Below are 228,618 nucleotides of genomic sequence, written 5' to 3' on the forward strand. Positions count from 1 at the left end.
GCGGGCTTTTTGACGAGGATTTGGTCGGAGAGACAGGATTCGAACCTGCGGCCTTCTCGTCCCGAACGAGACGCGCTACCTGGCTGCGCTACACTCCGATGAAGGAAATCCTACTGCATACTTTTTTTGCACGCAAGCCCTTGTTGTTAAAAGGGCCTTTGCAAAAAACAGGCTGCGATCAGAGCTCTTTGACGGTGCGGATCTGGTCCTTGTTCAGGCGCGTGCGCTTGCCGTCCAACTGCTCGAATTCGTAGAAGCCGGAGTCTTCATCATACTTCGGTGTGTCGGTGGCCTGGATTTCGCGACCGTCGTTCAGGGTAATGACGGTTGGCGATGCGCAGCCAGCGAGGGCGCCCAGGCCCAAGGCGAGCAGGAAGGCGGGTAGGGTCCGTTGAATCATCGTGTTTCTCCAGTGCGATGGTGCTAGATGACATTAAGACGCAGGGTGTCCACGCAAGTTCCGTCTACAGTGCAGCATAGCGGCAAACCTGTGGCATTGATCGAGGGCAAGGGCCACGGGCGTCAAGCTGTGATGGGCGCGTGCTGTGTTATAACTGCGGCCATCCCATCTTCTTGTGACGGACCCCCATGAAAGCCAAGGCAGATACCCCCTTCGTGCCGCTGAACATCGCCGTGCTCACAGTCAGCGACACCCGCACCTTCGACACCGATACCTCCGGCCAGATGTTCGTCGACCGCCTGAGCGCGGCTGGCCATCGCCTGGCCGAGCGCGTGCTGCTCAAAGACGACTTGTACAAGATTCGCGCCCAGGTCGCCACCTGGATTGCCGATGACAGCGTGCAGGTAGTGCTGATCACCGGCGGCACCGGCTTTACTGGCCGCGACAGCACGCCCGAGGCCGTGGCCTGCCTGCTGGACAAGCAGGTAGAAGGTTTTGGTGAGCTGTTCCGGCAGATTTCCGTGGCCGACATCGGCACCTCCACCGTGCAGTCCCGCGCCCTGGCCGGGCTGGCCAACGGCACCCTGGTGTGCTGCCTGCCGGGTTCGACCAACGCGGTGCGCACGGGTTGGGACGGCATCCTCGCCGAGCAGCTGGACGCCCGTCATCGCCCGTGCAACTTCGTGCCGCACCTGAAGCAGGCAGCGGCCTGCGACAGCCGTGGCTGAGGTTACCCAGGCCCGGCCGCTGATGCCGGTAGAGCAGGCCTTGGAGCAGCTGCTGGCATTGGCCGAAGCGGCACCGATCCGTGATACCGAGAACCTGCCACTGGCCGAGGCCGAAGGCCGTGTGCTGGCCACCCACCTGGTGGCCTCGCTCGACCTGCCGCCTTGGCCGAACAGCGCCATGGACGGTTACGCCCTGCGCCTGGCCGACTGGCAGGGCGAACCTCTGCCGGTCAGCCAGCGGATTTTCGCCGGCCATGCGCCGCAGCCGCTGCAGCCGGGTACCTGCGCACGCATCTTCACCGGGGCACCGCTGCCCGAAGGTGCCGACTGCGTCGAAATGCAGGAAAACACCGAAGTGGCGGAGGATGGCCGGGTACGCTTTCTCGAAGCGCTGAAGACCGGGCAGAACATTCGTCCCCAGGGCCAGGAAACCCGCAAGGGCGAACAGGTGATGAGCGCCGGCACCCGGCTTGGGCCGATCGAGCTGGGCCTGGCCGCGACCTTGGGCCACGGCCGGCTGGATGTGGTGCGCAAGGTGCGGGTGGCGGTGTTGTCCACCGGTGACGAACTGGTCGAACCTGGCCTGCCGCTGGGGCCGGGACAGATCTACAACAGTAACCGCCGACTGCTGGTCAGCTGGTTGCAGCGGCTGGGCTGCGAGGTGGTTGATGCGGGCATCCTGCCGGATGACCTGGCACGTACCCGCACCTGCCTGGCTGAACTGGGCGATGTCGACCTGATCCTGTCCACCGGCGGTGTCTCGGTGGGTGAGGCCGACTACCTCGGTGCCGCCCTGCGCGAAGCCGGCGAGCTGGCCTTGTGGAAGCTGGCGATCAAGCCGGGCAAGCCGCTGACCTTCGGCCACTTCCAGGGCGTGCCGGTAATCGGCCTGCCGGGTAACCCAGCCTCGACCCTGGTCACCTTCGGCCTGCTCACCCGGCCCTACTTGTTGCGGCGTCAGGGCGTGACCGATGTTACGCCGTTGCGCTTTGACATGCCGGCCGGCTTTGACTGGCCCAAGGCTGGCACGCGCCGCGAGTACCTGCGCGCCCGCATCGAGCAAGGCCAAGTGCGCATCTACAAGAACCAGAGTTCGGGCGTACTGCGCAGTGCGGCCTGGGCCGAGGGGCTTGTAGAAGTGCGTGAAGGCAGTACACCGAAGCAGGGTGACAGCGTGCCCTTCATTCCCTTCAGCGAACTACTTGGCTGAGCGGCCCAGCCAGGCACTGGCCAGCGGCGCGGCCTCGACCGGTGCCGCCAGGGCCAGGCGCATGTGCACGTTCTCCAGTTGCTGGGCGGCCACGCTCCAGTCGTGGCGCTGGCGGGCAAACTGGCGCCCGGCGTCGCTCAACTGGCTCATGCGCCAGGGCTGGTTGAGCAACTGGGTGATCAGCAGCGCCAACTGGTCGCCATCCTCACTGCCCAGGTAGTGCTCACCGTTGTTCGCGGCCAGGCCTGAAACGCCCTTGCCAGTGGTGATTACCGGCAAGCCGGCGGCCATCGCTTCGAGGATTTTTACCTTGGAGCCACCGGCATAGCGCAGTGGTGCGAAGAACAGTGCCGAGCGCCGCTGCAGTTCACGCAGGTCGGGGCGGTAGCCGAACCATTCGATGCGCGGGTCGTTCCAGTGCAGTTTCCAGCTGGCCGGCATGGCATGCCCGGCAATCGCCAGGCGCACCGCCGGGTTGCTCATCCAGACCTGCGGCATGATGTCTTCCAGCGCCCATTCGATGGCCTCCAGGTTGGCACCATACTCGAAGTTGCCAACGAACAGCAGGCGCTGGCTGTGCAGCGCGGGTTGCACATGCTGGTAGAAATCACAGTCCACGCCATTGACCACCACGTTCACCGGGCGCCCGCTGATCTGTGCGATCAATTCGGCATCGTGGGCGCTGACTGCCACCAGTTCGGTGGGTTGGTGCAATACCCGCTGTTCCCAGCGTCGATAACGCCAGCGGTCGAAGGCGTTGAGCGGGCGTAACCATAGCGGCAGGCGATCGTGGTTGGCGCCCCCCATCACTGATTCCAGGGTGTGCTCGCTAAGCATGTACGGCAGCCCGCGTGCCTGCAGGGCTTTTTCGAAGGGCTGGAAGCTGTAGCTGTGCTCGATCTGGATCACGTCCCAGGGCTCGTCCAGCAATTGCTCGAAGCGGTGCCGCAGGCAAGGGGCCAGACCATTGATAATTGCGCGCATGGGGTAAGCGATAATCGGCGAGGCCAGCAGGTTGAGCGGGCTGTGCAGGGGCCGTCGGGGCAGCACGATCAGGCGCTCGAGCAGCGGCTCCAGGGCCTCGCGGGCGGCATCGTCAAGGGGGATCTTCGATTGCACCAGCAGGGTAATCCGGTGGCCCCGCTGTGCCAGTGCGCGTATCAGGTGGTATTGCCGGGTCTTGCTGCCGCTGGTGGTTGGCCAGGGCAGGTACGGCAGTGTCCAGAGAATGCGCATGACCCGGAATCCTCGCTAAAGGCTGCGGATAGCAAGACGCGCCCATGGGCAGCAGTGGTAGAACCACTGCCGGGGGCGCGTCCGTGGCAATAAAGTGTATCTGCTGAGCATAGCCGTGCATTGCCAGGCGTGTGGGAAAAGACAGGCCTACGCAATTAAATACTGGGAGCGGCCTAATGCCAGTCAGTTAAGGTTTCTACAGGCTTTACTGGGGCTGCAAAGCAGCCCCGAATTGCTTAACTGACAGGCACTGGGGAGCGGCCTGCTATTTTTTCGGGCGCATGCAACGATCCGCGACTGCAAAGGGTCGAGATCTGGGTTGATCACTTCACGGAGGCGCACAAACATGCGAGCGGGCAAGGCAATGCTGATCCTGCATGGCAAGCAGGCCATGAACGAAGACGTGCGCAGCGCCGTGCATGGCCTGCGCGACAGCGGCTGGGTGCTGGATGTGCGGGTCACCTGGGAGGCCGGTGACGCCCAGCGCCTGGTCACCGAGGCGCTGGCCGCCGGCTACGACCACATCGTCGCCGGAGGCGGGGATGGCACGCTGCGTGATGTCGCCGAGGCCATGGGGCTGGCAGGTACCAAGGCCAGCCTGGCGTTGTTGCCGCTGGGCACGGCCAACGATTTTGCCAAGGCCGCCGGCATACCCCTGGAGCCTGCCACGGCCCTGGCCTTGCTGAACATACCCGCACGGCCAATAGACCTGGGCCAGGCCGGCGACCAGCTGTTCCTCAACATGGCCACGGGCGGTTTTGGCAGCCAGGTCACGGCCAATACCTCCGAAGACCTGAAGAAAGTACTGGGCGCGGCCGCCTACCTGTTCACCGGGTTGTCGCGCTTCAGCGAACTGCAGGCCGCCTCGGTAGAGCTGCAAGGGCCAGGCTTCGACTGGCAGGGGGACCTGCTGGCGCTGGGCATCGGCAATGGCCGCCAGGCCGGGGGTGGGCAAGTGCTGTGCCCCGAGGCCCTGGTGAACGACGGCTTGCTCGATATCGCCATCCTGCCGGCACCTCAAGAGATGGTCGGGACGTTGCGTGAGCTGTTGGCCGGTAACGGTCTGTTCGTCAGGGCCAGGTTGCCCTGGGTGGAGATCAAGTGCTCGCAGGGGCTGGACATCAACCTTGATGGCGAGCCAGTGCAGGCCGAAAAGTTACGCTTCCAGGCCAAGCCCGCTGCACTGCGGCTACACCTGCCGGAGGGGGCTCCGTTGCTCAGTCGTCCAGGCTGATGATTTTCTCGCGCACGGCGAACAGCACCAGGCCGGCCACGTCATGGATTTGCAGGCGTTTCATGACTTGCGAGCGGTGGGTTTCCACTGTCTTGATCGACAGGCCCAGGCCGGTGGCGATTTCCCGGGTGGACTTGCCACGCACGATCAGGCGCAGGATCTCCAGCTGTCGCGCCGTGAGATTATGCCGCTCGCCAGCTGGTTGCTTGCCCTGCCTGGTGTGCAGCAGCGCCTGGTTGATGACCGTATGAGCGACGGCTGGGCTGAGATAGCGCTCGCCGTTGCGCACCGCGGCCAGGGCCTGTTCCAGCTCGGTGGCGCTGGTGTCCTTGAGCAGGTAGCCGTGGGCGCCACTTTCCAGTGCCCGCATGATCAGGTCCGGGTCGGTGTGCATCGACAGGATCAACACTTTGCAGGTGCTGCCGCTGGCGCGTAGTTGGGTGAGGGCGTCCAGGCCGCTGGTCGAGCGCATGGAGATGTCCAGCAAGACTATGTCCGGCGCCAGCGTGCGCACCTGTTCGAGCAACTGGCTGCCGTCGTCGGCTTCACCGATCACGTCATAGCCGGGAATGTCGCACACCAGTGCGCGCACACCGGCGCGAATCAGCGAGTGGTCGTCTACCAGCAGCAGTCTACAGGTCATGGGTTGCAGTGCTCCTGGCGCGTTGCTGAGTGCGCGGTGGCCATGGGAACATCGCCTCGATGTGCGTGCCCAGGCCGAGCTGGCTGGTGATGTCCAGGCTGCCCTGCAACGCGGTTACCCGCTCCTGCATACCGGCCAAGCCCCGCTGGCCTGCTTCGGCCGGTTGCCTGGCGGGCACGAAGCCGCGGCCATCGTCTTGGATTGACAGCGCCAACCCCTCGGGGGTGCGCTGCAGGCGGATGACCAGATTGCGTGCCTGGGCGTGGCGCAGCATGTTGGTCACGGCTTCCTGGGTAATGCGGAACACCGCCATGGCCACGGCCTCGTCGATGCCCCCCAGGCGCTGGTTGCATGCCAGGCTCCAGTGAACGCCGCTGTTGCCCAGGGTGCGCACCAGGTGTGCGCGCAGGCTGGCTTCCAGGCCCAGGCTGGCCAACTGCCGCGGGTTGAGCAGGGCGGAGACATCGCGCACGTTGCCCAAGGTGTCATCCAGCGTGCTGCGCAGCGCGTCGCAGTGGCCTTGCAGCTCGTCGGGCATGCGCTTCTGCAGCCACTGCAGCTGCAGCTTGGCGGCGGTGAGCAACTGGCCGATGTCGTCGTGCAGTTCCCGGCTCAGGTGCTGGCGCTCGCCTTCCTGGACTCTGAGCATGCGCTCGGCCAGTTCCGCCGGGCGCAGGCTGATCGACCTGGCACCCAGGGCCAGGTGCACGGTAGCGCCCAGTGTGGCGACCAGTTGCAGTACCAGAAGGCTGGCCGGGATCACCTGATCGGCCAGGTACAGCAACAGGTTGGCGACCAGCGAGGCCATGCACAGCCCGACAGTTGCCCAGCGCAGCAGGGTAGTGCGGGAGCAGCACCGCGAAGAAATCTTCAAGCGTGGAAACATAGGTAGGGAAGCCACTGAAGTATTGCTGATGGAGGCCTTGCACAATCCATGTCAGAGGCTTTGGAGCAGTACTTGCCTTTTTCTTTCAAACACATGATCTTGCGACCTTGCTGCTCGCAAGCGTTTTTGGGGGTGCATATTACCACTTCGCAGTGCATTGGTCGCGATCGGGTAACGCCATGAAACGCCGGCGGGGCGGGCGCTGGAGGGTGGCAAAGTGCCGCTTTGCTTGATCGCGCAACAGGCACTTGCCATGGAACTTGTGCGCTGTTGATTCAACTTGGCCCCCCCAACCTGAAAAGCCTCGAGAATTTTCCAGATTCGGCCAGGGTGGGCCTGAATAAACGTGCCCGGCTGCATTTTGCGCCAGTTCAATAGGTAGCAGATGAGCGGCCGGAGTGCGTGCTGCCTGCCGTCTCGGAATGCGGGTGGATGCATACGCTGCCTTGCTCATCGCAGGGTGTGCAAGGTTGTGCAAACGTTTGCTGCACGGCCTTGGCCAGTTCACCCAGCAGCACCAGCTGCTCGCCGATGTCCAGGTTAAGCCGCCCGGTGCAAGGGTCGACCAGTTCCAGCTGCCAGGCTAGCAGGGTCAGGCAAGCCCCTACTGCGGGCAGGGCTTCGCGCTGCAGGCAACCGACCTGGCAGGCCGGTGCCAGCAACTGCTGCAGGGCGGTGGTGTAATGGGCGATTTCACGCAGGCCCAGATGTGCGGCCTGTCGAGCGAGGTTGTCGAGGGCATTTTCCAGGTAGTGGCAAGCATCCGGGTCGTTGTCGATCAGTTCCAGATGCTGCAGGCATTCCTGGGCCTGGGTCAGCAGTACCTGGGCATCCAGCAGGAAACCCTGCAGGGCGTTATCGAACGACAAGGCGCTGTCCATCATGATGCCCCCGCGCGTGGGGCTGGCACAGGGGACGGGCACGCCAAAACGATAGCTAGCAAAAGCCTGACTCCATTCATGCAATGAGAATGGCGTCACATTAATGGCTAAAGGATATCGCGAACATCAGGTTTCACCCGATTGTGGCTAAGGGTTTCCCTGATAAGGGCCTCAGGTGGGGAACTTTTGCTGTCCCGCTGAATCACCCGCGCTTCCCGCAGTAAAGCATGATGGTAAAGTGATATCAATTGCCTTCACGGCATTTTCCCGCAAGGGTCAAGGTGTGCGTGAAGCCGCCGATACAGGGTGGCTGATTTCACTTTTTCCGACTTAAGCCTGGGGGCTTTCCAATGGCTGGCATTCTCGACACGGTAGACCAACGCACGCAACTGGTGGGTGAGAACCGACTGGAAATCCTGATGTTTCGCCTGGCCGGCCGCCAGTTGTTCGCGATCAACGTGTTCAAAGTGCAGGAAGTGCTGCAGCTGCCCAAATTGACCCTGATGCCCCAGCGCCACGCTTTCGTCTGCGGCGTAGTCAACCTGCGCGGCCAGACCCTGCCGGTGATCGACCTGTCCCAGGCGATCGGCATGCGCCCGCTGCAGCCGGGGCCGGACAGCACCATCATCGTCACCGAATACAACCGCTCGGTGCAGGCTTTCCTGGTGGGCGGTGTCGACCGCATCGTCAACATGAACTGGGAGGCGATCATGCCGCCGCCGTCCAGCGCCGGACGCCAGCATTACCTGACGGCCATCACCAAGGTCGATGACAAGCTGGTGGAAGTGATCGACGTGGAGAAGGTGCTGGCCGAGATCGTGCCCTACAACGCCCGGGTTTCCGGCGACAAACTCGCCGATCCGGTGCTGGCCCGGGCCCGCGGCCGCGAAGTGCTGCTGGTGGACGATTCCAGCGTGGCCCTGGCGCAATTGCGCGACACCCTGTCCCAGCTGGGCGTGAAGCTGCACGTGGCCAGTGATGGCCTGAAGGCGCTGCGCATGCTCAAGGGTTGGGCCGACGCTGGTGAGGATGTGTGCGAGAAGCTGCTGATGGTGTTCACCGACGCCGAGATGCCGGAAATGGACGGCTACCGGTTGACCACCGAGATCCGTGGCGATGCCCGTTTGCGCCGGCTGTACGTGGTGTTGCACACCTCGCTGTCGGGCAGTTTCAACGAATCCATGGTGAAGAAGGTAGGCTGCGACAACTTCCTGTCCAAGTTCCAGCCCGATCGCCTGGTCGACGTGGTCAAGCAACGCCTGTTGCTGGATGCCGCTACTGCGTGATCCCGGCCCCTGCCGGGTATAAGCTTGGCGTTTTGGCATGACGCGAGGCGGCAGGGATGTTTCTCAGTGAGCTGTATCGGTACCCGGTGAAGTCCGGGCAGGCGCAACGCCTGCAGGCTTCACCGGTGGGGTTGCTGGGGTTGCAGGGCGACCGGCGCTGGATGGTGGTGGAGGAAGAAAACGGACGCTTCCTTACCCAGCGCGCCTGGCCTCATCTAGGCCAGATCAAGGCAAGTGATGATGACAGCGGCCAGTTGCTGCTGGAATCACCTGGGCAAACTCCCTTGCGGGTACCTGTGCCACCTACCGATGACGCCCTGCGCGGCGTGACCATCTGGCGCGATACCTTGCGTGTGCCGGATGCGGGCGATGCGGCGGCGGCCTGGCTCAGCCAGTTGCTGGGCAAGGCCGTGCGCCTGGTGTATTGCCCGGAGCAGCGCGCGCGTTATCTGCCCAATGGCTATGGCTTCAACAGTGACCGGGCGGCGTTCCCCGACGGTTTCCCGTTGTTGCTGATCAACCAGGGATCGCTGGAAGAACTCGACCGCCGTATCGGCCGGCCCATGGAGGTGCTTCGCTTTCGGCCCAACCTGGTGGTGCAGGGGGCCGAACCGTTTGCCGAAGATGGGTGGAAGCGGATCCGTATCGGCAGCCTGGAATTTCGCGTGCTCAAGCCCAGTGTGCGCTGCATCTTTACCACCATCGACCCGGCTACCGGCGAGCGTACCGAGGACCGCGAGCCGATGGCCACACTCAGGACCTTTCGCGAGAAGGAGGGGGATGTACTGTTCGGGCAGAACCTGGCGGTGGATGGCGGTGGGCGGTTGGAGGTAGGGATGAAGGTCGAAATCCTGGAGTAGCTGTGTTGCCTGTTCCGGCTCTTTCGCGGGCTTGCCCGCTCCCACAGGTACTGCACCGCATTCAAACCCGGTGCAATACCTGTGGGAGCGGGCAAGCCCGCGAAAGGGCCGGCACAGGCTCAGTAGCAATCACATGTCATCGAAATACCGCTCATGCCAATCCACCAGTGGCTGCGGCGAGTTCAGCTTCTGCCCATAGATCACCGAATACGACAGTACGTTCTGCACATACTGGCGCGTTTCGTCGAACGGGATCGACTCCACCCACACATCGAAGCTCAGGTGCTTGGCGCCTTTGAGCCACTGTCGCACGCGTCCCGGCCCGGCATTGTAGGCTGCCGAAGCGAGCACCCGGTTACCGTTGAACTGGCTGTGCACCTGGCTCAGGTAGGCCGCGCCCAGCTGGATGTTCTTGTCCGGGTTGAGCACCTGCGCCGGTGATGCCAGCGGGATACTGAACTTGCGCGCGGTTTCCTTGGCCGTGGCCGGCATCAACTGCATCAGGCCGCTGGCACCGACCGGGGAACGGGCATCCTCCATGAACGCACTTTCCTGGCGGGTAATGGCGAAGACCCAGCTCGAATGCAGGCCGCGGACCTTGGCCTCGCGCACCAGGGTGTCGCGGTGGGCCATCGGGAAGCGGATGTCCAGGTCGTCCCAGTACTGCGCCTGGCTGATGGTGCGAATGGCCGGGAAGTACCAGCGCAGGTCGTAGCCCAGGCGCGCCTGGGCGACCATTTCGTCGCGGCTGAAGTGGCGGCTGACGTGGTACCACTCGCGGCGGCCTTCGACGATCTGGCCACGGGCGTGGAACTCCAGGGCACGGCGGATGCCCGGGGTGTTGCGGACTTTGTTGACCAGCTGCGGGCTGAGCACCAGCGGCTTGTTGTTCAGCTGGTAAGGGGTTTGTGCCCGGTCTGCAGCGAGGAAACCGTAGAAGTCACGTTCGCGCGCCACGGTCTTGTACAGCAGCGGGATCTGTGGGTTGTTCGGTTGCGCCAGCTCCAGGCTGCGCGCCTGCCAGTACTTCCAGCGGCTGCTGTTGGCCAGGTCCTGGGGCAGGCGGCGGGTCAGCTCGTAGGCGTCTTCCCAGCGGCCCAGGCGCAGCAGCAGGCGCAAGCGCCATTCGCTGACGGTGTTGTCACGCAGCTCGGGGTCATAACGGGTCATCAGGTCGAGCGCGCGCGGGTCGTAGCGGCGCGCCAGGGTCAGGCCGATTTCGCGGGCGATGGCCACCTTCTCGTCGCGTGAAAAGTGCATGCGCTGGGCGTAGTCGTCGAGCAGCGCCATGGCCCGCTCCGGGTCCTGTCGGGCCAGGCGGCGCAGGCCGAGGCTGACCACGTCGGACATGGCTTCGTTGGCCGGGGTGAAGCGCGACGGCTGGTTGAGCAGCTCGGGTTTCTGCGCCACCTCTACCAGCAGGCGCCCCTGCGGCGCGAGGGTGGTCAGGGTCTTGACCAGGTTGTTGGCCAGGCCGTAGTTGCGCGCCTGGGCCGCCAGCTTGGTGCGTTGCCAGCGCTTGGCCTCGGTCAGTTGGCCCTCGGCCGCCCACATGCCGAACAGTGTGTCGCAGGTAGCCGGCTGCGACTTGCCGACGTTCCACAGTTTGTCGGCCGTGGCAAAACCCTCGGCGCGCAGGCCGTGGCTGAGCTGGTACTGGCCGTTGAGGCAGTCCAGTTCGGTGAAGTTGAGCTTGGGGTCGTAGTACTTGACGAAAGTGTTCCATTCGCCGCGTTCGGCCAGCCAGCGCAACCAGCGCAGTTTCATCCAGTTGGCCTGGGGCAGGTCGCCATGCTTGGCAAGGAAGCCTTCGATTTCCTGGTTGCTCGCGGTTTTCAGGCGGGCGGTGAGTTCGTCGTAGGCCAGGTAGGGCGTCAGCGGGTAGTCGCTGAGGGCCTGGGCATAGCGCAGGTACGGGCCTTTGTCGCCTTTGGCCAGCGCGCGCTTGGCCTCGTCATAGTACTGGCGTTGCAGGGTAAGATCGGCGGCCTGCGCCGCGCAGGTGGCGGCGGTGAGCAGCAGGCAGGATGCAATATGTAACAGGCGGCTGCGCATGATACGTCCGGGCAGTTGAACCATGGGGAAGTGACGGCGGAGCCAGCACTGTTGGAAGCTATTGCCTTAGCTTAGCTGTTTGCCGGCGGCGGGTGAAAGCACTGTGCTTGTATCGGGATATTAAGTTCGACCAGATGTCGCAAAGCCCTTGCCGGATGACCAGGCGGATGCCGTCGGGGGCCAAGTCAGGTAGAATGCGCGCCCGATTTATGGAGACCAACATGACCCTGCTCAAATTCAGCGATGTGTCCCTCGCATTCGGCGCCATGCCGCTGCTGGACAAAGTGTCCTGGCAGATCGCTCGTGGCGAGCGGGTGTGCATCATCGGCCGCAACGGCACCGGCAAGTCGAGCATGCTGCGCCTGGTCAAGGGCGAGCAGAAGGGCGACGACGGCGAAATCTGGCGTGCCCCGGGCCTGAAGATCGGCGAGCTGCCGCAGGAGCTGCCGGTGGCCGACGAGCGCACGGTGTTCGACGTGGTGGCCGCAGGCCTGGATGGTGTGGGCGATCTGCTGGCGCAGTTCCATCACCTGAGCCTGAACATCCAGGGTGATGAAGACCTGGAAAAACTCATGCACGTCCAGCACGAGCTGGAAGCCCGTGACGGCTGGCGCCTGCAGCAGGTGGTGGAAAGCACCCTCAGCCGCCTGCAGCTGCCGGCCGACAAGACCCTGGCCGAACTGTCCGGTGGCTGGCGCCGTCGCGTGCTGCTGGCCCAGGCGCTGGTGTCGGAGCCCGACCTGCTGCTGCTCGACGAGCCGACCAACCACCTGGACATCGGTGCCATCGCCTGGCTCGAAGAGGCCCTGCGCGGCTTCAATGGCGCGGTATTGTTCATCACCCACGACCGTTCGTTCCTGCAGAACCTGGCCACCCGCATCCTGGAACTGGACCGCGGCGGCCTGATCGACTGGAACGGCGACTATGCCAGCTTCCTGGTGCACAAGGAGGCCGCACTGGCCGCCGAGGAAACCGCCAACGCGTTGTTCGACAAGCGTCTGGCCCAGGAAGAGGTATGGATTCGCCAGGGCATCAAGGCCCGCCGTACCCGCAACGAAGGCCGCGTACGCGCACTGAAGGCCCTGCGCGTGGAGCGCAGCGAACGCCGCGAGCGCCAGGGCAAGGCCAACATCCAGATCGAGGCGGCGGAAAAGTCCGGCAAGCAGGTAATGGTGCTGGAGAACGTCAGCTTCCATCACCCGGAAGGGCCTGTGCTGGTCAAGGACTTCTCCATGGTCCTGCAGCGTGAGGACCGCATCGGCCTGCTGGGCGCGAATGGTACCGGCAAGACCACGTTGCTAAAGCTGATGCTCGGTGACCTGGAGCCGACCGCAGGCAAGGTCGAGCGCGGCACCAAGCTGGAAGTGGCCTATTTCGACCAGATGCGCCACCAGCTCGACCTGGAAAAGACCGTTATCGACAACTTGGCCGAAGGCCGGGACTTCATCGAGATCGACGGCCAGAACCGCCATGTGTTGAGCTACCTGGGCGATTTCCTGTTCAGCCCTCAGCGTGCCCGTACGCCGGTCAAGGCGCTCTCGGGTGGCGAGCGGGCACGGCTGTTGCTGGCCAAGCTGTTCAGCAAGCCGGCCAACCTGCTGGTGCTTGACGAGCCGACCAACGACCTGGACGTGGAAACCCTCGAGCTGCTCGAGGAGGTGCTGTCCAACTACAAGGGCACCGTGCTGATGGTCAGCCACGACCGGGCCTTCCTCGACAACGTCGTCACCAGCACCCTGGTGTTCGAAGGCGAGGGCAAGGTGCGTGAATACGTCGGTGGTTACGAGGACTGGATTCGCCAAGGGGGCTCGCCGAAGCTGCTGGGCGTGACCGAGAGCAAGGGCGGCAAGTCCGAGCTCAACAGCGCGGTGGTGGAGAAGGTAGAGGCCAAGCCGGCGCCAGCGCCTGTTGCAGAGGTGGCCGAGGGTTCGAAGAAGAAGCTCAGCTACAAGCTGCAACGTGAGCTGGAAATGCTGCCGGGGCAGATCGACGAACTGGAGCAGCGCATGGCCGAGGCCCAGGAAGAAGTGAATGCGGCGGGCTTCTATCAGCGGCCGATTGCGGAAACCTCGGCAGTGCTGGCCAAGATCGAGAAGCTGCAGAGTGAGCTGGATGTGCTGGTGGAGCGCTGGGCCGAGCTGGAAGGCTGATCGGCGTTAGCCTGGCCCGGCCATTTCGCGGGCTTGCCCGCTCCCACAGGATCACCACAGCTTTCAAGGCTTGTGGAGAACCTGTGGGAGCGGGCAAGCCCGCGAAGAGGCCGGCACCGGTTGAATCATTCCTTCTTCTGCAACCGCACCGCCAGTACATCGCACGGCGCACCATGCAGCACGTCATTGGCCGTGGACCCCAGCAGCAACGCCAGGCCATGACGGCCATGGCTGCCGACCACGATCAGGTCGCACTTCTGGTCCTTGGCCAGCTGGTGGATTTCCTGGCGCGGCTGGCCATAGGTCAGGTGCGAGTCGCCGCGGTGGATGTCCGGGTATTTGTTGAACAGGCGGTCCATGCGCTCCTTGGCCTGGTCGAACTGCTGCTGTTGCAGCTGCGACAGGTCCATCGGCACGTCGCCGCCGAACGCCATGGCCATCGGCTCGACGATGTGTACCAGCGAAACCTTGGCATTCGACGGCGCGGCCAGCGCCATGGCGCGCTTGATCACCGGGTCGCATTCTTCGGTCAGGTCGACGGCGACCAGAAGATGTTCGTAGGACATGAGCGGAACTCCTGACAATCGCGATAGAAGAAGTATGGTCGCTTTCGGGCGGGTCTTCCGTGAAAAATGGCTAACCAGCTCATTTGCAACGTTTTATGGGAACTACTGATATGACGGTATTGCTGGTGGTGTCAATCCTCGCGCTGATTCTCAGCCCGCTTTCCTGGCTGCGCACCTCGCGCAAGCAGAGCGAGCAGATGAAGCTGCGCCTGGAGGCTCGGCGCATGGGTTTGGCCATGCAGCTGGCGCCGCAGCAGTGGCCGCACTGGCTGGAAAAGGAGCCGCCAAGCCCGTGCCCGCAATACCACCGGGCCCGTCGCCGCGGGCATGAGGACAGCTTCTGCTTCTGGCAGATCACCCCGGGGGTGTGGTGGAACCAGTGGCGTGAACCCTGCGAGGACCCACGCTTCATGGAGGCCTTGGCACGCTTGCCGGCGAGTGTCTACAAGGTCGAGGCCGATGCCCGGATGATCGCGCTGTACTGGACCGAGCGGGGTGATACCGCTGTGTTGCAGGATATTGCCCACGTCCTCGAAGCCCTGGCTTGAGACCTGTCTTGCACGGGCCCTGTAGGAGCGGCCTTGTGTCGCGATCGGGCTGCGCAGCAGCCCCTGGGATATCAGAGAAAAGCAAAGATTGCCGGGGCTGCTGCGCAGCCCGATCGCGACACAAGGCTGCTCCTACAAGGGTATGCGGCGCTTCTTAAACCTCTATAACGACAAAGCGGCGGCTTGGCCGATCCCCTGAAGGGGTGGGGTGCCAAGTCGCCGCTTTGCGTTCTGCTGCGCAGAAAAGGCCAGGCAGGCCGGGTATGCATTCAAGCAAGTGCCAGTGTAGCCGTTCAAGGCCGCCGCGCAAGGCAAAAGCTGCAGCATTCTTCTGCGGTTCATGGTCAATCGCCGACATGAATGGTCAGCAATCACTGTCATCATGTTTTGTACCGGGACGCTACAAAATGACCGGAAAGTCGTGTTTTCACCTTGCTCGCGAGCATTTGACAACACCGATCTTTTCGGAGAATGTGTGCACACCCAAATCAAACGGGCGTATGAATTGAGCGTTTGTATGTCATGACGCCAAGCCATACTTCCGACTAGCGCGCTGACGGGTGTGCCTGGGGCAGGGCAGCTAGGCCTGCTTTTGCTGCAGCGATCGGCGTGTACAGTTCAGCTTCCATATCGTGGAGATCAGTTGATGATTTACGAAGGTAAAGCCATCACGGTTAAGGCTCTTGAAAGTGGCATCGTCGAGCTCAAGTTCGACCTCAAGGGTGAGTCCGTCAACAAGTTCAACCGCCTGACCCTGAACGAACTGCGCCAGGCCGTCGATGCCATCAAGGCCGACGCCTCGGTCAAGGGCGTGATCGTCAGCAGTGGCAAGGACGTGTTCATCGTCGGCGCCGACATCACCGAGTTCGTCGACAACTTCAAGCTGCCCGAGGCCGAACTGGTCGCCGGCAACCTGGAAGCCAACCGCATTTTCAACGCCTTCGAAGACCTCGAAGTGCCGACCGTCGCCGCCATCAACGGCATCGCCCTGGGCGGCGGCCTGGAAATGTGCCTGGCCGCCGACTACCGGGTCATGTCCACCAGCGCCAAGATTGGCCTGCCGGAAGTCAAACTGGGTATCTACCCGGGCTTTGGCGGTACCGTGCGCCTGCCGCGCCTGATCGGTTCGGACAACGCCATCGAATGGATCGCCGCCGGCAAGGAAAACCGTGCCGAGGACGCCCTGAAAGTGGGTGCCGTCGACGCCGTGGTCGCGCCTGAACTGCTGATGGCCGGTGCCCTTGACCTGGTCAAACGCGCCATCAGTGGCGAGCTGGACTACAAGGCCAAGCGCCAGCCCAAGCTGGAAAAGCTCAAGCTCAACGCCATCGAGCAGATGATGGCCTTCGAGACTGCCAAGGGCTTCGTCGCCGGCCAGGCCGGCCCTAACTACCCAGCCCCGGTCGAAGCCATCAAGACCATCCAGAAGGCTGCCAACTTCGGTCGTGAAAAGGCCCTGGAAGTGGAAGCCGCAGGCTTCGCCAAGCTGGCCAAGACCTCGGTTGCCGAAAGCCTGATCGGCCTGTTCCTCAACGACCAGGAACTCAAGCGCAAGGCCAAGGCGCATGACGAAATCGCCCACGACGTGAAGCAGGCCGCCGTGCTCGGCGCCGGCATCATGGGTGGCGGCATCGCCTACCAGTCGGCGGTCAAGGGCACCCCGATCCTGATGAAGGATATCCGCGAGGAAGCCATCCAGCTGGGCCTGAACGAGGCCTCCAAGCTGCTCGGCAATCGCGTCGAGAAGGGCCGCCTGACCCCGGCCAAGATGGCCGAGGCACTCAACGCCATTCGCCCGACCCTGTCCTATGGCGATTTCGCCAATGTCGACATCGTCGTCGAGGCCGTGGTCGAGAACCCGAAAGTCAAGCAGGCCGTGCTGGCTGAAGTGGAAGCCCAGGTGAAGGACGATGCGATCCTCGCTTCCAACACCTCGACCATTTCCATCAACCTGCTGGCCAAGGCGCTCAAGCGCCCGGAAAACTTCGTCGGCATGCACTTCTTCAACCCGGTGCACATGATGCCGCTGGTGGAAGTCATCCGTGGCGAGAAGTCCAGTGAAGTGGCGGTTGCCACCACCGTGGCCTACGCCAAGAAAATGGGCAAGAACCCGATCGTGGTCAACGACTGCCCGGGCTTCCTGGTCAACCGCGTGCTGTTCCCGTACTTCGGCGGCTTCGCCAAGCTGGTAAGCGCCGGTGTCGACTTCGTACGTATCGACAAGGTCATGGAAAAGTTCGGCTGGCCGATGGGGCCGGCGTACCTGATGGACGTGGTCGGCATTGACACCGGCCACCACGGCCGCGACGTGATGGCCGAAGGCTTCCCGGACCGCATGAAGGACGAGCGCCGCTCGGCCGTTGACGCACTTTACGAGGCCAACCGCCTGGGGCAGAAGAACGGCAAGGGCTTCTACGCCTACGAAACCGACAAGCGCGGCAAGCCGAAGAAGGTCGCCGACGCCACCGTGCTCGACGTGCTCAAGCCGATCGTCTTCGAGCAGCGTGAAGTCACCGACGAAGACATCATCAACTGGATGATGATCCCGCTGTGCCTGGAGACCGTGCGCTGCCTGGAAGACGGCATCGTCGAAACCGCCGCCGAAGCCGACATGGGCCTGGTCTATGGCATTGGTTTCCCTCCCTTCCGCGGTGGTGCGCTGCGCTACATCGACTCGATCGGTGTGGCCGAATTCGTTGCCCTGGCCGATCAATACGCCGACCTGGGGCCGCTGTACCACCCGACCGCGAAGCTGCGTGAAATGGCCAAGAACGGCCAGCGCTTCTTCAACTGAGCGGTCAACGAGCTAGAGCGAGAGATTTGATATGAGCCTGAATCCAAGAGACGTGGTGATTGTCGACTTCGGTCGCACGCCGATGGGCCGCTCCAAGGGTGGCATGCACCGCAATACCCGCGCCGAAGACATGTCGGCGCACCTGATCAGCAAGCTGCTGGAACGCAACGACAAGGTCGACCCGAAAGAAGTCGAGGACGTGATCTGGGGCTGCGTCAACCAGACCCTCGAGCAGGGCTGGAACATCGCCCGCATGGCCTCGCTGATGACCCAGATCCCGCACACCTCCGCGGCGCAGACGGTCAGCCGCCTGTGCGGCTCGTCGATGAGCGCGCTGCACACCGCCGCCCAGGCGATCATGACCGGCAACGGTGATGTATTCGTGGTCGGTGGCGTGGAACACATGGGCCACGTCAGCATGATGCATGGCGTCGACCCCAACCCGCACCTGTCCTTGCATGCCGCCAAGGCTTCCGGGATGATGGGCCTGACCGCGGAAATGCTCGGCAAGATGCACGGCATCACCCGTGAGCAGCAGGACCTGTTCGGCCTGCGTTCGCACCAGCTGGCCCACAAGGCCACGGTAGAAGGCAAGTTCAAGGATGAAATCATCCCGATGCAGGGCTACGACGAGAACGGCTTCCTGAAGGTGTTCGATTTCGACGAAACCATTCGCCCGGAAACCACCCTCGAAGGCCTGGCGTCGCTGAAGCCGGCGTTCAACCCGAAAGGCGGTACCGTCACTGCCGGTACCTCGTCGCAGATCACCGACGGTGCATCGTGCATGATCGTCATGTCCGGTCAGCGCGCCATGGACCTGGGTATCCAGCCATTGGCGGTCATCCGTTCCATGGCGGTAGCTGGTGTCGACCCGGCAATCATGGGCTACGGCCCGGTGCCGTCGACCCAGAAAGCCCTCAAGCGTGCTGGCCTGACCATGGCCGACATCGACTTCATCGAGCTCAACGAAGCCTTCGCTGCACAGGCCCTGCCAGTGCTGAAAGACTTGAAAGTACTCGACAAGATGGATGAGAAGGTTAACCTGCACGGCGGCGCCATTGCCTTGGGCCACCCGTTCGGTTGCTCCGGGGCGCGGATTTCCGGCACCCTGCTCAATGTCATGAAGCAGAATGGCGGTACCCTGGGGGTGGCGACCATGTGTGTCGGCCTCGGCCAAGGTATCACCACTGTCTTCGAACGCGTCTGATCGCGTAGCGGGACAGCGACCGGGGCCTTGTGCCCCGGTTTTGTTTTTTACAGGTTTTATTCAAGAGGGTGGGCAACATGCAGATACAACCAGGCGTATACCGGCATTACAAAGGGCCTGAGTACCGTGTCTTCAGTGTTGCGCGGCACTCCGAGAGCGAAGAGTGGATGGTGTTCTACCAATGCCTGTATGGTGATTACAGCTTCTGGGTACGGCCACTTTCGATGTTCCAGGAGTCCGTCGAGGTTGACGGCGAGCAGGTGCCACGCTTTGCTTTGGTCAAGGCCGAAGAGGGGCTGCCCGGGTTGCTGGGCAAGTCGCACGAGTGATAGTCCGAACTTGACCTCACACTTTTGCCACTATATATAGCGGTGCCGCGTCTGGCACCTGACGCGTTTTTCATCTTCAGATTCAGGAATACTCCGATCCATGGGCAAATCGCTGGTCATTGTGGAATCCCCGGCCAAGGCCAAGACCATCAACAAGTACCTGGGCAACCAGTACGTGGTGAAGTCGAGTATCGGCCATATCCGAGACCTCCCCACCAGCGGTTCGGCCAGCGCCAGCAAAGAGCCAGCCGCCAAGCGTGGCAAGGCCGCGGGTGAGGCTCCGGCCCTGTCGCCGAAGGAAAAGGCCCGCCGCCAGCTGGTGGCACGCATGGGCGTCGACCCCGACCACGGCTGGAAGGCCAAGTACGAGATCCTGCCTGGCAAGGAAAAGGTGATCGAAGAGCTGCGCCGCCTGGCGAAGGACGCCGACACCATCTATCTCGCAACCGACTTGGACCGCGAAGGGGAAGCCATTGCCTGGCACCTGCGCGAGGCCATCGGCGGCGACGACACCCGCTACAAGCGCGTGGTGTTCAACGAAATCACCAAGAAGGCCATCCAGGAAGCCTTCTCGCAGCCGGGCGAGCTGGATATCGACCGGGTCAACGCGCAGCAGGCGCGGCGTTTCCTCGACCGCGTGGTCGGCTACATGGTTTCGCCGCTGCTGTGGGCCAAGATCGCCCGTGGCCTGTCCGCCGGCCGTGTACAGTCGGTGGCGGTGAAGCTGGTGGTGGAGCGCGAGCGTGAAATCCGCGCGTTCATCCCGGAAGAGTACTGGGAAATCCACGCCGACCTCGGCACCGCCAAGAACGCCAAGGTGCGTTTCGAAGTGGCCCGCGAGAAGGGTGAGGCCTTCAAACCGCTGAACGAAGCCCAGGCCATGGCCGCGCTGGAGAAGCTCAAGGCTTCCAGCTACAGCGTGGTCAAGCGCGAAGACCGCCCGACCAGCAGCAAGCCGTCGGCACCGTTCATTACCTCCACCTTGCAGCAGGCCGCCAGCAACCGCCTGGGCTTCGGTGTGAAGAAAACCATGATGATGGCCCAGCGCTTGTACGAAGCCGGCTACATCACCTACATGCGTACCGACTCGACCAACCTGTCGGCCGACGCCCTGGATATGGCGCGCAGCTACATCGAGCGCGAGTTCGGCAAGCAGTACCTGCCCGAGGCACCGCTGGTGTACGGCAGCAAGGAAGGCGCCCAGGAGGCGCACGAAGCGATTCGTCCTTCCGACGTGAACACCCACCCGAGCAAGCTCAGTGGCATGGAGCGTGACGCCGAGCGCCTGTATGAGCTGATCTGGCGCCAGTTCCTGGCCTGCCAGATGCCGCCGGCGCAATACCTGTCCACCAGCGTCACCGTGGCTGCAGGCGACTTCGAGTTGCGTGCCAAGGGCCGTATCCTCAAGTTCGACGGTTACACCCGTGTGCTGCCGCAACAGAGCAAGCCTGGCGAAGACGACGTGTTGCCGGAAATGGTCCAGGGCGAAGCGCTGAAGCTGATCCAGATCGACCCGAGCCAGCACTTCACCAAGCCACCGGCGCGCTTCACCGAAGCCAGCCTGGTCAAGGAAATGGAAAAACGCGGCATCGGTCGCCCGTCGACCTATGCGGCGATCATTTCGACCATTCAGGACCGTGGCTATGTGACCCTGCACAACCGCCGCTTCTATTCCGAGAAGATGGGCGACATCGTCACCGAGCGCCTGTCCGAAAGCTTCTCCAACCTGATGGACTACGGCTTTACCGCCGACATGGAAGAGAACCTCGACGACGTGGCCCAGGGCGAGCGTGACTGGAAGAACGTGCTCGACGAGTTCTACGGCGACTTCAGCAAGAAACTGCAGACCGCCGAGTCCAGCGAAGACGGCATGCGCGCCAACCAACCGACCATGACCAACATTCCGTGCAAGGAATGTGGCCGGCCGATGATGATCCGCACCGCCTCCACCGGCGTGTTCCTCGGTTGCTCGGGCTACAGCCTGCCGCCGAAAGAGCGCTGCAAGGCCACCGTCAACCTGGTGCCGGGCGACGAGATTGCCGCCGACGACGAGGGCGAATCGGAATCCCGCGTGTTGCTGGGCAAGCATCGCTGCCCGATCTGCGCCACGGCGATGGATGCCTACCTGCTGGACGAGAAGCACAAGCTGCACATTTGCGGTAACAACCCGGATTGCGCTGGCTACGAGATCGAGGAAGGCAACTACCGCATCAAGGGTTACGAAGGGCCGAGCCTGGAGTGCGACAAGTGTGGCAGCGAGATGCAGTTGAAGACTGGCCGCTTCGGCAAGTTCTTCGGTTGCACCAACCCGGCGTGCAAGAACACTCGCAAACTGCTCAAGAGCGGCGAGGCGGCGCCACCGAAGATGGACAAGGTGGACATGCCAGAGCTCAAGTGCGAGAAGGTCGACGATACCTACGTGCTGCGTGATGGCGCTTCGGGGCTGTTCCTGGCCGCCAGCCAGTTCCCCAAGAACCGCGAAACCCGCGCACCGCTGGTGCTGGAGATCGTGCCGCACAAGCATGAGATCGATCCGAAGTACCACTTCCTGTGCGATGCACCGCAGAAAGACCCGGAAGGCCGCCCTGCAGTGATCCGCTACAGCCGCAAGACCAAGGAGCAGTATGTGCAGTCCGAGGTTGATGGCAAGCCGACCGGCTGGAAGGCGTTCTACGACGGCAATGCGTGGAAGGTTGAAGACAAGCGCTGATTCTTCATCAGTCTCTGACCTGCGCGCGCCCTTGTAGGAGCGGCCTTGTGTCGCGAAAGGGCTGCAAAGCAGCCCCAGGATTTCAGCGCAGATGCACAAATTGCTGGGGCTGCTTTGCAGCCCTTTCGCGACACAAGGCCGCTCCTACAGCTGACCGCGTTAACCGGTCAGGCGGGGCAAGCCTGCGTAGGGGCGCAAAGCGGCCCCAATCATTTATGATGCAGCTATCCGCCTTGCAGCCTTAGGGAGGTCACTGAAATGGCCCAGGAACTCTACACCCGCACCAATCAGAAACTGTTCTTTGCCGGCCTCGCCCTGGAGTCCATGGCCAAGGCCGAACAAAGCCAGGCCATGAATGCCCAGGGCCTGGTCCAGGCCGAACGCGAGTCGGCGCTGTTCCATCTCTACGGCGCATTGTTGGGCCTGTGTCATGAAATTGGTGGCTTCTACCGCCTGCCAGTTGTTGCAACTGTCGAGCAAGCACTGGCTGACGACGCCCTGAACGGTATCGCCATCCCGGAAGTGGCCGAGCTGCTGGAGCTGGCCCGCCAGCGCGAAACCTGGCTGGCACAAATGCTTGGTGCTTATGCCGATTTGTTCCGACCACCGGTCGCGAAAAAAACGCCGAAAACCGACGTTACCCAGCCATTGATCCAGGCGGTCAATCTCGATGAGCCCGAGCATCCGGCGCTGTCGCATGCCGAACTGGAAAGCTGGCGCAGCGACCTCAAAGGCCTGGTGAGACGTTTCCGTGACGCGTTGAGTGAGTGCTGATAGCTGCTACGGCTGGTACAATGCTGGCCTTTCGCGGAGAACTGCCATTTATGTCTACGTCGTTTCTGGAAATTGTCGAGTTGCCTGATGGCCGCATCGAACTGCGTCGCGCCGAGGATGAGGGCTCTCTGGTAACCCTGGATTTCTCGGAAGACGCCAAGGCGTTTCTGCAGGGTCAGCATGTGGAAGTGGCCAAGGCCATGCTCAGCATGGGCGTACAGATGGCCGGTCGCCTGATGGATGGCGAGCTTGAGCGTGATGAAGGGCCGCGAGTGCTGCACTGATGTGCAGCAGGGCATCAGGTTTTATGCAGTGACAGGCAAAGCCTGAACATCAGCCGAGGCGGATGTTCAGGCTTTGTGCGTTTCCGGCACTGGCAGCGCGCAGCAATTGCTGGCGCGCAGTGGCGTTGACATTGCCCAGCCAGCTGACGACGGTGTGGCTGCGGCCCAGACGCAAGGCTTCGCAGGCCAGTTGAAGCGGGCTTTGATTGCCACGAGGTTGCAGCAGCAGGATGCGTTCACGGTTGAGCCCGGCATCGCGCAGCCAGGCCTGGGTCAGGCTCGACGGCGGGGCGATCAGGGTCAGCCAGCGGGTCTCGTCCTCTTCGCTCAGTTCGCGCAGCACGGGTGCCAGCAGGCTTTGGCAATGCCCGGGGGCTCCGCGCAGCGACAGTTCGCTGAACAGCTCGGGCTGGCTGCTCTTGCGCGCCACTTCGCTGGCTTTCAGGCCAGGCAGTACGGGCTGGGCGAGGAATGCTTCGAACAATGGCAACTGAGCTTGCTCGGGTACGTGAATGAACTGCTGCATGACGCCTCCTGGATCAGCGGCGAATGACGCCGACGCTCAAGCCCTCGATCACCAGCTCCTGTTCTTTCAGGTCGACTTCGATGGGGGCGAATTCGGGGTTTTCGGCAAGCAGCCACACCTTGCTGCCTTCGCGCTTGAAGCGCTTGACGGTGACTTCGTCGCCGATGCGGGCCACGACGATCTGGCCATTGCGGGCTTCGCGGCAGGTGTGTACCGCCAGCAGGTCGCCATCGAAGATGCCGACGTCCTTCATGCTCATGCCGTGTACGCGCAGCAGATAGTCGGCCTGGGGGTGGAAGAAGTCGGGGTTGATGTTGCAGGATTGCTCGATGTGCTGTTCGGCAAGGATCGGCGCACCGGCGGCAACCCGGCCGATGATTGGCAGGCCGCTTTCTTCGGCCTTGGCTTCCAGGCCGGGGATGCGAATACCACGGGAGGCGCCCGGGGTCATCTCGATCGCGCCCTTGCGGGCGAGGGCCTTGAGGTGTTCCTCGGCGGCGTTGGGCGACTTGAAGCCCAGCTCCTGAGCAATCTCGGCGCGCGTCGGCGGGAAGCCGTTGTCTTCCAGGCAACGCTTGATGAACGCGAGAATTTCGGCTTGGCGTGGCGTCAGTTTCAACATGGTGAGCGCTCTGTCTTTTTGTACAGTGACTGGGATTATATACAGTACCGGATGCGCTGCAAGCCAAAACCTGCAATAAACAGCAGCAATGGCGCTTGCAGCCGCCCTCCTGGCGCTTTTAAATGGCGACCGGCCGGTCACCGAGCCTTGACAGAAGCAGGGCTGAAACGTATGTTTCAAACACCTGTTTGTCTGGCGGAGTAGTCGGAGTAGTCATGGCCCAATCGGAAACCGTTGAACGCATTCTCGATGCTGCCGAGCAGCTGTTCGCGGAAAGGGGGTTCGCAGAAACCTCGTTGCGGCTGATTACCAGCAAGGCCGGGGTCAACCTGGCGGCGGTCAACTATCACTTCGGCTCCAAGAAGGCCCTGATCCAGGCAGTGTTTTCGCGCTTCCTCGGGCCGTTCTGCGCCAGCCTCGAACGTGAGCTGGAGCGGCGCCAGGCCAAGCCTGAGCACAAGCCGAGCCTCGAGGAGTTGCTGGAAATGCTGGTCGAGCAGGCTTTGGCCGTGCAGCCGCGCAGCAACAACGACCTGTCGATCTTCATGCGCCTGCTGGGCCTGGCCTTCAGCCAGAGCCAGGGCCACCTGCGGCGTTACCTGGAAGACATGTACGGCAAGGTGTTCCGCCGCTACATGCTACTGGTCAACGAGGCCGCGCCGCGCATTCCGCCGCTGGAGCTGTTCTGGCGCGTGCACTTCATGCTTGGTGCTGCCGCCTTCAGCATGTCTGGTATCAAGGCCCTGCGGGCGATTGCCGAAACCGATTTCGGCATCAATACCTCGATCGAGCAGGTAATGCGCCTGATGGTGCCGTTCCTGGCTGCGGGCATGCGTGCCGATAGCGGTGTAACTGACGACGCCATGGCCGCCGCGCAGCTGCGCCCGCGCACCAAGACCAGCGCAGGCGCCACTACCGCCAAGGCCTGAAGGCTGGGCGGGGCAGGGCGCTTCGGCTAAGCTAGCGCCCATGCCTGACCTCGACTTCCTGCACATTTCCCTCGCCGATCAGCGCCTTTATGGTTTTGCCGATGGCCAGCTGCGCGTACGCCTGCCGGTTTCAACGGCGCGCAACGGCGCCGGCGAGCGCAACGGCTCGGGTTGCACGCCGTGTGGCTTGCACCAGGTGCGAGCGAAGATCGGCGCGGGCTTGCCGCTGAATGCGGTATTGGCCGGGCGGCGCTGGACCGGCGAGGTGTGGTCGCCGGCCTTGCATGCGCAATACCCCGGCCGGGACTGGATCCTCACCCGCATCCTCTGGCTTAGTGGCTGCGAGCCAGGTGTCAACCGCCTGGGTGCGGTCGACACCTTCCGCCGTTATATCTACCTGCACGGCACCCCGGATACGGAACCCTTGGGCGTAGCGCTGTCCCATGGATGCATACGCCTGCGCAACATCGATTTGCTAAGCCTGTTCGAGCAGGTGCCGGCCCATTGCCCGGTGCGCATCGAGCAGGCCGCCTGCCCCCAGTGGGCTTCTCTCAGTCTTCAATGAAGGATTACCCATGACTGTCAGCCTGCAAGGCTCCCTGATGGTGGATATCGCCGGTAAATGGCTGACCGCCGAAGACCGTCACCTGCTACGCCAACCTGAAGTGGCTGGCCTGATCATTTTTGCCCGCAACATCGACAGCCCGCGCCAGGTGCGTGAACTGTGCGCGTCGATCCGTGCCATCCGGCCCGACCTGATCCTGGCGGTGGACCAGGAGGGCGGCCGGGTGCAGCGCCTGCGCCAGGGCTTTGTGCGCCTGCCGGCCATGCGAGCGCTGGCCGACAATGACGACGCCGAGTACCTGGCCGAGCAGTGCGGTTGGTTGATGGCGACCGAGGTGCTGGCGGTTGGCCTGGACCTCAGCTTTGCCCCGGTACTCGACCTGGACCACCAGCGCAGCGCCGTGGTCGGCAGCCGCGCCTTCGAGGGTGACCCGCTGCGTGCCACGCAACTGGCCGGGGCGTTCATCCGTGGCATGAATGCGGCGGGTATGGCGGCTTGTGGCAAGCACTTCCCGGGGCATGGCTGGGCCGAAGCGGACTCGCATGTGGCCATCCCGACCGATGAGCGCAGCCTCGAACAGCTGCGCCAGGCCGACTTGGTGCCGTTCACCCGCCTGAGCGGGCAATTGGCGGCAGTGATGCCGGCGCATGTCATCTACCCGCAGGTCGACAACCAGCCGGCTGGCTTCTCGCGGCGCTGGTTGCAGGACATCCTGCGTGGCGAGCTGGGTTTCGACGGGGTGATTTTCAGTGACGATTTGTCGATGGCCGGCGCACATGTTGTCGGGGACGCGGCGAGCCGCATCGAAGCAGCACTGAGCGCCGGTTGTGATATGGGGCTGGTTTGCAATGATCGGGCGGCGGCGGAGCTGGCACTGAGTGCGGCACAACGCATGAAGGTAAAACCTTCGCCACGCATCGCAGGCATGCGCGGGCAAGGGTTTGCGCGGACTGACTATCGTCAGCAGCCTCGTTGGCAGCAGGCATTGTCCGCGTTGAAGGACGCTCAACTGGTCGACTGACGAGGCTACACCCTGCTCGGTCCGAGACAGGATCCTGCGTTTTCGATGTGCGTATTGCGTGAGTACACCGGGAAATGTGCCCCGGTGTACCAGGCAGCACGCATTCCAGAGACTCGGGCAAAGCGGAGATTTCTCCGCTTCGCCCGTAATGGGTTTCTGATATTCGATTAGAGGATTTTGTAATGACAGTTTGTATGCAGGGGGCCTTGATGGTCGATATCGAAGGCACAGGGCTGACGCCTGAGGATCGTCGGTTATTGCTCCAGCCTGAAGTAGCTGGTTTGATCATCTTTGCTCGTAATATTGCCCACCCGCGTCAGGTGCGGGAGCTGTGCGCTTCGGTACGTGCTTTGCGCCCTGACCTGATCATTGCGGTCGATCAGGAAGGTGGGCGGGTGCAACGCTTGCGTGAAGGGTTCGTCAGGTTGCCATCCATGCGGCAGATCGCCCAGAGCGATGATGCCGAGCGATTGGCCGGGCATTGTGGCTGGTTGATGGCAACCGAGGTGCTGGCGATCGGGCTGGATTTGAGTTTTGCTCCAGTGCTCGATCTGGATCATGGGCGCAGTGCAGTCATTGGTGCACGTGCCTTCGATGGTGATCCAGAGCGTGTCACTCAGCTGGGTGGGGCGTTCATCCGGGGCATGACTGCAGCGGGCATGGCAGCATGCGGCAAGCATTTTCCTGGGCATGGCTGGGCTGAGGCCGATTCGCATGTGGCCATTCCCGTAGATGATCGCAGCCTGGATGAACTGCGCAAGACGGACCTGGTGCCATTTACCCGATTGGCACGCCAGCTGTCGGCAGTGATGCCTGCGCATGTGATCTATCCCCAGGTCGATAGTAAGCCCGCCGGTTTTTCGAGGCGCTGGCTTCAGGACATTCTCAGGGGGGAGCTTGGCTTCGATGGCGTGATTTTCAGTGATGATCTGTCCATGGCCGGTGCCCATGTGGTCGGAGATGTTGCTGGTCGCGTCGAGGCTGCTTTCGGTGCGGGATGTGACGTGGGCCTGGTATGTAATGACCGGGCTTCGGCAGAGCTTGCTCTGCTTGCTGCGCAGCGCTTGAAAGTCAAGCCATCGCCGCGCCTTGCTCGGATGCGAGGCTTCAGTTTTGCGCGCACTGACTATCGCCAGCAGCCGCGGTGGCTGGAGGCGTTGGGGGCGTTGCGAGAGGCGCAGTTGGTCGATTGACCGCGCCGGCCCCTTCGCGGGCATGCCCGCTCCCACAGGTACGGCACCGCCCTTGAGGGCACTGATATCCCTGTGGGAGCGGGTTTACCCGCGAAGGGGCCGGCACAGGCAGCACAACAGCCTGAAAAGCAGCGCTGTACCTGTGGGAGCGGGCGTGCCCGCGAAGGGGCCGGTACAGGCAGCGAAGGATTCTGGGCTACCGCCCGCGCTTCCCGGGCAGCGGCGCAAACAGCGCTTCGATCTCTTCGTCCCCCAGCCGCCATTGCCCGGCCTGCCCGCCATCCAGCAGGCTTGCCGCAAGCGCGGCCTTCTCCTGCTGCAACAGCTGGATCTTTTCTTCCACCGTTCCCCGGGTGATCAGCTTGAACACGAATACCGGCTTGTCCTGGCCAATGCGGTAGGCGCGGTCGGTAGCCTGGTTTTCGCTGGCCGGGTTCCACCAGGGGTCGAAGTGGATCACCGTGTCCGCGGCTGTCAGGTTCAAGCCCACGCCACCCGCCTTGAGGCTGATCAGGAACACTTCGCTGTCACCCTGCTGGAACTGCTGCACCGGCGTGCGCCGGTCGCGGGTGTCGCCGGTCAGCAGGCTGTAGCGAATCTTGCGCTTCTCCAGTTCCTGCTCGATCAACGCCAGCATCGAGGTGAACTGCGAGAACAACAGCACCCGGCGCCCTTCGCTCAACAACTCTTCGAGCATTTCCAGCAACGCGCCCAGTTTGCCCTTGTCGGCCTGGTTGCCTTTGCTTTCCACCCCTTTGACCAGACGCAGGTCGCAGCATACCTGGCGCAGCTTGAGCAGGGCGTCGAGGATGACGATCTGACTGCGCGCGGCGCCATTGCGGGCGATTTCATCGCGGACTTTCTTGTCCATGGCCACCCGTACGGCCTCGTAGGTGTCACGCTGGGCATCGCTAAGCTCGACCCAGTGCACCATCTCGGTCTTGGCCGGCAGCTCGGTCGCCACCTGCTCCTTGGTGCGGCGCAGCAGGAACGGGCGGATGCGGCTGGCCAGGTGGGCCATGCGCTCGCTGTCGCCGTGGCGCTCGATCGGTGTGCGGTAGTCCTGGTTGAAACGCTTCAGGTCACCCAGCCAGCCGGGCATGAGGAAGTGGAAAATCGACCACAGCTCGCCGAGGTTGTTTTCCATTGGCGTGCCGGTCAGGCAGACGCGCTGATTGGCCCGCAGCTCGCAAACTGCGAGGGCGGCCTTGCTGGTGCTGCTCTTGATGTTCTGTGCCTCGTCCAGCACCAGCACATGCCAGGCATGGGCGCGCAGGTGCTCGAGGTCGCGCGGCACCAGGGCATAGGTGGTCAGGACCAGGTCGTATTCGTGCAGTTTGGCGAAATGCTTGCTGCGCCCCGGGCCTTGCAGGGCCAGCACGCGCAAATCGGGTGCGAAGCGCTGGGCTTCGTCCAGCCAGTTGGGCACCAGGCTGGTCGGCATCACCGCCAGGGCCGGTGCGCTCAGGCGCCCGGACTGTTTCTCCAGCAGCAGATGTGCCAGGGCCTGCAGGGTCTTGCCCAGCCCCATATCGTCGCCGAGGATGCCGCCGGTGCCCATCTCGCGCAGCGCCTGTAGCCAGTTCAGGCCTTGTTGCTGGTAAGGGCGCAGGCTGGCCTGCAGCCCGGACGGCGGTTCTACCTGCAAATCACGGGCATCGCGCAGGCGACGGCCCAGGTCGCGCACATGCTCGCCACCCTCCCAATGCAGGGGCAGGCCGTCGATGTCGTTCAGGCGTGAGGCATCGGCACGGTCCAGGCGCAGGGACGGGCCTGCGGCGTCTTCGTGCAGGTACAGTTCGCCCAAGGTGCCCATCACTGCCTTGATGCGGCCATAGGGCAAGGCAACGCGCAGGGCCGGGGCATCGAGGCGGCCACGGTTGAGGTCGATCAGCAGGTGCTCGTCGTCACTGCGCCGGGCCAGTTCGCTGGGGCGCAGCAGTTCCGGGTTGCTGCGCAGCAGTTGCAGCACGATCGGCAGCAGGCTGTGGCGCTGGCCGTCGACCACGATGCCCAGCTCCAGGTCGAACCATTCATGGCCGGGCGCTTCGTCGATGGTGGCGTACCAGTCGTCCACCTCTTGCAGGTTGAAGGCGAAGTCGCGGTGGATGTCGATTTCCCAGCCGGCCTCGCGCAGGCGCGACAGGTCTTTGCGGGCAAAGCGCAGCCAGGCTTCATCGTCGGGCAACTGGTACATTTCACCGGCGCTGTCGGGTAAAGCCTTGCTCTGCCGGGTAGCAGCCTTGAAACCCAAGTCGCGTAGCGCCTTGCGCAGCGCCTGTTCGGCCTGGGGTTGGCGGCGAATGCTTTGGCTGGTGGCGTCCACCAGGCGGGTCAGCGGCTTGTCGTCGTTGCCTATGGCGCGCAGGCCGTCGTAGTCGAACGCCAAGGCGGCACGGTGTTGCATCTGCCGTTGCATGCGGCCGGTCTTGGGCATGTAGGCGCTGAATTCGAGGCTGCCAAGGGTCAGCTGGGGCCTGGGCTGAACATGCTCGATCACTTCACTGCGCACACTTGTGGGAGTCGGGACCTGGCGGTTCAGCGCGTTCAGCCGGTGGCTCAGTGGAATGATCAGATGCTCCGGCACCGTCGGTGCGCTGGCCAGCTGGCTGGCAACGAAGGGGTCAAGATCATGCAGCAGTTTGCCGGTAAGCCCCGTCTGGGTGTCAATGTAGTAGAGGGGGTCCAGTGGCAGTGCCATATCGTGAACTTTGTCAGCGTTCTGCCAGGCGCCACGATAACTACCGTTGTCGAGCCTCACCCAGCGGAATTCGGCATGTAGTGCTGGCCCGGGGGATAACAGCGTTTGGTGGCCCAGCAGCAAGCGTCCGCTAGCCAGTGCGAACTCGTACAGCTCGGCGCCTTTTTTACCATCCAGCCTGGCAATGGGCAGGCTGGAATCTTTGCCAAGGGCGTCAACCAGCCTCAGGATGCGCAGGTCTTCATCCGTTACATAGCGTGGCGTGTAGTAGAGCAGTTCAGGCAGCGAACTGGGGCGCCCCAGGTTGAGCTGGCCATCAGCTTGCCGGGTGCCTTTGAAAACGCTGAGTATGCACCGGCCATGCTCGTTGCTGAGCAGATAGTAGAGCGAGGGGCCTTTGCGTTTGGTGGGCTCTGCAGGCGCGGCCGTAACCTCCAGTGCTTCGACCCAATGGGCAAGTTCAGGGGGCAGGTCGAGCGACTGTTGTGCGGCTTCGGTGGGGGGATGCGAAGGTTCCTGAGTGCCTTCGGGGCAATCCGGTCCCTGTTCCAGCAGGTAAAGAGCGGCGGCGCAATGCTTGCAGTTCTCGCCTACCGGGCAAGAGCACGTGCCCTCGCATTCCAGGCTATCTTCAGTCAAGTCCAGGGTAATGCGCTGGTAGTAGGTGCGGCCGGACGAACCTGTACATTGCGCGCGGATCGTCAGGTCGAGGATCGACACGATCTCGCTTCTGCCGTCCTCGGCATATTCCTGGCCGCGCCTCAGGGTCTTGCGATCAAACGCAAGAGTCCAGCCGTTGTGCCCGCGCACAAAGATCTGCGCAACGCTCTCGCTCACATCATTGCTCCATCATCTCCGGGTCCATCGCCGGCATTTTCGGCGTCCCCGGTGGTGTCACCTTCAGCAGCACGGCCAGGTGCCCACCGTCGAGGAAGGTCAGCTGGCCGCCCTTGACGTTGCTGTTGCTCTGCTTGAACTGCTCGCTTTGCAGCACGCTGCCGTTACCGTCCAGCTGGTTGACCCAGAAATTGGCCTCGACCGCGATGAAACGGCCCTCGGCGATGCTCAGGTTGCCTTCGATGGGGAAGTGGCCGAACTGCTCGGCGCCTTCACCCAAGGCGATGCGGCTGGGCTCGCTGCCCACTTGCTGCTGCCAGGCCTTGTGCATCAACACGGTGTAGTCGGCGGTGGCTTCCAGGCGGGTGGCTTCGTCTTCCAGCGCCAGGCGACGCTCGGCGTCCTTCTCCAGGCGCGGAGCGCCGGCGCTCCAGTCTTCGGGGGCAAACGGGCTGGTGAAGGCGGGCACGCTGTTCTGCCGCACCAGGATCATTTCTACCTGATACAGGCCTTCGGCGAAGGCGGCTGGGGCGAACAGCGCCAGCAGCAGGGTCAGGCAACGGATGGCACGCATGGGTCTTCCTTAGGCAGGCTGTGGGGTCAGGCGCTCGAACAGCGCCTCCAGGGTATTGAAACGTTCGTCGGGGCGCTCCATGGGCACCAGGAAACGGAACTGGGTGGCGCCTTCGAACTTGTAGCGTTTGGGCTGGCCCTGAATCAGCTTGATCAGGGTCAGCGGGTCGACCGGGGTCTCGGCCTCGAACTCGATCTTGCCGCCGTTGGGGCCGGCGTCGACTTTCTTGATGCCGAGCTTTTCCGCGTGCAGCTTGAGCGAGGTCAGGCGCATCAGGTTCTTGGTCGGCTCGGGCAGCAGGCCGAAGCGGTCGATCATTTCCACCTGCAGGTCCTTGAGGCCTTCTTCATCGGCGGCCGAGGCAATGCGCTTGTACAGGATCAGCCGTGCATGCACGTCGGGCAGGTAGTCCTCGGGGATCAGTGCCGGCAGGCGCAGGTTGATTTCCGGGCCACCGCCCAGCGGCTGCTCAAGGTTGGGCTGGGTACCCTTGCGGATCGCCTTGACTGCGCGTTCGAGCATTTCCATGTACAAGGTAAAGCCCACCGCCTGGATCTGCCCGCTCTGGCCTTCGCCCAGCAGCTCGCCGGCTCCGCGAATCTCCAGGTCGTTGGTGGCCAGCACGAAGCCGGCACCGAGGTCCTGGGTGTTGGCGATCGCCTCCAGGCGTTTTTCGGCGTCGGCGCTGACCTTCTGCCGGGTTGGCGTCAGCAGGTAGGCGTAGGCCTGGTGGTGGCTTCGGCCAACACGGCCGCGCAGTTGGTGCAGCTGGGCCAGGCCGAACTTGTCGGCGCGCTCGATGACGATCGTGTTGGCGCTGGGCACGTCGATGCCGGTTTCGATGATGGTCGAGGCCACCAGCACGTTGAAGCGCTTGTGGTAGAAATCGCTCATCACCTGTTCCAGCTCGCGCTCGCGCATCTGCCCGTGGCCGATACCGATGCGCGCCTCTGGCACCAGTTCGGCAAGGTCGGCGGCGCATTTCTCGATGGTTTTCACATCGTTGTGCAGGTAGTACACCTGGCCACCGCGCAGCAGCTCGCGCAGCAGCGCTTCCTTGACCGTGCTCTTGTTCTGCTCCATGACGAAGGTGCGTACCGACAGGCGGCGCGCCGGTGGCGTGGCGATGATCGACAGGTCGCGCATGCCCGCCACCGCCATGTTCAGCGTACGCGGGATCGGCGTGGCGGTGAGGGTGAGGATGTCCACTTCGCTGCGCAGGGCCTTGAGCTGTTCCTTCTGGCGCACGCCAAAGCGGTGCTCTTCGTCGATGATGGCCAGGCCCAGGTCCTTGAAGCGTACATCGTCCTGCAGCAGCTTGTGGGTGCCGATGAGGATGTCGATCTTGCCTTCGGCCAGATCGGCGGCGGCGTTGGCCACTTCCTTGGCCGACTTGAAGCGGCTCATCACCTCCACGGTCACCGGCCAGTCGGCAAAGCGGTCGCGGAAGCTGTTGTAGTGCTGCTGGGCGAGCAGGGTGGTGGGTACCAGCACGGCCACCTGGCGGCCGCTGTGTACGGCGATGAACGCTGCGCGCATGGCCACTTCGGTCTTGCCGAAGCCGACGTCGCCGCACACCAGGCGGTCCATCGGCTTGGGCGCCAGCATGTCGGCACGCACGGCTTCGATGGCAGCCTGCTGATCCGGGGTTTCCTCGAACGGGAAGCCGGCGCTGAAGGTGGCGTAGTCGGCGGACGGGTCGGCAAATGCATAGCCTTTGCGCGCGGCGCGGCGGGCATAGATATCGAGCAGTTCGGCGGCGACGTCGCGCACTTGTTCGGCGGCCTTGCGCTTGGCCTTCTGCCAGGCCTCCGAGCCCAGCCGGTGCAGCGGTGCCAGGGCATCGTCGCTCCCGGTGTAGCGAGCGATCAGGTGCAGGTTGGCCACCGGCACGTACAGCTTGGCGCCCTCGGCGTATTCCAGGGTGAGGAATTCGGCGGCCTGGCCGTCGATTTCCAGGGTGGCCAGGCCCAGGTAGCGGCCCACGCCATGGTCGATGTGCACCACCGGCGCGCCTTCGCGCAGCTCGGTCAGGTTCTTGATCACCGCGTCGTTGGCGGTTTCGCCGCGCTTGTCGCGGCGCCGGCGCTGCATGACCCGCTGGCCGAACAGCGGGCTTTCGGCGATCAGGGCCAGGCCTGGGGCGTCCAGCAGCAGGCCTTCGTCCAGTGGGGCGATGGTGATTGCCAGGCGTTCGCTGCCGGTGATGAAGTCGGCCCAGCCGTCGACGGTATGCGGGCGCAGTTTCAGCCGCTCGAGCAGCTCCAGCAGCACTTCGCGGCGGCCCGCCGATTCGGCGGTGAACAACACCCGGCCGGGGAACTGGTCGAGGAAGTTGGCCAGTTCGGCCAGGGGCTGGTTGGCCTTGGCCTCGATTGCCAGGTTGGGCAGGGGGCGTGCCGGGAAGCGCTCGCGACCCACACCCGGGTCGAGGTCTTCGGTGCTGACCACTACCCGTGGCCATTGCTTGAGCCGGGCAAAGCAGTCTTCCACCGGCAGGAACAGCTCGGCCGGCGGCAGCAGCGGCCGGCTCAGGTCGCCACGGCGGTCTTCATAACGCCCGCGCACGTCGTTCCAGAAGTGTTCGGCGGCCTGTTCCACGCCGGGCAGCGAGAACACTTGGGTGTCGGCCGGCAGGTAGTCGAACAGGGTCGAGGTTTCTTCGAAGAACAACGGCAGGTAGTACTCGATGCCGGCGGGGATGATGCCGCTGGCCAGGTCCTGGAAGATTGCACTGCGGCGGAAATCGACATCGAAGCGTTCGCGGAAGCGCGCCTTGAAGCGGGTCACTTCCTCTTTCTGCATCGGGAACTCGCGCGCCGGCAGCAGGCGCACCGAATCCACTTTGTCGATCGAGCGCTGGGTCTCGGGGTCGAAGGTGCGCAGCGTCTCGATCTCGTCATCGAACAGATCGATACGGTAGGGCAGCTTGCTGCCCATCGGGAACAGGTCGATCAACGCGCCGCGCACGGCGAACTCGCCATGCTCGTAGACGGTGTCGACGCAGCGATAGCCACTGGCCTCCAGGCGCAGGCGCATCTGCTCCACGTCGATGGTCTGGCCCACGTCCAGCACCAGGCTGCTGCCCAGCAGGAAGCGGGTCGGCGCCAGGCGGTGCAGGGCGGTGGTGACCGGCACCACCAGGATGCCGTGGCTCAGCTCGGGCAGGCGGTAGAGGCTGGCGATGCGCTGGGAAATGATGTCCTGGTGCGGCGAGAACAGGTCGTAGGGCAGGGTTTCCCAATCAGGGAACGGCAGCACCGGCAGGTCCGGGGCAAAGAAGCGAAGTTCCTGTTCCAGACGATCGGCAGCCTGGCTGTCGGCAGTCAGCAGCAAAGTGAAGCGGCCCGCGCTGCTGGCGGCCTCGGCGATGGCCAGGCTGAGGGCGGCACCGGGTAGATTGCCCCAGGTTTGTTTGCCGGCCGTGGCCGACATTTGCGGTAGGCGCAGAACTGACACGGGAGATTGCACTCCAAGCGTTGCGGCAAAGAGATCGATTGTACCGGTGACGGTGCCGGCTGTCAGGTTCGAAAGGGCATGAACGCTGGCTTGCGTGGCCGCGACAGGCACTCATTGCCCGCAACGCGTTGGGGCGTCATAATGTAGCCCCTTTTTTCTGTCCCTACATGTGGAAGGTTCCCGTGACTCAGAAGCCCGACCAGTGTCTTGGTGAGTGGATCGATCGTGAAGCCCTGGCTGAAGCGATGATCCCGCTTATCGGTCAGCTCTACCGCAACAACAACGTGGTGAGCTCGATTTATGGCCGTAGCCTGATCAACCGTTCGGTTATCTCGATCCTCAAGGCGCACCGCTTTGCGCGTCATCGTCAAGCCGACGAAACCGAACTGTCCGTCCACGAGACATTCCCCCTGCTCAAGGCCATGAGCGAGCTGAAACTGGGCGCCGCTTCGGTCGACCTGGGCAAGCTGGCCAACAAGTTCAAGCAGGAAGGCAATGGCCGCACTGCCGAGCAGTTCGTCCGTGAAGAACTGGCCGAGGTGGTTGGTCAGCAGAACGCTTCGGCGCGCAAAGGCACCGACGTTGTCCTGTACGGCTTCGGCCGCATCGGACGCCTGCTGGCGCGCATCCTGATCGAGAAGACCGGTGGCGGCGACGGCCTGCGCCTGCGCGCCATCGTCGTGCGCAAGGGCGCCGAGAACGACCTGGTCAAGCGTGCCAGCCTGCTGCGCCGTGACTCGGTGCACGGCCCGTTCGATGGCACCATCACCATCGACGAAGCCAACAACACCATCACCGCCAACGGCAACCTGATCCAGGTTATCTACGCCAAGAGCCCGAGCGAAGTCGACTACACCCAGTACGGCATCGAAAACGCGCTGATCGTCGACAACACCGGCGTATGGCGTGATGCCGACGGCCTGGGTCAGCACCTGGCCTGCCCGGGCGCTGCCCGCGTGATCCTCACCGCACCTGGCAAGGGCGCGCTGAAGAACATCGTGCACGGCATCAACCACGGTGACATCGCTGCCGATGACAAGATCATCTCGGCCGCTTCCTGCACCACCAACGCCATCGTGCCGGTGCTCAAGGCCATCAACGACCAGTACGGCATCGTCAACGGCCACGTCGAAACCGTTCACTCGTTCACCAACGACCAGAACCTGATCGACAACTTCCACAAGGGCAGCCGCCGCGGCCGCGCCGCGCCGCTGAACATGGTCATCACCGAAACCGGCGCCGCCACTGCTGCCGCCAAGGCACTGCCAGTGCTGAAGGGCAAGCTGACCGGCAACGCCATTCGCGTACCGACGCCGAACGTTTCGATGGCCATCCTCAACCTGAACCTCGAGAAGGCCACCAGCCGCGACGAGATCAACGAGTACCTGCGCCAGACCGCCATGCACTCGGAACTGCACAAGCAGATCGATTACGTCAGCTCGCAGGAAGTGGTTTCGACCGACTTCGTCGGTTCGCGCCACGCCGGTGTGGTTGACGCCGAGGCGACCATCTGCAATGACAACCGCGTTGTTCTGTACGTCTGGTACGACAACGAATTCGGTTACAGCTGCCAGGTGGTTCGTGTGATGGAAGAGATGGCCGGTGTGAACCCGCCAGCGTTTCCGCACTGATACGCTTGTAAGGCAATGAAAAAACGGGAACCTTCGGGTTCCCGTTTTTTTTCGCCTGATTAACTGATCGGGCATTTACTGTGCCTGTACTGGCCCTTTCGCGGGCACGCCCGCTCCCACAGGGATATCACAGGGCTGGAGGGCAGTGGGGTACCTGTGGGAGCGGGCGTGCCCGCGAAAGGGCCAGTACAGACATTCGAGATCTCGATAATTGCGCGCATTTCTTTGTTTCTTGCTCATGCTGCTCACCGCCTGCAACCAGGGCCCCACCCTGGAGCGCCTGGGCGGCCCGACCATGGGCAGCAGCTACAGCATCCAGTACGTGCGCGAACCCGGCGGCCCGGCGCCGGTTCAGGTGCAGGCGGCAGTGGAAACCATTCTGCACGACATCGACCAGCACTACTCGACCTACCGCGGCGACTCCACCATCAGCCGTTTCAACCAGTTGCCCGCCAACCAGTGCCTGGTGCTGCCGGCCGACATGCTCGAACTGGTCAGCCTTGGTCAGCACCTGGCCGAGCAGAGCGGCGGCGCCTTCGACCTTACCGTCGAACCCTTGCTCGACCTGTGGGGCTTCGGCCCCCAGGCCCGTCACGAACAGGTGCCCGACCCGTCGGCCCTGGCCCAGGTGCGCCAGCGCGTGGGCTACCGGCACTTGCACATCGACGGCCAGGCCCTGTGCAAGGACGCCCCGGTGCAGCTCGACTTCAACAGCATCGCCGCCGGGCATGCCGTCGACCTCATCGCCGCGCGCCTGCAGGCCATGGGCGTGGCCAACTTTGTCGCCGAAGCCACCGGCGAGCTCAAGGCCACCGGCCGCAAACCGGATGGCAGCCCCTGGCGCATCGCCCTGGAGCTACCCCGCGAAGATCGCCAGATAGCCCGCCAGATCATCCCGGTCAATGGCCTTTCGGTATCGACCTCGGGTGACTATCGGCACTATTTCGAGGAGAATGGCCGGCGCTATTCGCACACCTTCGATGCCCGCCTCGGGCGCCCGGTGCAGCACGACCTGGCCGCAGTCACCGTGCTCGATGCCTCGGCGCTGCAGGCCGACGGCTATTCGACGCTGCTGTTGATCCTGGGCCCGGAACGTGGCTGGGATTTTGCCGTGGCGCATGGCCTTGCCGCGGTATTGGTGACTCGGGCCGAGGGTGGCTTCGTCTCCCGAGCTACGCCCGCATTCGAACGGGCAGTGAAAGGCGAGTGAAAGCACAAGCAGGGATGATCGCCGCCAGGGAATGGTTCACACATGTAGTGCGGGCGAAATTGGCCTACGACGCGACCAAGGGTTAATGTGCGCGGCGTTCACGCTTGATTAGACTGCACCCGAATTTTCTCATGGCGCCCCGGCGGCATGATCGCGCCCCGCGAGCGACCGTAGCTTGCGGGCCAGTTCTGAAGGAGTACGCATGGCTGTCTACAACTACGACGTAGTGGTGCTGGGTTCCGGCCCGGCCGGAGAAGGTGCGGCAATGAACGCCGCCAAAGCAGGGCGCAAGGTGGCGATGGTCGATAGCCGTCGCCAGGTCGGGGGCAACTGCACCCACCTGGGCACCATCCCGTCCAAGGCACTGCGTCACTCGGTGCGGCAGATCATGCAGTTCAACACCAACCCGATGTTCCGTGCCATCGGTGAGCCGCGCTGGTTCTCGTTCCCCGACGTGCTGAAAAGCGCCGAGAAGGTCATCGCCAAGCAGGTAGCGTCGCGCACCGGCTACTACGCACGTAACCGCGTGGATGTGTTCTTCGGCACCGGCAGCTTCGCCGACGAGCAGACCGTCGAAGTGGTCTGCCCGAACGGTGTGGTGGAAAAGCTCAACGCCAAGCACATCATCATCGCCACCGGCTCGCGCCCGTACCGCCCGGCCGATATCGACTTCCACCACCCGCGCGTCTACGACAGCGACACCATCCTCAGCCTCAGCCACACCCCACGCAAATTGATCGTGTACGGAGCCGGCGTGATCGGTTGCGAATACGCCTCGATCTTCAGCGGCCTGGGTGTATTGGTAGAGCTGGTAGACAACCGTGGCCAGTTGCTGAGCTTCCTCGACTCGGAAATTTCCCAGGCGCTGAGCTACCACTTCAGCAACAACAACATCACCGTGCGCCACAACGAAGAGTATGAGCGCGTCGAAGGCCTGGACAACGGGGTGATCCTGCACCTGAAGTCGGGCAAGAAGATCAAGGCCGACGCCTTGCTGTGGTGCAACGGCCGTACCGGCAACACTGACAAGCTGGGCCTGGAAAACATCGGCATCAAGGTCAACAGCCGCGGCCAGATCGAGGTCGACGAGGCTTACCGCACCAGCGTGCCGAACATCTACGGTGCCGGCGACGTGATCGGCTGGCCAAGCCTGGCCAGCGCTGCCCATGACCAGGGCCGTTCGGCAGCTGGCAGCATCGTGGACAATGGCAGCTGGCGCTTCGTCAATGATGTGCCGACCGGTATCTATACCATTCCGGAGATCAGCTCGATCGGCAAGAACGAGCAGGAACTGACCCAGGCCAAGGTGCCGTACGAAGTGGGCAAAGCCTTCTTCAAGAGCATGGCTCGTGCACAGATCGCCGGCGAGCCGCAAGGCATGCTGAAGATCCTGTTCCACCGCGAAACACTGGAGGTGCTGGGCGTACACTGCTTCGGCTACCAGGCTTCGGAAATCGTCCATATCGGCCAGGCCGTGATGAACCAGCCGGGCGAGCTGAACAACCTGAAGTATTTCGTCAACACCACGTTCAACTACCCGACCATGGCCGAAGCCTATCGGGTAGCTGCCTACGATGGCCTGAACCGGCTTTTTTGAGTGGCTCCGACCGGTGGCCTGAGCCGGTCGGAGAGACCGATTTCAACCCTGCCCGAGGGTGGTCCTGGCCAAACCGGGAAAGTCTGTAATCAGGCTGTCCACACCGAAGTCAGCGAGCCGGCGCATCAGTGCCGGTTCGTTGACCGTCCACACCGACACGTGCAAACCCTGGGCCTGGGCTTTCAGCAGGCGCTCGGGGGTGCACAGCGTCCAGTTCAATGCCAGCAGGTTGCAGCCGTAGTTCTGTGCCACCTTCAATGGGTCGAGCCAGGCGTATTCGGCTACCAGTCCGCGTTTGACGTCCGGCACCAGCTCCAGGGCGGCACCCAGCACTTCGCGTGAGCTGGAGGTAATGGTCACCTTGTCCAGCAGGCCGTACTGCTGGGCCAGTTCGCGGATCGCCAGCACGGTGGTCGCGGCGCGGGTACGCGAGGCGCTTTTCACTTCCAGCTGCCAATGCTCGAACGGGCACTTCTGGAACAGTTCTTCCAGCCTCGGAATCGGGCAGGGCTGGACATGGCCCGGGCCGCCTTTGCGGGCATCTATCTTGACCAGGTCTGCGGCCGGGTGCTCGACCACCTTGCCGCGTTTGCCGGTGGTGCGCTTGAGGGTCGGGTCGTGGATCACCATCAGCTCGTTGTCGGCCGACAGGTGCAGGTCCAGCTCGCAGCGGGTCACGCCATGGGCGAGGCATTGCTGGAAGCTCTTCAGGGTATTCTCGGGCGCTTCGCCCTTGGCGCCGCGGTGGCCGTAGATCAGGGTCACGTTCGTTCCTTCAAATCAGAGAAAAATGGGCTCAGGAGGCGGGGTCGTTCTGTTCCAGCTGCTGGCGCCGTTGCTGCTGCTGGCGTTGCAGGATGTAGCGGGCCAGCAATTGCCGTTGGGCGTCGGTCATGTCGGTGAATTCGGTGCCGACCTCGAAGCCGCCCTCCGGGCGCGGGTCGCAATGGGTGACCTTGCCGCGCAGCAGCAGGCCGTGGGCGCGCGGCATCAGCACCATCTTCACCTTCACCCGGGTGCCGGGGGCAACCGCTGAGGCTTGTGCGAACTCGATGCCGCCTTCGGAAATGACCACCGGCTGGGGCTGGCCAACTTCGCCGAGCAGGGTCTGGGCAACTACTGCGCTAAGCAGGTCGAGGCGTTTGTTCTGCGCGCGCAGGAAAGCGGCGAGGGTGCGGTCCTTCTCGCTCAGCTGGCGCAGCAGGTGCTGCGACTCGAAGTCGGACAGGTGCAGCTCGCTGAGCAGGTTGAACAGAGGCGAATCATCTTGCAACACATCTGGGTCAAGGGCTTCGGCCGCGCTGAGGGGGCTGATTTGAAGTGCGATCCGATCTTCGATGCGGTAGTATTCGCGGCGATCTTCTTCGTCTAATGTCGTCATGGCGAACCCAAGGTAGCGGCGGTGGTCCGAGTGTAAAGCCGCCGTAGGCGCCTCGCCACAAGGACGTTCCCTTTCATCCGAACAAGCCCCGACATGTTCAGACCTCTTTTCGCATTCATCGGCACGCGTTATACCCGTGCCAAACGTCGCAATCACTTCGTCTCGTTCATTTCCCTGACCTCGATGATCGGCCTCGCCCTGGGCGTGGTGGTGATGATCGTGGTGCTCTCGGTCATGAACGGTTTCGACCACGAGATGCGTACCCGCGTGTTGGGCATGATCCCCCATGCCACGCTGGAGAGCGGCCAGCCCATTGCCGACTGGCCGGCCCTTGCCCAACAAGTAAAGCAGAATCCGCAGGTGGTGGCGGTTGCGCCCTTCACCCAGATGCAGGGCCTGCTGACCCACGAAGGCAAGGTGCAGAAGGTGCTGCTCAACGGCATCGACCCGGCCCGCGAGCGCGAAGTGTCGATCATCGACAAGTTCGTCCTGCAAGGCCGCCTGGACCAGCTGGCGCCGGGCGAGTGGGGCATCATGATCGGCGACAAGGCCGCGGCCAAGCTGGGCGTGGGCATCGGCGACAAGCTCACCTTCGTCGCCCCCGAGGTCAGTGTGACCCCGGCCGGCATGTTCCCGCGCATGAAGCGCTTCACCGTGGTCGGTACCTTCCACGTGGGCGCGGGCGAAATCGACGGCTACCTGGGCCTGACCAACATCAGCGACCTGTCCCGGCTGCACCGCTGGAAGCCTGACCAGGTCCAGGGCCTGCGCCTGAAGTTCGACGACCTGTTCCAGGCGCCGCGGGTGGCCTGGGACATCGCCCAGCGCCTGGGGGACCAGGAGTTCTACAGCCGTGACTGGACCCGCACCCACGGCAACCTGTACCAGGCGATCCGCATGGAAAAGGCCATGATCGGCCTGCTGTTGCTGCTGATCGTGGCGGTGGCGGCGTTCAACATCATTTCCACCCTGGTGATGGTGGTCAACGACAAGCGTGGCGACATCGCCATTCTGCGTACCTTGGGCGCCACGCCTGGGCAGATCATGCTCATCTTCATGGTCCAGGGCACGGTGATCGGGGTGATCGGTACCCTGATCGGCGCCGTGGTCGGGATCGTCGCCGCGCTGAACGTCAGTGCGGTGATCGCCGGCATCGAGAAACTGATCGGGCACAAGTTCCTCAACGCCGACGTGTACTTCATCGATTACCTGCCGTCGCAGATCCAGGCCCAGGACGTATACATGGTCTGTGGTGCGGCGCTGGTCCTGAGTTTCTTCGCCACCCTGTACCCGGCCTGGCGTGCGGCCCGCACCCAGCCTGCAGAGGCGCTACGTTATGAGTGAGTCGCGCATGAGTGATAAAGCCGTTCTGAGTTGCCGCAACCTGGGCAAGTCCTACGACGAGGGCCCGGAGTCGGTGCAGGTGCTGTCCGGGCTCAACCTCGAGCTGCACGCCGGTGAGCGGGTAGCCATCGTGGGTAGCTCCGGCTCGGGCAAGAGTACCTTGCTCAACCTGTTGGGCGGCCTCGACCGGCCGACCCAGGGCAGCGTCTGGCTGGCCGGCGAGGAGCTGTCGGCACTGGGCGAGCGTGCCCGTGGCCTGTTGCGCAACCGCGAGCTGGGCTTTGTCTACCAGTTCCACCACTTGCTGCCGGAATTCACGGCCATCGAAAACGTGTGCATGCCGTTGCTGATCGGCCGCACGCCGATCCCCGAGGCCCGTGAGCGTGCCGAGGCGCTGCTCAAGCGTGTTGGCCTGGCCCACCGCTTCAACCACAAGCCGGCCGAGTTGTCCGGTGGTGAGCGCCAGCGGGTGGCGATTGCCCGGGCACTGGTCAACCGCCCCGGCCTGGTAATGCTCGACGAGCCGACCGGCAACCTCGACCACCACACCGCCCAGGGCATCCAGGAGTTGATGCAGGAGCTGTCCAGTGCGTCGCGCACGGCGTTTCTGGTGGTCACCCACGACCTCAACCTGGCGCGCCAGATGGACCGTGTATTGAAGCTCGACGACGGCCACCTGGTGGCGATCTGATCGACTGCACGGGGTGGCCGGTGCCGCCCCGTTTTCCTGTTTTCATTGGGTGTTTTCGTACATGTTCAGACCCTTGCCCATCTTCATCGGCGCGCGCTATACCCGAGCCAAGCGCCGCAACCACTTCATCTCGTTCATCTCGATGACCTCGATGATCGGCCTGTCGCTGGGCGTGCTGGCGATGATCGTGGTGCTGTCGGTGATGAACGGTTTCCAGCGCGAAATGAGTTCGCGCATCCTCGGCCTGGTGCCGCATGCCGCCATCCTCGGCGTGCAGCCACTGGACGACTGGCACAAGGTGGCCGACGCGGCCATGCGCGACCCGGCGGTGATGGCGGCAGCGCCGATTACCGAAATGGAAGGCATGCTGTCGTACAAGGGCGCGATGCAGCCGATCCAGGTCGGCGGTATCGACCCGGCCGAAGAGGGCAAGGTCTCGATCGTCGGCCAGCATATCGTCCAGGGCCGGCTGCAGGACCTGCAGCCGGGAGAGTTCGGCGTGGTCATCGGTGAGCTGACTGCGCGGCGCTTCCGCCTGAATACCGGCGACAAACTGACCCTGATCGTGCCGGAAATCAGCAAGGAGCCGGGCGGCATCACCCCGCGCATGCAGCGCCTGACCGTGGTCGGTATCTTCAAGGTCGGCGCCGAGCTGGACGGCTCGCAGGCTTACATCCATGTCGACGATGCCGGCGCCATGCAGCGCTGGGCGCCGGGCCAGGTGCAGGGCGTACGCCTGAAGCTGCACGACCTGTATGCCGCACCGCAGGTGTCCAAGGCCATCGCTGCCGGGCTGGGTGATGCCTACCGTGCCGATGACTGGTCGCATACCCAGGGCAGCCTGTTCAGCGCCATGAAGATGGAAAAGACCATGATCGGCCTGCTGTTGCTGATGATCATTGCGGTGGCAGCGTTCAACATCATCGCCACCCTGGTGATGGTGGTGAACGACAAGGGGCCGGACATCGCTATCTTGCGCACCCTGGGCGCCACGCCCGCGCAGATCATGGGCACGTTCATGGTCCAGGGCAGCCTGATCGGTATTGTCGGGACGCTGATCGGTGGCGTGCTTGGGGTGGTTGCGGCGTTCAACGTCAGCCAGATCGTCGGTTGGCTGGAGCGGGTGAGCGGGCAGCACATCTTTACTTCGGATGTGTACTTCGTCAGCAGCTTGCCGTCGCAGTTGCAGTGGGGCGATGTGGCGATCATCTGCACTGCCGGGTTGGTGATGAGCTTCCTGGCGACCATTTACCCGGCTTATCGGGCATCGCAGGTGCAGCCGGCGATTGGTCTGGCAGTTTGAGTGACTGTTGAGGGCCTCATCGCCGGCAAGCCAGCTCCCACCCCGACCGCATCGGCCTCAAGCCCTGCGCAGTCCCTGTAGGAGCCTGGCTTGCCAGCGATGAGGCCAGTACAGGCAGTACAAGACGGTCGCCCCCACAGGATTGCATCAAGCTCAAGACCTGCGCTGTACCTGTGGGAGCTGGCTTGCCGGCGATGGGCTGCAAAGCAGCCCCGATGTCACTGGTCTTCAGTGAAATCGATCACGAATCGCGTCCACCCGTCCGCACACTCCGCCCTGATGCGCCCACCATGGGCCTGCACGATCGACCGGGTAATCGCCAACCCCAACCCGGCATGCTCGCTACTGCCTTCCCGCCGCGCCGGGTCCACCCGGTAGAAGCGGTCGAACAACCGCGGTAGCGCCGCCGGCTCGATAGCCGCCCCGGTATTGGCCACGCCAATCCTCGGCCCTGGCCCCAATGTCACCTGTATCAGCCCTCCCGCCGGGGTAAAGCGCAAGGCATTGTCCAGCAAGTTGGACAGCGCCCGGCGCAGCATATGCCGGTCGCCCTGCAGCAGCGCCTCACCCTCGCGCAGCATCTGCACGCCGCTGTCCTCTGCCAGCGGCGCGTAGTACTCCAGCAGCGCATCCACCTCCTCATGCAGCACCAGCGGTGCTTGCCCCGGCACTAGCAGGCCATGGTCGGCCTTGGCCAGGAACAGCATGTCGTTGATCATCTGCGCCATCCATTGCAGCTCTTCGAGGTTGCCGTGCAGAGCTTCGCGGTACTCCTCGAGGCTGCGCGGGCGGGTGAGGGTGACCTGGGTGTGGGTCAGCAGGTTGGACAGCGGGGTGCGCAGCTCGTGGGCGATGTCGGCAGAGAATGCCGACAGGCGCTGGAAGGCATCGTCCAGGCGCTGCAGCATGGCGTTCATGGCCGTCGCCAGTTCGGCCAGCTCTTCGGGCATCTGTGCCACCGGCAGGCGGGTGGTGAGCGAGCGCGCCGATACGCTGGCAGCCACCTGGCCCATCTGCCGCAATGGGCGCAACCCGCGGCGTGCAGCCCAGGCACCGAGCAGCGCAGTGGCCAGCGCCGAAAGGCCCACCGTCAGCCAGATCAGCCGTTGCATGCCCTGCAGGAAATGCTGGTGATGAGTGATGTCGAGGTACAGGGTCAGTTGTGGCGACTGCGGGGCGCCTTGCGCCAGGTGCACGGCCAGGCTGCGGTAGTCGGTGCCTTGCGCATGCAGGGTTGCCAGCCCGTCGGGCAGCGGTGTCCGGGGCAGGCCTGTGCGGCTTTCGAACCAGGTGGCGCCGTCACTGCCATTGATGCGCAGAGCCAGGTCGGCCTGGTGGCCCAGTTCATCGCGCAAGGCGGGCAGGCGCGCCTGCAGCTCGGCCGGGGTGGTGATGCCGGCCAACTGGGTGCGGAACAGCGACAGGCGCGAGTCCAGCAGCTGCTGGTCCAGTTCCACGAAGTGCTGCTCGCTGGCCCGGCTGAATATCAGGCCCGCGCCGAGCGAGACAGCGGCGGTGCAGGCGGCGAACAGCAGGGCCAGGCGGCTGCCGAGGGAGACCCGACGCATCACTCCGCGCGCTCTTCGAGTACATAGCCCATGCCGCGCACGGTATGGATCAGCTTGTTGGGGTGCGGGTCGTCGATCTTCAGGCGCAGGCGGCGGATCGCCACTTCGATCACATTGGTATCGCTGTCGAAATTCATGTCCCACACCTGCGAGGCGATCAGCGATTTGGGCAGCACCTCGCCCTGGCGGCGCAGCAGCAGTTCAAGCAGGGCGAACTCCTTGGCAGTCAGGTCGATGCGCTGGCCGGCGCGCTCGGCGCGGCGGCGGATCAGGTCCAGGCGCAGGTCGGCCAGCCCCAGGGTGGTGTCCTGGCTGGGGCTGGTGCCCCGGCGCAGCAGGCTGCGCACCCGCGCCAGCAGTTCGGAGAAGGCAAACGGCTTGACCAGGTAATCATCGGCGCCCAGCTCCAGGCCGTGCACCCGGTCCTCCACGGCATCGCGGGCGGTGAGAAACAGCACCGGGGTGTCCAGGCCGGCCTGGCGCACGGCCTGGAGGATCTGCCAACCGTCACGGCCGGGCAGCATCACGTCGAGAATCAGCAGGTCGTGGTCGCCGGTCAGGGCAAGGAACTGGCCGGTCTCGCCGTCAGTGGCCAGTTCGGTGGCGAAGCCGGCCTCGTTCAGGCCCTGGCTCAGGTACTGGCCGGTACGGGCCTGGTCTTCGACGATCAGCAGTTTCATTAAGCGGCAGGACTCCAGATGGCAGCGTGGGAACCTGTGGCAGCGGGCGTGCCCGCGAAGCATGCAACACGCTGTATGGCACCGGCTTCGCCGGTGTTCGCGGGCAAGCCCGCTCCTACAGGGACCGGGTGATGCTGAGATGATACGTGACGATGCACCGGCTTGCCCCAAACTGACGAAGATGTAATCCCGCTGACTTGCGCTCCAAGGCGGGGGGCAAAACCGGTAGACTAGGGGCAATTTCGAACCTTCAGGTCAGTTTCCATGCATCCCGCTGCCGAACATTCCCCGCTGGGCAAGTCCAGCGAATACATTGCCACCTATTCCCCGGAGCTGCTGTTCCCGATCCCGCGTACCGCCAAGTGGGCCGAGCTGGGCGTTACCGCCCAGACCTTGCCGTGGCAGGGTGTGGATTACTGGAACTGCTTCGAGCTGAGCTGGCTGCTGCCGTCGGGCAAGCCGGTGGTGGCGATCGGCGAGTTCGCCATCCCCGCCGACTCGCCGAACATCATCGAGTCCAAGTCGTTCAAGCTGTATCTGAACTCGTTGAACCAGACGGTGTTCGCCTCGCTTGGCGAGCTGCAGGCGTGCCTGGAGAAAGACCTGTCCGCCGCCGCCGGCAAGCCGGTGGGCGTGAAAGTGCGCACCCTGGCCGAGGTCGAGGCCCAAGGCGTGGTGGCCTTGCCGGGGCAGTGCATCGATGCGCTGGACGTTGCCATCAGCAACTACGAACAGCCACAGCCAGAGCTGCTGCGCTGCAACCCGGAGCAACAGGTGGAAGAAACCCTGCACAGCCACCTGCTGAAGTCCAACTGCCCGGTCACCGGCCAGCCGGACTGGGGCAGCGTGGTGGTCGAGTACAAGGGCAGGGCGCTGGACCATGCCAGCCTGCTGACCTACCTGATCAGCTTCCGCCAGCATGCCGACTTCCACGAGCAGTGTGTGGAGCGGATCTACCTGGACTTGAAGAACCTGCTGCAGCCGGAGCATTTGACGGTGTATGCCCGCTATGTGCGCCGGGGTGGGCTGGATATCAACCCTTACCGCAGCACGGGGGCGATCAGCCCGGACAACGTGCGCCTGGTTCGGCAGTAAGGTTCGCAAGTACGCCGGGGGCGCTTCGCGCCCCTATCGCGACACAAGGCCGCTCCTACAGGTACAGCGCAAGATTTGGGGCTTGCGCTGTACCTGTAGGAGCGGCCTTGTGTCGCGATAGGGCCGCAAAGCGGCCCCAGTATTTCTAGATCCCCATGCTGTGCAGCGAGTTGGCAATGCTGCGCAGGGTAGCGGTGAGGTCGGGGTGGTCGGCCTCGAAGCGTTCGATCGCCAGGTTCACGCCGTCCACCAGATTATGGTCTGGCGTGGCTTCCTCAAGCTTCAGTTGCGCCTCGATCTGGCGCGCTTCTTCGTGCAGCGCGGCCAGTTCCTCGTCCGAAAGCGGCACGTTGCGGTCCAGTTGCTCGCGCAAGCTGTTCAGGCGCTCTTGCAATTCGCGGGCAGGCATTGGCAGTTCTCCATCAATGGCTTGGCAAGCCATGGACCTCAGCGAAGCGGCAAAGGTTCTGGCCTGTCTTCAGCGTAATCCACCTGCCGATGCTTTGCATGATCCGCGTCAAAGGTGCTGTATCACGGTTTTTCGCCCTTGCGCCGGCGTTGGGCAATGTCCTGCAGGCAGGTGTCCAGCGCTTCCAGGTGGTCGATGACAGAGTGCACGCCCAGGCTGAACAGTTCCAGCGTCGCCTTGCCACGGGCCAGGTCTTGTTCCTGCGCAGTCATGGCTTGCCATTGCCGCGAGCTGCGGTCGCAGAACGGGCTGCAGGCTGCCAGTCCTACGGTCCACAACCCCGCGTTCAGGCCGGACTGCAGCAGACGTGGGTCGCCGCTGACCAGCACGCAGCCGTCCAGGCGTTGGCTGTCCAGCGTCATCAGGGCCTGCCAGCAGGCATTCGGCGCCGGCCAGCGCACGCCGTTCACCGAATGCCCCGGCAACCAGGCGGGCAGTACGTGCGCCAGGCGCTTGCTCTGGGTGGCGTTGAGGTCGTCCAGCCAGATGCATGGCACCTGGCGCTGGCGCAGGCTGGCGAGGGTGGCCAGGGCGCCGGGGGCGGGCGATGGGGCGCCATTGGCGGCTTGCACCAGGCAGCCGCGCAAGCCGAATAGCACAGCGGTGAAGGCGGGTGCATTGTCCATGGCAACTTCCCTCAAATAGTCCGCAGGCTATTCGGCGATTGTTACCGCCCTGTGACAACCGGCACCGCGCAACAGTTGTTCACAAAATATTGAGCAGAGATGTGTAAAGCTGTTTATCAGCCCACAAGCCTCTATACTGCCGCCGTACAGCAGCGCACCCGTTTGCGCTTGCGGCCGAGAAATTCGATGGAGAAACACCTATGCGTAGGATCGGTGCCAGTGTGATCGAACGAGTCACCCAGGCCTGTGTCTGCGCCAGCATGCTGCTGGCGCCCGTGGCAGCCACCCAGGCAGCCACCGAGGAAGATCCCTGGGAAGCGGTCAACCGCCCGATCTTCCGTTTCAACGATACCCTCGACACCTATGCCCTCAAGCCATTGGCCAAGGGCTACCAGGCGGTCACCCCGCAGTTCCTCGAGGATGGCATCCACAACATCTTCCGCAACCTGGGTGACGTGACCAACCTGGCCAACGACCTGCTGCAGTTCAAGCCCCATGCGGCGGGCGTGGACACTGCGCGGCTGATCGTCAACACCACCTTCGGCCTGGGCGGCTTCTTCGACGTGGGTACCAAGATGGGCCTGCAGCGCAACGACGAGGACTTCGGCCAGACCCTCGGCTACTGGGGCGTGCCGAGCGGCCCGTACGTGGTCATCCCGCTGCTGGGCCCGAGCACCGTGCGTGACGGCGTGGCCAAATACCCGGATACCTACACCAAACCCTACCGCTACATCGACCATGTGCCGACGCGCAATTCGATCTTTGCCCTCGACATCATCGACACCCGCGCCGACCTGCTGTCGGCAGAGAAGCTGATCCAGGGTGACAAGTACATCTTCATTCGCAACGCCTACCTGCAGAACCGCGAGTTCAAGGTCAAGGATGGCGAGGTCGAAGACGACTTCTGATCCTGCACGTGCTTGGTCCTGTGCAGTCCCCGTGTAGGAGCGGCCTTGTGTCGCGATAGGGCCGCAAAGCGGCCCCGGCAACTCATGCGGCGAAGCTGAATCCGGGGGCTGCCGCGCAGCCCATGGCGACACAAGGCCGCTCCTACAGGGGGCCAGCAGGGCCATCAATGCATCGCCACAATCCGCAACCCGAACTTCTGCTGCCCGCCCGGCTGGTCGGCAATCCACACCACTTCCGTGCTGGCGTGCAGCCCTTTCAGCGCCGGATGCTCGGACTCGATCCGTACCTCGATATGGTCCCCCACCTGGAAGCGCTGCGGTGCCTGCACCTGCATGCCGCCGCTGGACAGGTCAAGGCACACTGCCGCGATTACCTGGCCTTCGTGCAGAAGGCTGACCTCGGTGTCGATGCGCATGCGGATGAAATCGCGTTTCTCGCCGTGGCTGGAGGGCGTGTGGGGCATGCTGCATCCTTCCTATCGGGTTGCGCTGGTCGACTTTCTTATAACTCTCGGTGATTTGCCCTGTAAAGTGCGCCGGGGTCGACCCTTGCATGCTTGAAACGCCTGCCGGATGGGAGTACCGTCTGCGCCTTACAAGGTAGCTCTCGCAGTTGCCAGACAGTTGCCGGGCAGGTGTTCTTGTCCTACAACTCAAGTAGAGTGTGACCATAAAGAATTCCCGTAGCTGGCCGTCTGCCTTGCCGACACCGCTGCACCAACCTAAATCGGCGCCGTTCGCCCACATGCAGAAAACCAGTGCAACGCTGCTGATCATCGATGACGACGACGTGGTCCGTGCAAGCCTCGCCGCCTATCTTGAAGACAGTGGCTTCAGCGTCCTCCAGGCCGGCAATGGCCAGCAGGGGCTTCAGGTCTTCGAAGAACACCAGCCCGACCTCGTGATCTGCGATCTGCGCATGCCGCAGATGGGCGGCCTCGAACTGATCCGCCAGGTCAGCGAGCGCGCCCCGCAGTTGCCGGTGATCGTGGTGTCCGGTGCCGGCGTCATGAGTGATGCGGTGGAAGCGTTGCGCCTGGGCGCTGCCGACTACCTGATCAAGCCGCTGGAAGACCTGGCCGTGCTCGAGCATTCGGTGCGCCGCGCCCTCGACCGCTCGCGTCTGGTGCTGGAAAACCAGCGCTACCGCGACAAGCTCGAAGCCGCCAACCGCGAACTGGAGGCCAGCCTGCATCTGCTGCAGGAGGACCAGACCGCCGGTCGCCAGGTGCAGATGAACATGCTGCCGGAAAGCCCTTGGGTGGCCGGCGAGTTCGCCTTCGAGCATCAGATCATCCCGTCGCTGTACCTGTCGGGTGATTTTGCCGATTACTTCCGGGTGGACGAACGGCGCATCGCTTTCTATCTCGCCGACGTCTCCGGGCATGGCGCGTCGTCAGCGTTCGTCACCGTGCTGCTGAAGTTCATGACCACACGGCTGTTGTTCGAATTCAAGCGCGGCAGCAAAATGCGCGAGTTCAAACCCTCGCAGGTGCTCAGCCACATCAACCGCGGGCTGATCAACTGCAAGCTGGGCAAGCACGTGACCATGGTTGGCGGGGTGATCGATGAAGACACCGGCCTGCTGACCTACGCCGTTGGCGGCCATCTGCCGCTGCCGGTGCTGCACACCCCCGAGCATACCCGCTACCTGGAAGGCCGCGGCCTGCCGGTGGGGCTGTTCGACGAGGCCACCTACCAGGACCTGGTGGTGGAGCTGCCGCCGCAGTTCAGCCTCAGCCTGATGTCCGATGGCATTCTGGACCTTTTGCCGGGTGACACGCTCAAAGATAAAGAAACCGCCCTGCCGGAAATCGTCAGGGCAGCAGGTGGCAGCCTGGATGGGCTGCGTCAACGATTTGGATTGGCTACGCTTGGGGAGATGCCGGATGATATCGCCCTATTGGTGTTGAGCAGGAACCTTCAATGAGTACCGGTAGAATCCAGTTCGCCGAGCAGAGCGGTACCTTCGTCCTGAAATTCGTCGGTGAAGTGCGCCTGACCCTGTGTTCGGCGCTGGATGCGACGATCGAGAAGATTTTCACCGCGTTGAACTTCTCGGCGATTGTCATCGACCTGACCGAAACCGAGAGCATCGACAGCACCACCCTGGGCCTGCTGGCCAAGCTGTCGATCCTGTCGCGCCAGAAGGTGGGCCTGTTGCCGACCGTGGTCACCACCAACCCGGACATTTCCCGGTTGTTGCAGTCGATGGGCTTCGATCAGGTGTTCAACATCGTTGATCGGCCGATCCCGTGCCCGGAATGCCTGACCGACCTGCCGTCCCAGGACCAGAACGAAGACGTGGTGCGCTCGAAGGTGCTGGAGGCGCACAAGATCCTCATGGGCCTGAACGACTCCAACCGCGAAGCCTTCCATGATCTGGTCAATGCGCTGGAGCGGACCTGATCTTCAGCCTGTACCGGCTTCTTCGCGGGCACGCCCGCTCCCACAGGTTATGCACCAGTCTTGAGTCATGCACTCTACCTGTAGGAGCGGGTTTACCCGCGAAGAGGCCGGCAAGGCCAACACAAACATTACCTGCCTGATCACCCCCGCCGCGCAAACTCGGTAGCCTCACCCCCACGCGCATCCAACTGATACACCCGCGCCGGCCGCCCCTGTTCATCGAAGAACACCTGCCCCAACCCCGCGCCATTCCACAACCGCTCGCCAGCCTTGCTATGGCTGGGCGTACGCGGCACCACCTCCATTTCCCGCCGCTTGGTAAACCAGTTGAGCGGCGAGCGTGGCGCATACAGCCAGCGGTTGAGCCGGTCGAGCACATCCAGCAGGCGCCGCGGGAATTCGTTCTTGATCCCGCTGCTGGTCACCTGCCACAAGTGCGGGCTGCGCTGGCGGTGGCGGATCAGCACTTCATAGACGAACGAGTAATGCACATCGCCGGACAGCACCACGTAGTGCCCCGGCGTGCGCGAGTGGCGGAAGATGTTGAGGATGACCTGCGCTGCGCCGCGGTGGGCCATCCAGTTCTCGGCATCCACCAGCAGCGGGTAGCCCAGCCAGCTGAACAGCTTCTGCACCGTCTCGATCAGCTTCACGCCAAAAATCGGCGCAGGTGACACGATGATCGCCGACGGGTGGCCCAGCAGTGCTTGCTGCAACTCGCTCAGCGCCTCCCAGTCGAGCAGCCCGGACGGCTTGGCCAGGCTGCTTTCGCTACGCCAGCGGCGGGTGCGGGTGTCCAGCACCAGCAAGGGTGGGTTGGTGGGCAGGCTGAACTGCCAGCCCTGGAAGCGCAGCAGTGCGCCGATCAGCTCATCCTGGGTCTGGCTGTTCAACGCCTGGCATTGCCCGACCAGTGGCTTGCAACCCTGCGGGTCGTTACCCCAGGCCTGGCACAGCAGGTAGCCGAGCAGGGCATTGCCGATGATCCGCCGCGAGAAGGGGTGGCCGTAGGCGGTTTCTTCCCATAGCGCCGATAGGTTCCAGTCGTCGGTGATGTCGTGGTCGTCGAAGATCATCAGGCACGGCAGGTGGGCCATCACCCGCGCTACCTGGCCGAGGTTGTCGGCAAACGCCTGGATCAGCGGCAGCTCCTGGCGGTAACGTGCCTGGCGCGGTGCGGTGAGCCCGCCGGGCATGTCCAGGTTCACCAGCTGCCAGGGCACCGGTGACCACACCAGCAGGTACATGGCCATCACCTCGGCGAAGGTCACCAGGTGGTTGTCGGCGTTGCTGGACGAGAATATCGGCTTGCGCTTGCCGCCGAAAAAGCGCTCGCGCAGGGTTTCGTTGCGTTCCTGCGCTGGCAACAGGTCGGCGCGATGGTAATAGCAGGCCGGGTGCTGGTACAGCGCCTGGCTGTCGGGCACCACCGCGCCCTCCAGTTGCTCGTCGAACAGGCCCAGGCGCGCAATCAGGCTGTGGATGGCGCGCAGCATCGGGCCGGCGACGTCGTCGGCATAGACCTGGTCGCCGGTCATCAGCAGCACGGCGGGGCGTTCCGCGGGGCTTTCGCAGGCCTCCAGCAGGCGGTCGGCGCAGAGCAGGCCATCGGCGGCCGGAAAATGCGGCTTGCGGCAGGAACCGTGCAGCAGGTGGTCGAGCCGATCACGCAGTACCAGGCTTGGGCGCCGGGCGCCGGGGTAGAGCAGGTGCGGCGCCCAGCCTGCGATGCCCTGGCCGTTGATGAGCAGGTCATAGTCGAGCAGCTGGTTGCAGGGCAGCGGCTGGGCGAAGTGGATGTCCAGCAGATGGATGAAGGCGTGCTGGCCCACCGCGACCACCTGGCAATCGACTTGGGCCTCGCATGCCGGGAAGATGAATTCGGCTTGCAGCGGTTGCGTGGCGACCAGCCAGATGGCCAGGCGCTGGGGTTCCAGGCGGCGCAGTACCGGGCCGGCGAGTACGAGGGGCAATGGGGTAGAGGAGGTCATCGACAGCTCTGAGGGCTAACCGGCCCTATCGCCGGCAAGCCAGCTCCCACAGATACAGCGCTGATCTCGAAGGCTGTGCAGTAACTGTGGGAGCTGGCTTGCCGGCGATAGGTCCATTGAATTCAACAAACTGCTAAAGCCCGGCACTTGATGGGGGCCAGACGAAAAACGGGCGGAAAATGCTGAACACTTCCCGCCCGTCAGGCAATCCCGAAATGTATCAGGCCTTTTCAGCCATCAACTTCTCCAGCTTCTCCTGGTCCCGCGCGAACTGGCGAATGCCCTCGGCCAGTTTTTCGGTACCCATGGCATCTTCGTTCATCGCCCAGCGGAACTGGCTTTCGTTCAGCTGTTGCTTGGGCTCGCCGGCATTGCCCGGCTTAAGCACCTGTGGCAGGTCGCCCTGGTCATCGCTGAGTTGCTGCAGCAGTTCCGGGCTGATGGTCAGGCGGTCGCAGCCGGCCAGCTGTTCGATCTGGCCGATATTGCGGAAGCTGGCGCCCATCACCACGGTGCCGTAGCCGTTGGCCTTATAGTAGTTGTAGATGCGAGTGACCGACTGCACGCCCGGATCTTCGGCGCCCACGTATTCCTGGCCGGTGCTCTTCTTGTACCAGTCGTAGATACGGCCCACGAACGGCGAAATCAGGAACACCCCGGCATCGGCGCAGGCCTGGGCCTGGGCGAAGGAGAACAGCAGGGTGAGGTTGGTCTGGATACCTTCCTTCTCCAGCTTCTCGGCGGCGCGAATGCCTTCCCAGGTGGAGGCCAGCTTGATCAGCACACGGTCGCGGCCAACGCCGGCGGCTTCGTACAGATCGATCAGCTTGCGCGCCTTGGCCAGCAGCGCGGGTTCATCGAACGACAGGCGGGCATCGACCTCGGTGGAGATACGACCCGGGATGACCTTGAGGATGCCCGAACCCACGGCCACCGCGAACTTGTCGCAGGCCAGGTCGACATTACCCTTGGCATCGGCCTTCACCTGCTTGAGCAGCTCGGCGTAACCTGGGATGGCCGCAGCCTTGAGCAGCAGCGACGGGTTGGTGGTGGCATCGACCGGTTTCAGGCGGGTGATGGCGTCCAGGTCCCCGGTGTCGGCGACCACGGTGGTGAACTGCTTGAGTTGTTCCAGCTTGGAGGTCATGGGCGTGCTCTGTCCTGTGCAATGACTCGACATTACCCGAGCCCCGACGGCCACTCAAGGGCTCGCGAAGCGCGGTGCGAAAGGTGAGGATTCGAGTCGCAAGCGGCCCCTAGGTTCCGCATGCACAAAAACGGCGATCACCCAGCCCTTGGGTTGCGCTGTCATGAAGAGGACTAGGTTCGTAAGCGCGACGCGGCTTCTGTGGGAGCGGGCGTGCCCGCGAAGAATCCAACGCGGTAGCTGGCACCGGCTGCGCCGGTGTTCGCGGGCACGCCCGCTCCCACAGATACTGCGGCGCTTGTCAGGTTACCGCCCCTGCAACAGCTCCACCGCCTGGTCGAACACCGCCAGCGGCTCCGCCGCCTTGTGAATATCCGCCGACAGCAGCTGGCGGAAGCGCCGCGCCCCCTTGAACCCTTGGGCCAGCCCCAGGATATGCCGGGTAACGTGGTGCATCGCGCCACCACTTTCCATGTGCGCGACGATATAAGGACGCAACTGCGCCAGCGCCTCGCTGCGGCTGACCACTACCGCCTCGCTGCCGAACAGCTGCTGGTCCACCTCGGCCAGCAGGTAAGGGTTGTGGTACGCCTCACGTCCCAGCATCACCCCATCGAAGGTTTCAAGGTGTGCCTGGCACTCGGCCAGGGTCTTTATCCCGCCGTTGAGCACGATCTCCAGGTCCGGGAAGTCCGCCTTCAACTGCGCCGCCACGTCATAGCGCAGCGGCGGAATCTCACGGTTCTCCTTCGGCGACAAACCTTCCAGGATCGCGATGCGCGCATGCACGGTAAAGCTCCGGCAACCTGCCTCGCGCACCTGGCCGACGAAGTCGCACAGCTCGGCGTAGCTGTCGCGGCCATTGATGCCGATGCGGTGCTTGACCGTCACCGGGGTAGACACCGCATCGCGCATGGCTTTCACGCAATCGGCCACCAGCGCCGGGTGGGCCATCAGGCAGGCGCCGATCATGTTGTTCTGCACCCGGTCACTCGGGCAGCCGACGTTGAGGTTGACCTCATCGTAGCCAGCCTCCTCGGCCAGGCGGGCGCAGTCGGCCAGGTCGGCCGGCACGCTGCCGCCCAGTTGCAGGGCCAGCGGGTGCTCGGAGACGTCGTGGCGCAGGAAACGCTGGGCGTCGTTGTGCAGCAGGGCACCGGTGGTGACCATTTCGGTGTAGAGCAGGGTGTTTTTGGAAAGCAGGCGCAGGAAGAACCGGCAGTGGCGGTCTGTCCAGTCCATCATCGGTGCAACGCTGAAGCGACGGGAAGGCTCAGGGCGCGTGGTTGCTGGGTTAGAGCCTGGGTTTGTGGTCATATCGTTCAACGTGTCTTGTACCAAATTCAGCAGTTTCGAAGGTGTTTGTAGCAATCCGGGTGCGCGCCCTGGCAAAAGTCGACGGCAAGTGCTCGGTGATAGCCAGGGCAGGCAGCTAGTTTACCAAGAGAGCCGGGCTCCGTCTGGACTCGATCTATGCGCGGCCCTGCAGCCTTCTCCCCAGATTAGCCACCAGCCAACTTACTTGAGCGGCACGTAGATATCCGTTTGCCATTGCTCCAGCGGCGTTTCCGGATACACGCTCAAGTAGTGAAAGAACAACGGATGATCCCGCAGTTCCTCGTCGCTCGAAGGCAGCCAGTCCCGATAAAGCGGATAGATGGTTTCGCCAATGTAGTCAGGCGAGCCGGTATGCCGGATCACGGCGCAGCGGCCCGCCGGGATGATGCGTTCGTGCACGCCGAAATCGTTGGGCTGCACGGCTTCGCATATCTCGCCACACACGGCGAAGCGAAAGGCGTGCGCCGGGGTGGTGTCGGGGTTGTCGTAGGGGATGCCGAAGGTTCGGCTGCTGGCCACCGGTGACTGGCCGCTCTGAATGCGCCATTGGCGAAAACGCGCAACGCTTTCACTGACCAGGCCGGGCGCCCCTTGGTGTTCGAGCGCGGCCACATGGGTTTCGGCGAAATCCACGATGCGGATCTGCATGGTGATACTCCTTGAAAGATGAGGAACAACGAAAACCGCACTCCAGGCCTGCCAGTTCGGGGCCTTGGCGAATACGCTCGGCGCCATGCCAAACGCACGCTTGAAAGCCCTGGAAAAGGCTTCGGGGCTTTCGAAGCCGGCGCCGAAAGCTGCTTCCAGCACGGAGATGGCCGGCGAGGCGACCAGTTGGTGCGCCGCCCGTCGAAGCCTCATCAGTTGCACATACCGTGAAACCGGAACGCCCATGTATGCCGTGAACTGCCGATGGAAATGAAATGCCGAGAAGTACGCGACGCGGCTCAGGGCATTTACCGACAGGTCACCTTCGAGGTGGCTGTCGATGTAGGCAAGCACGGCTTCGAACCGTTTCGCGTAGGTCGCTTTGGGCTGTGAATCAGTCAACGAACGGAATCTCCGGGAGGTGCGGTGAGCGCTAGCATCCGTTGTTCAGTCATGCAGGCGCCTAGCCGGGATTGCTGTATCGGGGATTGTCTTGACCGTGCCGTGGATGGCACCGGTGCTTTCGGTGTTCGCAGGGGAGGGCAGCAGGGTGAATGCGGTCGCTGGCGCTTCCGTGCAAGGGGAAGCGCCAGCGTAACCGGCCCGGCATGATCGGTCGACTGGGCGAAGCGGGTCGTTCACGCTGATCAATGAACTCCGAGCCTCGCCAGCGCACTCCGCCGCCACTTTCAACTGCGGCAGTGCCTGCAGGCGGGAGCTGGTGAGGCAGCACCAGGCCATGCATAAAACCACTGGAGTAAATCAATCTGATTTACAATTGCGTCCCTTTTGCCGAGGCTGACGTTTCGTGGATGCCCTGTCGCTTGTCTTTGAGCACCTGACCGAGTGGGTAATTACGCCCGTTACCGACCAGTTTCTCGGCATTTTCAATATGAACGGCCGTTTCGGGGCCTTGTTCCTTTGCATCTCCTATGGCGCAGCCTACGGCCTGTTCCGTTTCAGGAAGCGGCGCGGCCTGAGCGACGCCCAGTCGTTCTGGCAATTCATCGGCGGCGCCCGGGTACATCTGCATCCCTCGGCGCTGCTGGACTACCGCTACTACTTCGTGCGGGCCATCCTCAAGGTTGCACTGGTGCTGCCCGTCGTCCAACTGGTCGACCCCTACATCCTGCGCTCCGGCGATTACCTGGTCTTTTTCAGCAACCTCTGGGGCGCGCGCCCGCGCCTGGGCGAGAACCTTGCACTGTCCCTGCTCTATGGGTTGGGGGTGTTCCTGCTCAAGGACTTCATCCATTACTGGGCGCACCGGGCCTTTCACTCCCGCTGGCTCTGGGCCTTTCACAAGGTCCATCATTCGGCGCCCGTGCTGGTGCCGGCGACAGCGAGCCGGGTGCATTTCGTGGAAAAGATCGTCGAGAAGCTGAGCACCGGCATTGGCATCGGCTTCTACGCCGGATGCTTCTGGTACCTTTGCGGCGGTGAAGTCAGCCGCTACACCCTGTTCGGCGTGACCTACCTGGTGTTCATCTTCAACAGCCTGGCGGCCAACCTGCGGCATAGCCATGTCTGGCTGTCGTTCGGCCCGCAGCTGGAACATGTGTTGAACAGCCCGGCCCAGCACCAGATCCATCACAGTGATGCCCCGCGCCATTTCAACCGGAACTTCGGCACCAACCTGTCCCTCTGGGACTGGATGTTCGGCACGCTCTATGTCACTACATCAACCCCCGAAAACATCCGCTTCGGCACCGGTGAGCAGGACCACCAGCGTTACCTGACGGTCTATAGCCTGATCGTCACGCCCTTTGTCGAAACTGGCCGTAAGGTCCTGATGAAATGCCAGCGCAAGGCTGTGCTCGGCGCGTCCGGCAGGGCGGGTCGTTAGCTGATCCCGTGTTTGTTGCGAACGACTGACCGCTCAGGCGGGGAACTGGGCTATCCAGTGCCTGGCAATCTCTTCGCGCCGGCAGACCCACACCCCGTCGTGGCCCTGCACGTAATCGAGAAAGCGCGCCAGCGCCATCGCACGACCAGGATGGCCACTGATTCGCCCATGCAGGCCCACGCTCATCATCTTCGGGTGGTGCGCGCCCTCCTGCCACAACAGGTCGAAAGCATCCTTCAGCAGCCGGAAGAAGTCTTCACCGCAGGCGAAGCCATTGGGCAGCAGATAGCGGGCGTCGTTGTTGACCAGTGTGTACGGAATCACCAGGTGGGCGGGCGAGCCTGGGAGCCAGTAGGGCAGATCATCGTTGTAGGCATCCGAGCTATAGAGAAACCCACCTTCCTCACGCAACAGGCGGCGGGTGTTCTGGCTGACCCTGCCTGTATACCAACCTACGGGGCGTTTACCGCAGATCTGCTCGATCACGTCGATGGTGAGGCGGATATGGCGCCGCTCCTGGTCTTCAGGCATGTCGCGATAGTCCAGCCAACGGTAGCCATGCCCGGCAATCTCATGCCCGGCAGCGCAGAGCGCATGGCCAACCGCCGGGGTCAGTTCCAGTGCTCGGCCTACGGCAAAGGCGGTCAGCGGCAGGCCCCTGGCGCCGAACAGCTCCAGAATGCGCCACACACCTGCGCGCGATCCGTATTCGTACATGCCCTCGACGCTCAGGTCCGGTTCCCCCACACGCGGCGGGCGGCCCGGTAGCTCATGAAGCCAGGCCTCCGACTGTGCGTCGCCATTGAGCATGCATGACTCCGCACCCTCTTCGATGTTGAGTACGAACTGGACCGCGACGCGCGCCCCACCGGGCCATCGCGGGTGGGGTGGGTTGCCGCCATAACCGATCAGGTTGCGAGCGGACATCAGCCCAGCTCGAAGGTCGTGACGGCGAACACACGTTCGTGTGCGATCGCCGGAGGAGGGCCCAGATACATGCGTGCGCAGCCGAAAACCTCGATCATGCCCTGTTGGCGCACAAGCGCCATCGCGGCGGGGTTATTCTCGGGGGCATCCAGAAACAGCGGGCAACCTTGCGCAAATTCTGCCAGGCGTGCGTAGAGGGCATTGGCTGCCAGGGCGTCATCGGCGAACAAGGGGCCGATCTTGTAGCCTTCCCGGCAGCGCCTTGCCACGCCATAGCCGCTAAGCCTGCCCTCGCGGCGGCAACCCACGGCAAGTGCATCGGCCTGGGCTATCCACCCGCTCAGGAAGGCTGCGCGCGGGGCAGGGAAGCAGGTGCGGTCGTAATCGACCACCTCATCGAACGGGAAGGTGGCCAACGGAACGATGTCCTGGTTGTCTACCTGCGAAGGCGCCGGGCGTTCGGTGGCCTTGGCACGAAAACGCATGTTGCGATGGGAGAAGACGAACCCACCCTTGGCGTAGTAGTCCTGCATCGCGAACACGCCGTCCATGCCAATGCTAGCGCCTGGGCGCAGGCGGGCGAGGAGTCGTTCGCGGCGTGCGTGCCAGAGGGTATCGCCCAGGCCTTGACCGCGATACTCAGGCCGGACGATGAAAAAGCCCATGAAACCGAATTCGCCGTTGTAGGAAGTGATGGCACCGCCACCGATCAATTCGCCGCCCCGGGACGCCGCGATGAAGGCGGCAGGGTCCGTGGCCCAGAACAAATCGGCATCGTGAACGCCGGGATTCCAACCCTCACGGGCAGCCCAATCGACGAGCTCGTCCAGTTCGGGACGGGTCATGTTGCGTATGACCAGCTGATTCGACACCGCTAAGTTCCCCCAGTTGCTAACAGGGCGGATGGTTCATCGTCACTCGGAACCCTTTGGGTATAGCTTTAACGCGAGTATTGATCCAGGCCGTTACGACGCCTGCAGGGCATGTTCATCGCGATAGATCTGAGTAGTTTCGTCATTCGGCCGATGCGGGCGACGTTTCGGTTTGGCAGGTGATTAGAAGTCGTAAAGCTGGGCGGGGTTGTCGCGCAAGATCAGGGTCTGGGTTTGCTCCTTTGGAGCCCAGCTCATCAGCAGGTCAAGGATCAGCGCATCGTCGGGTTTCTGCTCGGCGGCAAGCGTCGGGTGCGGCCAGTCGCTACCCCATAGCATGCGATCAGGGCGATGGCTGATCAGTGCACTGGCGACTCGGCCGACGTCCTCGAACAGCGGTGCTCCGATTTTCGAGCGAAGATAAGGTGCCGACAGCTTGATCCATGCCCGGTCGGTGTCCAGCAGCCGCACCAGTGCGGCGAAAGCCGGCGACTTCAGCGCTTCTGGCTGTGGTACATGGCCCATGTGGTCGATAACGATCTTGCCTGGCAAGGCCCGCAAGCGCGGGGCAACCTCGGGCAGCAGCGGCCCGGGAGCGACCTGTACGTTCCAGCCCAGTTCGCCGACCCGCGCGGCCAGGCTTTCTAGCCCATCGAGCACCTGGCTGCCAACGCTCAGGTTGAAGCGGATACCACGCACTCCTGCCTGGTGCAGTTCGGCAAGCTTTGCGTCGGTAATCGCATTGGACACAACCGCCACACCCCGGGCATCGCCGCGGCTGCGCAACAAGCCATCGAGCATCACCTGGTTATCGGTGCCGTAGGTCGATGGCGTGACGATGACCATGCGGCGGATGCCCAGGCGCTGCTGCAGTTTGCGGTAATCCTCCAGCGAGGCATCCGCCGGCAGCAGGGTAGCTCCGGGTGCGGCCGGGATACGGCTGTCGTAGAGGTGCATGTGGCAGTCGATGCTGCCTGCGGGCGGCGTCAGGCGCGGGTGCGCATCGCCCTTGCTGAAGGGCACGTCGGCCATGGCGCCCATGGAGGCGACAGCACCCAGTGCACCGGTGGCCTGCAAGAGTTGACGACGAGACAACGTCATGGATATTCCTCGTTTTTTGTTGTTGTGAAATGACGATGCCCACGTTCCTGAGGCAGGAAAGCGGGCATCGAAGTACGGCTTGCGCGGCTTATTTCGCGCTGAGAGCGCTGGCTGCCTCAGCTTGCTCGCGCTTGCGCTTGCGGCCAATTACCAGTACCGCGAGCCCGGCCACGGTGCACAGCGCGGCCAACGGCATCAGCGCCAGGGAGTAGCTGCCGGTGGCATCGTGAATGGCGCCATAGGCATTGACCATGATGCCTCCGCCAATCAGGTTGGCCATGGCGCCCACGGCTGCCAGCCCTGCAGCAGCAGTCGAGGAAGACAGCCAACCCGACACCAGCGCCCAGAACGGCCCTTTCATCGAGTAGGCGCCCACCAGGACCATTGTCAGCATCACTACCGTTGCCGGCAGGGACGAGGTGAACAAGGTCATCAGCAGACCTGCTGCAATCAGCAGCATGGTCATTGCGGTGTGCCAGCGACGCTCGCCGCTACGGTCGGAACTGCGGCCCCAGATGATCATCAGCACCGAGGCGATGCCGTAAGGGATGGCGTTCACCAGGCCGATTTCCATGGCGCTGAGGCCAAAGGTTTTCAGCAACTGCGGGGCCCACACGCTCATGGTGCTGCCAGCGGCAGAAGCGCCCGAGTAGATCAGGGCCAGCACCCAGATGTCTTTGTGGCGCAGCAGCTTCCACAGCGAAATATGGCCGATGGCGGTCTTTTTCGAGGCTTCATCAGCCAGGCGCTTGGTGAGCCAGCCGCGTTGCTCGTCACTCAGCCACTTGGCCTGCTCGGGGCGGTCGGTAAGCACGAACAGGCAGGCGATGCCCAGCAGTACGGCTGGAATGCCTTCGAGAATGAACAGCCAATGCCAGCCACGCATGCCCATCCAGCCATCCAGGTTCAGCAGCAGGCCCGACAGTGGCGAACCAATGAAGTTGGCGGCAGGGATCGCCACCATGAACAGCGCCACCATGCGCGCGCGGTAGGCAGACGGCAGCCAGTAGGTGAGGTACAGCAGCACGCCCGGGAAGAAACCGGCCTCGGCAGCACCCAGCAGAAAGCGCATCACGTACAGTGAATTGGCACCCTGAACGAACGCCGTGCCTGCCGAGATCAGGCCCCAGGTGATCATGATGCGGGCTATCCAGATGCGTGCCCCGTAGCGTTGCATGGCCAGGTTGCTGGGCACTTCGACCAGGAAGTAGGCAAAGAAGAACAGGCTGCTGGCGAAGCCGAACACCTTGGCCGTGAGCTGCAGGTCCTCGTTCATCTGCAGGGAAGCCATGCCGATATTGCCGCGATCGATGATCGCGATCAGGTAGCAGACGATCAGAAAGGGCAGCAGTCGCCAGGCGATACGGCGCATGGTGCTGCGTTCGAGTTCATCCGGCAGCGATGTTGCTGAAGTCATGGTGCTCTCCAATTGTTTTTTTTCTGGAGTGACGCGTGTGAACGTGCCCCGCTCACGAGAGGCACGCGAGGGGTGCGATCAGCTGGCGAAGAGGTGGCGGTTGACCACGCAACGCGGGTCCAGAGCATTGCCCGCCCACACATCGAGAACCTGCTTCAGCGCTACCAGGCCTACCCGTTCGCGGGCCTCGGTGGTGTTGGCACCGACATGCGGCGTGGCGACCAGTGTCGGCAGGCCCCACAGCGGGCTGTCGGCAGGCGGCGGCTCGGGGCTGAAGGTATCCAGGCCGGCACCGGCGATGCGGCGTTCGCTGAGCGCTTTTACCAGGGCGTTGGTGTCGATCAGCTCACCACGGGCAGTGTTGATCAGGATGGCGCCTGGACGCATGCGCTCGAGCTGGGCAGCGCCAATCAGGTTGTGGTTGGTCTCGGTCAGCGGGCAGTGCAGGCTGATGATATCGCTTTCAGCCAGCAGGCGATCGAAATCCTCTTCGCGCTCGACGTGCGGGCGCTCCGGCAGTTGCTTGAGGTAGGGGTCGAACACCTTGACCTTCATGCGCAGTGGCGCCACCAGGTCCATGAGGATGCTGCCGATCGAGCCCAGACCGATAAGCCCCAGGGTTTTGCCCGACAGCTCCATGCCGTTGGCCGAGGATTTGTCCCAGTGCCCGTCACGCATGCGCGCATCCAGCAGTGCGGTTTGACGTGCCACGCTGAACATAAGGGCGAAGGCCAGCTCGGCCACCGACTGGGCATTGGCGCCCAGGGCGATCGATACCGGGATGCTGCGGTCGGCGGCGGCCTGGAGATCGATGGTGTTGTAGCCCACGCCGTGCTTGGCGATCACTTTCAGGTTGGCTGAAGCGTCGATCATGGCGCGGGTCAGTTTGCCCTGGCGGACCACGATGGCATCGGGCTGTTCAGCGCGAATGATCGCTTCCAGTTCTTCGGCGGGCAGGTAGGGCGTAGTGGGGACGACTCTGACGCCCTGTTCGGCGGCAAGGTTCATGGCCTCGGCGGCAAGCTCAGGGCCGGTCAGCAGAATGGTACGGGACATCGTGGATACCTTGTTCTTGTCTGGGAGCGGTTCGGGCGCAGTCTGCCGCTCATCTGCGGCAATGGGATAAACCCTATCATAATGAAACGCTGTTGCAAGAAAATTAAGATGCTCGTCGATAGCAAGCAAAAATAGCCGACAAAAATCAATTGCCACGACTTTAATGAAATGACATTCTAAAAAACAGATTCGGCAGCGGCCGATGACATCGAATAACACCAAGAGAGGTATGTCACATGAGCATTGGCTTCCAAGTGCTTGAGCGCGCACGTAAAGTCGGTGATGAGTGGGTTGCACGTTATCGTGAGGTTCCGGTTGCCAACGTCAGCGATTCGATGAACCGGATGACTGCAGGTGGTGCCCGCCTGCGCCCCATGCATCGCGAAGGTGTGCTGTGTGGCCCGGCCTTGACGGTCAAGGCGCGCCCAGGTGACAACCTCATGCTGCATTACGCGATCGATATCGCTCAGCCGGGCGATGTGATCGTGGTCGATGCCGGTGGCGATCTGACCAACGCCCTGATCGGTGAAATGATGGTGGCCTACGCGGTCAAGCGTGGCTTGGCCGGTATCGTCATCAACGGCGCCATTCGCGATGCAGCCAACATCGGTGCGGGTGACTTCCCGTTGTTCGCTGCTGGCGTTTCGCACCGTGGCCCATACAAGGACGGCCCGGGCGAGATCAACGTGCCGATTGCCATTGATGGTATGGTGATCGAGCCAGGCGACCTGGTGATCGGTGATGACGATGGCCTGCTGTGCGTGCCTTACGACCACGTCGCCGAGGTCTATGCTCGCGCTACCGCCAAGCACACTGCCGAAACCGCACAGATGGAACACATTGCCCAAGGCACCAACGACCGTTCCTGGGTCCTGGAGTCCTTGAAGAAGAAAGGCTGCCTGCTGCCAGGCTGATCCAGCATGCGCTGCGCACCTTGCGATGGGGTGTGCAGCGGCTGTTGGGTCGGTGTCGGTCGCGGGTTCTATTGAGGATTCGCAGACTTGTCCGATTCATCGTCACCGCATCGCAAACGTTGGCCCGCCGCCGTGCGGGCGCTCGCTCATCGCAACTTTCAGATCTATTTCGCAGGCCAGGGTGTTTCCACTCTGGGCAAGTGGGTTCAGCAGGTTGCATTGGCCTGGCTGGCCTATCATCTGACCGGTTCTGCCGTACTGCTGGGGCTGATCACCTTCCTTTCGCTCGCGCCGCAATTGCTCATCGGCCCGTTGGCAGGAGCGTGGATCGATCGGCATGACAAGCGCCGGTTGCTGATCATCGTGCAGCTTATCCTGATCGCGCAGTCGCTCGTGCTGGCGCTTGCAACCTGGCGCAACTGGATCGATGGTCCGTTCATTGCTGCCATGGCATTGCTGCTTGGCTTGCTCAATGCCTTGGAAACCCCTCTGCGCCAAGCGCTGATCGGCAGTTTTGTCGACGACCCGGCCGACCTGCCGAACGCGTTGGTGCTCAATGCCATGTTGATCAATGCCGCACGGTTCGTCGGCCCGCCATTGGCCGGTGGGCTCATTGCCCTGGCCGGCGAGGCGGCCTGCTTCGCCCTTACTGCCGTGGCTTTCATGGCCTTGCTGGGTGGCTTGCTGAAAGTGCGCGGTACTGCCGGCCCAAAGGCCAGTGGCTCAACCGCGCAAGTGTTTCGCGAAGGGTTGTTGTATCTGTGGCAAACGCGCAACGTTCGCCAGTTGCTGGTCAACGTGATCATGGTCAACTTGTTGGCATCCTGCTACGCGGCACTGCTGCCGATCCTGGCCAGGGCCGTGTTCGCTGGCGATGCGCGAGTGCTTGGATGGTTGTGGGGGGCGGCAGGCGCGGGCGCGTTCGTGGCCACGCTGGTGCTGGCGGTTGGCGGTGCATTGCCTCGCCTGCGGCAGTTCACCGATGCTGGAGCACTGCTATGCGCGGTTGCGCTGGTCGGTTTGTGGATGGCGGGTGCGTTGCCACTGGCGTTGCTGGCGCTGGGCGTTCTGGGTTTCGGCATCACCCTGAGCAATGTCAGTACCAACATGCAGCTGCAAAGTGGCGCACCCAGCCATTTGCGTGGCCGGGTGATCGCTTTCTATATTGCCATGCGCTTCGGCTTCGAAGCTTTGGGCGGCATGGCGGCGGGGCTGATCGCGGCCCGCTGGGGAGCGCCGGCGACCTTGGGGGTCGCCGGAGGGTTCCTGGTGATCGGGCTGTTGGGTCAATACGGTATGCGTCGTCGCAGCTGAGCGGTCAGATTGTCTGGCCTTGGCCGTGAGGCGTCTGCTGCTTGGCGGGGTCGCCCAGCCAAAGCATCAGGCAGGTGCCGACCAGCAGGATCGATGCAACGGCAAAGAACGGCATGCTGAAGCTATGAGTGGCGTCCTTGATCAGGCCGATCAGGAACGGGCCTGTGAAGCCGCCCAGGTTGCCGATCGAGACGATCATCGCCAGGCCGCCAGCGGCGGCGCGACCGGTCAGGAAGGTCGAAGGTATCGCCCAGAACGTGGCCTGGAATGACAGGATGCTCGCCACCGCCACGCACAGGCTGGCGATCTTCAACACCGGCTGGTCAAGCAGGGCGGCGGCCACCAGGGCCACGGCGGCCAAGGCCAATGCACTGACCACATAGGGCAGGCGGTGACGGCTACGGTTGGCCAGCCGTGCCCACATCGTCATCGCCAGTGCCCCGAGCAGGTAGGGCAGGGCGACCACCAGGCCAACCACGCCGCTATCGATGCCCAGGCCTTTGATGATCTGTGGCAGCCACATGCCTATGCCAATCGAGCCGACGATGCAGCAAAAGTTGATGGCCGCCAGGGTGAACACCTTGGGGTTGGTCAAGGCTGCGCGCAGCGTATTGCCATGAGATGCACCGATGGCCTGTTGTTCTTGGGACAGGCGCTGGTCAAGCCAGGCTTTCTCTCGCGGGTTGAGCCATTTTGCCTTGGCCGGGGTGTCGACCAGCACGAAGAGGCAAGCGATGCCAAGCAGCACGGCCGGCATCGACTCGGTGACCAACAGCAGTTGCCAGTTCTTCAGGCCCAGGACGCCGTGCTGTTCCATCAGCCAGCCGGACAGGGGCGAGCCGACGATGTTGGCCGCAGGAATGCCCAGCAGGAAGGCGGCAGTGGCTTTCGCCCGCCATTTGCCGGGGAACCAGTAGGTGAAGTACAGGTATACGCCGGGCGTGAAGCCCGCTTCGGCAAGCCCAAGCAAAAAGCGCGCAATGCTGAAACTGATTGGCCCGGTGGCGAACGCGGTGGCCATGGAGATCAGCCCCCAGGTGATCATGATTCGCGCAATCCACACCCGTGCGCCAAAGCGCTGCATTAGCAGGTTGCTGGGGATCTCGAACATGAAGTAGCCGAAGAAGAACAGGCCGGCCGCCCAGCCGAACATCGTCGCGGTAAGGCCCAGGTCCTGGTTCATGCTGATGGCGGCGAAGCCGACATTGGTGCGGTCGAGGTAGCTGATCACGTAGCAGATGAAGATGAACGGCACCAGGCGCCACAGCACGCGGCGCATCAGGCGTTCGCCCTCGGCGTCGCTGAGCGGCGCCTGGGCAGCGGGGGTTTCGTGGGTCATGTCGTCACTCTTTTGTAATTGTTGTGTGCCCTGACAGGGGGCTGGTTCAGCTGTGGGAATACATTGGCAGCCCAGGCGCAGTGGTGCGCACCTGCAGAATGCTGCCGGTTTCGGATTCGGTGATGTACAGGGTTTGCCCGTCATTGCCGCCGAAGGCCAGGTTGGTGTTGCTGATGCCTGTGCAGGAGACGATGCGCTGCAATGGCTCAGCGACTTTCGACAGCTTCCATACCGAGCCGAAACCGGTATGGGCGATGTACAGGTTGCTCTGCGCATCGAGGGCCAGGCCGTCGGGCCCGCCCAGGCCGCCATGCAACTGGGCGAAAACGCCCACCTTGCCGATGATCGAGCCGTTGCCCAGCGGGATGCGCCAGATCTGTTGCGCGCGTGTCACGGCTACCAGCAGATGATTGAGGTGCGGGTCGTAGACGATGCCATTGGGGCTGGGGATGGTGCCAAGCAGGCAAGTCAGGTTGCCGCTGGCGTCGAGCTTGTACACGCGACCGCTGGCATCCTGCAGCCCGGTCTGGCCTTGGTCTGTGAAATACAGGTCACCGTTGGGTGCAAACACCAGGTCGTTGACGCCTTTGAAGCCTTCCGAACCAGCTGAGTCCAGCAGTGCTTCGATAGCACCGGTATCTGGGTCGAGCAGCATGATCCCGCGCTTGTAGTCGGTAATGAAGATGCGTCCGTCCTGGTGAATCTTCAGGCCGTTCGGCCAGCCATCGTACTGACACACCAGCTCCCATTCGCCCTGCGGCGAGATGCGGAAAATTCGCCCGTTGGGAATGTCGGTCACGTAAAGCCGGCCTTGACGATCGAATGATGGGCCTTCGAGGAACGAGTCGATGGCACGGCCCTGGCGGTTGGCATTGGCCCAGGCAGTCGGGCGCGGGTCGCGGAAGCGGTCGGGCAGGCGGGTGAATACCGTGGTCTCCACGGTCGGCGGGGCAGCAAAGAAGCTCATGGGCGCTCCTGTAGGGCCGGGGGACGCCTGGGCGTCCGATTGATGTATTTAATGCAATGGCGTTGCAAAATAAAACAAAACCGGGCGAAGGGTGAAGCTGTTTTTTGCGGTTATTCCTGTTTTTATGGTTGTTCATCGTGGCCTGTTGACGAAATTGCGATAATCTGCCTCCATATAAAGAAATGCCGTTTCAAAATAATAACAACGATCCTTTGGAGTCTCTTGCTTGAAATCCCTACCTTCCATCTGCCGCATTGCCTTGGCAGCAGGCGGCAGCGTCATAGGCTTGTCTGCCCAGGCCGACCTGATCGGTGACAGCCACGCGAACTTGTCGATGCGCAATTTCTACTTCAACAGCGATAACCGCGACGGCACGGCGCAGCCCTCCAGAACCGAGGAGTGGGCGCAAGGCTTTCTGCTCGACCTGCGCTCCGGTTATACCGACGGTGTGGTTGGTTTCGGCGTGGACGCCACGGCCATGCTGGGCCTTACGCTGGACAGCGGCAGAGGGCGGCATCAGGGCGGTAGCATGATTCCTTCCGATGGCGATGGCGCAGCTGACCGCTGGAGCAGCGCCGGTGCCACCGCCAAGATGAAGATGAGCCAGACCGAGCTGCGCGTGGGGCAGCTGATGCCCAGGTTGCCGATACTGGTGGCCTCTGATGGCCGGTTGCTGCCGCAAACCTTCCAGGGCGTGCAATTGCAGTCCAGTGACATCGATAACCTCACGCTCATCGGCGGGGCGCTGAACCGCGCCAGGGGCCGGGCTTCGACCGACCTTACCGGCATGGCCGTAAACGGCGGCACTCAGGAGAGTGACCGTTTCAACTTTGTCGGTGCCGACTACCGCGCCACCAAAACGCTGCTGCTGCAGTATTACGCCGGGCAACTCGAAGACTACTATCTGCAGCAGTTCACCGGCCTCAATCACACCCTGGCGTTGACCGATGACAGCTCGTTGACCACTGACCTGCGCTATTTCCGCACCCGTGCGGACGGTGCCAACGGCAGTAGCTCAGGGCGTAGCCAGGGTTATACCGTTGGTGGATACACCAAAGGTAGCGACGGGGAAATCGACAACGACCTGTGGAGTGCGGCGTTCACCTATCGTTTGCGGGGCCACTCGCTGACCCTGGGTTATCAGCGTGTTTCCGACGATAGCAACTTCGTGCAGATCAACCAGGGATCGATCGACAAGGGGGCTGGTGGCAGCAGCCTGTATCTGTGGACGGACAAGATGCTGCTCAGCTTCACGCGCGCTGGTGAACGTACCGGGTTTGCCCAGTACGGCTATGACTTTGCTGCCAACGGCATACCTGGGCTGAAGGCTTCGGTGATCTATTTGAAAGGCGACCACATCCAGGCAGCCGCAGGCGCCGAACAGTCGGAGTGGGAGCGAGACTTCTCGCTGGACTACGTGATCCAGGGCGGCACGTTCAAAGGGCTTGGCGTGGCCTGGCGCAACGGCAAATCGCACAGCGAGGCAGCACGCAATGGTGACCAGAACCGCCTGATCATCAACTACACCCTGCCGCTGTTCTGAGCATCGGCCAGCGCAGCGAACAGGGCCGCATCGGCTGTAAGGTTCGCTGATTGCCCGGTCTGCGAATATTTGCCCCATACGATAGCGATCAACCTCTAGCCAGCAGGCGCAGATATATTGCCCTGCTGGCTTTTTTTATCTTGCACGCACAGCGCATGCTACGTTGGCGGTGGCCGACCGTTGTCGGATAATGAGGTTTTTCCGCCCTTGCGTACAATCGAGGGCTTCGATCCTGTGAGGTTTTGCAAATGGTGAAAGCGCGGCCGCGTCCAGCGGTAAATGGTGTGGCATCGGCAGACCGTGTTTTGACCGTGCTGACCGCGTTTCAGATAGGCGACTCTGCGCTGAGCCTGGTTCAGCTGGTTGAACGTACCGGCCTCATCAAAAGCACGATCATGCGCTTGATGGTGTCCCTGGAAAACCATGGCTTCATCACGCGCATGGCTGACGGGCGTTATCAGCTAGCCAGTGAAGTCATGCGCTTGAACACGGTCTATCAAGAGGCACTGGACCTCGAAAGGCATGTGATGCCACGTTTGCACGATTTGGCTGAAAAGTCGGGTGAGACCGCCTCCTTCTATGTGCGCCACGGTGCATATCGGATGTGCCAGTACCGTGTTAACTCTTCCCATCGACTTCGCCTCAATCTTCAACCCGGCGACATGCGGCCGATGGATGAAGCGGCGGGGGCTCAGGCGTTGCGCGCGCCGTATCATATCGGTATTGCATTGCAAAAACCCTACTACTCGAAGGGAGCCACCGACCCGCATGCCGCTTCAATGGCGCTGCCCATCTACGGCGCGCAGCAGGAACTGATGGGAGCTCTTGTCATTTCAGGACCAGCAAGCCGTTTGACGGAGGAATATGCCGAAAGCCTCAAGCTCATGTTCTTCGAGGCGGCACGTGATCTGATGCGAAGCCTGGGCTTCAAGCCTGCGTCATTGGAGGCCGAGCCGGTCCAGTAAGCGTGCCTCATGGGCCCGGCTTGCGGTGTCTTTGTCGAGCAGCCTGGCTGATTGAGGCGGCCAGGCACTGATTGACAAAGCCGTGCAGCTTTGAAGCCGCGCGCAGTCATTTGTAGGAGCAGCCTTGTGCTGCGAAGAGGCCGGTGCTGGCAATCCATATCTGTTGCCAGTATCGGCCTCTTCGCAGCACAAGGCTGCTCCTACAAACGATGCGCCAGGCGAGCGATCGTTGTTCTCTGCGCGGCAGCGCAGCCCAAAGGGGTGGGCCGTCTCCTGCAAGAGCAGCCAGCATAAGCATGGAAAACAACCCGCGTCGGTTTCAGGATGCGCCTGGTCGTTCGCACGCAACCCCCCGGCGCCACAAGTGCCATGCTTGCAGGATGCCTCGGACCAGTGCGCGCAGACGTACGGCCGCAGGCAAGGAGGCCGCTGGCTCCACGCAACCGTGACGTGGCCGGCGCGCCGCAGCAGAACACGCCGGATACCTGCCCTCACAACAATTCAGGCAGGGTCCGTGATGCCGAGGTCCGCTGTATGCCTGATGAATTGCTCCACCTGCCTGTGATCCACCGCATTCTGGCCCGTGACAAGGATACCCCCGGCGCGCTGTTGCCGATCCTGCATGCCATCCAGCACGACATCGGCTACATCCCCGATGCCGCTGTCGCCGAAATTGCCCATGCCCTGAACCTCAGCCTGGCCGAGGTGCGTGGGGTGATCAGCTTCTACCACGATTTCCGCACCACGCCACCGGCACGCCACACCCTGCGCCTGTGCCGCGCCGAGTCGTGCCAGAGCCGGGGCGCCGAGGCGCTGGCCGCGCAACTGCGCGAACAGCTGGCGCTGGACGACCACGGCACCAGCGCCGACGGCGCCATCAGCCTGCGCCCGGTGTACTGCCTGGGCGCCTGTGCCTGCTCGCCAGCGCTGGAACTGGACGGCCAGGTGCATGCGCGCCTTACCCCTGAGCGCCTGCGCGCGCTGGTCAACGCCTGCCGGGAGGACGCAGCATGCTGAAGCTGTACATCCCCTGCGATTCGGTAGCCCGTGCCGTGGGCGCCGACCAGGTCGCCGATGCCTTGCAGCGCGAGGCCGAGCGCCGCCAGCTGCCGCTGGACATCCAGCGTACCAGTTCCCGCGGGCTGTACTGGCTGGAACCGCTGCTGGAGTGCGACAGCGCGCAAGGGCGCCTGGGTTTCGGCCCGGTCACCCCGGAAGACGTGCCGTCCTTGCTCGACGCCTTTACCGGTGAGCCCGGTGAGCCCGGTGAACCTGGTGGCCACTCGCTGGCCCTGGGGCCGGTCGAGGACATCCCTTACCTCAAGACCCAGCAGCGCCTGTTGTTCGCCCGCGCCGGCATCACCCGCCCGTTGTCGCTGGACGACTACCGTGCCCATGGCGGTTTTGCCGGCCTTGAAGCGGCCGTGGCCCTGGACGGTGCCGAGGTGGTCGCCGCCGTGCTCGATTCCGGCCTGCGCGGCCGCGGCGGTGCGGCGTTCCCGGCCGGCATCAAGTGGCGCACCGTGCGTGACGCCGGGGCCGGGCAGAAGTACGTGGTGTGCAACGCCGACGAGGGTGACTCCGGTACCTTCGCCGACCGCATGCTGATGGAAGGCGACCCGTTCCTGCTGATCGAAGGCATGATCATTGCCGGCCTCGCCGTGGGTGCCGACAAGGGCTACATCTATGTGCGCTCGGAATACCCCGACGCCATCCGCGTGCTTGACCAGGCCTTCGCCATCGCCCGTGACGCCGGCTATCTCGGCAGCGACGTGGCCGGCAGCGGCCAGGCCTTCGACCTGGAAGTGCGGGTCGGCGCCGGCGCCTATATCTGCGGCGAAGAAACCGCGCTGCTCGAATCCATCGAAGGCAAGCGCGGTATCGTTCGCGCCAAGCCTCCGCTACCCGCGCTGCAGGGCCTGTTCGGCCTGCCGACGCTGGTGCACAACGTACTCACCCTGGCCTCGGTACCCGTCATCATGGCCAAGGGCGCGGCGTTCTATCGCGACTTCGGCATGGGCCGCTCGCTGGGCACCATGCCGTTCCAGTTGGCCGGCAACATCCGTCAGGGCGGCCTGGTGGAACGCGCCTTTGGCCTGACCTTGCGCGAGCTGGTGGAAGGCTATGGCGGCGGCACGGCCAGCGGCCGGCCGTTGAAGGCCGCGCAGGTTGGTGGCCCGCTCGGTGCCTGGGTACCGCCCAGCCACTTCGATACGCCGCTGGACTACGAAGCCTTTGCCGCCATGGGCGCGATGCTCGGCCATGGTGGTGTGGTAGTGGCCGACGACACCCTGAACATGGCCAGCATGGCGCGCTTCGCCTTGCAGTTCTGCGCCGAGGAGTCCTGTGGCAAATGCACCCCGTGCCGCATCGGCTCGACCCGGGGCATGGAAGTGGTCGACCGGCTGATCGCCACCAGCGACATGACCGAACGGCATGACCAGGCCCTGTTGCTGCGCGACCTGTGCGACACCATGCAATACGGCTCGCTGTGCGCCATGGGCGGCATGACCGCTTATCCGGTGGCCAGCGCGCTGAAGTACTTCCCCGCCGATTTCGGGCTGACCCACACGGAGGCCGCGCAGTGATCAATTTCTTCGACCCCGCTTCTGATAAAAGCAGCGACCTCGGCACCCCGGCCCGTGACAGCGAGGTACAGGTCAGCCTGAGCATCGATGGCCGCGCCATCACTGTGCCCGCCGGTACTTCGGTGATGCGTGCCGCGGCCATGCTCGGCACCAGCATCCCCAAACTGTGCGCCACCGACAGCCTCGAAGCCTTTGGCTCGTGCCGCATGTGCATGGTGGAAATCGAAGGCATGCGCGGTTACCCGGCCTCCTGCACCACCCCGGTCAGCGAAGGCATGGTGGTGCACACCGAAACCCCGCGCCTGGCCGGCCTGCGCCGCAATGTGATGGAGCTGTACATCTCCGACCACCCGCTGGACTGCCTGACCTGTTCGGCCAACGGCAACTGCGAGCTGCAGACCGTGGCCGGCCAGGTGGGCCTGCGCGAGGTGCGCTATGGCTACGACGGCGCCAACCACCTGGCCGAGAAAAAGGACGTATCCAACCCGTATTTCGACTACGAGCCGAGCAAGTGCATCGTCTGCAGCCGCTGCGTGCGTGCCTGCGAGGACATCCAGGGCACCTTCGCCCTGACCATCACCGGGCGCGGTTTCGAATCGCGGGTGGCGGCGGCGGGTGGTGAAAACTTCCTCGCCTCCGAGTGCGTGTCTTGCGGCGCCTGCGTGCAGGCCTGCCCGACCGCGACCCTGACCGAAAAGAGCCTGGTACAGCTGGGCCAACCCGAGCGTGCGGTCATCACCACCTGCGCCTATTGCGGCGTCGGCTGCTCGTTCCGCGCCGAAATGAAGGGCGACCAGCTGGTGCGCATGGTCCCGGACAAGAACGGCGGCGCCAACCACGGCCACGCCTGCGTCAAGGGCCGCTTCGCCTGGGGTTACGCCACCCACCCGGACCGCATCACCAAGCCGATGATCCGCAAGCGCCTGGAAGACCCATGGCAGGAAGTCAGCTGGGACGAAGCGGTGACCTACGCCGCCAGCGAGTTCCGCCGCATCCAACTGAAGTACGGTCGCGATTCCATCGGCGGCATCACCTCCAGCCGCTGCACCAACGAAGAAGCCTACCTGGTGCAGAAACTGGTGCGCACGGCGTTCGGCAACAACAACGTCGACACCTGCGCGCGGGTATGCCATTCGCCCACCGGCTATGGCCTGAAGCAGACCCTGGGTGAGTCGGCCGGTACACAAAGCTTCGACTCGGTGATGCAGGCCGACGTGGTGCTGGTGATCGGCGCCAACCCCACCGACGCCCACCCGGTATTCGGCTCGCAGCTCAAGCGCCGCCTGCGCCAGGGCGCGCGGCTGATCGTGATCGACCCACGGCGCATCGACCTGGTCGACTCGCCGCACGCCCGCGCCGAGCTGCACCTGCAACTGCGCCCCGGTACCAACGTGGCCATGCTCAACGCCCTTGCCCACGTGATCGTCACCGAAGGCCTGCTGGCCCAGCGCTTCATCGATGCCCGCTGCGAAACCGAAGATTTCGCCCGCTGGCGCGACTTCGTCAGCCTGGCGGAAAACGCCCCCGAAGTGCTTGGCCCGGTCTGCGGCGTGCCTGCCGAGCAGATCCGCGCCGCCGCCCGGCTGTACGCCACCGGCGGCAACGCGGCGATCTACTACGGCCTGGGCGTGACCGAACACAGCCAGGGCAGCACCGCGGTGATGGGCATCGCCAACCTGGCCATGGCCACCGGCAACATCGGCCGTGAAGGGGTAGGGGTGAACCCGCTGCGCGGGCAGAACAACGTGCAAGGCTCGTGCGACATGGGCTCGTTCCCCCACGAACTGCCCGGCTACCGGCACATTTCCAACGAAGTTGTGCGCGCCGAGTTCGAGCAGGCCTGGGGCGTGACCCTGCAGCCTGACCCGGGCCTGCGCATCCCCAACATGTTCGAGGCTGCGCTGGACGGCAGTTTCAAGGCCCTTTACTGCCAGGGCGAGGACATTGCCCAGAGCGACCCCAACACCCAGCACGTCACTGCGGCCCTGCTGGCCATGGAGTGCGTGGTGGTGCAGGACATCTTCCTCAACGAAACAGCCAAGTTCGCCCATGTGTTCCTGCCGGGCAGCTCGTTCCTGGAGAAGGACGGTACCTTCACCAATGCCGAGCGGCGTATTTCGCGGGTGCGCAAGGTCATGGAGCCGTTGGCCGGAAAGGCCGACTGGGAGGCGACCATAGCCCTGGCCAATGCCTTGGGCTACCCGATGAGCTACCGTCACCCGTCCGAGATCATGGACGAGATCGCCCGCCTTACGCCTACCTTCCACCGCGTCAGCTACGCCGAGATCGACCGCCACGGCAGCCTGCAGTGGCCGTGCAACGACGCAGCGCCGGATGGCACGCCGACCATGCACATCGACCAGTTCGTACGTGGCAAGGGGCGCTTCATGCTCACCGGCTACGTGCCCACCGAGGAGAAGGTCAACAACCGCTACCCGCTGCTGCTGACCACCGGGCGCATTCTCAGCCAGTACAACGTCGGCGCCCAGACCCGGCGTACCGGCAACGTCGCCTGGCATGACGCCGACCGCCTGGAAATCCACCCGACCGACGCCGAAAGCCGTGGCATCCAGGATGGCGACTGGGTCGGCATCGGCAGCCGCGCCGGGCAGACGGTGCTGCGCGCCAAGGTCAGCACGCGGGTGGCGCCGGGTGTGGTGTACACCACCTTCCACTTCCCAGAGTCGGGGGCCAACGTGATTACCACCGACAACTCCGACTGGGCCACCAACTGCCCTGAGTACAAGGTGACGGCGGTGGAGGTGGTGAAAGTGTTCCAGCCGTCGCAGTGGCAGAAGCGCTACCAGGACTTCAGTGACGAGCAGCGGCGGTTGTTGAAGGAGCGTCGTATTGCCGAGAAAACCGAGGTGCGCCGATGAGCAGTGAGAATCTGGTCAAGATGGCCAACCAGATTGCCCATTACTTCGACAGCGAGCCAGACCGGGCGCTGGCGGTGCAAGGGATACGGCAGCATCTGCAGAGCTTCTGGACGCCTGCGATGCGCCGGCAACTGGCGGAATGGGCCGAGGCCAATGCAGGGGAGGGGCTGGACCCGAAGGTGCAGGAAGCGTTGGCCTAGCGTTTGGTGTCGAATGGGGCTGCTGCGCAGCCCATCGCCGGCAAGCCAGCTCCCACAGGTACTGCACATGACTTGAGGTCAATGTGGTCGATGTGGGAGCTGGCTTGCCGGCGATAGGGCCCTGACAGATTGAACTCAGCCGCGGGCCAGTTCCGCCAGATGGGCAATTGCCTCCTCGCTCTTGAGCACCAGCACATCCCTCTCCAGCGAATCCAGCACCACCTCCGCGGTATTACCAATCAACGCCCCGGAAATCCCCGTGCGGCACACCGTGCCGATCACCGTTACCACGGCATCGAGCTTCTTCTCGGTATGCGGAATCAGCACATCCGCCGGCCCTTCGGCCACATGCAAGCGGTCTTCGCTGATGTCGTACTCTGCCTGGAATGCCTTGCACGCCTCGCGGTAGCGCTTTTCGATGGTATCGCTCAGCTGGTACACCGGGTCCGACGCTGACAGCATCGGCGACGGATGGGCGCTGATGACGTGAAGCTCGCCTTTGGCCAGCCCGGCAATGGCATAGCCATGGTCGATGATGCTGGCATGCAGGCGGCGGTGGCCCTCGTCCTGGTTGCCCACGTCCACCGCGGCCAGGATCTTGCCGCCGGTCCACGGCCGCTCGCTCTTGACCATGAGCACGGCACAAGGGCATTGGCGCAGCAGCTTCCAGTCGCTGGGGGTGAGCAGGGCCTTTTTCAGCGGGTTGTCCGGGCGGTGTTCCTTGATCACCAGCTCGCAGCCCTCGGCCTGCTGCACGTAGATGATGGTGTCGTGCAGGTTGTCGCGCCAGGCCTCCTCATGGGTGACGCTGTCGTACCCGTCATCATGCAGCTGGCTGCTCAGCAGGCTCAGTAGCGCGCTGTGGTCATGCCTTTTGTCGCACATCAGCAGGTGCAGGCGGGCGCCGGTGACGCCGGCGATCAGCTTGGCCCGGGTCAGTGCCCGGCTGTGGGCGTGCTCGGGGTCGAGGACGACGAGGATGCTGCGGACGGCTTGCATGGGCGTTAACTCCCTTCAAAGGTGGCGACCAATGCCTGACTATAGTCGGCGCTTCCCCCGCTGGCGCTTGATGTACATCAAGCATAGTCACTGGCGCCGCCCGCCGCCGCCGGTATAATCGCCGGCCCTGCCAGTTCTTTGTGGTTGCACGCTCATGTCCCTGATCCCCGAAATCGACGCCTTTCTTGGTTGCCCGACACCAGACGCCTGGATCGAAGCGGCGCTCGCCGACCAGGAAACCCTGCTGATCGACCACAAGAACTGCGAGTTCAAGGCTGCCAGCACCGCCCTGAGCCTGATCGCCAAGTACAACACCCACCTCGACCTGATCAACATGATGTCGCGCCTGGCCCGCGAGGAGCTGGTGCACCACGAGCAGGTGCTGCGCCTGATGAAGCGTCGTGGCGTGCCGCTGCGCCCTGTGTCGGCGGGGCGATATGCGTCGGGGCTGCGGCGGCTGGTGCGCGCCCACGAGCCGGTCAAGCTGGTGGATACGCTGGTGGTGGGGGCGTTCATCGAGGCGCGCAGCTGCGAGCGCTTTGCCGCGCTGGTACCGCATCTGGACGAGGAACTGGGCCGCTTCTACCACGGCCTGCTGAAGAGCGAAGCGCGCCATTACCAGGGTTATCTGAAACTGGCGCACAACTATGGCGAAGAGGCAGACATTGCCCGCCGGGTGGATCTGGTGCGTGCAGCAGAGGTGGAGCTGATCCAGTCACCGGACCAGGAGCTGCGCTTCCACAGCGGTATACCGATGGCGCAGGCCGCCTGATTCGCACCAGGCGGCCCAGGCGTCAGTGACGGCGGCCCAGCAGCAGGCCGACTACCAGCCCGAGGCCAGCGGAAATGGCCACGGTCTGCCACGGGTGGCCACCGATATAGTCCTGGGTAGCGTCCATCACAGGTTGCGCCTTGCTGCGTACCTTGTCGGCGGCATTGCGCGCCTGGCGTAGCTTGAGGCTTACCTGCGCGCGCAGGGTTTCCGCCTCGTCACCCACCAGGGCGGCGCTGTCGTTCAGCAGTTTTTCCGACTCTTCGATCAGCGCCTGCAGTTCGCTGAATACCTGGTCCTTGATCTGATCGCTGTCGGTCAGCGGGGCGTTTTTCCGGGCCATGAACTCGTCCTCGTCGATGGTGTGGCTTGAACAATGGATGCCGGCGCGTCGGGAAAGTTGCGGCGGCTTTGGGCTGTTGCAGTACCTGGGTGTAAGATAGCGGCCATTTTCAAACCTGCAGGTACCTTCATGAGTTTCAATCTGGCCAACATGAGCTTCGAGGAACGGGCGCAGATCGAGGCAGAGAAGGCCCGGCTGTTCGAGCTGTGGCAGAACAACCTGGGCAAGGCCAAGGGCGAAGCGGCACGGTTGATCGCCGAGAAACCACGGCGCAAAGGCAAATGGGCCGAGTGGGTGCGCGCCGAGCTGGATGGCATGTCGCCGCCCGAATACGCCAACATGGTGCGCAGCGAAGTCAACAAGCTGATGGCCGCAGCCAGCGCCAGCCGCTGATCATACCCGCCAGGCGCCTACCAGTAGGCGCCCTTGGGCAGGTCCAGCTTGCCCTCGTCGGTAAAGCGCACGGTCCCCAGCAGCCCGCCGGCCAGCTTGCCGCGCAGCACATAGGGCAGGCCCTGCAACGAGTCCACCCGGCCCAGCCCATAGGCCTGGCGCAGGAAGGAAAACGCCGTGATGCTCACCGGCACCACTATCACCGCTTCGCCATAACGGCCGATGTGCCCCTGCTGGTCGCTGACCCCGGCAGCCAGCGGCTGGCCGTTCACTTCCAGGTTCAGGGCGATGCCGTTGTAGTCGATCGGCGCCTCGTTGGGGTTTTGTACCCGCATCTTCACCGCCATGCGCAGTTCCAGCTCCTGCCCGGGCAGCGGCTCGATACCGATCACGCTGATATTGACCGGGTCGCGTGCCTGGAACAGCGCACAGGCCCCCAGGCCGCAGGCCAGCAGCAGGACCAGGAACAGGCGGGCGTAGCGGTGCAGACGGGCAGCCATGGGGTGCGACCTTGCCAGAGTGGGCGAATGGGCAGTGTGGCAAATACGCGTCGGCGTTGAAAGTCTCCGTCCAGATGAAAGATACTGTTTCTCATTAACGCCCGATAACTTCTCCTACTGGCTGTTCCCGAACCCATGCTGACTTCTCCCGCGCCGGGCCTGCTGGCAAGCTTCCAGGAGCACTACGACGACCTGCTTCAGTTCCTGACACGGCGCATGAGCGACCGTCAGCGCGCTGCCGATGTCGCGCAGGAAACCTACCTTAAGCTGGTGAACATCGACCAGCAGGCGGTGCCGGTGCTGCACGCGCGCAGTTTCATCTTCCGCGTGGCCGGCAACCTGGCGATCGATGCCTTGCGCCGCGAGCAGCGCATTGCCGCCAGCCACGACGACAGCGAGCGGGCAGGTGAGGTCGCCTGCCCGGCGCCGGCCCCGGAAGCGGCCTTGCTGGCCCGGGAGCGCTTGCAGATCCTCGACCAGGCGCTGCTGCAGCTGTCCGACAATGCCCGCCAGGCGCTGTTGCTCAACCGCGTGGACGGCCTGACCCAGGCACAGATCGCGCAGCGCCTGGGGGTTTCCGAAAGCATGGTGGCGAAATACATCGGCCAGGCCCTGCGCCATTGCCGCAACTGGCTCAAACAGGCGGGGGTGGCTGCTGCACTGGTGTTGGCCGTTGGTGTGGCGGGTTGGCAGAAGGCGCCAATGCTGCTGGCGGATTACCACACCGGGGTAGGTGAGCGACAGGTGATTACTTTGGCAGATGGCACGCGGGTGACGCTGAACAGTGCCACAGCCGTGAGCGTGGTGTTCAGCGACCGTGAGCGGCGGGTGGTGCTGGAATCTGGTGAGGCCTTGTTCGAGACCACCGATGATTCACGGCCCTTTGTGGTCGATACGGCCGGTGAGCGGGTGCAGGGGAGTGCGGCCACCTTCAGCGTGCGTCGCGATGGCCGCGTGGTATTGGCCCATGGCGAAGCCAAGGTTGGCGAACATGAACTGGCAGTAGCGGCCGATGCCGGCACGCAGATGGCCTGGCAGCGCGGCAAGCTGATCTTCAACGGCAAGCCGCTGGGGCAGGTGCTGGCGGAGCTTGAGCGTTATCGGCATGGGCGGATCGTGTTGTCCGATAGCAAGCTGGCGGCGATGCAGGTCAGCGGGGTGTTCGACCTCGATGAGCCGGAGGCCCTGTTGCGGACCCTTGAGCAGCGTTATGGGCTGAAGGTGACCTACCTGCCTTGGTTGGCCGTGGTTCATTGATTCGCCTGTGCCGGCCTCTTCGCAGCACAAGGCTGCTCCTATGTATGGACTCGCCCACACTGTCTAGCTGCTTTTGAACATAGGAACCCGGTTGCATCTATGTATCAGGCCTGTTCGAGGAAGCTTTTTGCTTCTGGCCGACATCGTGGTGAGCTCGCAGCGTGCCGTTTACATTGAGGCCACTGCATCGGGCCTGTAGGAGCGGAGGCATCAGTCTGCGACGGTCTTACCAGGGGTCAATGTTCACTAGCAGGGGTTGGAGCGCTTAGCGCCCCGGTGGCATTACTCGGTTGGTCAGAGGCTCATGGCAGCCTCCGGGTTGCTGTTCGGTTTGTGTTGATAAACCTGGTCGTTCTGTAACAGGGCCCAGATAATGCGCAGATTTCGATTAGCCAGTCTGATCGCCGCTTCCTTGCGCCCAAGGCGGGATAGCCAGCGCAAGAGGCGGCGATCGTCTGGCTGATCGGAATCAGGCCTTAGCTGACTCAAGACAGCATGTGCGCCCTGGATCATCAGGCTACGTATGTAGCCGTCACCTCGCTTGCTCATCCTGCCCAATCTGACTTTGTTTCCACTGCTGTGCTGATCGGGCACGATACCGAAGAAGGCGGAATACATTCGGCCACTGGCGAAGCGGCTGGGCTCGGTCTGTTTCGCCACGATCGCCGTGGCGATGATAGGGCCTACGCCACGAATGGTGACCAGTCGCTGTGCGACTTTATCCTCCCGGGCTGTCGCTTCGAGCCGTCTACTGAGCCCCGCAATGCGTTCACCCAGAGACAGCCAGTCCGTCAACAGCTCATCGAGCAACTCACGCAATAGGTCGGGCAAAGGTAAAGAGGCATCCTCAAGAGACCGCGGCACATGCTTACCAATCGCAGCGTCGCCCTGTGGCATGGATACGCCATGCTCAAGCAGCAAACCACGTATCTGGTTACCCAGCGCGGTATGCCGCTTGATGTTGCCGCGGCGGATACGGTGCAGTGCTTGAATAGCCAGTGCTGTGGTGCTCTTGATCGATATCGAGGCAATACTGGTATCGCGACCGGCGCGCAAAATGGCATGGGTGTCGTTACGGTCGTTCTTCGCGCCGCTGCGGTGTTCGGCGACTCGTTGCGCAGGCAGGATGCGAACCGCATTACCTTTGGCCTGCAGCAGCCTTGCCCAGGCTTGTGCACCTGGGCCGCACTCCATCAAGACGGTCACTGTCGCTGGCAACCTGAGCAGGAAATCATGAAAGGCCTGACGGGATTTGATGCGATCTTCGTAGATCACCCGACCGGTAGCATCCTCGCCTGCTAACTGAAAGACCTGCTTGGCCAGGTCTACACAGATGGTTGTGCAAAGCTCCACATCAGTGGACGACAGGGAACCTTGCTTGGAACTATGCTTTTTCATGGTCTCGCCCTCGCTGCCGTTGGCTTCTTAGAACGCCACCGTGGCACTGTGATGCCTCGGCGGGGGCGAGTCCATCGATTACAGCGAACTGCGATCCCTGTAGGAGCAGCCTTGTGCTGCGAAGAGGCCGGCACAGAAATAAAAATATTTTCCATTTGGCACTGCAAGTTCCTGCAAGCCAGATCGTCGTAGTGGGACTGATCAGCAACCAATTCTCATTTACGACTTGTCAGGAAGCTCATTCGTGCCTCTGATGCTCAAGCCCTTGCACCGCCGCCGCGGTCCGCTTCACCATGCCCTGATGTCCTGCAGTGCCCTGGCCATGCTGGTCGGCCCGCTGCAGGTGTTTGCCTCGACCGCCACCGAACAGGCCCAGACTCAGGCCCGCCAGGTCCAGCTCGACCTGCCGGCCCAGCCGCTGGACCACGCCCTGACGACGTTCGCCGACCAGGCCGGCCTGCACCTGCTGTACACCACCGGCGACGTCGCCGGCCAGGCCAGCCCGGCCTTGCAGGGCAGCTACAGCATCGAGCAGGCGCTGCAGCAGTTACTGGCCGGCAGCGGCATGAGTTGGCACTTCAGCGATGCCCGCACGGTGACCCTGCGCAAGGCCGACGCTGCGCCGCAGGCGGTCAATCTCAAGCCGATCGAGGTCAGCGTGGCCTCGCGCACCAGCACCGCGATCAGTGAAATCCCCGGCACCGTGTGGGTGGTCGACCAGCAGCAGTTGCGCGAGCAGATCGACAGCGGCGTCAGCCTGAAGGAAGCCATCGGCAAGCTGGTGCCAGGCCTCGACCTGGCGCCGGAAGGCCGTACCAACTACGGCCAGAACATGCGCGGGCGCAATGTGCTGGTGATGATCGACGGGGTCAGCCAGAACAGCTCGCGCGGCCTGTCACGCCAGTTCGACAGCATTTCGCCGTTCAACGTCGAGCGCGTCGAAGTGCTGTCTGGCGCCAGTGCCATCTACGGTGGTGGCGCCACCGGCGGCATCATCAACATCGTGACCAAGAAGGGCGAACCCGGCCCGGCGCGTTTCGAGACCCAGCTCGGTGCCAGCAGCGGCTTCAACAACAGCGACGACCTGGCCACCCGCTTCGCCCAGTCGATCAGTGGCGGCAACGAGCGGTTCAACGCCCGGCTGGGGGTTTCCGGAGAGCAGAACGAAGCCTTCTACGACGGCGCCGGCGACCAGATCTTCATCGACAACACCCAGACCGACCTGCAATACAACCGCACCATCGACGTGCTCGGCACCTTGGGGATGCAACTGAACGACCAGCAGAGCCTCGACCTGCTGGCCCAGTACTATGACTCGGGCAACCACGGCAGCACCGGCATCTACTTCCCTAACCTGAACTACAACGCCCCATCCGACCTGGAAGACGCCGAGCTGCGCAGTGGCTACTCGTCGGACCTGGAGCCGCGCACCCGGCGCCTGCTGCTGAACGCCAACTACCACCACACCGACGTGCTTGGGCAGGACTTCTACCTGCAGGCCTCGTACCGCAAGGAAGACGACAACTTCTACCCGTTCCCGTACTACAACCGCGCCACGCCCACCGGCTCGCGCGGGGTGTACTTCGCCGCCTCGCAGCAAAACTTCGAAGTCACCAGCCTCAAGGGCCTGTTCGCCAAGCAGTGGGACGCGCTGAAGCTGACCTACGGCGTGGACCTGGACCGCGAGCGCTTCAACGCCGAGCAGACCACCTTCAACGCCCAGACGTCTTCCGAGTCGGGTGGCCTGGAGCTGGAAAAGGAAAGCAAGGCCGCGCGCTACCCCAGCTACCGGGTCGACGGCGTGTCGGTGTACGCCCAGCTGGACTGGCACGCCACCGATAACCTGACCCTGTCCGGCGGCGCCCGGCGCCAGCAGATGGATGTGGACGTCAGCGACTTCAAGGGTGTGCCGGGTGGCAGCAACGATTACCAGGTCAACCTGTTCAACGTCGGTGCCATCTACGACTTCAAGAATGGCCACCAGGTATGGACCAACTACGGCGAAGGCTTCGACCTGCCCGACCCGGCCAAGTACTACGGCAAGCCCGGGCTGAGCGTGGCCGACAACCCGCTGGCCGGCATCAAGAGCCGCCAGGTGGAACTGGGCTGGCGCTATGCCGACCTGGACTGGGATGCCCAGGCGGCGCTGTACTACATCTGGTCGGACAAGATCATCAACGTCGACTCGCAGACGCTGACCATCAATGTGGAAGACCAGAAAAGCCGTGACTTCGGTTTTGAGGGCGCTCTGACCCGACACTTCCAGACAGGCTGGGAAGCCGGTGGCACCCTGCACCTGACCCGCTCCGAGGAGGAGGATGTCGATGGCGGCTGGATCAAGCGCGATGCCCGCTATGCCTCGTTGTCCAAGGCTACCGCGTTCGTCGGCTGGAAGGGCGATGGCCGCAGTGCTCGGCTACAGGCCAACCATGCCTTCAGCCTGAAGGACGATGCCGACCACGAGATCGACGGCTACACCACCTTCGACCTGCTGGGCAGCCAGGATACCGGCTTCGGCACCTTCAGCGCCGGCATCCAGAACCTGCTGGACAAGCAGTACAGCACGGTCTGGGGGCAGCGTGCGACGCTGTTCTACTCGCCGACCTACGGGCCGGCTTACCTGTATGACTACCAAGGGCGCGGGCGTACCTACACGCTGACCTGGAGCATGGCTTACTGATTGATGTTGTCTGACCTGGCCTCTTCGCGGGCTTGCCCGCTCCCACAGGTACGGCGCCGCCCTCAGGCATTGTGAGGCCCCTGTGGGAGCGGGCAAGCCCGCGAAGAGGCCAGGTCAGGCAAACGACACCAGCAAATCCTGCGCAAACGCCTGCTGTGCCTCGCCAACCGCCTGCGCCCGGTGCCTGGCCAGGGTAAACGGCACCACAAAGTCCAACCCCGGGTCCAGCGCCCACAACAGCCCCTCAGCCTCCCAAGCTTGCGCACAATGGCATGGCAGATAGCCAATATGCCGCCCCGACAGAATGAACGTCAGCACGCTCTCGATCTGCTCCGCCACCGCCATGCTGCGCTGGCTCTGGAACGGCTCACCGCCCTTGAGAAACCGGTACGGATGGCGCACCTGGTCCATCGCCAGCAACCGCTCCCGGCCAACACCAGCCTCACCGAACAGCACATGGCCCTTGCCGCAATACAGCCGTTGCCGCTCCTGGAACAGCGGCTGGTAGTCGAAGGCTGCCTGGTTGCCGGAAAAGTAGCTGATGGCGTAATCCAGCCGCTGTTCCAGCAACAAGCGCTCCAGCTCTGCCGGTGGCGCACTGATCAGCTCCAGCTGCACCGCCTCCTCGCGCCTGCGAAACGCCGCAATGGCCGCCGCCAGCTTCAGGCTCACCGCCTTGTCCTGGCTCTCCGCCATGCCTATGCGCACGGTCCCCAGCAGCCGCCCGGCAACGCCATTGGCCTGCTGGCGAAACTGTTCGATGTTCAGCAATAGCCCACGGGCGGCGTCCAGCAACAACGCGCCCTTTTCCGTCAGGTGAAAGCCACCTTTGCCGCGGCTGCACAGGCGGTAGCCCAGCCGCGCTTCCAGCTGCGCCATGCGCTGGCTGATGGTGGGCTGGCTCAGGCCCAGCACGCCTTGCGCGGCGCTGAAGCCACCGGCCTCGACTACAGTGACGAACAGCCGCAGCAGATGCAGGTCGGGGTCGTGCACTTGTCCGAGCATTACATTGCTCCTGATGAATGTCAGCTTTGCAAACTTGCCATTCCTGCAATGTAACCCGGCTGGCATGCTCGCGGCATCCACCCATTTGCCGAGGTGTTCGCCATGCGTCGATCGTTGTGCCTGCTGTCCCTGGTCCTGGCCTTGCCGCTGCAGGCCGAAGAAAAGGTCGTCAACCTCTACAGCTGGGCCGACTATGTCGCCCCGCAAACCCTCCAGCGCTTCGAGCGGGAAACCGGCTACAAGGTGCGCTATGACACCTTCGACACCACCGAAGTGCTGGAAACCAAGCTGCTGACCGGTGGTAGCGGCTATGACGTGGTGGTGCCGTCGTCAACCGTACTGGCCCGGGCGCTCAAGGCAAATGCCCTGCAGCCGTTCGATCCCCAGGGCATGCCCGGCTATGCCAACCTCGACAAGGACCTGCTGGCCAAGCTCGCAGAGGCCGACCCCGGCAACCGCCATGCCGTGCCCTACACCTGGGGCACCCTGGGCCTGGGGGTGAATGTGGAAGCGGTGCGCCAGCGCCTGGGTGATGTACCGCTGGACAGCCTCGACCTGCTGTTCAAGCCCGAGTACGCCAGCCGGCTGAAGGACTGCGGCATCGCCATGCCCGACTCGCCCCAGGAGGTGATCGGCGTGGCCCTGAACTACCTGGGCAAGGACCCTTACAGCCAGGCCAAGGACGACCTGGCCGCCGCGCAGAACCTGCTGAGCCAGCTGCAGCCGTCGATCAGCTACGTCGCCAATGGTCGGCAGATCAGCGACCTGGCCAATGGCAGCGTGTGCCTGGCGCTGACCTACAACGGCGATGCGGCGATGGCCGCCGACCAGGCGCGTCGCGCAGGCAAACCGTTCGAGCTGATCTACCGCATCCCCCGCGAAGGCACGCTGGTGTGGCAGGACAACCTGGTCATTCCCAAGGACGCTCCGCACCCCGAGGCCGCGCGGGCGTTCATCGCCTTCATGCTCAAGCCCGAGTCGGTCGCCGCGCTGACTAACACGCTGTTCTTCGCCAACGCCAACCAGGCGGCCACGCCGCTGGTGGACGAAGCAGTGCGCAACGACCCGGACATCTACCCGTCGGCCGCGGTGCGCCAGCGCCTGTATGCCGACCGCAGCATGGCCTTGGCCGACCTGCGCCAGCGCAACCGCCTGTGGACCGCATTCCGCAGCCGCCAGTAACCGATAACGACAAAGGAGCTCGACCGTGGAGCAAGCCGTAAACAACGACCAGGCCATGACCCGCGACAGCCTGTATGGCACCGCTGCGGAAAGTACCTACGCCGGCATTACCAGTTTCTCTCGCCGCCGCTACAGCCGCGACCTGCGTGGTGTCGATGTGGTGGTCAGTGGTGTGCCGTTCGATACTGCCACCAGCAACCGCCCCGGTGCGCGCTTCGGCCCGCGGGCGATCCGCGCCGCCTCGGTGCAGCAGGCCTGGGCCCGGCACTGGCCGTGGGCGTTCGACCCGTTCGACCACCTGGCGGTGATCGACTATGGGGATTGCGCCTTCGACAGCGGCACCCCGCAGTCGGTACCGGACAGCATCGAGGCCCATGCCACGCATATTCTGGAAGCAGGCTGCGCCATGCTCACCCTGGGTGGCGACCACTTCATCAGCTACCCGCTGCTCAAGGCCCATGCCCGCCGCCATGGCCCGCTGGCGCTGATCCACTTCGATGCGCACAGCGACACCTGGCCGGACGAGGAAGGCAAGCGCATCGACCACGGCACCATGTTCTGGCATGCCGCCCGCGAAGGCCTGGTGGACCCGGCCAGCTCGGTGCAGATCGGCCTGCGCACCACCAATGACGACAGCCAGGGCTTTGCCATCCTCGACGCCCGCCAGGTGCACCGGCAGGGCACCGAGGCGGTGATTGCGGCGATTCGCCAGCGGGTGGGCGAGCGGCCGGTTTACCTGACCTTCGATATCGACTGCCTCGACCCGGCCTATGCGCCCGGTACCGGCACACCGGTGTGCGGCGGGCTGAGCACGGTGCAGGCGCTGGAGATCCTTGGCGGGCTGCGCGGCATCAACCTGGTGGGCATGGACCTGGTGGAGGTGGCGCCCGCCTATGACCATGCCGACATCACCGCGCTGGCCGGGGCGACCCTGGCGATGGAAATGCTGTGCCTGTATGCGGCGCGGCACAAGGTGGACAAGGGTCAGTAATTCGGCGTCCGTAGGGGGTTTGTGGGAGCGGCCTTGTGTCGCGAAAGGGCTGCGTAGCAGCCCCCAAGGCCCATACTGAAACATCAGGAATCATCTCCACCCGCATTCACACTTTTGCCGCGAACCCTTCGCGCCTTAGGCTATCAAACCCACCAGGCGCGGCATTTTCGTACAGGAGGTGAAGCATGACCCCGACCTTGCCCATCCTGGCCCTCGGCCTGGTGCTGTGCCTGCCCGCGCAAGCGGCCCCCGAGCCGCCCTTGCAACTCGCCGCCGGCAACAACAACCCCTACAACAGCCCGATCCAGCGCGCCAACCCCAACAGCCGCCAGGGCAGCATGCCGGCCACGCCTCCCGTGCGCGGCCCGTCCACCGACCCGTACCAGCGCACGCCCACCCTGGACAACCGCGGCATCGGCAATGGCGACAACCTGCGCCGCCAGCAACAAACCCCGAACCTGGAGCCCACCCGACCACCGCGCGGCAACCCGCGCGCGCCATGAGCGCTCTACGAAAGGAATCCTGCATGCTTCGAGCACCCTGGCTTGTAACCCTGACCGCCGCCGCACTCCTGCCCCTGCTGGCGCAGGCGGCGGCCAAACAGCAGTTTCGCAGTGAAGAAGGCACCTTGACCGTCAGCACCCTGGCCGATGGTCTGCGCAACCCTTGGGCCCTGGCGTTCCTGCCGGGCGGCAAGGACATGCTGGTCACCGAGCGTGCCGGCAACTTGCGGGTGGTCAATGCCGAAGGCAAGGTCGGCCCGCCGATCAGCGGTGTGCCCAAGGTCTGGGCCGAGGGCCAGGGCGGCTTGCTGGATGTGGTGCTGTCGCCGGAGTTCGCCAAGGACCGCACCGTCTACCTGTCCTACGCCGAAGAGGGCAGTGACGGCAAGGCCGGTACGGCGGTCGGCCGTGGCCAGTTGTCCCAGGACCGCGCCCGGCTGGAAAACTTCAACGTCATCTTCCGCCAGCAGCCCAAACTGTCGGAGGGCAACCACTTTGGCTCGCGCCTGGTGTTCGACCGCGACGGCTACCTGTTCATCGCCCTCGGCGAAAACAACCAGCGCCCGACTGCCCAGGACCTGGACAAGCTGCAAGGCAAGATCGTGCGTATCTTGCCGGACGGCGAAGTGCCCAGGGACAACCCCTTCGTCGGCAAGGACAATGTGCGGCCGGAGATCTGGTCGTTCGGCCACCGCAACCAGCAAGGCGCCGCACTCAACCCATGGACCGGCAAGCTGTGGACCCACGAGCATGGCCCGCGCGGCGGCGACGAGATCAACATTCCCGAACCCGGCAAGAACTATGGCTGGCCGATTGCGACCCACGGCATCAACTACTCGCTGCTGCCGATCCCCGAGGCCAAGGGCAAGCATGTACAGGGTATGGTCGACCCGCACCATGTATGGGAGAAGTCGCCGGGGATCAGCGGCATGGCGTTCTACGACAGCCCTAGGTTCAAGGCCTGGGACCACAACCTGTTCATTGGCGCGCTGGCTACCCAGGAGCTGATCCGCCTGCAACTGGATGGCGACAAGGTGGTGCATGAAGAGCGTTTGCTGGGTGAGCTGAAGGCGCGTATCCGCGATGTGCGGGTGGGGCCGGATGGCTACCTGTATGTGCTGACCGATGACAAGGACGGCGCGCTGCTCAAGGTAGGCCTGGGCGACGCTTGATCACCACTGTTGTACGCGGCCCCTGTGGGAGCGGGCGTGCCCGCGAAGCAGGCGCCGCGGTGGATGGCACGGGCTTCGCCCGTGTTCGCGGGCACGCCCGCTCCCACAGGGATCGCGGCAGCCTTTTGAATTTGGGTAAGACCGTTGTTCCTACAAGGTCCGCGGTGTGTCAGCCGTGTAGAATGCCGCATGGCTATCGATCCCCATTCCCTCTACCAGCAGGCCCTGACCACCCAGGGCTATGTCGCCGACCCCGCCCAGGCCCGCGCCGTCGAGGCCTTGCAGGCCTGTTTCCAGGCCGTCGAACAGGGCCGCCCCACCCAGGGTATCTACCTCTGGGGCCCGGTCGGCCGCGGCAAGACCTGGCTGATGGACCAGTTCCACCGCTGCCTGCGGGTACCCAGCCGGCGCCAGCACTTCCACCACTTCATGGCCTGGGTCCACCAGCGCCTGTTCCAGCTCAACGGCACCGCCGACCCGCTGCTGGCGCTGGCCGGGGAGCTGGCCGGGCAGATTCGCGTGCTGTGCTTCGACGAGCTGTTCGTCAACGACATCGGTGACGCGATCATCCTCGGCCGCCTGTTCCAGGTACTGTTCGACCAAGGCGTGGTGATCGTCGCTACCTCCAACCAGCCGCCCGAGCAGCTCTACCGCGATGGCTTCAACCGCGAGCGGTTCCTGCCGGCCATCGCCGCCATCCAGCGGCACATGCAGGTACTGCCGGTGGCCGGCGAGCAGGACCACCGCCTGCACCCCGGCGCCGAGCACCAGCGTTACTGGGTGGCGCAAGCGGGGCAGGCCAGCCAGCTGGGCGAGGTTTTCCGCCAGCTCAGCCCCGGCGACGCAGGCCACGATCAGCCCTTGGCGATCGGCCCCCGGCAGGTGCAGGTGGTGCGGCGCAGCGCGCAGGCCATCTGGTGCCGTTTCACCGACCTGTGCGAACAGCCGCTGGCGGCCATGGAGTTCATGGCCCTGTGCGACCGTTTCCCGGCCATCCTGGTGTCGGGCATTCCGGCGCTGGGGGGTGAACAGCGGGCCGGGCGCATTGCCCGGGGTACCGAGGATGCTGCGGCGCGGGTGGCAGCGGGCGACCGTGAGCTGCCGGCGCTGTCGCCCAAGGACGACGCGGTGCGCCGCTTCATAGCCCTGGTCGACGAATGCTACGACCGCCGGGTGGCGTTGTACCTGGAGGCACAGGTGCCGCTGGATGCCCTCTACACTCAAGGGTATCTGGCGTTCCCGTACCAACGGACCCTGAGCCGGCTACGGGAGATGCAACTGCAACGCTTCGCCTGAAAAGGAGCCGAACCATGGAGCCGCTGTCGCATCATCTGCTGACCCAGGCCTACAACAATGGCTGGGCCAACCACCGTCTGTACAAGGCCTGCCTGCAACTGACCCAGGACGAATTCGTCGCCCCCCGCTGCAGTTTTTTCCCGTCGATCAAGGCCACCCTCAACCACCTGCTGACGGTGGACTGGTTCTACCTGCACATGCTCGAGTGCGAGCAGCGTGGCGAGCAGCCCGACGCCGACGGCGAGCGCTTCTTCGACCCCGAACAGCCGTTTGCCACCTGCACCGACCTGCACGCCGAACAGGCCCAGGCCGATCACCGGCTGATCGCCTATTGCCGGGGCCTGCGCGATGGTGAGCTGGCGCGCTATGTGAGCATCGTGCGCCCCGAGCGGGTACAGCGCGAGCAACGGCTGCGGTTGTTGGCGCACCTGTTCGAGCACCAGATACATCATCGTGGGCAGGTGCATGCGATGCTCAGTGATACGGCAGTGAGGCCGCCACAGCTGGATGAGTTTTTCTGCGAGGAAGAGGCGGGGTTGCGGGCGGCGGACTTTGCCGAACTGGGCTGGACCGAGGAGCAGGTCTGGAAAGTGTAGGGGGCTGCTTTGCAGCCCTTCGCGGGCTCGCCCGCTCCCACAGGGATTGCACAGGTTTTGGCAGCTGTGCTCTACCCGTGGGAGCGGGCGAGCCCGCGAAGGGCCGCAAAGCGGCCCCTCGACTATTGGCTCACTTGCCCAGCCACTCGACCAGCGTACGGTTGAACCGCACTGGCTCCTCGATCTGCGGCGCATGCCCCATGCCTTCAAAGGTAATCAGCTCACCCTTGGGAATCAGCTTGGCCACATGTGGCCCCAGCACTGCATACTTGCCCAGCTTCGCTTTCACCTCCGGCGGCGCGATATCACTGCCGATGGCCGTGGTGTCCTGGTCACCGATCAGCAGCAGGGTGGGCATCTGCAGGTCCTTGAACTCGTGGTACACCGGCTGGGTGAAGATCATGTCGTAGATCAGCGCCGAGTTCCACGCCACTGCTTCATGCCCCGGCCCCTTGTTCAGGCCCACCAGCATCTGCACCCAGCGCTCGTACTCCGGCTTCCAGCGCCCGGCGTAGTAGGTCTTGCGCTCATACTCGCGCACGCCGTTGGCATCCAGCTTGAGCTCGCGCGCATACCACTGGTCCACCGTGCGGTAGGGCACGCCCAGGGCTTTCCAGTCTTCCAGCCCGATGGGGTTGACCATCGCCAGGCGCTCCACCTGCTGCGGGTACATCAGCGCATAGCGGGTGGCGAGCATGCCGCCGGTGGAGTGGCCGAGCACGATGCTTTGCTTCACGCCCAGCTGTTCGAGCAAGGCATGGGTATTGCTCGCCAGTTGCTGGAAGCTGTACTGGTAGTAGGCTGGCTTGCTGGAGCTGCAGAAGCCGACCTGGTCGGGGGCGATGACCCGGTAGCCAGCCTTGCTCAGGGCGTCGATGGTGGTTTCCCAAGTGGCGGCGCAGAAGTTCTTGCCATGCATCAGCACCACGCTGTGACCGTTGGCCTGGCCCTGGGCGGGCACGTCCATGTAGCCCATCTGCAGGGCCTGACCCTGGGACTTGAAGTCGAAATGCTTGAGTGGATGCGGGTAGCTGAAGCCTTCCAACTGAGGACCGTAGGTGGGCGATTCGGCGGCGATGGCCGAACTGCCGGCGAGGCAGGCCAGGGCCAGGGCGGTTGCGCGCAGCATGGGGGCACTCCGTGTAGGGCCATGTAGGAAGGGGCGACTGTAGCAGTCAGTGGACCACGCGGAACGTGAAAGGTGTTACCAGGTGTGAAACCAGCCCAGGGTAATCATCGCCAGCACCCCATAGCGGCCGGCCTTGGCCAGGGTCACCAGCAGCAGGAAGCGCCAGAACGGCTCACGCATGATGCCGGCGATCAGCGTCAGCGGGTCGCCGATCACTGGCATCCAGCTGAGCAGCAGCGACCATTGCCCCCAGCGCTGGTAGCGCTGTTGCGCGCGTTCCAGTTGAGCAGGGTTGAACGGGAACCAGCGCTTGTCACGCAGGTGCTCGATGGCCCGGCCCAGCACCCAGTTGACCACCGAGCCCAGCACATTGCCCAGGGTCGCCACCAGCAGCAGGGTGGCCCAGGCCTCGGGCTGGCGCAGCAAAAGGCCGACCAGCACGGCCTCCGATTGCAGCGGTAGCAGGGTGGCGGCGCCGAAGGCGCTGAGGAACAGCGCCCACAGGCTGAGCATCAGTAGTTGGCGACCACGGTGTCCTTGCCGTCCTGGGTCACGCCGATGACCTGGTAGGCATCCTTGTGGTCACCCATTTCCATGCCGGGCGAGCCCATGGGCATGCCCGGCACGGCCAGGCCCTTGAGGTCGTTGCGCTTGGCCAACAGGCGCACCTGCTCGGCCGGCACATGGCCTTCGACGAACTTGCCATCGATCACCCCGGTATGGCACGACGCCAGGCGTGGCGCCACGCCCAGGCGTTGCTTCACCTCGCTCATGTTCGGCTCGACATGGTCGTTGACGGTGAAGCCGTTGTCGCGCAGGTGGCTGATCCAGGCCTTGCAGCAGCCACAGTTGGGGTCGCGGTAGACGTCGATGGTCTCGGCAGCCTGGGCCAGGCCGGTGATGGCCAGCAGGCCCAGGGGCAGCAGGTGTTTACGCAGCATCATGAAACACTCCTTCAAAAACGTGGGCGGATACCGGCGACCAGGCCTGTGCCTTGCTCGTGCCCGGTGTCGTTGCGGCCCCAGGGGCGGTCCGGTATCCAGCGGTTGGCCAGCAGCATAGCGCAAGCGGCCTTCAGGCGCAGCGCGGCCTGTTGCCCTTCACCAGCGTTGCCAGGCAGCCAGTCTACCTGCCAGGTACTGGTTCCGGATGCCGGCCTGTCATAACGCTGGCTAACGTGCGGCACACCTATCTGAGAGCCTGCTTGATCATGACCCTACCACTGGACTGCCTGTTGTACTCCAAGACCAATCTGATCGGCATCGGACCAAACCTGTCCGACGAGGAACGCCTGGACGTGCAAACGTTGCTGGACCATGCCGATGAGTTCGCAAGCCGCTTTCTCGACCGGGACGAACTATGGAAAAGCTGGTTCGACCGCTTCCGCAATCGCCTGGAGAAACATGGCTGCGTAAGGACGGCCGCCCTGGAGTTACCGCCCCAGGTCATCAGGGACCATGACGATTTCGATACCAGGCTCGAGCCCATCGGCACAGGCAGCACACCGACGCTGTTGGCCCAACTGGCGCGCGCATCCATGCAGGAACTGCGAATCAGTGCACACGCCAGCAAGTTCCTGCAGTCGGGTTGGCAGAACGACGTCGCCTCATCCTTTCTGATCACACCCTGCCAGAAGGACGAGGAGGGCCAGATCCATCTGGCGGTCTACTCGTTTCGCTTCAATGGCACCGTGGAGATGCGCGACTTCGGATTCTGGAGCGAGACCCAGCGTGACATCGTCGTGTGGAACACCGGCACTGTTTATCGTTTTGACGTGGAACGTTTTGCCGGTTTCCGTCAGCAGATTCGTAAAGAGTTGGGCGACCGACGGCTTGGTGCCGTTACCAGGATTGAACTCTAGTCACCTCGCTCAAGCTGGCAGGTCACGCATCAACAGGCCATATGCCAACGGCACCTGCTCGGGAACAGGAAGGTAGATGGTGTGGCCATCGCCTGGGGCGACCTGAAGCGGTTGCTGCTGGCCGTTGCTCATGTGCTCGAGATCGAAGTGGTAGTTGCCGCGCGGGGTCATCAGTTCCAGGTGGTCGCCCACGGCGAAGCGATTCTTCACCTTGACCTCGGCCAGGCCGTCGACGCGTGCCCCGGTGAGCTCGCCAACGAACTGCTGGCGCTCGGACACCGAGTTACCGCGCTGGTAGTTCTGGTATTCGTCGTGCACATGGCGGCGCAAGAAGCCTTCGGTGTAACCGCGTTGGGCCAAGGATTCGAGGTTGTCCATCAGCGAGCGGTCGAATGGTCGCCCGGCCACCGCATCGTCGATCGCCTGGCGGTACGACTGCACGGCGCGGGCGCAGTAGAAGTGCGACTTGGTACGGCCTTCGATCTTCAGCGAGTGCACGCCCATGGCGGCCAGGCGCCCGACGTGCTGGATGGCGCGCAGGTCCTTGGCATTCATGATGTAGGTGCCGTGCTCGTCTTCGAACGCCGGCATTTCGGTGCCGGGGCGGTTGCTTTCCTGCAGCAGGAATACCTGCTCGGTCGGTGCACCCAGGCCCAGGGTCGGCTGCACTTCGCGCACGATGTCGCCGGTGGCGTTCTCGGTGGCCGGTGTGGCGTCGTACTTCCAGCGGCACGCGTTGGTGCAGGTGCCCTGGTTGGCATCGCGCTTGTTGAGGTAGCCCGACAGCAGGCAACGGCCGGAGTAGGCCATGCACAGGGCACCGTGGACAAACACCTCCAGCTCCATGCCCGGCACCTGCTGGCGGATTTCCTCGATCTCTTCGAGCGACAGTTCGCGCGACAGGATTACCCGGCTCAGGCCCAGTTGCTGCCAGAATTGCACGCTGGCCCAGTTGACCGTGTTGGCCTGCACCGACAGGTGCACCGGCATCTGCGGAAAATGCTGGCGTACCAGCATTATCAGGCCTGGGTCGGACATGATCAGCGCGTCCGGTGCCATCTCGATCACCGGCGCCAGGTCCTTGAGGAAGGTCTTGAGCTTGGCATTGTGCGGGGCAATGTTGACCACCACGTAGAAGCGTTTGCCCAAGGCATGCGCCTCCTGGATGCCCAGGGCCAGGTTGGCATGGTCGAACTCGTTGTTGCGCACCCGCAAGCTGTAGCGTGGCTGGCCGGCGTAGACCGCGTCGGCGCCATAGGCGAAGGCGTAGCGCATGGTCTTGAGGGTGCCGGCGGGGGCCAGCAGTTCGGGCTTGGCGATAGGGGTCATGTGCGCACCGGAGCAAAAGGCGCGGATGCTAGGGCTGGCAGATACGGCGCGTATTGATTTGCATCAAGGAAATGGCGGCACTTTTGCCAAGGCGCGGTGCACTAATAACGCATAAGCCATGCGAGGACCCGCGATGAACCAGACCGCCCTGCAGAACAAAGCCCTGGCAGTACTGCTGGCGCTGGTGACCATTGCCTTCATCTGGATCCTGCTGCCGTACTACGGTGCGATCTTCTGGGCGGTGATACTCGGCATCCTGTTCGCCCCGCTGCAGCGCCACCTGCTGCTGCGTTTCGGCCGAAGGCGCAACCTGGCTGCGGCGGCCACCTTGCTGGTGTGCCTGCTGGTGGCGATCCTGCCGGTGATCATCACCAGCGCGCTGCTGGTGCAGGAGGGAGCCGCCCTGTACCAGCGCATCGAGCACGGGGAGCTGGATATTGCCGGCTATGTCGAGCGCGGCAAGGACATGCTTCCGGCGTTTGCCCAGCGGGGGCTGGACAGCATGGGCATGGGCAATCTCGACGGGCTGCGCGACAAGATCACCAAATGGGCCACCCAAGGCAGCCAGGTGCTGGCCAGCCAGGCGTTCAACTTTGGGCAGGGCACGTTCGAGTTCGTGATCAGCTTCGGCATCATGATGTACCTGTTGTTCTTCTTCCTGCGCGAAGGCGCGGAGGTCGCCCGCCAGGTGCGTCTGGCAGTGCCGCTGCCCGAACACCAGAAGCGCCGTTTGCAACTGAAGTTCAACCGTGTGGTGCGGGCGACGGTAAAAGGCAACGTGCTGGTGGCCATTACCCAGGGGGCGCTGGGCGGTTTCATTTTCTGGGTGCTGGATATCCCGAGTGCGCTGGTATGGGCGGTGCTGATGGCGTTTCTGTCGCTGTTGCCGGCGGTGGGGGCGGGGATCGTGTGGGCACCGGTGGCGGCGTATTTCCTGCTGACCGGTGCGATTTTGTCGGGGGTGATCCTCACCGCGTTCGGCGTGCTGGTGATCGGCCTGGTAGACAACTTGTTGCGGCCGATCCTGGTGGGCAAGGACACGCGCATGCCGGACTACCTGATTCTGGTGTCGACGCTGGGCGGGCTGGCGGTGTTCGGGCTCAACGGCTTCGTGATCGGGCCGTTGATCGCGGCGCTGTTCGTGTCGAGCTGGGCGATCTTCGCGGCAACCAAACCCCGGGTGCAGTTGCCGGAGTAGGGGCGGGCCTTGCTGGGGCTGCTTTGCAGCCCATCGCCGGCAAGCCAGCTCCCACAGGTACGGCGTTGTTCTCAAGATTGTCGCTGGACCTGTGGGAGCTGGCTTGCCGGCGATGGGCCGCAACGCGGCCCCCATGGCCGGGTCAGGATGTTTGCGGCATCTCACCCTTGGCCAGGCGCCGGTTGATGTCGGCGATCACTTCGGGCAGTTCGTTGATGGTGTCGATCAGGTAGTGCGGACGGGAGCCGGCGAACAGGGCGTGGATGCGCTGGCGCTCGCTTTCCAGCTTCTCGGCGCTCAGCGCGCGGTAGCCTTCCCAGGTCAGCCCCAGGGCATTGCCCGAGCACACCAGGGCCACGGTCCACATGCCGGCACGGCGGCCTTCGAGAATGCCCGGCACGGTATCGTCGACCTTCACGCACGCCGCCACGTCGTCGATTCCCAGCGCGATCACGTTGGCCAGGGCCTGGGCCGGCCATGGGCGGCCGTTCGGGGTTTCGTCGGTGGCCACCACATGGTCGGCCACGTAGCCGTTCTGCGCGGCCAGCTCCACCACCTTGTCCATCACCACCTTCGGGTAGCCCGAGCAAGAGCCGATCTTCAGGCCGTCCTGGCGCAGCCCGGTGAGAGTGTCCAGGGCGCCGGGGATCAGCGCCGAGTGCACGGCGATCTTCTCGATCTGCAGCGGCATGAAGCGGTTGTAGATGGCGGTGACATCATCGTCGGTCGGGGTACGGCCGAACACCTTGCGGTAGCGCTCGGCAATTTCCGGCACATCGCACAGGGTGCGGATGTGGTCCCACTTGCCCATGCCCATCGGGCCACGGGCTTCTTCGATGGACACCTGCACATCGAATTCGGCAAAGGCTTCGACAAAGATCTGGGTCGGGGCGAAGGAGCCGAAGTCGACCACGGTGCCGGCCCAGTCGAGGATGGCGGCTTGCAGCTGGGTAGGGTTGCTGTAGTTCATGTGCGCTTGTTCCTGAAATTGGGTGGGCAAAGGGTCAGATGTCCAGCACTTCCATTTCCCGCAGCACCTCGGCCACGGCATTCACGGCGGCCTGCATGCCATCCGCTCCGACCACGCCGATGCAGCCGACACGGAAGGTTTCCACCTGGGTCAGCTTGCCCGGGTAGAGGATGAAGCCCTTGGCCTTGACCCGCTCGTAGAAGTCCTTGAACTGGTAGCGGGGATCGTTCGGTGCGTGGAAGGTGACGATGATCGGCGCCTGGATCTCGGCGGGCAGGAAGCTGCGCAGGCCGATGGCGGCCATGCCGTCGAGCAAAGTCTTGCAGTTGTCGGCATAGCGCCGGTTGCGTGCCGGAAGGCCTCCCTCCTCGTTGTATTGCTGCAGCGCTTCGTGCAGGGCAGCGACCACATGGGTCGGCGGGGTGAAGCGCCATTGGCCGGTCTTGGCCATGTAGGTGTGCTGGTCGTGCAGGTCCATGGCCAGCGAGTGGGCGTTGCCTTCGGCAGCGGCCAGGGCGGTTTTCTCGGCAAACACGAAGCCCATGCCAGGTACCCCTTCCAGGCATTTGCCGGAGGCGGCGATCAGCGCCTCGAAGGGGATGGCGCGGGCATCGATCGGCAGTGCGCCGAACGAGCTCATGGCGTCGATGATCAGGCGCTTGCCGTGGCCTTTGACCACTTGGGCGATCTCGGGCAGCGGGTTGAGGATACCGGTGCTGGTTTCGCAGTGGATCAGCGCGACATGGGTGATGGCCGGGTCGGCGGCCAGCAGGCGGTCGACGTCGGCGGCGGTGGTCGGCTGGTCTTCGGCGGTTTCGAAGGTGCTGTAGGCACGGCCCAGCACTTTGCAGATCTTCGCCAGGCGCTGGCCATAGGCGCCATTGATCAGCACCAGGACCTTGCCGTCACGCGGCACCAGGGTGCCGATGGCCGCTTCCACGGCGAAGGTGCCGCTGCCTTGCAGGGGCACGCAGTGGTGGCTGGCGCTGCCGTCGATGATGGCCAGCAGTTGCTCGCAGACACTGGCAGTCAGTTGGTTGAAGTCGCGGTCCCAGGAGCCCCAGTCCACCAGCATGGCTTGGCGGGTGCGGATTGATGTGGTCAGGGGACCGGGGGTCAGCAGAATCGGGGCGTTGCTCATTCCGTTATTCCTCACAAGCGGTGGGCTGAAACTACGGGGCCTAGGTTGCAATTGGCGTTGCCATCAATCAAATTGTTTGTTGTTATCCTAGCTATAAGTAAGGCCGATAAATATGAACCTGTTCCAGTTGCGTGCCTTCGATGCCGTCGCCCGTGAGGGCAGCTTCACCCGTGCCGCCGCACGCCTGTTCATCAGCCAGCCGGCAGTGACCGGGCACGTGAAGGCGCTGGAGGAGCACTACCAGATCACCTTGCTGCGGCGTACCGCGCGGCGGGTTGAGTTGACCGAAGAGGGCACCCGCCTGGCAGCCATCACCCGCGCCATGTTCGGGCTGGCCGAAGAGGCGCAGGCCATGCTCGAGGCCAACCGCCAATTGCTGACCGGGCGCCTGGAGGTGGCGGCCGATGGCCCGCACCGGGTCATGCCGATGCTGGCGCTGCTGCGCGAGCGCTACCCGGGCATTACCGTCAACCTGCGCTTGGGCAATGCCCAGGAAACTTTGGCGGCATTGCTCAGCGAACATGCCGACGTGGCCGTGCTGACCGAGATCGAGCCGCGCAAAGGCCTGCATTTGCAGAACCTGTGCGAGTCGCGGTTGTGCGCCTTGCTGCCGGCGGGGCATGCCTGGGCCAGCGGCGAAGGTGATTTGCCGCTGGCCGAGCTGCACCAGCAGATCATGGTGTTGCGCGAGCCCAGCTCCACCACCCGGCGCACCTTCGACAAGGCCTGCAGCAAGGCCGCCGTGCAACCTCGGGTGCTGCTGGAGCTGGATAGCCGCGAGGCGGTGACCGAAGCGGTGGCCTCGGAGCTGGGCATTGGCGTGGTGTCGTCCACCGAAGTGGCCAATGACCCGCGGGTAGTGGCACGGCCGCTGGCCGGTGACGGCCTGGTCAACCAGCACCTGATCGGCTGCCTGGAGCGCCGCCGTGAGCTGCGCCTGATCCAGGCGTTCCTCGGCCTGGCGGCAGGGCTGTGATGGCTGTTTTCAATGGGGCGGCCTAAGATGGCCGGCATTGAGCCGACAGGACCGTTGATGAGCGAGAAAGACACCATTTCCATGCAGCTGGTACGCGAGGCGCTGTTGCAGACCTGCCCCGCTGGCGAGCCCGATATCGGCTTGCTGGCCCGGGCGGGTATCGCCGTCGAACAGCTGCATCTGCCAGCGGCACGAGTCAGCGCCGAGTCCTATGCCCGGCTCTGGCGCCTGCTGGCGCGGCGCTGCAACGATGAGTTCTTCGCCATGGACCCGCGCGGTCTGCGCAGCGGCAGCCTGGCGTTCATGTGCCGTGCCAGCATGGGCCAGCCGACCCTGGGCGCTGGCCTGGAAACCGCGCTGGCGTTCCTGTCACTGATGCTTGAAGACCTGCAGCCAAGCCTGGTGCGCCAGCAAGGCCTGGCCGAAATCGTCATCAACGAGCCGCGTGACACACCGCGCCGCGCTTTCACCTATTTCACCTTCTGGATGATCGTGCACGGTGTGACCTGCTGGCTGGCCGGGCGGCGTATCCCGATCCTGGCCATCGATCTGCGCTGTGCCGAGCCGCCGTTCTGCGATGACTACCGGGTGATGTTTTCGGAAAACCTGCAGTTCGAGCGCCCGCGCACGCGCATGATCATCGCTGCCGAATGCCTTGAGCTGCCGCTGCGGCGCAGCGAAGAAGAACTGCAGCGTTTTCTGGCCGAGGCGCCGGGCAACATCCTGGTCAAGTACCGTGACCCGGCCAGCCTCGGGCGGCGCATTCGCACCGACTTGCTGCGCCTGGACCCGGGGCAGTGGCCCGATGGTGACAGCCTGGCGCGGCAGTTGTGCCTGTCGCCCTCTACCCTGCGCCGGCGGCTGGCCGAAGAGGGTCAGAATTACCAGGGGTTGAAGGACAGCGTGCGGCGTGAGCTGGCGATTGCCTGGCTGAGCCAGGAAGACGCAGCCATGAGCGAAATCGCCGAACGCCTGGGCTTTGCCGACAGCAGTTCGTTCTACAAGGCGTTTCGCAAGTGGTTCGGCTGCAACCCCGGGCATTACCGTGCGCTGATCCTCAAGCGCGGCAGTGGCGGCTAGGGGACCACGCCTTCCCGCTGCCGGCCGCCGCCGCTGGCAAGCATCGTGACGAGTCGATCACTGACCAGGAAATCGACGATGTCTCAACCTGCCTTGCATCCCAAGTTGCTTCACCCCGCCGAAGACTTCATCGCCCAAAGCTTGCCCGCCTGGTTGAAGGCGGCCAAGCCCAAGCAGCTTGCCAGGCTGCAACTGCGTTTCAATGCCTATCTTGCGAGTCAGCGGCAGATGGCAGGGTTCGCCGACCGCCTGCAGCCTCTGGACCGTTTTGCCAAGCAACTGTTCGAGCCTGCCTTGCGTCAGGACAGCCAGCTGAAGCTGCAGGTTGACCTGGACAAGCTGGTGTGGCGCGAAACACGCGCACGGCTGGATGTGAGAACCGGCTTGATCCCTGATTATCAACCGTACTTCGTGCGCATGCCGGCCTTGCAAAAGCTGTTGCAGAACTTCAAGGCCAACGAGTCCTTCTTCCTCGGCACCGCCTTGACCCTCCCGGGAGCCCACCAGGACGAGCAGGTGGTGAGCGAAGACATCGACCGGATTGTCAGCCTGTGCCGCCAGGTGGATGTCGGCAGCGCCTACCAGCGGCACCTGGCGCAGGTATTGACCCCTGACTATGAAAAAGCCCTGACCACCGACCGGCGCCTGGAACTGGCCGTGGCGGTCGAGATCGCGGCCATCAAGCAGCAGCTGGATCCGCAAGACCTGCTGCTGCTGCGTGTCGCGTGCAAGGATGAACACGCCGTGATCAAGGGGCCGCTGCAGCTGGAGATCGGTGCGCTTGAGGTCCTTGGCTGCCGGGTGGATGGCGCGCTGGCGGTTGAATTGATCGAGCAGTCCCGCCACCAGTCCACGTTTCCCTTCGGGGTACCTGGGCGCTTGAAAAGAGTGATCCTGTACACCCCTGACGATCAGGCGCAACCCCTGCGCGCGTTCACCAACTGGGATGAGGCGAACCGCGTCCTGGCCACGGCGATGGGCAACCAGGACTATCGGCAGGCATTCGTGCGGCGCATTGCCTTGGGTGATCGCGCCACTTGTGAGCAGGCCCTGGCCACACGCTTGCAGGATGCACAACCTGACCTGGAACCCCGCAGGGTGTTGGAAGCGGGGGACGGTTTTGCGTCGATGGCCGCCTGGCACATTCAGCGAATCAAGGCCGATGCACGTTTCCTTGCGGTGCCCACCGCCCAGGCCGATGACGCGGCTTCGGAGCAGCGCCTGGACGAGCTCAAAGGCGCCGGCCTGGTATTGCTCAACCTGGCGGGCCTGTTCGTGCCGGTCATCGGGGCTTTGCTGCTGGCGGACCTTGCCAGGCAACTGTTGACCGAAACTTTCGAGGGCGTGCGTGACTGGCAGTTGGGCCATCAGCATGAGGCCTTGACGCATATGCTTCAGGTGGCCTTCAGCGTGGCAACCACCGGTGCGGTGGTTGTCGGTGTCCATCTGGCCCGCAGCGCATTCGTCGAAACCTTGGAGCCGATTATCACCGAGGATGGCCGGCAACGGCTTTGGCGCAATGAGCTGGCGCCTTACCAGGACATTACACCACCAGTACAGCTGAAGGAGCTCGACAACGGCTTGCTCGCCGAGGGTGAGCGCCATTGGTGGCGGTTGAATGGAGCCTTGTATCGGGTAAGGCAAACCGCCAATGGCGTCTGGCGCTTGCTGCATGCCGACGGTGAGGCAGCGTTCGGGCCGGTGCTGGAACGCTGCTCTGCGCGTGGCTGGCGGCTGGCTTATGAGCGGCCACTGGAATGGCAGGGCGCCGCGCTGTTGCTCGGGCGGCTCTGGCCGGCTGCGGCCGCGATGGACGCTGTGCGGGTGGAGCAGGTGCTGAAAGTCGCGGATGTCGACGAGGCCTACCTGCGTGGCCTGCTGGTGGAGCGGCGAGCGATGCCAGTGCAGCTGCGCGATACCTTGCAGCGCTTTGCCGTGGACGCGCGCGCGCAAGCCTTTTTCAGCCGGCTGGAAGCGGGGGAGGCCGATACCGATTCCGACTTGTGGCAATGGTGCATCGAAAGGCTGCAGCTGCAGGATGAAACCGTCGAAGAACAGGCGCTGTCGATCGGTGACGCGGCAATCGAGTTGCGTGAGGCGATGCTCGAGCATTTCTCCAGGCTTTACCTGGCTGACGACCCGCTGCTGGGATTGATCCAGCGCGACTTCCCGACGCTGCCAGAAGCCTATGCCCTCGATGTGCTGGAGCAGGCCACCGAGGCTGTGCGCTTGCGCATGCAGGCAGAGTCCCGTCTGCCGCTGGCGTTGGCTGAGCAGGCGCGGGTGGCCCTGCAACTGGCGCGCCTGACCCGCATGCGCGAAGCGTTGTACCTGCAAGGCAGTTACCGGCCGGAAGTGGTGGCGCTGGCCTTTGCCCTGCTGCGTCGGCATGGCCCCGGCGCTGCCGGGTTCAACCTGGTGTTGCGTCGTGACCCGTATGCTGGGGCGGCGATGGAACGGCTGTTCGCCGAGACCGACCTTGAGCAGGACGTGGTGCTGGTCAGGCGGGAAGGGCGCTTCCAGCTCTACAACGACAGAGGCTTGCCGGATGAGCGCGAGGTCGCCGCCCCCGAGGGGCTGTTCGAGGTGCTGGCCGCTTGCCTGCCCGTGGAATACCGGGTGCGACAGGGTTGGAATGGCACCGATGCGCCGACCAGAATCCGCGAGCAGATGCAGGCCTGGCTACCCGGTGACCGGCAGGCCCTGCTGCGCCTGCTCGGCTGGCGGGAGGCAAGGCCCATGGCATCGCCCATGCAGCGTTTGGCCGATGGCCGAGCGGGCTATCCACTGGGTGGCTGCCAGTCGTGCATCGGCTCGCCGGAGCGTGTGGTGCGGCAGCGGGTGCGGGCCTTGTACCCCGGTATCGGGGATGTCGGCGTCGATCGCTATGTCCAGAGCCTGTTGGACATGCGCGGGGGCCTGTTCGAGAACCTGCTGCGTGTCGAGCAGGAATACCGCCGCCTGGATGACAGCTTGCAGGCCTGGGTTGCAGAGGTGGCGGGCAGCGCCAGCCGCGCACGCCGACGCGTCGCAGATTCGTTGCGGCGTGCCTGGCAGATGCGCAGCGACCGCGCCGTCGGGGCTATCGGCAACGATGCGGTGCTAAGCCTGAGCATCGTCGCCGTGCCGGTGGGCAGCCTGCCTGTATTGCCGATCGGGACGGACTTCTCGCACGTGTCGGAATTGACCCTGTCGGCGCTCGGTCTGGATGCCATCCCGCCGGGGTTCCTCGCCTGCTTCCCCGATCTGCTGTGCCTGGACATGAGCGACAACGCCTTGCGCGCGCTACCTGCGGGGCTGGAGCGGTTGACCGCCTTGCGCCAGTTGCTGATGCCGCGCAACCGTATTCGTATCTCGGAGCCGCAGGCCAATGTGCTGACCGACCTGGCGCTCTTGCGTTCGCTGGACCTGAGTGACAACCCGCTCGGCGACATCAGGCTACAGTTCGAGCGGCTGCCCAGCTTGCGGATCCTGCGCTTGAACCGGGTGCAGATGGCGGCGCTGCCCCGGGGCCTGGAGTGGTGTGGCCTGTTGGTGTTCGCCGACCTTCGCAACAACCAGATAGCCGAGTTGCCGGCAGCCTTGTTTCAGGCCCCGTTGCAGTTGCGCCGTGCCATGCACCTGGAGGGCAATGCGCTGCCAGTGCAGGATCTCGATCGCCTTTATGCCGCCGAACGCCTGCTGGCCACGCCCCGCCCGCAACGGCACGCCCCGGCCCGGGAACAATGGCTGCAGACCCTGGACCCAGCGGCGCGGCAGGAGCAGCAAGGGAAATGGGATGCGCTGAATGCCGAGCCCGGCAGCCTGGCTTTCTTCGAGCTGCTCAGGCAACTGACGAGCACGGCCGAATTCAGCAAGGCGCCGGCCGAACTCGGGTTCAGGGTATGGGCAATGCTGGATGCCGCCCATGCCGATACCACCACGCGCATGGCGCTGTTTGACCTGGCAGCGGAGCCCACCACCTGTGTGGACAGCGTTTCCACCGTGTTCAGCCGCCTTGAGGTGCGCATGCATGTCGAGCAGGTCACCCGCGGCGGCGACCCGATTTCGACTCGCGCGGCACGCCTGCAGTTGGCCAAGCGGCTGTTTCGCGTGCACTGGGTAGAGAAAATCGCCCGACGCGAAATCGACGCCCGCTACCAGGACGGACGTTGGAGCCGCGGGAACCATGATGAAGAGGAGGTGGAGGTCAATCTTGCCTACCTCAGCGGCTTGGCCCAGCGCCTGGACCTGTTGGGCCAACCTCGCCACATGCAGTTTGGCAGGCTGGCCAACGTGTCGCCGCTGCAACTGGAGGAGGCCTTCAAGGAAGTGCTTGAGGTGGAGGCGGGCGAGCAACGGATCGTGTTCATCAGCGAGCGTGATTTCTGGTTGCCGGTACTGCGGGCAGAGCATGCGGACGACTTCGAAAGCCTGGAAACGCAATTCTCCCTGCGGCTGGAAACACTGGACGAGCAAAGGGAGGCCTTGACCAGTGACGAGTACTGGAACCTGAGCAACGCTCTGCGCGACGAGCGCGAGCAGGCCCTGGCCAGCCTTGCCCAGCGCCTTACGCGCGAAGCGTTCATGGTGCCGTGACGGCCCTTCAGGGGCGGCACGCAGTGTGCCGCCCTGCTTCTACTGCAGGGGTTCCCTCTGCGCAAGCACCGGCAGGTTGCACACCATGCGTGGCTTTCGACAGTCATCCAGGGACCTGCCATGACCCGCGAACCACACGCCCCACAGCCCGCCTCTGCGTCTTCCAGCCACTTGCACGACGGTTTCATCGGTGACCGGTTGCCTGCCTGGCTCAAACAGGCCACGCAAAGCCAGATACGCACCTTGCGCGAAAGCCTGGAAGCCCATCATGCCACCCAGGCCCGGTTGCGCGGGATCACCCTGGCGTTGCCGTCACCGCAGCAGTTCGCCGAACGGCAATTCGCCAGTTTGTTGCGCGAGCCGCTGCCGGGCGACGTAGCGTTCTGGCAGTTGGAGTGGCTGGAGGTTTCCCATCGTTTTTCGTCCACGCCCGGCGCAGAGCCGCCATTTCCCACTTACGGGCAACGGCGTGAAAACGGCTTGCTCCGCCTGATGCGCAACTTTGCCGTCAGCAACGATTTCTACCTGGGAACCGGGTTGGTCGCGCCGGGGCAGGAACGGGTACTTTCGCGAGGCACCGATGAACTGGTCGAGGCGTGCCGCAAGCTCGATGCCGGGCGCCTGTACCAGCAGGAACTGGACCGCACATTCGATGCCGCGGCACAGCGCATCTTGTGTGAAGACAAACGCTCCGGGCTGCGCCTGGCCGTGCAGGTTGCCGCGCTGAAAGGCGAGATTACCGAGCCGGTCAAGGAGGCATTGCACGCCCTGGTGGATAAACCCGCGGATCGGCGATCTGCCAGCCTCACGGGCCACCCGGGCCTGCTCGAAGCCCTCGGTTGCCCAGTGGCAGATGGTGTGTGGATTCAACTTCGCGACAGACATGGGCAAACGCAGGGCGGCGTGCTCTACCTGCCCAGTGACCCGGTACAGGCGTTGCGACACTTCGACAGCCATGCCTCGATCAACCGCGCGCTGGTGGCCGAGCTGCGCCATGAACCCTATCGCCAGTCATTCAGCCAGTTGATCGGCCTGGATCAGCGTGCCGGGTTCATGCACAAGCTGCGGGCCCGACTGGAGGATGACCAGCCGGACCTGGAGCTCGATGGCAGCGTGCCGCAGCATGACATTTTCCAGGCGCTGGCTGCACAGCAGACAAACCGGGTGAAGCAGGATGGCCGCCTGTTGCTGGTGCCGACCGCCGATGCCGATGAAGCTGCGTCGCGTGAACGGCATGAGGCGTGGAAGGCCGCCGGCCTCGATGTGCTCAACCTCGCTGGCCTGTTCATTCCGGTGGTGGGTGGCTTGCTGCTCGGGCAACTGGTGGCCCACACCCTCTCGGAGGTTTTCGAGGGCACGCAGGACTGGTTGCGAGGCCATCAGCACGAGGCGCTGGAGCACATGCTGGGCGTTGCCGAGATACTGGCGGGCACCGCCGCGACGGTGGCGGGCGTCACCTTCGTGCGCAGCGCGTTCGTCGCGGCGCTGGAGCCGGTAAGGCTCGCCAATGGGGCGGGGCGCTTGTGGGCCGGTGACTTGGCGGTCTTTGCCTCGACACCTGGAACGGTCACCTTGGGCGCGGACGGTGCCTATGCCGATGGAGGGCGCCGCTGGATAAAGGCCGACGGAGTCTTCTACGAGGTTCACCGGCCTGACCCCGATGGTCCCTGGCGTCTGCGCCATCCCGGTCGCGAAGAGGCGTATGGCCCGGTCGTGCTGCACAATGGCGAACGTGGCTGGCGCCTGATGCACGATGAGCCGCAGCGCTGGCGCGACCCTGCGAAAATGCTCGATACCCTTTGGCCGCGCAATCAACCTTTCGATAGCCAGCAGGCGCAGCAGATCTTGCGCATGGCCGGCATCGATGAGGACGAGCTGCGCGGCCTGCTGGTGGAAAACCGGCGAACGCCCGCCAGCTTGCGGGAAACCCTCAGGGCATTCGATGCCGATGCTCGGATCGACACATTCTTTCGCGATCTGGAGCGCGACACTGTCTCCGATCAGGACTTGCAGCTGCTGGCCTGGTGCGAGGCCCGACCGGGCAGTAAAAAAGGGCGTGCCGCAGTGCTTGCGGACCGACCAAGGTCAAGCGACCTGCTGTTCGCTCGGCTGACACGCCTGCAAGAATCGTCGGAACCTTTGCTCAAGCCGCTGATGGCGCTGGGGTTGCCTGAACCCTATGCGCGCGATCTGGCCGATGGGGCAAGTCACGAGGCCCGTCAGCAGTTCGTCAACAGTGGGCAGCTGTCGCACAGGTTGGCCATCCAGGCCAGGTCATTGTGCTCGGTGGCGAAGGTGAGCAGGGCGATGGCAGGGCTTTATCTGCCGAGCGCGTATAGCGATGAAACGGGAATGCTTGTGTTGGCATTGCTGAATGTCGAGGCCATGGATGCGTTCAGCCTGGCATTGAGAAAAGCTGTTTCCGATGCCGTGGAGCTGAAGCGCATCGGTTCGGTTGCTGACGTGGTCGACCAGCGGGTGCTGGTGCGTGAGCAAGGGGTTTTTGCCCTGTACGACGGGCGAGGCCGAAAACTCGCGATGCAGCCACCTGCGTCCTCGGACGTTTTCCAGGCCGTGCTGGCCGCGCTCAAGTCGCGCAACCTGCTGGGGCGGTTGGGCCTGGCCGAGAACGCCAATGCCGAGCGCCTGCGCGAGAAGCTCATGGCGTACCTGGGTACCCATGAGGAAATAGCCCGCATGCTGGGCTGGGCGTCGACGGAGCGTTGGTTCAACCCTGGGCAGCGCCTTGCCGATGGCCGCGTCGGTTTCCTGCTCAGCGGGCGCGCGGCACTGCCCACCACACCCAGGGAACAACTGCGGGCCGGCCTGAGGCGATTCTTCCCGGGGCTGGGCGATTCGCTGGAAACGCAAGTTGACCGCTGGCTGCTGCAGAATGTGCCGGTCGCCGATGCGCTCCTGGCGCTGCAGGACGATTTTGAGCAGTTGAACCGCGCGCTCAATGGCTGGGTGTCGGCTGCGGCGAGTGACACAATGCGGGCGCGACGCCAGCTGTTCGCCGAACGATTGCTGCGTGCCTGGCAGGCGCTTGGCGACCATGTGGAGGTCGACAGTGACGGCAAGCGCCAGGGGTTGCGCCTGGTCCTGAATGACTTGCCAACCGATTCGTTGCCGGTCATGCCTGCACCTATCGATTTCTATCACGTAACCACCCTGGTACTGAGCGAGACGACCATCGGGGTGGTGAACGAGGAGTTTCTGCGGGCATTCACCTACCTGCAGGAGCTGGACCTGAGCCACAACCAGCTGTTGCGCTGCCCGCGCGGGCTTGGCTACCTGACCAACCTGCGCCGGTTGCGCCTGGGGCATAACCGCATTCGCCTGGATGCCCATGCCATCGAAGCACTGAACGGGTTGCCGCTGCTCAGCCACCTCGACCTGAGCTACAACAGCCCGCTGGGGGTGTACGAAATGCGCTTCCATCACCTGCCTCATCTGATCGAGCTGAATTTGCGCCGCTGCGGGCTCAGCGAGTGGCCCAGAGGGCTCGAGCTGTGTGGCTTCCTGCAACGAGCCGACCTGCGTGACAATTTCCTGCGGGGTGTGCCTGACGGCGTGCTGGCCATGCCGCTGGAGTTTCGCCAGCGCATCCTGATTGATGGCAACCGCCTGACCATGGCCGATTACGGCAAGCTGTATGCCTTGGAGCCGCTTCTGGAAGAGCCGCAGGAAGAGATCGGCCGAGCCTGGTGGGTCGGTTCCGACTCCGCCAGCCATGGGCGCGGCGAGCTTTGGGACCGGCTGAGCACCCGGGACGAAAACGCCCGCCTGTTCGATCTGCTGGAGCTTTTGCAAGGCTTGGCGGACTTCAGCTGGCCCAAGGCTTATCTGCTGCGCATGGGCTGGCAATGCCTGTCGATGCTGGAGACAGACGTCGAGTTCGCTCGCCAGGCGCAACTGGCGGCCGACGATGTGGTGATGGATGACAACGGTGCCATCGACCTGTTCAGCCGACTGCTGCGTCTGCATGCCGAGCGCGACGCGGCAGGCGATAGCGCCCAATCCCGTGGCCCGAGGTTGCTGGCATTGGGGCGCGCCTTGCAACGCCTGGACCGCCTTGACGAGTATGTCGAGGCCGAGCGGCAAAACCTCGAAGGCTTCGCTGAGCCTGCAGTACTGGCGACGTTGGCAATGCGCTACAGGGTGCGCTTGCGGACCAGGCTCAGGTTGCCGTTCCAGCCTGCCAGAATGCGCCTCAGGGCGGCCGCCGTAGGGTTGAGCGAGCATCGGCTGCAGGCGGCAGAGGCAGCCGTGGGAAGGGCGGACGTTCTCGATGATGTAGTGGCCGACTTGTGCACGCGCGCGTTCTGGCAGCGCTTTGTGCAACAGCACTTTGCGCAGCCGTTCAACGACCTGGAGCAGCTCGCCGGTGAGCAGCGGGCGGCACTGGCGGTACGGCGCGATGAACTGGGTGAGGCACAGTATCTGAACCAGGCACAGGCACTGGATGCGCAGCTGCAGGCCGATCGGCTGGCGTTGCAACAGCAGCTGACCCGGCACTACGTGATCAGCCTGGAGCGCGCACCGGGCTGATGGCCACCGGCCAAACCGGTCATCCAGTTTGACAACTTAGGCCATTGCCGCGACGCCAGCGCGGCGCGAACATCGTCGGACCGATGGTTCAACTCCAAAAACAAGAAACCAGGAGTCCGACGATGCGCGATTACACCGAGGCCGCTCGTGCGTTCGACCATGGCCAGGCCGCTGCGGCGGCGCTGCATGGCAACCTCGAAGCCCTCAATGCCTGTGTCGAATGTTGCGACCGCCATGCCGGTGAGGGCAAGACCGCACTGGTCTGGGAAGACCGCGAGGGCAACAGCGAGCGGTTGAGCTTCGACCAGTTGCAGGCACTGGCTGCCCGTTTCGCCAATGTGCTCGAAGCGCAAGGCGTGGGTGCGGGTGACCGGGTTGCCGGCCTGATGCCGCGTACCCCCGAGCTGCTGGTCACCATCCTCGCCACCTGGCGTCTCGGCGCGGTGTACCAGCCACTGTTCACCGCGTTCGGCCCCAAGGCCATCGAACATCGCCTGGAGCAGTCCCACGCCCGGGTGGTCGTTACCGACAGCCACAACCGCGCCAAGCTGGACGATGTGCACGCCTGCCCGACCATCATCACCGTCAATGCCCGCAATGGCGAGCTGGACTTCCAGCAGTGCCTGGACAAAGCCGCAGACAAATGCGAGCCGGTCATGCGCTCGGGCAACGACCCGTTCCTGCTGATGTTCACCTCCGGCACCACCGGCCCGGCCAAGCCACTGGAAGTGCCGCTGCGTGCCATCGTCGCGTTCCAGGGCTACATGCGCGATGCCATCGACCTGCGCCCCGAGGACAACTTCTGGAACCTGGCCGACCCGGGCTGGGCCTATGGCCTGTATTACGCGGTCACCGGCCCGCTGTCGCTGGGCCATGCCACCACCTTCTACGATGGCCCGTTCAGTGTTGAAAGCTGCGCACGGGTGATCGACAAGCTGGGCATCACCAACCTGGCCGGCTCGCCCACCGCGTACCGCCTGCTGATTGCCGCCGGGGATGACTTCTCGGCACCGATCAAGGGCCGCCTGCGGGTGGTCAGCAGTGCCGGCGAACCGCTCAACCCGGAAGTGATCCGCTGGTTCGCCGACGAACTGGGCGTGACCATCCATGACCACTACGGGCAGACCGAACTGGGCATGGTGCTGTGCAACCACCATGGCCTGCAGCACCCGGTACACCTCGGCTCGGCCGGCTTCGCCATCCCCGGCCACCGCATCGTGGTGCTGGACGAGCAGGGCAACGAACTGCCCGCCGGCCAGCCGGGCATCCTCGCGGTCGACCGCGAGCAGTCGCCGCTGTGCTGGTTCGCGGGCTACCACGGCCTGCCGACCAAAGCCTTCGTCGGCAAGTACTACCTCAGTGGCGACACCGTCGAACTGAACCAGGACGGCAGCATCAGCTTCGTCGGCCGCAGCGACGATGTGATCACCACCTCCGGCTACCGGGTCGGCCCGTTCGACGTCGAGAGCGCACTGATCGAGCACGCAGCGGTAATCGAAGCGGCGGTGATTGGCAAACCGGACCCGGAACGTACCGAGCTGATCAAGGCCTTCGTGGTGTTGGCAAGCGGTTACCAGGGCAACGCCGAGCTTGAAGAGGCTTTGCGCCAGCACGTGCGCCAGCGCCTGTACGCCCATGCCTACCCAAGGGAAATCGAATTCGTCAGCGAGCTGCCCAAGACCCCGAGCGGCAAGCTGCAACGCTTCATCCTGCGCAACCAGGAAGTCGCCAAACAACAAGCGCAACAGGCCACCCCTGCCAGCGCCTGAAAGGAACCGATCATGCAGATAGCCAACAAACACTTCATCGTCAGCGGCGCCGCCTCCGGGCTGGGCGCTGCCACCGCGCAGATGCTGGTCGAGGCCGGCGCCAAGGTCATGCTGGTCGACCTCAATGCCCAGGCCGTAGAAGCCAAGGCCCGTGAACTGGGTGACAATGCCCGCTTCGCGGTAGCCGACATCAGTGACGAGCAGGCCGCCCAGGCGGCGGTTGATGCGGCCGTCAGCGCCTTTGGCAGCCTGCACGGGCTGGTCAACTGCGCCGGCATCGTCGGTGCCGAGAAAGTGCTGGGCAAACAGGGCCCGCATGGCCTTGCCAGCTTTGCCAAGGTCATCAACGTCAACCTGATCGGCAGCTTCAACCTGCTGCGCCTGGCCGCCGCGGCCATGGCCGAAGGGGCTGCCGATGAGGGGGGCGAGCGCGGGGTGATCATCAACACCGCCTCCATCGCCGCCTATGACGGCCAGATCGGCCAGGCGGCCTACGCTGCTTCCAAGGGCGCCATCGCCAGCCTGACCCTGCCGACCGCCCGCGAACTGGCGCGCTTCGGCATCCGTGTGATGACCATCGCCCCGGGCATCTTCGAAACGCCGATGATGGCCGGCATGACCGAGGAAGTACGCGCCTCGCTGGCCGCCGGCGTGCCATTCCCTCCGCGCCTGGGTCGCCCGCAGGAGTACGCCGCGCTGGCCCGCCACATCATCGAGAACAGCATGCTCAACGGCGAGGTGATCCGCCTCGACGGCGCACTGCGCATGGCTGCCAAGTAAGGAGAGCGAACATGACCCTCGCCAATGACCCGATCGTTATCGTCAGCGCCGTGCGCACGCCCATGGGCGGCCTGCAGGGCGACCTCAAGAGCCTGACCGCGCCGCAGCTGGGCAGCGCCGCCATCCGTGGTGCCGTGGAGCGTGCCGGCATCGATGCTGCCAGTGTCGAGCAGGTGCTGTTCGGCTGCGTGCTGCCGGCTGGCCAGGGCCAGGCACCGGCGCGCCAGGCCGCGCTGGGCGCCGGGCTGGACAAACACACCACCTGCACCACCTTGAACAAGATGTGCGGTTCGGGCATGCAGGCGGCGATCATGGCCCATGACCTGCTGCTGGCCGGTACCGCCGATGTGGTGGTGGCCGGTGGCATGGAAAGCATGACCAATGCGCCGTACCTGCTGGACAAGGCCCGTGGCGGTTACCGCATGGGCCACGGCAGGATCATCGACCACATGTTCATGGACGGCCTGGAAGACGCCTACGACAAGGGCCGCCTGATGGGTACCTTTGCCGAAGACTGCGCCCAGGCCAATGCCTTCAGCCGCGAAGCCCAGGACCAGTTCGCCATCGCCTCGCTGACCCGCGCCCAGGACGCTATCAAGAGTGGTCGCTTTGCTGCCGAGATCGTGCCGGTCGAGGTTACCGAGGGCAAGGAGAAGCGCGTCATCAAGGATGACGAACAACCGCCCAAGGCGCGCCTGGACAAGATCCCGCAGCTCAAGCCGGCCTTCCGCGAAGGCGGCACGGTGACCGCCGCCAACTCCAGCTCGATTTCCGACGGCGCTGCGGCGCTGGTGCTGATGCGCCGCTCCGAAGCCGACAAGCGCGGCCTCAAGCCGCTGGCGGTGATCCACGGCCACGCCGCTTTTGCCGACACCCCGGCACTGTTCCCTACCGCGCCGATCGGTGCCATCGACAAGCTGATGAAACGCACTGGCTGGAACCTGGCCGAGGTCGACCTGTTCGAGATCAACGAGGCTTTCGCCGTGGTCACCCTGGCGGCCATGAAGCACCTCGACCTGCCGCACGACAAGGTCAATATCCATGGCGGCGCCTGCGCCCTCGGCCACCCGATCGGCGCTTCCGGCGCGCGCATCCTGGTGACCCTGCTGTCGGCCCTGCGCCAGAACAACCTGCGCCGTGGCGTGGCGGCCATCTGCATCGGCGGTGGCGAGGCCACGGCCATGGCTGTCGAATGCCTGTACTGAGGTGAATCATGCTGGTAACTGACGAGCAACAACAGATCGCCGACGCGGTACGCGCCTTTGCCCAGGAGCGCCTGAAACCGTTTGCCGAGCAATGGGACAAGGAACACCGCTTCCCCAAGGAGGCCATCGACGAGATGGCCGAGCTGGGCCTGTTCGGCATGCTGGTGCCGGAGCAGTGGGGCGGCAGCGACACCGGCTACGTGGCCTATGCCATGGCCCTGGAGGAAATCGCCGCCGGTGACGGCGCCTGCTCGACCATCATGAGCGTGCACAACTCGGTGGGCTGTGTGCCGATCCTGCGTTTTGGCAGCGAGCAGCAGAAAGAACAGTTCCTCACCCCGTTGGCCAGCGGTGCGATGCTCGGCGCCTTCGCCCTGACCGAACCGCAGGCAGGCTCCGACGCCAGCAGCCTGAAGACCCGTGCACGTCTGGATGGCGACCACTACGTGCTCAATGGCAGCAAGCAGTTCATCACCTCCGGGCAGAACGCCGGGGTGGTGATCGTGTTCGCCGTGACCGACCCGGACGCCGGCAAACGCGGGATCACTGCTTTCATCGTGCCCACCGATTCGCCGGGCTACCAGGTGGCGCGGGTCGAGGACAAGCTCGGCCAGCACGCCTCCGACACCTGCCAGATCGTTTTCGACAATGTGCGCGTGCCGGTGGCCAACCGCCTGGGCGCCGAAGGCGAGGGCTACAAGATTGCCCTGGCCAACCTCGAAGGCGGCCGTATCGGCATCGCCTCGCAGGCGGTGGGCATGGCCCGCGCGGCGTTCGAAGTGGCGCGTGACTACGCCAACGAGCGGCAGAGCTTCGGCAAGGCGCTGATCGAGCACCAGGCGGTGGCCTTCCGCCTGGCCGACATGGCGACGAAGATTGCCGTGGCCCGGCAGATGGTGCTGCACGCTGCCGCGCTGCGCGATGCCGGGCGCCCGGCGCTTGTGGAAGCGTCGATGGCCAAGCTGTTTGCCTCGGAAATGGCCGAAAAGGTCTGTTCGGATGCCTTGCAGACCCTGGGCGGTTATGGCTATCTGAGCGACTTCCCGCTGGAGCGGATCTACCGCGACGTTCGGGTTTGCCAGATCTACGAAGGCACCAGCGACATTCAGCGCATGGTCATTGCGCGCAATCTTTGAAGGAGCAGACTGCATGGCATTCGAAACCATCCTGTTGGATATCCACGGCAAGGTCGGCCTGATCACCCTCAACCGCCCGCAGGCGCTGAACGCGCTGAACGCGCAGATCGTCGGCGAGATCAACCAGGCCCTGGACCAGCTCGAGCGCGATCCGAACATCGGCTGCGTGGTGCTGACCGGTTCCGCCAAGGCCTTTGCCGCTGGTGCCGACATCAAGGAAATGGCCGAGCTGCAATACCCGCAAATCTACGTTGACGACCTGTTCAGCGATTCCGACCGCATTGCCAACCGGCGCAAGCCGATCATTGCCGCGGTATCCGGTTTTGCCCTGGGCGGTGGCTGCGAGCTGGCGATGATGTGTGACTTCATCCTGGCGGCGGACAATGCCAGGTTCGGCCAGCCGGAAATCAACCTTGGCGTGCTGCCGGGCATGGGCGGCACCCAGCGCCTGACCCGCGCGGTGGGCAAGGCCAAGGCCATGGAACTTTGCCTGACCGGTCGCCTGATGGGGGCTGAGGAAGCGGAGCGTGCCGGGCTGGTGGCGCGTATCGTGCCGCAGGCGGAGCTGGTGGAAGAGGCGCTGAAGGTGGCCGCGACCATTGCCAGCAAGTCGATTCCGGTGAGCATGATGGTCAAGGAGAGCGTCAACCGTGCGTTCGAAGTCACCCTCAGCGAAGGTGTGCGCTTCGAGCGGCGGGTGTTCCATGCGGCGTTTGCTACCGAAGACCAGAAAGAGGGGATGGCTGCGTTCATTGCCAAGCGCGAGGCGCAGTTCAAGGACCGCTGATTGGAATCGGCGTAGCCGTTGCCGTTGCCGTTGCCGTTGCCGTTGCTTTTGCTTCTAAGCGCACGGTAGCTCAGGCGCCGCCGATTGCGACTTCAGGAGGCCGAGCGAAGGGACTGCGGAGGGAGGTGACGGGCATGGATGCCCGTCAAGCGCTGAGGCCCCATGGATGGGGCCTGCAGCGCGTACTCCCGGGAGCAGGCCCGTAGCGAGGGGACCCCGGAGCGCAGCGTAGGGGCCGGATGATAGGAGCCAGCGTTTTTTGGTTACTTTTTGTCGCGTTTGACAAAAAGTGACCCGCCGTAGGGCGGAAAGGTGAATAAGCGCCACCTTCGAGAATGAATGTTGACCTTGTTGTTGATGCCCACGCTTGAAAGCGAAGAGCGAAGAGCGAAGAGCGAAGAGCGAAGAGCGGAAAAGTACTGGTCTTGATCTCGCGCATAGTCCATTTACGATGGCGACGGTTACTCACCTTTTCGCCCTTACGGCGAGTCACTTTTTGTCAAACGCGACAAAAAGTAACCAAAAAACGCTGCGCTCCCATCATCCGGCCCCTCCGCTACGCTACGGGGTCCCCTCGCGCCGGTCTTGCTCCCGGGAGTACGCGCTGCAGGCCCCATCCATGGGGCCTCAGCGCTTGACGGGCATCCATGCCCGTCACCTCCCTCCGCAAGACCTCTGCTCGGCCTCCTGAAGTCGCGAAGATCAAGATCAAGATCAAGATCAAGATCAAGATCAAGATCAAGATCAAGATCAAGATCAAGAGCCAAAGCCAGAGCAGAGCAGAGCCAGAGCAGAGCCAGAGCAGAGTGCGCCGACTGGCGGAATGTGGGCACCGGAAGCAAATTCGCACCCGATTGCAGTTGCTCCACGCGACGTGGCGCCTTAGACTGCCGCCCCCTGTAAAAGAGTGCCGGTTGGCGCTTGAAGAATTCTGCTGCCGATGCCGAGGCGTCGGCGGCACCCGAATCGCCCAAATGCACATTTTTTCATAGAGAAATCGATGACCAAGGAACAGTTGCTGGCCATGTCGGCCGATGACTACATGAACGCTGACCAGCTGGCTTTCTTCGCTGGCCTGCTGCAGGCGATGAAAGTCGAAACCCATGAACGCATCGAGCTGAGCCGTGCCACCATCGAAGGCCTGGACACCCCGTCGGATCCTGCCGACGTGGCTTCGGTCGAAGAAGAGCGTAGCTGGCTGGTGAATGCCATCGACCGCGACCAGCGCCTGCTGCCGCAGCTGGAAATGGCCCTGGACCGTATTGCCGACGAAAGCTTCGGCTGGTGTGATGACAGCGGTGAACCAATCGGCCTGAAGCGTCTGCTGATCAGCCCGACCACCAAGTACTGCATCGAAGCCCAGGAGCGCCACGAGCAGCTCGACCGCCACCAGCGCCAGGTGTAACCCCGCGCGGTGTGCCAAGCCCCACGGAGCGATCCCTGGGGCTTTTTGCGTTTCTTTCCGGCGGCGGTTTTGTTGCCCTGCACGTAACACTGCTGTACCGGGATGCGCTGTTTCCGCGCCATAAGCAGGCGTATCATGGCTTTATCGTTAGGGTGCTAATTAAATTCCGGAGGGAATGATGAATAGCCGGGTCGATGTAGCCGTGATGATTGGTTCGGGTGTGCCCGCCACACTGCGTGCGCTGGGTAAACGCGTCTGCTGGGTGGTGCTGGTCAATGGCGAACGCCGTGGTACCGCATTTGCCACCCGTGAAGAGGCCTTGGAGTGCCAGGCGGCCTGGCAGCAGTTGAAGAAGGGCCTGGCTGCCTGAGCGCCGTGAGTGCTGCCGGCAAGCGAACGGGGTGTTGTTCAGGGCGTTCGCTTGTAAGAAATGTACTTTGCCTCTCGACGAATTTCGGTGTTTTCGTGCATATTCTTTCCCCAGTAATGCGCTGATGGATTGCAGGGCCCGTTCTTACGTGCGCTCTGGCATTGCCTGTCGCATTTTTTCTGGCGGTTTTGCTGTCAGACATTGCGCTTCCCGAATCGGGAATATGCCGAAAGCCTGTATTTGAGGCCAGATCTGGCAAGCCAGAGTAAAGATTCCCGCACGCTGCATCGCCAGCGGGCGCAGACATTTCGCATATCGCTTTATTACTCTTTTCGCCTATCGATAAGAAATGGCCGTGTCTCACCGAGCTTTGGGTGAGGACGGGTTGTAACCGGTTGAGGATTACTTCATTGGCAGTCAGCACTCTTGATACCCATGCGTTGTTCGCCTTGGGCGACTTGCGCGGTAAATTGGCCCAGCTGTTCCAGGGCCGCTTTGTCTATGTTACGGAACAGAGTCCCGAAGGCCTGTACATGGCCGAAATCGACACCGAAAGCGCATTGGTCGTCGATGACAAGCAGCGTTTGGAACTGAAGGTCGGCGACCACTTTCGCGCCGCCGTGCTGCCCAGCCGCGAAGGCGGCAAACTGGAAATGCGCTTTCGCGAAATCAAGTTGAACGTATATGGCGTGGGCGACTATGCCTTTGTGTCGGTGCCTGAAGGCGAGGGCATCGTGTTCCGTGAAGGCCACGGTGTGATGCTGGTATTCGCCGCACAGCAACAAGTGCAGGAAGGCCTGGGCAAGTTGCTCAAGGCGGTGACCGGCAAGGTTGCCAAATGGCGCAAGGGTGAGCTGACCACCTTCAAGGCCAGTGAATGACCCACAGTGACGACGCGCCTGCCACGCGTGCCGAGTTCCATCGGCAGCACCAGGCGGATGCCGTGGCCGAGGCCGAGCGTTTGCTGGCCAGGCGCGAAGAACTGCAAGGCGCCTGGTTGAACTGGGTGGCAGGGGAATTGTATCGCCTCGGCCCGCCGCCTTATGCGGCCATGGTCCGGCGCGAGTTGCAGCGCCTGGCCCAAGGGTGAGGCGGCGACCTGTCAGTTGCCTCGATCGCGGCCGCTGCTGACTTCTTCAGGGACCGGCTCTTTCGCCATGCGCTTGCGGAACAGCGCCGCCCGGGCCAGCAACAGTGTGGTCACCGGCACGGTGATCGACAGCAGGATCGGAATCAGCCAGGCGTGCAGCACCGGGGCTTCCTTGAGCCAGGAAAAGTAGATGATCGAAGCCAGTGCCACGCACCAGGCACCAATGGTCGAAGCCAGTGCCGGCGGGTGCATCCGCTGGAAGTAGTCCTTCAGCCGCAACAGGCCCACGGCACCGATCAGGGCGAACAGGCTGCCGGTCAGCAGCAGCGCGGCAGTGACCAGCTCCAGCCAGAAGGGGAGTTGCAGGGTTTCAGTCATTCGATCACCTCACCGCGCAGCAGGAACTTGGCCAGGGCAAACGAGCCAACGAAACCGAACAGCGCAATCAGCAGGGCACCTTCGAAGTAGGTGTCACTGGCATAACGGATTCCCAGCACCAGCATGGTCAGCATGGCCAGGATGTACAGGTAGTCCAGCGCCAGCACCCGGTCCTGGGCGGACGGGCCGCGGAACAGCCGGATTAGTGCCAGGGCCATGGCCAGGGCGAAGATGAACAGGCTGGCGAGGACAGCATTGGCGAGCAGGCCTGTCATTGGAAAATCTCCATCAGCGGGCGTTCGTAGGTGTCCTTGAAGTGCTGGATGAAAGCCGCCTCATCGTCCAGGTCGAACACATGCAGCAGCAACACGCTGCGGTCCAGAGCCAGCTCGGACCAGACCGTGCCGGGCACCACCGTGGTAATCATCGACAACGCCGCCAGTCCATGCGGGTCGCGCAGGGCCAGCGGGATGTGCACGAACGCCGAGCGTGGCGGCTGCTTGCCGGCGCGCAGCACGCCACGGGCAACCATCAGGTTGGACATGATCACATCGATGCCGACCCGGCCAATCAGCCGGGCGATGGCCAGTGGGCGCCGCACATGGGCATGCTGCGGGCGCAGCGGTGCCATCAGCAGCGGCGCCAGCACGCCGAGCGCGGCTGCCAGCAGCAGGTTGCCGGGGCTGACCGAGAGGTTCAGCAACAGCCACAGTGCGAACAGCGAAACCGATAACAGCGGTGCCGGGAACAGTCGATTCATGGCTGCACCTGTACGTCGAGCGAGGTGGGGCCAGGAATCGGCCGGGCGGCCATCACGGCTTCGATATAGGTGTCGGGGGCCTGCAGGCTGGCGGCGGTGTCCTGGGTGTAGCGCAGCAGCGGCTCGGCCCTGAAGCTGAGGATGAAGCACAGGCCGAGCAGGATGACGATGGGCAGGCATTCATAGCGGCGCAGCACCGGCGACGGGCGCTCTTCAGGCTTCCAGAAGCGTTGGATGCCGACGCGGCCGAAGGCGATCAGCGAGGCCATGCCAGACAGGACCAGCAATGCCACCAGGCCCCAACCCGCCATGCCCAGCGGCTGCTCGGCAGGCACGCCCAGCCCTTGCGGGTTGAACAGCGCGCTGATCAGGTTGAGCTTTCCGACAAAGCCCGACAGCGGCGGCATGCCGATGATCAACAGGGCGCAGGCGATGAAGCTGAGGCCGAGGAAGGCCATGGTCCACGGGATGATCTGGCCGATCACCACCTTCTGTTCATCGTCGAGGTTGATACCCTTGGGCGGGTGCAGTGATTCCAGCGGTGGCGGCATGGCGTCTTCTTCGTCGTCCAGCAGTGCTTCGTTGGCCGAGCGCGAACGTTCGACCAGTTCGGCGAGCAGGAATAGCGCGCACAGCGCCAGGGTCGAATTGACCAGATAGAACAACGCCGCGCCGGTCAGCGCCGATTGCGCAAAACCGACGGCGCCGAGCAGGGTGCCGGCTGAAACCAGGATGCTGAGGGCGGCCATGCGCTCCAGGCGCTGCGCGGCCATGATCGACACTGCCGCCACCGCCAGGGTGACAAGGCCACCGTACACCAGCCATTCACCACCGAAGTGCGCCGAGGCCCCGGCCTGCCCTGAGAACAGCAGAGTCCACAGGCGCAGCACGGCATACAGGCCGACCTTGGTCATGATGGCGAACAGCGCAGCCACCGGCGCGCTGGCCGAGGCATAGGCCGGTACCAGCCAGAAGTTCAGCGGCCAGATGCCGGCCTTGACCAGGAAGGCCATGGCCAGGATCGCCGCGCCAGCGTGCAGCAGGCCACGGTCGGCCTCCGGCACCAACGGAATCTTCAGCGCCAGGTCGGCCATGTTCAGGGTGCCGGTCACGCCATACAGCATCGCTGCGCCGATCAGGAACAGCGACGAGGCGAACAGGTTGATGGCAATGTAGTGCAGGCCGGCACGCACCCGGGCGCGGCCCGAGCCATGCAGCAGCAGGCCATAGGAAGCGGCCAGCAGCACCTCGAAGAACACGAACAGGTTGAACAGGTCGGCGGTGAGGAAGGCGCCATACAGGCCCATCAGCTGGATCTGGAACAGTGCGTGGAAGCTGGCCCCGGCACCGTCCCAGCGAGCGCGGGCAAACAGCAGGGCACTGAAACCGATGATGCCGGTGAGGGTCAGCAGCAGGGCCGACAGGTGGTCTACCACCAGCACGATGCCGAACGGTGCCGGCCAGTTGCCCGGCAGGTAGACACCGATTGATTCCGCCTGGCCCTGGGTGCGCACCCACAGCAGCAGGCTGACCGCGATGGCCAGGCCGGCAAAGGTCGACAGCAGGTTCAGCCAGGCCTTTGTCTGCCGGTGTTTCTCGCCCAGCAGCAACATCAATGCCGCGGTAACCAGGGGCAGCAGGATGGGCGCGATGATCAATTGGCTCATGCCACTCATTCGTCACGCTCCCGGCCATCCACGTGGTCGGTACCGGTCAGGCCGCGCGAGGCCAGCAACACCACCAGGAACAGCGCGGTCATGGCGAAGCTGATGACGATGGCGGTGAGCACCAGGGCCTGCGGCAGCGGGTCGGTGTAGTGCAGCAGGTCCTGGGGCACGCCGTCCTTGATGATCGGTTCCTTGCCGATGAACAGGCTGCCCATGCTGAAGATGAACAGGTTGACCCCGTACGACAGCAGGCAGAGGCCCATGATCACCTGGTAGGTTCGCGGGCGCAGGATAAGCCACACTCCCGAAGCGGCCAGCACGCCGATGGCAACTGCAATCACTTCTTCCATCAGGCGGCTCCTGCTTGGCTGGTTTTCGCCGGGTTACCCGGGCGGTAGGCGCGCACCGATTGGTGCGCCAGGGCGGTGAGGATCAGCAGGGTCGAGCCGACCACCACAGTGAACACCCCGACATCGAAGAACAGCGCGCTGGCCACGTGCACATCGCCGAGCAACGGCAGGTGCAGGTGGGCGGTATGGGTGGTGAGGAACGGGTAGCCCAGCAGCATGGCACCCGCGCCGGTCAGGGTTGCGCACAGCAGCCCGGTGCCCATCCAGCGCAGCGGGCGCAGGCTCATCTGCGCCTCGACCCACTGGGTGCCGGCCACCATGTACTGCAGGATGAACGCCACCGACATCACCAGGCCGGCAACAAAGCCGCCACCCGGCTGGTTGTGGCCACGCATGAACAGGTACATCGACACCAGCAGGGCGATCGGCAGCAGCAAGCGCACCAGCACCGCGGGCACCATCATGAAGCCCAGGGCGGTGTCGGTGGCATGCCGCGGGTTGATCAGGTCGGTGACCACGTCGGGTGCCAGCTGACGCTGTTGCGCCGGCAGTTGCATGCTTTCCTTGGGCGGGCGGAAGCGCCGCAGCAGGGCGAACACGGTCAGCGCCACGGCCACAAGCACGGTGATTTCACCGAGGGTATCGAAGCCACGGAAGTCGACCAGCATGACATTGACGACGTTGGTGCCACCGCCCTGGGGTAGTGCCCGGCTCAGGTAGAACGAGGAAATGTCGTTCGGCGTCGGCCGGGTGAGCATGGCGTAGGACAGCACGGCCATGCCGCCACCTACCAGCACCGCCAGCAGCAGGTCGCGCAGGCGACGCATGCGCGCACGCTCGAGGCTGCCCGGCAGCGGCGATACGCCTTCGATTCGCCGCGGCAGCCAGCGCAGGCCGAGCAGGATCAGCACGGTGGTGACCACTTCCACTACTAGCTGTGTCAGGGCCAGATCGGGCGCGGAGAACCAGACGAAGGTGATGCAGGTCATCAGGCCGCAGACGCTGACCATGATCAACGCCGCCAAACGGTGATACTTGGCCTGGTAGGCAGCGCCGATGGCGCAGGCGATGGCGATCAGCCACAGCGCGACAAACACGCCCGAGCCCGGAATCTTCGGCCGGTCGCCCCAGCTGAGACCACTGTAGAGCATGGGGGTGAGGCCGGCGAGGAAGGCGGCGAGCACCAGCATGAACAGCTGCGATTGCAGGCGGCGGCTGGTGAGCAGGCGCTCGATGCGCCGCGCCAGCAGCATTAGCTGCACCTGGCCGTGTTCGAACAGGCGCTTGCCATTGAAGCGTTCGATCACCGGTGGGTAGGGGAAGCGGCCAAGGCGCAGCTGCTTGCGCAGCAGCAGGTAAAGCACGATACCGCCGCTCATGGCCACCAGGCTCATGATCAGCGGCGCGTTCCAGCCATGCCAGATGGCCAGGCTGTATTCCGGTAGGGTGCCGCCCACCACAGGCAGGGCGGCGGCGGCCAGCAGCGGGCCGACCGACTGGGCAGGGAAGATGCCCACCACCAGGCAGGTAAGCACCAGCAATTCGACCGGCGCACGCATCCAGCGTGGCGGTTCGTGTGGGGTGTGCGGGAGGTCCTGCGCAGTGGGGCCGAAGAACACATCGACGGTGAAGCGCAGGGCATAGGCCACGCTGAAGGTGCCGGCCAGGGTGGCGATCACCGGCAGGGTGGCCTCGACCCAGGCAGTGGAGCTGATGAACACCGTTTCGGCGAAGAACATTTCCTTGGACAGGAAACCGTTCATCAACGGCACGCCGGCCATCGAGGCGCTGGCCACCATGGCCAGGGTGGCGGTGTATGGCACCAGGCGTATCAACCCGCTGAGGCGGCGGATGTCACGGGTACCGCTTTCGTGGTCGATGATGCCGGCGGCCATGAACAACGAGGCCTTGAAGGTGGCGTGGTTGAGAATGTGGAACACCGCTGCGACGGCGGCCAGCGGGCTGTTCAGGCCCAGCAGCAGGGTAATCAGGCCCAGGTGGCTGATGGTCGAGTACGCCAGCAGGCCCTTGAGGTCGTTCTGGAACATGGCGGCGAAGGCGCCGAGCAGCAGGGTGAGGGCGCCGGCACCGCCTACGATCCAGAACCACTCTTCGCTGCCCGACAGCACCGGCCACAGGCGCGCCAGCAGGAACACCCCGGCCTTGACCATGGTCGCCGAGTGCAGATAAGCCGATACCGGGGTGGGCGCTGCCATGGCATGGGGCAGCCAGAACTGGAAGGGGAACTGTGCGCTCTTGCTCAGGGCGCCGATAAGGATCAGCGGCAGCAGCACCGGGTACAGCGCATGCTGGCGAATGGTGTTGCCGGCAGCCAGGACCTTGTCCAGATCGTAGCTGCCGACCACATGGCCGAGCAGCAGGGCACCCACCAGCAGGCACAAGCCGCCCGCGCCCGTGACCATCAGCGCCATGTAGGCGCCGCGGCGGGCGTCGGCACGGTGGTGCCAGTAGCCAATCAGCAGGAACGAGAACAGGCTGGTGAGTTCCCAGAAGAACACCAGCTGGATCAGGTTGCCGGAGATCACCAGGCCGAGCATGGCGCCCATGAAGGCGAGGAAGAAAGCGAAGAAGCGCGGCACCGGGTCTTGTGGCGACATGTAGTAGCGGGCATACAGCGAAACCAGCGTACCGATGCCCAGCACCAGCAGCGAGAACAGCCAGGCGAAGCCGTCCATGCGCAGCACCAGGTTCAACCCCAGGCTGGGCAGCCAGAGGAACTCTTCGCGAATCACGCCACCGTGGGCAACCTGAGGGTACAGCAGTGCTACCTGGACAGTGCCGACCAGGGCCACGAGCCCGGCGAGAATGGACTCCGCGTTACGTGCGTTGTGCGGCAGCACTGCTGCCAGGCAACTGCCCACGAACGGCAGAAGCAATAGCACTATCAATGACATAGCGTTCTATTCTGGAGAAGTTTGCAAAGAATCATACGTGCCGAGGGATTGATCACCAACACGCAAGCTGTCGCAGAATCCTACAAACAGGCTGTGACAAGCTGTTTTTTTATAACAGATTCTTACAAAGCATAGCCGCAGTTGGCGGCTTTACAGGCCAGCCTGGCGTTCACCTTCATCCGTCACTTCCCGCGATTCGGCCACCTCGCGCGGGCGGCGCACCTTTAGTTCGCTGACCACCACCGCGATCACGATCAGCAGGCCGCCGAGCAGTGCCACGCCCGGCAGGCGCTCACCGGCGATGCGCCCGACGATCCCGGCCCATACTGGTTCGCCGGCATAGATGAGGGTGGCGCGGGTGGGCGAGACCGACTTCTGCGCCCAGTTCATGGCTACCTGGATCACCGCGCTCATGGCGCCCAGGCCCACGGCACTGGTCAGCAGCAGCCAGGAAAAATCGGGTATGCGCTCCTGGGTCGGCACGATCATCAGGAACGCCAGCAGCGAGGCGGTCGCCAGCTGCACCACGGTGACCCGGCGCACATCGACCTGCCCGGCGTAGCGGCTGATCAGGATGATTTCGCCGGCAATGGCCACGGCGCTGACCAGGGTTACCAGCTCGCCTTCGCTGAAGTTCAGGCTGCCCCCTTCCGGCCCGGCCAGCAGCATCAGGCCGATGAACGCCAGGCCGATACCGATGCTGGGCATCAGGCCGGGGCGCCGGCCCAGTACCAGCCATTGCAGCAGTGGCACGAATGGCACGTACAGCGCGGTAATGAACGCTGACTGGCTGCTGCTGATGGTTTGCAGGCCCATGGTCTGCAGGCCGTAGCCGAGCATGATCGACACGCCGATCAGCATGCCGGCCTTCAGTTCGGTGAAGGTCAGCCCGGGCAGCGCCCGCGCCGAGACCACCCCGACGAACAGCGCGGCTGCAGCGAAGCGCAGGCCGACGAAGAACATCGGGCCGCTGACGCTCATCACGTTGTGTACCAGCAGGAAGGTGCCGCCCCACAGCATGGTGATGAATACCAGCACCAGTTCGGCCTTGCTCAGGCGAAAGGTAATGGCGGGGGTCGGTTTGCTGCTGGGCTGGCTCATGGTCTTGCGCACTCGGAGGGGGCGGCGCACAATCGCCGCAAAGTGGGCAGTATACTGCGCAATACCTACCAGTGAGCAATATAGTGCACAGAGATTCCTCGCACCGGGCATCGGTGCTGCAACATGTCAGCCTCAATGTACGCAGCCTGCGCAACGCCGCGGGTATGAGCCAGACGGCGTTGGCGGAGCGTTCCGGGGTCAGCCGGCGCATGCTGGTGGCGATCGAGGCGGGCGAGAAGAATGTCAGCCTGACTACTCTCGACCTGATTGCCGAGGCCTTGGGCGTGGCTTTCAGTACCCTGATCCAGGCACCTGACCAGCGCGACCCCGGGCGCATCGAAGAGTTGGCCTGGGCCGGCGAGCACCCGCAGAGCCGGGCGGTGCTGTTGGGCAGCAGCGTGGCGCGGCGCGAGGTGGAACTATGGGAATGGACCCTGGCACCGGGCGAGTGCTATTCCAGCGAGGCTGATGCCGAAGGCTGGAGCGAGCAGATCTATGTGGCGCAAGGGCAACTGACGCTGATCATCGAAGGGGTCGAGCATCGCCTGCAGGTCGGGCAGTTCCATGTGTTTCCCAGCAACTGCCGGTATGCCTATCGCAACGATGGGGCGGTTGCGGTGCGGTTTGTGCGCAATGTGGTGATCTAAGAGCGCGCAGGGCTGCACCACCTGTGGGAGCGGGCATGCCCGCGAATACCGGCGGAGCCGGTGCCATCCTCCGCGTCGCCTGATTCGCGGGCACGCCCGCTCCCACAGGTGCTGAGCAAGCCTGATCAGCTATTCAGCAACTCATCGGTCCTGACCACCTTGGCATAGGCAAACGCCAACGCCGCCATCACCGAATCATGCACCTGCGCCGCCGGCACCCGCTTGCCATCGAACTCCAGTGGCAGCGTGGCACAGGCGTCGTGCGCCACGGTCACGTCATAACCCAGGTCGGCCGCGGCACGGGTGGCGGCGTCGATGCACATGTGACTCATGCTGCCGACGATGGTCAGGGCCTCGACGCCATGCCGGTCCAGCGTGTGCTCAAGGTCGGTACCGAGGAAGGCGTTGACCTTGTGCTTGAGCACCACCGGCTCATCGGCCCGAGGCTCTACCTTGGCATGGATCGCCGCGCCCTGCGAACCTGGCGCGAAGAACGGCGCATCGGCGCTGTCGAACTCATGCCGCACATGCACCACCAGGTCGCCCCGTTGACGCGCCGCCGCCAGCAGGCGGGCAGCATTGTCGGCCGCCTGCTCGGCACCATCGAGGGTCCATTTGCCGCCGGGGAAGTAGTCGTTCTGGATGTCGATGATGATAAGCGCCTGCTTGCTCATGCTGCCTCCTGTGGCAGTAGTCGTTGGATGACGTTAGTTATAGGCTGTGTGCACTGACCTGAGGATTGGCGCGAACGACACTATGCAGGCAAAAACTGACAACCTCGCCAGCCTGGACATCGGCCTGCTGCTGTACCCCGGCGCGCAGCGTGCTGCCGTGCATGGGCTGGCCGACCTTTTCCTGGTAGCCAACCGGGTGGTTGCCGAACTGGGTGCTGTCGAGTTGCCATCGGTGCGTATCAGCTTTTGGCAGGCAGACGAGGCAGGGCGGTTGCAGCTTGCCCCTGAGAGCCCGCCTGCCGCCGTTGCCGATCTGCGGGTGCTGATCATTCCACCAAGCCTGGAGTCGGCACCACAGGGTGAGCTGCTTGAGCGCCATCGCGCGTCGTTGTGCCAGTTGCACGGGCACGGCACGGTGCTGGCATCGGTGTGCATCGGGGTGTTCTTCATCGCCGCCAGTGGTCTGCTCGACGGGCGCCCGGCCTGTACCCACTGGAACTACGTGCATTCGCTTGCCCAGCGTTTTCCCAAGGTGCGGGTCGAGGCCCAGCAGCCGTTGCTGGACGATGGCGACATCGTCACCTCGGCCGGGCTGATGGCCTGGACCGACCTGGGCTTGCGCTTGCTGGAGCGCTTCATGGGCGCGACGGTGGCGCGGGAAACTGCCCGCTACCTGGCGGTCGACCCGGTCGCGGCGCCACTGCCCGGTGCAGTGTTCAACCCACGCCTGGACCATGGTGATGAAGCAGTGCTGAAAGTGCAGCACTGGTTGCAGGGCAACGGTGGGCAGGATGCCGACCTGGCCAGCATGGCCGCATGCGCGGGGCTGGAGGAACGCACTTTCCTGCGGCGTTTTCGTGCTGCCACGGGGCTACGGCCGACCGAGTACTGCCAGCAGGTGAGGGTGGGGCGTGCGTGCCGCTTGCTGGAGTTCACCCGGCGCAATGTCGAGCAGATCGCCTGGGGCGTCGGTTACCAGGACCCGGGTGCGTTTCGCAAGGTGTTTCAGCGCATAACCGGCCTGACCCCGAGTGATTACCGGCGGCGCTTCGCGGTATCGGGTTAGGGCGCGGGGGCGTTCCCGGTGCGGAAAACCGCTTGACCTTGACATAACTTGAGGTTTTACCCTGCTCTGCATCGCGCTGTAGGCGTCCGTCACCAGGAGACCGTTCATGACGGCAACATCCCATGCCCTGTGGTTTACCCAGATGATCGAATATGAAGTGCCTGGCAAGTTCCAGCAGGCGTTGGCCCAAGCGCTGGTGGCGCGCAGCGAAGAGCTGGCCGCGCGTTGCGAAGGGCTGCAGGGCGTCAGTATTCAGGCCAGCGACGATGGCAGCCGGGTGCTGCAGTACCTGCAATGGCAGTCCCGCCAGGCGTGGGCAGCGGCGGCCGTATATTTCGTCGGGGAACCTTTTCTCGACCTGCTTGGCCAGTACCAGGCGCGTGGCGTCAACTTTGCTGCCTACCAGACGCTGCGCAGCCTGGTGCGCGGTGCCGATGGCGGCCTGCATTGCCAGGTGGGTGAGCCTCAGGCATACCAGGGCGCGTAGTGCGGGTAGCGATCCAGGCGGGCGCCAATGACCATTTCGCTGACCCATGCCGCCAGGATCGAACTGTAGGCTTTCTGGCTCTCTTCGCTGGACAGCGCGTGGTCGGCACCGTCGACGATGCGGTGGGTGAGTGAATGGGCGCTGACAAATGCCGAGCGGTAACTCATCAAGGTGCTGTGGGGCACGTAGTCGTCCTGCTCGGACTCGACCAGCAGTACATCGCCACCGAACTCGGCACAGGCTGCCAGTGCGCGGTTGTCTGCCGGGCCGAGCAGGCGCTGGCGATAGGCGTTCAGCCGTTGCCGGTCGAGGGTTTGCTTGGGGAGGTTCCATTCGTCGTCCCAGTACATCGCGGGTACCCTGAGGGCCAACCATTTGACCGGCCGCTCACGGGTCAGCAACGTAGCCAGGTAGCCGCCATAGCTGCTACCGATGATGGCGATGGCACTGGTGTCGACGGCTGGGTGGCTTGCCAGCCGGTCGTAGGCCACCAGCAGGTCGGTCAGGTTCTGTTCGCGGGTTACCGTCAGCCGTTGGCTTTCGGTTTTTTCGTGGCCGCGCAGGTCGAAGGTCATGCATACGCAGCCCAGCCCGGTGATATGCCGGGCGCGGGCGAGGTCGCGTTGCTGGCTGCCACCCCAGCCGTGGACGAAGAGAATGCCCGGCATCTTGCTGCCGGGGCTGACCAAGGTGCCGACGATGCTGTCATCCTCGACCTGCAGTTCAACGGTTTCACTTTGAATGGTCATGTTCGCGAATCCGCGCAAATTTGCTGAGTTGTCCGAGTTCACTGTCGTTTCCTTGGTAAAAGAGGGTGGCGTCAGTGGGTAGTTCGGGGGTGCCGAACACTTCATGGGTGGAGGCACGTACCCGTTGCAATGCCGGGTCGTCGGCGAACGCCTGCAAGGCCAGCAGTTCGGCACTGCTGGCACCGCCCAGGCGCCAGGATTGCTCGAGTACGCCGCTGCGCAGGTGGCCCTGTGGGTTCACGCCGCGGGCAATGTCGTAGTTGCGCCGCGAGGCGATGAAGCCGGGGAAGTGCTGCTCGGCGGCCTGTTCGTAGGCCATCGCCTGGTTGATGGCCAGGCGCAGCGGCTCGTCCAGCGGCAGTTGCAGCAGTGCCTGGTAGTCACCGCGTACCACTACCAGGTCGGAGCCACCATACACTTCCGTGCCCTGATGGTCGCGGGTAAGTTGCTGGGTGCCGTGATAGCTGCAGGTCAGGCCGGCGACACGTACCTGGCCAACGCTGAATGTTTGCACTTCGCTCAGGTCTTCCTCGAGCACCAACCCCCATAGCGCAAGGTCCTGGTCATCCATGCCGGCCAGCAGCGGTTCCAGCTCATCCGCCGTGGTTATGACCTGTTGCCCACGGCCTGCGCAGGCCAGTACCGGCTTGATTCGCAACTGGCCGTCCGTCAGTAACAGCTGTGCGGCGGTCCGTGCATCGGCCTTGCTGAATACGGTGTAGCCGCGCAGCAGGGCGTCGCAGGCTTGCCGTGCGAAGGCATCGGTCCAGCCCGGCGGGAAACTGGCCCCGGCCGGCAGCGGGTGGGAAATCGCCTTGGTCGCCATGTAGGGGTGTGCGACCAGGCCACCGAAAAGGTCCTGTTCGCTGCAGATGCCGAGGGCGGCATGGCGTTCGGGATCGACCAGGGTTTCGGTGGGCAGGTAGTAGTAGCCGTCGGTGGCGCTTGGTGGCTGGCTGGGTTGCACGTGCGGGCAGCCCAGAAGGCGTGCCAGGCCATCGGCAAGCTTCAGGTGCACGGCATGCTCGTGGTCGGGGGTGTGCGCGCGGGTGTCGAGCAGCACCACGCCGCTTTTAGGGGCGCAGGCGTTGGGCATGGTCATTTGCCTGTGTGCAATGAATGTACTGAGTGTGAAGCCGCTGCTTTGTGGAAGTTCAGCGGAACTTGATCGGTGGTTCTGGCCCGTCTGTAGGAAATGTCCGGTATGCGCAGGGTGTCACGGGCAATGCATGCCGTGTGTCGGTCGCCAAGATTGCAGGGCTTCGGCGGCTGTTCCATTATCGGCACACTGGATAAACCGTGATGTAGCCGCAGGAGAGCGCATGAACGTTCAGACCACCCTTGGGCAAAGCGTGCCGCAGCGTTTGGCGCTGGTTCGCCAGGCCATGGCCGCAGAAGGCATCGATGCCTTGCTGGTACCTTCGGCCGACCCCCATCTTTCCGAATATCTGCCTGGTTACTGGCAAGGGCGCCAGTGGCTTTCGGGTTTCCATGGCTCGGTCGGCACGCTGGTGGTCACGGCTGGCTTTGCCGGGTTGTGGGTCGATAGCCGCTACTGGGAACAGGCGGAACACGAGCTGGCGGGCAGTGGCATCGAGCTGATGAAACTGCTGCCGGGCAAGCCTGGTGCGCTGGAATGGCTGGGCGATCACGTCGAGCCCAACGGCAGCGTGGCAGTAGATGGTGCGGTCATGGCGCTGGCTTCGGCGCGCCAACTGAGCGATCGGCTGAAGGCGCGCAGGGCGCGACTGGTGACTGACAAGGATCTGCTGGGCCAGGTCTGGGAAGGGCGCCCGGCGCTGCCAGGCAACCCGGTGTACCAGCATTTGCCGCCGCACGCCACGGTGAGCCGTGCGGAAAAACTGGCGCAGTTGCGCCAGAGCGTGCAGGCCAAGGGGGCCGACTGGCATTTCATCGCCACCCTGGATGACATCGCCTGGCTGTTCAACCTGCGCGGTAGCGATGTTTCCTACAATCCGGTGTTCGTGGCCTTTGCCCTGATCAGCCAGCAGCAGGCCATCCTGTTCGTCGGCCAGGACAAGCTCGACGAACATCTACGGCAGGTGCTGGCGGCCGACGGTATCGAAGTGCGTGACTACGCCGAAGCAGGCAAGGCCCTTGCCGCCATGCCGGCCGAGAGCCGATTGCTGGTCGACCCGGCCCGGGTGACCTGCGGCCTGCTGGATAACCTGCCGGCCGAGGTGGAGCTGGTCGAGGGGCTCAACCCCAGCACCTTGAGCAAGTCGTGCAAGGGTGATGAGGACCTGGTGCACATCCGGCAGGTGATGGAGCAGGATGGCGCGGCCCTGTGCGAATTCTTCGCCTGGTTCGAGGCCAACCTTGGTCGTGAGCTGGTTACCGAGCTGACGGTCGACGAGCAGTTGAGTGCCGCCCGTGCCCGCCGCCCGGGATTCGTGTCGTTGAGCTTCTCGACCATTGCCGCCTTCAACGGCAATGGCGCGATGCCGCATTACCGCGCCACGGAACAGTCGCACGCGGTCATCGAGGGCGATGGTCTGCTGCTGATCGATTCGGGCGGGCAGTACCTGGGGGGCACCACCGACATCACGCGCATGGTGCCCGTGGGCAACCCGAGCCTTGCACAGAGGCAGGATTGCACACGCGTGCTCAAAGGCATGATCGCCTTGTCGCGTGCCACCTTCCCGCGAGGCGTGCTATCGCCGTTGCTCGACGCCATTGCCCGGGCACCGATCTGGGCTGACCAGGTGGATTACGGCCACGGCACCGGGCATGGCGTGGGCTACTTCATGAATGTGCACGAGGGGCCGCAGGTAATTGCCTACCAGGCGGCGCCCACGCCGCAGACCGCGATGCAGGTGGGCATGATCAGCTCGATCGAGCCGGGTACGTACCGTCCAGGACAGTGGGGTGTGCGCATCGAGAACCTGGTGGTCAACCGCGAGGTCGGCAAGAGCGCCTTCGGCGACTTCCTGAACTTCGAAACCCTGACGCTATGCCCGATCGATACCCGCTGTCTGGTGCCCGAGTTGCTGACCAGGGAAGAACTGGACTGGTTGAATGGCTATCACGCCAGGGTACGCAAGCGTCTGGCGCCGTTGCTCAAGGGGGACGCGCTGGCCTGGCTGGAGGCGCGTACCGCGCCCTTGTGAAACAAACGAAAAGGGCAGCTTGCGAGCTGCCCTTTGTTCTACTTGCAGATGACGATCATGCTGCGGCTGGTATAACCCGCCGGGTTGATGCCAAACAGGTAGTCACCTGGTTCTTCATCGCTATCGCCCGAGCGGGCTATGATCCGGTAGCCGCGCGTGCTGCAGGAGCTCGCGGCCTTGCTGTAGCAGTTGTCCCACGAGGAAGACAGGCCGGAGCAATTGATATGCAGGCCCTTCTTGCCCCTTTTGACCTCAGTCTTGGCCGTGGCGGCACATCCAGCAATAGCCAAGATGGCCAGGATCAGCAAAATACGTTTCATTCCTGTCCTTATGATGCAGGGCGGATCAGCTGTCTGGTCCCGTCGTTATCGCTTTGGTTCTTCCTGAAATATCCCCAGCGTCCGTGTTCGGTCCAGTAGATAGCGTGAAGATGATGATTCTGTGACAGCTTAATCAGCGAGACAGGTCGCTACAATCACTAATCCTGTCTCAAATGAAAATATTTCTCATATCAGTCGGTAGCGACGACCGGGCTGGGTTCCTTGCGCATGGACAGGGTGGTGCCGACCGACGCGGTGATGATCGCGAGAATAGCCAGCCACTGGGTAATCGTCAGTACCTCGCCCAGGAACAGCAGGCCGGACAATGCGCCGAATGCTGGCTCGATACTCATGAGGGTGCCGAAAGTGCGTGCCGGGATGCGCGTGAGGGCAACCATTTCCAGGCTGTAGGGCAGTGCGGTTGACAGCACCGCGACGCCCAGCGCCATGGGGATCAGGGCGGGTGTGAGCAATGCGCTGCCGGCGTGGGCGATACCGATGGGGGCAACGAACAGCGCGGCCACCACTACGCCCAGTGCGGCACTCTGGATACCATGCTCGGCCCCGGCACGCTGCCCGAACAGGATGTACAGCGCCCAGCATACGCCCGCGCCCAGGGCATAGGCAGCGCCGACCGGGTCGAGAGCCTGCCCGCCATGGCCGGCCGGCAGCAACAGCAGCAGGCCGACGATGGCCAGGGCAATCCACAGGAAGTCGATCGGCCGGCGCGAGGAGAAGATTGCCACGGCCAGCGGGCCGGTGAATTCCAGTGCCACGGCAATGCCGATCGGTACCGTTTGCAGGGCCATATAGAAGAGGAAGTTCATGCCGCCCAGCGCCATGCCGTAGATGATGACGTTGCGCAGGGTATTGCGGGTCATGCGCACACGCCAAGGGCGCAGGATAAGCAGCATGATGATGCTGGCGAAGATCAGGCGCAGGGTGGTGGTGCCTTGCGCGCCGATGAGGGGGAACATGCTTTTGGCCAGTGAGGCGCCGGACTGTATCGATGCCATGGCGATGAGCAGCAGGCCGATCGGGAAGAGGGTAGCGGCCAGGCTGCGGGGTTGGGTGTTCATTTCTGCGCGACGATCCTTGAGCGGGGTGGGGTGAGCAATATAGTGCGCAAATACGAGGGAAGGGGGCAAGGTGCCTGGCGTTGTTATTTCAGCGCCTGTGCGATCGACCGCCGGACATACAAGGCGGTCGCGTGCGCTGGTACTGACATTACTTGCCCGAAACAGATGTGGAAGCCTTGCGCTGCGCGGGCGCTCGATCTCACAGGCGCTGCAAGGCTCGCGGCGAGCACTTGGGGCCCTGATGCAGTCTTTTTCAAAAAGATTCTAAATTATTGAAATTAAAGGTTGACCTCCTGAAACACCGCCCTATAATGCGCACCACTCCAACGCGGTAGCGAAGCAAAGCCAGCCACCCTGTTGAGTCAAGTGTTTGAAGCTAAACGAGTTTCTCGCAAAAAACTTCAAAATAAACGCTTGACAGCAAATGAGGAAGGCGTAGAATGCGCGCCTCGGTTGAGACGAAACGCTCTTAACCAAACGCTCTTTAACAAATCGAATCAAGCAATTCGTGTGGGTGCTTGTGAGTACGGACTGATAGTCACAAAGATTATCAGCATCACAAGTGGCCATGCGAGAAATCACATAGTCATTTGAGATTGCTGAGCCAAGTTTAGGGTTTCTTAAAAACCCAAGCAGTATTGAACTGAAGAGTTTGATCATGGCTCAGATTGAACGCTGGCGGCAGGCCTAACACATGCAAGTCGAGCGGATGACGGGAGCTTGCTCCTTGATTCAGCGGCGGACGGGTGAGTAATGCCTAGGAATCTGCCTGGTAGTGGGGGACAACGTTTCGAAAGGAACGCTAATACCGCATACGTCCTACGGGAGAAAGCAGGGGACCTTCGGGCCTTGCGCTATCAGATGAGCCTAGGTCGGATTAGCTAGTTGGTGAGGTAATGGCTCACCAAGGCGACGATCCGTAACTGGTCTGAGAGGATGATCAGTCACACTGGAACTGAGACACGGTCCAGACTCCTACGGGAGGCAGCAGTGGGGAATATTGGACAATGGGCGAAAGCCTGATCCAGCCATGCCGCGTGTGTGAAGAAGGTCTTCGGATTGTAAAGCACTTTAAGTTGGGAGGAAGGGCAGTAAGTTAATACCTTGCTGTTTTGACGTTACCGACAGAATAAGCACCGGCTAACTCTGTGCCAGCAGCCGCGGTAATACAGAGGGTGCAAGCGTTAATCGGAATTACTGGGCGTAAAGCGCGCGTAGGTGGTTCGTTAAGTTGGATGTGAAAGCCCCGGGCTCAACCTGGGAACTGCATCCAAAACTGGCGAGCTAGAGTACGGTAGAGGGTGGTGGAATTTCCTGTGTAGCGGTGAAATGCGTAGATATAGGAAGGAACACCAGTGGCGAAGGCGACCACCTGGACTGATACTGACACTGAGGTGCGAAAGCGTGGGGAGCAAACAGGATTAGATACCCTGGTAGTCCACGCCGTAAACGATGTCAACTAGCCGTTGGAATCCTTGAGATTTTAGTGGCGCAGCTAACGCATTAAGTTGACCGCCTGGGGAGTACGGCCGCAAGGTTAAAACTCAAATGAATTGACGGGGGCCCGCACAAGCGGTGGAGCATGTGGTTTAATTCGAAGCAACGCGAAGAACCTTACCAGGCCTTGACATGCAGAGAACTTTCCAGAGATGGATTGGTGCCTTCGGGAACTCTGACACAGGTGCTGCATGGCTGTCGTCAGCTCGTGTCGTGAGATGTTGGGTTAAGTCCCGTAACGAGCGCAACCCTTGTCCTTAGTTACCAGCACGTTATGGTGGGCACTCTAAGGAGACTGCCGGTGACAAACCGGAGGAAGGTGGGGATGACGTCAAGTCATCATGGCCCTTACGGCCTGGGCTACACACGTGCTACAATGGTCGGTACAGAGGGTTGCCAAGCCGCGAGGTGGAGCTAATCTCACAAAACCGATCGTAGTCCGGATCGCAGTCTGCAACTCGACTGCGTGAAGTCGGAATCGCTAGTAATCGCGAATCAGAATGTCGCGGTGAATACGTTCCCGGGCCTTGTACACACCGCCCGTCACACCATGGGAGTGGGTTGCACCAGAAGTAGCTAGTCTAACCTTCGGGAGGACGGTTACCACGGTGTGATTCATGACTGGGGTGAAGTCGTAACAAGGTAGCCGTAGGGGAACCTGCGGCTGGATCACCTCCTTAATCGACGACATCAGCCTGCTGATGAGCTCCCACACGAATTGCTTGATTCATGGTTGAAGACGATCAAGATCCTGTATGGGTCTTGTGTTGTTCCTGGTCAGAACTTGGAAATGAGCATTCGCATCGAATGTTGATTTCTGACTTTTGTCAGATCGTTCTTTAAAAATTCGGATATGTGATAGATATAGACTGATGGCCAGTTTCACTGCTGGTTAATCAGGCTAAGGTAAAATTTGTGAGTTCTGCTCGAAAGAGCAACATGCGAATTTTCGGCGAATGTCGTCTTCACAGTATAACCAGATTGCTTGGGGTTATATGGTCAAGTGAAGAAGCGCATACGGTGGATGCCTTGGCAGTCAGAGGCGATGAAAGACGTGGTAGCCTGCGATAAGCTTTGGGGAGTCGGCAAACAGACTGTGATCCAGAGATCTCTGAATGGGGGAACCCACTCAGCACAAGCTGAGTATCTTGTACTGAATACATAGGTGCAAGAGGCGAACCAGGGGAACTGAAACATCTAAGTACCCTGAGGAAAAGAAATCAACCGAGATTCCCTTAGTAGTGGCGAGCGAACGGGGACCAGCCCTTAAGTTGATTTGAGATTAGTGGAACGCTCTGGAAAGTGCGGCCATAGTGGGTGATAGCCCCGTACACGAAAATCTCTTGTCAATGAAATCGAGTAGGACGGAGCACGAGAAACTTTGTCTGAATATGGGGGGACCATCCTCCAAGGCTAAATACTACTGACTGACCGATAGTGAACCAGTACCGTGAGGGAAAGGCGAAAAGAACCCCGGAGAGGGGAGTGAAATAGAACCTGAAACCGTATGCGTACAAGCAGTGGGAGCCTACTTTGTTAGGTGACTGCGTACCTTTTGTATAATGGGTCAGCGACTTATATTCAGTGGCGAGCTTAACCGAATAGGGGAGGCGTAGCGAAAGCGAGTCTTAATAGGGCGTTTAGTCGCTGGGTATAGACCCGAAACCGGGCGATCTATCCATGGGCAGGTTGAAGGTTAGGTAACACTGACTGGAGGACCGAACCGACTACCGTTGAAAAGTTAGCGGATGACCTGTGGATCGGAGTGAAAGGCTAATCAAGCTCGGAGATAGCTGGTTCTCCTCGAAAGCTATTTAGGTAGCGCCTCATGTATCACTCCAGGGGGTAGAGCACTGTTTCGGCTAGGGGGTCATCCCGACTTACCAAACCGATGCAAACTCCGAATACCTGGAAGTGCCGAGCATGGGAGACACACGGCGGGTGCTAACGTCCGTCGTGAAAAGGGAAACAACCCAGACCGTCAGCTAAGGTCCCAAAGTCATGGTTAAGTGGGAAACGATGTGGGAAGGCTTAGACAGCTAGGAGGTTGGCTTAGAAGCAGCCACCCTTTAAAGAAAGCGTAATAGCTCACTAGTCGAGTCGGCCTGCGCGGAAGATGTAACGGGGCTCAAACCATGCACCGAAGCTACGGGTGTCATCTTTGATGACGCGGTAGAGGAGCGTTCTGTAAGCCTGTGAAGGTGAGTTGAGAAGCTTGCTGGAGGTATCAGAAGTGCGAATGCTGACATGAGTAACGACAATGCGAGTGAAAAACTCGCACGCCGAAAGACCAAGGTTTCCTGCGCAACGTTAATCGACGCAGGGTTAGTCGGTCCCTAAGGCGAGGCTGAAAAGCGTAGTCGATGGAAAACAGGTTAATATTCCTGTACTTCCAGTTATTGCGATGGAGGGACGGAGAAGGTTAGGCCAGCCTGGCGTTGGTTGTCCAGGTTTAAGGTGGTAGGCTGGAATCTTAGGCAAATCCGGGATTTCAAGGCCGAGAGCTGATGACGAGTTGCCTTTAGGCGACGAAGTGGTTGATACCATGCTTCCAAGAAAAGCTCCTAAGCTTCAGATAACTGGGAACCGTACCCCAAACCGACACAGGTGGTTAGGTAGAGAATACCAAGGCGCTTGAGAGAACTCGGGTGAAGGAACTAGGCAAAATGGCACCGTAACTTCGGGAGAAGGTGCGCCGGCGAGGGTGAAGGACTTGCTCCGTAAGCCCATGCCGGTCGAAGATACCAGGCCGCTGCGACTGTTTATTAAAAACACAGCACTCTGCAAACACGAAAGTGGACGTATAGGGTGTGACGCCTGCCCGGTGCCGGAAGGTTAATTGATGGGGTTAGCGCAAGCGAAGCTCTTGATCGAAGCCCCGGTAAACGGCGGCCGTAACTATAACGGTCCTAAGGTAGCGAAATTCCTTGTCGGGTAAGTTCCGACCTGCACGAATGGCGTAACGATGGCGGCGCTGTCTCCACCCGAGACTCAGTGAAATTGAAATCGCTGTGAAGATGCAGTGTATCCGCGGCTAGACGGAAAGACCCCGTGAACCTTTACTATAGCTTTGCACTGGACTTTGAATTTGCTTGTGTAGGATAGGTGGGAGGCTTTGAAGTGGGGACGCCAGTTCTCATGGAGCCATCCTTGAAATACCACCCTGGCAACTTTGAGGTTCTAACTCAGGTCCGTTATCCGGATCGAGGACAGTGTATGGTGGGTAGTTTGACTGGGGCGGTCTCCTCCCAAAGAGTAACGGAGGAGTACGAAGGTGCGCTCAGACCGGTCGGAAATCGGTCGTAGAGTATAAAGGCAAAAGCGCGCTTGACTGCGAGACAAACACGTCGAGCAGGTACGAAAGTAGGTCTTAGTGATCCGGTGGTTCTGTATGGAAGGGCCATCGCTCAACGGATAAAAGGTACTCCGGGGATAACAGGCTGATACCGCCCAAGAGTTCATATCGACGGCGGTGTTTGGCACCTCGATGTCGGCTCATCACATCCTGGGGCTGAAGCCGGTCCCAAGGGTATGGCTGTTCGCCATTTAAAGTGGTACGCGAGCTGGGTTTAGAACGTCGTGAGACAGTTCGGTCCCTATCTGCCGTGGACGTTTGAGATTTGAGAGGGGCTGCTCCTAGTACGAGAGGACCGGAGTGGACGAACCTCTGGTGTTCCGGTTGTCACGCCAGTGGCATTGCCGGGTAGCTATGTTCGGAAGAGATAACCGCTGAAAGCATCTAAGCGGGAAACTTGCCTCAAGATGAGATCTCACTGGGATCTTGAATCCCCTGAAGGGCCGTCGAAGACTACGACGTTGATAGGTTGGGTGTGTAAGCGCTGTGAGGCGTTGAGCTAACCAATACTAATTGCCCGTGAGGCTTGACCATATAACACCCAAGCAATTTGCTAGCGCAGATTGCGGTGGTGAAGACGAAACAACCGAAAGTTCGCAACATCACAAATATCGCATATCCGAATTCGCTGGGCTGTCCATCTGGACATTCTGGCAACAGAATTTCTTGACGACCATAGAGCATTGGAACCACCTGATCCCATCCCGAACTCAGCAGTGAAACGATGCATCGCCGATGGTAGTGTGGGGTTTCCCCATGTGAGAGTAGGTCATCGTCAAGATTCATTTCGCAAAACCCCTATCTGCGCATGCAGGTAGGGGTTTTGTCTTTCTGGCCAATAAGCCCCAGACCTGTGCAACGCTCCCACAGAGGCCCGCGTAGCTCCGAAGGCAATCATGAAATGTGCGTCATTTATGCCTGACGAATCACAGGTCAATGCTACGCTCGCGGAAATACTCAGCACGGATACCCATCATGGAAATGAACTGGCACCAGGCCCTGCAAGAGAGCCTGAGCTGGCTGGCAATCGCCTCGTTCATCACCCTTGTCTGCTTCACAGCAGCCGCCACACTGGCCGTACGTTGTACGCGCTGGGGTAGCCAGTTCTGGCAGCTTGCCGGGCCTTATTTCAGTTTCAGGCGCAGTTGGCGGCCGTTACTGGTGTTCGCCCTGCTGCTGGTGCTGACGCTATTCTCGGTGCGCCTGAACGTGCTGTTTTCGTTCTGGTACAACGGCTTCTACAGCGCCTTGCAGGGCCTTGACCAAGCGGCCTTCTGGTACCTGCTCGGTGTCTTTGCAGTATTGGCCACCATCCATGTGCTGCGTTCGCTGTTCACCTTCTATGTAAGCCAGGCGTTCAGCATCCAATGGCGAGTATGGTTGACCGAGCGCCTGACCCATGACTGGATGCACGGCGATGCCTACTACCGTGGCCAGTTCCTCGCCGAGCCCGTGGACAACCCTGACCAACGTATCGAACTGGACGTCAACGCCTTTGTCAGCAACTCGGTGACCCTCGCCCTGGGCGCAGTCAGTGCGCTGGTTTCGCTGGTGGCGTTCACCGGCATCCTCTGGGGGCTGTCGGCGCCGCTGGCCGTTGCCGGCGTGGAGATTCCCCGGGCTATGGTGTTTGCCGTGTACCTTTACGTCATCGTTGCCACCTGGATCGCCTTCCGCCTCGGGCGACCGCTGATCCGCCTGAACTTCCTCAACGAAAAGCTCACCGCCAACTTCCGTTACGCGCTGATGCGTCTGCGCGAAAATGCCGAGAACATCGCTTTCTACCAGGGCGCGCAGGTCGAGCGGGGCACGTTGCTGGGTCGCTTTGGTGCCTTGATCGTGAATGCCTGGGCGCTGGTGTTCCGGAACCTGAAATTCAGCGGTTTCAACCTGGGCGTGAGCCAGGTCGCAGTGGTGTTCCCCTTCATTCTGCAGGCACCGCGCTTCTTCAGCGGGGCGATCAAGCTCGGCGACGTCATGCAGACCTCCCAGGCCTTTGGCCAGGTGCAGGATTCGTTGTCGTTCTTCCGCGAGTCATATGATGCGTTTGCCCAGTACCGGGCCACCCTCGATCGTCTGACCGGCTTCCTCGATGCCAATGAGCAGGCGAGCGCTTTGCCGCGCGTCATCACCGAGGACCAGGAGCATGCCTTGGCGATCAGCCGCCTGCAGGTGCTGCGCCCGGACGGGCATGCCCTTATCACCGACCTGGACCTTGACCTGCATGCCGGCCAGGCGCTGTTGATCAAGGGGCCGTCGGGCAGCGGCAAAACCACGCTGCTGCGTGCGCTGGCGGGACTCTGGCCGTACGCCGAGGGTGAGGTCAGGCGCCCGCTGGGCCACCAGGCGCTGTTCCTGTCGCAGCGGCCGTACCTGCCGCTGGGCGATCTGCGCACCGTCATCGCCTACCCGGTGGCCAGCAAACCTGAGGATGAAACGCGGATGCAGCAGGCCTTGCGCCAGGTCAACCTGGCCCACTTGGCCGAGCGACTGGAAGTCAGCTGTGACTGGTCACACATTCTCTCGGTCGGTGAGCAGCAGCGCCTCGCATTTGCCCGGGTGCTGTTCAACCGGCCACAGGTGGTGTTCCTTGACGAGTCCACTTCGGCCATGGACGAAGGGCTCGAGCATGCCCTGTATTCGCTGTTGCGTACGGAAATGCCGGGCGCGTTGCTGGTCAGTGTCGGGCACCGCAGTACACTGGCAGGTTTCCATACCCACCGGCTGGAGGTGGATGGATATGGCGGCTGGTCGCTACTGGAGCAGCAGCCAGCGCTGGCCTAGTTCGGATTGCCGGTGATCGGGCCCGACCTGAGCAATACGACCCCGATCAGGGTGCCGCCGGCACACGCTGCGCCAAGCAGGAATGTCGCCTTGAAGCCGACCCCGTCCCACAACAGCCCGGCCACCACGCTCGCCACCAGCAGCGCCATGCCGGTCAGCAGGTTGAACAGGCCGAAGGCTGTACCGCGCAGCTCCGCAGGGGCGCTGTCGGCGATCATGGCGGCAAAGATGCCTTGGCTGAAGCCCAGGTGCAGGCCCCAGGCAGCCACCCCCATGGCCAGCCCGGTCCAGCCCGGCAGCAGGGCCAGCAGCAGGTCGGCGACGACCAGCTGCCCCAGCCCGGTCATCAGCACGCCGCGGCGGCCTACGCGGTCCGACAGCACCCCCGCGGGGTAGGCCGACAGCGAGTAGGCCAGGGCCATGAGCACCAGCACTGCCGGCGCCCACAGCGGCGCCAGGCCCATGTCCTGGGCGCGCAGCAGCAGAAACGCCTCGCTGAAGCGGGCGAGGGTGAACAGCGTGGCCAGGCCGATTAGCCGCCAGTAGGACGGGCCCAGGCGTGCCAATTCGTGCAGGGCCAGCGGTGAGCGCACCGGCCGGGTGGTGGCCGGCGCTCCAGGTTCGCGCACGAAGGCGATGAGGATGTACACCGCCACGAACGCCGGAAGCACCGCCACCCAGAACACCGTCTGGAAATGGCTCGCGGTCAGCCACATCAGCACGATCGCCAGCAACGGCCCAAGGAAGGCGCCCACGGTATCCAGCGCCTGGCGCAGGCCGAAGGCTGCACCACGTAGTTCGGCGGGCGTGACATCGGCCACCAGTGCATCGCGCGGCGCCCCACGAATGCCTTTGCCGACCCGGTCGACGAAGCGTGCTGCGGTCAACCACCCCAGCCCGGAGGCCATGGGGAACACCGGCTTGGTCAACGCACCCAGGCCATAGCCCAGCACCGTAAGCAGCTTGCGCTTGCCCAGTCGGTCGCTGAGGGCGCCGGAAAACACCTTGGTGATCGAAGCGGTCGCTTCGGCAATACCTTCGATAAAGCCCACCGCCACTACCGAGGTGCCAAGCACGGTGACCATGTACAGCGGCAGCAGGGCGTGAATCATTTCCGAGGAAATGTCCATGAACATCGATACGAAGCCCAGCGCCCAGACGCTGCGAGGGATCTTCGACAGGGACCTGGTTGCGTTCATGGCGTGGCTTTCTTCGTGGCTGCGCATCAAGAGGCTCGGCAGAGGGTGCTACGTTCGAAACTGTAGGAGCCGTCACGCAAGATGCAAATCGGACAGGTATATGCAAGCAACAGCGCGAATTGTCGGGCTGCGCCGGCAACGCTGTCGTGTCAGCAAAGTTCCGGTACAAACATGTAAACTTCGTAAATAAGATTTAAACACAATTGCGAATCTCTATATTTACCATCCCTGTTGGCCACCAAACTGTGTTTGCGAGGCCGGTGGGCGAGGGCTCCCGGTCTCCGACAGGGATGTGCCGTTTCGCTCATGAATCGCAGGAGATGTACCCATGCAGTGCAAGACTTCACCCAACAGCCTGGCCCTGGCGTTTGTCGCGCTGGCGTCACCGGCCATGGTGGCCACCGTGGCCCAGGCCGAAGAACAGCGTACGGGTGAGGTGCTGGAGATGCCGCTCGCCGACAACGCGCTGGTGATCCAGGACACCCTGGTCACCGCCGAGCGCGAGGCACGCCAGGCCTTGGGTACGTCGATCATCACCGCCGAAGACATCAAGCGCCACCCGCCGGCCAATGACCTGTCCGACATCATCCGCCGCGAGCCCGGGGTCAACCTGACCGGCAACAGCGCCAGCGGCGCGCGTGGCAACAACCGGCAGATCGACCTGCGCGGCATGGGCCCGGAAAACACCCTGATCCTCATCGACGGCAAGCCATCCAGCGCACGCAATGCCGTGCGCTACGGCTGGAACGGCGACCGTGATACCCGCGGTGAAACCAACTGGGTTCCGGCAGAAGCGGTCGAGCGCATCGAGATCCTGCGTGGCCCGGCGGCCGCACGTTACGGTTCCGGCGCCATGGGCGGGGTGGTCAATATCATCACCAAACGGCCCACCGATGAACTCAAGGGCAGCGTCAGCCTGTACACCCAGCTGCCGGAAGACAGCGCCGAGGGCGCCAGCCGCCGGGCCAACTTCAACCTGGGCGGCGGCCTGACCGACAACCTCGGCTTCCGCCTGTACGGCGGTCTGGCCAAGACCGATGCCGACGACCTGGACATCAACGCCGGGCATGCAACCAGTGCGCTGGTGGCGGGCCGCGAAGGCGTGCGCAACAAGGACATCAATGGCCTGCTGAGCTGGAAGCTGAACGACGAGCACCGCCTCGAGGCCAGTGCCGGCTATAGCCGCCAGGGCAATATCTTTGCCGGTGACACCATGAACAGCAACGGCGGTGGTGACGTCGAGTTCGTGTCCAGCCTGTATGGCCATGAAACCAATGTGATGCAACGCAGTACCTACGACCTGACCCACCTGGGCGATTTCACCTGGGGTACCAGCAAGACCGTGCTGGCCTACGAGTACGTGCGCAACTGGCGTCTCAACGAGGGCCTGGCAGGCCGTACCGAAGGTGCTCCCAATGCTGAAGGCGCCGCCATGTCGCGCCTGCGCAACACGCGCCTGAGCAGCGAAGTGAACCTGCCATTCGCCATGGGCAGCACCGAGCATGTGCTGACCCTGGGCGGCGAGTACCTGTACGAAACGCTCAATGATCAGGGCTCGCTGCGCCCACAAAGCTCGGACCCCACGGGTAATGACGGGCTCGTCGGTTTCGACCGCAGCAGTTCGAAGACGACCGCCCGCAGCTATGCGCTGTTCGTCGAGGACAACATCATTGTCGGCGATACCACCATTACCCCGGGCCTGCGTTTCGACCACCACGAAACCTTCGGCGACAACTTCAGCCCCAGCCTGAACCTGTCGCACAAGCTGACCGAAGCACTGTCGGTCAAAGGCGGTATCGCGCGCGCCTACAAGACCCCGAACCTGTACCAGTCCAACCCCAATTACTTGCTGTACAGCCGCGGCAATGGTTGCAGCGTGCAGCAGACCAACAATGGTGGTTGCTACCTGCAGGGCAACGCCGACCTCAAGCCAGAGATCAGCGTCAACAAGGAAATCGGCCTGATGTACGACCGGGGTACCTGGCGCACCAGTGCCACATACTTTCGCAACGACTACAAGAACAAGATCGTCGGCGATACCGATGTGTTGTACACCATCGGCACCGGCAGCCGCGTGACCCAGTGGGACAACGCCGGCAAGGCGCGGGTGGAGGGTATCGAAGGCAACCTGTTCATCGAACTGACCCCGGCCCTGGACTGGAACACCAACCTGACCTGGATGCTCGACAACGACAACCGCGAGACCGGCGAGCCGCTGTCGGTGATCCCGGAATACACCGTCAACACCACCCTCGACTGGCGCGCCACCGAGAAGCTGTCGTTCCAGGTGGCGGGTACCTACTTCGGCAAGCAGAAGTCGCCGACCTTCAACGACCGCACCCAGCAAAGCTACGACAAGGCCGCGCAACAGGATGTGGAAGCCTACGGCCTGGTGGACGTGAGCGCCGGGTACAAGTTCAACGCAAACTACGACGTGCGGGTGGGGGTGAACAACGTGTTCGACAAGCAGATCCTGCGTGGTGGCAACACCAGTACTTCGGGCGCCAATACCTATAACCAGCCAGGCAGGGCGGTGTTCGCTGCGCTGAATATCACCTTCTGACATCGGGGGTGCTGTACGGCCCATTCACCGACAAACCGGGGAACACTGGCGCAGGTGGTGCCATATTTGTTGCGGCAAAAAGTGCCGCAGCATGCTAAACCTTGCGCCTCAACCCGCCATGAGAAAATACCGGTGAAAGCCGTCCGCCTGACGCTGATCTGCCATGCCCTGACCCAAGCCCAGAAGACCGGGCGACTGCACCGTGCCGAAGACGGCATTCTTCCACTGGGCCAACAGCCTTTCGCCGACCTTTCCGGTGTGCCGGTGCTGACTGCACCAGAGCGGCGAGCCTGCGAGACAGCGGCGTGGTTTTCGGAGCCGGTGCAGGTCGAGCCGGCATTGGCCGATTGCGACCTGGGGCGTTGGCAAGGGCTGACACTGAAGCAACTGCAGGCCGAGCAATCGCAGGCGTTGACCGAATGGCTTCAGGACCCGGCCAGTGATGTTCACGGCGGCGAGTCGTTCGCCGTGCTTTGCCAGCGCATCGCCGCCTGGCTGGCGGCCTTCGACAGGCCTGGTGAATGGCTGGCAATTACCCACCCGATGGTGATGCGCGCCGTGCTTGTACAAGTACTTGGCTGCCCGATGAGCGCCAGCCAGCGGGTCGACGTGTTGCCCCTGTCGCGCCTGGAGCTGAGCTTTACCGGGCAGTGGCGCCTGCGCCTGAGCTGAAGGTCAGAACGCCAGCTTGTAGCCAATCAGCAACAGCATCGCCGCCAGGCACGGGCGCAGCACGCGGTCGGAAATCCGCCCGGTGAGGTGGCTGCCCAGATAGATGCCTGGCAGTGAGCCCAGCAGCAGGTAACCCAGCAGCGACCAGTCCATGTTGCCCATCCCCGCATGGCCCAGCCCTGCCACCAGGGTCAGCGGCACGGCGTGGGCGATTTCGGTACCGACCAGGCGGCGGGTGACCAGGAACGGGTACAGCAGGAACAGCGCCACGGTACCCAGTGCGCCAGCGCCGATGGAAGTAAGGGTGACCATCACTCCCAGCACCACGCCGGTAAGCACGGTAAGGGCGTTCAGGCTGCGGTCGCTGAGGTGATAGTGGTCACCGGCATGGCGGCTGGCGAAGGCCTGCAGACGCGATTTGAACAGGATGGCCAGCGCGGTCAGGATCAGGACCACCGCCAGGCCTTGCTTGATGACGGCGTTGAGCGCCGATGTGTCGGTGTGCAGGGTGCTGAGGAACCACAGGGTCAGCGCCGCGGCGGGCACGCTACCCAGGCTGAGCAGGCCGGTGATCTTCCAGTCGACGTTCTTGTTGCGCGCATGCACCCAGACGCCACTGGCCTTGGTGATGGCGGCATAGAGCAGGTCGGTACCGACGGCCGTTGCCGGGCTGATGCCGAACCACAACAGGATCGGGGTCATCAGCGAGCCGCCACCGACGCCGGTCATGCCGACGATGAAACCCACGACCAGGCCTGCAATGGTGAAACCGAAAGAACCTACATCCATACGCTACTCGACCGCCCAACTTTGCCCGTTATCGGATGCAGCCAGCATATAGATTTTTTTATAGCCAAATAGACTTGTTCGTTATTAGGTTATAACCAGGTGCTGCCTGCCAGGGCCCTATCAAGCCGGCACCCACACCGACCGCATCAACCTCAAGGCCTGTGCCGTACCTGTGGGAGCAACTGTCTTTAGAAGTTTATTTTCAAGCGTGCCATTCGGGCAGGGCTTCGCTCGATACCGCGTAGCGGTGTCGTTGGCGAAGCCCGCATTTGTAGAAAATCGATCCTCGTTCGTGATCAGGTTGCGGGTACCTGAGGCTTGAGCTCTTTCCACTCCGTTCCGTCACGCAGCATTGCGTTCAGGCGCACCAGCAACACGCGCATGCACGCCACTGCGGCAACTTTTGCGCACTTGCCTCGGGCTATCAGGTCTTCATAGCGGGTTCTAACTTCTGGGACATGCTGGATCATTGACCAGATCGACATGTAGGCCGCCTTGCGGACTCTGTAACGCCCGCCTTCGATCTTCCTCGGGCCACTCTTCTTGCCGCTGTCTTTGTTGTACGGCGCTAACCCAGCCAAGGCTGCAATTTCGCGCCCCGTCACGCTTCCCAGCTCAGGTAGGTAGGCCATGAAGGTGCCACAACTGATGACGCCAATCCCTTTCACAGACCTTAGCCGCATGGCTGTCGTGCGATCCAGCACGTTCGAGGCGCGCTCAATCGCCTTGTCCAAAGCCTTAATCTGATCATTCAGGTAAGCGACATGCTCGGTATAAACGGTAATGGCCGTAACTGAAGTGGTTTGTTTCATCCGACGCTTGTCATCATCCCGATGCTGGACAAGATTGCCACGGAGTTTGATGAGCTCTCCCAGTTCATCCCGATCTTGATTAGGCTCTATCTGCGGCAAGTCCTCGAAATCCCTGGCAAACCGCGCCAGCATCTGGGCGTCGATCTTGTCAGTCTTGGCAATTTTGCCCATGGCACTCGCATAGTCCCGACAGCGCTTGGGGTTGACCCTGATGACGTTCAAACCCTCCAGTCGCAAGGCTTTGAATACGGCTCGTTCATAGCCACCAGTGGCTTCCAGCAAGACCCGTTCGACCTCAAGCTCGTTCAGGCATGCGATCAGTTGCGCAAAGCCCTCTGGGTCATTCCTGACCTGGAACTGGGGAATACTTTCAGGAAGAAAGCCCACATCCAGAGTCGCTTTCGAAACGTCGAGACCAACGAAGTAGGAAATCATCGCCAAGCCCTCTTACACTCAAGAAGTGAGAGCACTCTGACTTAGCCCTAGCTTGTGACTACGAGTTCGCCACTCATTCAACTGTTCGGGCTTAGGTCAGAGTGAGAGGTGGATGGCGACTAGGCTCCCACTCGTGCTTTAGAGCACATCTGGCTTTCAGTCTGCCATCCACTGCTCTCACCCTTTCGAGTTTAAGAGACCTTGAAGACACAAGCTGGCTTGCCGGCGATAGGCCCTGGCAGGCAGCACCGGGTCAGCGATCAGTCATCACCACCATCACATGCGCATCTGCGCCATCGTCACTTTCCGACAGGTAGATATGTCCCACCTGGCTGTCGAAATACGCCGTCTCCTGCGGCCCGATGCTCACCGCTTCCCCGGTTTCGAACTCGATACGAACGCGCCCGCTCAGTACCAGCGCGAACTCTTGGCCCGGGTGGCGGATAAAATCGTCGAACTGGCCACGTTCACGGGCAATGATGCGGGCATAGGCGGGTGTCATGCGCCGCTCAGGGAAGTCGCCGGCAATCGGGTGATAGTCATAGGTGCCGGTCGAGTAGCCAGCTGCCGCTGGCAGTGAATCGACCACCACCGTCACCGGCACTGGTGCGATTACCGTGCCGCTGGCGCGCAACAGCTGGGCAATGTCGACGTTCAGCGCCCGGGCGGCGGCGGCGAGCTTTTCGTAGCTGACCGAGACCTGCGCCAGCTCCATCTTTGACAAGGTGGACAGCGGGACGCCACTGGCTTCGGACAATTGCTTGAGTGTCATCTGACGCGCCTTGCGCACCTGGCGCAGGCGCTGGCCGACTACGGCACGGTCCAGCAAGGGTAGGGCAGCGGGCATTCGGGGGTCTCGGCATGCGGCGTTGGTCGGGCATCTTACCTTGGACCCTTGCGTATTCGTAAATTCTCATATATTAGAATTCTCATATATGAAAATCCCCTGGCAGGAGCGTGCATGATCCCGATCTACGACACCCTCATCATCGGCGCGGGCATCGCTGGTGCATCCCTCGGTTATCGCCTGGCCGGCCGGCAGAAGGTGCTGCTGCTCGAGCGCGAGGCGCAGCCTGGCTACCATTCCACCGGGCGTTCGGCAGCCATGTTCATGGAGGCCTACGGCACTCCGCAGATACAGGCGCTGACCCGTGCCAGCCGGGCCTTCTACGAAGCACCACCGCAAGGGTTCTGCGAGCACCCGCTGCTGGAACCGCGCGGCTGCCTGTACGTCGCCAGCCTGGAACAGCGCACGCTGCTCGAGCAGACCCACGCACAGAACCTGGCCAACGGCACCGAAGTCAGCCTGCTCGACCGCGACGCAGCCCTGGCCCTGGTACCGAGCCTGCGTGCCGAGAACCTGGCCGGCGCGGTGCTTGAAGCGGGCGCAATGGACCTGGACGTACATGCCCTGCACCAGGGCTTCTTGCGCGGCTATCGCGCCGCTGGCGGTGAACTGCGCTGTAACGCCGAGCTGATCCAGGCCTGGTACCTGGATGACCTGTGGCAGGTGCAGCTGGGCGATGGCAGCCGGGTACAGACGCGCCAGCTGGTAAATGCCGCTGGCGCCTGGGCCGACCGAGTGGCCGAGCAGTGCGGGGTGGCGCGCATCGGCCTGCAACCCTGCCGGCGCAGTGCCTTCACTTTCCCAGGCCCGGCAGACCAGGATTTCGCCCGCTGGCCGGCGGTGATCGGCGTAGACGAAAGCTTCTACTTCAAGCCCGACGCCGGCCAGCTGTTGGGGTCGCCGGCCAATGCCGACCCGGTCGAACCCCAGGACGCCGCGCCCGAGGAGCTCGACGTGGCTTTGGGCATCTACAACATCGAAGCCATGACCACCCTGTCGATCCGCCGGCCGAGCCACACCTGGGCCGGGCTGCGCTCGTTCGTCGCCGACGGCGACCTGGTGATCGGTTTCGATGTGCACGCGCCAGCGTTCTTCTGGCTGGCGGCACAAGGTGGCTATGGCATCCAGTCGGCTGCGGGCGCCTCGCGCCTGGCTGCCGACCTGCTGCTGGGCCTGCCCCTGTGTCCCGGCCTTGTCAGCCAGGGGGTGGTGCCCGAGCGCCTGTCCCCGGCCCGTTTCCAGCAACCCTGAAAGGAGCATCCCATGAGCAATGATATCCAGCGTTTTCCCAGCAGCCTGCCGTTCCCGTTCTCCCGTGCGGTGAAAGCCGGCGGCTTCCTGTTCCTTTCCGGCCAGGTGCCGATGAGTGCTGGCGGCGAAGTGGTGCGCGGTGACATCCAGACCCAGACCCGCGCCGCCTGCGAGCGTATCGCCGAAAGCCTGGCGGCCTGCGGCGCGCGTTTCGACCAGGTGGTCAAGGCCACCGTGTGGCTGTCGGACATGAGCCACTTCGCCGGCTTCAACGAGGTGTACAAGGAATTCTTCGGCGCAGCGCTACCGGTGCGCTCGACCGTGGCTTCGGCATTGGCGCTGGGGGTGGATGTGGAGATCGAAGTGCAGGCGTTTGTCGGCGACGCCTGAGCGCTCCTACACGGGGTATGTGGTGGCAGTGAGACAACAACAATAAATCCAGAGGTTCACATGCAAGAGCAGCTGAAGATTGCCGGCGCGTTTGTCGGCGTGATCGTGGGGGCGGGGTTCGCTTCGGGGCGGGAACTGTTGTTGTTCTTTGTCGATTTCGGTGTGTGGGGGCTGGCCGGTGCGCTGGTCAGCGCAGCCTTGTTCACCTTCCTCGGCATGGCCCTGGCGGGGCTTGGCAATCGCCAGCAGGCCACTTCGCACAAGGATGTGATCCAGGCCATCTGCGGCCGTCACCTGGGCCTGTTCGTCGACTGGCTGATCACCTTTTTCATGTTTGCCGTCACCGTGGTCATGCTGGCCGGTGGTGGTGCCTTGCTGGAGCAGCAGTTCGGAATCCCGGCGTTGGCCGGCAGCGTGTTGGTGACGCTGGTCGTGGTGGGCATCGTGTGCCTGGACGTGCGCAAGGTGATCCTCGCCATTGGCGCCATCACGCCGTTGCTGATCCTGGTGGCCTCGGCGATTGCGTTGTACGCCGTGTTCAGCCGGGAACAGAGCTTCGCCCAGCTCGACCAGCTGGCCAGCCAGCAACAGGCGGGCGCCCGTCACTGGCTGCTGGGGGCGTTCCTGTACGTGTCGTACAACATCGTTGCCGGCGCGCCGATCCTGGCCATCCTGGGTGGGTCGGCCAAGGGCGAGAGAACCGCTGTATGGGGTGGGCTGCTTGGTGGCGCCGCATTGGGTGGGCTGATGCTGGTGATGAGTGCCGGGCTGTTGTCGCGCCTGGACAGCGTGGCTGACCTGCCGATGCCGATGCTGTCGATCGCCAACGAAGTATCGCCACTGCTGGGGCTGGTGATGTGCCTGATTATCTTCGGCATGATCGTCAACACTGCGGTGGGTACGTTGTTCTCGTTTCTCTCGCGGCTGATGCCGGCGGGTACGGGGAGGTTTCGCTGGGGCTCGGTGGTGACCGGCGTGGCGGCGTTCGGATGCAGCCTGGTGGGGTTCATCAGCCTGGTGGGTAAGGTGTACCCGCTGTTCGGCTACCTGGGCTTCGTGCTGATGGCGGCGGTGCTGCTGGCCTGGGTCCGGCGGAGCAGAGTGGCTAAAGCGGTAGTCAATGCTGCTTGATCTGCTGCTGGCGCGTATCCCTTGTAGGAGCGGCCTTGTGTCGCGAAAGGGTCGCAGAGCGACCCCGGCGATTTCTGCGGTGTAGCTGAAAATCCGGGGCCGCTGCGCGACCCTTTCGCGACACAAGGCCGCTCCTACAGAGGGTGTGCGTTCCGGTTTAGATCCTGAAGCTGCCTACCAGCTGCTTCAGGCGCCCGGCTTGCTGGGCCAGTTGGTCACAATGGCGCAGGGTCTCGTTGAGGTTCTCCACCCCTTGCTGGTTCAGGGCGTTGATCTGGGTGATGTCCAGGTTGAGGCTCTCGACCACGGCGGTCTGTTCTTCGGTAGCGGTAGCCACCGACTGGTTCATGCCATCGATCTCGCCAATACGCTGGGTCACGCTGGCCAGGCGCTCGCCGGCCTGGTTGGCCACCTGCACGGTCTGCTCGCTGGAAACCTGGCTGGTGTTCATGGTGTGCACCGCTTCGCGCGAGCCTACCTGCAGGCTGGTGATCATGCGGTGGATTTCTTCCGCCGATTCCTGGGTGCGGTGCGCCAGGTTGCGTACCTCGTCGGCCACCACGGCAAAGCCACGGCCGGCCTCACCGGCACGCGCCGCTTCGATGGCGGCGTTCAGCGCCAGCAGGTTGGTCTGCTGCGAGATGCCCTTGATCACGTCGAGAATCTTGCCGATTTCGTCGGTGCTGGCGTTGAGCGTTTCGATTTGCGCGCAGGACTCGCTGATGCGCTGCGACAGGGCGGTCATGGCGCTGATCGCTTCTTCGACCACTTCACGGCCACCGTGGGCCTGCTCGCTGGCACCGCTGGCATGCTGCGAGGCATCGGCGGCGTTGCGGGCGATTTCCTGGGTGGCAGCACCCAGCTCGTTGATCGCTGCGGCCACGCTGTTGGTGCGCATGCTTTGCTCTTCGGAACCGATGATCGACGCATTGGAGGCATTGACCACCTTCTCCGACAGGTCGTGCACCAGGCGGGTTGCCGAGGACACTTCGCTGATCGAGGCATGAATGCGCTCGACGAAGCGGTTGAACGAAGTGGCCAGTTCGCCGAACTCGTCCTTGTTCTGCACGGTCAGGCGGCGGGTAAGGTCACCTTCGCCCTCGGCGATGTCGCGCATGGCGCGGCCCATGGTGGTCAGCGGGTTCATCAGTATCGGGATCAGCAGGCCGAGCAGGCCGGCGATGGCAGCCACCGCAATCAGCATCGCGATGATCGCCGAGGTGCGGAACTGGCTGAGCGCAGCGTAGGCCTTGTCCTTGTCGATCGACAGGCCGATGTACCACTGTGCCGAAGGCAGGCCGGCCACCGGGGCGAAGGAAATGATGCGGTCCTGGCCATTGAGGGTGACATCCTGCATGCCGGCGGCGACTCGCAGGTTGCTGCCGGGGTAGATGTCCTTGAGGTTCTTCATCACCTGGTCTTTGTCGGGGCTGACGATCACCTGGCCGTTGCTGTCGGCCAGGAAGGCGTGGCCGATGCCGCCGAAATCGACTGAGTTGATGATCTCGACCAGGGTGTCGAGGGTGACGTCACCGCCGACCACGCCGATCAGCTCGCCATTGTTCTTGCTTTTCACTGGCGTGGCGATGGTTACCATCAGGCCGCCGACAGCCCCCTGGTACGGGGCAGTCAGCACGGTCTGCCCGGCGCTGGCCGCGGCGCCGTACCACGGGCGCTGACGTGGGTCGTAACCGGCGGGCATCTGCGCATTGGGGCGTTGGGTGAACGCACCGGTGGCCTGGCCCAGGTAAGTGAACAGGAAATTACGCGTATAGGATGGCTGCTCGATCAGTCCTTCCAGGGTATCGCCAGCGCCTTGCTGGGCGATGTCCTGGGCCAGGTTTTCCAGCACCAGGATGCGCCCGCTCATCCAGTTCTGCACACTACTGGCGGTCAGTGCGCCCGACTGCTGCACCGAAGCTTCGATGTTCTCGCGGATGGTATTGCGTTGCAGGTAGTCGTTGTAGAGCGTGAACAGGGCAAATGCCAGGACCACGACACCGCAGGCGCTGAGCAGGATCTTGTGGCGAAATTTCAGGTTCATGTTTCGAGACCTTGGGCCAATGAGGGGAGGGCGCAGCGCGCTCATGACGCATTGCGGAACCTATCGACCGGGATATCGGCTCAAGAGGTAAAAGATTGAAGCGCTTGCAGAAATTTCTTACGGTCGATTCGACGGACGGTCTTCACTGCTTACACAACTGCTCGATCAGCAGGCGTGCGGCCTGCAGCAGCGGTTGTTGCTTGCGCCAGAGGATGTGTACCGGCAACTGCAATTCATTGCGGGTGTTGCGAAAATCCAGGCGCACCAGACGCCCGCTGGCCAGCAGTGGCGCGACCCTTGACAGCGGCAAGTCGCCCCAGCCCAGGCCGGCCTCGACCATCTGCAGGGCGAGGTCGAAGCTGTCGGTTGACCAGTGCGTGGCGCCTATCGACGGGCGTGGGTCTGTCACCGGAAGGTCATGGCTACGCACCAGGATCTGGCGCACCCGGGTCAGGTCTTCGAGGTAGTGGATACGCCCCTCGCGCAAGGCCGGGTGAGCGGGGGACAGCGTGGCCACCAGCGACTCCATGCCGATGTGCTGGAAGCCGCGACGGGCATCGACCTGCAGCCCGGCAAAAGCCACGCAGAGGTCGGCGCGGCCACTGTCCAGCAGGTGTACTGCCTCTTCCTGCGGGGCGCTGAGCAGGGCTATGTCCAGCAGCGGGTGCCGCTCACCCAGGTGAGCGATGGCCGCCAGCAGCGGGCGGTGGTCGATGTCCGGCACCACGGCCAGGGTCAGGCTGCTCTCCAGCCCCTGGGACAGTTCCAGGGCATGCACCTGCAGCAGCCCCAGTTGTTCGGCGATCAACCGGGCATGAGGTTCCAGCGCCTTGGCCTCGGCGGTGGGGCGGACTTCCCGGGGGCCGCGCTCGAACAGGGTGTAGCCCAGTTCGGCCTCGAGGTTGCCGATGGCCATGCTGACGGCCGAAGGCACCCGCTGCAGGGCGCGCGCGGCGGCGGAAAACGAACCGCGGTCGAGCACGGCGAGAAACAGCTGGATATTGTCGCTGGAAAAGTTCATGGCAGCCTCCTGTCAGAAAATCTGACAGCTGCCGACTTTTGCTGTCAAGCACGATGAAGCATGATCGCACCCCATCGCTTTATCATTGGAGGTAATCCCGGGTGCAGGGACTCAAACGCAAACTCGTCTACGTGACTTTCTATGAACTGATCGGGCTGTGCATGTCGACCCTCGGGCTGGCCTACCTGTCGGACACCCAGGCATCGCATACCGGGCCTCTGGCGGTGATGATCACTACCATCGCCATGCTCTGGAACCTGATTTACAACACCCTGTTCGAGTGGTGGGAAAGCCGCCAGGCCAAGCGCGGGCGCAGTGTCGCACGGCGGGTGGCGCATGCCATCGGCTTCCAGCTGACCCTGGTGGTGTACCTGATCCCGCTGATTGCCTGGTGGCTGGACATGACATTGCTGGAGGCGTTGCTGGTGGACATGGCGTTCATCGTGCTGGTGCCGTGCTACACCTTTGCCTACAACTGGGCGTTTGACCGGATCTTTGGCTTGCCCGGTTCGGCAATGGCTACAGCCTGATTCTGCCTGTGCCGCCCTCTTCGCGGGCACGCCCGCTCCCACAGGATTTCCACAATTCTCAAGAGCTGTCATATCCCTGTGGGAGCGGGCGAGCCCGCGAAGAGGCCGGTACAGAAAACCACTACTAAGGCGGCAAGCGAATGATCAAAGGCTCCTGCTGCTGCTCAACCGGTTGTTCCTCCGTCCTCGGTGCACTGGCCAGCAAGCTGTCCTCGACCTGCCCCGACAGGTAGTACACCCCCGACATGGCCCCGCTCTGGCGGTTCTCCATCAGCTCCTGCCATTCCTGGTTCAGCGCCACGTTGAGGATCACCCGCAACTGCTCGACCATCTGCGGGTGTTCGCGGTCATGGGTCATGACCCCGTAACCGGCCGCCGCAATCGAAATCATCGCCCCCGCCACCTTGCCCACCGCCGACGCCACGGCACTGGCGATGCCGCGCGGGGCCAGGGTGGCGCCGAGCTTTTCGCTGGCCTGGTTGGCCACCGAGTTCAGCCCGACATCGGTCTTGCCCGGGCCTTTGCTGGCCTGCTGGTGCAGATGCTGGCGCATGGCTTGCCAGGCAGGTTGCTGGGCCAGCGACTTGGCCCGCAGCAGCTGGTAAAGGCTGGCATTGCGCGCATCCGGTGGCCCCAGGGCGATGGCGGGAATGCGGTTGAGGCGCTGGCTGAACTGCTCGGGGGGCGCGTTGTAGCGGCTGATGATGGCCGGCAGCTGCTGGCCGAGCAGTTGCAGGTACAGCTCGCTGGCGCGGTCGCGAATGCCTTCGGGGTTGATCTGCTCGGCCACCGGTTCGATCACCCGCTTGTGGTACTGCTCCTGCAGGTACAGCGCCAGGCGCTTTTCTGCCGGCTCCCGGCCTTCACCGCTGTCGATCTTGTACCAGGCCACCTTGAGGGTCAGCCACTGCTGGGTCCAGTAGCCGGTGAACCAGGGGATGAAGTCGCTTTCGGTGCGCTGCTGTACCTGTTCCTTCCACACCCGCATGGAACGGCGCGCATAGTCGTTGGCCGAGCTGCCGGCGCCGACCGAGGCTTCGATCAGTTCCTGGTCGATGCGTTGCCAGGTGGCGGGGGTGAGCACCACCGGTGGCGACGGGACAGGTGGGGGCTTGCCTGCGCAGCCGGCCAAGGCCAGCAACAGGCACAGCAGCAGGAGGGCTCGAGTGCTCACGCAACCGCCTCCCTGGTAAAGGCTGGGGTGGTTCTCGGAGTATAGGGTGGGGTTGAGGGGGCTGCCGTGCAGCCTATCGGCCATCGCCCGGCCAACGCGATCCATGTAGGAGCGGCCTTGTGTCGCGAAAGGGCCGCAAAGCGGCCCCGGCAATTTCTGCTGCACAGCTGAAATCCTGGGGCCGCTTCGCGCCCCATCGCGACACAAGGCCGCTCCTACAAGGGGGGCGTCAGCTTGAGTCGGTCATTCCAGGTCGAGCTTTTCTTCCAGGCGGTCGAGGTGCTTGTGCATCAGGCCCAGCGCCGCCTCGGCATCGCCATGCTCCACGGCATCGATGATCGCCGCATGTTCCTCCCACGCGCAGTGGTCGCAGCAAGGCGACTCGTAACGGGCGATGATCAGCGAGGTCATCGGCACCAGGCCATTGAGAAACCGCGCCAGTGGCGCATTGGCAGCCACCTGCGCCAGTTTCAGGTGAAACTCGCCGCCCAGGCGGATCGCCGCACAACGCTCGCCGTTTTCATGGTGCTGGCGCTCGCGCTCCACCAGTTGCCGCAGCTGGCGAATCTGTACCGGCCGGGCGCGTTGCGCGGCCAGGGTGATAAGCGTGGTTTCGGCCAGGCGCCGGGCGCTGAGCACCTGGCGTGCCTGCTCCGGGTCGGGCACGGCCAGATGCGCAGTGTGGCTGGGGCGCTGCACCACCACCTGCTGGTCGGACAGGCGCCCGAGCACACGGCGGATCACTGTACGGCTGACACCAAAGGCATGGCCCAGCGCCTGTTCGGGCAACAGGCTGCCAGGTGGCAGGCGCTGTTCGAGGATGGCATCGAACAGCCGCGGGTAGATCTGCTCGGCCGACAGGCGGGTTTCGCCAGCCGCGAGCAGGGCCGGCAAGTGAGGGGCGGCGTTCATGGTCGCTCTCCTGGGGTCATGGATGCGGGTGTTCGTCCGGGATGTTCAACGGGATGCCCATGCGCAACCCTTCGGCCAGAATGTGCTGGCGCATCTGGGCACTGGCCTGGGCGCTGCTGCGCTCACGTATGGCGCGCACCACCGCTTCGTTTTCCTTCAGCCGCGCGGCCAGGTGCTCTGGCGAATTGCGCAGCATGTCGGCGCTCTGCTTGAGGGCATTGCCGGTCTGTTGCACCACGCTCTGGAAGATCGGGTTGGTGGTCAGGGCGAACAGCGCTTCATGGAAGGCGATGTAGGCCCTGACTCCGGCTTCGCTGTCATCGGCCTCCAGCGCTTCACGCATGTCCATCAGGGTAAGGCGCAGTTGGCCGATGTCCTGACTGTTGGCCGACTGCGCCACCAGGCCGACGATGAAAGGCTCAAGGGTGTAGCGCAGCTCCAGCACGTCGGCCAGGCTGGCTGCGGCGCTGGTGTCCAGGCCCGGTTCCTGGGTGGCGGCATCGACATCCAGTACCAGCACACCCTTGCCTGGCAGCGAACGCACCAGGCCCAGGGTTTCCAGCACGGTCACCGCTTCGCGCAGGCTGGGGCGGCTGATGCCCAGTTGTTCGGCCAGTTCGCGCTGGCCTGGCAGCATGTCGCCGGTACGCCATTGGCCTCGGGCCAGGGCCTGGCGCAGTTTTTCCACCACTGAGTTGACGACGGTAGATGAGCTGATCACGGTTCGCTCCTGGAAGGGCCGGCGTCAGTGCCGGCCACGTTCGCTCAGAATTCCTGTTGATGGGGGTTGGGCTGCTTGCGTGGCATGGGGGCGAAACCGGGCTTGCCGTCGAGCACGTTGTGCGCACGTTCCAGGTCGATGTCCTTCTCCCAGCGTGCGATGGCCACGGTGGCCACGCAGTTGCCGATCAGGTTGGTCAGCGCTCGGCCGATGCCCATGAACCAGTCCACCGCCAGTACCAGTACCAGGCCGACCACCGGGATCGCCGGCACGGCGGTCAGGGTAGCGGCGAGGATGACCAGCGCCGAGCCTGGGATGCCGTGAGCGCCCTTGGAAGTCACCAGCGATACCAGCAGGATGGTCAGCAGGTCGGTCATTGCCAGTGGCGTGCCGGTGGCGTTGGCAATGAACACGATGGCCAGGGTCAGGTAGATGGAGAAACCATCGAGGTTGAACGAATAACCGGTGGGGATCACCAGGCCGACGGTGGAGCTGCCGATGCCCAGGTGCTCGAGCTTGCGCATGATCTGTGGCAGTACGGCGTCGGACGAGGCGGTGCCCAGCACGATGGTCAGTTCTTCACGCAGGTACTTGATCAGCGGCAGCAGCTTCAGCCCCGACAGGCGCATGACCGTGCCCAGCACGATCAGTACGAAGCCGGCACAGGTCAGGTAGAACAGCGCCACCAGCCCGCCCAGGTGCTGCAGCGATTCCAGGCCGTACTTGCTGGTGGTGAAGGCGATGGCGCCGAACACGCCGATCGGTGCCAGGCGCACGATCATGCCCATGATGCGGAAGATCACGTGGCTCAGTTCGTTGATCAGCCGCGAGATGCCGGCTGCCGAGTCACCCACCAGGTTCAGCGCGCTGCCGAACAGTACCGAGAACAGCAGCACCTGGAGGATGTTGTTGTCGGCAAAGGCGCCGATCACCGAGGTGGGGATCAGGTCCATGAAGAACGCCGTGGCACCGTGGATGTGCTGGCCGCGCTCGGCCAGGCTGCTGGCGTCGGCGCTGGACAGTTGGTCCAGGTGGATGTTGGCGCCGCTGCCGATGCCGCTGGTGAAGGCGAACACCAGGCCGATCACCAGTGCCAGGGTGGTCAGTATCTCGAAGTAGATCACCGACTTCAGGCCGATGCGCCCGACCTTTTTCAGGTCACCGGCGCCCGAGATACCGCTGACCACCACGCAGAACACGATCAGGCCGATGAGCATCTTGATCAGCTTGATGAAGCCGTCGCCAAGGGGTTTGAGTTGCAGGGAAAGGTCGGGGAAGCTGAGACCGCAGGCGATGCCGAGGGCAAGGCCGAGCACGACTTGAAGGAAGATCGAACGCGAGCACCATTTGAGCATGGGAGGGATCTCTGATCGGTGTCCTTGCTTCGGTAGCCGCACGGGGCGAAAGAGCGCAGGACTTAATTATTGTGGTCTTACCGGTTTGTTCAGCGCGAAGCCATGAAAGCGCGAAAAATCCGACATTGCAAGGATTTTTGGCCTTACCGGTCTGACCAGTTGTGGGGCAATCCAGCGTCTCTGGCTCTAATTCGGTGCATCTGGTTGGATCGAGCCGCAGTGCGGCCGTTCACAGGTGAATCGCAGCGGCGAACCGCGTGCGCACATGAATCAGATCAGGCTTTGGCCAGTGCCTCGTGCAACATTGCAATCAGCTTGCCAAGCGCCATGCCGACTTCGATATTTTCGATAACGCCATGATTCGTAAGGTTTATTTGCATTCCTTGGCTGACCTCGTAGAATCCGCGCCCGACCGGGAAGTCACCAAAGGGTCGATTGCAGGGGATTCATCCTGATAATCGCCTCGCAAGCAGGCTCCCGGCGTTTGAATGAATGGAGTCTCATAGTGCGTCTCAACCTTCCGGTTACCCCGGTCGAGCAACGTTTTCCCCCCGATCAGCGATTGATTTCCGCTACCGACACCAGCAGCCTGATCACCTACTGCAACCCCGAGTTCGCCGCCATCAGCGGTTACAGCGAGGCAGAGCTGATCGGCAGCCCACACAACCTGGTACGCCACCCGGACATGCCGCCGGCGGTGTACCAGTTGATGTGGAATTACCTGAAGGCCGGCAAGAGCTGGATGGGCATCGTCAAGAACCGCTGCCGCAACGGCGATTACTATTGGGTCAACGCCTACGTCACGCCTATTCTCGAAGCCGGGCGGGTGGTGGGCTATGAATCGGTACGGGTGTGCCCGACGCGTGAGCAGGTGGCCCGTGCCGAGGCCCTGTATGCACGCATGCGCAACGGTCAGGCTGTGTTGCCCTGGTCACGGCGCGCGACCATGCTGGCGCGTGACCTGGCCGTACCGCTCGTGGGCGGGGGGCTGGCTTTGGGGGCCAACAATCTGTGGCCCGGCCTGGTCGCGCAGGGGCTGACCCTGGGGCTGTTCCTGGCCTATGGCCTGTTGGCACGCAATGCCGTTGGGCGGCAGATGGAGCGCATAGTGCAGGGCGCAGACGGCACCTTCGCCGACCCGATCGCCGCCTTGACCTACAGCGACCTGCCCGGTGCTGGCGGACAACTGCAATTGATGCTGATCAGCGAGGAGGCGCGGCTGAAAACCGCGCTGACCCGGTTAAGTGACTTGGCGGCCCAGATGGCCGTGGCTGCACATGATGCCGGGGCGTTGTCGCGCAGCACCGAGGCGGCATTGCTGGAGCAGCGTGCGGAAACCGACCTGAGCGCCACTGCCATGAACCAGATGGCCGCTTCCATCGGTGAGGTTGCCAACCATGTGCAACTGACTGCTGCCGAAGCCCACACTGCGCACCTGCTGGCCGAGCAGGGCAGCCTGGTGGCCGACGCCAGCGGAGCTGCAATCCGCACCTTGGCCGGTACCGTGGCCCAGATCAACCAGGCTGTCAGCCACCTGGCTGGTCAGACCGGTGCTATCGCCGAAGCCACCGGGATGATCCGCGGCATCGCCGAGCAGACCAACCTGCTGGCGCTAAATGCCGCCATCGAGGCGGCCCGTGCCGGCGAGCAAGGCCGTGGCTTTGCCGTGGTCGCCGATGAAGTGCGGGCACTGGCCGACAAGACCCGGCAGTCGACACTGCACATCCAGGCTATCATCGATGCTCTGCGCAGTGGCGCAGAGGAGGCCGTGGCGATTGCCAGCCAGGGCATCGACGGTGCCGAGCAGGGCGTTGCCCAGGTGCAGGAAGCGCGGCAGGCGTTGCATGGCATTCGTGATGCGGTGCAGCGCATCAGTGACATGAGCCAGCAGATGGCTACGGCTTCGCAGCAGCAGTCGGCCGTCGCCGAAGACGTCTCGAGGCAGATCAATGGTGTGGCCGGCATAGCCCAGCACAGCGCACACAGCGCCAACGCCGCAGCCTCTCGCGGCGCCGAACTGGAAGAGGTGTGCGCCGGATTGCGTGCCCTTGTGGAGCGCTTCAACCGTTAAGGCAGGATGCTTTATGGATGACAACTATCGTGCAGCCGTTGACGCGGCTGCGATCTTTTCCGAAACCGACCTGCGTGGAACCATCACTTACGTCAACCAGCAGTTCTGCAGCATCTCGGGCTACAGCCGCGAGGAGCTGCTGGGCGCCAACCACCGCATCCTCAACTCCGGCCTGCACGAGCCGGAGTTCTTCGTCGGCATGTGGCGGGCGCTGGCCGCCGGCCGGGTGTGGAAGGGCGAGATCTGCAACCGCGCCAGGGACGGCTCGCTGTACTGGGTCGACAGCACCATGGTGCCACTGGTCGACCCGCTCACCGGAGAGGTGCGCAAGTACGTGTCGATCCGTTTCGACGTCACCGAGAAGCGCCAGCTGCTGCATACCTTGCAATGGCGTGTGGGCCATGACGTGCTAACCGGCCTGCCCAACCGCGCTTACCTGTCCGACCTGCTGAACCAGGCCCTGGCCTACTCGCGCCGTGAAGACATTCCGCTGGCTGTATGCATGCTCGACCTGGATGGCTTCAAGGCAGTCAACGACGGCTACGGGCATGCCATGGGCGACCTGCTGTTGGTCGAGGTGGCGCAGCGGCTGAAGCACATCCTGCGCGATGGCGACGCAGTGGCCCGGTTGTCGGGGGACGAATTCGTGCTGATCCTGCGCAACGTCGAAGACCGCCAGTTGCATGCTGCGCTGCGCCGGGTGCTGCGGGCACTGGCGGCGCCTTATGTGGTACGCGAGCAGCGCCTGTCGCTCAGCGCCAGTATCGGCGTGACCCTGTACCCGCAGGACGACGAAGACGCCGACACCTTGGTGCGCCATGCCGACCAGGCCATGTATGTGGCCAAGCAGCGTGGGCGCAACCGCTATCACCTGTTCGACGTGACACAGGAACAGGAACTCAAGGCTACCCACCAGACCGTGGCGCGGGTGCGCCGGGCCCTGCACAACGGCGAGCTGTGCCTGTATTACCAGCCCAAGGTCAACCTGCGCAGCGGCCAGGTGCTGGGCTTCGAGGGCTTGCTGCGCTGGCAGCGGCCAGGCCGCGGGCTGGTGCCGCCTGGTGATTTCCTGCCGGCAGTGGAGCAGACCGACCTGATCGTGGAAATCGGCGAATGGGTGCTCGACCAGGCGCTGAACCAGTTGCAGGCATGGCAACGTCAGGGGCAGCCCTGGTCACTGAGCGTGAACATCGCCGCGCGGCATTTGCAGCGTGGTGACTTTGTCGAGCGCCTGCAGCAGTTGCTGGCGGCGCACCCGGAGGTGGACCCGGCGCGGCTGGACCTGGAAATCGTCGAGTCGGTGGCCATCGATAACCTGCAGCATGTCAGCTGCTGTCTCGATGCCTGCCGCGCACTGGGTGTGCGCTTCTCCCTGGACGACTTTGGCACTGGCTATTCGTCGCTGAGCTACCTGAAGCGCTTGCCGACACAGACGATCAAGATCGATCAGTCATTCGTGCGCGACATCCTGCATGACCAGGACGACCTGGCGCTGACCGAAGCGGTGATCGGCCTGGCCCGGGCGTTTGGCCGCGAGGTGATTGCCGAAGGGCTGGAGAGCGTCGAGCACGGCCGCGTGCTGATGGGTCTGGGCTGCGAACTGGCACAGGGTTACTGTATCGCCCGGCCGATGCCGGCCAGTGCGGTGCAAGCCTGGGCGCAGGCCTACCGGCAGCCGGAGCAATGGCGTGACCCTTGATGCCGCGTCAGCGGGCCATTGGCTTGACCTCGGCCAGCACCGGGTGCGCCACCAGCTTGTCGATGTGCAGGGCGTCGTCGTTCATCCAGCTTTCGCTGAGCAGCCGGTAGTGTTCCATGTCGCGGCAGCGCAGGCGCAGGCTGTAGTCGAAGTGGCCGCTGATCAGCTGGCACTCGTGCACTTCCGGGCAGTTGCGCAGGGTGGCTTCGAAGGCCTTCTGCGCGGCCCGCCCGCTCTGGTTGGACAGGGCGACCAGCACAAGCAGCGACACCCCGGGCGCGACCTTCTGCAGGTCGATGATCGCCCCGTAGCCGCGGATCACGCCACGGCGCTCCAGCTTGCGTACACGCTCCAGACAGGGGCGCGGGGTGAGGTGGACGAGGCTGGAGAGTTTTTCGAAAGTGATGCGGCCGTCATGGCGCAGGATGTCGATGATCGCTTCGTCGATGCGGTCGAGGGGGTGGGCGTTGGCGTCCTTGGTGTCCATGCGCTTGGGCTTCTTTCAGAAGAGGGCATGGGACAGGGTAGGCGGTAAAGGGGGCCGCTGCGCGGCCCATCGCGACACAAGGCCGCTCCTACAAGGGATACGCGGTCCTTGTGTAGGAGCGGCCTTGTGTCGCGATGGGCTGCGCAGCAGCCCCAGGGGCCATCAGGCGCAGACAGAACCAGCCTTGGGCACCGCCCGCAACTCCACCACCCGTGGCTGCAACAGCCCATACAAATCCTTCGGATCCTCCAGCACCGGCACCAGCCCGATGTCCGTGCCGATACCCAGTGCCTGCGCCGTGTCCAGCACATAGCGCAATGCCGAGTAATCCTCCAGGGCAAACCCCACCGAGTCGAACAGCGTCACCTGTTCGCCGTGCTCACGCCCCTTGGCTTCCCCGGCGACCACACGCCAGAACTCGGTCACTGGCGAGTCTGCAGGCATCTGCTGGATCTCGCCTTCCACCCGGCTTTGCGGTTCGTACTCGACGATCACCCGGGCCCGCTCCACAATCGCCCGATGCAGCTCGGTCTTGCCCGGGCAGTCACCCCCCACGGCATTCAGGTGCATGCCCGGCTCGATCATCTCCGGGGTGAGGATGGTGGCGCAGGCTTTGTCGGCGGTTACCGTGGTGACGATATCGGCCCCGCGCACCGCTTCGGCCACGGAGCTGGCGATGCTCAGCTTGAGGCCGGGGCGGTTGGCCAGGTTGGCGACCAGCTTGGCCGAGGCAGCCGGGTCGATGTCATACAGGCGGATTTCATCGATGCCCAGCAGGGCATTGAAGGCGATGGCCTGGAACTCGCTCTGCGAGCCGTTGCCGATCAATGCCATGCTGCGGCTGTCTTCGCGCGCCAGGTAGCGGGCGGCCAGGGCCGAGGTGGCGGCGGTGCGAATGGCGGTGGTCAGGGTCATTTCGCTGAGCAGCAACGGTGCACCGGTATCGACGCTGGCCAGGGCGCCGAAGGCCATCACCGTGAGCAGGCCATGGCGAGTGTTCTTCGGATGGCCGTTGACGTACTTGAAGGCGTAGCGGCTGGCGTCCGAGATTGGCATCAGCTCGATTACGCCGTCCGCTGAATGGTTGGCCACCCGGGCGCATTTTTCGAAGGCTGGCCAGCGCAGGTAGTCCTGGCGGATGTACTCGGCCATTTCCAGCAGGCACGTGGGCAGGCCTTTGCGGTTGACCAGGCGGGCCAGGTCTTGCACATCGATATAGCGGGTCATGAGGGGTCTCCCTGCGGTCGACGCTTCCAGAGTGGGCTCTGGTTTCATTGTGCGGCGGGTGGGGAGGCAAAGCTGGCTGTAATGGGCTGTGGCGGCAGCGGCTTTGGCTGATTTCGCTGCGCTGGCAGCCGAATCGGCTGTGGCTGGGCCGGCCCTATCGCCGGCAAGCCGGCTCCTACAGGGATATCACAGGCCTTGAGAGCGGCGCTGTACCTGTGGGAGCTGGCTTGCCGGCGATGAGGCCAGTACAGGCCAGGGCAATCATCGCTCACGCAGCCGCTTGTACAGCGTGGTGCGGCTGATCCCGAGCCCACGCGCCACCGCCGAGAGGTTGCCGTTGGCTTGTGCCACCAGCTCGCGCAGGTCCGCCTCTTCGGTCGCAATCGGCACAGGCACCTGCGCCTCTGCGAGAAAACCCGCAGGCAGGTGTTCCAGGCCAACCGGCTCATTACCCGCCAAGGCCAGCGCCACCTGCAGCACACTCACCAGTTCACGCATGTTCCCTGGCCAGGGGTGCCGGTCAAGCAGCTCGATAATGGCCGCAGGCAGCCGCGCAGGCTGCCCGGGATCACGGTAGCGCGCATGCACCTGCTCGATCAGCTGCCGGCGGTCATTGCGCTCGCGCAGCGGCGGCAAAACCACTGCCAGCCCGGCGATGCGGTAATACAGGTCCTGGCGAAAGCGCCCGGCGCGCACTTCTTCGGCCAGGTCGCGGTTGCTCGCCGACACCACGCGGATATCCACCGCCACCGGTTCGCCGCTGCCCAATGGCTGGATGCTGCGCGTCTGCAGCACGCGCAGCAGGCGGGCCTGGGTGGGCAACGGCATGTCGCCGATTTCGTCGAGGAAGAGGATGCCGTGGTGGGCCTTGCGGATCAGCCCCGGGTTGCCCTTCTGGTGGGCGCCGGTGAACGCGCCCTTGTCGTAGCCGAACAGCTCCGACTCCACCAGCTCTGCGGGGATCGCCGCGCAGTTGACGGCTATGAGCGGCTGGCTGGCGCGGCTGCTGGCCCGGTGCAGGGTATCGACGAATACCTCCTTGCCTACGCCGGTTTCGCCCTGCACCAGGACCGGGATGTCCTTTTCCAGCAGCAGGCCGGCCTGCGCCAGGGCTTTCTCCAGGCGTGGCTCGGCGCTGCTGGCGGCGGGGCGGCCGGGAGCCTCGCGCGGCGGCTGCCACTGGCAATGAAAGCGGTTGCGCCCGGTGGCTTGCAGGGCGAAGGGCTGTTGCCGGGGATGGCTGAGCAGCTGTTGCACGGGCAACTGGAACAGTTGCGCGATGTTCTGCTGCAGCGGGTTGCCCCCGAGCAGGGTGTCGGCCCGGTGATTGGCGGCCAGCACCTGCCCGTGCTCATCGAATACCAGCAGGCCGGCCCAGGGGCTGTCGAGGTTGTCGGAGGCGCTGTTGAAGATCAATTGCGCATGCTGGTCGGCATGCTTGGCGAGGATCAGGCGGTTCTCCAGGCTCTGGCCCATCATGCGTACCAGGCCCAGGGTCTGGCTGGCGGGCAGGTAGCCGTCGCTGGCCACATCGAGCACCCCGACCAGCTGCCGTTCGGCGTCGAACAGCGGCGCGGCGGCGCTGGACATATAGCGGTTCTGGCGCAGGAAGTGCTCGTCCTGGCCCACGTGGATCGCCTCGGCGCAGACCAGCGCGGTGCCCAGCGCATTGGTGCCGACACCGCGCTCGTGCCAGTGGGCCCCGGCGCTGAAACCATGCTGCTGGCGCGGCTCGATGAACCGCCGCGAGCCCCAGCTGTCGAGCAGGCAGCCGCTGGCATCGGCCAGCATCACCAGGTAGCTGGCATTGCCCAGCAGGTGGGCATATTGCGGCAGCACCGCTTCGCGGGTCAGGCGCAGCAGGGCCTGGCGCCGCTCCAGCAGGGCGCTCAGCTCGGCGCGGGTCAGGCAGTCGAAGTCCGGGGCGTGTTGGGGGTGCAGGCCGTGGTCGCGGCAGCGGGCCCAGGAGGCCTGGATCAGTTGGGCATGGGGCGAAGCGGATGCGGCCATGGGCCTGTCCTGTGTGATTGTTGTCATGGGGCCGACCGCTGTTCAGTGTCGTGCACGGTTGTTCAATGTCAAACCGGCAAGTGTTCAGTTGTTCAGTGCTTGTGTTCAGTTGTGAACCTGCGATTGACCGGTGTTGCCGGCCAGGCCCCGGGCCAGACGGTTGCGGCGCATCTGGCACGAAACTGGCTGTGTCCGGCAGACAAAAACCACAAGAAGGCCACGCCATGTCCCTGGTGCTGGAACAGGTCAGCCGCAGCGTCGACAACCAGGCCTGGATCGTCGATGCCTCACTGCGTTTCGAACCCGGCTCGTTCAACGTGCTGCTGGGCCGCACCCTGGCCGGCAAGACCAGCCTGATGCGCCTGATGGCCGGGCTCGATCGCCCGGACCGGGGGCGGGTGCTGATGGATGGCCAGGACGTGACTGGCGTGCCGGTGCGCCAACGCAATGTGTCGATGGTGTATCAGCAGTTCATCAATTACCCGACCCTCAGCGTTTACGAGAATATTGCGTCACCGCTGCGCCAGGCACGCATGGACGAGCCCCAGATTCGCCGACGGGTGCAGGAAACCGCCGAGATGCTGCGCATCGAAGCCTACCTGCAGCGCCTGCCGCTGGAGCTGTCCGGTGGCCAGCAGCAACGCACGGCAATGGCCCGGGCGCTGGTCAAGGATGCCTCGCTGATCCTGTTCGACGAGCCACTGGTCAACCTCGACTACAAGCTGCGCGAGGGCCTGCGCCAGGAGCTGCGCGAACTGTTCGCGGCGCGCCACTGCATTGCCGTGTATGCCACCACCGAGCCCAACGAGGCGCTGGCTCTGGGCGGCACCACCACCCTGGTGCATGAGGGCCGTATCGTCCAGAGCGGGCCTACCGCCGAGGTCTACCAGCGCCCGGGCAGCGTGCTGGCTGCCGAGCTGTTTTCCGAGCCGCCGATCAACCTGGTGCCTGGCCGTATCAGCGGCAACGACGTGAGCCTGGCCCAGGCCGTGCACTTTGCTCGCAATGCCGACTTGCAGCCGCTTGCCGAGGGTGACTACCGCTTTGGCGTGCGGCCCAGCCACATCAGCCTGGTGCCGGCGCACGACGACGACCTGGAATTGTCGGTGCTGGTGGAACTGGCCGAGATCAGTGGTTCAGAGACCTTCCTGCATGTACGCAACGAACACTGGCGCATGATCCTGCACCTGCCAGGGGTACACGAATACCAGGTGGACACGCCGATCCGCGTGTTCATCCCCACCCACAAGCTGTTCGTGTTCGACAGTACCGGGGCGCTGGTGCAGGCCCCGGGGCTGCGCCAGGCAAGGAGAGGTTGATGGCCGAGATCCGCCTGCGCCAACTGGCGCACAGCTACAGCCGCCAGCCCGCCAGCGAGGCGGACTATGCCCTGCACGCGCTGGAGCATGTGTGGGAGCAGGGCGGTGCCTACGCCTTGCTTGGGCCGTCGGGCTGCGGCAAGTCGACCTTGCTCAACATCATTTCCGGGCTGCTGACTCCTTCCCATGGCGAGGTGCTGTTCGACGGCAAGCCGGTCAACCAACTGTCACCGCAGGCGCGCAACATTGCCCAGGTGTTCCAGTTCCCGGTGGTTTACGACACCATGACGGTGTTCGACAACCTGGCGTTTCCCTTGCGCAACCAAGGGTTGGACGAAGCCCGGGTGCAGGCCCGGGTGGAAGAGATTGCCGAGGTGCTCGACCTGTCGGCCGTGCTGCGCAAGAAGGCGCGCAACCTCAGTGCCGACGAAAAGCAGAAGGTCTCCATGGGACGGGGCCTGGTGCGCGATGACGTGTCGGCGATCCTGTTCGACGAGCCGCTGACGGTGATCGACCCGCACCTGAAGTGGAAGCTGCGGCGCAAGCTCAAGCAGATCCACGAGCAGTTCAACATCACCATGATCTACGTCACCCACGACCAGTTGGAGGCCTCGACGTTCGCCGACAAGATCGCGGTGATGCACGGCGGGCGCATCGTCCAGTTCGGCACCCCGCGCGAACTGTTCGAGCGGCCGCGGCATACCTTCGTCGGTTACTTCATCGGCAGCCCGGGGATGAACCTGATCGAGGTGCGCGCCGAAGCGGACGGGGTGGCGTTCGGCGATATTCACCTGGTGCTGCCCGGGCAAATGCGAGAGCACCTGCGAGAGCGCCTGGCGGCCACAGGCGGTGGTCGCCTGCAGCTGGGCATCCGCCCGGAATTCGTGCAGCTGTGGGACAGCCCGTTCGATGATGCCTACCCGGCACGGGTGCTGGACGTCGAGGACCTGGGCACCTACCGCATCGTCACCCTCGAGCTGGGAGGTGTCGCGCTCAAGGCACGCCTGGGCGAGGACCGCCCGTTGCCGGTGGCCCAGGCCTGGGTCAGCCTGCCGGCGCAGTGGCTGATGCTGTACCTCGACGATGTGCTGCTGGAGGCCGAGCCATGAACAAGGTGCCGAACAACAAGGCCTGGTGGCTGGTGCTGCCGGTGTTCCTGCTGGTGGCATTCAGTGCGGTGGTGCCGATGATGACGGTGGTCAACTACTCGGTGCAGGACATCTTCGACCAGTCCAACCGCTACTTCGTCGGCGCCGACTGGTACCGTCAGGTGCTGCGCGACCCGGCGCTGCACGATGCGCTGCTGCGTCAGTTCATCTATTCCGCCTGCGTGCTGCTGATCGAAATCCCGCTGGGTATCGCCATTGCCCTGACCATGCCGACCAAGGGGCGCATGGCCTCGGTTTGCCTGATCGTCATGGCCATCCCGCTGCTGATCCCATGGAATGTGGTCGGCACCATCTGGCAGATTTTCGGCCGGGCCGACATCGGCCTGCTCGGCGCCACACTGGCCAGGCTCGGGGTCAGCTACAACTACGCCGGCGACCCGTTCGACGCCTGGCTGACCGTGCTGGTGATGGACGTGTGGCACTGGACATCGCTGGTGGCGTTGCTCTGTTACTCGGGGCTGCGCGCCATCCCCGACGTGTACTACCAGGCTGCGCGCATCGACCGCGCCTCGGGCTGGGCGGTGTTTCGCCATATCCAGTTGCCCAAGCTGAAGAACGTGCTGCTGATCGCGGTGATGCTGCGCTTCATGGACAGCTTCATGATCTACACCGAGCCCTTCGTGCTGACCGGTGGCGGGCCCGGCAATGCCACCACCTTCCTCAGCCAGACCCTCACGCGCATGGCCGTGGGGCAGTTCGACCTGGGCCCGGCGGCAGCGTTCTCGCTGGTGTACTTCCTGATCATCCTGCTGGTTTCTTGGCTGTTCTACACAGCCATGACCCATGCCGACAAGGACTAGGCCATGAGCACGCGCAAATCGCTGGCCCTGCTGCTGTACTTCTTCTTCCTGCTGGTGCCGATCTACTGGCTGCTGAACATGTCGTTCAAGAGCAACACCGAGATACTCGGCGGCCTGACCCTGTGGCCACAGGCGTTCACCCTCGACAACTACCGGGTGATCTTCACCGATGCCAGCTGGTACAGCGGCTACATCAATTCGCTGTACTACGTGTGCCTGAACACGCTGATTTCGCTGCTGGTGGCGCTGCCAGCGGCATATGCCTTCTCGCGTTACCGCTTCCTCGGTGACCGGCACCTGTTCTTCTGGCTGCTGACCAACCGCATGGCGCCACCGGCGGTGTTCCTGCTGCCGTTCTTCCAGCTGTATTCGTCGATCGGCCTGTTCGATACCCATATCGCCGTGGCCCTGGCCCACTGCCTGTTCAACGTGCCGCTGGCAGTGTGGATCCTCGAGGGGTTCATGTCTGGTGTGCCGAAGGAGATCGACGAAACGGCCTATATCGACGGCTACAGCTTCCCACGCTTCTTCATGAAGATCTTCATTCCGCTGATTGGCTCCGGCATCGGCGTGACGGCGTTTTTCTGTTTCATGTTCTCCTGGGTCGAACTGCTGCTGGCGCGCACCCTCACCTCGGTGAATGCCAAGCCGATCGCCGCGGTGATGACCCGTACCGTGTCTGCCTCGGGCATAGATTGGGGGGTACTGGCGGCGGCGGGGGTACTGACCATCTTGCCGGGCATGCTGGTGATCTGGTTCGTGCGCAACCATGTGGCCAAGGGCTTCGCCCTGGGCCGGGTGTGAGGAGGGCAAGGCATGGAGTGGATGGCCTGGACCTTGCCGACGGCGCTGTTCTTCGCCGCCGTCGGCGTGCTGCTGCTGGGCATGACCCTGCTCGAACTGCGCCGCCCCTGCGTGGAGCGACGCGGCTTCCTGCCGCTGGTCACCAGCCGTGGCGACCGTTTGTTCATCGGCCTGCTGGCCAGCGCCTACCTGCATTTGCTGGTGGTTGGCGTCAGCGAGTGGCCATTGTGGGTGGCCTCGCTGCTGTCGCTGGCGTGGCTGGTGGTGGTGCTGCGCTGGGGCTGAGCGAGCGGCCCTGTGGGATAACTGAAACGGGAGATCACAATGTTCGACAACAAGTACAACAGGCGACATTTGACCCTGGCCGCGTTGCTGGTACTGGCCAGCGTGCAGGGCACAGCCTGGGCCGACCAGTACGAGGATGCGGCAAGGAAGTGGCTCGGCAGTGAGTTCAAGCCTTCGACCCTTGCCCCTGAACAGCAGTTGGCCGAGTTGAAGTGGTTCATCAAGGCTGCCGAACCGTTCCGTGGCATGAAGATCAACGTGGTGTCGGAAACCATCACCACCCATGAATACGAGTCCAAGGTGCTGGCCAAGGCCTTCAGCGAGATCACCGGCATACAGCTGACCCACGACCTGCTGCAGGAAGGCGACGTGGTGGAAAAGCTGCAGACACAGATGCAGTCGGACAAGAACATCTATGACGGTTGGGTCAACGACTCCGACCTGATCGGTACGCACTTTCGCTACGGCAAGGTGGAATCGATCACCGACCTGATGGCCAACGAAGGCAAGGACTACACCTCGCCGACCCTGGACCTGAAGGACTTCATCGGCATTTCCTTCACCACCGCGCCGGATGGCAAGGTCTACCAACTGCCGGACCAGCAGTTCGCCAACCTCTACTGGTTCCGTGCCGACTGGTTCGAGCGGCCCGAACTGAAGGCCAGGTTCAAGGAAAAATACGGCTACGAACTTGGTGTGCCGGTGAACTGGTCAGCCTACGAGGACATTGCCAGGTTCTTTACCGAAGACGTCAAGGAAATCGACGGTAAACGCGTCTATGGCCACATGGACTACGGCAAGAAAGACCCGTCACTGGGCTGGCGCTTCACCGATGCCTGGTTCTCCATGGCGGGTGGCGGCGACAAAGGTTTGCCCAATGGTCTGCCGGTGGACGAATGGGGCATTCGCGTGGAGGACTGCCACCCGGTGGGGTCCAGCGTGACCCGTGGCGGCGACACCAACGGCCCGGCTGCCGTGTATGCCACGCAGAAATACGTGGACTGGATGCGTGCCTATGCGCCCAAGGAAGCCCAGGGCATGACCTTCTCCGAAGCCGGCCCGGTGCCGGCCCAGGGCAACATCGCCCAGCAGATCTTCTGGTACACCGCGTTTACCGCCGACATGACCAAGCCCGGTCTGCCGGTGGTGAATGCCGACGGCACACCGAAGTGGCGCATGGCGCCTTCACCGAAGGGGCCGTACTGGGAGGAGGGGATGAAGCTGGGCTACCAGGACACCGGTTCGTGGACCTTCTTCAAGTCCACCCCCGAGAAGCAACGCCTGGCTGCGTGGCTGTACGCCCAGTTCGTCACCTCCAAGACCGTGTCGCTGAAAAAGACCATCGTCGGCCTCACGCCGATTCGCGAATCGGACATCAACTCCCAGGCCATGACCGAGCTGGCGCCCAAGTTGGGCGGGCTGGTGGAGTTCTACCGCAGCCCGGCGCGGGTACAGTGGACACCGACCGGCACCAACGTGCCGGACTACCCGCGGTTGGCGCAGTTGTGGTGGAGCCACATCGCCGAAGTGGCCAGTGGCGAGAAGACCCCGCAGGAAGCGCTGGACGGCCTGGCCCGCGACCAGGACCGGATGATGGAGCGCTTGCAGCGGTCCAACGCCCAGGCCACCTGCGCACCGAAGCTGAACCCGGAGAAGGATGCCCAATACTGGTTCGACCAGCCTGGGGCGCCGAAACCGAAACTGGCCAACGAAAAACCCAAGGGCGAGACAGTCAGCTACAACGAACTGCTGAAGTCGTGGGAGGCGGCCAGGAAGTGACCGGCTGAATACCGCGCCGGCCTCTTCGCGGGCTTGCCCGCTCCCACAGGTACCCCGCGCGTCTTGAGAGCGGCGCAGTACCTGTGGGAGCGGGCAAGCCCGCGAAGAGGCCGGTAAACCCAGTGCATATTTTGCGGGCAAAAAAAACGGCACCTGCCAGAGGTGCCGTTTTCATATCACGCGGTATTACTTGTGCAGCTCTTCCGCCGCATACAGCGTGTTCTCCAGCAGGCATGCGCGGGTCATCGGCCCGACGCCGCCCGGCACCGGCGTGATCCAGCCGGCGCGCGGCAGGGCGGTCTCGTAGACCACGTCGCCGACCAGCTTGCCGTCTTCCTGGCGGTTGATGCCCACGTCGATAACGATGGCACCTTCCTTGATCCATTCACCCTTGACCAGGCCAGGCTTGCCGGCGGCCACTACCACCAGGTCGGCGCGGCCGACATGGCCGGCGAGGTCCTTGGTGAAGCGGTGGCAGACGGTCACGGTGCAGCCGGCCAGCAGCAGCTCCATGGCCATCGGGCGACCAACGATGTTGGACGCGCCGACGATGACCGCGTTCATGCCGTACAGGTCCTGGCCGGTGCTTTCCAGCAGGGTCATGATGCCCTTCGGTGTGCACGGGCGCAGCAGCGGGATGCGCTGGGCCAGACGACCGATGTTGTACGGGTGGAAGCCATCCACGTCCTTGTCCGGGCGGATGCGCTCGAGCAGCAGCGAGGCGTCCAGGTGCGCCGGCAGCGGCAACTGCAGCAGGATACCGTCGACGGCCGGATCGTCATTGAGGCGGTCGATCAGCTCGGTCAGGGCCTGCTGCGTGGTTTCGCTGGGCAGGTCGAACGCCTGCGAAATGAAGCCGACCTCTTCGCAGTCCTTGCGCTTGTGCGAGACATAGACTTGGGAGGCGGGGTCGGTGCCGACCAGGATCACCGCCAGGCCCGGCGTACGCAGGCCTTGCTGGCGACGCTCCACGACACGTTGAGCGATCTGCTGGCGCAGGCTGGCGGCGATCGCCTTGCCATCGATTAGGTGTGCAGTCATAGACGCGTGATTAACCATCGAGAAGGAAACAATTAAAGAGGGCGCATTCTCGCACGACATGGGCCAAGGGCAAAGGCGGGTGGTCGGGCAAATCCCCTAAGCCCTTAAATAATTTAAATTTTTTTGAGAAAGGTGTTGACGACTTTCAGGCTCGCCTATAAGATTCGCCGCACTTGTCGGGCACAGCCTAGCACTGGTTGGCGAAGTCGGGCAGAATGAGTGGTTTAGCAGTTGCCTGTTAAAGGTCTCGTTCGGTTAGGCTTCAAGCTTAAGCGCCCGTAGCTCAGCTGGATAGAGCATCCGCCTTCTAAGCGGATGGTCGCAGGTTCGAGTCCTGCCGGGTGCGCCATTTAGGCAGCTTTGGCAAGCAAGTAGGCTGTAATGCAATATGGTGGGCGTAGCTCAGTTGGTAGAGCGCTGGATTGTGATTCCAGTTGTCGTGGGTTCGATTCCCATCGTCCACCCCATATTCTTCAAAGGCGCCTCGATAGCATCTGGCGCCTTTGTTTTAAGCGTTACGCGGACGTGGTGAAATTGGTAGACACACTGGATTTAGGTTCCAGCGGCGCAAGCTGTAAGAGTTCGAGTCTCTTCGTCCGCACCATGCTTCTGTAAGGTTGTACCGCAACATCGCAAGACCGCAATATGGTGGGCGTAGCTCAGTTGGTAGAGCGCTGGATTGTGATTCCAGTTGTCGTGGGTTCGATTCCCATCGTCCACCCCATATTTCTTCGAAGGCGCCTTGATCGTGAGATCGGGCGCCTTTTTGTTTTTGCTCTGTGTGTATGGTTTGAAGGTTCTGGCGCCTGTGAGATCGAGCGGCGCTGACAATTTCATGGCGAATCACCTCTCGGTCAAATCGCATCCCGGCCCTTGCAATCCTCTGGTGACGCCCCAATAAAAGCTGTTAGATTTCAGCCGGTTGAAACGCCGGCCCATTTGGCCGGCAGAGGAACAACCCGATGATCGCAAAAGAAGCCCGTCAGGCACTGGCGCTACAGCGCTTTGCCGAGGCCAACCCGCAGCTGCTCGAAGAGATCCGTGAGCTGGATGCGCGCGAGCAGGCCCAGCAGATCGAGTGGGCGTTCGAGGATGCGGCCGAGGAGCAGGGTATCCAGCCTTGGGAGTTGGCCCTGCAACTGATCGCCGAAACCCCCGAGCAACTGCAGGCCATGCGCCTGGAGACGCACCGTGAGGTAGCCGAGGCGCTGGGGATGGAGTGGGAGGAGTACTGCCAGTTCAACGAAATCGAACCTGAATAAAGGAAGCGAATTCGTTGGTGGCAGTTGTTTGACAAGGTATTTCGGCTGCAGGTCGCCTGGTGGCTTCGTGCGGCCCCATTGAAGCAGGCCCGGCGCTATGTCGTGCGGGCCGTGAAAGTTAATCGACCGGCGTGGTTTCCCGTCGTCCCGAGTGGGGTGACTTCTGCTGCGCGACTCACTAGAATGCTTGCCCTTGATTCTGGAGTCGGGCTAACGCCGGCTAACGTCTGTGCAACGAGGAATATCCATGCAAGTTTCTGTTGAAAACACTTCCGCTCTCGAGCGTCGCATGACCATCGCCGTTCCGGCCGAGCGCGTCGAGAACGAAGTCAACAAGCGTCTGCAACAGACTGCCAAGCGCGCCAAGGTTGCCGGCTTCCGCCCAGGCAAAGTGCCGATGAGCGTGATTCGTCAGCGTTTCGAAGCCGATGCCCGTCAAGAGGCGTTCGGTGACCTCGTCCAGGCTTCCTTCTACGAAGCCATCGTCGAGCAGAAGCTGAACCCGGCTGGCGCCCCAGCGGTAGAGCCGAAGTCCTTCGAAAAGGGCAAGGACCTGGAGTTCGTCGCCATCTTCGAAGTGTTCCCGGAGTTCACCGTTGGCGGCCTCGAGTCGATCAGCGTCGAGCGCCTGAGCGCCGAAGTGGCTGATGCCGACCTGGACAACATGCTGGAAGTGCTGCGCAAGCAGAACACCCGCTTCGAGGCCGTCGAGCGCGCCGCGCAGAACGACGACCAGGTCAACATCGACTTCGTCGGCAAGGTCGACGGTGAAGTGTTCGCCGGTGGTTCGGCCAAGGGCACCCAGCTGGTACTGGGCTCCGGCCGCATGATCCCAGGCTTCGAAGACGGCCTGGTTGGCGCCAAGGCTGGCGAAGAGCGCGTTGTGAACGTGACCTTCCCAGAGGACTACCAGAACCTGGACCTGGCTGGCAAAGCCGCCGAGTTCACCATCACCGTCAACAGCGTTGCCGCTCCTGTGCTGCCAGAGCTGAACGAAGAGTTCTTCGCCCAGTTCGGCATCAAGGAATCGACCCTGGAAGGCTTCCGCACCGAAGTTCGCAAGAACATGGAGCGTGAACTGCGCCAGGCCATCAAGGCCAAGGTGAAGAACCAGGTCATGGACGGTCTGCTGGCTGCCAACCCGATCGAAGTGCCGAAAGCCCTGCTGGAAAACGAAGTCAACCGTCTGCGCGTGCAGGCTGTTCAGCAGTTCGGTGGCAACATCAAGCCTGAGCAACTGCCGGCCGAGCTGTTCGAAGAACAAGCCAAGCGCCGTGTGGTCCTGGGCCTGATCGTGGCCGAAGTGGTCAAGCAGTTCGAGCTGAAGCCGGACGAAGGCAAGGTTCGCGAAATGATCGAAGAAATGGCTTCGGCTTACCAAGAGCCTGAGCAGGTCATCGCCTGGTACTACAAGAACGACCAGCAACTGAACGAAGTCCGTTCGGTTGTGCTGGAAGAACAAGTTGTAGATACTGTTCTGCAGAAAGCGACTGTGACCGACAAGTCGGTCTCGTACGAAGATGCCGTTAAACCAGCACAGGCTCCAGCCGCCGCTGAGTAACAGGCTTCTCTCGTAGGAAACCCCCACAAGCCAGCCTTCGAGCTGGCTTGTGCGTATTCAAGCCATGACTATTTGGGAGTGAGCGCAGGACATGTCCCGCAATTCTTATATTCAGCAGAGCTCTGACATCCAGGCCGCAGGCGGTCTGGTCCCGATGGTTATCGAGCAGTCCGCCCGTGGCGAACGCGCTTACGACATCTACTCGCGCCTGTTGAAGGAGCGTGTGATCTTCCTGGTTGGCCCGGTAGAGGACTACATGGCCAACCTCGTCGTTGCGCAACTGCTGTTCCTTGAAGCGGAAAACCCGGACAAGGATATCCATCTGTACATCAACTCGCCGGGCGGTTCCGTCACCGCCGGCATGTCGATCTACGACACCATGCAGTTCATCAAGCCGGACGTCTCGACCATCTGCATCGGCCAGGCCTGCAGCATGGGCGCCTTCCTGCTGGCTGCTGGTGCCAAGGGCAAGCGTCACTGCCTGCCTAACTCGCGCGTGATGATCCACCAGCCGCTGGGCGGCTTCCAGGGTCAGGCCACCGATATCGAGATCCACGCCCAGGAAATCCTCAATATCAAGGCCCGCCTGAACGAGCTGCTGGCCTACCACACCGGCCAGGATCTCGAGACCATCAAGCGCGACACTGAACGTGACAACTTCATGAGCGCCTCGCGCGCGGCCGAGTACGGCCTGATCGACTCGGTCTACGACAAGCGGCAACTGGCCTCCTGAACCGGGGTGCCAGAGCAGGTAGGCGCGGAAAGCGCCTACCTGCGGACTTGAAAAAGCCCGCAATTGCCTTCATCTTGTGTTGCAAGCCTACCGGATTGGATCGATCGAATGACTGACACCCGTAACGGCGAGGACAGCGGCAAATTGCTTTATTGCTCCTTCTGCGGCAAAAGCCAGCACGAAGTGCGCAAACTGATTGCCGGGCCCTCGGTATTTATCTGCGACGAGTGCGTCGACCTGTGCAACGACATCATCCGTGAGGAGGTGCAGGAAGCCCAGGCCGAGAGCAGCGCGCACAAATTGCCTTCGCCGAAAGAAATCAGCGGTATCCTGGACCAGTACGTCATTGGTCAGGAACGCGCGAAGAAGGTGCTTGCCGTAGCGGTGTACAACCACTACAAGCGCCTGAACCAGCGTGACAAGAAGGGTGACGAAGTCGAACTCGGCAAGAGCAACATCCTGCTCATCGGGCCAACCGGCTCGGGCAAGACCCTGCTCGCCGAAACCCTTGCACGCCTGTTGAACGTACCGTTCACCATTGCTGACGCCACCACCCTGACCGAAGCCGGTTACGTGGGTGAGGACGTCGAGAACATCATCCAGAAGCTGTTGCAGAAGTGCGACTACGACGTGGAAAAGGCCCAGATGGGCATCGTCTACATCGACGAGATCGACAAGATTTCGCGCAAGTCGGACAACCCGTCCATCACCCGTGACGTATCGGGCGAGGGCGTGCAGCAGGCACTGCTGAAGCTGATCGAAGGCACCGTGGCCTCGGTTCCGCCGCAAGGCGGCCGCAAACACCCGCAACAGGAATTCCTGCAGGTCGATACCCGCAACATCCTGTTCATCTGCGGTGGTGCCTTCTCGGGCCTGGAAAAGGTCATCCAGAACCGCTCCACCAAGGGTGGCATCGGTTTTGGCGCCGAAGTACGCAGCAAGGAAGAGGGCAAGAAGGTTGGCGAGTCCCTGCGTGAGGTCGAGCCAGACGATCTGGTCAAGTTTGGCCTGATCCCGGAATTCGTCGGCCGCCTGCCGGTGCTGGCAACCCTCGACGAGCTGGACGAGGCCGCGCTGATGCAGATCCTCACCGAGCCGAAGAACGCCCTGACCAAGCAGTATGCCAAGCTGTTCGAGATGGAAAACGTCGACCTCGAGTTCCGCAGCGATGCGCTCAAGGCCGTGGCGCGCAAGGCCCTGGAGCGCAAGACCGGCGCCCGTGGCCTGCGTTCGATCCTCGAAGGCGTTTTGCTCGACACCATGTACGAGATTCCTTCGAAGAAGGATGTCAGCAAGGTGGTGATCGACGAGAGCGTCATCGATGGCACTTCGCAGCCGCTGATGATCTACGAAAACAGCGAGCCGCAAGCCAAGGCCGCGCCGGACGCCTGATCCAGGCAATGGCTGGTTGACGGTTGCAAGCAAGAAGGGGCCTACGGGCCCCTTTCTGCTTTTCCTGCGCTAGCGCTTGTAATTTCCCAAGCCTGCCCCCACATTAGGTCCAAGCATCATTTCCACCGGTTTCCGGCCATAAGGCCGCTGTAGAGGCGAAATCATGAAGACCACCCTCGACTTGCCTCTTTTGCCATTGCGCGATGTCGTTGTTTACCCGCACATGGTCATCCCGCTGTTCGTGGGGCGCGAAAAGTCCATCGAAGCCCTTGAGGCGGCGATGACGGGCGAAAAGCAGATTCTTCTGCTGGCCCAGAAAAACCCGGCCGACGATGATCCGGGCGAAGACGCCCTGTACCGCGTCGGTACCGTTGCCACCGTGCTGCAATTGCTGAAACTGCCCGATGGTACCGTCAAGGTGCTGGTCGAGGGCGAGCAACGCGGCGCCGTGGAGCGTTTCAGCGAAGTAGAAGGGCACATCCGTGCCGAAGTTTCCCTGATCGACGAAGTCGACGCCGCCGAGCGCGAGTCGGAAGTGTTCGTGCGCACGCTGCTGTCGCAGTTCGAGCAATACGTGCAACTGGGCAAGAAAGTCCCAGCCGAAGTGCTGTCGTCGCTGAACAGCATCGAAGAGCCAGGGCGCCTGGTCGACACCATGGCCGCACACATGGCCCTGAAGATCGAGCAGAAACAGGAAATTCTCGAAATCGTCGACCTGCCGACCCGTGTCGAGCACGTACTGGCGCTGCTGGATGCCGAAATCGACCTGCTGCAGGTCGAAAAGCGCATTCGCGGTCGGGTCAAGAAGCAGATGGAGCGCAGCCAGCGCGAGTACTACCTGAATGAGCAGATGAAGGCCATTCAGAAGGAACTCGGTGATGGCGACGAAGGCCACAACGAAGTCGAAGAGCTGAAAAAGCGCATCGAAGCCGCTGGCCTGCCCAAGGATGCACTGGCCAAGGCCCAGGCCGAGCTGAACAAGCTCAAGCAGATGTCGCCGATGTCGGCCGAGGCCACTGTGGTCCGTTCCTATCTCGACTGGCTGGTGCAGGTGCCGTGGAAGGCCCAGAGCAAGGTGCGTCTGGACCTGGCCAAGGCCGAGGAAATCCTCGATGCCGACCACTACGGCCTGGAAGAGGTCAAGGAACGCATCCTCGAGTACCTTGCCGTGCAAAAGCGCGTCAAGAAGATCCGCGGGCCGGTACTGTGCCTGGTCGGCCCACCCGGCGTCGGCAAGACCTCGCTGGCCGAGTCGATCGCCGCTGCCACCAACCGCAAGTTCGTGCGCATGGCCCTGGGTGGTGTGCGTGACGAGGCTGAGATCCGTGGTCACCGCCGTACCTACATCGGTTCCATGCCTGGCCGCCTGATCCAGAAGATGACCAAGGTGGGGGTGCGCAACCCGCTGTTCCTGCTGGACGAAATCGACAAGATGGGCAGCGACATGCGTGGCGACCCGGCCTCGGCACTGCTCGAAGTGCTCGACCCGGAGCAGAACCACAACTTCAACGACCACTACCTGGAGGTCGACTACGACCTCTCGGACGTGATGTTCCTGTGCACCTCGAACTCGATGAACATCCCGCCGGCGCTGCTCGACCGGATGGAAGTCATCCGCCTGCCGGGCTACACCGAGGACGAGAAGATCAACATCGCGGTCAAGTACCTGGTGCCCAAGCAGGTCAAGGCCAACGGCTTGAAGAAGGACGAGCTGGAGGTCGATGTCTCGGCGATCCGCGACATCATCCGCTTCTACACCCGCGAAGCCGGTGTGCGCGGCCTGGAGCGGCAAATCGCCAAAGTCTGCCGCAAGGTGGTCAAGGAACATACCGGGCAGAAGCAGGTCAAGGTCAAGGTAGCCAGCGAGCAGCTGGAGCACCTGCTCGGCGTGCGCAAGTTCCGCTACGGCCTGGCCGAGCAGCAGGACCAGATCGGCCAGGTTACCGGCCTGGCCTGGACCCAGGTGGGCGGCGAACTGCTGACCATCGAAGCCGTGGTCATTCCCGGCAAGGGCCAGCTGATCAAGACCGGCTCGCTGGGCGACGTCATGGTCGAGTCGATCACCGCCGCGCAGACCGTGGTGCGCAGCCGTGCCCGCAGCCTGGGTATCGCCGCCGACTTCCACGAGAAGCACGACGTGCATATCCACATGCCTGAAGGCGCCACGCCGAAGGATGGCCCAAGTGCCGGTATCGGCATGTGCACCGCGCTGGTGTCGGCGCTGACGCAGATTCCGGTACGTGCCGATGTGGCCATGACCGGTGAAATCACCCTGCGTGGCCAGGTGCTGGCCATTGGCGGGTTGAAGGAAAAACTGCTGGCGGCACACCGTGGCGGGATCAAGACGGTGATCATTCCCGAGGAGAATGTTCGCGATCTGAAGGAGATTCCGGAAAATATCAAACAGGATCTGCAGATCAAACCAGTCAAATGGATTGACGAAGTCCTGCAAATTGCGCTGCAATACGCCCCGGAGCCCTTGCCAGATGTGGCTCCGGAGATTGTCGCGAAAGATGAAAAGCGCGACGGCGATGCTAAGGAAAGAATTAGCACGCACTAGTAGTTTTTGGCTGGGGGGCTTTCCTTGACAGTTTTTTCGGGGCCTTGCTATAAAGCGGCACGCTATTGTCATCAGGCCACCCAGCGCAGGTTTCATAAGCTTTTCATTACATACTTAGAAACAAACTCAATAGAGAAATAAGGGGACTTAGAGTGAACAAGTCGGAACTGATTGACGCTATCGCCGCATCTGCTGACATCCCGAAAGCTGTAGCCGGCCGTGCGCTGGACGCAGTCATCGAATCCGTCACCGGCGCCCTGAAGCAAGGTGACGATGTGGTACTGGTTGGCTTCGGTACCTTCTCGGTCAAGGAGCGTGCAGAGCGCACCGGCCGCAACCCGCAAACCGGTAACGCGATCAAGATCGCTGCCGCCAAGGTTCCAGGCTTCAAGGCTGGCAAAGGCCTGAAAGACGCCGTCAACTAAGTCGTCTCTTTCAGCCGGACCCGGCCTGGCCAGGTCCGAGCACGGTGATGGCGGGGCGCAAACGTTCCCGCCTGACACGTTTGCTAAGAAAAGGCGCATCCTCGGATGCGCCTTTCTTTTATCAGGTTTCTACCCACGCTCCGCGGTTGTCGACGCAGTGGTACAGCCGTTTCTGGGGGACGCATGCTGCAAAATATCAGGGACAATTCACAAGGTTGGATTGCCAAGACCATCATCGGCCTTATCGTCGTGTTGATGGCGTTGACCGGCTTCGAAGCCATTTTCCAGGCCGCCACCCATAGCCAGGACGCCGCCAAGGTGAACGGCCAGACCATCAGCCAGAACGAGCTGAGCCAGGCGGCCGACATGCAGCGCCGTCAGCTGATGCAACAGTTGGGCAAGGATTTCGACCCGGCGCTGCTGGATGACAAATTGCTGCGCGAAGAGGCACTGAAGGGGCTGATCAGCCGCAAGCTGCTGCTGCAAGGCGCCGAAGATGCCAAATTCGCCTTCTCCGAGGCCGCACTGGACCAGGTGATCCTGCAGACGCCGGAGTTTCAGGTGGACGGCAAGTTCAGTGCCGACCGTTTTGACCAGGTCATTCGCCAGATGGGCTATGGCCGCATGCAGTTCCGCGACATGCTTGCCGAGGAAATGCTCATCGGCCAGCTGCGCACCGGCCTGGCCGGCAGCAGCTTCGTGACCGACCAGCAGGTCGATGCCTTTGCCCGCCTCGAGAAGCAGACCCGTGACTTCGCTTCCCTGACCTTCAAGGCCGACCCGGCCGCGGTCAAGGTCAGCGATGAAGAGATCAAGGCGCACTACGACCAGCACGCCAAGGAGTTCATGTCGCCAGACCAGGTGGTGATCGACTACATCGAGCTGAAGAAGTCGGCGTTCTTCGATCAGGTCAAGGTGACCGACGAAGAGCTCAAGGCCCAGTACGAGAAGGAAATCGCCAACCTCGCCGAGCAGCGCCATGCCGCGCACATCCTCATCGAGGTCAACGACAAGGTCACCGACGCCCAGGCCAAGGCCCGCGCCGAAGAGATCGAGCAGCGCCTGGCCAAGGGCGAAGACTTTGCCGCGCTGGCCAAGGAGTTCTCCCAGGACCCGGGTTCGGCCAATAGCGGCGGTGACCTTGGCTTCGCCGGCCCGGGCGTTTACGACCCGGCGTTCGAGGATGCGCTGTACAAGCTGCAGGACGGTCAGGTCTCGGCGCCGGTTCGCACCGAGTTCGGCTACCACCTTATCAAGCTGCTGGGCGTGCAGGCGCCGGAAGTGCCGAGCTTCGCCAGCCTGAAGGACAAGCTGACCCGTGACCTGAAGATCCCGCTGGTCGAGCAGCGTTACGTAGATGCCAGTAAGCAGCTGCAGGATGCTGCCTACGAGGCTTCCGACCTGGCCCAGCCGGCCCAGGACCTGAACCTGAAGGTGCAAACCTCCGCAGCGTTCGGCCGCGAGGGTGGCGAAGGCATCACTGCCAACCGTTCGGTCGTGCAGGCCGCATTCTCCGAAGAAGTGCTGGAGGAGGGTGCCAACAGCACCGCCATCGAGCTCGACCCGGAAACCACCGTGGTGCTGCGCGTCAAGGAGCACCGCAAGCCTGAGCAGCTGCCGCTGGAAGCCGTGGCCAAGAACATCAGCGAGCACCTGGCCAAGGAGAAGGCAACTGCCGAGCTCAAGGCCAAGGCGGACAAGCTGATTGCCGGCCTGCGTGACGGTTCCATCGCAGCGGGCAGTGTGCACGAAGGGCAGGGCTGGAAGGCCTATGAAGCAGTTACCCGCGGCGAGGACGGTATCGACCCGGCCGAGCTGCAGGCGCTGTTCCGCCTGGGCAAGCCACAGGCCAAGGACAAGCCGGTTTATGGCAGCGTCGTGCTGCGTGACGGTAGCCTGGTGGTACTGCAGCTCAAGGGTGTCAACGAAGGCGCTGCTGCCACCGACGAAGAGAAGCAGCAGATCCGCCGCTACCTCGCATCGCGTGCTGGCCAGCAGGACTTCGCGGCATACCGCAAGCAGCTGGAAGCCAAGGCGGACATCACCCGCTACTAAGGTGATGGATGCATGAACGAACAGGCCGCCCAGTGCGGCCTGTTTCGTTTCTGTTGTCTGTGTCGGCCTCTTCGCGGGTAAACCCGCTCCCACAGGTCCAACACAGGTTTCAAGTACTGTGGTGAACCTGTGGGAGCGGGTTTACCCGCGAAGAGGCCGGCACCAGCAGCGCAGGGTCTAGCGTTTCACCCCTTCATGGATATCCAGCGTATCCCGCGCAATCTCCCGCCCCAGGGCAATCAGCTCCGGCGCCTTGTAGAACTCGAAAAACCGGCATACCCGTTTGGGCACGTTGATCAGTACATCCGGCGGATAGCCGGCGATCTTGTACTGCGCCAACGACGTCTGCATGACCTCGAAGCTCTGGTTGATCAAGTCCAGCAGCGAAGCGGGCCCCACGTTGTCGATGATGAACGAGCCGGTCGCCGACTTCGGCGCGCCTTCGCGCTCCGGCGCCGCCGCCGGTTGCTGGCCTTCCGGGTTGGCGGCATCGGCCAGCCACGGGTTAGGCGGCGCCAGCCCTTCGGCGACGATTTCCTGCTCGATACGTATCAGCTCCTCCGCCGGCTTGCGCCGGAACGGCAAGCGCGAACCCAGCGAACTGAGTAGCGCATCGAAGCGCATCTTGAACGCCGCTGGGCGTTCGATCACCGGTAGCTGGTACTGCTTCTGGTTGGTGGCATTGAGGTTGACCGCGATGATCAGGTCGCAGTGGCTGGACACCACCGGCACGATCGGCAGCGGGTTGAGGATGCCGCCGTCGACCAGCATGCGGTTGCCTTGCATCACCGGGGTGAACAGGCTGGGGATGGCTGCCGAGGCGCGCATGGCCTGGTGCAGGCAGCCCTCCTGGAACCAGATTTCCTGCTGGTTGGTGAGGTCGGCTGCAACCGCGGTGTAGGGGATGCGCAATTGCTCGATGTTGATCTCGCCGACGATCTTGCGGATTTGCCCGAACACCTTGTCGCCGCGAATTGCGCCGAGGCGAAAGCTGACATCGACCAGGCGCAACACATCCAGGTAGTCGAGGCTCTCGATCCAGTTGCGGTAGTCTTCCAGCTTGCCCGCGGCGTAGATGCCGCCGATTACCGCACCCATCGAGCAGCCGGCGATACAGGCAATGTCGTAGCCGCGGCGCTCGATTTCCTCGATCACGCCGATGTGTGCATACCCCCGGGCTCCACCCGATCCCAGTACCAGTGCCACGCGTTTGCTCATGAACATTCCCCGGCCAGTGCAACCATGGTCCTACAATGCACCCATCGCCACCTGTGCTTCAATGTGCATCGTGCTGAGCTACTGTAATAAAACTGGCTGGGCCAAGCTGGCTGGGCAGGGCACTTTTCAGCTGCCGGGGCGTCGAACAGCCAATGTTTTTTCCATTGAGGTATTACCGATGAAAGCCTGGATCTGCCTTCCACTGATCGCCTTGGCCCTTGCTGGCTGCGCGGGCAAGACGGCCTACCGCGAGAGTTGCGCAACCCAACTGGATGCCGCCTGGAAGGAGCTGGACCTGGCCAAGGCCGAAGGCTTTGCCGGTGCCGTGAGCTACTCCAAGGCCTTGTCGCTGCTGACCGGTGCCAAGACCCAACAGCAGTTCGAAGGTTATGAAAGCTGTACCAGAAAAGCCGAAAAGGCCCGTTTCTACATTCGTGAGTCTCGCGCCGGGCGCTGACCAAGGAGCGTCTTTCAATGTCTGCCATGCTCGATCACGTGGTTGCCCAGATAGTGGCCTTGCAGGTGCGCCTGCTGGCCTGCCGCGAGCGCCTGGCTGCCGATACCGACAGCGAGGCCTTGCATGACCTGCGCACCACCCTGCGGCGCCTGCGCAGCCTGCTGCGGCCGCTGCGTGGGCTGCCGGGGGTGGAGCAGCTGGAGGAGGCCGCCAGGTCGTTGGGTACCCTTACCACGCCGTTGCGCGACCGTGAGGTGCTGGCGGCCGAACTGATCGGGCATGGTTTTGCCGAGGCCGGGCAGCGGCGCCTGGAAGGGCGTGCCAGGACATTCGCCAGTGTTGCCGCCAGCCCCGAGCTGACGCGGGTGCTGGCGATTGTCGACGCGTTTCCGCTGTTCATGCGTGCAGCCGGTCGCGAGGGCCTGGTCAAGGCGCTGGAAAAGCGCATCGACAAACGCCTGGTCAAGCAGTGGCGCAAGTTGTACCAGGCGCTGCAGGACCCGGCCCACGACCGCCACCGCTTGCGTTTGCTGATCAAGCGTGCGCGCTATGGCGATGAGGCCTATCCGCAGCTCGACCATGCGGGCAAGCAGTTGCGGCGCTTGCTGAAGCAGGCCCAGGGCGATTTGGGTGACTGGCATGATCGCCTGCAATGGCTGCTGCAGGCGCGCGAGCATGCCGACCTGGCGCCGTGCAAGGTCGCCTGGGAGCAGGAATTGCACGAGGCCGAGCGCCATTCGGATGCGACGCTGGATGCACTGCAGCAGGCGTTGGCGCGGCGAAAGCCCGAAAAATGACCGAAATGCGGGCTGATCGGCATGGGTTTGCTGGCTAGGATGGGCAGACCTTATTCGCAGCAGGCAGGAGCCGGCCAATGAATTTCAACCAACTGCTCGACGCCGTGCGGGTCAACCCCGAAGCTGTATGTATCCCGCCAAGCTGGGCCCAGGGGCGCGCCGCCTTTGGCGGGCTGATGGCGGCCATGGTGTATGAAGCCATGCGCCAGAAAATCTCCGATGACCGCCCCGTGCGTTCGTTGGCCATCAGCTTTGTGGCGCCAGCCGCGGCCGATGTGCCAATCCGCTTCGATGTAGAGGTGCTGCGTGAAGGCAAGGCTGTCAGCACCTTGCTGGGCCGTGCCGTTCAAGACGGCCAGGTAGTGACGCTGGTGCAGGGCAATTTCGGTGCAGGGCGGCCGTCGGTGGTCGATGTGCCAGCCTTGCCGGCCGAGGAAATGAAAGCGCTCGACGATGCAGCTCCCGAGCTACCCCATATCAAAGGCGTTACTCCGGAGTTCATGCAGCATGTGGCCTTGCGCTGGGCGGTGGGTGGATTGCCGTTCAGTGGCAATCAGTCGCGGCAAATGGGCGGTTGGGTACGTTTGCGCGGGGTGGCCGAAGAACCGGTCAACGAGGCGCACCTGCTGGCGCTGGTCGATGCCTGGCCGCCAAGCCTGATGCCGTTTCTCAAACAGCCGGCTGCCGGCAGTACGTTGACCTGGACCATAGAATTCATGCAGCCCACGGCGCAGCTATCGACCCTGGACTGGTGCCGTTATTGCGTGGAAACCGAGCATGCGCGGGATGGTTACGGGCACGCTGCCGCTGCGTTGAGGACGGCGCAGGGCGAGTTGCTGGCCTTGAGCCGGCAGACGGTTACCGTGTTTGCCTAGCAGATACCTGCAGGCCTGCACGCTTTCCTGTAGGAGCGGCCTTGTGTCGCGAAAGGGCCGCAAAGCGGCCCCGGCAATCTTCGCGGCGAAGGCGTAAATCCGGGGCTGCTGCGCAGCCCTTTCGCGACACAAGGCCGCTCCTACAAAAGATTGCGCGTGATTGGAGCATCAATGGCGATGCTTGTGTCGTTCCCGCCAGGCCTTCCACCAGGCCCCGCTCAGCAAGAAGCGCGGAAAGGTGATGAACTGCTCGGTCAGCAGGCGTTGCACGGCATCCTTGCGGTTGGCGAAGGGTTCGGGTTGCTCGGCTTCCAGTCGGTGGCCCTGGCGTTGAAGGCCCAGGCCGGCGATCAGCGCAATGATGCCAACGGCAATCTGGCCCAGGTCCAGGCCGAACAGGCCGGACAGAATCAGCAACGTGCCAAGGATGAACAAAGGCACGGCGATCAGGTGCAGCACCAGGTTGGCCGGGTGGCGGTGATTGTGGTGGTAGCCGCGCCATTGCCAGGCGGGCAGGTTGGGCAGGCGTTTGCTCATGGGCATTTCCTCTCGGTCATGCCCAAAGCTTAGTGCGCCCCCCAGGCGGGGGCCAATCGAGGCTGGCTATGGTGACTATAGCTTGAGCTGGCCAATGGCCTTGTTCAGTTCACCGGCCAAGGTTGCCAGTTCGCTGCTGGTGGTTGCCGAGCCCACGGTCTGTTGCACGGTCTGTTCGGTGACATCGCGGATACTCACCACGGCGCGGTTCATTTCCTCGGCCACCTGGCTTTGCTGCTCGGCTGCCACGGCAATCTGGGTGTTGCTTTCGCGCATCTGCGCCACGGCACCGGTAATCTCGGCCAGTGCTTCGCCGGCCTCCTGGGCCTGGCGGACGCAGTCGTCGGCCTTGTACGAGCTCTCCTGCATGAACTCCACTGCATCCCGGGTGCCCGACTGCAGGGCCGAGACCATGGTGGTGATCTCGTCGGTGGAGTTTTGCACGCGCTTGGCCAGGTTGCGCACTTCATCGGCCACCACGGCAAAGCCGCGGCCCAGGTCGCCGGCGCGCGCTGCTTCGATGGCGGCATTGAGCGCCAGCAGGTTGGTCTGCTCGGCGATGCTGTGGATCACACTGACCACGCCATTGATCTTCTGACTGTCTTCGGCCAGTTGACGAATCATCTCGGCAGTTTGCTGCACGCCGCTGGACAGCCCGGAGATCGAGTCCTGTACCCGGCTGACCACCTCCTGGCCGCTACCGGCCAGGGCGTCGGCTGTTTGTGACAGGTCACGGGTGGCGCCGGCATGCTGGGCGATGTGGTGCACCGTTGCCGACATTTCGTTGATGGCAGTAGCGGCCTGGTCGGTCTCGCTCTGCTGGCCGAGCATGCCGTGGCGCACGTCGCTCATGCTCGCGGCCAGGCGCGCGGCACCGGAGTCCAGTTGCGCAGCGGTGTGGGCGACAGTACTGACCACGCGGTGGTAGGTCGCCTGCATGGCATTGAAGGCCCCGGCCATCTGGCCGACCTCATCACCACAGGCCAACGGCACGCGGGCCGACAGGTCGCCAGTCTTTTCCACGTGCAGCATCACATCCTTGAGGGTGTTGAGCTGGCTGAGCAGGAAGCGGATCAGCAACTGCGAGGCGCCGAGCATGGCCAGCATCAGGATCAGTACGCATACCGCGTAGTTGCTGAATCGGTCGAAGAACACCTGGCGCAGGCTTGGCGACTGGGCCAGCACGGCCATTTGCTGATCACCGTTGCGCAGTACCTGCGCGCCCTGTAGCGGGTTGTTGCCCAAGAGCCGGGCGGCAGGCAGTTCGACCCAGCCTTGGGCATTGCGCAGGGCCTCCAGGGGTTCGCCCGCGAAGGTGGGCGTTTGCCCGGGCGACCAGCTGATGACATTGGCCGGGCGGGGTAGCGGCTGGCCGGCCGGCCAGGCGGCAAGCAGTTGCGCCTGCGCGGCCGCCTGGGCCTGCGCGGCCTCGGCGCGGGCGCGTTGCTCCAGGTGCACGGCATAGAGCACCAGCAGCAAGGTCGTGACAAAGGCCACTGCGTTGACGGCCCAGAACTTGTACTTCAGGGAAACATTGCTAAGCCAGGCACCCATGGGCAGGTCTTCTCTGAGTTGAGCGGGAACAATATTGGCAAGGTGCCATCATTGTGCCTGCGCAAGCCAGGGCCTTTCTTGATGTGTATCAAGAAAATTCCGCCGCAAGTTCTGCCGCGCTTTTGTAGGAGCGGCCTTGTGTCGCGATAGGGGTGCGAAGCGCCCCCAGGTTTTCAGCTTCAGCGGATAGATTGCCGGGGCCGCGTTGCGGCCCTTTCGCGACACAAGGCCGCTCCTACAGGAGAACGCGTCGGGTTCAGGGGAGTTGGAAAAACGCCCGCGCCGTTGCCGTGGTATGTGCCGCCGTGTGTTCGGTCGACTCACCCCGGTGCAAGGCCACTTCACGCAACACCTCTGGCAGGAACGCTGGTTCGTTGCGCCCGTTCTTCGGCTTGGGCCGCAGGCTGCGCGGCAGCAGGTAAGGCGCATCGCTCTCCAGCATCAGCCGCCCCTCGGCAATGTTGCCCACCAGCGGATGCAGATGGGTGCCACGGCGTTCGTCGCAGATCCAGCCGGTAATACCGATGTGCAGGTCCATGTCCAGGTAGGCGAACAGCGCGTCGCGCTCGCCGGTAAAGCAGTGCACCACTGCGCCGGTCAGGTGGTCGCGGTAATCCTTTAGGATCGCCAGCAGGCGTTCGCTGGCGTCGCGTTCGTGCAGGAACACCGGCAGACGCAGCTCGGCAGCCAGTGCCAGCTGTGCCTCCAGGGCTTTTTCCTGCAGCGGGCGAGGGGAGAAGTCGCGGTTGAAGTCCAGGCCGCATTCACCCACGGCGCGTACACGTGGTTCACTCAACAGCTGGCGCAACTGGCGCTCGCTGCCGGCATCCCAGGTTTTGGCATCATGAGGGTGTACGCCTGCCGTGGCGAACAGGTGCGCGCCGCTCGCATCCAGTTGCTGGCACAGCTCCAGCGCCTGTTCGCTGACCGCCAGGCTGGTGCCCGTCAGCACCATCTGCGTGACCCCGGCCTCAAGGGCGCGCTCGACGATTGCCGCCTGCTGGTCGTGGAAACTGCTATTGGTCAGGTTGACGCCGATATCGATCAGTTGCATGGTGCTATCTCGTGCCGCGGGGCGGCCAGCATAGCAAAAACCGTGTTTTTCTGAAAAAACCAAGAACTTCATGCTGTTGCCGTGGTCTTTTGCCGTCATTTCTCTCTTGGCGGTGCAACCCCATGGATGCCGCTCACCGACCACGGACACGTTTTCGCATGCAGCGATGCTGGCTCATTTTCCTGCTGATGCTTGGGCTGACTTTGACCGGGCCTGCCCACGCGCGCGTGCCGGGACCGCAGCAGAACATCGCGCCGGCCAAGGTCCGTGACCTGCAACAGATTCGCACCAGCCAGGTGCTGCGGGTGCTGGTCAACCAGAGCCGCAACAGCTCCGGTGAGGTCAAGGGCGAGCCGGTCGGCATCGAATACTATCGCTTGCGTGCCCTGGAGCATTACCTCAATGCCCGCGCCGCCGACGGCCAGGAGATCCAGCTCAAGCTGATCCCGCGGGCCAAGGAGCAGTTGCTGGGCGCCCTGGCCCGTGGCGAGGGTGACCTGGCCGCGCCAGGCGAACTGCTCGACCCCGCCGTAGTGCGCGGGGTCAGCAGCAGCGCGCCGGTGCTCGACCAGGTGCCGCTGCTGCTGGTGGGGCGCAAGGGCGAACGCAGCTTCAGCCATGTCGAGCAGTTGTCCGGGCGTACCGTGGCCCTGACCAGCGCCAGTGCCGCCGGCCCGTTGATCCAGCAGGTCAACCAGCAACTGGCGCTGCGCAAGCGCGCGCCGATCAAGGTGGAGTGGGTCGACTCGACCTTGGCGGTGGAGGATGTGCTGGAAATGGTCCAGGCCGGCATCTATCACCTGACCGTGGTCGAGCAGCCGATCGCCCGGCGCTGGGCCCGGGTGATGCCGCGCCTGCGCCTGGACAGCCGCGTGAAAATGGGGGCGCCGCAAGCCATGCGTTGGTATGTGAGGCCCGATGCGCCGCAGTTGCAGGCCACGGTCGATCGTTTTCTGCAGGGCTACCGCGCGCCGGACAACCAGGACGCCGCGTTCGAGCGCATCTACCGCCGTCAGTACCGGGTGCACGACCCCTTGGCCAGCAAGAATCGCCAGCGCCTGACCGCACTGCGGGCGGTGCTGCAGAAACACGGTGAGGCGCAGCAGATCGACTGGCTCAACCTGGCCGCGCTGGCCTTCAAGGAGTCGACGCTCAACCCGGCAGCGCGCGGCACCGGAGGGGCCCATGGCCTGATGCAGATCACCCCTTCGGCGGCGCAGCGCGTGGGGGTGAGCAACACCGCCACGGTGGATGGCAATGTCCAGGCCAGCGCCCGTTACCTGGCACTGATCCGGCGCAAGTTCTTTGCCAGCGCCAAGATCAACGAGCGCGAGCGCATGGCCTTCGTGCTGGCGGCCTACAACCTGGGCCCCGAGCGCGTCCAGGCCATGCGCGCGGAAGCGCGCCGGCGCGGGCTGAATGGCGACCAGTGGTTTTTCCAGACCGAACGCATCGCCATGGAGCAGGTGGGCATGGGGCCAGTCAACTTCGTCAATAGCGTCAACAAGTACTTTGTAGCGTTCAACCGGGAGCGTGCCGCGCTGGAGCGTGTGGCTAAACGCTGACAAATCGATATTGTCGATTGTTATGTTGGGTTTTTTGCGATTTTCATATCTATCGAATCGATTATGATGGCGCCCATCCCAACACAACTTTCCCGCTTCAAGGAGTCTTCGACATGAACAACGCTACCCTCAACGCTCTGTTCTCCACCCGCGCCGGCGCTGGCCTGAGCGTCATCCGTATCCTGGTCGGCATCATCTTCATTGCGCATGGTGCGCAGAAACTGTTCGGCATGTTCGGCGGCTATGGCCTGGAAGGCACCGGCCAGTGGATGGAGAGCATCGGCCTGGCCCCGGGTTACCTGATGGCCCTGTTGTCTGGTAGTGCCGAGTTCTTCGGCGGCCTGGCCCTGGTGATCGGCCTGCTGGCCCGCCCGGCGGCCCTGGTGCTGGCGGTGACCCTGGTGGTGGCGATCCTCTCGGTGCACATCGGCAACGGCCTGTTCATGTCCAACAACGGCTATGAGTTCGGCCTGGCCCTGCTGGCTGGCACCGTCGCGGTGCTGATCGAAGGCGCTGGCCGCTTCTCGCTGGACCGCCTGATCGCCCGCTGATACACCGCAAATGCCAAGATACAAGCCTCAGGCCGATCACTTTCGGCTTGAGGCTTGTATCTTGCCGCTTGTAGCTCTAGCATACCGTCTGCGCCGATTTAAACAGCTACTTGCGGGGCGCAGGAAAGCCCCTCTCCGGGTCATCCGAAATACCGCTAAAGCGCTGGTTCGGTGACGCCTCCCACCGCTGCCCAGCGGGATTCGCGAGGCGGAGAGAAGCTCCATGAGTTGCCCACGTACCAGTGTCTGTTTGAGCCCCTTGCCTGCCAGCCAGGCGTCCCGCACACCGCGCATCCTGCTCGGCGGCCAGCATCAACCCACTCTTTTGCGTCACCTTGAAGGCCTGTCCAGGCGCAAGGGCCAGGCGCGTGCCTTTCTGATCCAGTTCGCCGATACCGGCTGCCACCTCGCGCAGTATGGCAATGACCGTTTCGACCTGGCCGTGATCCAGGCCCCGGCGCCGGACGAGGCCGCCGATATCATCGGCCACCTCACCCGTATCGCGCGTCAAGGCTTGATTACCCGCCGCTGAGGAGCGCGCTGTTGAGTACCAATATCATCACCACGGAAGGCCATGAGGCACTGAAGAAAGAACTGGACCACCTGTGGCGGGTGTACCGCCCCGAGATTACCCAGAAGGTTACCTGGGCGGCCTCGCTGGGCGACCGCAGCGAGAATGCCGACTACCAGTACAACAAGAAGCTGCTGCGCGAGATCGACCGTCGGGTGCGTTATCTGCGCAAGCGTCTTGAAGATGTGAAGGTGGTGGCCTACTCGCCGCAGCAGGAGGGCAAGGTGTTTTTCGGTGCCTGGGTGGAGATTGAGAACGACGAGGGCGAGACCATGAAGTTTCGCATTGTCGGGTATGACGAGATCTATGGGCGCAATGACTACATCTCGATCGACTCGCCCATGGCTCGCGCCTTGCTGAAGAAGGAGGAGGGTGATGAGGTGGTGGTGCACACACCTACCGGTGAAGCGACCTGGTATGTAAACAACATCAGCTACGGGCAGTGATCTGATGTTGCCTGTGCCGGCCTCTTCGCGGGCTTGCCCGCTCCCACAGGGTAACCACAGCATTTGATCGTTGTGCCGAACCTGTGGGAGCGGGCGCGCCCGCGAAGAGGCCGGCACAAGCTGTCATCAACTCTCGCGTAAAACCGCCAGCGGGCTGGCATTCAACGCCCGTCGCGTCCCCAGCACCCCCGCACCACCTACCAGCAGCGCCCCTGCCAGCGGCAACAGCAGCAACCACACATGCGGGCTCCATTGCAGGTCGAAGGCATAGCGGTACAGCACCAAGGTAATCAGCTCACACCCGACCGCCGCCAGCAAGCCGCTGGCCGCACCCAGCAAGCCGAACTCGATCCGCCGCGCCTTGACCAGCAATGGCCGCGCCGCGCCCAGCGCACGCAGCAAGGCGCCCTGGCGGATACGCTCGTCCAGCGTCGCCTGCAAGCCAGCGAACAGCACCGCCAACCCGGCTGCCAGCACGAACAGCAACACATACTCGACCGCCAGGGTCACCTGGGCGAGGATGCTGCGCAGCTGATCGAGCAAGGCGTCCACCTGCAGGATGGTCACTGCCGGGAATGCCCGTGACAGCGCCACCACGTCCAGGTCATGGCCCGGTGCCAGATAGAAGCTGGTCAGGTAGGTGGTCGGGAGCCCCTGCAGCGTGCCGGGTTGGAAGATCATGTAGAAGTTCGGCTGGAAGCTGTCCCAGTGCACGCTGCGCAGGCTGCTGACCCGTGCCTGGCGTTGCTGGCCGCCGATGTCGAAGGTTAGCAGGTCACCCAGTTGCAGCTTCAGGCTGTTGGCCAGTTCCGCCTCCACCGACACACCGGGGATTTCATCTTCGGCGGGCAACGCCTGCCACCAGTTGCCGCCCGTCAGTGTGTTGCCTTCGGGCAGTTCGGCTGCCCAGGTCAGGCTGAGGTCGCGCTGCACGGCGCGCTCGCCTGCCGAATCCTTGCTGACCACCTGCTGCACCGGTTGCTCATTGATTCGCACCAGGCGGCCGGGTGTCACCGGGTACAGCGGCGCCGAGGTGGCATTGACCTGCTGCAGGTGTTGGGCGAAGGGCTCACGATCATCAGGCAGGATGTTCAGGGCGAAATGGTTGGGTGCATCCTTGGGCAGCTGCGCTTGCCAGGTGTCGAGCAGTTCCGCGCGCAGCAGCGCGACCAGGGCCATGGCCAGCAGGATCAGGCCGAAGGCCAGGGCCTGGCCGGCAGCGGCCATGGGGTGGCGCAGCAGTTGGCCCAGCCCCAGGCGCCAGGTCAGTGGTGCCCCGGCCAGCAATTGGCGCAGGCTGCGCAAACCGAGCAGCAGCAGGCCGCCGAGCAGCAGAGCGGCGACCAGGCCGCCACCGAGCAGGGCGAAGGTGAGCAGCAGGTCGAGGCTCAGGCGCCACATGATCAGGCCCAGGGCGAACAGGGCCGCACCGTACACCAGCCAGCTGCTGGGCGGTATCGGCAGCAGGTCGCGGCGCAGCACGCGAAGCGGCGGTACCTGGCCCAGCGCGGCAATTGGCGGCAGGGCGAAACCGGCCAGGGCTACCAGCCCGGTAGCGATGCCGGCCAGGGCTGGGACGATGCCGCCTGCAGGCACCACGCTTGGCAACAGGCCATGCAGCAGGCGGAACAGGCCCAGTTGCGCCAGCCAGCCGAGCAGGGCGCCGGCCAGCGCGGCGACCAGGCCGAGCATGGCCAGCTGCAGGCAGTACAGGCCCAGTGCCTGGCGGCGCGAAAGGCCCAGGCAGCGCAGCAGGGCGCTGGCGTCCAGGCGGCGTGCGGCATAGCGGCTGGCCGACAGGGCCACGGCAACGCCTGCCAGCAGCACCGCCACCAGGCTGGCCATGTTCAGGTAGCGCTCGGCCTTGCCCAGCGCGCCGCCGACCTGCTGGTTGCCATCGCGGGTGTCGCGCAGGCGCTGGTTGGCGGCCAGGTCCTTTTTCAGTGCCCCGCGGTACTGGGCCAGCGCTTCGGCATCGCCGCGCCACAGGTCGCGGTAGGTGACCCGGCTGCCCGGCTGGATCACGCCGGTGGCTTGCAGGTCGGCCAGGTTCATCATTACCCGTGGGGTAAGGCTGTAGAAGTTGTTGGCGCGGTCCGGTTCGTAGGTCAGTACGCGGCTCATGCGCAGCGTCTTCATGCCCACGTCGATGCTGTCGCCAACCTTCAGCCCCAATGCCGCCAAAAGGCGTGGTTCGACCCATGCTTCGCCAGGTGCCGGGCCACCGCCCGGGGTTTCTGTGGCATAGGGCTGCGCAGCACTGCGCACTTGCCCGCGCAATGGGTAGGCACCGTCGGCAGCCTTGACGCTGGACAGTTGAATGCCGTTGTCGCCGCCGACCACGCTGGTGAACTCGACGACCTGGGCGTGGCGCAGGCCCAGTGCCTTGCCGGCCTCGATCTGCTGGTCGCGGGCCGGCGCGCTGCCCTGCAGCACCAGGTCGGCACCAAGGAACTCGCTGGCGCGCAGTTGCATGGCGCCGTTGAGGCGGGCACCGAAATAGCCGATGGCAGTGCTGGCCGCGACCGCCACCAGCAGGGCGAAGAACAGCACGCGCACTTCGCTTGCGCGAATGTCGCGCAGCAGCTGGCGCAGGGCCAGGCCGCCCAGGCGGGACAGCGGCATGTGGGTCATCAGGCCTCCGCCGGGGCCACCAGGCGGCCCGCATCCAGGCGAATCTGGCGGCGGCAGCGCCGGGCCAGGCGTTCGTCATGGGTAACCAGCACCAGGGTGGTGCCGCGCTCCTTGTTCAGTTCGAACAGCAAGTCGCTGATGCGTTCGCCGGTGTGGCTGTCGAGGTTGCCGGTGGGTTCGTCGGCAAACAGCACTGCCGGTTGCGCGGCGAAGGCGCGGGCGATGGCCACCCGTTGTTGTTCGCCGCCCGAAAGCTGGCGCGGAGTGTGGCTCAGGCGCTTGCCCAGACCGACCCGTTCGAGCAGGGTGCGCGCGTGTTCGCGGGCATCGCGGCGGCCATCCAGCTCCAGCGGCAGCATGACGTTCTCCAGGGCATTGAGGCTGTCGAGCAACTGGAACGACTGGAACACGAAACCCACATGTTCGGCGCGCACCCGCGCGCGCTGGTCTTCATCCAGCGGCCCCAGGTCGTGGCCAGCAAGGATGACCTTGCCGGCACTGGGCTGGTCGAGGCCGGCGAGCAGGCCGAGCAGGGTCGACTTGCCCGAACCCGAGGCGCCGACGATTGCCAGGCTGTCGCCTTGGGCCAGGTCGAGGGACAGGGCGTGCAGGATGGTCAGGTCACCTTCCGCGCTGGGGACCACTTTGCTAAGGTTCTGCGCAACGAGAATGCTGGGGCCCATGGAGAATCCGATGCGAGTGTGGTGGTTGAGTGCCGGTCTGGCCCTGTATTGCCTGGCCCAGAGCGCGGCGGCGGGAACACTGCTGGTTGTCGGCGATAGTATCAGCGCCGGTTTTGGCCTGGATACCCGCCAGGGCTGGGTTTCCCTGTTGCAGACCCGCCTGCGGGACGAAGGTTTCGACGACAAGGTGGTCAATGCATCGATCAGCGGCGACACCAGTGCAGGTGGCCAGGCGCGGCTGCCGGCGCTGCTTGCAGCGCACAAGCCGAGCCTGGTGGTACTGGAACTGGGTGGCAACGATGGCCTGCGTGGGCAGCCGCCAGCGCAATTGCAACAAAATCTTGCCTCGATGATCGAGAGCTCGCGCAAGGCCGGTGCCAAGGTGGTGCTGCTGGGCATGCGCCTGCCACCCAATTATGGCGTGCGCTACACCACCGCCTTCGCCCAGGTGTATGAGCAGCTGGCGACGGAAAAACAGGTGCCACTGGTGCCGTTTTTCCTCGAGGGGGTAGGGGGCGTGCCTGAGTTGATGCAGGCGGATGGCATTCACCCGGCCCAGGCCGCCCAGCAGCGCCTGCTGGAAAATGCCTGGCCGGCGATAAAACCCTTGCTGTGACGCTTTAAACGGCGCCGGCTTTCGGCTAATGTTGCGCCCCCCGTTTCGAGTGCCACCGATGCCGCGCCCTGCCTGGTCCCTGTATGCCTACCAACTGATCGAGCCTGATGAGCAGCTCGACCTGTTCGCCTGCCAGGAAATCCGCGTCCACCTCGTGGCCCGCCAGCTCGAGCTGGGCGTACCGGCCGACCGCACCTTGTGCGGTGGCCTGCTGCCGGCGCAACCGCGCTGGTCGGGGGTGCCGCGCTCGATCTACCGCGATGGCCGCCTGTGCGACCTGTGCCGCGCCATCCTCGATGCCCAGCGGCGCGGCATGCGCCCGGTGTGGCCGGAGCTGCAGGGCGGCTGAGCGCCGCACCTTTCATCATCTGAAACGCTTGCATGGCGCCAATGCCTCCCGCTTGCATCGGCGCGGGTGTACAATCGATTCTCTTGACCCACCTTTCGAAGGATTTACCGGATGTTGCCGCGCTTTCCTGCCGTCACCCGTAGCCTGTCCCTGGCCGCCCTGCTGGTAGCAGGCCCCGCTGCTGCGCTGGAGTTGCCACTGCCACCACCCGGTGAAGACATCATCGGCCAGGTGCATGTGATCAAGGCAAAGTACGAGGACACGTTCGCCGATATCGGCACTGCCAACGACCTCGGCTATCTGGAAATGATCGCCGCCAACCCGGGCGTGGACCCGTGGTTGCCAGGTGCCGGCACCGAGATCATCCTGCCGACCCGCTACATCCTGCCGCCTGGCCCGCGTGAGGGCATCGTCATCAACCTGGCCGAATACCGTATGTACTACTTCCCGAAAGGGCAGAACGTGGTGCATACATTCCCGCTGGGCATCGGTCGTGAAGGCTGGGGTTCGCCGATCGCCAATACCAAGATCACCGCCAAGACGCCAAACCCGACCTGGACCCCGCCAGCGTCCATCCGTGCCGAGCACGCGGCTGACGGCGACATCCTGCCGAGCGTGGTGCCGGCCGGCCCGGACAACCCGCTGGGGCCGTTCAAGTTCACCCTCGGCGTGCCGGGCTACCTGATCCACGGTTCGAACAAGAAGTTCGGCATTGGCATGCGTACCAGCCACGGTTGCTTCCGCATGCTCAACAACAACGTGCTGGAACTGTCGAAGATGGTGCCGGTGGGTACGCCGGTGCGCATCATCAACGAGCCCTACAAGTTCGGTATCAGTGGTGGCAAGGTCTATCTGGAGGCGCACACGCCGCTGGACGACCAGGGTAATCCGTCGGTGGTCGATAAACACACTGCTGTTATCAATGCCTTGCTCAAGCGAGAAGACCTGGCCAATAACCTACGCATGAACTGGGACATGGTGCGTGATGTGGTGGCCGCGGAAGATGGCATGCCGGTGGAAATTGCCGTACCGACCGAAAACCAGGGTGGTGCGCCGATGGTTTCGAGCATTCCGCCCGAACTGCAGTAAGGTAATTGCGACACACCCGGGCCTGCCTTAGTGCAGGCCTTTTCGTTTCTGCCTGGCGCGTTTGCCTTGTGCGCAGGCAATAAAAAAGCCGACCCACAAGTGGGTCGGCTTCATAACAATCCGTGAGGATTATTACTTGCGGCTGGCTTTGTCCAGCATACGCAGAGCGCGCTCGTTGGCTTCGTCAGCGGTCTGCTGAGCCTTCTGAGCGGCTGCCAGTGCGTCGTCAGCCTTACGGTAGGCTTCGTCAGCACGAGCTTGAGCGCGAGCTGCTGCGTCTTCAGTCGCAGTCAGACGAGCTTCGGTTTCTTTGGATACGCTGCTGCAACCGGTAGCCAGAACTGCGGCCAGAGCCAGAGCAGAGAATTTCAGAACGTTGTTCATCGTGTTCCCCTTCAAGGACTTTCTATTAAATAGCCATCTCTCGGAAAAGAGAAACTGGCCGGCGTACATAGTACCCATTACTTGTAGTAAGTAAACTGACTAAGCGCAAGAACTGCAAAAAAAATGTTGCTTGACGCCTTTCCGACAAGATTTGCGACACGCCCGTGAAAAAAACGTGCAGGCTTCGCAAGCGACTGTGGTACAGGAACTTTTTTGTTGAACTAAGGGTGACTCTAACTGTCTGCCAGCGTCTTAAGCCCTAGTACATCCGGTTGCAGCAGGGCGCGCCGTCAAGAATGGCATTTGGCCGCATTTTCGCCATTTTTAACCGCCACCACCTTGAGCAATCCCGCCTGCGACGCCTACTATCTTGTGAGTGCCAGAAGATCCGAACGATTGCAATCGTCCAGTGGTCGAAGTGGGCAACAGGTGGCGTAGAGGATTCTGTGCCGGATAAACCACCATCGGTTAAGGTATGGGTCTGCCGAGAAGACCTGCGAGGAGTAGTGATGAGCGAAGCGCTGACCATCCATCATGACCAGGCCGGTCATCAGTTCGAGACCAGCGTGGACGGTCATCGTGCCTATCTGACGTACATGGACCTGGGCAAGCAGACGCTGGACATCTATCGCACCTTCGTACCCAACGCCCTGCGCGGCCGCGGGATTGCTGCCGCCCTGACCGAGCGGGCCCTGGAGTATGCTGAGCAGATGGGCTACACGGTGATTCCGTCCTGCTCGTACGTGGAGCGCTACATGGAGCGCCAGCAAAGGCATTCGAGCAAGGTCTGATTCTGAAAAAAAACGGGGCCGCTTCGCGTCCCATCGCGACACAAGGCCGTTCCTACAGGAAATCGCATAACCCTGTAGGAGCGGCCTTGTGTCGCGATGGGGGGCGAAGCGGCCCCGCTCTTTTATTGCATCAGCCGCGCTTACGCTGCGGCAGCACATCCTTCAGCTTGGCACGCATGCTGCGCAGGGTCTTCTCGGTAGCCGACCAGTCGATGCAGGCATCGGTAATCGACACGCCATATTGCAGCTCGTCCAGGTTCTTCGGAATCGACTGGCAGCCCCAGTTCAGGTGGCTCTCGACCATCAGGCCGATGATCGACTGGTTGCCTTCGAGGATCTGATTGGCGACGTTCTCCATCACCAGTGGTTGCAGGGCCGGGTCCTTGTTGGAGTTGGCGTGGCTGCAGTCGACCATGATATTGGCCTTGATCTTGGCCTTGGCCAGGTCCTGTTCGCAGAGGGCGACGCTGACCGAGTCGTAGTTCGGCTTGCCGTTGCCGCCGCGCAGTACCACGTGGCCGTACGGGTTGCCCTTGGTGGTGACGATCGACACGCCGCCTTCCTGGTTGATGCCGAGGAAGCGGTGCGGCTTGGATACCGACTGCAGGGCGTTGATGGCAACGGTCAGGCCGCCGTCTGTGCCGTTCTTGAAACCGACTGCCGAGGAGAGGCCCGAAGCCATCTCGCGGTGGGTCTGCGATTCGGTGGTACGGGCGCCGATGGCCGACCAGCTGATCAGGTCCTGCAGGTACTGCGGAGAAATCGGATCGAGCGCTTCGGTGGCGGTCGGCAGGCCCATTTCGGCCAGGTCCAGCAGCAGCTTGCGGCCGATGTGCAGGCCATCCTGGATCTTGAACGAGTCATCCAGGTACGGGTCGTTGATCAGGCCTTTCCAGCCGACGGTGGTACGCGGTTTTTCGAAATACACGCGCATGACCAGGTACAGTGTGTCGGACACTTCCTCGGCCAGCACTTTCAGGCGCTCGGCGTACTCGTGGGCGGCCTTGATGTCGTGGATCGAGCAAGGGCCGACCACGACGAACAGGCGATGGTCCTTGCCGTCGAGAATATTGCGCACCACTTCACGGCCGGCAGTCACGGTCTGCAGGGCCTTGGCGCTGAGGGGGATTTCCTTCTTGAGCTGATCGGGTGTGATCAGGGTCTCGTTGGAGGCAACGTTCAAGTCATCGATCGGTAAATCAGCCATCGTGTTACTCGTCAGGTCACGGGTGCCGGCCGCCAACTATCCCCGTGCGGCCCAGCAGCAAGAATAATCGCAGCGGGGAGCCGAACCTTAGCGCGTTACAGGTGGCGCGACAATGGGCTGGGCCCAGTCCGTGTGGGGTTTTTCCGAGATGGCAGGTGTTTGCCGAGCATGGGCTGCCCAGCGCCGCGCAACCTGTGTAAAAAGAGGGCTGACATTTACCAGGAGATCGGCATGCATCCGCACACACCACGTATCGGCATCATCGGCAGTGGCGCCATCGGCGGCTTCTATGGGTTGATGCTGGCCCGGGCCGGCTTCGATGTGCATTTTCTTTTGCGCAGCGAGTACGAGGTTGTCCGCAAGCAGGGGTTGACCCTGGAAAGTGCCGAGCATGGCAAACTGCAGACAAAGGTGCAGGCCTATTCCAGTGCCGCCGGCATGCCGCCCTGCGACTGGCTGCTGGTGGGTGCCAAGGCCACCAGCAATGACCAGTTGGCGCCGCTGATCGTGCAGGCGGCTGCACCGGGCGCCAAGGTGGTGCTGTTGCAGAATGGTCTGGGCGTGGAGGAGCAGTTGCGTCCGGCCTTGCGCAGCGACATGCACCTGCTCGGCGGCCTGTGTTTCATCTGCGTCAACCGCCAGGCGCCCGGCGTGATTCGCCACCAGGCCCTGGGCGCGGTCAACCTCGGCTACCACAGCGGGCCGGCAAACGATGGCGGTGCCGCGCTGGTCAATGAGGGTGCTGAGCTGTTCCGGGCTGCGGGCATCGACTCGCAGGCCATGCCCGACCTGGCCCAGGCACGCTGGCAGAAGCTGGTATGGAATGTGCCCTATAACGGCCTGTCGGTGCTGCTCGGAGCCAGCACCACGCCGTTGATGGCCGACAGTAATGGCCGTGCCCTGATCCAGGCCTTGATGGCGGAGGTAGTACAAGGCGCGGCGGCATGTGGCCATGTGTTGCCCGAGGGATATGCCGAGCACCTGTTCCAGGTGACCGAGCGCATGCCCGACTACTGGCCCAGCATGTACCACGACCATGTCCACAAGCGCCCGCTGGAGCTGCAGGCCATCTATGCCGAGCCGTTGGCACAGGCGCGTGCGGCAGGCTGCCACTTGCCGCGTATGGAGATGTTGTACCAGGCGTTGGCTTTCATCGACCGGGGCGAACAGCCCCGCTGAGGGTGGCTCTGGCCCCGTCGGGGCGCTCCAGCCCGCATCGGCAGCGCGCCGGACGGCAAAGCGTGCGTCCGGCGCGCTGCTAAGCTGAAGCTTGCTCTGCCGCAGCGGCAGTCGAGGAGGTCGAATGATCCACTCCATGCTGTATGCCACCGACCTCGGTGTCTACGCCCCTTTTGTCATGCAACACGCGCTGGCGCTGGCGCGCACATTTGGCGCCGAGTTGTATGTGATCCATGCGGTGGAGCCCATGGGCCAGTTCGCTGAATCTCTCCTGCAGAGCTACCTCGATGAACAGACGCTCGACCAGTTGCACAGCCAGGGGGTGAATACGGTGATGGCCAATATCGAGCAGCGTGTGCTGGAAAACTTTCGCGACGAACTTGGCGAGGAGGCTGACCTGGCAGTGATCAAGGCAGTGCGGGTACGCCAGGGCGACCCAGCGCAGGTGATCCTCGACCAGGCACAGCGGCTGAGCGTCGATCTGCTGATTTTCGGTAGCCACAGTGCCGGCGCCGGCGTGGATGTGCCATTGGGGCGTACGGCGGTACGGCTGCTGCAGCTGTCGCCGGTACCGGTATACATGGTGCCGCTGGCGCAGCATTTGGGGCGTAGGAAAGCATGAAGATGGCCGTAGGCCATTTCGGGGTGGTATGTAACAAAATAGTTCTAGATTTATTTCCAGAACCACTAATATAGTTATATATCGTCGCCGCCTGCTGCCGCGGACTCATCGCTGAACCGAGGGAAACCTATGAAGCTTCAACAACTGCGCTACATCTGGGAAGTGGCGCACCATGACCTCAACGTCTCCGCGACGGCGCAGAGCCTGTATACCTCCCAGCCAGGTATCAGCAAGCAGATCCGCCTGCTCGAGGATGAGCTGGGTGTTGAAGTCTTTGCCCGCAGCGGCAAGCACCTGACCCGCGTTACCCCGGCGGGTGAGCGCATCATCAATACCGCCGGCGAAATCCTGCGCAAGGTCGAAAGCATCAAGCAGATTGCCCAGGAGTTCTCCAACGAGAAGAAAGGCACGCTGTCCATCGCCACCACCCACACCCAGGCGCGTTATGCCTTGCCGCCGGTGATCAGCAATTTCATCAAGCAGTACCCGGAAGTGTCCTTGCACATGCACCAGGGTTCGCCCATGCAGATTGCCGAAATGGCTGCGGACGGTACGGTCGACTTTGCCATCGCCACCGAGGCGCTGGAGCTGTTCGGCGACCTGATCATGATGCCGTGCTACAAGTGGAATCGCTGCGTGGTAGTGCCGCAGGGCCATCCGTTGACCAAGCTGCCAAAGCTTACCCTGGAAGCGGTCGCCGAATACCCGATCGTTACCTATGTGTTCGGTTTCACCGGGCGTTCGAAGCTGGACGAAGCGTTCAACCACCGCGGCCTCACGCCGAAAGTGGTGTTTACCGCGGCTGACGCCGACGTGATCAAAACTTATGTGCGCCTGGGGCTGGGCGTGGGGATCGTCGCCAAGATGGCGGTGGACACCAAGCTCGACAGCGACCTGGTGGCCCTGGATGCCAGCGAGCTGTTCGAAGCCAGCATTACCAAGATCGGCTTCCGCCGCGGCACTTTCCTGCGTGGTTTCATGTGCGACTTCATTGAAAAGTTCGCCCCGCACCTGACCCGTGAAGTGATGGCCAAGGCCATCCAGTGCCACAACAAGCAGGAGCTGGAAGACCTGTTCGAAGGCGTCGAGCTGCCGGTGCACTGATCTAGAATCGTACGGGGCCGCTTTGCGGCCCAATCGCCGGCAAGCCAGCTCCCACAGGATTACCATTGCCTGAAGGCTTGTGATGTTCCTGTGGGAGCTGGCTTGCCGGCGATTGGGGCGCGAAGCGGCCCCAGCTGTGTTATGCCTTGCTGATCAGGTTGCCCGCGTGCAACCCGCATTCCTTCTGCGTCGACTCTTCCCACCACCAGCGCCCTTCGCGCTCATGCTGGTTTGGCAGCACCGGGCGGGTGCAGGGCTCGCAGCCGATGCTGATGAAGCCGCGCTCGTGCAGGCTGTTGTACGGCAGCTCCAGCATGCGGATATAACCCCACACCTCCTCGCTGGTCATCTGCGCCAGTGGGTTGAACTTGTACAGGGTGCGTTCGGGCGTGGAGAACGCGCTGTCGATTTCCACTGCGGCCACCTGGCTGCGGGTGCCCGGGCTCTGGTCGCGGCGCTGGCCGGTGGCCCAGGCGCTAACGGTGGCCAGCTTGCGGCGCAGCGGCTCGATCTTGCGGATGCCGCAGCACTCGCCGTGGCCGTCCTTGTAGAAGCTGAACAGGCCCTTTTCCTTGACGAACGGGTCGAGCTTGGCGCGGTCGGGGCTGAGGATTTCGATTGGCAGGTCGTACTGCTCGCGGACCTGGTCGATGAACCGGTAAGTCTCCGGGTGCAGGCGGCCGGTATCGAGGCTGAACACCTTGACCTGCTTGTTCAGCTTCCAGGCCATGTCCACCAGCACCACGTCCTCGGCGCCGCTGAAGGAGATCCACAGGTCATCACCGAAGTGCTCGAAGGCAAGCTTGAGGATGTCCTGCGGGGACTTGTTGGCATAGGTCGCGGCCAGGGCGGCGACGTCGAAGGGTTGGCTCATCAGGCGGTTTCCATCTTGGCTGTGGCGCTGTGCGCTCGTAGTGAGGTGATGGTAACAAAAAATGCCGGGTTAGGCGGGCTTGGAGTCGGTGGCGCCTGCGCCCACAGGTACAGCGCACATCTGCCAGTTGTGGGAGCGGGCGAGCCCGCGAAGCAGGCGCCGCCGATCACAAGCCCTGCAAGGTCTCCATCAACACCCGCACCTTGGCAATCGACTCTTCATATTCGGCCTGCCACTCGGAGTCGGCCACCACCGCGCCGCCGCCCCAGCAACTGACCTGCCCACCCTTGACCAGCAGGCTGCGAATGGCAATCGAGCTGTCCATCTCGCCGCGCACATCCACGTAGAGCAGTGAGCCGCAGTACAGCGCCCGGCGTGCCGGCTCCAGTTCATCGATGATCTGCATGGCGCGGATCTTCGGCGCGCCGGTGATCGAACCGCCGGGGAAGCTGTCGCCGATCAGGTCCAGGGCATCCTTGTCGCTGGCCAACTGGCCGGTGATGCTGCTGACCAGGTGGTGCACGTTGGGGTAGCTCTCCAGGCTGAACAGCTCCGGCACCTTCACCGAGCCGATCTCGCAGGTACGCCCCAGGTCGTTGCGCAGCAGGTCGACGATCATCAGGTTTTCCGAGCGATCCTTGGGGCTGTGCAGCAGCTCCTCGGCATTGCGCATGTCTTCTGCCGGGTTGCTGGCGCGCGGGCGGGTGCCCTTGATCGGCCGGGTTTCCACCTGGCGCTGGCTGACGCGGATGAAGCGTTCGGGCGAAAAGCTCAGCAGGGCGCTGCCGTCGGCCAGTTGCTGGTAGCCGGAGAAGGGGGTGGGGCAGGCTTTGCGCAGGGCCTGGTAAGCGTGCCACGGGTCGCCCTGGCAGGGCGCGCGGAAGCGCTGGGTAAGGTTGATCTGGTAGCAGTCGCCGGCCTGGATGTAGCGCTGCACCTGGTCAAAGGCGGCCTTGTACTGCTCGGGCTGCAGGTCGCCGGCCATCGGCGCGAGTAGCTGGAAGCTGCCGCTTTCCGCGTTGTCGACACCTTCGAACAGGGCGGTCAGGCGTTCCCGTTCGCTGCCCGGAAGGCTCGGGTGGAACACCAGTTGGCTGGTCGCGCACTGGTGGTCGGTCACCAGCGCCCAGGCATACAGGCCCAGTTGCGCGTCTGGCAGGCCAAGGTCGTCCACGGCCAGGCTGGGCAGGTGTTCCAGGCGGCGGCCGAAGTCATAGCTCAGGTAGCCGATCAGGCCGCCAGCAAACGGCAGCTCGCTGCCTGCGGGCAACTGCGCATGGCCCAGTCGTGCCAGGCCGGCGCGCAGGCGCTGGAGGAAGGTGCGGCCATCTTCGTCGGGCTGCGCTTGCAGGTGTTGCAGCGGCCAGGCGCTGAGCAGGTCGAAGCGCCCGCGTTCGGCGCCGGGGCGGGCGCTGTCCAGCAGGATGGCACCGGGGGCCTGGCGCAGGCGGGCGAAATAGGCGGCAGGGTCGGGCTGGTAGGGCAGGGGGTGGAGCGTACAGGTCGGCATCAGTGTGGACGGCGATGTAAAAGCGAGGAGGGCGATTGTAGACCTGTGCAGGAAATGCGCCTAGCGCTGGGCGCGACATTCAACATTGTGTTTGGCGCCGGGGGCTGCTTTGCAGCCCATTCGCAGCACAAGGCTGCTCCTACAGGAGATAGCGTAAACCTGTAGGAGCAGCCTTGTGCTGCGAATGGGCCGCAAAGCGGCCCCCCGGGTTGCTAGCGCGGATGCACGTGCCCGAACAAACCTTGCGATACCCGCACGCGCTGTTCGGCATCTTCGCTGATGCCATCCTTGGCCAGCGCTTCCAGGTGCGCCTCGATGGCGTGGGTGCGCTGGGTCAGGCCGCAGTCGTTGGCGATCTGGATGTTCAGGCCGGGGCGGGCGTTGAGCTCGAGAATCAGCGGCCCCTTGTCCTGGTCCAGCACCATGTCGACACCGATGTAGCCCAGGCCGCACAGCTCGTAGCAGCCGGCGGCCAGCTTCATGAAGCCATCCCAGTTCGGCAGTTGCACGCCATCCACCGCGTTGGTGGTGTCCGGGTGCTTGCTGATGATGTTGTTCAGCCAGGTGCCGCGCAAGGTCACGCCGGTAGCCAGGTCGACACCCACGCCGATGGCGCCCTGGTGCAGGTTGGCCTTGCCGCCGGACTGGCGGGTCGGCAGGCGCAGCATGGCCATCACCGGGTAGCCCATCAGCACGATGATGCGGATGTCCGGCACGCCCTCGTAGCTGATGCTCTTGAAGATCTGGTCGGGGGTGACCCGGTACTCGATCAGCGCACGGTCGCGGTGCCCGCCCAGCGAGTACAGGCCGGTGAGGATGCTCGAGATCTGGTGTTCGATCTCCTCGTGGCTGATGATCTTGCCCGATACCGTGCGGTAACGGTCCTCGAAGCGGTCGGCGATCACCAGGATGCCGTCACCGCCAGCACCCTGCGCCGGCTTGATGACGAAATCGTTGCGCCCGCCGATGATCTGGTCGAGCTTCTCGATCTCTTTCTCGGTCTCGATGATGCCGTACATTTCCGGCACATGGATGCCGGCCGCCAGGGCGCGCTCCTTGGTGATGATCTTGTCGTCGACGATCGGGTACAGGTGGCGCTTGTTGTACTTCAGCACGTAGTCCGCGTTGCGCCGGTTGATACCCATGATGCCCCGGGCCTCCAGGGCTTTCCACGTCTTGATCAGGCCAAACATCAGGCGTCAGCCTTCTTCAGGAATGCCTTGAAGCGCACGAGCTCGGTCAGGCGGTAGCCGCGGTAGCGACCCATTGCCAGCATGAAGCCCACCAGGATCAACAGCACGGCCGGGAAGGTGAACACGAAGTACACCAGCTCCGGCACCATCATCAACAGGTGCGCCAGGGAAGCGGCGAACAGGGTGCCGATGGCCACTTTCATGGCATGACCGCCGCCACGCTCTTCCCAGGTGATGGACAGGCGCTCGATAGTCATGGTCAGGATCACCATCGGGAACAGCGCTACCGACAGCCCGCGCTCCAGGCCCAGCTTGTGGCTGAACAGGCTGATGGCGGCAATCAGCACCACGACGAAGGTCAGGACCACAGACAGGCGTGGCAGCATCTGCAGCTTCAGGTGTTCCAGGTACGAGCGCAGCGACAGGCCCAGGGCGGTGATTACCGTGAACAGCACGATACCGAAGCCCAGCTGGGTCTCGCGGAAGGCCAGGGCGATCAGTACCGGGGTGAAGGTACCCAGGGTCTGCAGGCCGACCAGGTTGCGCAGCACCAGGATCACCAGCACACCGATCGGGATCATCACCATGATCATGAAGGTTTGCTGGGTCTGCAGCGGCAGGCCGTACAGCGAATATTCGAGGAAATCGGCGTCGGTATTCTCGTCGGTCAGCTTGGCCAGGCGGATGGCGTTCATCTCGCTGTTGTTCATGCTGAAGGTAACGTTGGCCTTCTTGCCGCCATCGACGGTGATCAGGTTGTCGTCACCGGTCCACCACAGCAGGCGATCGCTGGGCAGGCCCTGCTCGCCGGTGTCGGGGTTGAAGTACAGCCAGTCGGTGCCATTGAAGCTGCGCAGCCACAGTTCCGGGGTTTGCGGGGTGTCGGCCACCAGGCGAATGGTGTGCACCTTCTCCATCGGTACGTGGGCGATCGACAGCAGCAGGTCGATGACCTGGGCCTTCTTCATGGCCGAGGTGTCGCCGGCCAGCAGCAGCTTGACGTTGTCGTCGTTGAGGTTGTTGACCCGCTTGATGGTCTCGCTGACGAAGGTCTCGACGTCGGCCGAGTGCTGGCGAATCGGCGCCATCAGGGCCTCGGCGGCGATCTTTTCGGGGCCTTCCACTGCCAGGCTGTCACGGAAGGTCGGGCCTTTGACCGTGGTCTTCTCGTTGCTGTAGCGCTTGGTCAGCACCAGGCGGTAGTAGAGGGTCTGATTGCCGCTGGCGCGGCGGGCCGACCAGGTGACCTTGCGGTTGCCGTCGGCACGGTTGACGCTCACCCCATAGTTGTTGGAGATGAAGCTCTCGTTGAGGCTGACGTAATCGCGGTTCAGCGGTGGCACGAACATCTGCACCTTGACCGGGTCCTTGGTGCTGGCCACGAACTCGACCTTGGCGTCGATATTCCACAGGTCGTCGGTTTCATCCTCGGTTACCGGGATGCCGAGTACGAAGATCTGATAAGCCGTGACCGCCACGCCCAACAGCACCAGCACGGTGATCAGGACTTTCAGATGGAGGGTAAGAGAGCGCATCGGGATTACTCTGCTTTGGGAGCGTCGGTGGCACAGGCAGGTTTGCCGGCCGCGTATTTAAGGCTTGGGTCGACCAGCGCGTCGAAGTGCTTGAGCGCCTCGGAGCCGATCAGCAGCGGGAACTGGAAGGCGCTGCGGTCGGTGAGGTTGACTTCGATGGTGCGCATGGCCTGGCCCATGCAGATTTCAAGTTCGATGACCGGGCGCGCGGTGTAGGCCTTGCCCGATTCGGCATCATAGTCGCCGGCCCGGCGCTTGATCTTGCTTACGCGTGCCAGCGGGCGTTCGATGGGGTGCGAATGGGCGGCGTCGATGGCCAGGTAGAAGCGCACCCAGCTTTCGCCGTTGCGCTTGAAGCGCTTGATGTCGCGGGCGCTGAGCGACGCGGTCTTGGCGCCGGTGTCGAGCTTGGCGGCCACTTCCAGGTCCAGGTCGCCCAGGCGTGCATATTCGTTGAGACCGTACACGGTCTTGCCTGCGGCCTGGCCAAGGGCCGGCAGCAGGGTGAGGCAGAGCAGCAATAATGCGGGTGTAAGTCTCATATTCCTGGCGCGGTGCAGTGCAAGGTTCGGGGCTGTTTTCAAAGCCATGTTCAGAGCCGTGTTCAGGGCAAGGCGACTGGCAGCGACTGCGCAAGCTTCCTCGTTAATCTGTCAACAGCATGAATGGATGACAGACAGGCTATCCATACTCCATCGGAGGCGCGGCATTCTATCACGCCGGCGCCTTGACGCCAGCGGTGCGCGATCTGACAGCACCGGGCTGGCATTAGTTCGTTCTTAGACGATTGTCGACAATATTGATTTTGTCTTTGACTGCTTCGGTCTAATTCGCTAATTTCTGGCAAAGAGATTTTCAAGGTGTCGACAATATGCAGGACCTATCCACCCCCAGCCCGGTGCTGACAGACGAAACGGAAACCTTGTCCGAAAACGTCTTCCGGCGCATCCAGGCAGCTATCGTCAAGGGCGATATCGCCCCCGGCAGCAAGATTTCCGAGCCGGAGCTGGCGCGTACCTACGGCATCAGCCGCGGGCCGCTGCGCGAGGCCATTCACCGCCTCGAAGGCCAGCGCCTGCTGGTGCGCGTGCCGCATGTGGGGGCGCGGGTGGTGTCGCTCAACCACGCCGAACTGATCGAGCTGTACGAAATTCGCGAATCGCTGGAAGGCATGGCCTGCCGCCTTGCCGCCGAACGCATGAGCCAGGCCGACATCGACGAACTGCGCCGGGTGCTCGACACCCACGAGCGCGATGCCGCGTTCCAGGCCGGCCTGGGCTATTACCAGCAGGAAGGCGACTACGACTTCCATTACCGGATCATCCAGGGCAGCGGTAACCAGACCCTGGTCAAGATGCTCTGCGGCGAGCTGTACCAGCTGGTGCGCATGTACCGCATCCAGTTTTCCGCCACGCCGAACCGGCCACGCCAGGCCTTTGCCGAACACCACCGCATTCTCGATGCCATCGCCGACCGTGACGGCGAGCTGGCCGAACTCCTGATGCGCCGCCACATCGGCGCGTCCAAGCGCAATATCGAGCGTCACTATCTGGACGCCCACAACAACAGCCCACGAGGTGAGAAATGACTGTGAAGAGCACCCCCGGTCAGCGTTTCCGCGACGCCGTTGCCGCTGAACATCCGCTGCAGGTGGTTGGCGCCATCAATGCCAATCATGCCCTGCTGGCCAAGCGCGCCGGCTTCAAGGCCATCTACCTGTCCGGTGGCGGCGTCGCCGCCGGCTCGCTGGGCCTGCCAGACCTGGGCATCAGCGGCCTGGACGATGTACTCACCGATGTGCGCCGCATCACCGACGTGTGCGACCTGCCGCTGCTGGTGGATGTCGACACCGGCTTCGGCGCCTCTGCCTTCAACGTTGCCCGTACCGTGCGCTCGATGAGCAAGTTCGGCGCTGCCGCCATCCATATCGAGGACCAGGTTGGCGCCAAGCGCTGCGGCCACCGCCCGAACAAGGAAATCGTCAGCCAGCAGGAAATGGTCGACCGCATCAAGGCCGCAGTCGATGCCCGTACCGATGACAGCTTCGTGATCATGGCACGTACCGACGCCCTGGCCGTCGAGGGCCTGAACGCCGCCCTGGACCGCGCCGCCGCCTGCGTCGAGGCCGGTGCCGACATGATCTTCCCGGAAGCCATCACCGAACTGCAGATGTACAAGACCTTCGCCGACCGGGTGAAGGCACCGATCCTGGCCAACATCACCGAATTCGGCGCCACGCCGCTGTACACCACTGAAGAGCTGGCCTCGGTCGACGTGTCGCTGGTGCTGTACCCGTTGTCGGCGTTCCGCGCCATGAACAAGGCGGCCGAGAACGTGTACACCGCGCTGCGCCGCGACGGCACGCAGAAGAACGTGATCGACACCATGCAGACCCGCATGGAGCTCTACGATGCCATTGGTTACCACGCCTTCGAGCAGAGCCTCGATGCGTTGTTTGCCCAGAAAAAAGGTTGAGCCTGTGAGGGCCTCATCGCCGGCAAGCCGGCTCCCACAGGTACCGCACAAGGTTCGAGCCCTGTGCAAGACATTGTGGGAGCTGGCTTGCCGGCGATAGGGCCGATACAGCCACCCCCGAATTAGCCAGAAAGAATCCATAACAAGTTCAAGAAAGGAGAAACACCATGGCCGAAGCAAAAGTACTCAGTGGCGCAGGCCTGCGCGGCCAGGTGGCCGGCCAGACCGCGTTGTCGACCGTGGGCCAGGCCGGTGCCGGGCTGACCTACCGTGGTTACGACGTGCGTGACCTGGCCGCTGGTGCCGAGTTTGAAGAGGTCGCCTACCTGCTGCTGTACGGCGAGCTGCCGAGCAAAGCCGAACTGGCCGACTACAAGCGCAAGCTCAAGGGCCTGCGTGACCTGCCGCAAGCCCTGAAGGAAGTGCTCGAGCGCATCCCGCGTGACGCCCACCCGATGGACGTGATGCGCACAGGTTGCTCGGTGCTGGGTACCCTGGAGCCCGAACTGACCTTCGAGGCCCAGCGTGACAAGACTGACCGCCTGCTGGCGCTGTTCCCGGCGGTGATGTGCTACTGGTACCGCTTCACCCACGACGGCGTGCGTATCGACTGCACCAGCGACGAAGACACCCTCGGTGGCCACTTCCTGCACCTGCTGCACGGCAAGAAGCCGAGCGAGCTGCACGTCAAGGTCATGAACGTGTCGCTGATCCTCTACGCCGAGCACGAGTTCAACGCCTCGACCTTCACCGCCCGCGTCTGTGCCTCGACTCTCTCCGACCTGTACTCCTGCGTAACCGCTGCCATCGGTTCGCTGCGCGGCCCGCTGCATGGCGGTGCCAACGAGGCGGCGATGGAGCTGATCGAGCGCTTCCAGAACCCGCAGGAAGCCACTGCCGAGCTGCTGCGCATGCTCGAGCGCAAGGACAAGATCATGGGCTTTGGCCATGCCATCTACAAAGAGTCCGACCCGCGCAACGAGGTGATCAAGGGCTGGTCGAAACAGCTCGCCGACGAAGTGGGTGACAAGGTGCTGTACCCGGTTTCCGAAGCCATCGACAAGACCATGTGGGAGCAGAAGCGCCTGTTCCCCAACGCCGACTTCTACCATGCCTCGGCGTACCACTTCATGGGCATCCCGACCAAGCTGTTCACCCCGATCTTCGTCTGCTCGCGCCTGACCGGCTGGGCGGCGCACGTCTTCGAACAGCGCGCCAACAACCGCATCATCCGCCCGAGCGCCGAGTATGTCGGTGTCGAGCAGCGCCAGTTCGTGCCGATCGAACAGCGCTGACAGGCCGTACCTGTGGGGGCCTGTTCCGGCCTCATCGCCGGCAAGCCGGCTCCCACAGGTATTGCACTGCTCCTGAGGCTGGTGCAGTCCCTGTGGGAGCCGGCTTGCCGGCGATGAGGCCGGAACAGCTGACACAGGGCTGCAACTAGAAAGCTATCCACGACCGTACCGTGACCGAGCCTGATAACGATATGAACACTGCATTCCGCAAGCACCTGCCAGGCACCGACCTGGACTACTTCGATGCCCGCGCGGCGGTCGAGGCCATCAAGCCCGGCGCCTACGATGGTCTGCCTTACACCTCTCGCGTACTCGCCGAGAACCTGGTGCGCCGCTGCGACCCGGCTACCCTCGACGCCTCGCTGGGCCAGCTGATCGAGCGCAAGCGCGACCTCGACTTCCCGTGGTTCCCGGCCCGCGTGGTGTGCCACGACATTCTCGGCCAGACTGCACTGGTCGACCTCGCCGGCCTGCGTGACGCCATTGCCGACAAAGGCGGCGACCCGGCCCAGGTCAACCCTGTGGTGCCGGTGCAGCTGATCGTCGACCACTCGCTAGCCGTCGAGTGCGGTGGTTTCGACCCGCAGGCCTTCGAAAAGAACCGCGCCATCGAAGACCGCCGCAACGAAGACCGCTTCCATTTCATCAACTGGACCAAGAAGGCGTTCAAGAACGTCGACGTGATCCAGCCGGGCAACGGCATCATGCACCAGATCAACCTGGAGAAGATGTCGCCGGTGATTCACAACGACCGTGGCGTGGCCTACCCGGATACCTGCGTCGGCACCGACAGCCACACCCCGCATGTCGACGCCCTGGGCGTGATCGCCATCGGCGTGGGTGGCCTGGAGGCCGAGAACGTGATGCTCGGCCGTGCCTCGTGGATGCGCCTGCCGGAAATCGTCGGCGTCGAGCTGACCGGCAAGCTGGCGCCGAACATCACCGCCACCGACCTGGTGCTGGCCCTGACCGAATTCCTGCGCAAGCAGAAAGTCGTCGGCGCCTACCTGGAGTTCCACGGCGAGGGTGCACGTGCCCTGACCCTGGGCGACCGCGCCACCATTTCCAACATGGCCCCGGAATATGGCGCCACTGCGGCGATGTTCGCCATCGACCAGCAGACCATCGACTACCTGCGCCTGACCGGTCGCGAAGAGCAACAGGTCAAGCTGGTGGAAACCTATGCCAAGGCCACCGGCCTGTGGGCCGACAGCCTGGGCGGTGCAGTCTACGAGCGCACGCTGAGCTTCGACCTGTCGAGCGTGGTGCGCAACATGGCCGGCCCGTCCAACCCGCATGCCCGCGTCGCCACCAGCGACCTAGCGGCCAAAGGCATCGCCGGCAGCTGGGAAGAAGTGCCAGGGCAGATGCCAGATGGCGCGGTGATCATTGCTGCCATCACCAGCTGCACCAACACCAGCAACCCGCGCAACGTGATTGCCGCAGGCCTGCTGGCGCGCAATGCCAACAAACTGGGGCTGGCCCGCAAGCCGTGGGTCAAGTCGTCGTTGGCGCCTGGTTCCAAGGCCGTGCAGCTGTACCTGGAAGAAGCCGGGCTGGAGAAGGAGCTTGAGCAGCTCGGCTTTGGCATCGTCGCCTTCGCCTGTACCACCTGCAACGGCATGTCCGGTGCCCTGGACCCGGTGATCCAGCAAGAGATCATCGACCGTGACCTGTACGCCACTGCCGTGCTGTCGGGTAACCGCAACTTCGACGGGCGCATCCATCCGTATGCCAAGCAGGCCTTCCTCGCTTCGCCGCCACTGGTGGTGGCATACGCCATCGCCGGTACCATTCGCTTCGACATCGAAAAGGATGTACTGGGCGTGGTCGATGGCAAGGAAATCCGCCTCAAGGATATCTGGCCCAGCGACGAAGAAATCGACGCGGTGGTACGTGCTGCGGTCAAGCCGGAGCAGTTCCGCAAGGTGTACATCCCGATGTTCGCCATCGAGGAAGACCGTGGGCCGAAGGTGGCGCCGTTGTATGACTGGCGCCCGATGAGCACCTACATCCGCCGCCCACCGTACTGGGAGGGTGCCTTGGCCGGTGAACGGACCCTGCGCGGCATGCGCCCGCTGGCAGTGCTGCCGGACAACATCACCACCGACCACCTGTCGCCGTCCAACGCCATCATGCTCGACAGCGCTGCCGGCGAGTACCTGGCGAAGATGGGCCTGCCGGAGGAGGACTTCAACTCTTACGCTACCCACCGTGGCGACCACCTGACCGCCCAGCGCGCCACCTTTGCCAACCCCAAGCTGTTCAACGAAATGGTGCGCAAGGAAGACGGCAGCGTGAAGCAGGGCTCGCTGGCGCGTATCGAGCCGGAAGGCAAGGTCACCCGCATGTGGGAGGCGATCGAGACCTACATGGAGCGCAAGCAGCCGCTGATCATCGTCGCCGGTGCCGACTACGGCCAGGGTTCGTCCCGTGACTGGGCGGCCAAGGGTGTGCGCCTGGCCGGTGTCGAGGCGATCGTCGCCGAAGGCTTCGAGCGTATTCACCGTACCAACCTGGTGGGCATGGGCGTGCTGCCGCTGGAGTTCAAGCCGGGCACCGACCGCAAGACCCTCGGGCTGGATGGCAGCGAGACCTATGACGTGCTGGGCGCGCGTACGCCGCGGGCGACGCTGACCCTGGTGGTTACCCGCGCCAACGGCGAGCGTCTGGAGGTACCGGTGACCTGCCGCCTGGACACCGCCGAGGAAGTGTCGATCTACGAGGCTGGCGGGGTGCTGCAGCGCTTCGCTCAGGACTTCCTCGAAGCGACCGCCTAATTGCAGGGGGCCGCTTTGCGGCCCATCGCGACACAAGGCCGCTCCTACAAGAGTTACCAAGTCCCTGTAGGAGCGGCCTTGTGTCGCGATGGGCTGCAAAGCAGCCCCAGAGGCCATATGCATCTCAGACAGGACAGCACATCCATGGCTCATGTACCGCAAGTAAAAATCCCCGCCACCTACATCCGTGGCGGCACCAGCAAAGGCGTGTTCTTCCGCCTGCAAGACCTGCCCGAGCAGGCGCAGATCCCCGGCCCGGCCCGCGACGCACTGCTGCTGCGGGTGATCGGCAGCCCCGACCCTTACGGCAAGCAGATCGACGGCATGGGCGGTGCCACTTCGAGCACCAGCAAGACCGTGATTCTGTCGCAGAGCATCAAGCCTGAGCACGACGTCGACTATCTGTTCGGCCAGGTCAGCATCGACAAGGCCTTCGTCGACTGGAGCGGTAACTGCGGCAACCTCTCCGCCGCGGTCGGTTCGTTCGCCATCAGCAGCGGCCTGGTCGACCCGGCGCGCATTCCGCGCAATGGCATCGCCACCGTGCGCATCTGGCAGGCCAACATCGGCAAGACCATCATCGCCCATGTGCCGATCACCGAAGGTGAAGTGCAGGAAACCGGCGACTTCGAGTTGGACGGGGTGACCTTCCCGGCCGCCGAGGTGCAGCTGGAATTCCTCGATCCGGCGGCCGACGAAGATGGCGACGGCGGGGCGATGTTCCCCACCGGCAACCTGGTCGATGACCTCGAGGTGCCGGGTGTCGGTACGTTCAAGGCGACCCTGATCAATGCCGGCATCCCGACCATCTTCGTCAATGCGGCGGATATCGGCTACACCGGCACCGAACTGCAGGACGCTATCAACGGCGATCCGCAGGCACTGCTGCGCTTCGAGACGATTCGCGCCCATGGCGCCGTGCGCATGGGCCTGATCGACAACGTCGACCAGGCTGCCGGGCGTCAGCACACGCCGAAAGTGGCTTTCGTCGCGCCGCCGAGCACCTACACTGCGTCCAGTGGCAAAGCGGTGCAGGCAGGTGATATCGACCTGCTGGTACGGGCCTTGTCGATGGGCAAGCTGCACCATGCAATGATGGGGACGGCCGCGGTGGCCATCGGTACCGCGGCGGCCATTCCGGGCACGCTGGTCAACCTCGCCGCAGGCGGGGGCGAGCGCAGCGCCGTGCGTTTCGGCCACCCCTCGGGCACCCTGCGGGTGGGGGCCGAGGCGCGCCAGGTGAATGGTGAATGGACAGTGACCAAGGCAATCATGAGCCGCAGTGCTCGCGTGCTGATGGAGGGCTGGGTTCGCGTGCCTGGCGATAGCTTCTAACGCACCACTGGCGCTCGGCTTTAGTTCGTTGGGGCCGCTTTGCGCCCCTTCGCGGGCAAGCCCGCTCCTACACGGTTAGCGCGGTACCTGTAGGAGCGGCCTTGTGTCGCGAAGGGCTGCAAAGCAGCCCCGGCAATTCTGAAGGGAGCTGGATATGAGCGCCAACGTAGACCTCAACGCCCGCCCGGACTACGACCGGGTGCTGCAAACCCTCGCCGATTACGCCCTTACGTACCGGGTCGAATCCGCCGAAGCCCTGGACACCGCGCGCAACTGCCTGATGGATACCCTCGGCTGCGGCCTGCTGGCCCTGCGCTTCCCCGAATGCACCAAGTTGCTAGGCCCCCAGGTTGAAGGCACCGTGGTGCCCAACGGCGCCCGCGTGCCCGGCACCGCCTACCGCCTCGACCCGGTCAAGGCTGCCTGGGACATCGGCTGCACGGTGCGCTGGCTGGACTACAACGATACCTGGCTGGCCGCCGAATGGGCCCACCCCTCGGATAACCTCGGCGGCATCCTGGCCGTTGCCGATCACCTGTCGCAGAAGCACGTGGCCGCAGGTGAGGCACCGCTGCTGATGCGCGATGTGCTCGAAGCCATGGTCATGGCTCACGAGATTCAGGGCGTGATGGCGCTGGAAAACGCCTTCAACCGCGTTGGCCTCGACCATGTGATTCTGGTCAAGGTAGCCTCCACCGCCGTGTGCGCCAGGCTGATGGGGGCCAACCGTGAGCAGATGCTGAGCGCCTTGTCCCACGCGTTCGTCGATGGCCAGGCGCTGCGTACCTACCGCCATGCGCCCAACGCTGGTTCGCGCAAATCGTGGGCCGCCGGGGATGCTTCCAGCCGTGGCGTGCGCTTGGCCGACATTGCCCTGCGTGGCGAGATGGGCGTGCCTGGCGTGCTCACCGCGCCGCAGTGGGGCTTCTACGATGTGCTGTTCAGCCACACCAACAAGGACCTGGCGCTCAAGCCGTCCGAGCAGCAAGAGCTGCGCCTGCCGCAAGCCCTGGGTAGCTACGTGATGGAAAACGTGCTGTTCAAGGTCAGTTTCCCTGCCGAGTTCCACGCCCAGACCGCCTGTGAGGCTGCGGTAACATTGCATCCGCTGGTACGTAACCGCCTGCACGAGATCGACCGTATCGTCATTACCACTCAGGAGTCGGCGATCCGCATCATTTCCAAGAGCGGCTCGCTGGCCAATGCCGCCGACCGCGACCACTGTCTGCAGTACATGGTGGCAGTGCCACTGATTTTCGGGCATCTGGTGGCCGAGCATTACGAAGACGCCTTCCATGCCAACCATCCAAGCATCGACCGCCTGCGCGAGAAGATGGAGGTGGTTGAAGACCCGCGCTTCAGCCGTGAGTACCTGGAGCCGGACAAGCGCTCGATCGCCAATGCGCTGCAAGTGTTCTTCAAGGATGGCAGCAGTACCGAGCAGGTGGTGGTGGAGTACCCGATCGGGCATCGCCGGCGGCGAGGGGAGGGCATACCGTTGCTGGAGGCCAAGTTCAGGGACAACCTGGCGACGCGCTTTGCGCGGCAGCGGTGTGGGGAGATCGTGGATGTGTGCAAAGACCAGCAGAAGCTGGAGCAGATGGCGGTGCACAGGTTTGTGGATTTGTTTGTGATCTGAATCGGCCTCTTCGCGGGCTTGCCCGCTCCCACAGGCACAACGCAGACTTGATGGCAGCGGTGTACCTGTGGGAGCGGGCAAGCCCGCGAAGAGGCCGGTAAAGCCGACACAACCCCCACAAAAAAGCCCCGGCATTTCTGCCGGGGCTTTCCTTTACATCTTACAACTCAGCTTACGCCTGAACTACCGGGATCTTGGCGTTGGCTGCCGCTTCGCGGAACTCGGCGATCTGGTCGAAGCTCAGGTAGCGGTAAACGTCGGCAGCCATGCTGTCGATGTCCTTCGCGTACTGCATGTACTCTTCGACGGTCGGCAGCTTGCCGATGATCGAAGCGACAGCGGCCAGCTCGGCCGATGCCAGGTACACGTTGGTGGCGTCGCCCAGACGGTTCGGGAAGTTACGGGTCGAGGTGGAGACCACGGTCGAACCGGTCTGCACACGTGCCTGGTTACCCATGCACAGCGAGCAGCCTGGCATTTCCATGCGCGCGCCAGCCTTGCCGTAGATGCCGTAGTAGCCTTCTTCGGTCAGCTGGTGAGCGTCCATCTTGGTTGGCGGAGCCAGCCACAGACGGGTCGGGATACCGCCCTTGACCTTGTCCAGCAGCTTGCCGGCAGCGCGGAAGTGGCCGATGTTGGTCATGCACGAGCCGATGAACACTTCGTCGATCTTCTCGCCCTGTACCGAAGACAGCAGGCGGGCATCGTCCGGGTCGTTCGGTGCACAGAGCACAGGCTCTTTCACTTCGGCCAGGTCGATTTCGATGATCTCGGCGTATTCGGCATCGGCGTCGGCCGACAGCAGCTCAGGCTTGGCCAGCCAGGCTTCCATGGCCTGGGCGCGGCGCTCCAGGGTGCGGGCATCGCCGTAGCCTTCGCCGATCATCCAGCGCAGCAGGGTGATGTTGGACTGCAGGTACTCGGCGATGGCCTTTTCTGGCAGCTTGATGGTGCAACCGGCAGCGGAACGCTCGGCCGAGGCGTCGGACAGCTCGAAGGCTTGCTCGACGGTCAGATCGTTCAGGCCTTCGATCTCGAGGATGCGGCCGGAGAAGATGTTCTTCTTGCCCTTCTTCTCGACGGTCAGCAGGCCCTTCTGGATGGCGTAGTAAGGGATGGCGTGGACCAGGTCACGCAGGGTGATGCCTGGCTGCAGTTTGCCCTTGAAACGCACCAGCACGGATTCTGGCATGTCCAGCGGCATGACACCGGTGGCGGCGGCGAAGGCCACCAGGCCGGAACCGGCCGGGAACGAGATGCCGATCGGGAAGCGGGTGTGCGAGTCGCCACCGGTACCCACGGTGTCAGGCATCAGCATGCGGTTCAGCCAGCTGTGGATGATGCCGTCGCCCGGGCGCAGCGACACGCCGCCACGGGTGCGGATGAAGTCTGGCAGGGTGTGGTGGGTGGTGACGTCGATCGGCTTCGGATAGGCCGCGGTGTGGCAGAACGACTGCATCACCAGGTCAGCGGAGAAGCCCAGGCACGCCAGGTCCTTCAGCTCGTCGCGGGTCATCGGGCCAGTGGTGTCCTGGGAACCGACGGTGGTCATCTTCGGCTCGCAGTAGGCACCTGGGCGCACGCCCTGGCCTTCCGGCAGGCCACAGGCACGGCCGACCATTTTCTGTGCCAGGGTGAAGCCCTTGCCCGAATCGGCAGGCTGCTCCGGCTTCTTGAACAGGTCGGAGGCGCCCAGGCCCAGTTCGGCACGGGCCTTCTCGGTCAGGCCACGGCCGACGATCAGCGGGATACGGCCGCCAGCGCGGACTTCATCCAGCAGCACTTCGGTTTTCAGCTCGAAGGTGGTGACCAGTTCGTCGCTGCCGTTACGGCGCACTTCGCCCTTGAACGGGTAAACGTCGATGACGTCGCCCATGGCCAGGTTGGTGCAGTCGAATTCGATCGGCAGGGCGCCGGCGTCTTCCATGGTGTTGTAGAAGATCGGGGCGATCTTGGTACCGAAGCAGAAGCCACCGGCGCGCTTGTTCGGTACGTACGGGATGTCGTCGCCGAAGAACCACAGCACCGAGTTGGTGGCGGATTTGCGCGAAGAACCGGTACCGACCACGTCACCGACGTAGGCAACCGGGTAACCCTTGGCCTTGACCGCTTCGATCTGGGCCAGCGGGCCGACCGAACCAGGCTGCTGCGGCTCGATGCCGTCGCGGGCCATCTTCAGCATGGCCAGTGCGTGCAGCGGGATGTCAGGGCGCGACCAGGCGTCCGGGGCAGGGGACAGGTCGTCGGTGTTGGTTTCGCCAGGCACCTTGAACACGGTCAGGGTGTACTTGTCGGCGATGGCCGGACGCGAGGTGAACCACTCGCCGGCAGCCCAGGATTCCAGCACGGCCTTGGCGTGAACGTTGCCGGCCTTGGCTTTTTCGGCCACGTCATGGAAGGCATCGAACATCAGCAGGGTGTGCTTGAGCTGTTCGGCCGCGACGGCGCCCAGTTCGGCGTCATCCAGCAGTGCGACCAGCGTTTCGATGTTGTAGCCGCCCTGCATGGTGCCCAGCAGTTCGGTGGCGTGCTTGCGGTCGATCAGAGGCGACTTGGCTTCGCCTTTGGCGACGGCGGAGAGGAAAGCGGCCTTGACATAGGCAGCTTCGTCGACCCCTGGCGGTACGCGGTGGGTGATCAGGTCTACGAGGAAGGCTTCTTCGCCGGCCGGCGGGTTTTTCAGCAGCTCGACCAGGCCTGCAGTTTGTTCGGCGTTCAGCGGCTGGGGCACGATACCCAGGGCGGCACGCTCTTCGATGTGTTTGCGGTAGGCTTCAAGCACAGTTATTTCCCTCATCAGTGGTCCCTAAAGGGGGTCCGGGACGCTCATCCAGCATTCAATGCACCCATGCGCTGCCACGGCTTTGTGGGCCGCCCAGCCAGAGTCGCAAAGAATCCTTACAGAAGCTGCTTTCAAAGTTTTACGCCTGCAGAACGGGGAGCTGATGAGGGCTGGCACGGGCATGCGAGGGATGCATGGCCCGGGCCAACGCCGTTCTACCGGATGAACTGTGCTCGTGACGCTTTGAAAACAGCTTCCAACGGACATTGTTGCCTTTGAAAAGGCGGGATGATTCTACGGCAAAAAAAGCCCGAAGGTAAGGCGGCGAAGATGACTTTAACGAGTGACCCTGGTTAGACAAAGGGCTAACATGGGTTCGTGTTCCATCGCCAAGCTGTTGTTTTTCATGTCCAACAAGTCCATCAAGACCCCTTGTGTCGGCCTGTGCTCCACGGTTTACGGAGACACGGTTTGCCGTGGCTGCAAGCGGTTTCACCACGAAGTGATCAGCTGGAACGGCTACGACGATGCGCAGAAGCGCGCCGTGTGGCTGCGCCTGGAGCAGCTGCTGGTGCAGGTGATGATGGCCAAGCTGGAGGTGTTCGACAAAGGCCTGCTGCGCCAGCAACTGGAGCAGCGTTCCATCCGCTTTGTCGAGCAGCAGTCGGAATATTGCTGGGCGTACCAGCTGATTGCCCGCGGGGCGCGGATGATCCGTGACCTGGAAGCCTATGGCATGGTGCTGTTGCCGGAATTTCGCGACTGGGAGCTGCCGCAGTTGCGCGACGCCATCGACCGCGAGTTCTTCCTGCTGTCCGAGGCGCATTACCAGCGCTACATCGCCCCCGGTTTCCTGCGCGATGCCTTGGAGGCGGGGCAGGGCTGAAGCTTTGTTGGTGAAGCTGCCAGCCTCTTCGCGGGCACGCCCGCTCCCACAGGTGTATCACAGACCTCGAGAACGGTGGGCATCCTGTGGGAGCGGGCATGCCCGCGAATGGGCTGGTGCGTTTACCAAATCAGTCGCCGGTATATTCGCAACCGCTGGTGCAGGTTTCGTGGATGCGCACCTTCGACAGTTCCGGCAGCAGCGGCTTGACCTGGTCCCAGATCCACTTGGCGATCACTTCGCTGGTAGGGTTTTCCAGGCCCGGGATGTCGTTCAGGTAGTTGTGGTCCAGTTGCTCGTAGATCGGCTTGAAGACCGCCTTGATCTCGGCGAAGTCGCGGATCCAGCCGGTGTGCGGGTCGAGCGGGCCGGTCAGGTGCAGGCCGACCTTGAACGAGTGGCCGTGCAGGCGACCGCATTTGTGCCCGGCAGGGACGTGCGGCAGGCGGTGGGCCGACTCGAATGTAAATTCTTTAAAAATTTCCACGCTGTCATAACTCTGTGTGAATCAAGAATGCGCGCAGTCTACCAGCATGGCCGCTACAAGGCTTGCAGGCGTTCATGCAACCGCCCGGTGGCAATCAGCTCCAGCAGCTCGTCGCCCAGCCGCTGGCTCTCGGCAATGGCCTTGTACCAGTAGCGCTTGCGGCCAGGCGCATCGCCCATGAAACGCTTGAAGTCATTGCGGTCGGGCAGCTTGCCGTAGGGCAGGGCCGCCAGGTACTGCGGCGAGGGCGTCATCAGCAGCACGTTCTGCAGGCGCGTGGCATCGCCCTTGCGCCAGGGCAGGGCCTTGTCGAACCAGCCGGGTACGACCTTGTCGGTGAAGTGCGGGTACAGCACCAGGTCGTCGCCGCGGTAGGGCAGGTCGAGGTGGTAGTCGAGCAGGCCGCCGTCGCGGTAGGTGCCTGCACCTGCGCCAGGGATGTCTTTCACGCCTTCCATGACCATGGGGATGGAGCCCGAGGCAAGCAGGGCATGGCGCAGGTTGGCCAGGTCCAGCGGCAGGCAGCGCGAGGGGAAGTCGGTCAGTGCGTCGAGCGGCGGCGTGGCGCGGCCGTCGTGCAGGATGATGCGCTCGAAGTGCCGTGCCAGGCGCGAGCGGCCGAGCAGGTTGCTGGCGATCACCGAACCCAGGCCCAGGCCCAGGCGGCCCCGATGGTCGTGGGCGAGCTGGCCATGGCTCTTCACCACCAGGATGTTCAGGCGATAGTGCGGGTTGGCCAGCAGCTGGCTGTCGCGGCCTTGCAGCAGGTCATCGAGCATGTGTTGGCAGCTGCGGCTGATTTCGGCCGGGGTGACGCCCTTGGCGAAATCCTGCTCGGTGTACAGTTCGCCCAGGCGACGGATGCCTGCTACCGGGTCGTCGAGGCAGGCACTGGCAAAGCGCCAGGCGCCGATCGAGGCGCCGATCAGCGCACGTTGGCGTGGTGCCGACGGCAGCCACTCACCGAACAGCGCCAGGTCCAGGCCCTGGATGCCCAGCGGCTTCGGCCCGCCAGCCGCACCCGGCAGCACACCGACATCGGCCGCCTGCAGGCCGCGCTCGCGGACCTGCCGCAGGGCACGTTGGCCGGCCTTGAAGGTGAGGGCGGGGTATTTCATGTGAATGGCGCTCATGGCGGGTCTCTTGGGCGGCAGGCGAGTCATTGTAAAGGGTTCAAGGCATGCACAGGTATTTGTGCCATTGCCGAGGCCTGTGATGAACGGGTGGGAGCTGCGCTATCATGGCGCCAGTTGTTTTCAGGTTGAATTAAGGACCGGTGGTTAATCTTAACCCCGTAGACAACTTGCACAGTTCTCAGGAGAGAAGAACGATGAAACGCATGACTGCCCTGTTCACCGTAGCCGCCGCCCTTGCCCTGGGCGCCCATTCCGCCATCGCCAAGGATGTGCAGCCCGACGAAGTGGTCAAGCTGGTAAATGCCAAGACCGTCAAGTCGCTGGACGAACTCAAGGCCGCCGCCGTGGCCAAGCACCCGGGTGCCACCGTCACCGACTCGGAACTTGAAGATGAGTACGGTCGCTACGTCTACAAGGTCGAGCTGCGCGACACGCAGAACGTCGAATGGGATGTGGCGCTGGACGCCAAGACCGGTGAAGTGCTGAAGGACGAGCGGGACAACTGATGATCCACCTACTGCGGCCGGCGCGCTACTTCGCGCTGGCGCTGCTGGCCGTGTGTTCCCTGGCCGTTGCCCGTGACCTGGACCAGGACGAAGCTCTGGAACTGCGCCAGAAGGGCATCATCCTGCCGCTCGAGCAGCTGTTGGAAACCGCCCTGGGGCGTCACCCCGGGGCGCGCCTGCTGGAGGCCGAGCTGGAAGAAGACGACAATCGCTACGAATACGAAGTCGAGTTGCTGACAGCTGAAGGCGTGGTGCGCGAGATCAAGCTCGACGCCAGCAGCGGTGCCCTGCTCAAAGACGAGGAAGACGACTGAATGCGCCTGTTGCTTGTCGAGGACAATGTACCGTTGGCCGATGAACTTACCGCCGGCCTGCAGCGCCAGGGCTACGCCGTGGACTGGCTGGCCGATGGCCGCGACGCGGTGTACCAGGGCCAGAGCGAACCCTACGACCTGATCATCCTGGACCTTGGCCTGCCGGGCCTGCCGGGCCTGGAGGTGCTGGCCCAGTGGCGTGCCGCCGGCCTGGCCACGCCGGTGTTGATCCTTACTGCCCGTGGCTCGTGGGCCGAGCGTATCGAAGGGCTGAAGGCCGGGGCCGATGATTACCTGAGCAAACCCTTTCACCCCGAAGAACTGCAGCTGCGCATCCAGGCGTTGTTGCGCCGTGCCCGTGGCCTGGCCAACCAGCCAACGCTGGAAGCGGCCGGCCTGCATCTGGACGAAAGCCGGCAGTGCGTGAACCGTGACGGCGTGGATATCCAGCTGACCGCCGCCGAGTTCCGCCTGCTGCGCTACTTCATGCTGCATCCGCAGCAGATCCTGTCCAAGAGCCACCTGGCCGAGCACCTCTACGACGGTGAAACCGAGCGCGACTCCAACGTGCTGGAAGTGCACGTCAACCACTTGCGACGCAAGCTGGGCCGCAGCGTCATCGAGACCCGCCGCGGGCAGGGCTACATCTACGCCGGGAGCGCCGCGTGAAGTCGATCCAGGCGCGCCTGAGCCTGGGCCTGGTGGCGGTGCTGGTGGTGGTCGGCCTGGTGCTTGCGCAGCTGACCCTGTGGTTGTTCGAGGTCGGCCTGCAGCGCTACCTGGAGAATGGCCTGCGCAAGGAAAGCGAAAACCTGCTGGTGGCCCTGGTGCGCGGGCCTTCGGGTCTGCAGCTGGATGAGCGGCGTATCTCGGCCGCCTACCAGCGGCCGTTTTCCGGCTATTACTTCCGCATCGATTTCGATAAAGGCACCTGGCGTTCCCGGTCGCTGTGGGATCTGGACATGCCCAAACCCGCCGCGCCGGGCCTTTCCGACAGCCACGAACTCGGCCCGGAAGGCCAGCAACTGCTTGCCCTGCGTGCCGACTACCGGCGCCTGGGCCAGGACATCTCGATCAGCGTGGCACAGGATTATTCACCGGTACGCGAAGGTTTCCGGCGCCTGCAGCAGATCGGCCTGGGCATGGGCCTGGTGGCGCTGATCCTGGTGCTGGTGTTGCAGCGCATCACCGTGACTCGCTCGCTGCGGCCGCTGGAGCGGGCACGCCAGCAGATCGCTCAGTTGCAGCAGGGCCAGCGCTCGCAGCTGGATGCCGAAGTGCCCAGCGAACTGGCGCCGCTGGTGGGGCAGATCAACCACCTGCTGAGCCATACCGAAGACAGCCTGCGCCGCTCGCGCAATGCCCTGGGCAACCTGGGCCATGCATTGAAGACGCCGCTGGCGGTGTTGCTGAGCCTGGCCTCCAGCGAGCGCCTGAAAGACCTGCCGGGTGTTCGCGCGCAGATGCGCGAGCAACTGGAGCAGATTCAGCAGCGCCTGGCGCGTGAGCTGAACCGTGCGCGCCTGGCGGGGGATGCGCTGCCTGGTGCGCAGTTCGACTGCGACGTCGAGCTGCCGGGGCTGCTGGGGACACTGGGCATGATCCATGGCGAGGGCCTGCTGCTGGCCAGGGATGTGCCGCCCGGGCTGCTGCTGCCTTGGGACCGCGAGGACATCCTGGAGCTGCTCGGCAACCTGCTGGACAACGCCTGCAAGTGGGCCGACAGCGAGGTGCGGCTGGGTATCGCACCGAATGCCGAGGGCTACCAGGTGTGGGTCGATGATGATGGCCCCGGTATCCCCGAGGGCCAGCGGCAGCAGGTACTGGAGCGCGGTTCGCGGCTGGACGAGCAGGTAGACGGGCACGGGCTGGGGTTGGGCATCGTGCGCGATATCGTCGAGGCCTGGGGCGGGCGCCTGGCGCTGCTGGATAGCCCGTTGGGCGGCTTGCGGGTAAGCATCGACTTGCCGCGCAAGGCTCGGTAATGCCGGGGCCGCTTTGCGGCCCATCGCCGGCAAGCCAGCTCCCACAGGTACAGCGTTGCTCTCGAGGTTGTCGCTGTACCTGTGGGAGCTGGCTTGCCGGCGATGGGCTGCAAAGCAGCCCCATTGTGGGAGCCGACAAGCATGACCCCGTGGGCCATATCACCACTGCAAAAAAATTGCAGTACAGCCGCATTTTTTTGAATTAGCCCAATCTCACCCCACCCGGCAAAATTCCCCCACGAAACCCTGTGGTTTCCATCTCTCCACGGACGGAGCCCCTTGTGCTATTGCGACCGCAATACGAGGCCCAGGCCACCTCGGCTGGGCTTTCTTTTTAACCAGAAAAACTACAGATTCCGATTACCTACATGCCTGCCTCGCGTTTCGAAAGTCGTTTGCAGCGGCTGTTGCCAGCGCCCCTGAATATTCCCCCCAAAGAATGGTTGCGTGCCGGTATCGGCGCGTTGTTCGGCCTTTTCCTCGCCGGCTGGCTGACCAGCATGG

Annotated in this window: 198 protein-coding genes, 5 tRNA genes, 3 rRNA genes and 2 pseudogenes (1 of these 208 running past the window's edge); 122 read left to right on the forward strand and 86 right to left on the reverse strand. The window is 63.3% G+C overall.

Annotation, left to right across the window (positions count from 1 at the left end; genetic code table 11):
- Positions 1–21: 21 nt before the first annotated feature.
- Positions 22–98, reverse strand: a tRNA-Pro gene (locus tag AC2T3R_RS08200).
- Between the two features lie 80 nt (positions 99–178).
- On the reverse strand, positions 179–400 hold the full coding sequence (locus AC2T3R_RS08205; RefSeq protein ID WP_013971697.1) for a YgdI/YgdR family lipoprotein: 222 nt from the start codon (positions 398–400) through the stop codon (positions 179–181).
- Positions 401–588: 188 nt separating this feature from the next.
- Between AC2T3R_RS08205 and moaB the strand changes: the two genes are divergently transcribed.
- Positions 589–1,128, forward strand: a complete 540-nt coding sequence (gene moaB / locus AC2T3R_RS08210; RefSeq protein ID WP_013971698.1) for a molybdenum cofactor biosynthesis protein B — start codon at positions 589–591, stop codon at positions 1,126–1,128.
- 22 nt (positions 1,129–1,150) lie between these two features.
- Entirely contained in the window at positions 1,151–2,338 is a 1,188-nt protein-coding gene (locus AC2T3R_RS08215; protein WP_043936090.1) for a molybdopterin molybdotransferase MoeA, read from the forward strand.
- Here the strand turns inward: AC2T3R_RS08215 and AC2T3R_RS08220 are convergent.
- Positions 2,327–3,574: a glycosyltransferase family 4 protein gene (locus AC2T3R_RS08220; RefSeq protein ID WP_015269519.1), complete on the reverse strand. Its 1,248-nt coding sequence runs from the start codon at positions 3,572–3,574 to the stop codon at positions 2,327–2,329. The genes AC2T3R_RS08215 and AC2T3R_RS08220 overlap by 12 nt on opposite strands.
- 346 nt (positions 3,575–3,920) lie before the next feature.
- Here AC2T3R_RS08220 and yegS point away from each other — a divergent pair, with 346 nt between their 5' ends.
- Entirely contained in the window at positions 3,921–4,808 is an 888-nt protein-coding gene (gene yegS / locus AC2T3R_RS08225; RefSeq protein ID WP_486744913.1) for a lipid kinase YegS, read from the forward strand.
- On the opposite strand, the gene AC2T3R_RS08230 is transcribed toward yegS, so the two are convergent.
- The 3 genes from AC2T3R_RS08230 to AC2T3R_RS08240 form a co-directional block, all read right to left on the reverse strand.
- Positions 4,792–5,451 carry a response regulator gene (locus AC2T3R_RS08230; protein WP_013971702.1) on the reverse strand — a complete coding sequence of 220 codons (660 nt, stop codon included), beginning with the start codon at positions 5,449–5,451 and terminating at the stop codon, positions 4,792–4,794. The two genes, yegS and AC2T3R_RS08230, sit on opposite strands and share 17 nt — an antisense overlap.
- Entirely contained in the window at positions 5,441–6,337 is an 897-nt protein-coding gene (locus tag AC2T3R_RS08235; protein WP_367245545.1) for a sensor histidine kinase, read from the reverse strand. The genes AC2T3R_RS08230 and AC2T3R_RS08235 overlap by 11 nt, the downstream gene beginning before the upstream one ends.
- Before the next feature lie 371 nt (positions 6,338–6,708).
- Positions 6,709–7,218, reverse strand: coding sequence for a ferritin family protein (locus AC2T3R_RS08240; RefSeq protein ID WP_367245549.1), 510 nt, complete (start codon positions 7,216–7,218; stop codon positions 6,709–6,711).
- A 350-nt stretch (positions 7,219–7,568) separates the two neighbouring features.
- On the opposite strand from AC2T3R_RS08240, the gene AC2T3R_RS08245 reads away from it, so the two are divergent.
- Positions 7,569–8,504 carry a chemotaxis protein CheV gene (locus tag AC2T3R_RS08245; protein ID WP_013971705.1) on the forward strand — a complete coding sequence of 312 codons (936 nt, stop codon included), beginning with the start codon at positions 7,569–7,571 and terminating at the stop codon, positions 8,502–8,504.
- Between the two features lie 56 nt (positions 8,505–8,560).
- Entirely contained in the window at positions 8,561–9,364 is an 804-nt protein-coding gene (locus AC2T3R_RS08250; protein ID WP_410952569.1) for an MOSC domain-containing protein, read from the forward strand.
- Positions 9,365–9,493: 129 nt separating this feature from the next.
- On the opposite strand, the gene AC2T3R_RS08255 is transcribed toward AC2T3R_RS08250, so the two are convergent.
- Positions 9,494–11,419 (reverse strand): transglycosylase SLT domain-containing protein, encoded by a 1,926-nt coding sequence (locus AC2T3R_RS08255; protein WP_061302839.1) that lies wholly within the window; start codon positions 11,417–11,419, stop codon positions 9,494–9,496.
- A gap of 221 nt (positions 11,420–11,640) precedes the next feature.
- On the opposite strand from AC2T3R_RS08255, the gene AC2T3R_RS08260 reads away from it, so the two are divergent.
- Positions 11,641–13,569, forward strand: a complete 1,929-nt coding sequence (locus AC2T3R_RS08260; protein WP_264209835.1) for an ATP-binding cassette domain-containing protein — start codon at positions 11,641–11,643, stop codon at positions 13,567–13,569.
- A 125-nt stretch (positions 13,570–13,694) separates the two neighbouring features.
- Here the strand turns inward: AC2T3R_RS08260 and AC2T3R_RS08265 are convergent, their stop codons facing one another.
- Positions 13,695–14,135, reverse strand: coding sequence for a universal stress protein (locus AC2T3R_RS08265; RefSeq protein ID WP_013971709.1), 441 nt, complete (start codon positions 14,133–14,135; stop codon positions 13,695–13,697).
- Between the two features lie 110 nt (positions 14,136–14,245).
- On the opposite strand from AC2T3R_RS08265, the gene AC2T3R_RS08270 reads away from it, so the two are divergent.
- From AC2T3R_RS08270 to AC2T3R_RS08300, 7 genes are all read left to right on the forward strand, one after another.
- Positions 14,246–14,683, forward strand: a complete 438-nt coding sequence (locus AC2T3R_RS08270) for a hypothetical protein (protein ID WP_015269528.1) — start codon at positions 14,246–14,248, stop codon at positions 14,681–14,683.
- 646 nt (positions 14,684–15,329) lie between these two features.
- On the forward strand, positions 15,330–17,477 hold the full coding sequence (gene fadB / locus AC2T3R_RS08275) for a fatty acid oxidation complex subunit alpha FadB (protein WP_486744914.1): 2,148 nt from the start codon (positions 15,330–15,332) through the stop codon (positions 17,475–17,477).
- 31 nt (positions 17,478–17,508) lie between these two features.
- Positions 17,509–18,684 carry an acetyl-CoA C-acyltransferase FadA gene (fadA, locus tag AC2T3R_RS08280; RefSeq protein WP_013971712.1) on the forward strand — a complete coding sequence of 392 codons (1,176 nt, stop codon included), beginning with the start codon at positions 17,509–17,511 and terminating at the stop codon, positions 18,682–18,684.
- Positions 18,685–18,761: 77 nt separating this feature from the next.
- Positions 18,762–19,013, forward strand: a complete 252-nt coding sequence (locus AC2T3R_RS08285) for a DUF1653 domain-containing protein (RefSeq protein ID WP_023661154.1) — start codon at positions 18,762–18,764, stop codon at positions 19,011–19,013.
- Between the two features lie 100 nt (positions 19,014–19,113).
- A complete protein-coding gene (gene topA / locus AC2T3R_RS08290; protein WP_015269531.1) occupies positions 19,114–21,723 on the forward strand; it encodes a type I DNA topoisomerase in 2,610 nt (869 codons plus the stop codon).
- Positions 21,724–21,981: 258 nt separating this feature from the next.
- The gene (locus AC2T3R_RS08295) at positions 21,982–22,497 is read left to right on the forward strand and encodes a DUF6586 family protein (RefSeq protein WP_004376432.1); all 516 of its coding nucleotides are present in this window, start codon (positions 21,982–21,984) and stop codon (positions 22,495–22,497) included.
- Positions 22,498–22,547: 50 nt separating this feature from the next.
- Positions 22,548–22,781, forward strand: coding sequence for a hypothetical protein (locus AC2T3R_RS08300; protein ID WP_410952568.1), 234 nt, complete (start codon positions 22,548–22,550; stop codon positions 22,779–22,781).
- Positions 22,782–22,830: 49 nt separating this feature from the next.
- On the opposite strand, the gene sulA is transcribed toward AC2T3R_RS08300, so the two are convergent.
- Both sulA and lexA read right to left on the reverse strand, forming a co-directional pair.
- Complete coding sequence (gene sulA, locus AC2T3R_RS08305; RefSeq protein WP_013971717.1) at positions 22,831–23,307, reverse strand: SOS-induced cell division inhibitor SulA; 477 nt, start codon at positions 23,305–23,307, stop codon at positions 22,831–22,833.
- A 13-nt stretch (positions 23,308–23,320) separates the two neighbouring features.
- Positions 23,321–23,929, reverse strand: coding sequence for a transcriptional repressor LexA (lexA, locus tag AC2T3R_RS08310; protein ID WP_004376420.1), 609 nt, complete (start codon positions 23,927–23,929; stop codon positions 23,321–23,323).
- Positions 23,930–24,144: 215 nt separating this feature from the next.
- On the opposite strand from lexA, the gene AC2T3R_RS08315 reads away from it, so the two are divergent.
- From AC2T3R_RS08315 to nagZ (AC2T3R_RS08330), 4 genes are all read left to right on the forward strand, one after another.
- Positions 24,145–24,858 (forward strand): TetR/AcrR family transcriptional regulator, encoded by a 714-nt coding sequence (locus AC2T3R_RS08315; protein WP_013971718.1) that lies wholly within the window; start codon positions 24,145–24,147, stop codon positions 24,856–24,858.
- Positions 24,859–24,898: 40 nt separating this feature from the next.
- On the forward strand, positions 24,899–25,423 hold the full coding sequence (locus AC2T3R_RS08320; RefSeq protein ID WP_013971719.1) for a L,D-transpeptidase: 525 nt from the start codon (positions 24,899–24,901) through the stop codon (positions 25,421–25,423).
- Positions 25,424–25,445: 22 nt separating this feature from the next.
- Positions 25,446–26,444, forward strand: a complete 999-nt coding sequence (nagZ, locus tag AC2T3R_RS08325) for a beta-N-acetylhexosaminidase (protein ID WP_486745268.1) — start codon at positions 25,446–25,448, stop codon at positions 26,442–26,444.
- A 194-nt stretch (positions 26,445–26,638) separates the two neighbouring features.
- Positions 26,639–27,637 (forward strand): beta-N-acetylhexosaminidase, encoded by a 999-nt coding sequence (gene nagZ / locus AC2T3R_RS08330; protein WP_178075723.1) that lies wholly within the window; start codon positions 26,639–26,641, stop codon positions 27,635–27,637.
- Between the two features lie 196 nt (positions 27,638–27,833).
- Here nagZ (AC2T3R_RS08330) and AC2T3R_RS08335 read toward each other — a convergent pair whose 3' ends face one another.
- The 3 genes from AC2T3R_RS08335 to mfd are packed head-to-tail and all read right to left on the reverse strand — an operon-like array spanning position 27,834 to position 35,208.
- A complete protein-coding gene (locus AC2T3R_RS08335) occupies positions 27,834–31,175 on the reverse strand; it encodes a DEAD/DEAH box helicase (protein WP_367245543.1) in 3,342 nt (1,113 codons plus the stop codon).
- A 1-nt stretch (position 31,176) separates the two neighbouring features.
- The gene (locus tag AC2T3R_RS08340; RefSeq protein ID WP_410952564.1) at positions 31,177–31,749 is read right to left on the reverse strand and encodes a CsiV family protein; all 573 of its coding nucleotides are present in this window, start codon (positions 31,747–31,749) and stop codon (positions 31,177–31,179) included.
- Positions 31,750–31,758: 9 nt separating this feature from the next.
- Positions 31,759–35,208: a transcription-repair coupling factor gene (gene mfd, locus AC2T3R_RS08345; protein ID WP_486744915.1), complete on the reverse strand. Its 3,450-nt coding sequence runs from the start codon at positions 35,206–35,208 to the stop codon at positions 31,759–31,761.
- Positions 35,209–35,375: 167 nt separating this feature from the next.
- Between mfd and AC2T3R_RS08350 the strand changes: the two genes are divergently transcribed.
- The 3 genes from AC2T3R_RS08350 (at position 35,376) to sthA (ending at position 39,646) form a co-directional block, all read left to right on the forward strand.
- Positions 35,376–36,839: a glyceraldehyde-3-phosphate dehydrogenase gene (locus AC2T3R_RS08350; RefSeq protein WP_031324543.1), complete on the forward strand. Its 1,464-nt coding sequence runs from the start codon at positions 35,376–35,378 to the stop codon at positions 36,837–36,839.
- Between the two features lie 211 nt (positions 36,840–37,050).
- Entirely contained in the window at positions 37,051–38,049 is a 999-nt protein-coding gene (locus AC2T3R_RS08355; RefSeq protein ID WP_410952562.1) for an FAD:protein FMN transferase, read from the forward strand.
- Between the two features lie 202 nt (positions 38,050–38,251).
- Positions 38,252–39,646 (forward strand): Si-specific NAD(P)(+) transhydrogenase, encoded by a 1,395-nt coding sequence (sthA, locus tag AC2T3R_RS08360; RefSeq protein WP_013971726.1) that lies wholly within the window; start codon positions 38,252–38,254, stop codon positions 39,644–39,646.
- Between the two features lie 42 nt (positions 39,647–39,688).
- Here the strand turns inward: sthA and AC2T3R_RS08365 are convergent, their stop codons facing one another.
- A complete protein-coding gene (locus tag AC2T3R_RS08365) occupies positions 39,689–40,411 on the reverse strand; it encodes a glycerophosphodiester phosphodiesterase (protein WP_013971727.1) in 723 nt (240 codons plus the stop codon).
- Between the two features lie 31 nt (positions 40,412–40,442).
- The gene (locus AC2T3R_RS08370; RefSeq protein WP_410952561.1) at positions 40,443–41,027 is read right to left on the reverse strand and encodes a PilZ domain-containing protein; all 585 of its coding nucleotides are present in this window, start codon (positions 41,025–41,027) and stop codon (positions 40,443–40,445) included.
- 93 nt (positions 41,028–41,120) lie between these two features.
- Here AC2T3R_RS08370 and AC2T3R_RS08375 point away from each other — a divergent pair, with 93 nt between their 5' ends.
- From AC2T3R_RS08375 to AC2T3R_RS08385, 3 genes are all read left to right on the forward strand, one after another.
- Entirely contained in the window at positions 41,121–42,371 is a 1,251-nt protein-coding gene (locus tag AC2T3R_RS08375; protein WP_015269543.1) for a lipoprotein-releasing ABC transporter permease subunit, read from the forward strand.
- 7 nt (positions 42,372–42,378) lie between these two features.
- Complete coding sequence (gene lolD, locus AC2T3R_RS08380; protein WP_169774647.1) at positions 42,379–43,062, forward strand: lipoprotein-releasing ABC transporter ATP-binding protein LolD; 684 nt, start codon at positions 42,379–42,381, stop codon at positions 43,060–43,062.
- A gap of 61 nt (positions 43,063–43,123) precedes the next feature.
- The gene (locus AC2T3R_RS08385; RefSeq protein ID WP_015269544.1) at positions 43,124–44,365 is read left to right on the forward strand and encodes a lipoprotein-releasing ABC transporter permease subunit; all 1,242 of its coding nucleotides are present in this window, start codon (positions 43,124–43,126) and stop codon (positions 44,363–44,365) included.
- A gap of 218 nt (positions 44,366–44,583) precedes the next feature.
- On the opposite strand, the gene AC2T3R_RS08390 is transcribed toward AC2T3R_RS08385, so the two are convergent.
- Entirely contained in the window at positions 44,584–45,936 is a 1,353-nt protein-coding gene (locus tag AC2T3R_RS08390; protein WP_367245539.1) for a heavy metal sensor histidine kinase, read from the reverse strand.
- Positions 45,933–46,613, reverse strand: a complete 681-nt coding sequence (gene cinR / locus AC2T3R_RS08395; protein WP_015269546.1) for a two-component system response regulator CinR — start codon at positions 46,611–46,613, stop codon at positions 45,933–45,935. The genes AC2T3R_RS08390 and cinR overlap by 4 nt, the downstream gene beginning before the upstream one ends.
- A gap of 264 nt (positions 46,614–46,877) precedes the next feature.
- Between cinR and queF the strand changes: the two genes are divergently transcribed.
- The gene (gene queF / locus AC2T3R_RS08400; protein WP_486744916.1) at positions 46,878–47,708 is read left to right on the forward strand and encodes an NADPH-dependent 7-cyano-7-deazaguanine reductase QueF; all 831 of its coding nucleotides are present in this window, start codon (positions 46,878–46,880) and stop codon (positions 47,706–47,708) included.
- A 145-nt stretch (positions 47,709–47,853) separates the two neighbouring features.
- Here the strand turns inward: queF and AC2T3R_RS08405 are convergent, their stop codons facing one another.
- Positions 47,854–48,117, reverse strand: coding sequence for a DUF4404 family protein (locus tag AC2T3R_RS08405; RefSeq protein WP_015269548.1), 264 nt, complete (start codon positions 48,115–48,117; stop codon positions 47,854–47,856).
- Between the two features lie 122 nt (positions 48,118–48,239).
- Positions 48,240–48,803 (reverse strand): HAD superfamily inactivated hydrolase PcrP, encoded by a 564-nt coding sequence (pcrP, locus tag AC2T3R_RS08410; protein ID WP_486744918.1) that lies wholly within the window; start codon positions 48,801–48,803, stop codon positions 48,240–48,242.
- Between the two features lie 200 nt (positions 48,804–49,003).
- Here pcrP and AC2T3R_RS08415 point away from each other — a divergent pair, with 200 nt between their 5' ends.
- A complete protein-coding gene (locus AC2T3R_RS08415; protein ID WP_015269550.1) occupies positions 49,004–49,711 on the forward strand; it encodes an MlaA family lipoprotein in 708 nt (235 codons plus the stop codon).
- A 164-nt stretch (positions 49,712–49,875) separates the two neighbouring features.
- Here AC2T3R_RS08415 and AC2T3R_RS08420 read toward each other — a convergent pair whose 3' ends face one another.
- Positions 49,876–50,175: a PilZ domain-containing protein gene (locus AC2T3R_RS08420; protein WP_013971739.1), complete on the reverse strand. Its 300-nt coding sequence runs from the start codon at positions 50,173–50,175 to the stop codon at positions 49,876–49,878.
- A 281-nt stretch (positions 50,176–50,456) separates the two neighbouring features.
- Here AC2T3R_RS08420 and rssB point away from each other — a divergent pair, with 281 nt between their 5' ends.
- Both rssB and rssC read left to right on the forward strand, forming a co-directional pair.
- Positions 50,457–51,641 carry a two-component system response regulator RssB gene (rssB, locus tag AC2T3R_RS08425; protein WP_015269551.1) on the forward strand — a complete coding sequence of 395 codons (1,185 nt, stop codon included), beginning with the start codon at positions 50,457–50,459 and terminating at the stop codon, positions 51,639–51,641.
- Complete coding sequence (gene rssC / locus AC2T3R_RS08430; RefSeq protein ID WP_013971741.1) at positions 51,638–52,120, forward strand: anti-sigma factor antagonist RssC; 483 nt, start codon at positions 51,638–51,640, stop codon at positions 52,118–52,120. Before rssB ends, rssC begins: the two co-directional genes overlap by 4 nt.
- Before the next feature lie 140 nt (positions 52,121–52,260).
- On the opposite strand, the gene AC2T3R_RS08435 is transcribed toward rssC, so the two are convergent.
- From AC2T3R_RS08435 to AC2T3R_RS08450, 4 genes are all read right to left on the reverse strand, one after another.
- On the reverse strand, positions 52,261–54,111 hold the full coding sequence (locus AC2T3R_RS08435; RefSeq protein WP_486744919.1) for an alkaline phosphatase D family protein: 1,851 nt from the start codon (positions 54,109–54,111) through the stop codon (positions 52,261–52,263).
- Between the two features lie 220 nt (positions 54,112–54,331).
- Positions 54,332–55,258: a transaldolase gene (gene tal, locus AC2T3R_RS08440; RefSeq protein WP_100413496.1), complete on the reverse strand. Its 927-nt coding sequence runs from the start codon at positions 55,256–55,258 to the stop codon at positions 54,332–54,334.
- Positions 55,259–55,564: 306 nt separating this feature from the next.
- Entirely contained in the window at positions 55,565–56,575 is a 1,011-nt protein-coding gene (gene dusA, locus AC2T3R_RS08445; protein ID WP_486744921.1) for a tRNA dihydrouridine(20/20a) synthase DusA, read from the reverse strand.
- 201 nt (positions 56,576–56,776) lie between these two features.
- Positions 56,777–57,646, reverse strand: a complete 870-nt coding sequence (locus AC2T3R_RS08450; protein ID WP_486744922.1) for an AraC family transcriptional regulator — start codon at positions 57,644–57,646, stop codon at positions 56,777–56,779.
- A 406-nt stretch (positions 57,647–58,052) separates the two neighbouring features.
- Between AC2T3R_RS08450 and AC2T3R_RS08455 the strand changes: the two genes are divergently transcribed.
- On the forward strand, positions 58,053–59,090 hold the full coding sequence (locus tag AC2T3R_RS08455; protein ID WP_486744924.1) for a sterol desaturase family protein: 1,038 nt from the start codon (positions 58,053–58,055) through the stop codon (positions 59,088–59,090).
- Positions 59,091–59,123: 33 nt separating this feature from the next.
- On the opposite strand, the gene puuE is transcribed toward AC2T3R_RS08455, so the two are convergent.
- From puuE to AC2T3R_RS08480, 5 genes are all read right to left on the reverse strand, one after another.
- Positions 59,124–60,017 carry an allantoinase PuuE gene (gene puuE / locus AC2T3R_RS08460; RefSeq protein ID WP_486744925.1) on the reverse strand — a complete coding sequence of 298 codons (894 nt, stop codon included), beginning with the start codon at positions 60,015–60,017 and terminating at the stop codon, positions 59,124–59,126.
- Positions 60,017–60,889, reverse strand: a complete 873-nt coding sequence (locus AC2T3R_RS08465; protein ID WP_410952541.1) for a GNAT family N-acetyltransferase — start codon at positions 60,887–60,889, stop codon at positions 60,017–60,019. The genes puuE and AC2T3R_RS08465 overlap by 1 nt, the downstream gene beginning before the upstream one ends.
- 183 nt (positions 60,890–61,072) lie before the next feature.
- Positions 61,073–61,990 carry an amidohydrolase family protein gene (locus AC2T3R_RS08470; RefSeq protein ID WP_410952540.1) on the reverse strand — a complete coding sequence of 306 codons (918 nt, stop codon included), beginning with the start codon at positions 61,988–61,990 and terminating at the stop codon, positions 61,073–61,075.
- 88 nt (positions 61,991–62,078) lie between these two features.
- Positions 62,079–63,407: an MFS transporter gene (locus AC2T3R_RS08475; RefSeq protein WP_486744926.1), complete on the reverse strand. Its 1,329-nt coding sequence runs from the start codon at positions 63,405–63,407 to the stop codon at positions 62,079–62,081.
- A 78-nt stretch (positions 63,408–63,485) separates the two neighbouring features.
- Positions 63,486–64,463 carry a hydroxyacid dehydrogenase gene (locus AC2T3R_RS08480; RefSeq protein WP_024086593.1) on the reverse strand — a complete coding sequence of 326 codons (978 nt, stop codon included), beginning with the start codon at positions 64,461–64,463 and terminating at the stop codon, positions 63,486–63,488.
- A 236-nt stretch (positions 64,464–64,699) separates the two neighbouring features.
- Between AC2T3R_RS08480 and AC2T3R_RS08485 the strand changes: the two genes are divergently transcribed.
- Complete coding sequence (locus AC2T3R_RS08485; protein WP_013971794.1) at positions 64,700–65,377, forward strand: RraA family protein; 678 nt, start codon at positions 64,700–64,702, stop codon at positions 65,375–65,377.
- An 87-nt stretch (positions 65,378–65,464) separates the two neighbouring features.
- Entirely contained in the window at positions 65,465–66,691 is a 1,227-nt protein-coding gene (locus tag AC2T3R_RS08490; RefSeq protein ID WP_486744927.1) for an MFS transporter, read from the forward strand.
- A gap of 4 nt (positions 66,692–66,695) precedes the next feature.
- Here the strand turns inward: AC2T3R_RS08490 and AC2T3R_RS08495 are convergent, their stop codons facing one another.
- Together AC2T3R_RS08495 and AC2T3R_RS08500 are read right to left on the reverse strand one after the other, a co-directional pair.
- Positions 66,696–68,030, reverse strand: coding sequence for an MFS transporter (locus AC2T3R_RS08495; RefSeq protein ID WP_013971796.1), 1,335 nt, complete (start codon positions 68,028–68,030; stop codon positions 66,696–66,698).
- 46 nt (positions 68,031–68,076) lie between these two features.
- On the reverse strand, positions 68,077–68,997 hold the full coding sequence (locus AC2T3R_RS08500) for an SMP-30/gluconolactonase/LRE family protein (RefSeq protein ID WP_410952538.1): 921 nt from the start codon (positions 68,995–68,997) through the stop codon (positions 68,077–68,079).
- A gap of 226 nt (positions 68,998–69,223) precedes the next feature.
- Between AC2T3R_RS08500 and AC2T3R_RS08505 the strand changes: the two genes are divergently transcribed.
- From AC2T3R_RS08505 to AC2T3R_RS08530, 6 genes are all read left to right on the forward strand, one after another.
- Entirely contained in the window at positions 69,224–70,540 is a 1,317-nt protein-coding gene (locus tag AC2T3R_RS08505) for an OprD family porin (protein WP_024086594.1), read from the forward strand.
- A 248-nt stretch (positions 70,541–70,788) separates the two neighbouring features.
- On the forward strand, positions 70,789–71,505 hold the full coding sequence (locus tag AC2T3R_RS08510; protein WP_123084557.1) for an IclR family transcriptional regulator: 717 nt from the start codon (positions 70,789–70,791) through the stop codon (positions 71,503–71,505).
- A 534-nt stretch (positions 71,506–72,039) separates the two neighbouring features.
- Positions 72,040–72,522, forward strand: coding sequence for a formate dehydrogenase subunit gamma (locus tag AC2T3R_RS08515; protein WP_015269625.1), 483 nt, complete (start codon positions 72,040–72,042; stop codon positions 72,520–72,522).
- Entirely contained in the window at positions 72,516–74,093 is a 1,578-nt protein-coding gene (locus tag AC2T3R_RS08520) for a formate dehydrogenase beta subunit (protein WP_486744928.1), read from the forward strand. Before AC2T3R_RS08515 ends, AC2T3R_RS08520 begins: the two co-directional genes overlap by 7 nt.
- Positions 74,090–76,972: a formate dehydrogenase subunit alpha gene (gene fdhF, locus AC2T3R_RS08525; protein ID WP_054572332.1), complete on the forward strand. Its 2,883-nt coding sequence runs from the start codon at positions 74,090–74,092 to the stop codon at positions 76,970–76,972. The genes AC2T3R_RS08520 and fdhF overlap by 4 nt, the downstream gene beginning before the upstream one ends.
- Positions 76,969–77,172, forward strand: a complete 204-nt coding sequence (locus AC2T3R_RS08530) for a formate dehydrogenase subunit delta (RefSeq protein WP_013971803.1) — start codon at positions 76,969–76,971, stop codon at positions 77,170–77,172. Before fdhF ends, AC2T3R_RS08530 begins: the two co-directional genes overlap by 4 nt.
- A gap of 135 nt (positions 77,173–77,307) precedes the next feature.
- On the opposite strand, the gene AC2T3R_RS08535 is transcribed toward AC2T3R_RS08530, so the two are convergent.
- Entirely contained in the window at positions 77,308–78,171 is an 864-nt protein-coding gene (locus AC2T3R_RS08535) for a universal stress protein (RefSeq protein WP_486744929.1), read from the reverse strand.
- A 154-nt stretch (positions 78,172–78,325) separates the two neighbouring features.
- Here AC2T3R_RS08535 and AC2T3R_RS08540 point away from each other — a divergent pair, with 154 nt between their 5' ends.
- Positions 78,326–78,943 carry a MiaE family protein gene (locus tag AC2T3R_RS08540; RefSeq protein ID WP_013971805.1) on the forward strand — a complete coding sequence of 206 codons (618 nt, stop codon included), beginning with the start codon at positions 78,326–78,328 and terminating at the stop codon, positions 78,941–78,943.
- A gap of 22 nt (positions 78,944–78,965) precedes the next feature.
- On the opposite strand, the gene AC2T3R_RS08545 is transcribed toward AC2T3R_RS08540, so the two are convergent.
- Positions 78,966–79,286 carry an ElaB/YgaM/YqjD family protein gene (locus AC2T3R_RS08545; RefSeq protein ID WP_003256286.1) on the reverse strand — a complete coding sequence of 107 codons (321 nt, stop codon included), beginning with the start codon at positions 79,284–79,286 and terminating at the stop codon, positions 78,966–78,968.
- Between the two features lie 129 nt (positions 79,287–79,415).
- On the opposite strand from AC2T3R_RS08545, the gene AC2T3R_RS08550 reads away from it, so the two are divergent.
- Positions 79,416–79,679, forward strand: a complete 264-nt coding sequence (locus AC2T3R_RS08550; protein ID WP_003256287.1) for a hypothetical protein — start codon at positions 79,416–79,418, stop codon at positions 79,677–79,679.
- Positions 79,680–79,696: 17 nt separating this feature from the next.
- On the opposite strand, the gene AC2T3R_RS08555 is transcribed toward AC2T3R_RS08550, so the two are convergent.
- Positions 79,697–80,179 carry an LEA/WHy family protein gene (locus AC2T3R_RS08555; protein ID WP_015269631.1) on the reverse strand — a complete coding sequence of 161 codons (483 nt, stop codon included), beginning with the start codon at positions 80,177–80,179 and terminating at the stop codon, positions 79,697–79,699.
- Between the two features lie 135 nt (positions 80,180–80,314).
- On the opposite strand from AC2T3R_RS08555, the gene AC2T3R_RS08560 reads away from it, so the two are divergent.
- Positions 80,315–81,436, forward strand: a complete 1,122-nt coding sequence (locus tag AC2T3R_RS08560; protein WP_102084066.1) for a sigma-70 family RNA polymerase sigma factor — start codon at positions 80,315–80,317, stop codon at positions 81,434–81,436.
- 294 nt (positions 81,437–81,730) lie between these two features.
- Here the strand turns inward: AC2T3R_RS08560 and AC2T3R_RS08565 are convergent, their stop codons facing one another.
- The gene (locus AC2T3R_RS08565; RefSeq protein WP_085665802.1) at positions 81,731–82,789 is read right to left on the reverse strand and encodes an IS110 family RNA-guided transposase; all 1,059 of its coding nucleotides are present in this window, start codon (positions 82,787–82,789) and stop codon (positions 81,731–81,733) included.
- Between the two features lie 298 nt (positions 82,790–83,087).
- On the opposite strand from AC2T3R_RS08565, the gene AC2T3R_RS08570 reads away from it, so the two are divergent.
- Positions 83,088–85,514 carry a TonB-dependent receptor gene (locus AC2T3R_RS08570; protein ID WP_410952534.1) on the forward strand — a complete coding sequence of 809 codons (2,427 nt, stop codon included), beginning with the start codon at positions 83,088–83,090 and terminating at the stop codon, positions 85,512–85,514.
- 114 nt (positions 85,515–85,628) lie between these two features.
- Here the strand turns inward: AC2T3R_RS08570 and AC2T3R_RS08575 are convergent, their stop codons facing one another.
- The gene (locus AC2T3R_RS08575; RefSeq protein ID WP_486744931.1) at positions 85,629–86,519 is read right to left on the reverse strand and encodes a LysR family transcriptional regulator; all 891 of its coding nucleotides are present in this window, start codon (positions 86,517–86,519) and stop codon (positions 85,629–85,631) included.
- 102 nt (positions 86,520–86,621) lie between these two features.
- Between AC2T3R_RS08575 and AC2T3R_RS08580 the strand changes: the two genes are divergently transcribed.
- The 6 genes from AC2T3R_RS08580 (at position 86,622) to AC2T3R_RS08605 (ending at position 92,259) form a co-directional block, all read left to right on the forward strand.
- Positions 86,622–87,701, forward strand: a complete 1,080-nt coding sequence (locus tag AC2T3R_RS08580) for an extracellular solute-binding protein (RefSeq protein WP_486744932.1) — start codon at positions 86,622–86,624, stop codon at positions 87,699–87,701.
- A 25-nt stretch (positions 87,702–87,726) separates the two neighbouring features.
- Complete coding sequence (gene speB / locus AC2T3R_RS08585; protein WP_015269636.1) at positions 87,727–88,692, forward strand: agmatinase; 966 nt, start codon at positions 87,727–87,729, stop codon at positions 88,690–88,692.
- Positions 88,693–88,877: 185 nt separating this feature from the next.
- Positions 88,878–89,195: a hypothetical protein gene (locus AC2T3R_RS08590; protein WP_025338362.1), complete on the forward strand. Its 318-nt coding sequence runs from the start codon at positions 88,878–88,880 to the stop codon at positions 89,193–89,195.
- Positions 89,196–89,218: 23 nt separating this feature from the next.
- The gene (locus tag AC2T3R_RS08595; RefSeq protein ID WP_486744933.1) at positions 89,219–90,367 is read left to right on the forward strand and encodes a PQQ-dependent sugar dehydrogenase; all 1,149 of its coding nucleotides are present in this window, start codon (positions 89,219–89,221) and stop codon (positions 90,365–90,367) included.
- A 189-nt stretch (positions 90,368–90,556) separates the two neighbouring features.
- Entirely contained in the window at positions 90,557–91,663 is a 1,107-nt protein-coding gene (gene zapE / locus AC2T3R_RS08600) for a cell division protein ZapE (protein WP_410952530.1), read from the forward strand.
- 14 nt (positions 91,664–91,677) lie between these two features.
- Positions 91,678–92,259 carry a DinB family protein gene (locus AC2T3R_RS08605; protein WP_061551508.1) on the forward strand — a complete coding sequence of 194 codons (582 nt, stop codon included), beginning with the start codon at positions 91,678–91,680 and terminating at the stop codon, positions 92,257–92,259.
- A 130-nt stretch (positions 92,260–92,389) separates the two neighbouring features.
- On the opposite strand, the gene AC2T3R_RS08610 is transcribed toward AC2T3R_RS08605, so the two are convergent.
- From AC2T3R_RS08610 to AC2T3R_RS08625, 4 genes are all read right to left on the reverse strand, one after another.
- Positions 92,390–93,388: an alpha/beta fold hydrolase gene (locus tag AC2T3R_RS08610; RefSeq protein ID WP_486744935.1), complete on the reverse strand. Its 999-nt coding sequence runs from the start codon at positions 93,386–93,388 to the stop codon at positions 92,390–92,392.
- A gap of 75 nt (positions 93,389–93,463) precedes the next feature.
- Positions 93,464–93,901: a YqaA family protein gene (locus tag AC2T3R_RS08615; protein ID WP_486744936.1), complete on the reverse strand. Its 438-nt coding sequence runs from the start codon at positions 93,899–93,901 to the stop codon at positions 93,464–93,466.
- A complete protein-coding gene (locus AC2T3R_RS08620; RefSeq protein WP_015269641.1) occupies positions 93,901–94,329 on the reverse strand; it encodes a DUF411 domain-containing protein in 429 nt (142 codons plus the stop codon). Before AC2T3R_RS08620 ends, AC2T3R_RS08615 begins: the two co-directional genes overlap by 1 nt.
- Before the next feature lie 14 nt (positions 94,330–94,343).
- Positions 94,344–94,574, reverse strand: coding sequence for a hypothetical protein (locus tag AC2T3R_RS08625; protein ID WP_410952527.1), 231 nt, complete (start codon positions 94,572–94,574; stop codon positions 94,344–94,346).
- Positions 94,575–94,598: 24 nt separating this feature from the next.
- On the opposite strand from AC2T3R_RS08625, the gene AC2T3R_RS08630 reads away from it, so the two are divergent.
- Complete coding sequence (locus tag AC2T3R_RS08630; protein WP_486744937.1) at positions 94,599–95,249, forward strand: hypothetical protein; 651 nt, start codon at positions 94,599–94,601, stop codon at positions 95,247–95,249.
- Positions 95,250–95,258: 9 nt separating this feature from the next.
- On the opposite strand, the gene trhP is transcribed toward AC2T3R_RS08630, so the two are convergent.
- Complete coding sequence (trhP, locus tag AC2T3R_RS08635; RefSeq protein WP_039614166.1) at positions 95,259–96,578, reverse strand: prephenate-dependent tRNA uridine(34) hydroxylase TrhP; 1,320 nt, start codon at positions 96,576–96,578, stop codon at positions 95,259–95,261.
- Positions 96,579–96,711: 133 nt separating this feature from the next.
- Here trhP and AC2T3R_RS08640 point away from each other — a divergent pair, with 133 nt between their 5' ends.
- Positions 96,712–97,776 carry an AI-2E family transporter gene (locus AC2T3R_RS08640; RefSeq protein ID WP_025338369.1) on the forward strand — a complete coding sequence of 355 codons (1,065 nt, stop codon included), beginning with the start codon at positions 96,712–96,714 and terminating at the stop codon, positions 97,774–97,776.
- Positions 97,777–97,918: 142 nt separating this feature from the next.
- On the opposite strand, the gene phnX is transcribed toward AC2T3R_RS08640, so the two are convergent.
- Positions 97,919–98,746, reverse strand: a complete 828-nt coding sequence (gene phnX, locus AC2T3R_RS08645) for a phosphonoacetaldehyde hydrolase (RefSeq protein WP_015269646.1) — start codon at positions 98,744–98,746, stop codon at positions 97,919–97,921.
- Between the two features lie 34 nt (positions 98,747–98,780).
- Positions 98,781–99,887, reverse strand: coding sequence for a 2-aminoethylphosphonate--pyruvate transaminase (locus tag AC2T3R_RS08650; protein ID WP_410952525.1), 1,107 nt, complete (start codon positions 99,885–99,887; stop codon positions 98,781–98,783).
- Positions 99,888–99,999: 112 nt separating this feature from the next.
- Between AC2T3R_RS08650 and AC2T3R_RS08655 the strand changes: the two genes are divergently transcribed.
- The 14 genes from AC2T3R_RS08655 to AC2T3R_RS08720 all read left to right on the forward strand — a co-directional run bounded on the left by AC2T3R_RS08655 (position 100,000) and on the right by AC2T3R_RS08720 (position 119,614).
- Positions 100,000–100,863, forward strand: coding sequence for a LysR substrate-binding domain-containing protein (locus AC2T3R_RS08655; RefSeq protein ID WP_015269648.1), 864 nt, complete (start codon positions 100,000–100,002; stop codon positions 100,861–100,863).
- A 57-nt stretch (positions 100,864–100,920) separates the two neighbouring features.
- Positions 100,921–101,943 (forward strand): AraC family transcriptional regulator, encoded by a 1,023-nt coding sequence (locus AC2T3R_RS08660; protein WP_015269649.1) that lies wholly within the window; start codon positions 100,921–100,923, stop codon positions 101,941–101,943.
- Between the two features lie 78 nt (positions 101,944–102,021).
- On the forward strand, positions 102,022–106,521 hold the full coding sequence (locus tag AC2T3R_RS08665) for an NEL-type E3 ubiquitin ligase domain-containing protein (protein WP_410952524.1): 4,500 nt from the start codon (positions 102,022–102,024) through the stop codon (positions 106,519–106,521).
- A 120-nt stretch (positions 106,522–106,641) separates the two neighbouring features.
- A complete protein-coding gene (locus tag AC2T3R_RS08670) occupies positions 106,642–111,072 on the forward strand; it encodes a dermonecrotic toxin domain-containing protein (protein WP_410952523.1) in 4,431 nt (1,476 codons plus the stop codon).
- A 122-nt stretch (positions 111,073–111,194) separates the two neighbouring features.
- On the forward strand, positions 111,195–112,841 hold the full coding sequence (locus AC2T3R_RS08675; protein ID WP_410952522.1) for an acyl-CoA synthetase: 1,647 nt from the start codon (positions 111,195–111,197) through the stop codon (positions 112,839–112,841).
- Between the two features lie 12 nt (positions 112,842–112,853).
- Positions 112,854–113,621, forward strand: a complete 768-nt coding sequence (locus AC2T3R_RS08680; RefSeq protein WP_144171974.1) for an SDR family NAD(P)-dependent oxidoreductase — start codon at positions 112,854–112,856, stop codon at positions 113,619–113,621.
- 11 nt (positions 113,622–113,632) lie between these two features.
- Positions 113,633–114,826 carry an acetyl-CoA C-acyltransferase gene (locus AC2T3R_RS08685; RefSeq protein ID WP_024086601.1) on the forward strand — a complete coding sequence of 398 codons (1,194 nt, stop codon included), beginning with the start codon at positions 113,633–113,635 and terminating at the stop codon, positions 114,824–114,826.
- A gap of 8 nt (positions 114,827–114,834) precedes the next feature.
- The gene (locus AC2T3R_RS08690) at positions 114,835–115,962 is read left to right on the forward strand and encodes an acyl-CoA dehydrogenase (protein WP_013971833.1); all 1,128 of its coding nucleotides are present in this window, start codon (positions 114,835–114,837) and stop codon (positions 115,960–115,962) included.
- Between the two features lie 13 nt (positions 115,963–115,975).
- Positions 115,976–116,749, forward strand: a complete 774-nt coding sequence (locus tag AC2T3R_RS08695; RefSeq protein ID WP_013971834.1) for an enoyl-CoA hydratase — start codon at positions 115,976–115,978, stop codon at positions 116,747–116,749.
- 647 nt (positions 116,750–117,396) lie between these two features.
- Entirely contained in the window at positions 117,397–117,741 is a 345-nt protein-coding gene (locus tag AC2T3R_RS08700) for a hypothetical protein (protein ID WP_486744939.1), read from the forward strand.
- Positions 117,742–117,749: 8 nt separating this feature from the next.
- The gene (locus AC2T3R_RS08705) at positions 117,750–118,154 is read left to right on the forward strand and encodes a TraR/DksA family transcriptional regulator (RefSeq protein ID WP_003259022.1); all 405 of its coding nucleotides are present in this window, start codon (positions 117,750–117,752) and stop codon (positions 118,152–118,154) included.
- A 178-nt stretch (positions 118,155–118,332) separates the two neighbouring features.
- A complete protein-coding gene (locus AC2T3R_RS08710) occupies positions 118,333–118,524 on the forward strand; it encodes a hypothetical protein (protein ID WP_024086603.1) in 192 nt (63 codons plus the stop codon).
- A 410-nt stretch (positions 118,525–118,934) separates the two neighbouring features.
- The gene (locus tag AC2T3R_RS08715; RefSeq protein ID WP_003259020.1) at positions 118,935–119,405 is read left to right on the forward strand and encodes a hypothetical protein; all 471 of its coding nucleotides are present in this window, start codon (positions 118,935–118,937) and stop codon (positions 119,403–119,405) included.
- Complete coding sequence (locus AC2T3R_RS08720; RefSeq protein ID WP_003259019.1) at positions 119,402–119,614, forward strand: hypothetical protein; 213 nt, start codon at positions 119,402–119,404, stop codon at positions 119,612–119,614. Before AC2T3R_RS08715 ends, AC2T3R_RS08720 begins: the two co-directional genes overlap by 4 nt.
- A gap of 12 nt (positions 119,615–119,626) precedes the next feature.
- Here AC2T3R_RS08720 and AC2T3R_RS08725 read toward each other — a convergent pair whose 3' ends face one another.
- The 7 genes from AC2T3R_RS08725 to AC2T3R_RS08755 all read right to left on the reverse strand — a co-directional run bounded on the left by AC2T3R_RS08725 (position 119,627) and on the right by AC2T3R_RS08755 (position 126,785).
- Complete coding sequence (locus AC2T3R_RS08725) at positions 119,627–119,992, reverse strand: Na+/H+ antiporter subunit G (protein ID WP_003259017.1); 366 nt, start codon at positions 119,990–119,992, stop codon at positions 119,627–119,629.
- Complete coding sequence (locus tag AC2T3R_RS08730) at positions 119,989–120,267, reverse strand: K+/H+ antiporter subunit F (protein WP_003259015.1); 279 nt, start codon at positions 120,265–120,267, stop codon at positions 119,989–119,991. Before AC2T3R_RS08730 ends, AC2T3R_RS08725 begins: the two co-directional genes overlap by 4 nt.
- On the reverse strand, positions 120,264–120,752 hold the full coding sequence (locus tag AC2T3R_RS08735; RefSeq protein WP_410953721.1) for a Na+/H+ antiporter subunit E: 489 nt from the start codon (positions 120,750–120,752) through the stop codon (positions 120,264–120,266). Before AC2T3R_RS08735 ends, AC2T3R_RS08730 begins: the two co-directional genes overlap by 4 nt.
- Entirely contained in the window at positions 120,749–122,428 is a 1,680-nt protein-coding gene (locus tag AC2T3R_RS08740) for a monovalent cation/H+ antiporter subunit D (protein WP_410953720.1), read from the reverse strand. Before AC2T3R_RS08740 ends, AC2T3R_RS08735 begins: the two co-directional genes overlap by 4 nt.
- Positions 122,425–122,769 carry a Na+/H+ antiporter subunit C gene (locus AC2T3R_RS08745; RefSeq protein ID WP_013971840.1) on the reverse strand — a complete coding sequence of 115 codons (345 nt, stop codon included), beginning with the start codon at positions 122,767–122,769 and terminating at the stop codon, positions 122,425–122,427. The genes AC2T3R_RS08740 and AC2T3R_RS08745 overlap by 4 nt, the downstream gene beginning before the upstream one ends.
- Entirely contained in the window at positions 122,769–125,684 is a 2,916-nt protein-coding gene (locus tag AC2T3R_RS08750; protein ID WP_085593376.1) for a monovalent cation/H+ antiporter subunit A, read from the reverse strand. The genes AC2T3R_RS08745 and AC2T3R_RS08750 overlap by 1 nt, the downstream gene beginning before the upstream one ends.
- 150 nt (positions 125,685–125,834) lie before the next feature.
- Entirely contained in the window at positions 125,835–126,785 is a 951-nt protein-coding gene (locus AC2T3R_RS08755; RefSeq protein WP_486744940.1) for a DMT family transporter, read from the reverse strand.
- 83 nt (positions 126,786–126,868) lie between these two features.
- Between AC2T3R_RS08755 and AC2T3R_RS08760 the strand changes: the two genes are divergently transcribed.
- Positions 126,869–127,432, forward strand: a complete 564-nt coding sequence (locus AC2T3R_RS08760; RefSeq protein WP_397462211.1) for a helix-turn-helix domain-containing protein — start codon at positions 126,869–126,871, stop codon at positions 127,430–127,432.
- Positions 127,433–127,557: 125 nt separating this feature from the next.
- Here AC2T3R_RS08760 and AC2T3R_RS08765 read toward each other — a convergent pair whose 3' ends face one another.
- Positions 127,558–128,106, reverse strand: coding sequence for a cysteine hydrolase family protein (locus AC2T3R_RS08765; protein ID WP_397462210.1), 549 nt, complete (start codon positions 128,104–128,106; stop codon positions 127,558–127,560).
- An 82-nt stretch (positions 128,107–128,188) separates the two neighbouring features.
- Here AC2T3R_RS08765 and AC2T3R_RS08770 point away from each other — a divergent pair, with 82 nt between their 5' ends.
- Both AC2T3R_RS08770 and AC2T3R_RS08775 read left to right on the forward strand, forming a co-directional pair.
- Positions 128,189–129,172, forward strand: a complete 984-nt coding sequence (locus tag AC2T3R_RS08770) for a GlxA family transcriptional regulator (protein ID WP_486744941.1) — start codon at positions 128,189–128,191, stop codon at positions 129,170–129,172.
- Positions 129,173–129,278: 106 nt separating this feature from the next.
- Complete coding sequence (locus tag AC2T3R_RS08775) at positions 129,279–129,659, forward strand: antibiotic biosynthesis monooxygenase (protein ID WP_013971845.1); 381 nt, start codon at positions 129,279–129,281, stop codon at positions 129,657–129,659.
- Here AC2T3R_RS08775 and AC2T3R_RS08780 read toward each other — a convergent pair.
- Positions 129,638–130,408, reverse strand: a complete 771-nt coding sequence (locus tag AC2T3R_RS08780; RefSeq protein ID WP_054572859.1) for an alpha/beta hydrolase family protein — start codon at positions 130,406–130,408, stop codon at positions 129,638–129,640. The two genes, AC2T3R_RS08775 and AC2T3R_RS08780, sit on opposite strands and share 22 nt — an antisense overlap.
- Positions 130,392–131,510, reverse strand: coding sequence for a DUF3182 family protein (locus AC2T3R_RS08785; RefSeq protein ID WP_486744943.1), 1,119 nt, complete (start codon positions 131,508–131,510; stop codon positions 130,392–130,394). The genes AC2T3R_RS08780 and AC2T3R_RS08785 overlap by 17 nt, the downstream gene beginning before the upstream one ends.
- A 220-nt stretch (positions 131,511–131,730) precedes the next feature.
- Between AC2T3R_RS08785 and AC2T3R_RS08790 the strand changes: the two genes are divergently transcribed.
- Complete coding sequence (locus tag AC2T3R_RS08790; RefSeq protein ID WP_486744944.1) at positions 131,731–133,539, forward strand: aminopeptidase P family protein; 1,809 nt, start codon at positions 131,731–131,733, stop codon at positions 133,537–133,539.
- 38 nt (positions 133,540–133,577) lie between these two features.
- On the opposite strand, the gene AC2T3R_RS08795 is transcribed toward AC2T3R_RS08790, so the two are convergent.
- Positions 133,578–133,859, reverse strand: coding sequence for a hypothetical protein (locus tag AC2T3R_RS08795; RefSeq protein ID WP_013971849.1), 282 nt, complete (start codon positions 133,857–133,859; stop codon positions 133,578–133,580).
- Between the two features lie 191 nt (positions 133,860–134,050).
- The gene (gene rhtA, locus AC2T3R_RS08800) at positions 134,051–134,938 is read right to left on the reverse strand and encodes a threonine/homoserine exporter RhtA (RefSeq protein ID WP_013971850.1); all 888 of its coding nucleotides are present in this window, start codon (positions 134,936–134,938) and stop codon (positions 134,051–134,053) included.
- 640 nt (positions 134,939–135,578) lie between these two features.
- Between rhtA and AC2T3R_RS08805 the strand changes: the two genes are divergently transcribed.
- The 4 genes from AC2T3R_RS08805 (at position 135,579) to AC2T3R_RS08820 (ending at position 142,574) form a co-directional block, all read left to right on the forward strand.
- Positions 135,579–137,115: ribosomal RNA gene (locus tag AC2T3R_RS08805) — 16S ribosomal RNA — on the forward strand.
- Positions 137,116–137,432: 317 nt separating this feature from the next.
- Positions 137,433–140,324: ribosomal RNA gene (locus AC2T3R_RS08810) — 23S ribosomal RNA — on the forward strand.
- Between the two features lie 131 nt (positions 140,325–140,455).
- Positions 140,456–140,571, forward strand: a 5S ribosomal RNA gene (gene rrf, locus AC2T3R_RS08815).
- The 16S, 23S and 5S rRNA genes sit together here, the layout of an rRNA operon.
- Positions 140,572–140,765: 194 nt before the next feature.
- A complete protein-coding gene (locus tag AC2T3R_RS08820) occupies positions 140,766–142,574 on the forward strand; it encodes an ABC transporter ATP-binding protein/permease (RefSeq protein WP_486744945.1) in 1,809 nt (602 codons plus the stop codon).
- Here AC2T3R_RS08820 and AC2T3R_RS08825 read toward each other — a convergent pair.
- The gene (locus AC2T3R_RS08825) at positions 142,571–143,800 is read right to left on the reverse strand and encodes an MFS transporter (RefSeq protein WP_486744946.1); all 1,230 of its coding nucleotides are present in this window, start codon (positions 143,798–143,800) and stop codon (positions 142,571–142,573) included. The genes AC2T3R_RS08820 and AC2T3R_RS08825 overlap by 4 nt on opposite strands.
- Before the next feature lie 301 nt (positions 143,801–144,101).
- Here AC2T3R_RS08825 and AC2T3R_RS08830 point away from each other — a divergent pair, with 301 nt between their 5' ends.
- Both AC2T3R_RS08830 and AC2T3R_RS08835 read left to right on the forward strand, forming a co-directional pair.
- The gene (locus AC2T3R_RS08830; RefSeq protein WP_486744947.1) at positions 144,102–146,336 is read left to right on the forward strand and encodes a TonB-dependent siderophore receptor; all 2,235 of its coding nucleotides are present in this window, start codon (positions 144,102–144,104) and stop codon (positions 146,334–146,336) included.
- 132 nt (positions 146,337–146,468) lie between these two features.
- Positions 146,469–147,008, forward strand: a complete 540-nt coding sequence (locus AC2T3R_RS08835) for a histidine phosphatase family protein (protein ID WP_486744948.1) — start codon at positions 146,469–146,471, stop codon at positions 147,006–147,008.
- 3 nt (positions 147,009–147,011) lie between these two features.
- On the opposite strand, the gene AC2T3R_RS08840 is transcribed toward AC2T3R_RS08835, so the two are convergent.
- From AC2T3R_RS08840 to AC2T3R_RS08850, 3 genes are all read right to left on the reverse strand, one after another.
- Complete coding sequence (locus AC2T3R_RS08840) at positions 147,012–147,797, reverse strand: sulfite exporter TauE/SafE family protein (RefSeq protein WP_486744949.1); 786 nt, start codon at positions 147,795–147,797, stop codon at positions 147,012–147,014.
- Between the two features lie 296 nt (positions 147,798–148,093).
- Entirely contained in the window at positions 148,094–149,044 is a 951-nt protein-coding gene (locus AC2T3R_RS08845; RefSeq protein ID WP_486743821.1) for an IS110 family transposase, read from the reverse strand.
- A 253-nt stretch (positions 149,045–149,297) separates the two neighbouring features.
- Entirely contained in the window at positions 149,298–149,891 is a 594-nt protein-coding gene (locus tag AC2T3R_RS08850; protein ID WP_486744950.1) for a helix-turn-helix domain-containing protein, read from the reverse strand.
- 114 nt (positions 149,892–150,005) lie between these two features.
- On the opposite strand from AC2T3R_RS08850, the gene AC2T3R_RS08855 reads away from it, so the two are divergent.
- From AC2T3R_RS08855 to AC2T3R_RS08865, 3 genes are read left to right on the forward strand one after another with little or no spacing between them, the layout of a single operon-like run.
- Positions 150,006–151,142 (forward strand): NAD(P)/FAD-dependent oxidoreductase, encoded by a 1,137-nt coding sequence (locus AC2T3R_RS08855; protein WP_004375949.1) that lies wholly within the window; start codon positions 150,006–150,008, stop codon positions 151,140–151,142.
- A gap of 12 nt (positions 151,143–151,154) precedes the next feature.
- A complete protein-coding gene (locus AC2T3R_RS08860) occupies positions 151,155–151,532 on the forward strand; it encodes a RidA family protein (protein ID WP_196181811.1) in 378 nt (125 codons plus the stop codon).
- 60 nt (positions 151,533–151,592) lie between these two features.
- Positions 151,593–152,663, forward strand: a complete 1,071-nt coding sequence (locus tag AC2T3R_RS08865; protein WP_486744951.1) for a YkvI family membrane protein — start codon at positions 151,593–151,595, stop codon at positions 152,661–152,663.
- Between the two features lie 157 nt (positions 152,664–152,820).
- Here the strand turns inward: AC2T3R_RS08865 and AC2T3R_RS08870 are convergent, their stop codons facing one another.
- From AC2T3R_RS08870 to AC2T3R_RS08880, 3 genes and pseudogenes are all read right to left on the reverse strand, one after another.
- Entirely contained in the window at positions 152,821–153,561 is a 741-nt protein-coding gene (locus tag AC2T3R_RS08870; protein WP_370290711.1) for a methyl-accepting chemotaxis protein, read from the reverse strand.
- A gap of 114 nt (positions 153,562–153,675) precedes the next feature.
- Positions 153,676–154,752 (reverse strand): annotated as a pseudogene (mcpA, locus tag AC2T3R_RS08875) (methyl-accepting chemotaxis protein McpA); the annotation flags it as partial.
- Positions 154,753–154,849: 97 nt separating this feature from the next.
- A complete protein-coding gene (locus AC2T3R_RS08880) occupies positions 154,850–155,728 on the reverse strand; it encodes a LysR family transcriptional regulator (protein ID WP_410953466.1) in 879 nt (292 codons plus the stop codon).
- A gap of 101 nt (positions 155,729–155,829) precedes the next feature.
- On the opposite strand from AC2T3R_RS08880, the gene AC2T3R_RS08885 reads away from it, so the two are divergent.
- The gene (locus AC2T3R_RS08885; protein ID WP_410953467.1) at positions 155,830–156,258 is read left to right on the forward strand and encodes a PACE efflux transporter; all 429 of its coding nucleotides are present in this window, start codon (positions 155,830–155,832) and stop codon (positions 156,256–156,258) included.
- 124 nt (positions 156,259–156,382) lie between these two features.
- Here AC2T3R_RS08885 and AC2T3R_RS08890 read toward each other — a convergent pair whose 3' ends face one another.
- From AC2T3R_RS08890 to AC2T3R_RS08905, 4 genes are all read right to left on the reverse strand, one after another.
- Positions 156,383–157,432, reverse strand: coding sequence for a hypothetical protein (locus tag AC2T3R_RS08890; protein WP_410953468.1), 1,050 nt, complete (start codon positions 157,430–157,432; stop codon positions 156,383–156,385).
- A 243-nt stretch (positions 157,433–157,675) separates the two neighbouring features.
- On the reverse strand, positions 157,676–158,344 hold the full coding sequence (locus tag AC2T3R_RS08895; protein ID WP_003260724.1) for a GntR family transcriptional regulator: 669 nt from the start codon (positions 158,342–158,344) through the stop codon (positions 157,676–157,678).
- A 16-nt stretch (positions 158,345–158,360) separates the two neighbouring features.
- Entirely contained in the window at positions 158,361–159,065 is a 705-nt protein-coding gene (locus tag AC2T3R_RS08900; RefSeq protein ID WP_015269682.1) for a FadR/GntR family transcriptional regulator, read from the reverse strand.
- A gap of 44 nt (positions 159,066–159,109) precedes the next feature.
- Complete coding sequence (locus AC2T3R_RS08905; RefSeq protein ID WP_191471838.1) at positions 159,110–160,420, reverse strand: C4-dicarboxylate transporter DctA; 1,311 nt, start codon at positions 160,418–160,420, stop codon at positions 159,110–159,112.
- 505 nt (positions 160,421–160,925) lie between these two features.
- Here AC2T3R_RS08905 and AC2T3R_RS08910 point away from each other — a divergent pair.
- From AC2T3R_RS08910 to AC2T3R_RS08920, 3 genes and pseudogenes are all read left to right on the forward strand, one after another.
- Positions 160,926–161,207, forward strand: a pseudogene (locus tag AC2T3R_RS08910) (PAS domain-containing protein); the annotation flags it as partial.
- A 159-nt stretch (positions 161,208–161,366) separates the two neighbouring features.
- Positions 161,367–162,491, forward strand: coding sequence for a methyl-accepting chemotaxis protein (locus AC2T3R_RS08915; protein ID WP_410953469.1), 1,125 nt, complete (start codon positions 161,367–161,369; stop codon positions 162,489–162,491).
- A gap of 13 nt (positions 162,492–162,504) precedes the next feature.
- On the forward strand, positions 162,505–164,190 hold the full coding sequence (locus AC2T3R_RS08920) for a putative bifunctional diguanylate cyclase/phosphodiesterase (RefSeq protein WP_410952180.1): 1,686 nt from the start codon (positions 162,505–162,507) through the stop codon (positions 164,188–164,190).
- Positions 164,191–164,197: 7 nt separating this feature from the next.
- Here AC2T3R_RS08920 and AC2T3R_RS08925 read toward each other — a convergent pair whose 3' ends face one another.
- The 3 genes from AC2T3R_RS08925 to AC2T3R_RS08935 form a co-directional block, all read right to left on the reverse strand.
- The gene (locus AC2T3R_RS08925) at positions 164,198–164,677 is read right to left on the reverse strand and encodes an Lrp/AsnC family transcriptional regulator (RefSeq protein WP_015269686.1); all 480 of its coding nucleotides are present in this window, start codon (positions 164,675–164,677) and stop codon (positions 164,198–164,200) included.
- A gap of 162 nt (positions 164,678–164,839) precedes the next feature.
- Positions 164,840–165,904 (reverse strand): ornithine cyclodeaminase, encoded by a 1,065-nt coding sequence (locus tag AC2T3R_RS08930; protein WP_015269687.1) that lies wholly within the window; start codon positions 165,902–165,904, stop codon positions 164,840–164,842.
- A 261-nt stretch (positions 165,905–166,165) separates the two neighbouring features.
- Positions 166,166–167,914, reverse strand: coding sequence for a sigma-54-dependent Fis family transcriptional regulator (locus AC2T3R_RS08935; protein ID WP_486744952.1), 1,749 nt, complete (start codon positions 167,912–167,914; stop codon positions 166,166–166,168).
- Positions 167,915–168,138: 224 nt separating this feature from the next.
- Here AC2T3R_RS08935 and AC2T3R_RS08940 point away from each other — a divergent pair, with 224 nt between their 5' ends.
- Genes AC2T3R_RS08940 through AC2T3R_RS08965 form a run of 6 tightly spaced genes read left to right on the forward strand, consistent with a single transcriptional unit; the run spans position 168,139 to position 174,070 of the window.
- Positions 168,139–169,233, forward strand: coding sequence for an ABC transporter ATP-binding protein (locus AC2T3R_RS08940; protein ID WP_015269689.1), 1,095 nt, complete (start codon positions 168,139–168,141; stop codon positions 169,231–169,233).
- Positions 169,233–170,342 (forward strand): ABC transporter ATP-binding protein, encoded by a 1,110-nt coding sequence (locus tag AC2T3R_RS08945; RefSeq protein WP_486744953.1) that lies wholly within the window; start codon positions 169,233–169,235, stop codon positions 170,340–170,342. The genes AC2T3R_RS08940 and AC2T3R_RS08945 overlap by 1 nt, the downstream gene beginning before the upstream one ends.
- Positions 170,339–171,202, forward strand: coding sequence for a carbohydrate ABC transporter permease (locus tag AC2T3R_RS08950; RefSeq protein ID WP_039614302.1), 864 nt, complete (start codon positions 170,339–170,341; stop codon positions 171,200–171,202). Before AC2T3R_RS08945 ends, AC2T3R_RS08950 begins: the two co-directional genes overlap by 4 nt.
- A gap of 3 nt (positions 171,203–171,205) precedes the next feature.
- Positions 171,206–172,006: a carbohydrate ABC transporter permease gene (locus AC2T3R_RS08955; protein WP_247847347.1), complete on the forward strand. Its 801-nt coding sequence runs from the start codon at positions 171,206–171,208 to the stop codon at positions 172,004–172,006.
- Positions 172,007–172,018: 12 nt separating this feature from the next.
- The gene (locus AC2T3R_RS08960; protein ID WP_013971877.1) at positions 172,019–172,291 is read left to right on the forward strand and encodes a DUF2160 domain-containing protein; all 273 of its coding nucleotides are present in this window, start codon (positions 172,019–172,021) and stop codon (positions 172,289–172,291) included.
- A 39-nt stretch (positions 172,292–172,330) separates the two neighbouring features.
- On the forward strand, positions 172,331–174,070 hold the full coding sequence (locus tag AC2T3R_RS08965) for an ABC transporter substrate-binding protein (protein WP_486744954.1): 1,740 nt from the start codon (positions 172,331–172,333) through the stop codon (positions 174,068–174,070).
- A 186-nt stretch (positions 174,071–174,256) separates the two neighbouring features.
- Here the strand turns inward: AC2T3R_RS08965 and folD are convergent, their stop codons facing one another.
- On the reverse strand, positions 174,257–175,111 hold the full coding sequence (folD, locus tag AC2T3R_RS08970) for a bifunctional methylenetetrahydrofolate dehydrogenase/methenyltetrahydrofolate cyclohydrolase FolD (RefSeq protein WP_013971879.1): 855 nt from the start codon (positions 175,109–175,111) through the stop codon (positions 174,257–174,259).
- Positions 175,112–175,383: 272 nt separating this feature from the next.
- Here folD and AC2T3R_RS08975 point away from each other — a divergent pair.
- From AC2T3R_RS08975 to AC2T3R_RS09025, 11 genes are all read left to right on the forward strand, one after another.
- A tRNA-Arg gene (locus AC2T3R_RS08975) sits at positions 175,384–175,460 on the forward strand.
- Positions 175,461–175,502: 42 nt separating this feature from the next.
- A tRNA-His gene (locus tag AC2T3R_RS08980) sits at positions 175,503–175,578 on the forward strand.
- 52 nt (positions 175,579–175,630) lie between these two features.
- Positions 175,631–175,715: transfer RNA gene (locus AC2T3R_RS08985), tRNA-Leu, on the forward strand.
- A gap of 44 nt (positions 175,716–175,759) precedes the next feature.
- Positions 175,760–175,835: transfer RNA gene (locus tag AC2T3R_RS08990), tRNA-His, on the forward strand.
- 238 nt (positions 175,836–176,073) lie between these two features.
- Entirely contained in the window at positions 176,074–176,373 is a 300-nt protein-coding gene (locus tag AC2T3R_RS08995) for a DUF6388 family protein (protein WP_274297956.1), read from the forward strand.
- Positions 176,374–176,620: 247 nt separating this feature from the next.
- Entirely contained in the window at positions 176,621–177,934 is a 1,314-nt protein-coding gene (gene tig / locus AC2T3R_RS09000; RefSeq protein WP_015269696.1) for a trigger factor, read from the forward strand.
- A 91-nt stretch (positions 177,935–178,025) separates the two neighbouring features.
- A complete protein-coding gene (gene clpP / locus AC2T3R_RS09005; RefSeq protein ID WP_003259400.1) occupies positions 178,026–178,667 on the forward strand; it encodes an ATP-dependent Clp endopeptidase proteolytic subunit ClpP in 642 nt (213 codons plus the stop codon).
- A gap of 108 nt (positions 178,668–178,775) precedes the next feature.
- A complete protein-coding gene (clpX, locus tag AC2T3R_RS09010) occupies positions 178,776–180,059 on the forward strand; it encodes an ATP-dependent Clp protease ATP-binding subunit ClpX (RefSeq protein ID WP_013971882.1) in 1,284 nt (427 codons plus the stop codon).
- A 163-nt stretch (positions 180,060–180,222) separates the two neighbouring features.
- On the forward strand, positions 180,223–182,619 hold the full coding sequence (gene lon / locus AC2T3R_RS09015) for an endopeptidase La (protein ID WP_015269697.1): 2,397 nt from the start codon (positions 180,223–180,225) through the stop codon (positions 182,617–182,619).
- Between the two features lie 152 nt (positions 182,620–182,771).
- Positions 182,772–183,044, forward strand: coding sequence for an HU family DNA-binding protein (locus tag AC2T3R_RS09020; protein ID WP_003259401.1), 273 nt, complete (start codon positions 182,772–182,774; stop codon positions 183,042–183,044).
- A 183-nt stretch (positions 183,045–183,227) separates the two neighbouring features.
- Positions 183,228–185,099 carry a SurA N-terminal domain-containing protein gene (locus AC2T3R_RS09025; protein ID WP_015269698.1) on the forward strand — a complete coding sequence of 624 codons (1,872 nt, stop codon included), beginning with the start codon at positions 183,228–183,230 and terminating at the stop codon, positions 185,097–185,099.
- A gap of 177 nt (positions 185,100–185,276) precedes the next feature.
- Here the strand turns inward: AC2T3R_RS09025 and AC2T3R_RS09030 are convergent, their stop codons facing one another.
- Positions 185,277–186,317 (reverse strand): patatin-like phospholipase family protein, encoded by a 1,041-nt coding sequence (locus tag AC2T3R_RS09030; protein WP_024086621.1) that lies wholly within the window; start codon positions 186,315–186,317, stop codon positions 185,277–185,279.
- Between the two features lie 178 nt (positions 186,318–186,495).
- On the opposite strand from AC2T3R_RS09030, the gene AC2T3R_RS09035 reads away from it, so the two are divergent.
- The 3 genes from AC2T3R_RS09035 (at position 186,496) to AC2T3R_RS09045 (ending at position 188,446) form a co-directional block, all read left to right on the forward strand.
- Positions 186,496–186,774: a hypothetical protein gene (locus tag AC2T3R_RS09035; protein WP_003259403.1), complete on the forward strand. Its 279-nt coding sequence runs from the start codon at positions 186,496–186,498 to the stop codon at positions 186,772–186,774.
- A gap of 17 nt (positions 186,775–186,791) precedes the next feature.
- Positions 186,792–187,571, forward strand: a complete 780-nt coding sequence (locus tag AC2T3R_RS09040; protein ID WP_406833929.1) for a CHAD domain-containing protein — start codon at positions 186,792–186,794, stop codon at positions 187,569–187,571.
- Positions 187,572–187,648: 77 nt separating this feature from the next.
- A complete protein-coding gene (locus tag AC2T3R_RS09045; RefSeq protein WP_367245255.1) occupies positions 187,649–188,446 on the forward strand; it encodes an acyl-CoA thioesterase in 798 nt (265 codons plus the stop codon).
- 168 nt (positions 188,447–188,614) lie between these two features.
- Here the strand turns inward: AC2T3R_RS09045 and AC2T3R_RS09050 are convergent, their stop codons facing one another.
- The 3 genes from AC2T3R_RS09050 to AC2T3R_RS09060 all read right to left on the reverse strand — a co-directional run bounded on the left by AC2T3R_RS09050 (position 188,615) and on the right by AC2T3R_RS09060 (position 191,591).
- A complete protein-coding gene (locus AC2T3R_RS09050) occupies positions 188,615–188,983 on the reverse strand; it encodes an Mpo1-like protein (RefSeq protein ID WP_015269702.1) in 369 nt (122 codons plus the stop codon).
- A 75-nt stretch (positions 188,984–189,058) separates the two neighbouring features.
- Positions 189,059–190,537 carry a methyl-accepting chemotaxis protein gene (locus tag AC2T3R_RS09055; protein WP_013971890.1) on the reverse strand — a complete coding sequence of 493 codons (1,479 nt, stop codon included), beginning with the start codon at positions 190,535–190,537 and terminating at the stop codon, positions 189,059–189,061.
- A gap of 256 nt (positions 190,538–190,793) precedes the next feature.
- Positions 190,794–191,591 carry a TatD family hydrolase gene (locus tag AC2T3R_RS09060; protein ID WP_015269703.1) on the reverse strand — a complete coding sequence of 266 codons (798 nt, stop codon included), beginning with the start codon at positions 191,589–191,591 and terminating at the stop codon, positions 190,794–190,796.
- Positions 191,592–191,749: 158 nt separating this feature from the next.
- Between AC2T3R_RS09060 and AC2T3R_RS09065 the strand changes: the two genes are divergently transcribed.
- The 4 genes from AC2T3R_RS09065 to greB all read left to right on the forward strand — a co-directional run bounded on the left by AC2T3R_RS09065 (position 191,750) and on the right by greB (position 194,724).
- Positions 191,750–193,156: an MltF family protein gene (locus AC2T3R_RS09065; RefSeq protein WP_486744957.1), complete on the forward strand. Its 1,407-nt coding sequence runs from the start codon at positions 191,750–191,752 to the stop codon at positions 193,154–193,156.
- Between the two features lie 113 nt (positions 193,157–193,269).
- Complete coding sequence (locus AC2T3R_RS09070; protein WP_015269705.1) at positions 193,270–193,707, forward strand: DoxX family protein; 438 nt, start codon at positions 193,270–193,272, stop codon at positions 193,705–193,707.
- 223 nt (positions 193,708–193,930) lie between these two features.
- Positions 193,931–194,239, forward strand: a complete 309-nt coding sequence (locus AC2T3R_RS09075; RefSeq protein WP_023661930.1) for a hypothetical protein — start codon at positions 193,931–193,933, stop codon at positions 194,237–194,239.
- Positions 194,240–194,250: 11 nt separating this feature from the next.
- The gene (greB, locus tag AC2T3R_RS09080; protein WP_015269707.1) at positions 194,251–194,724 is read left to right on the forward strand and encodes a transcription elongation factor GreB; all 474 of its coding nucleotides are present in this window, start codon (positions 194,251–194,253) and stop codon (positions 194,722–194,724) included.
- 126 nt (positions 194,725–194,850) lie between these two features.
- Here the strand turns inward: greB and AC2T3R_RS09085 are convergent, their stop codons facing one another.
- Complete coding sequence (locus tag AC2T3R_RS09085; protein WP_367245252.1) at positions 194,851–197,358, reverse strand: ABC transporter permease; 2,508 nt, start codon at positions 197,356–197,358, stop codon at positions 194,851–194,853.
- Positions 197,358–198,041, reverse strand: a complete 684-nt coding sequence (locus AC2T3R_RS09090; RefSeq protein WP_003259775.1) for an ABC transporter ATP-binding protein — start codon at positions 198,039–198,041, stop codon at positions 197,358–197,360. Before AC2T3R_RS09090 ends, AC2T3R_RS09085 begins: the two co-directional genes overlap by 1 nt.
- A 10-nt stretch (positions 198,042–198,051) precedes the next feature.
- Here AC2T3R_RS09090 and AC2T3R_RS09095 point away from each other — a divergent pair, with 10 nt between their 5' ends.
- The 3 genes from AC2T3R_RS09095 to AC2T3R_RS09105 all read left to right on the forward strand — a co-directional run bounded on the left by AC2T3R_RS09095 (position 198,052) and on the right by AC2T3R_RS09105 (position 200,095).
- A complete protein-coding gene (locus tag AC2T3R_RS09095; RefSeq protein ID WP_015269709.1) occupies positions 198,052–198,657 on the forward strand; it encodes an arylesterase in 606 nt (201 codons plus the stop codon).
- A 58-nt stretch (positions 198,658–198,715) separates the two neighbouring features.
- Positions 198,716–199,006 (forward strand): hypothetical protein, encoded by a 291-nt coding sequence (locus AC2T3R_RS09100; protein WP_013971899.1) that lies wholly within the window; start codon positions 198,716–198,718, stop codon positions 199,004–199,006.
- A 111-nt stretch (positions 199,007–199,117) separates the two neighbouring features.
- Positions 199,118–200,095: a L,D-transpeptidase family protein gene (locus tag AC2T3R_RS09105; protein WP_003259779.1), complete on the forward strand. Its 978-nt coding sequence runs from the start codon at positions 199,118–199,120 to the stop codon at positions 200,093–200,095.
- Between the two features lie 132 nt (positions 200,096–200,227).
- Here the strand turns inward: AC2T3R_RS09105 and oprI are convergent, their stop codons facing one another.
- A complete protein-coding gene (oprI, locus tag AC2T3R_RS09110; protein WP_003259780.1) occupies positions 200,228–200,479 on the reverse strand; it encodes an outer membrane lipoprotei OprI in 252 nt (83 codons plus the stop codon).
- A 509-nt stretch (positions 200,480–200,988) separates the two neighbouring features.
- Here oprI and AC2T3R_RS09115 point away from each other — a divergent pair.
- On the forward strand, positions 200,989–201,270 hold the full coding sequence (locus AC2T3R_RS09115) for a GNAT family N-acetyltransferase (protein WP_003259781.1): 282 nt from the start codon (positions 200,989–200,991) through the stop codon (positions 201,268–201,270).
- 130 nt (positions 201,271–201,400) lie between these two features.
- Here AC2T3R_RS09115 and AC2T3R_RS09120 read toward each other — a convergent pair whose 3' ends face one another.
- Positions 201,401–202,477, reverse strand: a complete 1,077-nt coding sequence (locus AC2T3R_RS09120; protein ID WP_013971901.1) for a 3-deoxy-7-phosphoheptulonate synthase — start codon at positions 202,475–202,477, stop codon at positions 201,401–201,403.
- A 231-nt stretch (positions 202,478–202,708) separates the two neighbouring features.
- Between AC2T3R_RS09120 and AC2T3R_RS09125 the strand changes: the two genes are divergently transcribed.
- The 3 genes from AC2T3R_RS09125 to cysB all read left to right on the forward strand — a co-directional run bounded on the left by AC2T3R_RS09125 (position 202,709) and on the right by cysB (position 205,382).
- The gene (locus AC2T3R_RS09125; RefSeq protein WP_085721243.1) at positions 202,709–203,656 is read left to right on the forward strand and encodes a putative 2-dehydropantoate 2-reductase; all 948 of its coding nucleotides are present in this window, start codon (positions 202,709–202,711) and stop codon (positions 203,654–203,656) included.
- Positions 203,657–203,780: 124 nt separating this feature from the next.
- Positions 203,781–204,278 carry a universal stress protein gene (locus AC2T3R_RS09130; RefSeq protein ID WP_015269711.1) on the forward strand — a complete coding sequence of 166 codons (498 nt, stop codon included), beginning with the start codon at positions 203,781–203,783 and terminating at the stop codon, positions 204,276–204,278.
- Positions 204,279–204,407: 129 nt separating this feature from the next.
- Positions 204,408–205,382: an HTH-type transcriptional regulator CysB gene (cysB, locus tag AC2T3R_RS09135; protein ID WP_013971904.1), complete on the forward strand. Its 975-nt coding sequence runs from the start codon at positions 204,408–204,410 to the stop codon at positions 205,380–205,382.
- A 139-nt stretch (positions 205,383–205,521) separates the two neighbouring features.
- Here the strand turns inward: cysB and AC2T3R_RS09140 are convergent, their stop codons facing one another.
- The 5 genes from AC2T3R_RS09140 to rloA form a co-directional block, all read right to left on the reverse strand.
- Positions 205,522–206,256: a phosphoadenylyl-sulfate reductase gene (locus AC2T3R_RS09140; protein WP_003259694.1), complete on the reverse strand. Its 735-nt coding sequence runs from the start codon at positions 206,254–206,256 to the stop codon at positions 205,522–205,524.
- Positions 206,257–206,422: 166 nt separating this feature from the next.
- Positions 206,423–207,766 (reverse strand): aminodeoxychorismate synthase component I, encoded by a 1,344-nt coding sequence (pabB, locus tag AC2T3R_RS09145; RefSeq protein WP_410952173.1) that lies wholly within the window; start codon positions 207,764–207,766, stop codon positions 206,423–206,425.
- A 212-nt stretch (positions 207,767–207,978) separates the two neighbouring features.
- Entirely contained in the window at positions 207,979–208,959 is a 981-nt protein-coding gene (locus AC2T3R_RS09150) for an alpha-L-glutamate ligase-like protein (protein ID WP_013971907.1), read from the reverse strand.
- The gene (gene rloB / locus AC2T3R_RS09155; protein WP_013971908.1) at positions 208,959–210,494 is read right to left on the reverse strand and encodes an osmotic stress tolerance membrane protein RloB; all 1,536 of its coding nucleotides are present in this window, start codon (positions 210,492–210,494) and stop codon (positions 208,959–208,961) included. Before rloB ends, AC2T3R_RS09150 begins: the two co-directional genes overlap by 1 nt.
- Positions 210,495–210,499: 5 nt before the next feature.
- Positions 210,500–211,036 carry a retropepsin-like aspartic peptidase RloA gene (gene rloA / locus AC2T3R_RS09160; protein ID WP_025338438.1) on the reverse strand — a complete coding sequence of 179 codons (537 nt, stop codon included), beginning with the start codon at positions 211,034–211,036 and terminating at the stop codon, positions 210,500–210,502.
- Between the two features lie 329 nt (positions 211,037–211,365).
- On the opposite strand from rloA, the gene AC2T3R_RS09165 reads away from it, so the two are divergent.
- The 6 genes from AC2T3R_RS09165 to prpD all read left to right on the forward strand — a co-directional run bounded on the left by AC2T3R_RS09165 (position 211,366) and on the right by prpD (position 220,018).
- Positions 211,366–212,082, forward strand: a complete 717-nt coding sequence (locus AC2T3R_RS09165; RefSeq protein ID WP_013971909.1) for a GntR family transcriptional regulator — start codon at positions 211,366–211,368, stop codon at positions 212,080–212,082.
- The gene (prpB, locus tag AC2T3R_RS09170) at positions 212,079–212,969 is read left to right on the forward strand and encodes a methylisocitrate lyase (RefSeq protein WP_003259689.1); all 891 of its coding nucleotides are present in this window, start codon (positions 212,079–212,081) and stop codon (positions 212,967–212,969) included. Before AC2T3R_RS09165 ends, prpB begins: the two co-directional genes overlap by 4 nt.
- A 167-nt stretch (positions 212,970–213,136) precedes the next feature.
- Positions 213,137–214,264, forward strand: coding sequence for a bifunctional 2-methylcitrate synthase/citrate synthase (gene prpC / locus AC2T3R_RS09175; protein ID WP_075044544.1), 1,128 nt, complete (start codon positions 213,137–213,139; stop codon positions 214,262–214,264).
- Between the two features lie 191 nt (positions 214,265–214,455).
- Positions 214,456–217,044 (forward strand): Fe/S-dependent 2-methylisocitrate dehydratase AcnD, encoded by a 2,589-nt coding sequence (acnD, locus tag AC2T3R_RS09180; RefSeq protein ID WP_015269715.1) that lies wholly within the window; start codon positions 214,456–214,458, stop codon positions 217,042–217,044.
- Between the two features lie 144 nt (positions 217,045–217,188).
- On the forward strand, positions 217,189–218,379 hold the full coding sequence (prpF, locus tag AC2T3R_RS09185; protein ID WP_054572632.1) for a 2-methylaconitate cis-trans isomerase PrpF: 1,191 nt from the start codon (positions 217,189–217,191) through the stop codon (positions 218,377–218,379).
- A gap of 154 nt (positions 218,380–218,533) precedes the next feature.
- Positions 218,534–220,018 (forward strand): 2-methylcitrate dehydratase, encoded by a 1,485-nt coding sequence (gene prpD, locus AC2T3R_RS09190; protein WP_410952171.1) that lies wholly within the window; start codon positions 218,534–218,536, stop codon positions 220,016–220,018.
- A 172-nt stretch (positions 220,019–220,190) separates the two neighbouring features.
- On the opposite strand, the gene acnB is transcribed toward prpD, so the two are convergent.
- Complete coding sequence (gene acnB / locus AC2T3R_RS09195; protein WP_486745269.1) at positions 220,191–222,800, reverse strand: bifunctional aconitate hydratase 2/2-methylisocitrate dehydratase; 2,610 nt, start codon at positions 222,798–222,800, stop codon at positions 220,191–220,193.
- 406 nt (positions 222,801–223,206) lie between these two features.
- Between acnB and AC2T3R_RS09200 the strand changes: the two genes are divergently transcribed.
- Positions 223,207–223,686, forward strand: a complete 480-nt coding sequence (locus AC2T3R_RS09200) for a DUF1289 domain-containing protein (protein WP_015269719.1) — start codon at positions 223,207–223,209, stop codon at positions 223,684–223,686.
- A 130-nt stretch (positions 223,687–223,816) separates the two neighbouring features.
- Here AC2T3R_RS09200 and queD read toward each other — a convergent pair whose 3' ends face one another.
- Both queD and AC2T3R_RS09210 read right to left on the reverse strand, forming a co-directional pair.
- A complete protein-coding gene (gene queD / locus AC2T3R_RS09205) occupies positions 223,817–224,173 on the reverse strand; it encodes a 6-carboxytetrahydropterin synthase QueD (RefSeq protein ID WP_015269720.1) in 357 nt (118 codons plus the stop codon).
- A gap of 53 nt (positions 224,174–224,226) precedes the next feature.
- A complete protein-coding gene (locus tag AC2T3R_RS09210) occupies positions 224,227–225,306 on the reverse strand; it encodes a patatin-like phospholipase domain-containing protein (protein ID WP_410952170.1) in 1,080 nt (359 codons plus the stop codon).
- A gap of 197 nt (positions 225,307–225,503) precedes the next feature.
- Here AC2T3R_RS09210 and AC2T3R_RS09215 point away from each other — a divergent pair, with 197 nt between their 5' ends.
- The 5 genes from AC2T3R_RS09215 to AC2T3R_RS09235 all read left to right on the forward strand — a co-directional run.
- On the forward strand, positions 225,504–225,815 hold the full coding sequence (locus tag AC2T3R_RS09215) for a PepSY domain-containing protein (RefSeq protein WP_003256549.1): 312 nt from the start codon (positions 225,504–225,506) through the stop codon (positions 225,813–225,815).
- Positions 225,815–226,129 (forward strand): PepSY domain-containing protein, encoded by a 315-nt coding sequence (locus tag AC2T3R_RS09220; protein ID WP_410952169.1) that lies wholly within the window; start codon positions 225,815–225,817, stop codon positions 226,127–226,129. Before AC2T3R_RS09215 ends, AC2T3R_RS09220 begins: the two co-directional genes overlap by 1 nt.
- Positions 226,130–226,798 (forward strand): response regulator transcription factor, encoded by a 669-nt coding sequence (locus AC2T3R_RS09225; protein ID WP_013971919.1) that lies wholly within the window; start codon positions 226,130–226,132, stop codon positions 226,796–226,798. It begins immediately after the preceding gene.
- Positions 226,795–228,114: an ATP-binding protein gene (locus AC2T3R_RS09230; protein WP_486744959.1), complete on the forward strand. Its 1,320-nt coding sequence runs from the start codon at positions 226,795–226,797 to the stop codon at positions 228,112–228,114. Before AC2T3R_RS09225 ends, AC2T3R_RS09230 begins: the two co-directional genes overlap by 4 nt.
- A gap of 368 nt (positions 228,115–228,482) precedes the next feature.
- Positions 228,483–228,618: the 5' portion of an HPP family protein gene (locus AC2T3R_RS09235; protein ID WP_041506157.1), read on the forward strand. It continues 1,019 nt past the right edge of the window; 136 of the gene's 1,155 nt are visible here — the first part of the coding sequence; it begins with the start codon at positions 228,483–228,485; its stop codon lies beyond the right edge, outside the window.

It is taken from the genome of Pseudomonas sp. PVC-5-1, from assembly GCF_057444345.1.

Bases quoted from the DNA above. Each gene is read 5' to 3' on its own strand.
- AC2T3R_RS08205 (WP_013971697.1), bottom strand. From the start codon at position 400: ATGATTCAACGGACCCTACCCGCCTTCCTGCTCGCCTTGGGCCTGGGC.
- moaB (WP_013971698.1), top strand. From the start codon at position 589: ATGAAAGCCAAGGCAGATACCCCCTTCGTGCCGCTGAACATCGCCGTG.
- AC2T3R_RS08215 (WP_043936090.1), top strand. From the start codon at position 1,151: ATGCCGGTAGAGCAGGCCTTGGAGCAGCTGCTGGCATTGGCCGAAGCG.
- AC2T3R_RS08220 (WP_015269519.1), bottom strand. From the start codon at position 3,574: ATGCGCATTCTCTGGACACTGCCGTACCTGCCCTGGCCAACCACCAGC.
- yegS (WP_486744913.1), top strand. From the start codon at position 3,921: ATGCGAGCGGGCAAGGCAATGCTGATCCTGCATGGCAAGCAGGCCATG.
- AC2T3R_RS08230 (WP_013971702.1), bottom strand. From the start codon at position 5,451: ATGACCTGTAGACTGCTGCTGGTAGACGACCACTCGCTGATTCGCGCC.
- AC2T3R_RS08235 (WP_367245545.1), bottom strand. From the start codon at position 6,337: ATGTTTCCACGCTTGAAGATTTCTTCGCGGTGCTGCTCCCGCACTACC.
- AC2T3R_RS08240 (WP_367245549.1), bottom strand. From the start codon at position 7,218: ATGGACAGCGCCTTGTCGTTCGATAACGCCCTGCAGGGTTTCCTGCTG.
- AC2T3R_RS08245 (WP_013971705.1), top strand. From the start codon at position 7,569: ATGGCTGGCATTCTCGACACGGTAGACCAACGCACGCAACTGGTGGGT.
- AC2T3R_RS08250 (WP_410952569.1), top strand. From the start codon at position 8,561: ATGTTTCTCAGTGAGCTGTATCGGTACCCGGTGAAGTCCGGGCAGGCG.
- AC2T3R_RS08255 (WP_061302839.1), bottom strand. From the start codon at position 11,419: ATGCGCAGCCGCCTGTTACATATTGCATCCTGCCTGCTGCTCACCGCC.
- AC2T3R_RS08260 (WP_264209835.1), top strand. From the start codon at position 11,641: ATGACCCTGCTCAAATTCAGCGATGTGTCCCTCGCATTCGGCGCCATG.
- AC2T3R_RS08265 (WP_013971709.1), bottom strand. From the start codon at position 14,135: ATGTCCTACGAACATCTTCTGGTCGCCGTCGACCTGACCGAAGAATGC.
- AC2T3R_RS08270 (WP_015269528.1), top strand. From the start codon at position 14,246: ATGACGGTATTGCTGGTGGTGTCAATCCTCGCGCTGATTCTCAGCCCG.
- fadB (WP_486744914.1), top strand. From the start codon at position 15,330: ATGATTTACGAAGGTAAAGCCATCACGGTTAAGGCTCTTGAAAGTGGC.
- fadA (WP_013971712.1), top strand. From the start codon at position 17,509: ATGAGCCTGAATCCAAGAGACGTGGTGATTGTCGACTTCGGTCGCACG.
- AC2T3R_RS08285 (WP_023661154.1), top strand. From the start codon at position 18,762: ATGCAGATACAACCAGGCGTATACCGGCATTACAAAGGGCCTGAGTAC.
- topA (WP_015269531.1), top strand. From the start codon at position 19,114: ATGGGCAAATCGCTGGTCATTGTGGAATCCCCGGCCAAGGCCAAGACC.
- AC2T3R_RS08295 (WP_004376432.1), top strand. From the start codon at position 21,982: ATGGCCCAGGAACTCTACACCCGCACCAATCAGAAACTGTTCTTTGCC.
- AC2T3R_RS08300 (WP_410952568.1), top strand. From the start codon at position 22,548: ATGTCTACGTCGTTTCTGGAAATTGTCGAGTTGCCTGATGGCCGCATC.
- sulA (WP_013971717.1), bottom strand. From the start codon at position 23,307: ATGCAGCAGTTCATTCACGTACCCGAGCAAGCTCAGTTGCCATTGTTC.
- lexA (WP_004376420.1), bottom strand. From the start codon at position 23,929: ATGTTGAAACTGACGCCACGCCAAGCCGAAATTCTCGCGTTCATCAAG.
- AC2T3R_RS08315 (WP_013971718.1), top strand. From the start codon at position 24,145: ATGGCCCAATCGGAAACCGTTGAACGCATTCTCGATGCTGCCGAGCAG.
- AC2T3R_RS08320 (WP_013971719.1), top strand. From the start codon at position 24,899: ATGCCTGACCTCGACTTCCTGCACATTTCCCTCGCCGATCAGCGCCTT.
- nagZ (WP_178075723.1), top strand. From the start codon at position 26,639: ATGCAGGGGGCCTTGATGGTCGATATCGAAGGCACAGGGCTGACGCCT.
- AC2T3R_RS08340 (WP_410952564.1), bottom strand. From the start codon at position 31,749: ATGCGTGCCATCCGTTGCCTGACCCTGCTGCTGGCGCTGTTCGCCCCA.
- AC2T3R_RS08350 (WP_031324543.1), top strand. From the start codon at position 35,376: ATGTGGAAGGTTCCCGTGACTCAGAAGCCCGACCAGTGTCTTGGTGAG.
- sthA (WP_013971726.1), top strand. From the start codon at position 38,252: ATGGCTGTCTACAACTACGACGTAGTGGTGCTGGGTTCCGGCCCGGCC.
- AC2T3R_RS08370 (WP_410952561.1), bottom strand. From the start codon at position 41,027: ATGACGACATTAGACGAAGAAGATCGCCGCGAATACTACCGCATCGAA.
- AC2T3R_RS08375 (WP_015269543.1), top strand. From the start codon at position 41,121: ATGTTCAGACCTCTTTTCGCATTCATCGGCACGCGTTATACCCGTGCC.
- lolD (WP_169774647.1), top strand. From the start codon at position 42,379: ATGAGTGATAAAGCCGTTCTGAGTTGCCGCAACCTGGGCAAGTCCTAC.
- AC2T3R_RS08385 (WP_015269544.1), top strand. From the start codon at position 43,124: ATGTTCAGACCCTTGCCCATCTTCATCGGCGCGCGCTATACCCGAGCC.
- cinR (WP_015269546.1), bottom strand. From the start codon at position 46,613: ATGAAACTGCTGATCGTCGAAGACCAGGCCCGTACCGGCCAGTACCTG.
- queF (WP_486744916.1), top strand. From the start codon at position 46,878: ATGCATCCCGCTGCCGAACATTCCCCGCTGGGCAAGTCCAGCGAATAC.
- AC2T3R_RS08405 (WP_015269548.1), bottom strand. From the start codon at position 48,117: ATGCCTGCCCGCGAATTGCAAGAGCGCCTGAACAGCTTGCGCGAGCAA.
- pcrP (WP_486744918.1), bottom strand. From the start codon at position 48,803: ATGGACAATGCACCCGCCTTCACCGCTGTGCTATTCGGCTTGCGCGGC.
- AC2T3R_RS08415 (WP_015269550.1), top strand. From the start codon at position 49,004: ATGCGTAGGATCGGTGCCAGTGTGATCGAACGAGTCACCCAGGCCTGT.
- AC2T3R_RS08420 (WP_013971739.1), bottom strand. From the start codon at position 50,175: ATGCCCCACACGCCCTCCAGCCACGGCGAGAAACGCGATTTCATCCGC.
- rssB (WP_015269551.1), top strand. From the start codon at position 50,457: ATGCAGAAAACCAGTGCAACGCTGCTGATCATCGATGACGACGACGTG.
- rssC (WP_013971741.1), top strand. From the start codon at position 51,638: ATGAGTACCGGTAGAATCCAGTTCGCCGAGCAGAGCGGTACCTTCGTC.
- AC2T3R_RS08435 (WP_486744919.1), bottom strand. From the start codon at position 54,111: ATGACCTCCTCTACCCCATTGCCCCTCGTACTCGCCGGCCCGGTACTG.
- tal (WP_100413496.1), bottom strand. From the start codon at position 55,258: ATGACCTCCAAGCTGGAACAACTCAAGCAGTTCACCACCGTGGTCGCC.
- dusA (WP_486744921.1), bottom strand. From the start codon at position 56,575: ATGACCACAAACCCAGGCTCTAACCCAGCAACCACGCGCCCTGAGCCT.
- puuE (WP_486744925.1), bottom strand. From the start codon at position 60,017: ATGTCCGCTCGCAACCTGATCGGTTATGGCGGCAACCCACCCCACCCG.
- AC2T3R_RS08470 (WP_410952540.1), bottom strand. From the start codon at position 61,990: ATGACGTTGTCTCGTCGTCAACTCTTGCAGGCCACCGGTGCACTGGGT.
- AC2T3R_RS08475 (WP_486744926.1), bottom strand. From the start codon at position 63,407: ATGACTTCAGCAACATCGCTGCCGGATGAACTCGAACGCAGCACCATG.
- AC2T3R_RS08480 (WP_024086593.1), bottom strand. From the start codon at position 64,463: ATGTCCCGTACCATTCTGCTGACCGGCCCTGAGCTTGCCGCCGAGGCC.
- AC2T3R_RS08485 (WP_013971794.1), top strand. From the start codon at position 64,700: ATGAGCATTGGCTTCCAAGTGCTTGAGCGCGCACGTAAAGTCGGTGAT.
- AC2T3R_RS08495 (WP_013971796.1), bottom strand. From the start codon at position 68,030: ATGACCCACGAAACCCCCGCTGCCCAGGCGCCGCTCAGCGACGCCGAG.
- AC2T3R_RS08500 (WP_410952538.1), bottom strand. From the start codon at position 68,997: ATGAGCTTCTTTGCTGCCCCGCCGACCGTGGAGACCACGGTATTCACC.
- AC2T3R_RS08510 (WP_123084557.1), top strand. From the start codon at position 70,789: ATGGTGAAAGCGCGGCCGCGTCCAGCGGTAAATGGTGTGGCATCGGCA.
- AC2T3R_RS08515 (WP_015269625.1), top strand. From the start codon at position 72,040: ATGCCTGATGAATTGCTCCACCTGCCTGTGATCCACCGCATTCTGGCC.
- AC2T3R_RS08520 (WP_486744928.1), top strand. From the start codon at position 72,516: ATGCTGAAGCTGTACATCCCCTGCGATTCGGTAGCCCGTGCCGTGGGC.
- AC2T3R_RS08530 (WP_013971803.1), top strand. From the start codon at position 76,969: ATGAGCAGTGAGAATCTGGTCAAGATGGCCAACCAGATTGCCCATTAC.
- AC2T3R_RS08535 (WP_486744929.1), bottom strand. From the start codon at position 78,171: ATGCAAGCCGTCCGCAGCATCCTCGTCGTCCTCGACCCCGAGCACGCC.
- AC2T3R_RS08540 (WP_013971805.1), top strand. From the start codon at position 78,326: ATGTCCCTGATCCCCGAAATCGACGCCTTTCTTGGTTGCCCGACACCA.
- AC2T3R_RS08545 (WP_003256286.1), bottom strand. From the start codon at position 79,286: ATGGCCCGGAAAAACGCCCCGCTGACCGACAGCGATCAGATCAAGGAC.
- AC2T3R_RS08550 (WP_003256287.1), top strand. From the start codon at position 79,416: ATGAGTTTCAATCTGGCCAACATGAGCTTCGAGGAACGGGCGCAGATC.
- AC2T3R_RS08555 (WP_015269631.1), bottom strand. From the start codon at position 80,179: ATGGCTGCCCGTCTGCACCGCTACGCCCGCCTGTTCCTGGTCCTGCTG.
- AC2T3R_RS08560 (WP_102084066.1), top strand. From the start codon at position 80,315: ATGCTGACTTCTCCCGCGCCGGGCCTGCTGGCAAGCTTCCAGGAGCAC.
- AC2T3R_RS08570 (WP_410952534.1), top strand. From the start codon at position 83,088: ATGCTCAAGCCCTTGCACCGCCGCCGCGGTCCGCTTCACCATGCCCTG.
- AC2T3R_RS08575 (WP_486744931.1), bottom strand. From the start codon at position 86,519: ATGCTCGGACAAGTGCACGACCCCGACCTGCATCTGCTGCGGCTGTTC.
- AC2T3R_RS08580 (WP_486744932.1), top strand. From the start codon at position 86,622: ATGCGTCGATCGTTGTGCCTGCTGTCCCTGGTCCTGGCCTTGCCGCTG.
- AC2T3R_RS08590 (WP_025338362.1), top strand. From the start codon at position 88,878: ATGACCCCGACCTTGCCCATCCTGGCCCTCGGCCTGGTGCTGTGCCTG.
- AC2T3R_RS08595 (WP_486744933.1), top strand. From the start codon at position 89,219: ATGCTTCGAGCACCCTGGCTTGTAACCCTGACCGCCGCCGCACTCCTG.
- zapE (WP_410952530.1), top strand. From the start codon at position 90,557: ATGGCTATCGATCCCCATTCCCTCTACCAGCAGGCCCTGACCACCCAG.
- AC2T3R_RS08605 (WP_061551508.1), top strand. From the start codon at position 91,678: ATGGAGCCGCTGTCGCATCATCTGCTGACCCAGGCCTACAACAATGGC.
- AC2T3R_RS08610 (WP_486744935.1), bottom strand. From the start codon at position 93,388: ATGCTGCGCGCAACCGCCCTGGCCCTGGCCTGCCTCGCCGGCAGTTCG.
- AC2T3R_RS08615 (WP_486744936.1), bottom strand. From the start codon at position 93,901: ATGCTCAGCCTGTGGGCGCTGTTCCTCAGCGCCTTCGGCGCCGCCACC.
- AC2T3R_RS08620 (WP_015269641.1), bottom strand. From the start codon at position 94,329: ATGCTGCGTAAACACCTGCTGCCCCTGGGCCTGCTGGCCATCACCGGC.
- AC2T3R_RS08630 (WP_486744937.1), top strand. From the start codon at position 94,599: ATGACCCTACCACTGGACTGCCTGTTGTACTCCAAGACCAATCTGATC.
- trhP (WP_039614166.1), bottom strand. From the start codon at position 96,578: ATGACCCCTATCGCCAAGCCCGAACTGCTGGCCCCCGCCGGCACCCTC.
- AC2T3R_RS08640 (WP_025338369.1), top strand. From the start codon at position 96,712: ATGAACCAGACCGCCCTGCAGAACAAAGCCCTGGCAGTACTGCTGGCG.
- phnX (WP_015269646.1), bottom strand. From the start codon at position 98,746: ATGAACTACAGCAACCCTACCCAGCTGCAAGCCGCCATCCTCGACTGG.
- AC2T3R_RS08650 (WP_410952525.1), bottom strand. From the start codon at position 99,887: ATGAGCAACGCCCCGATTCTGCTGACCCCCGGTCCCCTGACCACATCA.
- AC2T3R_RS08655 (WP_015269648.1), top strand. From the start codon at position 100,000: ATGAACCTGTTCCAGTTGCGTGCCTTCGATGCCGTCGCCCGTGAGGGC.
- AC2T3R_RS08660 (WP_015269649.1), top strand. From the start codon at position 100,921: ATGAGCGAGAAAGACACCATTTCCATGCAGCTGGTACGCGAGGCGCTG.
- AC2T3R_RS08665 (WP_410952524.1), top strand. From the start codon at position 102,022: ATGTCTCAACCTGCCTTGCATCCCAAGTTGCTTCACCCCGCCGAAGAC.
- AC2T3R_RS08670 (WP_410952523.1), top strand. From the start codon at position 106,642: ATGACCCGCGAACCACACGCCCCACAGCCCGCCTCTGCGTCTTCCAGC.
- AC2T3R_RS08675 (WP_410952522.1), top strand. From the start codon at position 111,195: ATGCGCGATTACACCGAGGCCGCTCGTGCGTTCGACCATGGCCAGGCC.
- AC2T3R_RS08680 (WP_144171974.1), top strand. From the start codon at position 112,854: ATGCAGATAGCCAACAAACACTTCATCGTCAGCGGCGCCGCCTCCGGG.
- AC2T3R_RS08685 (WP_024086601.1), top strand. From the start codon at position 113,633: ATGACCCTCGCCAATGACCCGATCGTTATCGTCAGCGCCGTGCGCACG.
- AC2T3R_RS08690 (WP_013971833.1), top strand. From the start codon at position 114,835: ATGCTGGTAACTGACGAGCAACAACAGATCGCCGACGCGGTACGCGCC.
- AC2T3R_RS08695 (WP_013971834.1), top strand. From the start codon at position 115,976: ATGGCATTCGAAACCATCCTGTTGGATATCCACGGCAAGGTCGGCCTG.
- AC2T3R_RS08700 (WP_486744939.1), top strand. From the start codon at position 117,397: ATGCCCGTCACCTCCCTCCGCAAGACCTCTGCTCGGCCTCCTGAAGTC.
- AC2T3R_RS08705 (WP_003259022.1), top strand. From the start codon at position 117,750: ATGACCAAGGAACAGTTGCTGGCCATGTCGGCCGATGACTACATGAAC.
- AC2T3R_RS08710 (WP_024086603.1), top strand. From the start codon at position 118,333: ATGAATAGCCGGGTCGATGTAGCCGTGATGATTGGTTCGGGTGTGCCC.
- AC2T3R_RS08720 (WP_003259019.1), top strand. From the start codon at position 119,402: ATGACCCACAGTGACGACGCGCCTGCCACGCGTGCCGAGTTCCATCGG.
- AC2T3R_RS08725 (WP_003259017.1), bottom strand. From the start codon at position 119,992: ATGACTGAAACCCTGCAACTCCCCTTCTGGCTGGAGCTGGTCACTGCC.
- AC2T3R_RS08730 (WP_003259015.1), bottom strand. From the start codon at position 120,267: ATGACAGGCCTGCTCGCCAATGCTGTCCTCGCCAGCCTGTTCATCTTC.
- AC2T3R_RS08735 (WP_410953721.1), bottom strand. From the start codon at position 120,752: ATGAATCGACTGTTCCCGGCACCGCTGTTATCGGTTTCGCTGTTCGCA.
- AC2T3R_RS08740 (WP_410953720.1), bottom strand. From the start codon at position 122,428: ATGAGTGGCATGAGCCAATTGATCATCGCGCCCATCCTGCTGCCCCTG.
- AC2T3R_RS08745 (WP_013971840.1), bottom strand. From the start codon at position 122,769: ATGGAAGAAGTGATTGCAGTTGCCATCGGCGTGCTGGCCGCTTCGGGA.
- AC2T3R_RS08750 (WP_085593376.1), bottom strand. From the start codon at position 125,684: ATGTCATTGATAGTGCTATTGCTTCTGCCGTTCGTGGGCAGTTGCCTG.
- AC2T3R_RS08755 (WP_486744940.1), bottom strand. From the start codon at position 126,785: ATGAGCCAGCCCAGCAGCAAACCGACCCCCGCCATTACCTTTCGCCTG.
- AC2T3R_RS08765 (WP_397462210.1), bottom strand. From the start codon at position 128,106: ATGAGCAAGCAGGCGCTTATCATCATCGACATCCAGAACGACTACTTC.
- AC2T3R_RS08770 (WP_486744941.1), top strand. From the start codon at position 128,189: ATGCAGGCAAAAACTGACAACCTCGCCAGCCTGGACATCGGCCTGCTG.
- AC2T3R_RS08775 (WP_013971845.1), top strand. From the start codon at position 129,279: ATGACGGCAACATCCCATGCCCTGTGGTTTACCCAGATGATCGAATAT.
- AC2T3R_RS08780 (WP_054572859.1), bottom strand. From the start codon at position 130,408: ATGACCATTCAAAGTGAAACCGTTGAACTGCAGGTCGAGGATGACAGC.
- AC2T3R_RS08785 (WP_486744943.1), bottom strand. From the start codon at position 131,510: ATGACCATGCCCAACGCCTGCGCCCCTAAAAGCGGCGTGGTGCTGCTC.
- AC2T3R_RS08790 (WP_486744944.1), top strand. From the start codon at position 131,731: ATGAACGTTCAGACCACCCTTGGGCAAAGCGTGCCGCAGCGTTTGGCG.
- AC2T3R_RS08795 (WP_013971849.1), bottom strand. From the start codon at position 133,859: ATGAAACGTATTTTGCTGATCCTGGCCATCTTGGCTATTGCTGGATGT.
- rhtA (WP_013971850.1), bottom strand. From the start codon at position 134,938: ATGAACACCCAACCCCGCAGCCTGGCCGCTACCCTCTTCCCGATCGGC.
- AC2T3R_RS08820 (WP_486744945.1), top strand. From the start codon at position 140,766: ATGGAAATGAACTGGCACCAGGCCCTGCAAGAGAGCCTGAGCTGGCTG.
- AC2T3R_RS08825 (WP_486744946.1), bottom strand. From the start codon at position 143,800: ATGCGCAGCCACGAAGAAAGCCACGCCATGAACGCAACCAGGTCCCTG.
- AC2T3R_RS08830 (WP_486744947.1), top strand. From the start codon at position 144,102: ATGCAGTGCAAGACTTCACCCAACAGCCTGGCCCTGGCGTTTGTCGCG.
- AC2T3R_RS08840 (WP_486744949.1), bottom strand. From the start codon at position 147,797: ATGGATGTAGGTTCTTTCGGTTTCACCATTGCAGGCCTGGTCGTGGGT.
- AC2T3R_RS08845 (WP_486743821.1), bottom strand. From the start codon at position 149,044: ATGATTTCCTACTTCGTTGGTCTCGACGTTTCGAAAGCGACTCTGGAT.
- AC2T3R_RS08850 (WP_486744950.1), bottom strand. From the start codon at position 149,891: ATGCCCGCTGCCCTACCCTTGCTGGACCGTGCCGTAGTCGGCCAGCGC.
- AC2T3R_RS08855 (WP_004375949.1), top strand. From the start codon at position 150,006: ATGATCCCGATCTACGACACCCTCATCATCGGCGCGGGCATCGCTGGT.
- AC2T3R_RS08860 (WP_196181811.1), top strand. From the start codon at position 151,155: ATGAGCAATGATATCCAGCGTTTTCCCAGCAGCCTGCCGTTCCCGTTC.
- AC2T3R_RS08865 (WP_486744951.1), top strand. From the start codon at position 151,593: ATGCAAGAGCAGCTGAAGATTGCCGGCGCGTTTGTCGGCGTGATCGTG.
- AC2T3R_RS08870 (WP_370290711.1), bottom strand. From the start codon at position 153,561: ATGCGCACCAACAGCGTGGCCGCAGCGATCAACGAGCTGGGTGCTGCC.
- AC2T3R_RS08880 (WP_410953466.1), bottom strand. From the start codon at position 155,728: ATGAACTTTTCCAGCGACAATATCCAGCTGTTTCTCGCCGTGCTCGAC.
- AC2T3R_RS08895 (WP_003260724.1), bottom strand. From the start codon at position 158,344: ATGAACGCCGCCCCTCACTTGCCGGCCCTGCTCGCGGCTGGCGAAACC.
- AC2T3R_RS08905 (WP_191471838.1), bottom strand. From the start codon at position 160,420: ATGCTCAAATGGTGCTCGCGTTCGATCTTCCTTCAAGTCGTGCTCGGC.
- AC2T3R_RS08915 (WP_410953469.1), top strand. From the start codon at position 161,367: ATGCTGGCGCGTGACCTGGCCGTACCGCTCGTGGGCGGGGGGCTGGCT.
- AC2T3R_RS08920 (WP_410952180.1), top strand. From the start codon at position 162,505: ATGGATGACAACTATCGTGCAGCCGTTGACGCGGCTGCGATCTTTTCC.
- AC2T3R_RS08925 (WP_015269686.1), bottom strand. From the start codon at position 164,677: ATGGACACCAAGGACGCCAACGCCCACCCCCTCGACCGCATCGACGAA.
- AC2T3R_RS08930 (WP_015269687.1), bottom strand. From the start codon at position 165,904: ATGACCCGCTATATCGATGTGCAAGACCTGGCCCGCCTGGTCAACCGC.
- AC2T3R_RS08935 (WP_486744952.1), bottom strand. From the start codon at position 167,914: ATGGCCGCATCCGCTTCGCCCCATGCCCAACTGATCCAGGCCTCCTGG.
- AC2T3R_RS08940 (WP_015269689.1), top strand. From the start codon at position 168,139: ATGTCCCTGGTGCTGGAACAGGTCAGCCGCAGCGTCGACAACCAGGCC.
- AC2T3R_RS08945 (WP_486744953.1), top strand. From the start codon at position 169,233: ATGGCCGAGATCCGCCTGCGCCAACTGGCGCACAGCTACAGCCGCCAG.
- AC2T3R_RS08950 (WP_039614302.1), top strand. From the start codon at position 170,339: ATGAACAAGGTGCCGAACAACAAGGCCTGGTGGCTGGTGCTGCCGGTG.
- AC2T3R_RS08955 (WP_247847347.1), top strand. From the start codon at position 171,206: ATGAGCACGCGCAAATCGCTGGCCCTGCTGCTGTACTTCTTCTTCCTG.
- AC2T3R_RS08960 (WP_013971877.1), top strand. From the start codon at position 172,019: ATGGAGTGGATGGCCTGGACCTTGCCGACGGCGCTGTTCTTCGCCGCC.
- AC2T3R_RS08965 (WP_486744954.1), top strand. From the start codon at position 172,331: ATGTTCGACAACAAGTACAACAGGCGACATTTGACCCTGGCCGCGTTG.
- folD (WP_013971879.1), bottom strand. From the start codon at position 175,111: ATGACTGCACACCTAATCGATGGCAAGGCGATCGCCGCCAGCCTGCGC.
- AC2T3R_RS08995 (WP_274297956.1), top strand. From the start codon at position 176,074: ATGATCGCAAAAGAAGCCCGTCAGGCACTGGCGCTACAGCGCTTTGCC.
- tig (WP_015269696.1), top strand. From the start codon at position 176,621: ATGCAAGTTTCTGTTGAAAACACTTCCGCTCTCGAGCGTCGCATGACC.
- clpP (WP_003259400.1), top strand. From the start codon at position 178,026: ATGTCCCGCAATTCTTATATTCAGCAGAGCTCTGACATCCAGGCCGCA.
- clpX (WP_013971882.1), top strand. From the start codon at position 178,776: ATGACTGACACCCGTAACGGCGAGGACAGCGGCAAATTGCTTTATTGC.
- lon (WP_015269697.1), top strand. From the start codon at position 180,223: ATGAAGACCACCCTCGACTTGCCTCTTTTGCCATTGCGCGATGTCGTT.
- AC2T3R_RS09025 (WP_015269698.1), top strand. From the start codon at position 183,228: ATGCTGCAAAATATCAGGGACAATTCACAAGGTTGGATTGCCAAGACC.
- AC2T3R_RS09030 (WP_024086621.1), bottom strand. From the start codon at position 186,317: ATGAGCAAACGCGTGGCACTGGTACTGGGATCGGGTGGAGCCCGGGGG.
- AC2T3R_RS09035 (WP_003259403.1), top strand. From the start codon at position 186,496: ATGAAAGCCTGGATCTGCCTTCCACTGATCGCCTTGGCCCTTGCTGGC.
- AC2T3R_RS09040 (WP_406833929.1), top strand. From the start codon at position 186,792: ATGTCTGCCATGCTCGATCACGTGGTTGCCCAGATAGTGGCCTTGCAG.
- AC2T3R_RS09045 (WP_367245255.1), top strand. From the start codon at position 187,649: ATGAATTTCAACCAACTGCTCGACGCCGTGCGGGTCAACCCCGAAGCT.
- AC2T3R_RS09050 (WP_015269702.1), bottom strand. From the start codon at position 188,983: ATGAGCAAACGCCTGCCCAACCTGCCCGCCTGGCAATGGCGCGGCTAC.
- AC2T3R_RS09055 (WP_013971890.1), bottom strand. From the start codon at position 190,537: ATGGGTGCCTGGCTTAGCAATGTTTCCCTGAAGTACAAGTTCTGGGCC.
- AC2T3R_RS09060 (WP_015269703.1), bottom strand. From the start codon at position 191,591: ATGCAACTGATCGATATCGGCGTCAACCTGACCAATAGCAGTTTCCAC.
- AC2T3R_RS09065 (WP_486744957.1), top strand. From the start codon at position 191,750: ATGCAGCGATGCTGGCTCATTTTCCTGCTGATGCTTGGGCTGACTTTG.
- AC2T3R_RS09070 (WP_015269705.1), top strand. From the start codon at position 193,270: ATGAACAACGCTACCCTCAACGCTCTGTTCTCCACCCGCGCCGGCGCT.
- AC2T3R_RS09075 (WP_023661930.1), top strand. From the start codon at position 193,931: ATGAGTTGCCCACGTACCAGTGTCTGTTTGAGCCCCTTGCCTGCCAGC.
- AC2T3R_RS09085 (WP_367245252.1), bottom strand. From the start codon at position 197,358: ATGACCCACATGCCGCTGTCCCGCCTGGGCGGCCTGGCCCTGCGCCAG.
- AC2T3R_RS09090 (WP_003259775.1), bottom strand. From the start codon at position 198,041: ATGGGCCCCAGCATTCTCGTTGCGCAGAACCTTAGCAAAGTGGTCCCC.
- AC2T3R_RS09095 (WP_015269709.1), top strand. From the start codon at position 198,052: ATGCGAGTGTGGTGGTTGAGTGCCGGTCTGGCCCTGTATTGCCTGGCC.
- AC2T3R_RS09100 (WP_013971899.1), top strand. From the start codon at position 198,716: ATGCCGCGCCCTGCCTGGTCCCTGTATGCCTACCAACTGATCGAGCCT.
- AC2T3R_RS09105 (WP_003259779.1), top strand. From the start codon at position 199,118: ATGTTGCCGCGCTTTCCTGCCGTCACCCGTAGCCTGTCCCTGGCCGCC.
- oprI (WP_003259780.1), bottom strand. From the start codon at position 200,479: ATGAACAACGTTCTGAAATTCTCTGCTCTGGCTCTGGCCGCAGTTCTG.
- AC2T3R_RS09115 (WP_003259781.1), top strand. From the start codon at position 200,989: ATGAGCGAAGCGCTGACCATCCATCATGACCAGGCCGGTCATCAGTTC.
- AC2T3R_RS09120 (WP_013971901.1), bottom strand. From the start codon at position 202,477: ATGGCTGATTTACCGATCGATGACTTGAACGTTGCCTCCAACGAGACC.
- AC2T3R_RS09125 (WP_085721243.1), top strand. From the start codon at position 202,709: ATGCATCCGCACACACCACGTATCGGCATCATCGGCAGTGGCGCCATC.
- AC2T3R_RS09130 (WP_015269711.1), top strand. From the start codon at position 203,781: ATGATCCACTCCATGCTGTATGCCACCGACCTCGGTGTCTACGCCCCT.
- cysB (WP_013971904.1), top strand. From the start codon at position 204,408: ATGAAGCTTCAACAACTGCGCTACATCTGGGAAGTGGCGCACCATGAC.
- AC2T3R_RS09140 (WP_003259694.1), bottom strand. From the start codon at position 206,256: ATGAGCCAACCCTTCGACGTCGCCGCCCTGGCCGCGACCTATGCCAAC.
- pabB (WP_410952173.1), bottom strand. From the start codon at position 207,766: ATGCCGACCTGTACGCTCCACCCCCTGCCCTACCAGCCCGACCCTGCC.
- AC2T3R_RS09150 (WP_013971907.1), bottom strand. From the start codon at position 208,959: ATGTTTGGCCTGATCAAGACGTGGAAAGCCCTGGAGGCCCGGGGCATC.
- rloB (WP_013971908.1), bottom strand. From the start codon at position 210,494: ATGCGCTCTCTTACCCTCCATCTGAAAGTCCTGATCACCGTGCTGGTG.
- rloA (WP_025338438.1), bottom strand. From the start codon at position 211,036: ATGAGACTTACACCCGCATTATTGCTGCTCTGCCTCACCCTGCTGCCG.
- AC2T3R_RS09165 (WP_013971909.1), top strand. From the start codon at position 211,366: ATGCAGGACCTATCCACCCCCAGCCCGGTGCTGACAGACGAAACGGAA.
- prpB (WP_003259689.1), top strand. From the start codon at position 212,079: ATGACTGTGAAGAGCACCCCCGGTCAGCGTTTCCGCGACGCCGTTGCC.
- prpC (WP_075044544.1), top strand. From the start codon at position 213,137: ATGGCCGAAGCAAAAGTACTCAGTGGCGCAGGCCTGCGCGGCCAGGTG.
- acnD (WP_015269715.1), top strand. From the start codon at position 214,456: ATGAACACTGCATTCCGCAAGCACCTGCCAGGCACCGACCTGGACTAC.
- prpF (WP_054572632.1), top strand. From the start codon at position 217,189: ATGGCTCATGTACCGCAAGTAAAAATCCCCGCCACCTACATCCGTGGC.
- prpD (WP_410952171.1), top strand. From the start codon at position 218,534: ATGAGCGCCAACGTAGACCTCAACGCCCGCCCGGACTACGACCGGGTG.
- AC2T3R_RS09200 (WP_015269719.1), top strand. From the start codon at position 223,207: ATGTCCAACAAGTCCATCAAGACCCCTTGTGTCGGCCTGTGCTCCACG.
- AC2T3R_RS09210 (WP_410952170.1), bottom strand. From the start codon at position 225,306: ATGAGCGCCATTCACATGAAATACCCCGCCCTCACCTTCAAGGCCGGC.
- AC2T3R_RS09215 (WP_003256549.1), top strand. From the start codon at position 225,504: ATGAAACGCATGACTGCCCTGTTCACCGTAGCCGCCGCCCTTGCCCTG.
- AC2T3R_RS09220 (WP_410952169.1), top strand. From the start codon at position 225,815: ATGATCCACCTACTGCGGCCGGCGCGCTACTTCGCGCTGGCGCTGCTG.
- AC2T3R_RS09225 (WP_013971919.1), top strand. From the start codon at position 226,130: ATGCGCCTGTTGCTTGTCGAGGACAATGTACCGTTGGCCGATGAACTT.